The 225,356-nt window shown below is 67.4% G+C and carries 219 protein-coding genes, 4 tRNA genes and 9 pseudogenes (2 of these 232 only partly in view); 152 read left to right on the forward strand and 80 right to left on the reverse strand.

Annotation, left to right across the window (positions count from 1 at the left end):
• On the reverse strand, positions 1 to 475 hold the 5' portion of the coding sequence (locus tag G6N46_RS23485) for an SDR family oxidoreductase (protein WP_138250549.1). The gene continues 350 nt to the left of window position 1, outside the view; only the first 475 of its 825 coding nucleotides appear in the window; it begins with the start codon at positions 473 to 475; its stop codon lies beyond the left edge, outside the window.
• Between the two features lie 84 nt (positions 476 to 559).
• Between G6N46_RS23485 and G6N46_RS23490 the strand changes: the two genes are divergently transcribed.
• From G6N46_RS23490 to G6N46_RS23505, 4 genes and pseudogenes are all read left to right on the forward strand, one after another.
• The gene (locus G6N46_RS23490; protein WP_133425386.1) at positions 560 to 1,270 is read left to right on the forward strand and encodes a demethylmenaquinone methyltransferase; all 711 of its coding nucleotides are present in this window, start codon (positions 560 to 562) and stop codon (positions 1,268 to 1,270) included.
• The gene (locus tag G6N46_RS23495; RefSeq protein ID WP_138250609.1) at positions 1,270 to 2,199 is read left to right on the forward strand and encodes a CobW family GTP-binding protein; all 930 of its coding nucleotides are present in this window, start codon (positions 1,270 to 1,272) and stop codon (positions 2,197 to 2,199) included. The genes G6N46_RS23490 and G6N46_RS23495 overlap by 1 nt, the downstream gene beginning before the upstream one ends.
• 130 nt (positions 2,200 to 2,329) lie before the next feature.
• Entirely contained in the window at positions 2,330 to 2,614 is a 285-nt protein-coding gene (gene ppnP / locus G6N46_RS23500; protein ID WP_020101275.1) for a pyrimidine/purine nucleoside phosphorylase, read from the forward strand.
• Between the two features lie 78 nt (positions 2,615 to 2,692).
• A pseudogene (locus G6N46_RS23505) lies at positions 2,693 to 3,762 on the forward strand (alpha/beta hydrolase).
• Here G6N46_RS23505 and menJ read toward each other — a convergent pair.
• A complete protein-coding gene (gene menJ, locus G6N46_RS23510) occupies positions 3,755 to 4,975 on the reverse strand; it encodes a menaquinone reductase MenJ (RefSeq protein ID WP_138250547.1) in 1,221 nt (406 codons plus the stop codon). The pseudogene G6N46_RS23505 and the gene menJ overlap by 8 nt on opposite strands.
• Before the next feature lie 21 nt (positions 4,976 to 4,996).
• Between menJ and grcC1 the strand changes: the two genes are divergently transcribed.
• The 3 genes from grcC1 to G6N46_RS23525 all read left to right on the forward strand — a co-directional run bounded on the left by grcC1 (position 4,997) and on the right by G6N46_RS23525 (position 7,874).
• Positions 4,997 to 6,004, forward strand: coding sequence for a nonaprenyl/(2E,6E)-farnesyl/geranylgeranyl diphosphat synthase (gene grcC1 / locus G6N46_RS23515; protein ID WP_163692979.1), 1,008 nt, complete (start codon positions 4,997 to 4,999; stop codon positions 6,002 to 6,004).
• Positions 6,005 to 6,088: 84 nt separating this feature from the next.
• Positions 6,089 to 6,952 (forward strand): zinc metalloprotease HtpX, encoded by an 864-nt coding sequence (gene htpX, locus G6N46_RS23520; protein ID WP_138250546.1) that lies wholly within the window; start codon positions 6,089 to 6,091, stop codon positions 6,950 to 6,952.
• Between the two features lie 217 nt (positions 6,953 to 7,169).
• Entirely contained in the window at positions 7,170 to 7,874 is a 705-nt protein-coding gene (locus tag G6N46_RS23525; protein WP_167526430.1) for a DUF1326 domain-containing protein, read from the forward strand.
• A gap of 84 nt (positions 7,875 to 7,958) precedes the next feature.
• Here G6N46_RS23525 and G6N46_RS23530 read toward each other — a convergent pair whose 3' ends face one another.
• Complete coding sequence (locus tag G6N46_RS23530; protein WP_138250545.1) at positions 7,959 to 10,136, reverse strand: SulP family inorganic anion transporter; 2,178 nt, start codon at positions 10,134 to 10,136, stop codon at positions 7,959 to 7,961.
• 465 nt (positions 10,137 to 10,601) lie between these two features.
• On the opposite strand from G6N46_RS23530, the gene G6N46_RS23535 reads away from it, so the two are divergent.
• The 4 genes from G6N46_RS23535 (at position 10,602) to G6N46_RS23550 (ending at position 14,017) form a co-directional block, all read left to right on the forward strand.
• Positions 10,602 to 11,384 carry a response regulator transcription factor gene (locus G6N46_RS23535; protein ID WP_133425381.1) on the forward strand — a complete coding sequence of 261 codons (783 nt, stop codon included), beginning with the start codon at positions 10,602 to 10,604 and terminating at the stop codon, positions 11,382 to 11,384.
• A gap of 19 nt (positions 11,385 to 11,403) precedes the next feature.
• Positions 11,404 to 12,975: a sensor histidine kinase gene (locus G6N46_RS23540; RefSeq protein ID WP_234880776.1), complete on the forward strand. Its 1,572-nt coding sequence runs from the start codon at positions 11,404 to 11,406 to the stop codon at positions 12,973 to 12,975.
• 138 nt (positions 12,976 to 13,113) lie between these two features.
• A complete protein-coding gene (locus G6N46_RS23545) occupies positions 13,114 to 13,410 on the forward strand; it encodes a hypothetical protein (RefSeq protein ID WP_138250544.1) in 297 nt (98 codons plus the stop codon).
• A 49-nt stretch (positions 13,411 to 13,459) separates the two neighbouring features.
• Positions 13,460 to 14,017, forward strand: coding sequence for a hypothetical protein (locus tag G6N46_RS23550; RefSeq protein WP_234880767.1), 558 nt, complete (start codon positions 13,460 to 13,462; stop codon positions 14,015 to 14,017).
• Between the two features lie 10 nt (positions 14,018 to 14,027).
• Here the strand turns inward: G6N46_RS23550 and G6N46_RS23555 are convergent, their stop codons facing one another.
• A complete protein-coding gene (locus tag G6N46_RS23555; protein ID WP_138250542.1) occupies positions 14,028 to 15,053 on the reverse strand; it encodes an NAD(P)H-dependent glycerol-3-phosphate dehydrogenase in 1,026 nt (341 codons plus the stop codon).
• A gap of 144 nt (positions 15,054 to 15,197) precedes the next feature.
• Here G6N46_RS23555 and G6N46_RS23560 point away from each other — a divergent pair, with 144 nt between their 5' ends.
• A complete protein-coding gene (locus G6N46_RS23560; RefSeq protein WP_138250541.1) occupies positions 15,198 to 17,051 on the forward strand; it encodes an alpha/beta hydrolase in 1,854 nt (617 codons plus the stop codon).
• Between the two features lie 115 nt (positions 17,052 to 17,166).
• Entirely contained in the window at positions 17,167 to 17,571 is a 405-nt protein-coding gene (locus G6N46_RS23565; protein WP_163692981.1) for a lipoprotein LppJ family protein, read from the forward strand.
• Positions 17,572 to 17,574: 3 nt separating this feature from the next.
• Here G6N46_RS23565 and G6N46_RS23570 read toward each other — a convergent pair whose 3' ends face one another.
• Positions 17,575 to 18,066 carry a YajQ family cyclic di-GMP-binding protein gene (locus G6N46_RS23570; RefSeq protein WP_138250539.1) on the reverse strand — a complete coding sequence of 164 codons (492 nt, stop codon included), beginning with the start codon at positions 18,064 to 18,066 and terminating at the stop codon, positions 17,575 to 17,577.
• A 115-nt stretch (positions 18,067 to 18,181) separates the two neighbouring features.
• Between G6N46_RS23570 and G6N46_RS23575 the strand changes: the two genes are divergently transcribed.
• The 3 genes from G6N46_RS23575 to G6N46_RS23585 all read left to right on the forward strand — a co-directional run bounded on the left by G6N46_RS23575 (position 18,182) and on the right by G6N46_RS23585 (position 20,589).
• A tRNA-Tyr gene (locus tag G6N46_RS23575) sits at positions 18,182 to 18,264 on the forward strand.
• Positions 18,265 to 18,377: 113 nt separating this feature from the next.
• Positions 18,378 to 19,295, forward strand: coding sequence for an alpha/beta fold hydrolase (locus G6N46_RS23580; protein ID WP_138250538.1), 918 nt, complete (start codon positions 18,378 to 18,380; stop codon positions 19,293 to 19,295).
• Positions 19,296 to 19,398: 103 nt separating this feature from the next.
• Positions 19,399 to 20,589, forward strand: a complete 1,191-nt coding sequence (locus tag G6N46_RS23585) for a permease (protein WP_138250537.1) — start codon at positions 19,399 to 19,401, stop codon at positions 20,587 to 20,589.
• Here G6N46_RS23585 and G6N46_RS23590 read toward each other — a convergent pair.
• From G6N46_RS23590 to cynR, 6 genes are all read right to left on the reverse strand, one after another.
• Positions 20,586 to 23,957 carry a YncE family protein gene (locus G6N46_RS23590; protein WP_138250536.1) on the reverse strand — a complete coding sequence of 1,124 codons (3,372 nt, stop codon included), beginning with the start codon at positions 23,955 to 23,957 and terminating at the stop codon, positions 20,586 to 20,588. The two genes, G6N46_RS23585 and G6N46_RS23590, sit on opposite strands and share 4 nt — an antisense overlap.
• 112 nt (positions 23,958 to 24,069) lie before the next feature.
• Positions 24,070 to 24,696 (reverse strand): maleylpyruvate isomerase family mycothiol-dependent enzyme, encoded by a 627-nt coding sequence (locus tag G6N46_RS23595; protein WP_138250535.1) that lies wholly within the window; start codon positions 24,694 to 24,696, stop codon positions 24,070 to 24,072.
• 2 nt (positions 24,697 to 24,698) lie between these two features.
• Positions 24,699 to 25,178 (reverse strand): SRPBCC family protein, encoded by a 480-nt coding sequence (locus G6N46_RS23600; RefSeq protein WP_138250534.1) that lies wholly within the window; start codon positions 25,176 to 25,178, stop codon positions 24,699 to 24,701.
• The gene (locus G6N46_RS23605) at positions 25,175 to 25,495 is read right to left on the reverse strand and encodes an ArsR/SmtB family transcription factor (protein ID WP_138250533.1); all 321 of its coding nucleotides are present in this window, start codon (positions 25,493 to 25,495) and stop codon (positions 25,175 to 25,177) included. The genes G6N46_RS23600 and G6N46_RS23605 overlap by 4 nt, the downstream gene beginning before the upstream one ends.
• 66 nt (positions 25,496 to 25,561) lie before the next feature.
• On the reverse strand, positions 25,562 to 25,990 hold the full coding sequence (gene arr / locus G6N46_RS23610) for an NAD(+)--rifampin ADP-ribosyltransferase (protein WP_138250532.1): 429 nt from the start codon (positions 25,988 to 25,990) through the stop codon (positions 25,562 to 25,564).
• A gap of 174 nt (positions 25,991 to 26,164) precedes the next feature.
• Positions 26,165 to 27,073, reverse strand: a complete 909-nt coding sequence (gene cynR / locus G6N46_RS23615; RefSeq protein ID WP_138250531.1) for a transcriptional regulator CynR — start codon at positions 27,071 to 27,073, stop codon at positions 26,165 to 26,167.
• A 104-nt stretch (positions 27,074 to 27,177) separates the two neighbouring features.
• Here cynR and G6N46_RS23620 point away from each other — a divergent pair, with 104 nt between their 5' ends.
• The gene (locus G6N46_RS23620; protein WP_138250530.1) at positions 27,178 to 27,405 is read left to right on the forward strand and encodes a hypothetical protein; all 228 of its coding nucleotides are present in this window, start codon (positions 27,178 to 27,180) and stop codon (positions 27,403 to 27,405) included.
• A gap of 48 nt (positions 27,406 to 27,453) precedes the next feature.
• Here the strand turns inward: G6N46_RS23620 and G6N46_RS23625 are convergent, their stop codons facing one another.
• Entirely contained in the window at positions 27,454 to 28,662 is a 1,209-nt protein-coding gene (locus tag G6N46_RS23625) for an IS110 family RNA-guided transposase (protein WP_133425495.1), read from the reverse strand.
• 261 nt (positions 28,663 to 28,923) lie between these two features.
• Between G6N46_RS23625 and cynS the strand changes: the two genes are divergently transcribed.
• The 5 genes from cynS to usfY all read left to right on the forward strand — a co-directional run bounded on the left by cynS (position 28,924) and on the right by usfY (position 32,793).
• Entirely contained in the window at positions 28,924 to 29,394 is a 471-nt protein-coding gene (gene cynS, locus G6N46_RS23630; RefSeq protein ID WP_138250529.1) for a cyanase, read from the forward strand.
• Between the two features lie 120 nt (positions 29,395 to 29,514).
• Positions 29,515 to 30,567 (forward strand): hypothetical protein, encoded by a 1,053-nt coding sequence (locus G6N46_RS23635; protein WP_138250528.1) that lies wholly within the window; start codon positions 29,515 to 29,517, stop codon positions 30,565 to 30,567.
• 82 nt (positions 30,568 to 30,649) lie between these two features.
• Positions 30,650 to 30,862, forward strand: a complete 213-nt coding sequence (locus G6N46_RS23640) for a hypothetical protein (protein ID WP_138250527.1) — start codon at positions 30,650 to 30,652, stop codon at positions 30,860 to 30,862.
• A gap of 58 nt (positions 30,863 to 30,920) precedes the next feature.
• Complete coding sequence (locus G6N46_RS23645; protein WP_138250526.1) at positions 30,921 to 32,237, forward strand: L,D-transpeptidase; 1,317 nt, start codon at positions 30,921 to 30,923, stop codon at positions 32,235 to 32,237.
• Between the two features lie 274 nt (positions 32,238 to 32,511).
• Complete coding sequence (gene usfY / locus G6N46_RS23650; RefSeq protein ID WP_306308001.1) at positions 32,512 to 32,793, forward strand: protein UsfY; 282 nt, start codon at positions 32,512 to 32,514, stop codon at positions 32,791 to 32,793.
• Positions 32,794 to 32,805: 12 nt separating this feature from the next.
• Here the strand turns inward: usfY and G6N46_RS28825 are convergent, their stop codons facing one another.
• Together G6N46_RS28825 and G6N46_RS23655 are read right to left on the reverse strand one after the other, a co-directional pair.
• On the reverse strand, positions 32,806 to 33,135 hold the full coding sequence (locus tag G6N46_RS28825) for a GNAT family N-acetyltransferase (protein WP_225433725.1): 330 nt from the start codon (positions 33,133 to 33,135) through the stop codon (positions 32,806 to 32,808).
• Between the two features lie 18 nt (positions 33,136 to 33,153).
• Positions 33,154 to 34,119, reverse strand: a pseudogene (locus tag G6N46_RS23655) (pirin family protein); the annotation flags it as partial.
• Between the two features lie 83 nt (positions 34,120 to 34,202).
• On the opposite strand from G6N46_RS23655, the gene G6N46_RS23660 reads away from it, so the two are divergent.
• Positions 34,203 to 34,673, forward strand: a complete 471-nt coding sequence (locus G6N46_RS23660; protein WP_133425366.1) for a carboxymuconolactone decarboxylase family protein — start codon at positions 34,203 to 34,205, stop codon at positions 34,671 to 34,673.
• Between the two features lie 12 nt (positions 34,674 to 34,685).
• Here the strand turns inward: G6N46_RS23660 and recD are convergent, their stop codons facing one another.
• The 6 genes from recD to G6N46_RS23690 form a co-directional block, all read right to left on the reverse strand.
• A complete protein-coding gene (gene recD / locus G6N46_RS23665) occupies positions 34,686 to 36,392 on the reverse strand; it encodes an exodeoxyribonuclease V subunit alpha (protein ID WP_174814146.1) in 1,707 nt (568 codons plus the stop codon).
• Between the two features lie 41 nt (positions 36,393 to 36,433).
• On the reverse strand, positions 36,434 to 39,739 hold the full coding sequence (locus G6N46_RS23670) for a UvrD-helicase domain-containing protein (protein WP_138250523.1): 3,306 nt from the start codon (positions 39,737 to 39,739) through the stop codon (positions 36,434 to 36,436).
• Complete coding sequence (recC, locus tag G6N46_RS23675) at positions 39,739 to 43,029, reverse strand: exodeoxyribonuclease V subunit gamma (RefSeq protein ID WP_138250522.1); 3,291 nt, start codon at positions 43,027 to 43,029, stop codon at positions 39,739 to 39,741. The genes G6N46_RS23670 and recC overlap by 1 nt, the downstream gene beginning before the upstream one ends.
• Positions 43,030 to 43,076: 47 nt before the next feature.
• Positions 43,077 to 43,775, reverse strand: a complete 699-nt coding sequence (locus G6N46_RS23680; protein ID WP_138250521.1) for a crotonase/enoyl-CoA hydratase family protein — start codon at positions 43,773 to 43,775, stop codon at positions 43,077 to 43,079.
• Positions 43,776 to 43,845: 70 nt separating this feature from the next.
• Complete coding sequence (locus G6N46_RS23685) at positions 43,846 to 44,682, reverse strand: DUF8453 domain-containing protein (RefSeq protein ID WP_138250520.1); 837 nt, start codon at positions 44,680 to 44,682, stop codon at positions 43,846 to 43,848.
• Positions 44,683 to 44,783: 101 nt separating this feature from the next.
• Positions 44,784 to 45,497, reverse strand: a complete 714-nt coding sequence (locus G6N46_RS23690; RefSeq protein WP_138250519.1) for an MBL fold metallo-hydrolase — start codon at positions 45,495 to 45,497, stop codon at positions 44,784 to 44,786.
• Between the two features lie 266 nt (positions 45,498 to 45,763).
• Between G6N46_RS23690 and G6N46_RS23695 the strand changes: the two genes are divergently transcribed.
• From G6N46_RS23695 to rplA, 12 genes are all read left to right on the forward strand, one after another.
• The gene (locus tag G6N46_RS23695; RefSeq protein ID WP_138250518.1) at positions 45,764 to 46,603 is read left to right on the forward strand and encodes a type IV toxin-antitoxin system AbiEi family antitoxin; all 840 of its coding nucleotides are present in this window, start codon (positions 45,764 to 45,766) and stop codon (positions 46,601 to 46,603) included.
• Positions 46,604 to 46,969: 366 nt separating this feature from the next.
• Positions 46,970 to 47,042: transfer RNA gene (locus G6N46_RS23700), tRNA-Thr, on the forward strand.
• Positions 47,043 to 47,109: 67 nt separating this feature from the next.
• A tRNA-Met gene (locus G6N46_RS23705) sits at positions 47,110 to 47,186 on the forward strand.
• A gap of 35 nt (positions 47,187 to 47,221) precedes the next feature.
• Entirely contained in the window at positions 47,222 to 47,389 is a 168-nt protein-coding gene (gene rpmG, locus G6N46_RS23710; protein ID WP_003881823.1) for a 50S ribosomal protein L33, read from the forward strand.
• A gap of 9 nt (positions 47,390 to 47,398) precedes the next feature.
• Positions 47,399 to 47,878, forward strand: coding sequence for a (3R)-hydroxyacyl-ACP dehydratase subunit HadA (gene hadA / locus G6N46_RS23715; protein ID WP_138250517.1), 480 nt, complete (start codon positions 47,399 to 47,401; stop codon positions 47,876 to 47,878).
• The gene (gene hadB / locus G6N46_RS23720) at positions 47,865 to 48,293 is read left to right on the forward strand and encodes a (3R)-hydroxyacyl-ACP dehydratase subunit HadB (protein WP_138250516.1); all 429 of its coding nucleotides are present in this window, start codon (positions 47,865 to 47,867) and stop codon (positions 48,291 to 48,293) included. Before hadA ends, hadB begins: the two co-directional genes overlap by 14 nt.
• Before the next feature lies 1 nt (position 48,294).
• The gene (gene hadC, locus G6N46_RS23725; protein WP_138250515.1) at positions 48,295 to 48,807 is read left to right on the forward strand and encodes a (3R)-hydroxyacyl-ACP dehydratase subunit HadC; all 513 of its coding nucleotides are present in this window, start codon (positions 48,295 to 48,297) and stop codon (positions 48,805 to 48,807) included.
• Positions 48,808 to 48,951: 144 nt separating this feature from the next.
• Positions 48,952 to 49,024: transfer RNA gene (locus G6N46_RS23730), tRNA-Trp, on the forward strand.
• A gap of 63 nt (positions 49,025 to 49,087) precedes the next feature.
• Positions 49,088 to 49,552: a preprotein translocase subunit SecE gene (secE, locus tag G6N46_RS23735; RefSeq protein WP_138250514.1), complete on the forward strand. Its 465-nt coding sequence runs from the start codon at positions 49,088 to 49,090 to the stop codon at positions 49,550 to 49,552.
• Between the two features lie 52 nt (positions 49,553 to 49,604).
• Entirely contained in the window at positions 49,605 to 50,435 is an 831-nt protein-coding gene (gene nusG, locus G6N46_RS23740) for a transcription termination/antitermination protein NusG (protein ID WP_174814086.1), read from the forward strand.
• A 71-nt stretch (positions 50,436 to 50,506) separates the two neighbouring features.
• Positions 50,507 to 50,938, forward strand: a complete 432-nt coding sequence (gene rplK / locus G6N46_RS23745; protein ID WP_138250513.1) for a 50S ribosomal protein L11 — start codon at positions 50,507 to 50,509, stop codon at positions 50,936 to 50,938.
• 75 nt (positions 50,939 to 51,013) lie between these two features.
• Positions 51,014 to 51,724 (forward strand): 50S ribosomal protein L1, encoded by a 711-nt coding sequence (gene rplA / locus G6N46_RS23750; RefSeq protein WP_061001845.1) that lies wholly within the window; start codon positions 51,014 to 51,016, stop codon positions 51,722 to 51,724.
• 76 nt (positions 51,725 to 51,800) lie between these two features.
• Here the strand turns inward: rplA and G6N46_RS23755 are convergent, their stop codons facing one another.
• The 6 genes and pseudogenes from G6N46_RS23755 to G6N46_RS23780 all read right to left on the reverse strand — a co-directional run bounded on the left by G6N46_RS23755 (position 51,801) and on the right by G6N46_RS23780 (position 59,410).
• Complete coding sequence (locus tag G6N46_RS23755) at positions 51,801 to 52,829, reverse strand: alpha/beta hydrolase (RefSeq protein WP_138250512.1); 1,029 nt, start codon at positions 52,827 to 52,829, stop codon at positions 51,801 to 51,803.
• The gene (locus G6N46_RS23760) at positions 52,826 to 54,355 is read right to left on the reverse strand and encodes a flavin-containing monooxygenase (protein ID WP_138250511.1); all 1,530 of its coding nucleotides are present in this window, start codon (positions 54,353 to 54,355) and stop codon (positions 52,826 to 52,828) included. The genes G6N46_RS23755 and G6N46_RS23760 overlap by 4 nt, the downstream gene beginning before the upstream one ends.
• Positions 54,352 to 55,871, reverse strand: a pseudogene (locus G6N46_RS23765) (flavin-containing monooxygenase). The gene G6N46_RS23760 and the pseudogene G6N46_RS23765 overlap by 4 nt, the downstream one beginning before the upstream one ends.
• Entirely contained in the window at positions 55,868 to 56,746 is an 879-nt protein-coding gene (locus tag G6N46_RS23770; protein WP_133425354.1) for an SDR family NAD(P)-dependent oxidoreductase, read from the reverse strand. The pseudogene G6N46_RS23765 and the gene G6N46_RS23770 overlap by 4 nt, the downstream one beginning before the upstream one ends.
• A complete protein-coding gene (locus G6N46_RS23775; protein WP_138250510.1) occupies positions 56,746 to 57,600 on the reverse strand; it encodes an SDR family NAD(P)-dependent oxidoreductase in 855 nt (284 codons plus the stop codon). The genes G6N46_RS23770 and G6N46_RS23775 overlap by 1 nt, the downstream gene beginning before the upstream one ends.
• 250 nt (positions 57,601 to 57,850) lie before the next feature.
• Positions 57,851 to 59,410 (reverse strand): flavin-containing monooxygenase, encoded by a 1,560-nt coding sequence (locus G6N46_RS23780; protein WP_133425352.1) that lies wholly within the window; start codon positions 59,408 to 59,410, stop codon positions 57,851 to 57,853.
• Positions 59,411 to 59,629: 219 nt separating this feature from the next.
• On the opposite strand from G6N46_RS23780, the gene G6N46_RS23785 reads away from it, so the two are divergent.
• Together G6N46_RS23785 and G6N46_RS23790 are read left to right on the forward strand one after the other, a co-directional pair.
• A complete protein-coding gene (locus G6N46_RS23785) occupies positions 59,630 to 60,304 on the forward strand; it encodes a TetR/AcrR family transcriptional regulator (RefSeq protein WP_138250509.1) in 675 nt (224 codons plus the stop codon).
• Positions 60,305 to 60,383: 79 nt separating this feature from the next.
• Entirely contained in the window at positions 60,384 to 61,034 is a 651-nt protein-coding gene (locus G6N46_RS23790) for a M15 family metallopeptidase (RefSeq protein WP_138250508.1), read from the forward strand.
• A 1-nt stretch (position 61,035) separates the two neighbouring features.
• On the opposite strand, the gene G6N46_RS23795 is transcribed toward G6N46_RS23790, so the two are convergent.
• On the reverse strand, positions 61,036 to 61,980 hold the full coding sequence (locus G6N46_RS23795; RefSeq protein WP_138250507.1) for an endonuclease/exonuclease/phosphatase family protein: 945 nt from the start codon (positions 61,978 to 61,980) through the stop codon (positions 61,036 to 61,038).
• 367 nt (positions 61,981 to 62,347) lie between these two features.
• Between G6N46_RS23795 and G6N46_RS23800 the strand changes: the two genes are divergently transcribed.
• Entirely contained in the window at positions 62,348 to 64,120 is a 1,773-nt protein-coding gene (locus tag G6N46_RS23800) for a cellulase family glycosylhydrolase (RefSeq protein ID WP_163692982.1), read from the forward strand.
• Between the two features lie 57 nt (positions 64,121 to 64,177).
• Here the strand turns inward: G6N46_RS23800 and G6N46_RS23805 are convergent, their stop codons facing one another.
• The 4 genes from G6N46_RS23805 to G6N46_RS23820 all read right to left on the reverse strand — a co-directional run bounded on the left by G6N46_RS23805 (position 64,178) and on the right by G6N46_RS23820 (position 68,683).
• Positions 64,178 to 65,074 (reverse strand): cyclopropane mycolic acid synthase family methyltransferase, encoded by an 897-nt coding sequence (locus G6N46_RS23805; protein ID WP_138250505.1) that lies wholly within the window; start codon positions 65,072 to 65,074, stop codon positions 64,178 to 64,180.
• A 211-nt stretch (positions 65,075 to 65,285) separates the two neighbouring features.
• Positions 65,286 to 66,212: an alpha/beta fold hydrolase gene (locus G6N46_RS23810; protein WP_138250504.1), complete on the reverse strand. Its 927-nt coding sequence runs from the start codon at positions 66,210 to 66,212 to the stop codon at positions 65,286 to 65,288.
• A 51-nt stretch (positions 66,213 to 66,263) separates the two neighbouring features.
• A complete protein-coding gene (locus G6N46_RS23815) occupies positions 66,264 to 67,610 on the reverse strand; it encodes an ABC1 kinase family protein (RefSeq protein WP_138250503.1) in 1,347 nt (448 codons plus the stop codon).
• Positions 67,611 to 67,684: 74 nt separating this feature from the next.
• Positions 67,685 to 68,683 carry an oxygenase MpaB family protein gene (locus G6N46_RS23820; RefSeq protein WP_138250502.1) on the reverse strand — a complete coding sequence of 333 codons (999 nt, stop codon included), beginning with the start codon at positions 68,681 to 68,683 and terminating at the stop codon, positions 67,685 to 67,687.
• A 74-nt stretch (positions 68,684 to 68,757) separates the two neighbouring features.
• Between G6N46_RS23820 and G6N46_RS23825 the strand changes: the two genes are divergently transcribed.
• Positions 68,758 to 69,360, forward strand: coding sequence for a TetR/AcrR family transcriptional regulator (locus G6N46_RS23825; protein ID WP_138250501.1), 603 nt, complete (start codon positions 68,758 to 68,760; stop codon positions 69,358 to 69,360).
• 51 nt (positions 69,361 to 69,411) lie between these two features.
• Here G6N46_RS23825 and G6N46_RS23830 read toward each other — a convergent pair whose 3' ends face one another.
• Positions 69,412 to 70,011 (reverse strand): DinB family protein, encoded by a 600-nt coding sequence (locus tag G6N46_RS23830; RefSeq protein ID WP_138250500.1) that lies wholly within the window; start codon positions 70,009 to 70,011, stop codon positions 69,412 to 69,414.
• Positions 70,012 to 70,013: 2 nt separating this feature from the next.
• Entirely contained in the window at positions 70,014 to 70,541 is a 528-nt protein-coding gene (locus G6N46_RS23835; protein WP_138250499.1) for a DinB family protein, read from the reverse strand.
• 61 nt (positions 70,542 to 70,602) lie between these two features.
• On the opposite strand from G6N46_RS23835, the gene G6N46_RS23840 reads away from it, so the two are divergent.
• The 4 genes from G6N46_RS23840 to G6N46_RS23855 are packed head-to-tail and all read left to right on the forward strand — an operon-like array spanning position 70,603 to position 77,322.
• Positions 70,603 to 71,565, forward strand: a complete 963-nt coding sequence (locus G6N46_RS23840) for a helix-turn-helix transcriptional regulator (RefSeq protein WP_138250498.1) — start codon at positions 70,603 to 70,605, stop codon at positions 71,563 to 71,565.
• A 40-nt stretch (positions 71,566 to 71,605) separates the two neighbouring features.
• On the forward strand, positions 71,606 to 75,796 hold the full coding sequence (locus G6N46_RS23845) for a glycoside hydrolase family 38 N-terminal domain-containing protein (protein WP_138250604.1): 4,191 nt from the start codon (positions 71,606 to 71,608) through the stop codon (positions 75,794 to 75,796).
• Positions 75,793 to 76,404 (forward strand): DUF7158 domain-containing protein, encoded by a 612-nt coding sequence (locus G6N46_RS23850; protein WP_138250497.1) that lies wholly within the window; start codon positions 75,793 to 75,795, stop codon positions 76,402 to 76,404. The genes G6N46_RS23845 and G6N46_RS23850 overlap by 4 nt, the downstream gene beginning before the upstream one ends.
• Before the next feature lie 9 nt (positions 76,405 to 76,413).
• Entirely contained in the window at positions 76,414 to 77,322 is a 909-nt protein-coding gene (locus G6N46_RS23855; protein ID WP_138250496.1) for an ROK family protein, read from the forward strand.
• Here G6N46_RS23855 and G6N46_RS23860 read toward each other — a convergent pair.
• On the reverse strand, positions 77,223 to 77,651 hold the full coding sequence (locus tag G6N46_RS23860; RefSeq protein ID WP_138250495.1) for a winged helix-turn-helix transcriptional regulator: 429 nt from the start codon (positions 77,649 to 77,651) through the stop codon (positions 77,223 to 77,225). The two genes, G6N46_RS23855 and G6N46_RS23860, sit on opposite strands and share 100 nt — an antisense overlap.
• An 80-nt stretch (positions 77,652 to 77,731) precedes the next feature.
• Here G6N46_RS23860 and G6N46_RS23865 point away from each other — a divergent pair, with 80 nt between their 5' ends.
• The 16 genes from G6N46_RS23865 (at position 77,732) to G6N46_RS23940 (ending at position 98,776) form a co-directional block, all read left to right on the forward strand.
• Positions 77,732 to 78,181, forward strand: a complete 450-nt coding sequence (locus G6N46_RS23865; protein ID WP_138250494.1) for an anthrone oxygenase family protein — start codon at positions 77,732 to 77,734, stop codon at positions 78,179 to 78,181.
• 116 nt (positions 78,182 to 78,297) lie between these two features.
• Positions 78,298 to 79,236: a methionyl-tRNA formyltransferase gene (locus G6N46_RS23870; RefSeq protein ID WP_138250493.1), complete on the forward strand. Its 939-nt coding sequence runs from the start codon at positions 78,298 to 78,300 to the stop codon at positions 79,234 to 79,236.
• Between the two features lie 4 nt (positions 79,237 to 79,240).
• Positions 79,241 to 80,152 (forward strand): ATP-grasp fold amidoligase family protein, encoded by a 912-nt coding sequence (locus G6N46_RS23875; protein ID WP_138250492.1) that lies wholly within the window; start codon positions 79,241 to 79,243, stop codon positions 80,150 to 80,152.
• 249 nt (positions 80,153 to 80,401) lie between these two features.
• Positions 80,402 to 80,929 carry a 50S ribosomal protein L10 gene (gene rplJ / locus G6N46_RS23880; RefSeq protein ID WP_138250491.1) on the forward strand — a complete coding sequence of 176 codons (528 nt, stop codon included), beginning with the start codon at positions 80,402 to 80,404 and terminating at the stop codon, positions 80,927 to 80,929.
• Positions 80,930 to 80,974: 45 nt separating this feature from the next.
• The gene (rplL, locus tag G6N46_RS23885) at positions 80,975 to 81,361 is read left to right on the forward strand and encodes a 50S ribosomal protein L7/L12 (RefSeq protein WP_138250490.1); all 387 of its coding nucleotides are present in this window, start codon (positions 80,975 to 80,977) and stop codon (positions 81,359 to 81,361) included.
• 259 nt (positions 81,362 to 81,620) lie between these two features.
• Complete coding sequence (locus tag G6N46_RS23890) at positions 81,621 to 82,643, forward strand: ABC transporter ATP-binding protein (protein WP_061003231.1); 1,023 nt, start codon at positions 81,621 to 81,623, stop codon at positions 82,641 to 82,643.
• Between the two features lie 610 nt (positions 82,644 to 83,253).
• Positions 83,254 to 86,757, forward strand: coding sequence for a DNA-directed RNA polymerase subunit beta (rpoB, locus tag G6N46_RS23895; RefSeq protein ID WP_138250489.1), 3,504 nt, complete (start codon positions 83,254 to 83,256; stop codon positions 86,755 to 86,757).
• Positions 86,758 to 86,817: 60 nt separating this feature from the next.
• Positions 86,818 to 90,774, forward strand: a complete 3,957-nt coding sequence (locus tag G6N46_RS23900) for a DNA-directed RNA polymerase subunit beta' (protein WP_135356864.1) — start codon at positions 86,818 to 86,820, stop codon at positions 90,772 to 90,774.
• Positions 90,775 to 90,902: 128 nt separating this feature from the next.
• Positions 90,903 to 91,643 carry a sensor domain-containing protein gene (locus tag G6N46_RS23905; protein ID WP_163692984.1) on the forward strand — a complete coding sequence of 247 codons (741 nt, stop codon included), beginning with the start codon at positions 90,903 to 90,905 and terminating at the stop codon, positions 91,641 to 91,643.
• A 50-nt stretch (positions 91,644 to 91,693) separates the two neighbouring features.
• On the forward strand, positions 91,694 to 92,362 hold the full coding sequence (locus tag G6N46_RS23910; protein ID WP_163692987.1) for a sensor domain-containing protein: 669 nt from the start codon (positions 91,694 to 91,696) through the stop codon (positions 92,360 to 92,362).
• A 54-nt stretch (positions 92,363 to 92,416) separates the two neighbouring features.
• Positions 92,417 to 93,166 (forward strand): deoxyribonuclease IV, encoded by a 750-nt coding sequence (locus G6N46_RS23915; protein ID WP_135356865.1) that lies wholly within the window; start codon positions 92,417 to 92,419, stop codon positions 93,164 to 93,166.
• 30 nt (positions 93,167 to 93,196) lie between these two features.
• A complete protein-coding gene (locus G6N46_RS23920; protein WP_138250485.1) occupies positions 93,197 to 94,609 on the forward strand; it encodes an amino acid permease in 1,413 nt (470 codons plus the stop codon).
• A 51-nt stretch (positions 94,610 to 94,660) separates the two neighbouring features.
• Positions 94,661 to 96,289 carry an acyl-CoA dehydrogenase family protein gene (locus tag G6N46_RS23925; RefSeq protein WP_138250484.1) on the forward strand — a complete coding sequence of 543 codons (1,629 nt, stop codon included), beginning with the start codon at positions 94,661 to 94,663 and terminating at the stop codon, positions 96,287 to 96,289.
• A 35-nt stretch (positions 96,290 to 96,324) separates the two neighbouring features.
• Positions 96,325 to 97,287 (forward strand): crotonase/enoyl-CoA hydratase family protein, encoded by a 963-nt coding sequence (locus G6N46_RS23930; RefSeq protein WP_138250483.1) that lies wholly within the window; start codon positions 96,325 to 96,327, stop codon positions 97,285 to 97,287.
• Between the two features lie 5 nt (positions 97,288 to 97,292).
• On the forward strand, positions 97,293 to 98,015 hold the full coding sequence (locus G6N46_RS23935; protein WP_138250482.1) for a PaaX family transcriptional regulator C-terminal domain-containing protein: 723 nt from the start codon (positions 97,293 to 97,295) through the stop codon (positions 98,013 to 98,015).
• The gene (locus G6N46_RS23940; protein ID WP_138250481.1) at positions 98,012 to 98,776 is read left to right on the forward strand and encodes a crotonase/enoyl-CoA hydratase family protein; all 765 of its coding nucleotides are present in this window, start codon (positions 98,012 to 98,014) and stop codon (positions 98,774 to 98,776) included. The genes G6N46_RS23935 and G6N46_RS23940 overlap by 4 nt, the downstream gene beginning before the upstream one ends.
• Before the next feature lie 3 nt (positions 98,777 to 98,779).
• Here the strand turns inward: G6N46_RS23940 and G6N46_RS23945 are convergent, their stop codons facing one another.
• Both G6N46_RS23945 and G6N46_RS23950 read right to left on the reverse strand, forming a co-directional pair.
• Positions 98,780 to 99,208 carry a DUF3060 domain-containing protein gene (locus G6N46_RS23945; RefSeq protein ID WP_138250480.1) on the reverse strand — a complete coding sequence of 143 codons (429 nt, stop codon included), beginning with the start codon at positions 99,206 to 99,208 and terminating at the stop codon, positions 98,780 to 98,782.
• A 48-nt stretch (positions 99,209 to 99,256) separates the two neighbouring features.
• A complete protein-coding gene (locus G6N46_RS23950; RefSeq protein ID WP_407665148.1) occupies positions 99,257 to 99,625 on the reverse strand; it encodes a DUF3060 domain-containing protein in 369 nt (122 codons plus the stop codon).
• Between the two features lie 242 nt (positions 99,626 to 99,867).
• On the opposite strand from G6N46_RS23950, the gene G6N46_RS23955 reads away from it, so the two are divergent.
• The 6 genes from G6N46_RS23955 (at position 99,868) to tuf (ending at position 106,331) form a co-directional block, all read left to right on the forward strand.
• Positions 99,868 to 100,509 (forward strand): TetR/AcrR family transcriptional regulator, encoded by a 642-nt coding sequence (locus G6N46_RS23955; RefSeq protein ID WP_163692989.1) that lies wholly within the window; start codon positions 99,868 to 99,870, stop codon positions 100,507 to 100,509.
• Between the two features lie 13 nt (positions 100,510 to 100,522).
• Positions 100,523 to 101,680: a SecDF P1 head subdomain-containing protein gene (locus tag G6N46_RS23960; protein WP_138250479.1), complete on the forward strand. Its 1,158-nt coding sequence runs from the start codon at positions 100,523 to 100,525 to the stop codon at positions 101,678 to 101,680.
• A 300-nt stretch (positions 101,681 to 101,980) separates the two neighbouring features.
• Entirely contained in the window at positions 101,981 to 102,355 is a 375-nt protein-coding gene (rpsL, locus tag G6N46_RS23965; protein WP_020101371.1) for a 30S ribosomal protein S12, read from the forward strand.
• A complete protein-coding gene (rpsG, locus tag G6N46_RS23970; RefSeq protein WP_020101372.1) occupies positions 102,355 to 102,825 on the forward strand; it encodes a 30S ribosomal protein S7 in 471 nt (156 codons plus the stop codon). Before rpsL ends, rpsG begins: the two co-directional genes overlap by 1 nt.
• A 110-nt stretch (positions 102,826 to 102,935) precedes the next feature.
• A complete protein-coding gene (fusA, locus tag G6N46_RS23975) occupies positions 102,936 to 105,038 on the forward strand; it encodes an elongation factor G (RefSeq protein WP_133425325.1) in 2,103 nt (700 codons plus the stop codon).
• A gap of 102 nt (positions 105,039 to 105,140) precedes the next feature.
• Positions 105,141 to 106,331 carry an elongation factor Tu gene (tuf, locus tag G6N46_RS23980; protein WP_020101374.1) on the forward strand — a complete coding sequence of 397 codons (1,191 nt, stop codon included), beginning with the start codon at positions 105,141 to 105,143 and terminating at the stop codon, positions 106,329 to 106,331.
• A 102-nt stretch (positions 106,332 to 106,433) separates the two neighbouring features.
• Here tuf and G6N46_RS23985 read toward each other — a convergent pair whose 3' ends face one another.
• The gene (locus G6N46_RS23985; RefSeq protein WP_138250478.1) at positions 106,434 to 107,732 is read right to left on the reverse strand and encodes a hypothetical protein; all 1,299 of its coding nucleotides are present in this window, start codon (positions 107,730 to 107,732) and stop codon (positions 106,434 to 106,436) included.
• Positions 107,733 to 108,115: 383 nt separating this feature from the next.
• Between G6N46_RS23985 and G6N46_RS23990 the strand changes: the two genes are divergently transcribed.
• From G6N46_RS23990 to G6N46_RS24000, 3 genes are all read left to right on the forward strand, one after another.
• Positions 108,116 to 108,835 (forward strand): PP2C family protein-serine/threonine phosphatase, encoded by a 720-nt coding sequence (locus tag G6N46_RS23990; RefSeq protein WP_138250477.1) that lies wholly within the window; start codon positions 108,116 to 108,118, stop codon positions 108,833 to 108,835.
• 52 nt (positions 108,836 to 108,887) lie between these two features.
• Positions 108,888 to 109,715, forward strand: coding sequence for an SHOCT domain-containing protein (locus G6N46_RS23995; protein WP_138250476.1), 828 nt, complete (start codon positions 108,888 to 108,890; stop codon positions 109,713 to 109,715).
• 92 nt (positions 109,716 to 109,807) lie between these two features.
• The gene (locus G6N46_RS24000) at positions 109,808 to 110,659 is read left to right on the forward strand and encodes a mycofactocin-coupled SDR family oxidoreductase (RefSeq protein ID WP_110783770.1); all 852 of its coding nucleotides are present in this window, start codon (positions 109,808 to 109,810) and stop codon (positions 110,657 to 110,659) included.
• A gap of 1 nt (position 110,660) precedes the next feature.
• Here G6N46_RS24000 and G6N46_RS24005 read toward each other — a convergent pair whose 3' ends face one another.
• The 3 genes from G6N46_RS24005 to ddaH are packed head-to-tail and all read right to left on the reverse strand — an operon-like array spanning position 110,661 to position 113,548.
• Entirely contained in the window at positions 110,661 to 111,428 is a 768-nt protein-coding gene (locus tag G6N46_RS24005) for a hypothetical protein (protein WP_138250475.1), read from the reverse strand.
• Positions 111,429 to 111,437: 9 nt separating this feature from the next.
• A complete protein-coding gene (gene rocD / locus G6N46_RS24010) occupies positions 111,438 to 112,676 on the reverse strand; it encodes an ornithine--oxo-acid transaminase (RefSeq protein WP_138250474.1) in 1,239 nt (412 codons plus the stop codon).
• Positions 112,670 to 113,548 carry a dimethylargininase gene (gene ddaH, locus G6N46_RS24015; protein WP_179967698.1) on the reverse strand — a complete coding sequence of 293 codons (879 nt, stop codon included), beginning with the start codon at positions 113,546 to 113,548 and terminating at the stop codon, positions 112,670 to 112,672. Before ddaH ends, rocD begins: the two co-directional genes overlap by 7 nt.
• 121 nt (positions 113,549 to 113,669) lie before the next feature.
• On the opposite strand from ddaH, the gene G6N46_RS24020 reads away from it, so the two are divergent.
• From G6N46_RS24020 to G6N46_RS24030, 3 genes are all read left to right on the forward strand, one after another.
• Positions 113,670 to 114,131, forward strand: coding sequence for an Rv2324 family transcriptional regulator (locus G6N46_RS24020; RefSeq protein ID WP_138250473.1), 462 nt, complete (start codon positions 113,670 to 113,672; stop codon positions 114,129 to 114,131).
• A 76-nt stretch (positions 114,132 to 114,207) separates the two neighbouring features.
• Entirely contained in the window at positions 114,208 to 115,383 is a 1,176-nt protein-coding gene (locus tag G6N46_RS24025; protein ID WP_138250472.1) for an NAD(P)/FAD-dependent oxidoreductase, read from the forward strand.
• Between the two features lie 85 nt (positions 115,384 to 115,468).
• Positions 115,469 to 116,548, forward strand: coding sequence for a tellurite resistance/C4-dicarboxylate transporter family protein (locus G6N46_RS24030; RefSeq protein ID WP_138250471.1), 1,080 nt, complete (start codon positions 115,469 to 115,471; stop codon positions 116,546 to 116,548).
• Here G6N46_RS24030 and G6N46_RS24035 read toward each other — a convergent pair.
• From G6N46_RS24035 to mftR, 3 genes are all read right to left on the reverse strand, one after another.
• Complete coding sequence (locus G6N46_RS24035; RefSeq protein ID WP_138250600.1) at positions 116,530 to 117,804, reverse strand: VOC family protein; 1,275 nt, start codon at positions 117,802 to 117,804, stop codon at positions 116,530 to 116,532. The genes G6N46_RS24030 and G6N46_RS24035 overlap by 19 nt on opposite strands.
• Positions 117,805 to 117,806: 2 nt before the next feature.
• Positions 117,807 to 118,364 carry an RNA polymerase sigma factor gene (locus tag G6N46_RS24040; protein ID WP_138250599.1) on the reverse strand — a complete coding sequence of 186 codons (558 nt, stop codon included), beginning with the start codon at positions 118,362 to 118,364 and terminating at the stop codon, positions 117,807 to 117,809.
• A 76-nt stretch (positions 118,365 to 118,440) separates the two neighbouring features.
• A complete protein-coding gene (gene mftR, locus G6N46_RS24045) occupies positions 118,441 to 119,070 on the reverse strand; it encodes a mycofactocin system transcriptional regulator MftR (RefSeq protein WP_138250470.1) in 630 nt (209 codons plus the stop codon).
• Between the two features lie 101 nt (positions 119,071 to 119,171).
• Here mftR and mftA point away from each other — a divergent pair, with 101 nt between their 5' ends.
• From mftA to mftG, 7 genes are all read left to right on the forward strand, one after another.
• Positions 119,172 to 119,267, forward strand: coding sequence for a mycofactocin precursor MftA (mftA, locus tag G6N46_RS24050; RefSeq protein ID WP_020101386.1), 96 nt, complete (start codon positions 119,172 to 119,174; stop codon positions 119,265 to 119,267).
• A 2-nt stretch (positions 119,268 to 119,269) separates the two neighbouring features.
• Positions 119,270 to 119,605 (forward strand): mycofactocin biosynthesis chaperone MftB, encoded by a 336-nt coding sequence (gene mftB, locus G6N46_RS24055; protein WP_138250469.1) that lies wholly within the window; start codon positions 119,270 to 119,272, stop codon positions 119,603 to 119,605.
• The gene (mftC, locus tag G6N46_RS24060) at positions 119,602 to 120,822 is read left to right on the forward strand and encodes a mycofactocin radical SAM maturase (RefSeq protein ID WP_138250468.1); all 1,221 of its coding nucleotides are present in this window, start codon (positions 119,602 to 119,604) and stop codon (positions 120,820 to 120,822) included. The genes mftB and mftC overlap by 4 nt, the downstream gene beginning before the upstream one ends.
• Before the next feature lie 3 nt (positions 120,823 to 120,825).
• Positions 120,826 to 122,001 carry a pre-mycofactocin synthase MftD gene (gene mftD / locus G6N46_RS24065; RefSeq protein WP_138250467.1) on the forward strand — a complete coding sequence of 392 codons (1,176 nt, stop codon included), beginning with the start codon at positions 120,826 to 120,828 and terminating at the stop codon, positions 121,999 to 122,001.
• 136 nt (positions 122,002 to 122,137) lie between these two features.
• A complete protein-coding gene (mftE, locus tag G6N46_RS24070; protein ID WP_234880772.1) occupies positions 122,138 to 122,911 on the forward strand; it encodes a mycofactocin biosynthesis peptidyl-dipeptidase MftE in 774 nt (257 codons plus the stop codon).
• Positions 122,912 to 122,924: 13 nt separating this feature from the next.
• Complete coding sequence (gene mftF / locus G6N46_RS24075) at positions 122,925 to 124,343, forward strand: mycofactocin biosynthesis glycosyltransferase MftF (protein WP_138250465.1); 1,419 nt, start codon at positions 122,925 to 122,927, stop codon at positions 124,341 to 124,343.
• A complete protein-coding gene (gene mftG, locus G6N46_RS24080) occupies positions 124,340 to 125,746 on the forward strand; it encodes a mycofactocin dehydrogenase MftG (RefSeq protein WP_138250464.1) in 1,407 nt (468 codons plus the stop codon). The genes mftF and mftG overlap by 4 nt, the downstream gene beginning before the upstream one ends.
• Positions 125,747 to 125,786: 40 nt before the next feature.
• Here the strand turns inward: mftG and G6N46_RS24085 are convergent, their stop codons facing one another.
• Complete coding sequence (locus G6N46_RS24085; protein WP_138250463.1) at positions 125,787 to 127,349, reverse strand: MFS transporter; 1,563 nt, start codon at positions 127,347 to 127,349, stop codon at positions 125,787 to 125,789.
• An 82-nt stretch (positions 127,350 to 127,431) separates the two neighbouring features.
• Here G6N46_RS24085 and G6N46_RS24090 point away from each other — a divergent pair, with 82 nt between their 5' ends.
• Entirely contained in the window at positions 127,432 to 128,073 is a 642-nt protein-coding gene (locus G6N46_RS24090) for a TetR/AcrR family transcriptional regulator (RefSeq protein WP_138250462.1), read from the forward strand.
• Here G6N46_RS24090 and G6N46_RS24095 read toward each other — a convergent pair.
• Entirely contained in the window at positions 128,039 to 129,289 is a 1,251-nt protein-coding gene (locus tag G6N46_RS24095; RefSeq protein WP_138250461.1) for a cytochrome P450, read from the reverse strand. The genes G6N46_RS24090 and G6N46_RS24095 overlap by 35 nt on opposite strands.
• Positions 129,290 to 129,414: 125 nt before the next feature.
• On the opposite strand from G6N46_RS24095, the gene G6N46_RS24100 reads away from it, so the two are divergent.
• Positions 129,415 to 131,052, forward strand: a complete 1,638-nt coding sequence (locus tag G6N46_RS24100; RefSeq protein WP_138250460.1) for a carboxylesterase/lipase family protein — start codon at positions 129,415 to 129,417, stop codon at positions 131,050 to 131,052.
• A 130-nt stretch (positions 131,053 to 131,182) separates the two neighbouring features.
• Positions 131,183 to 131,536, forward strand: coding sequence for a nuclear transport factor 2 family protein (locus tag G6N46_RS24105; RefSeq protein WP_138250459.1), 354 nt, complete (start codon positions 131,183 to 131,185; stop codon positions 131,534 to 131,536).
• Here the strand turns inward: G6N46_RS24105 and G6N46_RS24110 are convergent.
• On the reverse strand, positions 131,533 to 132,006 hold the full coding sequence (locus G6N46_RS24110; protein WP_138250458.1) for a hotdog fold domain-containing protein: 474 nt from the start codon (positions 132,004 to 132,006) through the stop codon (positions 131,533 to 131,535). The genes G6N46_RS24105 and G6N46_RS24110 overlap by 4 nt on opposite strands.
• A 695-nt stretch (positions 132,007 to 132,701) precedes the next feature.
• On the opposite strand from G6N46_RS24110, the gene rpsJ reads away from it, so the two are divergent.
• The 16 genes and pseudogenes from rpsJ to G6N46_RS28830 all read left to right on the forward strand — a co-directional run bounded on the left by rpsJ (position 132,702) and on the right by G6N46_RS28830 (position 143,810).
• On the forward strand, positions 132,702 to 133,007 hold the full coding sequence (gene rpsJ, locus G6N46_RS24115) for a 30S ribosomal protein S10 (RefSeq protein WP_003883485.1): 306 nt from the start codon (positions 132,702 to 132,704) through the stop codon (positions 133,005 to 133,007).
• Between the two features lie 13 nt (positions 133,008 to 133,020).
• Entirely contained in the window at positions 133,021 to 133,674 is a 654-nt protein-coding gene (gene rplC / locus G6N46_RS24120) for a 50S ribosomal protein L3 (RefSeq protein ID WP_138250456.1), read from the forward strand.
• Entirely contained in the window at positions 133,674 to 134,321 is a 648-nt protein-coding gene (gene rplD / locus G6N46_RS24125) for a 50S ribosomal protein L4 (protein ID WP_061002787.1), read from the forward strand. The genes rplC and rplD overlap by 1 nt, the downstream gene beginning before the upstream one ends.
• Positions 134,321 to 134,623 (forward strand): 50S ribosomal protein L23, encoded by a 303-nt coding sequence (gene rplW, locus G6N46_RS24130; protein ID WP_029119743.1) that lies wholly within the window; start codon positions 134,321 to 134,323, stop codon positions 134,621 to 134,623. The genes rplD and rplW overlap by 1 nt, the downstream gene beginning before the upstream one ends.
• A gap of 29 nt (positions 134,624 to 134,652) precedes the next feature.
• Positions 134,653 to 135,489 (forward strand): 50S ribosomal protein L2, encoded by an 837-nt coding sequence (gene rplB / locus G6N46_RS24135; protein ID WP_061002785.1) that lies wholly within the window; start codon positions 134,653 to 134,655, stop codon positions 135,487 to 135,489.
• 18 nt (positions 135,490 to 135,507) lie between these two features.
• Positions 135,508 to 135,789, forward strand: a complete 282-nt coding sequence (gene rpsS, locus G6N46_RS24140; RefSeq protein ID WP_020101403.1) for a 30S ribosomal protein S19 — start codon at positions 135,508 to 135,510, stop codon at positions 135,787 to 135,789.
• Positions 135,789 to 136,253: a 50S ribosomal protein L22 gene (rplV, locus tag G6N46_RS24145; RefSeq protein WP_138250455.1), complete on the forward strand. Its 465-nt coding sequence runs from the start codon at positions 135,789 to 135,791 to the stop codon at positions 136,251 to 136,253. The genes rpsS and rplV overlap by 1 nt, the downstream gene beginning before the upstream one ends.
• On the forward strand, positions 136,253 to 137,068 hold the full coding sequence (gene rpsC / locus G6N46_RS24150) for a 30S ribosomal protein S3 (protein WP_061002779.1): 816 nt from the start codon (positions 136,253 to 136,255) through the stop codon (positions 137,066 to 137,068). The genes rplV and rpsC overlap by 1 nt, the downstream gene beginning before the upstream one ends.
• Positions 137,069 to 137,070: 2 nt before the next feature.
• Positions 137,071 to 137,487, forward strand: a complete 417-nt coding sequence (rplP, locus tag G6N46_RS24155; RefSeq protein ID WP_020101406.1) for a 50S ribosomal protein L16 — start codon at positions 137,071 to 137,073, stop codon at positions 137,485 to 137,487.
• Positions 137,487 to 137,717, forward strand: coding sequence for a 50S ribosomal protein L29 (rpmC, locus tag G6N46_RS24160; protein ID WP_020101407.1), 231 nt, complete (start codon positions 137,487 to 137,489; stop codon positions 137,715 to 137,717). Before rplP ends, rpmC begins: the two co-directional genes overlap by 1 nt.
• A gap of 2 nt (positions 137,718 to 137,719) precedes the next feature.
• Positions 137,720 to 138,016 carry a 30S ribosomal protein S17 gene (rpsQ, locus tag G6N46_RS24165; protein WP_020101408.1) on the forward strand — a complete coding sequence of 99 codons (297 nt, stop codon included), beginning with the start codon at positions 137,720 to 137,722 and terminating at the stop codon, positions 138,014 to 138,016.
• Positions 138,017 to 138,145: 129 nt separating this feature from the next.
• Positions 138,146 to 139,318 (forward strand): annotated as a pseudogene (locus G6N46_RS24170) (cytochrome c biogenesis protein/redoxin); the annotation flags it as partial.
• A gap of 30 nt (positions 139,319 to 139,348) precedes the next feature.
• Positions 139,349 to 139,928 (forward strand): annotated as a pseudogene (gene sigK, locus G6N46_RS24175) (ECF RNA polymerase sigma factor SigK).
• Positions 139,925 to 140,611: an anti-sigma factor gene (locus G6N46_RS24180; RefSeq protein ID WP_138250452.1), complete on the forward strand. Its 687-nt coding sequence runs from the start codon at positions 139,925 to 139,927 to the stop codon at positions 140,609 to 140,611. Before sigK ends, G6N46_RS24180 begins: the two are co-directional and overlap by 4 nt.
• A gap of 112 nt (positions 140,612 to 140,723) precedes the next feature.
• Complete coding sequence (locus G6N46_RS24185; RefSeq protein WP_138250451.1) at positions 140,724 to 143,075, forward strand: arylsulfatase; 2,352 nt, start codon at positions 140,724 to 140,726, stop codon at positions 143,073 to 143,075.
• Positions 143,076 to 143,084: 9 nt separating this feature from the next.
• Positions 143,085 to 143,810: a hypothetical protein gene (locus G6N46_RS28830; RefSeq protein ID WP_234880766.1), complete on the forward strand. Its 726-nt coding sequence runs from the start codon at positions 143,085 to 143,087 to the stop codon at positions 143,808 to 143,810.
• Positions 143,811 to 143,826: 16 nt separating this feature from the next.
• Here G6N46_RS28830 and G6N46_RS24195 read toward each other — a convergent pair whose 3' ends face one another.
• The gene (locus tag G6N46_RS24195; RefSeq protein WP_138250450.1) at positions 143,827 to 144,147 is read right to left on the reverse strand and encodes a DMT family transporter; all 321 of its coding nucleotides are present in this window, start codon (positions 144,145 to 144,147) and stop codon (positions 143,827 to 143,829) included.
• Positions 144,144 to 144,797 (reverse strand): FMN-dependent NADH-azoreductase, encoded by a 654-nt coding sequence (locus G6N46_RS24200; RefSeq protein WP_138250449.1) that lies wholly within the window; start codon positions 144,795 to 144,797, stop codon positions 144,144 to 144,146. The genes G6N46_RS24195 and G6N46_RS24200 overlap by 4 nt, the downstream gene beginning before the upstream one ends.
• A gap of 94 nt (positions 144,798 to 144,891) precedes the next feature.
• On the opposite strand from G6N46_RS24200, the gene G6N46_RS24205 reads away from it, so the two are divergent.
• The 13 genes from G6N46_RS24205 (at position 144,892) to rplO (ending at position 151,709) form a co-directional block, all read left to right on the forward strand.
• The gene (locus G6N46_RS24205; RefSeq protein WP_234880765.1) at positions 144,892 to 145,482 is read left to right on the forward strand and encodes a TetR/AcrR family transcriptional regulator; all 591 of its coding nucleotides are present in this window, start codon (positions 144,892 to 144,894) and stop codon (positions 145,480 to 145,482) included.
• Positions 145,483 to 145,578: 96 nt separating this feature from the next.
• Positions 145,579 to 145,704, forward strand: coding sequence for a hypothetical protein (locus G6N46_RS28970; RefSeq protein ID WP_256370143.1), 126 nt, complete (start codon positions 145,579 to 145,581; stop codon positions 145,702 to 145,704).
• A gap of 4 nt (positions 145,705 to 145,708) precedes the next feature.
• Positions 145,709 to 146,839: a YeiH family protein gene (locus tag G6N46_RS24210; protein WP_138250447.1), complete on the forward strand. Its 1,131-nt coding sequence runs from the start codon at positions 145,709 to 145,711 to the stop codon at positions 146,837 to 146,839.
• Positions 146,840 to 147,075: 236 nt separating this feature from the next.
• On the forward strand, positions 147,076 to 147,444 hold the full coding sequence (gene rplN, locus G6N46_RS24215) for a 50S ribosomal protein L14 (RefSeq protein WP_020101420.1): 369 nt from the start codon (positions 147,076 to 147,078) through the stop codon (positions 147,442 to 147,444).
• Complete coding sequence (rplX, locus tag G6N46_RS24220) at positions 147,444 to 147,761, forward strand: 50S ribosomal protein L24 (protein WP_020101421.1); 318 nt, start codon at positions 147,444 to 147,446, stop codon at positions 147,759 to 147,761. The genes rplN and rplX overlap by 1 nt, the downstream gene beginning before the upstream one ends.
• A gap of 1 nt (position 147,762) precedes the next feature.
• Positions 147,763 to 148,326 (forward strand): 50S ribosomal protein L5, encoded by a 564-nt coding sequence (gene rplE / locus G6N46_RS24225; RefSeq protein WP_020101422.1) that lies wholly within the window; start codon positions 147,763 to 147,765, stop codon positions 148,324 to 148,326.
• Between the two features lie 2 nt (positions 148,327 to 148,328).
• Positions 148,329 to 148,514, forward strand: coding sequence for a type Z 30S ribosomal protein S14 (locus tag G6N46_RS24230; protein ID WP_005197641.1), 186 nt, complete (start codon positions 148,329 to 148,331; stop codon positions 148,512 to 148,514).
• Between the two features lie 511 nt (positions 148,515 to 149,025).
• Positions 149,026 to 149,424, forward strand: a complete 399-nt coding sequence (rpsH, locus tag G6N46_RS24235) for a 30S ribosomal protein S8 (protein WP_020101424.1) — start codon at positions 149,026 to 149,028, stop codon at positions 149,422 to 149,424.
• 12 nt (positions 149,425 to 149,436) lie between these two features.
• On the forward strand, positions 149,437 to 149,976 hold the full coding sequence (gene rplF, locus G6N46_RS24240) for a 50S ribosomal protein L6 (RefSeq protein ID WP_138250446.1): 540 nt from the start codon (positions 149,437 to 149,439) through the stop codon (positions 149,974 to 149,976).
• 2 nt (positions 149,977 to 149,978) lie between these two features.
• On the forward strand, positions 149,979 to 150,380 hold the full coding sequence (rplR, locus tag G6N46_RS24245) for a 50S ribosomal protein L18 (RefSeq protein WP_061001795.1): 402 nt from the start codon (positions 149,979 to 149,981) through the stop codon (positions 150,378 to 150,380).
• Positions 150,381 to 150,414: 34 nt separating this feature from the next.
• Entirely contained in the window at positions 150,415 to 151,083 is a 669-nt protein-coding gene (gene rpsE / locus G6N46_RS24250; RefSeq protein WP_064858380.1) for a 30S ribosomal protein S5, read from the forward strand.
• A gap of 2 nt (positions 151,084 to 151,085) precedes the next feature.
• Entirely contained in the window at positions 151,086 to 151,265 is a 180-nt protein-coding gene (gene rpmD, locus G6N46_RS24255; protein WP_020101428.1) for a 50S ribosomal protein L30, read from the forward strand.
• A complete protein-coding gene (gene rplO / locus G6N46_RS24260; protein ID WP_020101429.1) occupies positions 151,266 to 151,709 on the forward strand; it encodes a 50S ribosomal protein L15 in 444 nt (147 codons plus the stop codon). It begins immediately after the preceding gene.
• Positions 151,710 to 151,840: 131 nt separating this feature from the next.
• Here the strand turns inward: rplO and G6N46_RS24265 are convergent, their stop codons facing one another.
• A complete protein-coding gene (locus G6N46_RS24265; RefSeq protein ID WP_138250445.1) occupies positions 151,841 to 153,067 on the reverse strand; it encodes a serine hydrolase domain-containing protein in 1,227 nt (408 codons plus the stop codon).
• Between the two features lie 107 nt (positions 153,068 to 153,174).
• Between G6N46_RS24265 and sppA the strand changes: the two genes are divergently transcribed.
• The gene (gene sppA / locus G6N46_RS24270) at positions 153,175 to 154,962 is read left to right on the forward strand and encodes a signal peptide peptidase SppA (RefSeq protein ID WP_138250444.1); all 1,788 of its coding nucleotides are present in this window, start codon (positions 153,175 to 153,177) and stop codon (positions 154,960 to 154,962) included.
• Between the two features lie 7 nt (positions 154,963 to 154,969).
• Here the strand turns inward: sppA and G6N46_RS24275 are convergent, their stop codons facing one another.
• From G6N46_RS24275 to G6N46_RS24290, 4 genes are read right to left on the reverse strand one after another with little or no spacing between them, the layout of a single operon-like run.
• Complete coding sequence (locus tag G6N46_RS24275) at positions 154,970 to 155,890, reverse strand: class I SAM-dependent methyltransferase (RefSeq protein ID WP_138250443.1); 921 nt, start codon at positions 155,888 to 155,890, stop codon at positions 154,970 to 154,972.
• Positions 155,891 to 155,895: 5 nt separating this feature from the next.
• Positions 155,896 to 156,807, reverse strand: coding sequence for a class I SAM-dependent methyltransferase (locus G6N46_RS24280; protein WP_138250442.1), 912 nt, complete (start codon positions 156,805 to 156,807; stop codon positions 155,896 to 155,898).
• Between the two features lie 13 nt (positions 156,808 to 156,820).
• Complete coding sequence (locus tag G6N46_RS24285; RefSeq protein ID WP_064858376.1) at positions 156,821 to 157,723, reverse strand: class I SAM-dependent methyltransferase; 903 nt, start codon at positions 157,721 to 157,723, stop codon at positions 156,821 to 156,823.
• Positions 157,724 to 157,744: 21 nt separating this feature from the next.
• Positions 157,745 to 158,671: a class I SAM-dependent methyltransferase gene (locus G6N46_RS24290; protein ID WP_138250441.1), complete on the reverse strand. Its 927-nt coding sequence runs from the start codon at positions 158,669 to 158,671 to the stop codon at positions 157,745 to 157,747.
• A gap of 327 nt (positions 158,672 to 158,998) precedes the next feature.
• On the opposite strand from G6N46_RS24290, the gene secY reads away from it, so the two are divergent.
• From secY to G6N46_RS24340, 10 genes are all read left to right on the forward strand, one after another.
• Positions 158,999 to 160,321 (forward strand): preprotein translocase subunit SecY, encoded by a 1,323-nt coding sequence (gene secY, locus G6N46_RS24295; RefSeq protein WP_138250440.1) that lies wholly within the window; start codon positions 158,999 to 159,001, stop codon positions 160,319 to 160,321.
• Complete coding sequence (locus G6N46_RS24300) at positions 160,318 to 160,863, forward strand: adenylate kinase (protein ID WP_138250439.1); 546 nt, start codon at positions 160,318 to 160,320, stop codon at positions 160,861 to 160,863. The genes secY and G6N46_RS24300 overlap by 4 nt, the downstream gene beginning before the upstream one ends.
• Before the next feature lie 27 nt (positions 160,864 to 160,890).
• Entirely contained in the window at positions 160,891 to 161,694 is an 804-nt protein-coding gene (gene map, locus G6N46_RS24305) for a type I methionyl aminopeptidase (protein WP_138250438.1), read from the forward strand.
• A 51-nt stretch (positions 161,695 to 161,745) separates the two neighbouring features.
• Complete coding sequence (locus G6N46_RS24310) at positions 161,746 to 162,270, forward strand: sigma-70 family RNA polymerase sigma factor (RefSeq protein ID WP_138250437.1); 525 nt, start codon at positions 161,746 to 161,748, stop codon at positions 162,268 to 162,270.
• 8 nt (positions 162,271 to 162,278) lie between these two features.
• Positions 162,279 to 162,995 carry an anti-sigma factor family protein gene (locus tag G6N46_RS24315; RefSeq protein WP_138250597.1) on the forward strand — a complete coding sequence of 239 codons (717 nt, stop codon included), beginning with the start codon at positions 162,279 to 162,281 and terminating at the stop codon, positions 162,993 to 162,995.
• Between the two features lie 72 nt (positions 162,996 to 163,067).
• A complete protein-coding gene (locus tag G6N46_RS24320; protein WP_138250436.1) occupies positions 163,068 to 164,783 on the forward strand; it encodes a thiamine pyrophosphate-binding protein in 1,716 nt (571 codons plus the stop codon).
• A complete protein-coding gene (locus G6N46_RS24325; protein ID WP_138250435.1) occupies positions 164,764 to 165,411 on the forward strand; it encodes a DUF8713 domain-containing protein in 648 nt (215 codons plus the stop codon). Before G6N46_RS24320 ends, G6N46_RS24325 begins: the two co-directional genes overlap by 20 nt.
• A 7-nt stretch (positions 165,412 to 165,418) precedes the next feature.
• Positions 165,419 to 166,438 carry a 3-oxoacyl-ACP synthase III family protein gene (locus G6N46_RS24330; RefSeq protein WP_138250434.1) on the forward strand — a complete coding sequence of 340 codons (1,020 nt, stop codon included), beginning with the start codon at positions 165,419 to 165,421 and terminating at the stop codon, positions 166,436 to 166,438.
• Positions 166,435 to 167,478, forward strand: a complete 1,044-nt coding sequence (locus G6N46_RS24335) for a pyridoxal phosphate-dependent aminotransferase (protein WP_138250433.1) — start codon at positions 166,435 to 166,437, stop codon at positions 167,476 to 167,478. Before G6N46_RS24330 ends, G6N46_RS24335 begins: the two co-directional genes overlap by 4 nt.
• A gap of 70 nt (positions 167,479 to 167,548) precedes the next feature.
• On the forward strand, positions 167,549 to 168,037 hold the full coding sequence (locus G6N46_RS24340; RefSeq protein WP_138250432.1) for a MarR family winged helix-turn-helix transcriptional regulator: 489 nt from the start codon (positions 167,549 to 167,551) through the stop codon (positions 168,035 to 168,037).
• Positions 168,038 to 168,042: 5 nt separating this feature from the next.
• Here G6N46_RS24340 and G6N46_RS24345 read toward each other — a convergent pair whose 3' ends face one another.
• From G6N46_RS24345 to G6N46_RS24355, 3 genes are all read right to left on the reverse strand, one after another.
• Positions 168,043 to 170,367, reverse strand: a complete 2,325-nt coding sequence (locus G6N46_RS24345; RefSeq protein ID WP_138250431.1) for a GGDEF domain-containing phosphodiesterase — start codon at positions 170,365 to 170,367, stop codon at positions 168,043 to 168,045.
• A gap of 124 nt (positions 170,368 to 170,491) precedes the next feature.
• Entirely contained in the window at positions 170,492 to 171,688 is a 1,197-nt protein-coding gene (locus G6N46_RS24350; protein WP_138250430.1) for a GAF domain-containing sensor histidine kinase, read from the reverse strand.
• Complete coding sequence (locus tag G6N46_RS24355; protein ID WP_138250429.1) at positions 171,685 to 172,365, reverse strand: response regulator; 681 nt, start codon at positions 172,363 to 172,365, stop codon at positions 171,685 to 171,687. Before G6N46_RS24355 ends, G6N46_RS24350 begins: the two co-directional genes overlap by 4 nt.
• A 175-nt stretch (positions 172,366 to 172,540) precedes the next feature.
• Here G6N46_RS24355 and G6N46_RS24360 point away from each other — a divergent pair, with 175 nt between their 5' ends.
• Positions 172,541 to 173,311 carry an HAD family hydrolase gene (locus G6N46_RS24360; RefSeq protein ID WP_234880764.1) on the forward strand — a complete coding sequence of 257 codons (771 nt, stop codon included), beginning with the start codon at positions 172,541 to 172,543 and terminating at the stop codon, positions 173,309 to 173,311.
• A gap of 65 nt (positions 173,312 to 173,376) precedes the next feature.
• On the opposite strand, the gene G6N46_RS24365 is transcribed toward G6N46_RS24360, so the two are convergent.
• The 4 genes from G6N46_RS24365 to G6N46_RS24380 all read right to left on the reverse strand — a co-directional run bounded on the left by G6N46_RS24365 (position 173,377) and on the right by G6N46_RS24380 (position 178,128).
• Positions 173,377 to 174,372 carry a hypothetical protein gene (locus tag G6N46_RS24365; protein ID WP_138250428.1) on the reverse strand — a complete coding sequence of 332 codons (996 nt, stop codon included), beginning with the start codon at positions 174,370 to 174,372 and terminating at the stop codon, positions 173,377 to 173,379.
• 108 nt (positions 174,373 to 174,480) lie between these two features.
• Positions 174,481 to 175,353 (reverse strand): 3-hydroxyisobutyrate dehydrogenase, encoded by an 873-nt coding sequence (mmsB, locus tag G6N46_RS24370; protein ID WP_138250427.1) that lies wholly within the window; start codon positions 175,351 to 175,353, stop codon positions 174,481 to 174,483.
• A gap of 78 nt (positions 175,354 to 175,431) precedes the next feature.
• Positions 175,432 to 176,592, reverse strand: a complete 1,161-nt coding sequence (locus G6N46_RS24375) for an acyl-CoA dehydrogenase family protein (RefSeq protein ID WP_138250596.1) — start codon at positions 176,590 to 176,592, stop codon at positions 175,432 to 175,434.
• Positions 176,593 to 176,607: 15 nt separating this feature from the next.
• Positions 176,608 to 178,128 carry a CoA-acylating methylmalonate-semialdehyde dehydrogenase gene (locus G6N46_RS24380; RefSeq protein ID WP_138250426.1) on the reverse strand — a complete coding sequence of 507 codons (1,521 nt, stop codon included), beginning with the start codon at positions 178,126 to 178,128 and terminating at the stop codon, positions 176,608 to 176,610.
• Positions 178,129 to 178,403: 275 nt separating this feature from the next.
• Between G6N46_RS24380 and G6N46_RS24385 the strand changes: the two genes are divergently transcribed.
• From G6N46_RS24385 to G6N46_RS28845, 4 genes and pseudogenes are all read left to right on the forward strand, one after another.
• Positions 178,404 to 178,730: a hypothetical protein gene (locus G6N46_RS24385; RefSeq protein WP_064981178.1), complete on the forward strand. Its 327-nt coding sequence runs from the start codon at positions 178,404 to 178,406 to the stop codon at positions 178,728 to 178,730.
• Positions 178,731 to 178,752: 22 nt separating this feature from the next.
• A complete protein-coding gene (locus G6N46_RS28835; protein WP_234880763.1) occupies positions 178,753 to 179,049 on the forward strand; it encodes an RNA polymerase sigma factor in 297 nt (98 codons plus the stop codon).
• A gap of 84 nt (positions 179,050 to 179,133) precedes the next feature.
• Positions 179,134 to 179,268, forward strand: a pseudogene (locus G6N46_RS28975) (sigma factor-like helix-turn-helix DNA-binding protein); the annotation flags it as partial.
• A 42-nt stretch (positions 179,269 to 179,310) separates the two neighbouring features.
• Positions 179,311 to 180,087, forward strand: a complete 777-nt coding sequence (locus tag G6N46_RS28845; protein WP_234880762.1) for a hypothetical protein — start codon at positions 179,311 to 179,313, stop codon at positions 180,085 to 180,087.
• A gap of 188 nt (positions 180,088 to 180,275) precedes the next feature.
• Here G6N46_RS28845 and G6N46_RS24395 read toward each other — a convergent pair.
• The 4 genes and pseudogenes from G6N46_RS24395 to G6N46_RS24410 form a co-directional block, all read right to left on the reverse strand.
• Positions 180,276 to 181,412 (reverse strand): annotated as a pseudogene (locus G6N46_RS24395) (IS3 family transposase); the annotation flags it as partial.
• Positions 181,379 to 182,842, reverse strand: coding sequence for a group II intron reverse transcriptase/maturase (ltrA, locus tag G6N46_RS24400; protein WP_456093946.1), 1,464 nt, complete (start codon positions 182,840 to 182,842; stop codon positions 181,379 to 181,381). The gene ltrA and the pseudogene G6N46_RS24395, both read right to left, overlap by 34 nt.
• A gap of 652 nt (positions 182,843 to 183,494) precedes the next feature.
• A pseudogene (locus tag G6N46_RS24405) lies at positions 183,495 to 183,782 on the reverse strand (transposase); the annotation flags it as partial.
• Between the two features lie 51 nt (positions 183,783 to 183,833).
• Complete coding sequence (locus tag G6N46_RS24410; protein ID WP_163692991.1) at positions 183,834 to 184,001, reverse strand: hypothetical protein; 168 nt, start codon at positions 183,999 to 184,001, stop codon at positions 183,834 to 183,836.
• A 154-nt stretch (positions 184,002 to 184,155) separates the two neighbouring features.
• Between G6N46_RS24410 and G6N46_RS24415 the strand changes: the two genes are divergently transcribed.
• The 3 genes from G6N46_RS24415 (at position 184,156) to G6N46_RS24425 (ending at position 186,758) form a co-directional block, all read left to right on the forward strand.
• Complete coding sequence (locus G6N46_RS24415) at positions 184,156 to 184,410, forward strand: hypothetical protein (RefSeq protein ID WP_138250424.1); 255 nt, start codon at positions 184,156 to 184,158, stop codon at positions 184,408 to 184,410.
• Positions 184,411 to 184,600: 190 nt separating this feature from the next.
• The gene (locus G6N46_RS28850) at positions 184,601 to 186,058 is read left to right on the forward strand and encodes an RNA polymerase sigma factor (RefSeq protein WP_235688657.1); all 1,458 of its coding nucleotides are present in this window, start codon (positions 184,601 to 184,603) and stop codon (positions 186,056 to 186,058) included.
• Positions 186,059 to 186,179: 121 nt separating this feature from the next.
• Entirely contained in the window at positions 186,180 to 186,758 is a 579-nt protein-coding gene (locus tag G6N46_RS24425; protein WP_138250422.1) for a hypothetical protein, read from the forward strand.
• 8 nt (positions 186,759 to 186,766) lie between these two features.
• Here G6N46_RS24425 and G6N46_RS24430 read toward each other — a convergent pair whose 3' ends face one another.
• From G6N46_RS24430 to G6N46_RS24445, 4 genes are read right to left on the reverse strand one after another with little or no spacing between them, the layout of a single operon-like run.
• The gene (locus G6N46_RS24430) at positions 186,767 to 187,615 is read right to left on the reverse strand and encodes an LLM class F420-dependent oxidoreductase (RefSeq protein ID WP_138250421.1); all 849 of its coding nucleotides are present in this window, start codon (positions 187,613 to 187,615) and stop codon (positions 186,767 to 186,769) included.
• Between the two features lie 15 nt (positions 187,616 to 187,630).
• Positions 187,631 to 188,461 carry an LLM class F420-dependent oxidoreductase gene (locus G6N46_RS24435; protein WP_138250420.1) on the reverse strand — a complete coding sequence of 277 codons (831 nt, stop codon included), beginning with the start codon at positions 188,459 to 188,461 and terminating at the stop codon, positions 187,631 to 187,633.
• A 57-nt stretch (positions 188,462 to 188,518) separates the two neighbouring features.
• Entirely contained in the window at positions 188,519 to 189,994 is a 1,476-nt protein-coding gene (locus G6N46_RS24440) for an ATP-binding protein (protein WP_138250419.1), read from the reverse strand.
• A gap of 12 nt (positions 189,995 to 190,006) precedes the next feature.
• Complete coding sequence (locus G6N46_RS24445) at positions 190,007 to 191,719, reverse strand: NAD(P)/FAD-dependent oxidoreductase (protein WP_163692993.1); 1,713 nt, start codon at positions 191,717 to 191,719, stop codon at positions 190,007 to 190,009.
• A gap of 265 nt (positions 191,720 to 191,984) precedes the next feature.
• Between G6N46_RS24445 and infA the strand changes: the two genes are divergently transcribed.
• The 8 genes from infA (at position 191,985) to truA (ending at position 196,572) form a co-directional block, all read left to right on the forward strand.
• Positions 191,985 to 192,206 carry a translation initiation factor IF-1 gene (gene infA, locus G6N46_RS24450; protein WP_003886926.1) on the forward strand — a complete coding sequence of 74 codons (222 nt, stop codon included), beginning with the start codon at positions 191,985 to 191,987 and terminating at the stop codon, positions 192,204 to 192,206.
• Positions 192,207 to 192,252: 46 nt separating this feature from the next.
• A complete protein-coding gene (gene rpmJ, locus G6N46_RS24455; RefSeq protein ID WP_003879483.1) occupies positions 192,253 to 192,366 on the forward strand; it encodes a 50S ribosomal protein L36 in 114 nt (37 codons plus the stop codon).
• A 155-nt stretch (positions 192,367 to 192,521) separates the two neighbouring features.
• Positions 192,522 to 192,896, forward strand: a complete 375-nt coding sequence (rpsM, locus tag G6N46_RS24460) for a 30S ribosomal protein S13 (protein ID WP_020101460.1) — start codon at positions 192,522 to 192,524, stop codon at positions 192,894 to 192,896.
• A gap of 5 nt (positions 192,897 to 192,901) precedes the next feature.
• Positions 192,902 to 193,321 (forward strand): 30S ribosomal protein S11, encoded by a 420-nt coding sequence (gene rpsK / locus G6N46_RS24465; protein WP_138250418.1) that lies wholly within the window; start codon positions 192,902 to 192,904, stop codon positions 193,319 to 193,321.
• 14 nt (positions 193,322 to 193,335) lie between these two features.
• Complete coding sequence (gene rpsD, locus G6N46_RS24470) at positions 193,336 to 193,941, forward strand: 30S ribosomal protein S4 (RefSeq protein ID WP_020101462.1); 606 nt, start codon at positions 193,336 to 193,338, stop codon at positions 193,939 to 193,941.
• An 84-nt stretch (positions 193,942 to 194,025) separates the two neighbouring features.
• Positions 194,026 to 195,078: a DNA-directed RNA polymerase subunit alpha gene (locus G6N46_RS24475; protein WP_020101463.1), complete on the forward strand. Its 1,053-nt coding sequence runs from the start codon at positions 194,026 to 194,028 to the stop codon at positions 195,076 to 195,078.
• Between the two features lie 62 nt (positions 195,079 to 195,140).
• A complete protein-coding gene (rplQ, locus tag G6N46_RS24480) occupies positions 195,141 to 195,692 on the forward strand; it encodes a 50S ribosomal protein L17 (protein WP_060998913.1) in 552 nt (183 codons plus the stop codon).
• The gene (truA, locus tag G6N46_RS24485) at positions 195,676 to 196,572 is read left to right on the forward strand and encodes a tRNA pseudouridine(38-40) synthase TruA (protein WP_167526431.1); all 897 of its coding nucleotides are present in this window, start codon (positions 195,676 to 195,678) and stop codon (positions 196,570 to 196,572) included. The genes rplQ and truA overlap by 17 nt, the downstream gene beginning before the upstream one ends.
• Position 196,573: 1 nt before the next feature.
• On the opposite strand, the gene G6N46_RS24490 is transcribed toward truA, so the two are convergent.
• The 5 genes from G6N46_RS24490 to G6N46_RS24510 form a co-directional block, all read right to left on the reverse strand.
• Positions 196,574 to 197,299, reverse strand: a complete 726-nt coding sequence (locus G6N46_RS24490; RefSeq protein WP_234880759.1) for a cutinase family protein — start codon at positions 197,297 to 197,299, stop codon at positions 196,574 to 196,576.
• A gap of 20 nt (positions 197,300 to 197,319) precedes the next feature.
• The gene (locus G6N46_RS24495; RefSeq protein ID WP_167526480.1) at positions 197,320 to 197,925 is read right to left on the reverse strand and encodes a cutinase family protein; all 606 of its coding nucleotides are present in this window, start codon (positions 197,923 to 197,925) and stop codon (positions 197,320 to 197,322) included.
• A gap of 114 nt (positions 197,926 to 198,039) precedes the next feature.
• The gene (locus G6N46_RS24500) at positions 198,040 to 198,651 is read right to left on the reverse strand and encodes a cutinase family protein (RefSeq protein ID WP_064858394.1); all 612 of its coding nucleotides are present in this window, start codon (positions 198,649 to 198,651) and stop codon (positions 198,040 to 198,042) included.
• A 110-nt stretch (positions 198,652 to 198,761) separates the two neighbouring features.
• A complete protein-coding gene (locus tag G6N46_RS24505) occupies positions 198,762 to 199,430 on the reverse strand; it encodes a cutinase family protein (protein WP_061007232.1) in 669 nt (222 codons plus the stop codon).
• A gap of 15 nt (positions 199,431 to 199,445) precedes the next feature.
• Positions 199,446 to 200,423 carry an EamA family transporter gene (locus G6N46_RS24510; protein ID WP_234880771.1) on the reverse strand — a complete coding sequence of 326 codons (978 nt, stop codon included), beginning with the start codon at positions 200,421 to 200,423 and terminating at the stop codon, positions 199,446 to 199,448.
• Between the two features lie 120 nt (positions 200,424 to 200,543).
• On the opposite strand from G6N46_RS24510, the gene G6N46_RS24515 reads away from it, so the two are divergent.
• From G6N46_RS24515 to G6N46_RS24530, 4 genes are all read left to right on the forward strand, one after another.
• A complete protein-coding gene (locus G6N46_RS24515) occupies positions 200,544 to 201,098 on the forward strand; it encodes a CGNR zinc finger domain-containing protein (protein ID WP_020101471.1) in 555 nt (184 codons plus the stop codon).
• A 114-nt stretch (positions 201,099 to 201,212) separates the two neighbouring features.
• Positions 201,213 to 202,730 carry a glycerol kinase GlpK gene (glpK, locus tag G6N46_RS24520; protein ID WP_138250416.1) on the forward strand — a complete coding sequence of 506 codons (1,518 nt, stop codon included), beginning with the start codon at positions 201,213 to 201,215 and terminating at the stop codon, positions 202,728 to 202,730.
• Between the two features lie 115 nt (positions 202,731 to 202,845).
• Entirely contained in the window at positions 202,846 to 204,195 is a 1,350-nt protein-coding gene (gene eccB, locus G6N46_RS24525; protein ID WP_138250415.1) for a type VII secretion protein EccB, read from the forward strand.
• Positions 204,196 to 204,242: 47 nt separating this feature from the next.
• Positions 204,243 to 205,346: a glutamate--cysteine ligase 2 gene (locus tag G6N46_RS24530; protein WP_138250414.1), complete on the forward strand. Its 1,104-nt coding sequence runs from the start codon at positions 204,243 to 204,245 to the stop codon at positions 205,344 to 205,346.
• Positions 205,347 to 205,365: 19 nt separating this feature from the next.
• Here the strand turns inward: G6N46_RS24530 and G6N46_RS24535 are convergent, their stop codons facing one another.
• The 4 genes from G6N46_RS24535 to eccD form a co-directional block, all read right to left on the reverse strand.
• Positions 205,366 to 206,052, reverse strand: a complete 687-nt coding sequence (locus G6N46_RS24535) for a DUF308 domain-containing protein (protein WP_234880758.1) — start codon at positions 206,050 to 206,052, stop codon at positions 205,366 to 205,368.
• 47 nt (positions 206,053 to 206,099) lie between these two features.
• Positions 206,100 to 206,705, reverse strand: a complete 606-nt coding sequence (locus G6N46_RS24540) for a TetR/AcrR family transcriptional regulator (protein WP_138250413.1) — start codon at positions 206,703 to 206,705, stop codon at positions 206,100 to 206,102.
• Between the two features lie 87 nt (positions 206,706 to 206,792).
• Positions 206,793 to 208,142 (reverse strand): type VII secretion-associated serine protease mycosin, encoded by a 1,350-nt coding sequence (mycP, locus tag G6N46_RS24545; protein WP_138250412.1) that lies wholly within the window; start codon positions 208,140 to 208,142, stop codon positions 206,793 to 206,795.
• A complete protein-coding gene (eccD, locus tag G6N46_RS24550; protein ID WP_082934786.1) occupies positions 208,094 to 209,362 on the reverse strand; it encodes a type VII secretion integral membrane protein EccD in 1,269 nt (422 codons plus the stop codon). The genes mycP and eccD overlap by 49 nt, the downstream gene beginning before the upstream one ends.
• Positions 209,363 to 209,470: 108 nt before the next feature.
• Here eccD and eccCb point away from each other — a divergent pair, with 108 nt between their 5' ends.
• The 5 genes from eccCb (at position 209,471) to G6N46_RS24575 (ending at position 215,388) form a co-directional block, all read left to right on the forward strand.
• Complete coding sequence (gene eccCb / locus G6N46_RS24555; RefSeq protein WP_174814089.1) at positions 209,471 to 213,043, forward strand: type VII secretion protein EccCb; 3,573 nt, start codon at positions 209,471 to 209,473, stop codon at positions 213,041 to 213,043.
• Positions 213,040 to 214,182, forward strand: a complete 1,143-nt coding sequence (locus tag G6N46_RS24560; RefSeq protein WP_138250411.1) for a type VII secretion-associated protein — start codon at positions 213,040 to 213,042, stop codon at positions 214,180 to 214,182. Before eccCb ends, G6N46_RS24560 begins: the two co-directional genes overlap by 4 nt.
• A gap of 74 nt (positions 214,183 to 214,256) precedes the next feature.
• Positions 214,257 to 214,580: a WXG100 family type VII secretion target gene (locus tag G6N46_RS24565; RefSeq protein WP_138250410.1), complete on the forward strand. Its 324-nt coding sequence runs from the start codon at positions 214,257 to 214,259 to the stop codon at positions 214,578 to 214,580.
• A gap of 13 nt (positions 214,581 to 214,593) precedes the next feature.
• Positions 214,594 to 214,890 carry a WXG100 family type VII secretion target gene (locus G6N46_RS24570; RefSeq protein WP_138250409.1) on the forward strand — a complete coding sequence of 99 codons (297 nt, stop codon included), beginning with the start codon at positions 214,594 to 214,596 and terminating at the stop codon, positions 214,888 to 214,890.
• A 162-nt stretch (positions 214,891 to 215,052) separates the two neighbouring features.
• On the forward strand, positions 215,053 to 215,388 hold the full coding sequence (locus tag G6N46_RS24575; protein ID WP_138250408.1) for a hypothetical protein: 336 nt from the start codon (positions 215,053 to 215,055) through the stop codon (positions 215,386 to 215,388).
• Here G6N46_RS24575 and G6N46_RS24580 read toward each other — a convergent pair.
• Genes G6N46_RS24580 through G6N46_RS24590 form a run of 3 tightly spaced genes read right to left on the reverse strand, consistent with a single transcriptional unit; the run spans position 215,360 to position 217,960 of the window.
• Positions 215,360 to 215,686, reverse strand: coding sequence for a hypothetical protein (locus G6N46_RS24580; protein WP_138250407.1), 327 nt, complete (start codon positions 215,684 to 215,686; stop codon positions 215,360 to 215,362). The genes G6N46_RS24575 and G6N46_RS24580 overlap by 29 nt on opposite strands.
• 5 nt (positions 215,687 to 215,691) lie before the next feature.
• Positions 215,692 to 217,245 carry a VG15 protein gene (locus G6N46_RS24585; protein WP_138250406.1) on the reverse strand — a complete coding sequence of 518 codons (1,554 nt, stop codon included), beginning with the start codon at positions 217,243 to 217,245 and terminating at the stop codon, positions 215,692 to 215,694.
• Positions 217,229 to 217,960 (reverse strand): phage portal protein, encoded by a 732-nt coding sequence (locus tag G6N46_RS24590; protein ID WP_138250405.1) that lies wholly within the window; start codon positions 217,958 to 217,960, stop codon positions 217,229 to 217,231. Before G6N46_RS24590 ends, G6N46_RS24585 begins: the two co-directional genes overlap by 17 nt.
• Positions 217,961 to 217,980: 20 nt before the next feature.
• Between G6N46_RS24590 and G6N46_RS24595 the strand changes: the two are divergent.
• From G6N46_RS24595 to G6N46_RS24620, 6 genes and pseudogenes are all read left to right on the forward strand, one after another.
• A pseudogene (locus G6N46_RS24595) lies at positions 217,981 to 218,919 on the forward strand (GAF domain-containing protein); the annotation flags it as partial.
• 110 nt (positions 218,920 to 219,029) lie between these two features.
• A complete protein-coding gene (adh, locus tag G6N46_RS24600) occupies positions 219,030 to 220,553 on the forward strand; it encodes an aldehyde dehydrogenase (RefSeq protein WP_138250404.1) in 1,524 nt (507 codons plus the stop codon).
• A gap of 205 nt (positions 220,554 to 220,758) precedes the next feature.
• Positions 220,759 to 222,204, forward strand: coding sequence for an ethanolamine permease (gene eat / locus G6N46_RS24605; RefSeq protein WP_163692995.1), 1,446 nt, complete (start codon positions 220,759 to 220,761; stop codon positions 222,202 to 222,204).
• The gene (locus tag G6N46_RS24610; RefSeq protein WP_138250403.1) at positions 222,201 to 223,610 is read left to right on the forward strand and encodes an ethanolamine ammonia-lyase subunit EutB; all 1,410 of its coding nucleotides are present in this window, start codon (positions 222,201 to 222,203) and stop codon (positions 223,608 to 223,610) included. The genes eat and G6N46_RS24610 overlap by 4 nt, the downstream gene beginning before the upstream one ends.
• A complete protein-coding gene (gene eutC, locus G6N46_RS24615) occupies positions 223,607 to 224,383 on the forward strand; it encodes an ethanolamine ammonia-lyase subunit EutC (protein ID WP_061007207.1) in 777 nt (258 codons plus the stop codon). The genes G6N46_RS24610 and eutC overlap by 4 nt, the downstream gene beginning before the upstream one ends.
• Before the next feature lie 15 nt (positions 224,384 to 224,398).
• Positions 224,399 to 225,356, forward strand: partial view of an HAD family hydrolase gene (locus G6N46_RS24620; RefSeq protein WP_234880757.1) — the 5' portion only. The gene runs 317 nt beyond the window's last position; the window shows 958 of its 1,275 coding nt (coding positions 1-958); its start codon is at positions 224,399 to 224,401; its stop codon lies off the right edge, out of view.

Below are 225,356 nucleotides of genomic sequence, written 5' to 3' on the forward strand. Positions count from 1 at the left end.
AACCCTCCAGCGCCCACTTGGATGCGTGGTACGCGCCGAGGCCCGCGAACGCGCTGATACCGCCGATCGAGGACACCTGGATGATGTGCCCGCTGCCCTGCGCCCGCAGGTACGGCAGCGCCGCCTGCGTGATCCACAGCGCACCGAAGACGTTGGTTTCGATCTGGTCCCGCGCCTCGGCCTCCGACAGCTCCTCGATGAAGCCGAACTGGCCGTAGCCCGCGTTGTTGACGACGACGTCCAGCCGGCCGAAGTGCTCGTGCGCCGTCTTCACGGCGGCGAAGTCGGCGTCGCGGTCGGTGACGTCGAGCGCGATGGGCAGCAGCGCGTCGCCGTACTTGGCGACGAGGTCGTCGAGCGTCGACACGTCCCGCGCCGTCGCAGCCACCTTGTCGCCGCGCTCCAGCGCCGCCGCCGTCCACTTGCGTCCGAACCCGCGCGATGTCCCCGTGATGAACCAGACTTTTGCACCCATGCGGCTTACAGCTCCCGCGGTGGCAGTTCCATTCCCGGGCCGCCGCAGACGCGGGGCGCAAGACCAGCCGGTAGCGTCATATCCGTGAGTCGCGCGTCATTGGAGAAGGATCCGCACGAGGTTGCGTCGATGTTCGACGGCGTGGCCCGCCGCTATGACATCACCAACACCGTGCTGTCCCTGGGACAGGACCGGTTCTGGCGGCGGCAGACGCGCGCCGCGCTGGGCATCGGACCAGGTGACAAGGTTTTGGACCTCGCTGCCGGGACGGCGGTGTCGACCGTCGAGCTCGCGACGTCGGGCGCCTGGTGTGTGGCCTGCGACTTCTCGGTCGGCATGCTCGCCGCCGGTGCGGCCCGGAACGTCCCGAAGGTGGCCGGTGACGCCACCAGGCTGCCGTTCGACGACGGCGTCTTCGACGCGGTGACCATCAGCTTCGGGCTGCGCAACGTCGTCGACTTCAGCGCCGGCCTGCGCGAGATGGCCCGGGTGACCCGGCCCGGCGGTCGTCTGGTGGTGTGTGAGTTCTCCACGCCCACCAACCGCCTGTTCGCGACGGCCTACAAGGAGTACCTGATGAAGGCGCTCCCGACGATGGCCACCGCGGTGTCGTCCAACCCCGAGGCGTACGTCTATCTCGCCGAGTCCATCCGGGCCTGGCCTGATCAGGACGACCTGGCCCGCAAGATCGAGGCGGCCGGCTGGTCGCAGGTGCGCTGGCGCAACCTGACCGGAGGGATCGTCGCGCTGCACGCGGCGGTGAAACCGCCAATGGGCTCAGTCGTCAATCCGTGATTCCCGTCCTCGCCGTAGCCGGCTTCCTCGGCGCGGGCAAGACCACGCTGCTCAACCACCTGCTGCGTAACGGCCGCGGCGCGCGAATCGGCGTGCTGGTCAACGACTTCGGGTCCGTCAACATCGACGCGATGCTGGTCGCCGGTCAGGTCGACGCCATGGCGTCACTGTCCAACGGGTGCATCTGCTGCGTCGCGGAGGACGGTGAGGTGGCCGAGATGCTCGGCAAGCTGGCCGCCGTCCGCCCGGCCCTGGATCTGATCGTGGTGGAGGCCAGCGGCGTCGCCGAGCCGCCCGCGGTGGCGCGCACCATCATGACGGCCGATTCGGATGACTTCCACTACGCCGGCCTGATCCTGGTGGTCAACGGATGCGAGCCGGAGTTCGGGCACGGGCTGCCGGTCGCCGACCTGGTGGTGCTGAACCGGGCCTCCGAGGCCACCGACATCGATGACGTGGTGGCTCGCATTCGCGCGCAGAATCCGCGAGTTCCGGTGCAGCCCACCGATTTCGCGCGGATCGACCCGACGCTGCTCATCGACATCCCGGAACGCGCCCCGCAGGCTCAGCTGTCGTTCGACGAGCTGCTGCACGATGATCACGACCACGACCATCCCGTCTACCAGTCCGTCGAATACACCACCGGTGACGTGCTGAACCCGCGCCGCTTGCTGGCGCTGCTGCGGGATCGTCCCGAAGGGCTTTACCGGGCAAAGGGTTTCGTCGACTTCGGCGCCGGACACCGCTATCTGCTGCAGCTGGTGGGCGGCTCGCTGCGGCTGCAGAAGCGCCGCGGCACCGGCACCCAACTGGTGTGCATCGGCACCGGTATGGACACCGAGAAGGTGCGGGCGGCGCTGCACGAGTGCACGACCGAACCGGCCGACGAGAACGCGATCCTCGGGGTCCACAAGTACGTGGTGCAGTAGCCGCAAGCGCGAGATCGACGTCGACTGCGAACTGACGTCGTAAGAGATCGAGTGCGAGTGTGCGTGGGTTCGCAGTCAACGCCCGCGGTCGCGCCAGATATCCTGACCCCTCACCTGAGTTCGAGGAGATGTGTTGTTCAAGGTCAATGAGTACTTCGATGGCAAGGTCGCATCGATCGCGTTCGCGCCCGCCGAGGGCCCCGCGACCGTCGGCGTCATGGCTGTCGGCGAATACGAATTCGGCACCTCGAGCCTTGAGATCATGCATGTGGTGTCCGGCGCCCTGACCGTCAAGCTGCCCGGCAGCGACGAGTGGGAAACCTTCGCCGCGGGAACGCAATTCACGGTGCCGGCCGACAGCAAGTTCGGTGTCCGCGTCGAGGTCGAGACCGCGTACCTCTGCGAATACCGGTAACTTTCCGCCCACGGTGAACTTGGTCGCGACTTTTCGCAAAGTCGCGACCAAGTTCATTTTCGGCACCATGATGGGGCCATGCCCTACGGACGCCTGGCTGACCCTGACTGCACCATCGGCACCGACCCGCGCGCCGACCCGCGCATGGTCAAGGCGCTCGCCGCGTTCGGCATCGACGGCCGACTGCCGGAGGCGCCCCTGACCGTCGACGCGCCGCTCGCGCAGCGCGTGGAGTTCTCGAACTTCGCCGAGCAGGGGACCGGCGCCGTGCTCAAGATGTTCGGCGAGCAGGCCCCGGCCGCAGCGGGCGTCACCACCTCGACCACCACCATCACCGGCACCGACGGCAACGAGATCACGCTGTTCATCAGCCGGCCGACCGACGCCGACGGCCCGCTGCCCGGCCTCGTGCACCTGCACGGCGGCGGCATGGCGATCTGCAGTGCCGCAGACATCCAGTACGTCCGGCTGCGCGAAAACCTCGCGGCCGCAGGCCTTGTCGTCGTCGGCGTCGAGTTCCGTAACTCCGGCGGTGCCCTCGGCCCGCCCTCGGCCCGCACCCGTTCCCGGCCGGTCTGGGCGACTGCGCCGCGGCCGTGCGGTGGACCGCGGCGCACCAGGACGAGCTCGGGATCAGCCACCTCATCGTGTCGGGGGAGTCCGGCGGCGGGAACCTGACGCTGACGGTCGCGCTGAAGGCCAAGCGAGAAGGCTGGATCGGCGAGATCGCCGGCGTCTACGCGCAGTGTCCGTACATCTCCAACCGGTGGCTCGAGGACTGCGACGAGCTGCCGTCGCTACGGGAGAACGACCAGTACTTCATCAGCCGCCTGCAACTGGCCCTGTTGGGTTCCATCTATGACCCCGACCAGCAGCACGCGCAGGACGGCACCTGCTGGGCCGCGGAGGCCACCGATCTGGAGCTGGAAGGCCTTCCGCCACACGTCATTTCGGTCAACGAACTCGACCCGCTGCGCGACGAGGGGCTGATCTACTACCGCAGGCTCGCCGCCGCGGGCGTCAGCGTCGTCGGCCGGATCGTCGCCGGCACCTGCCACGCGGGCGACATCCTGCTTGCCGGTGCCATGCCCGACGTCTTCGCTGCCACCGTGCGCGACATCGTCGGGTTCGCGCGGTCGCTCAGCTGAACGGCTTGCGCTGATCCAGCCGGCGTGAGCCGCGTCCGGCGCGGCGCCAGAGGCGGGCGATCATGTCGGTGTCCTCCTCCGTCACCAGATTGCCCATGGCCCGCACCGCGACCGTCATCAGGTACTGCGACCGCATCGCGACAGGCCCCGTCAGCGGCAGGAACCTCGGCAGCGTCAGCAGGATCGCCAGTCGGCGGGCCACGGAGAACCCGGCGGCATAGTGCTGTTGCAGCAGTGCGGGCCAGGCCGCGCTCAGGTCGCCCGAGCCGAGCAGGTCAGCAGCCAGCCGGCCGGTTTCCAGGCCGTAGTCGATGCCCTCGCCGTTGAGCGGGTTGACACACGCGGCGGCGTCGCCGACGAGCATCCAGTTCGGTCCCGCGACGCCGGACACCGCGCCGCCCATCGGCAGCAGCGCCGACTTGGCCAGCCGCGGCTGACCCTCGAAGCCCCATTCGTCGCGGCGCAGGTCGGTGTAGTGGGCGAGCAGCGGGCGCAGCGCGGCGTCGGCCGGACGTTTCTCGGTGGCCAGCGCACCCACGCCGATGTTCACGTCGCCGTTGCCCAGCGGGAAGATCCAGCCGTAGCCCGGCAGCACTTCGCCCTCGGGGGAGCGCAGCTCCAGGTGCGACGTGATCCACGGCTCGGCGTGCCGCGGCGTCTCGATGTAGGCGCGGATCGCGACGCCGTACACCGTCTCCTGGTGCCACTGCCGGCCCAGCACACGGCCCAGCGTCGAGCGGGCACCGTCGGCCACGATGAGTTCGGTGCAGCTCACCTCTTGTCCGTCGTCGAGCTGCAACGTGGTGACCCGGCCGGCGGCGTCGTGGGAGACCCCTACGGCCTTGACGCCCAGCAGCATCTTCGCCCCGGAGTCGGCGGCGACCTGACGAATCCGGTCATCGAGTTCGGTGCGGGGCACAGCGCTGCTGGTGGCCGGGAACGACGGCCCGGGCCAGCGCACCTCGCGCTGGGCGCCGAAGCCGGCCAGCCGCAGCCCGTGGTGGCTGACGTGGCCGTCGAGCCACTCGCCGAGTCCCAGCTCACGCAGCTCGGCGATGGCCCGCGGCGTCAGCCCGTCGCCGCAGGCCTTGTCCCGGGGAAACTGCGCGGAGTCGATCACCAGGACGTCGCGGCCCCGACGCGCTGCCCAGGCGGCAGCGGCGGAACCTGCCGGCCCGGCTCCGACCACGACCACATCTGCGTGCACGACCATGCCGCCCAGTATGTTGGACCCATGAAGACACCAGCGACAGTGGTCGCGGGCGTGGACTTTGGTGACGCCGCCTTCGCCGCGCAGGTTCGTGACGCGGTCGCGCGCATCGAAGACCTGATGTCGACCGAGCTGGGCAAAGCCGACGAGCTGATGGCCGAGGCGGTCCAGCACCTGTTCCAGGCCGGTGGCAAGCGGTTCCGTCCGCTGTTCACCGTGCTGTCGGCGTCGCTGGGGCCCGACCCCGACAACAACGACGTCGCGATCGCCGGCGCCGTGATCGAGCTGGTGCACCTGGCGACGCTGTACCACGACGACGTCATGGACGAGGCGCAGGTGCGACGCGGCGCGGACAGCGCCAATGCCCGCTGGGGCAACAACATCGCGATCCTGGCCGGTGACTACCTGTTCGCCACCGCCTCGCGGCTGGTGTCCCGGCTGGGGCCCGACGCGGTGCGCGTCATCGCCGACACCTTCGCCCAGCTGGTGACGGGCCAGATGCGCGAGACCCGCGGCGCCCTCGAAGGCGCCGACCCTGTCGAGCACTACCTGAAGGTCGTGTACGAGAAGACTTCGTGCCTGATCGAGGCGTCCGGACGGTTCGGCGCGACGTTCTCCGGCTCCGATGAGGAGCAGATCGAGCGGCTGAGCCGGCTCGGCGGCATCGTCGGCACCATCTTCCAGATCTCCGACGACATCATCGACATCGACAGTGATCCCGACGAGTCGGGCAAGGTGCCGGGTACCGATCTGCGTGAAGGCGTGCACACCCTGCCGGTGCTGTACGCGCTGAAGGAAACCGGACCCGACGCCGACCGGCTGCGGGTGCTGCTGGCCAAGCCCATCGACAACGACGCCGACCTCGCCGAGGCGCTGGCGTTGTTGCGCGCGTCGCACGGCATGGTGGAGGCCAAGCGCACCGTGCAGCGCTTCGCCGCGGACGCTCGCGCCGAGCTGAACAACCTCCCGGACCTGCCCGGCCGGTTGGCGCTGCTCAACCTGGTCGAGTACACCGCTGACCGCCACGGCTGACCTCCCGACGGGACACCCTGGAACCAGGCACCAGTTGCCGAGCGTTCAATTCAGTGAGTTTGACTGCGCTGGAGGAGGTAGCCGATGACGTGGAATCCGCACGCGAACACCGCGAAGACGTTCGCGCTGCTGGCGGGCTTCTCGACGCTCATCGTGCTGATCGGGTCGCTGTTCGGCAAGAACATCATGTACCTGGCGGTGCTGTTCGCCATCGGCATGAACGCCTACGTCTACTTCAACAGCGCCAAGATGGCGCTGCGGGCCATGCATGCGCAGCCGGTCAGCGAGATGCAGGCGCCCGCCATGTACCGCATCGTCCGCGAGCTGGCCACCACCGCGCGGCAGCCGATGCCGCAGCTCTACATCAGCGACACCGACGCCCCCAACGCCTTCGCCACCGGGCGCAATCCCCGCAATGCCGCGGTGTGCTGCACGACGGGCATCCTGAACCTCCTCACCGAGCGCGAGCTGCGCGCCGTGCTGGGGCATGAGCTGTCGCACGTCTACAACCGCGACATCCTGATCTCCTGCGTCGCGGGCGCCATGGCGTCGGTGGTGACGGCACTGGTCAACGTCGCGTACTTCATCGGCATGTTCGGTGGCGACCGCGACGACCGGCCCAATCCTTTTGTCCTGCTGGTACTTTCGATCGTCGGCCCGCTGGCCGCGACCATCATCCGGCTGGCCGTGTCGCGCTCGCGCGAGTACCAGGCCGACCAGTCGGGCGCCGAGCTGACAGGCGACCCGCTGGCGCTGGCGAGCGCGCTGCGCAAGATCAGCGCCGGCGTCCAGCAGGCCCCGCTGCCCCCGGAGCCGCAGCTGGCCGACCAGGCCCACCTGATGATCGCCAACCCGTTCCGGGCCGGCGAGAAGATCGGCAAGCTGTTCTCGACCCATCCGCCCATCGAGGACCGGATCGCGCGCCTGGAGCGTATGGCCGGGCGGTAGTGCCCGGTTTCTCTCGTTGATCCTGCGTCGAGGGTCTTGGCTTCTCGCACACTTGCGCCCTGGTTTCAGGGTCAACGCACGCCGCGGGCCGGGCGGGCACGTGAAACTCATAGAAAGATACCCCCTGGGGGTACTTGACCACCCCTGGCGTCGCTGCGTAACGTCGCCCTTGTCAGGTACCCCCAGGGGGTATGTAAACGAGAAGGGATTCAGAGCGATGACGGTGGCGGCAACTCCCAAGGCCGATTGGCATCTGCGCGGCGAGTGGTTCGATGTGTGCAGCTGCAAGCTGCCCTGCCCGTGCAGCTTCGCGCAGGAGCCCACGCACGGCGACTGCCTGTTCACACTCGTCTGGCAGGTGCACGAAGGGCATTACGGTACAACCGATTTGAGTGGTCTCGGGGTGGTGGCCCTGGGCGAGTTCGCCGGCAACATGTGGATCGGCGACCCGGACGCCACCATGAAGCTGATGTTCTATATCGACGAGAAGGCCGACGCCGATCAGCGTGCCGCCCTGGAGCGGATTTTCCGCGGCGACGAGGGCGGCTGGCCGGGGGAGTTCGGCAGCCTGATCAGCGAGCTGCGGGGCATCGAGTACGCGCCGATCAACTTCGCCGCGGCCGACGACCTGGCTTACTGGCGGGCGGAGATTCCGGGCAAGGTCGACGTCAGGGTGGATGCGCTGACCGGCCCGACGGCCGACCCGAATCGTCGCGTCACCACGGTCAACGCTCCTGGTGCGGAAGTCGGGCCGGGACAGGTGGCGACGTGGGGCGTGGTCAAGAAGGCCGACGCCGTCGGCTTCGACTTCTCCCACGAGTACCTCGGCGCCTCCAGCAAGCACTTCCCGTTCGACTGGCGGCCCGACGGCACCATGCCCGTCGTCGAGGTCACCGCCGGTGGCACCTGCTGCTGCAACTGAGCTGAAGAAGACCCGGAAATGACACTGCGCCCAGGGCCTGCCGCTCTCGCGGGGTACGGCCCTGGGCGCAGGATCAATCAGGTACTACTCGGCAACCTCGACCAGACGGTCCACGCTGACCGGCGTCACCCGGAGGGCGGCCGCGGTGCCGATGTCATAGAACAACCCGATCACCTCGAGGTCACCGGCGCGGTGCCGGGCCCGGACCAGCGGGTGGGCGGCGAGGGTCTGCGCCTGAAGTGCGACGTTGACCATCGACAGCTGGTCGACGACGCCGAAACCTTCCTCGGCCGCCGCGACGGCCACGGGGTGGCGGCCTTCGTCGAAGGCGCGCAACGTCGCATCGCCGTGCTCCAGCCAGGTGTGCAGGTGCTCGTCGTGACCCTGATCGCCGCCCAGCAGCGCGGTCATGGCGCCGCAGCTGGAGTGGCCGCACACCACGATCGACGAGACCTCGAGGACCTCGACCGCGAAGGCGATGGCCGCCTCGACCGAGGCGTCGGCGCGTCCCTCCGGGATCAGGTTGCCGACGTTGCGGACCGTCAGCAGATCACCGGGGCCACTGCTGGTGATGACGTTGGGCACGACCCGCGAGTCGACGCAGGTGATGAACAGCGTCTCCGGCTTCTGGGTGTGGGCCAGATCCTCCATGTGCGGGCGCAGCACGGGTGCGGTGCGGCGATGGTAGGTCTCCAGGCCCTCCATCACAGAGGAGGTCTGCGGCTGCGACTTCCACGGGACGACACCCGAGCGCTTGTCGAACGGCGTGAAGGTGCGGGTCGGCGGGCCGGCGGCCGCACTGTGCAGCTCGGCGGTGCCGTGCTCGTGAATCTCGACGGAGCCGCCGCCGGCGACGTGCTGGCGCTTCCACTCGTCGATGGTCTCGTGGGCGGCGTGGTCGATGAAGTCCACCGACAGCTCGACGGTGACGTCGGAACCGGTCGGCACCGAAGCCAGAGCCGAGGTCAGGCGCGGCAGCGACAGGAAGCTGACCGAGCCCTCGATCACGATGCGCCAGTCGTTGCCGGCGATGTGCTCGGTGACGATCTTGGCCCGGATGACGCGCCACACCGTCAGAGCCACCGCCAGGGCGAGGCCGATCAACACACCCTCGAGCAGGTTGAGGAAGACGACGCCGAGCACCGTGATGACGTAGACCGCGATATCGCCTGTGCGCCGGGCGGTTTCGATGTGCACCTTCTTGACCAGCTGGCAGCCGATGACGATCAGCAGACCGGCGAGCGCCGACGTCGGGATCAGCTGTGCCAGGCCGGCGAACGGCACCGCGAACAGCAGAATCCAGACACCGTGCAGGATCGCCGAGGCCCGGGTCTTGGCGCCGGCGGCGACGTTGGTCGAGCTGCGCACGATGACGCCGGTGACGGGCAGGCCGCCGATGGCGCCGGAGATGGCGTTGGCCGTGCCCTGACCGATCAGCTCACGGTCGAAGTTGGTGCGCGGACCGTTGTGCATGCGGTCGACCGAGACCGCCGACAGCAGGCTCTCGACGCTGGCGATCAGCGCGACGGTCAGCACGCCGGCGATGACGCCGTCCCAGTCGCCCGTGGGCAGGGTCGGCAACGACAGCGAGTCCAGCAGCGAGCCGTTGATCTGAATGCGCTTGACGTCGAACGGCAACAGGACGGAGAGCGCCGTCACGCCGACGATGGCGACCAGCGGACCCGGGACGCGGTTGATCGGGGCCGGCACCCAGCGCCACGCGACGAGCGTGACGATGACCAGCATGCCGAGCAGGAATCCGGGACCGTGGAGGTTCATCAGCCCGGCCGGCAGCTGCTCGATGTTCTCCCACGCGCTGCTGTTGGACTTGCCGCCCAGCAGCACGTGCAGCTGCTGCAGCGCAATGGTGATGCCGATGCCCGCGAGCATGGCGTGCACGACGACGGGCGAGATGGCCAGTGCGGCGCGGGCCACCCGGCTCAGGCCGAACAGGATCTGCAGAATGCCGGCGCCGACGGTGATGGCGCAGGTGACCGCCCAGCCGAATTCGGCGATCAGTCCGGCGACGATGACGGTCAGGCCGGCGGCCGGTCCGCTCACCTGCAGCGGCGAGCCGCCGAGCGCGCCGGCGACGATGCCGCCGACGATGGCGGCGATGATGCCGGCCAGGATGGGCGCGTTGGATGCGACGGCGATGCCGAGCGACAGTGGCAGTGCCACGAGGAATACGACAAGTGACGCGGGCAGGTCGTAGCGCAGTATGGCGCGTAGACCCTTTGCCGGCGGGGCGGTTTCCAGCATGACGAGGTTTCCGTTCTCCGATTGTTGTCCGATGGACACATGTGCAGATGCGCTGCGCGAGTTTCGGTCCTCGCACCCGCCGACACCATTGTCGATTAAACATGTTGCGAGACAACATGTTTCAGAACTGTTCGACGGTCGCCGAAGATAAGCGACGTCACTTGCTAAGTGCGAGAGTATTTATCGCCAGACAGGGTCGCAAGGCGAGGAAGAGTTCCCATAGAGAACGCAAATCTTCTCCGTGGGCCAGAGGGTTGATCGATTGGGCGACCTGGGATACCGGCTTGAATCGATCCGGTCGGTATGCTCGTGATTGGGGGTCCGACCAGTCAAAATCACTGTATTGCAACGATTCTCGCGCATCACATCGGCTCAGGTAGGTGACGTGAGTCATATCCAGGGACTAATATTTGAACTCGGTATGAACGCAGTGACAATTTTCTGTGTTCTCAACACAATGGAAGAATGACAACGATGTCGGTACCACCACGAGAGCGTCACCCCCGGGCCGCCGTGCTCGGCCAGCTGCCGCGCATGGAACGTGCCGACGGATCTCCCATCCGGGTGTTGCTGGTCGACGATGAGCCGGCGCTGACCAACCTGGTCAAGATGGCGCTGCACTACGAGGGCTGGGTCGTCGAGGTCGCGCACAACGGCCGCGATGCGGTGACCAAGTTCGGCGAGATGGAACCGGACCTCGTCGTGCTGGACATCATGCTGCCCGACACCGACGGCCTGCAGTTGCTGCAGCGCGTGCGCGCGGCCGAGGGCTACACCCCGACGCTGTTCCTCACGGCGCGGGACTCGGTGATGGACCGCGTCACGGGATTGACCGCCGGCGCCGACGACTACATGACCAAGCCGTTCAGCCTCGAAGAGCTGGTGGCTCGGCTGCGCGGACTGCTGCGCCGGTCCAGCCAGCTCGCGCCCGAGTCCGACGAGGTGCTCAAGGTCGGCGACATGGTCCTCAACGGCGCGAGCCGTGAGGTGACCCGCGCCGGTGAGCCGATCTCGTTGACCGTCACCGAGTTCGAACTGCTCCGGTACCTGATGCGTAACCCGCGCCGGGCCATTGCCCGCGCGGAGATTCTCGACCGGGTGTGGAACTACGGATTCGGTGGCAAGTCGAGCATCGTCGACCTGTACATCTCGTATCTGCGCAAGAAGATCGACACCGATCGCGAACCGATGATCCACACAGTGCGCGGCGTGGGCTACATGCTGCGCCCTGCCGACACGGAGGACTAACCTGCCCGAGGTGACGCATGTGACCCGGGTGCCGACTCGAGTGCCGGCCCGTACCCCGGTTCGGGCGCCGTGGTGGCGTCCGCGCACCCTGCGCCGACGCCTCGTGTTCGGCGTCACGTCGCTGGTCACCGTGGTGCTTCTGGCCGTCGGGGTGCTGTCGGTGTACAGCCTGCACAGCTACGTGTCCGCGATGAGCGACGCGGAACTCGACCGTTCACTCGATGCCCTCGGGCACTCCTATGACCGGCTGGAGATCAAGCGCGGTGATCCGGCGCATCCGATCGACGCCGGCGAAGACGGCCTGACCGCGTTCGGTGGCCAGGCCCCGGGAAATCTCATCGCGGTGCTGCACAAGGGTCTCGTCGTGCAGTCGGCGGTGTTCCCCGACGGCGAACCCAAACCGGTCCAGCCCGACGTCGTCAAGGCCGTCAGCGGCCAGCAGTGGACCAACCTCGGGCCACGGACGGTGAAGCTGCCGCGACTCGGTTGGTACCGGATGGCGGGGCAGGACGCCGGCGGCGGCGACGTGCTGGTCTCGGGCGTGTCCATGGAAGACGCCAACAGCGTGGTGGCGCGCAAGACGGTCGCGGTCGCGGTCATGACGCTGCTGGCCATCGCGCTGACGGCCGTCGGCACCATCGCGGTGGTGAACTACGCGCTGCGGCCGCTGAGTCGCGTGGCCTCGACCGCGGCGAAGGTGGCGACGCGTCAGTTCGGCAGCGAGGACCACCGGATCACCGAACGGGTGCGGCCGGAGGACACCGACCCGCGCACCGAGGTCGGCATCGTGGGGGACACGCTCAACAAACTGCTCGACAACGTCGACAGCGCGCTGGCCGAGCTCGCCGCGTCGCACCGCCGGACACGACAGTTCCTCACCGACGCCAGCCACGAGTTGCGGACCCCGCTGGCCGCCATCCGCGGGTACGCCGAACTGACCCGCCAGGACAGCGCCGCACTGCCCGAGACCACCGAGTACGCGCTCGCCCGCATCGAGTCCGAGGCGCAGCGGATGTCCGGTCTGGTCGAGGACCTGCTGCTCATCTCGCGTCTCGAGGAGCACCAGGACCTCGAGACCGACGATGTCGAACTGTGCGACCTGGTGATCAACGCCGTCAACGACGCCGCGGTGTCGTCGCCCGCGCACCGCTGGCGCTCGCGGCTGCCCGACGTCCCGATCTGGGTACGCGGCGACCCGGCCCGGCTGCATCAGGTGATCGGCAACCTGCTGGCCAACGCACGCGTCCATACGCCGGCCGGAGTATCGGTCACGACAAGCCTGACGCCGGGTCCCGGATGTGTGGAATTGACCGTCGCCGACGACGGGCCGGGAATTCCGGAAGAATTGTTGCCGAATTTGTTCGACAGATTTGTGGTCGCCGACAAATCGCGTTCTCGCGTGCTCGGCAGCACGGGGCTGGGCCTGGCGATCGTGTCGACGATCGTCAAAGCGCACGGCGGTCGGGTGAAGGTCGAATCGAACACTGCGGGAACGGTTTTCCGGGTGCGGCTGCCGATGGAACGGGAAGTCGGGGAGTACGTGACGGTGAGTGAGTCGCACAACCCGCACGTATCCGAGTCGACTGTTTGAATTTCGCCTGAATTCGATGTGATTCATGCGGATATCCGTATGTGTTCAGCCTGAGAATTCCTTTCTCGACCATTTCCGCGACTACCGTCGGAGTTATTGATCCAGCGCCGTCGGCGCTGGATGCGGAAAGGGAAAACCATGAAGAGTCCCACCAGAATCACAGCGGCCACAGGAATCGTGCTGGCGCTGACGGTCGCGCTGGCCGCGCCGGCCGCGGCTCGGCCGGTGGTGCCGCCGGCGCCCGGCGAGTCCGCGACGCAGACGATCCACCGGTTGCAGACCGAGGGCTTCCGGGTGATCGAGTCGCGGGTCGGCAGCGGATCCATCGACAAGTGCACGGTCACCGCCGTCCGGCACGGCCGTGAGCTTTCGAGTCAGGGTGGCAGGCTGAACGGACAGACCACCACGGTGTACGTCGACCTCGGCTGCAAGTGATTTGCCGCTGACACTGCGAGGTGCGGCCACCGGGTTCTACGCTGAGCGGATGTTGAGCAGATTCCTGATCGGTGGGGTCGCGGCCGTTTGGGCGATCTCGTTGGTGCCGGGCGTTGCCGCGGCAGCGCCGCCGCCGGAGCCCGTGCCCCCGCCACCGGGGCCCGCCGCGCCGAATCTGAACGGATTCAAGCCCGTCACCCCGTCGACCTACGCCAGTAAAGACGGGACGTTCTACATGTTCCAGGCGCCCGGCGGCCTGACGTGCATCATGCGCCGCAACGAAGGCGAGTACGGCTGTAGCGGCCCGATGCCGGGCGCCCCGGAGGGCTCCAACGTGGTCGTCGGCCAGCAGGTCGGCGCGCCGGCGTTCAACACCTTGAACGGTCCGAAGTACGTCGGCGAGATGCCCGGTGCGGTGCAGACCCTGCCGGCCGGTTCGCGCATCACCTACCGCAACATCACGTGCGGCACCGACGGCACCATGACGGCGTGCGTCAACAGCTTCGACCAGTCCGGTTTCGTGGTCAGCCCGGCCGGCAGCTTCATCGTCAACGAGTCGAATCCGTTGCTGGACAGGCCCAAAGACCGCAACCCCTACTTCAACTGAGTCGCGGGCGTCAGAACCCGGCGCCGTGCACCTCGTGCCCGGGCTTCTCGAGCATGAGGCCGGCGTAGGCGTCCGCCACCGTGCAGCCGTGGTTGATCACCCGGTCCACCTCGCGGGCGATCGGCATGCTCAGCCCGTGCGTCTCGGCGAACTCCATGATCACGCTGGCGGCCTTGACGCCCTCGGCCACCTGGTTCATCGACGCGATGATCTCGTCGATGGGCTTGCCCTGACCCAGCTGCTCGCCGACGTGCCGGTTGCGGCTGCGCTGGCTGGTGCAGGTGACGATCAGGTCGCCCATGCCGGCCAGGCCGGCGAACGTGTCACGGTTGCCGCCCATCGCCACGCCGAGCTTGGACATCTCGGCCACCGCACGCGCCATCACCATCGCGCGGGTGTTCTCGCCGATGCCCAGTGAATAGCCCATGCCGACCGAGATGGCGTACACGTTCTTGAGAGCCCCGGCCATCTCGACGCCGATCACGTCGTCGGTGGTGTAGGTGCGAAAACGCCTGGTGCGGAACAGGCCTGCGAGATTCGCGGCGAGGTGCTGGTCGGGCATCGCGAGCACCGCGGCGGCGGCGTAGCCCTCGGCGACCTCGCGGGCGATGTTGGGGCCGGCCAGGATTCCGGCCGGGTGCCCGGGCAGCACCTCGTCGACGATCTGGCTCATGCGCATGTTGGTGCCCTGCTCCAGGCCTTTCACCAGTGACACCACCGGAACCCACGGCCGCAGTTCCTTGGCCAGCTCGCCCAGTACATTGCGGAAGCCGTGCGACGGGACGCCCATCACGATGACGTCTGCGCAATTGGCTGCCTCGGAAAAGTCGGTGGTCGCCCGCAATGATTCGGGAAGGGCCACCCCGTCGCCCAGATAGCGGCTGTTGCAATGCTTTTCGTTGATATCGGCGGCGGTTTCAGCCGACCGCACCCACTGCAGCGTCGGGCCGCGCCGCGCGCAGATCGAGGCCACCGTGGTGCCCCACGACCCGCCACCGAGGACGACGACGGTCGGTACGCGCTGCGCTGATGCCATGGCCACAGGTTATGTCGCCTGGGCGAGCGGAGCGACGGGATTGGCGGAGTGTCCGGTCGATCGTGCGAATTGCATGTTGTGTCGGTTGGTACCCCCGCACTGTGCGACGATCGGAGGAGCGATCGCCGAGGGGGTGCGGCAGTAGTGACGGTGACGGTGTCGCGCGTGCGCGCGGCCAAGCCCGGGGCGATGCTCGACGCCGCCGATGACGTGCGGACCACGTCGGCCGCGCTGGAGATCGTCATCGGCGTCGAGCGCGGCCAGCTGGCCAACTTGAAAGCGAATTGGCAGGGGCAGGCGAGCGACGCCGCCATCGCCAAGGCGCAGCAGCTGATCGACGAGCAGGAGGCCTACCGCGGCCGGCTGGACAAGCTGGCCAAGGCGCTCACCGATGGCGGCAATCAGCTGACTTCGTTGCGCAGCACTCTGCTGGAATTCGTCGACACCGCGCTCCAACTCGGGTTCTCGGTCAGCGACGACGGCGTGGTCACACCGCAGCAGTGGTTGATCGGCGACCTGGGGCCCGTCAAGAAGACGGCCGAGTTCTTCACCAACTCGATTCAGGAGCAGCTGAAGGCCTTCGAGACCACCGACACGCTCACCGCCACGGCGATCGACCAGGCAGTACAAGGCCAGAAGCCCTCGGCGCCGGTGAATATCGACGGGCAGGAGATCCAGATTCCGCCGCCGGGGACGAACCCCGAGGACGTCGACAAATGGTGGACCGGCCTGACACCGGAGCAGCGACAGCAGCTGATCGCCCGGCATCCACCCGAATTGGGCAACCTCAACGGTGTCCCGGCGAGTGCTCGGGACGCGGTCAACCAGCAGGTGATGAACGACGACCTGAACCGGGTCCGCGACGTCGCCAGCCGCAACCACGTCTCTGAAGACGACGTCCTCAAGGACCCCGGCCGGTTCGGACTGACACAGACCGACGCCACGCGGTTCTACAACGCGCGGCGGACCAGCGAGGGGTTGGCGCACCAGCGCGGTTCCACCTTGGACCCGACCAAGGAACGCCCGGTCATGCTCTGGGCTTATCAACCAGAGGCCGACGGCGGGCAGGGCCGGGCCGCCATCTGCCTCGGAAACCCCGACACGGCCAACAACACGACGGTGATCGTGCCCGGCACCGGCAGCAGCGTCCACGACGGCTGGCTGGCCGACGGCCACGACGATGCGATCCACGTGTGCGACCAGGCGGCGCTGGCGGACCCGAGTCGATCGACCGCGGTGATGATGTGGATGGGCTACGACGCACCCGACAGCTTCACCGATCCACGGATCGCGAACCCGACCCTGGCCCGGCAGGGCGGCGACCTGCTGGCCGCCGACGTCAACGGGCTGGCTGCGACGCATCTCGGCACGTCCCACGTCACGGTGATGGGCCACTCCTACGGGTCCACCACGGTGGCCGATGCGTGTGCGGGCAGCGGCATGAAAGTCAATGATGTGGTGTTGATCGGTTGTCCGGGAACAGATTTGGCGCACAGCGCCGCGGATTTCCACGTCAACGGTGGCCAGGTGTACGTCGGGGCGGCATCGACCGACCCTGTCGCCCGACTGGGTATGGGCGGTCCGGGTGCGGCGCAATGGCTGAACACCGAGCTCGGCAACCCGCTGGGGCCGGTCGCCGGGCTGGGGACCGATCCATCGGCAGAGGGATTCGGCGCCACCCGGTTCCGGGCCGAGGTGGCCGGCGAGACCGGCTGGAGTTTCCACGACCACTCGAAGTACTACGACATGGGCAGTGAGTCGTTGCGGGCGATGACCGACATCGCCAGCGGGCACAGCGAACGCCTCGCGTCCGACGGACTACTGGCCGCCGAGCGGCATCAGCCGACCTTCTCGACGCCCGACCACGTCGATCTGCCGTTCGGCATCGAGGTCCCCGTGCCGCACGTGGACATCCCCATTCCCGGGACCCCGGCATATTCGGATCCCGAGTCCAATCGCCCAGGTGAGACGGTGAAGAACGACCATGATTACAAGTAGTCGACAGCGCGTCGGTACAGCGGCGGCGGCTGCCGTGATTGCCCTGATGTTAGGAGGATGTGGATTGCTTCCCCACGACGATCGTCCAGCGCACCCCATGACCGATGAAGAGTCCATGGCGCAGGTCATCAACGCCGGCAGGCAACTACGGAAAGCGGCTGGGCTGCAAGACGTTCAAGGCGGCGGCTATCTGGAGTTCTGCAACGACATGGGATCGCCGCTCAACAAGGGCTACATCGAGATGAGTGCGGCGCTGCCGTCGGGCGTCAGCGGCCATGACTATGCCGAGCGGGTCAAGGCGGCCATGCTGGCGTCGGGATGGTCAGACAAGCTGCCTTCCCAACACATGTACGGCGGCACCATCAACCGCGACGGCGTCGCGGTCAACATCGAGTACTACCAGGGCGAAAATCGGCTCCGGTTCAAGATTTACGGCGAATGCCGCAATGTGACCAACCATTACGGGGACAGCAAGAACAACGGCACCAACTTGACCAAAGAGCTGAACAGCGACAGCTGAGCGTCAGCGGTAGTTGACGAACTGCAGCGCCACGTCCAGATCGGCGCCCCGCAGCAGCGCCTGCACGGCCTGCAGGTCGTCGCGCTTCTTGCTCGACACCCGGATCTCGTCGCCCTGAATCTGCGCCTTGACGCCCTTGGGGCCCTCGTCCCGGATGATCTTGGTGATCTTCTTGGCCTGCTCGCTGCTGATGCCCTGCTGCAGCGTGCCCGAGACGCGGTAGGTCTTGCCGCTGGGCTGCGGGTCACCGGCGTCGAACGCCTTCATCGAGATGTCGCGGCGCACCAGCTTCTCCTTGAACACGTCGACCGCGGCCTTGACGCGCTCCTCGGTCGAGGAGACCAGCTCGATGACCTCATCGCCCTTCCAGGCGATGGTGGTGTCGGTGCCGCGGAAGTCGAAGCGGGTGGACAGCTCCTTGGCGGCTTGATTCAGCGCGTTGTCGACTTCCTGCCGATCGACCTTGCTGACGATGTCGAACGATGAATCCGCCATTGGATTGCCCTCCGTATCTGCGCCCCTGGTGGGGGTCCCGTTTTCGTGTTCGGTACATCTTCGTTGTACTCTGCTACTCGCGCCAAACCCGGGGTCACCGGGAGGCGACGAACCCGGCAGGTTGCCCGAGCGGCCAATGGGAGCGGACTGTAAATCCGTCGGCGGAAGCCTACACAGGTTCGAATCCTGTACCTGCCACACTGATCAGGCCCCCTTTCGAGGGGGCCTGACGTGTTTTTCGGGCCGGCCGGTCGGGGCCTCGTCCCAGCTCGTCGGCAGCCGGAGTCGGGGCGGTCGTTAGGATTTGACGCATGGTCGAGTCGTCTTCTGAGCGTGATGTCGTGCTCGACGTCGAGGGTTCCGGTGTGCAGCCGCCCGTCGACCCGAAGATTCGCAAGCAGTTCGCCCTGCTCGAACGATTCGCACCGCCCATCGGCTCCCGGTGGGCCACCGAGCTGTGGTGCACCCCGCCGATCATCGAGCAGAGCCTGCGCATGCCGCCTGGCGTCAGCCCCGGTGAGCCGCTGGAAGCGCACTGGGACGGCCACCGCATCGCGGGCGAATCCTGGGGTGACGGGCCGCCGGTGTACCTCGTACACGGTTGGGGCGGGCGCCGTCCGCACCTGGGCATGTTCGTCAAACCGCTGGTTGCCGCCGGCTACCGGGTCATCGCCTTCGACCTGCCCAGCCACAACGAGTCCGACCCGGGCGCGCTCGCGCCGGGCCGCACCACGGCCATCGAATGCGCCGACGCCGTCGCGGCCGTCATCCGCGAGCACGGACCGGCCCACGCCGTCGTCGCCCATTCGCTCGGGGCCAACGCGACCACCATGGCCGCCGCGGTGAACGGCGCCAAGGTCGGTCGGCTGGTGCTGCTCGCCCCGATGGGCGACTACCCGATGTACCTGGACCTGTTCGCCGCGCGCCACAACTTCGGCCCGCGGATCCGCGCGGGCCTGCAACGGCGGCTGGTCCGCCGAATCGGGATGTCGCTGGAAGACACCAACATGGTCAACCTCGCCGCCCGGGCGGGCCACCCGCCGCTGCTGCTCATCCACGACCCCGACGACCCCGACAGCCCGTACTCGTCGAGCGAGAAGCTCGCCGCCTCGTGGCCCGGGTCCGAGCTGCTCACCACCAAGGGACTCGGGAAGCTGGCGCACTACCGCATGCTGCGGCACCGCCCGGCCATCAACGCCGGCCTCGAGTTCATCGGCAGCCCGGCGTAGTTCGCCGTCGAGAGTGGGGCCTGACGAGGAGATCTGGCGCGAATTCCGCGTAAACCCCCACGCTCGACGATTCGGAACGCCGCTGACGGGTTAACGTCACCTGATGGACGCCGCGATCGCCGGGATCGGTCACGCACTGGCCCTGGCCGGTTCGATGACATGGGAGATTCTCTGGGCGCTGATTCTCGGCTTCGCGCTATCGGCGGTGGTGCAGGCCGTCGTCCGGAAGTCGACGATCGTGCGCCTGCTCGGTGACGACAAGCCCAAAACCCTTGCCGTGGCCGCCGGACTCGGCGCGGCATCGTCGTCGTGCTCGTATGCCGCAGTGGCGTTGGCGCGCTCGCTGTTTCGCAAAGGCGCCAACTTCACCGCGGCGATGGCATTCGAGATCGGCTCCACCAACCTCGTCGTCGAACTCGGCATCATCCTGGCCCTGCTGATGGGCTGGCAGTTCACCGCGGCGGAATTCGTCGGCGGCCCCATCATGATCCTCGTCCTCGCGGTGCTGTTCCGGTTGTTCGTCCGCAGCCGCCTCATCGACGCGGCCCGGGTGCAGGCGGAGCAGGGCATCGCCGGGTCGATGGAAGGGCATGCCGCCATGGACATGTCGGTGCAGGGCGACGGCTCGTTCGCCAAGCGCCTGTTCTCGGGACCCGGCCTCACGTCCGTCTCGCACGTGTTCGTCATGGAGTGGGCGGCGATCCTGCGTGACCTGATCATCGGTCTGCTCATTGCCGGTGCCATCGGCGCGTGGGTGCCAAATGCGTTCTGGGAGAACTTCTTCCTCGCCGACGACCCGACGTGGTCCGCGATCTGGGGGCCGATCGTCGGGCCGATCGTGGCCATCGTGTCGTTCGTCTGCTCCATCGGCAACGTGCCCCTGGCGGCGGTGCTGTGGAACGGCGGCATCAGCTTCGGCGGCGTGGTCGCGTTCATCTTCGCCGACCTGCTGATCCTGCCGATCCTCAACATCTACCGGAAGTACTACGGCACCCGGATGATGCTGACGCTGCTGGTCACCTTCTACGTCTCGATGGTCGCGGCGGGTTATCTCGTCGAATTACTTTTCGGCGCAACGGGTCTCGTCCCCACTCAGCGCAACGCCATGGTGATGGAGAGCGGCATCTCGTGGAACTACACCACGTGGCTCAACATCGTCTTCCTGCTGCTGGCCGCGGTGCTGGTGATCCGCTTCGTCCGTACCGGCGGCATCCCGATGCTGCGGATGATGGGCGGCTCACCCGATGCTGGACATCCGGACACCCACGCCGGCCACGATCACCACCCGCACTAGACGATCTTCAGCACCCGCGACGTCGTGGTGTACGTGCGGGTCCAGAAGTTGTAGGACACCGCGGTGGTCAGAGCCCGGCTACCGTCGCCGGTCAGCAGCGGACTGCTGCCGATCCCGGTGAGGGCGCCACCGACCTGCGTGCCGTTCGCGGTGTTGATGACCACCAGTTGGCTGCCCGCGCTGACGACCGCCCGGTTGCCGCCACCGCTGAGCACCGCGTAGCCGTTCTCGAGCTTGAGGTTGATGGTGCTGCCGGCCTGGAAGCCGGTGGTCGTATCGATCACTGCCACCTGCGTGGTGGGCACGCCAGTGGTATTGAAATTGCTGCTGGTCGTGACGGCCACGGCACGCCCGGTGTCGGCGCTGTACTGCACCCCGCCGTTGAGGAAACCGGTGAGCGCCACGGTGCTGCCGACCTGGGCGCCGGTTGTGGTGTCGAGCACCGTCAACCGCTCGGTGTTGACGCTCGTCGCCCCGTTGTAGACCGCTGTGACGATGAGTGCCCGGCTGCCGTCGAGACTGATCAGCCGGGAGCCGAATTCGCTGCCGACGAGGTTCAGCGTCGTGCCGGTCTGGGCGCCGGTGAGGGTGTCGATCACGGCCGCGTGCGTCGCGGTGTTGTCGCCGCTTATGGTCACGGCGCGGCCGCCGTCGGGCGTCATCAGCAGCGCGTGCCAGGTGCCGGGCAGGGTGACGTCGCCGACCTGGTTGCCGGTGGCGAGGTCGACGGTCGCGAGCCTGGTGGTCGTCACCTGGGTGCCGGGGTCGGTAGACGTCGCGGTGACCACGATGCGCGTCCGGTCGGCACTGAGGTCACGAGCGCCGTCGCCGTCGACGACGAGACCGGTGCCGACCGGGTTGCCGGTGACGGCGTCGAGAACCGCGAGCCGGGTGGTGAACGTGTTGGTCGGGTCCTCGGTGCGGGCCAGGAAGGCGACGCGATTGCCGGCGGCGTTGAACACCGGTGCGCCGTAGACGGCCTGGCCTTCAAGGCCTTGCGTGGTGCCGATCTGCGAGCCGGTCGCGACGTTCAGGATCGTCGCCTGCGTGGTGTAGCCCGACGCGAAATCGCCGATCTGGGTGGAGATCGCCGCGCGGCTGCCGTCGGCGTTCAGCGCCGGCGGGGCCACCTCGTTGCCCGCGATCTCGACGGTGGTGCCGAGTTGTGTGCCGGTCGTCGTGTCGAGCACGGCGATCCGCGTGGTGTCCGGGGCTTCCCAGATCGGGCGGCTGGTGGTGATCAGCGCGCGGGTGCGGTCGGCGTTGAGGACGGGCGCCTCCAACTGGTTACCGGTGACGGAGACGGTGGCGCCGGTCTGAGCGCCGGTGAGCGTGTTGAGCACCGCTACCTGGGTGATGCCCGTGCCGTACGTGGTGGTCAGGGCGCGACTGCCGTCGGCAGACAGCAGCTGCACGCCGACCGCGCCCGGCAGGGTGAGAGTGGTGCCGGTCTGCTTGCCGGTCGCGAGGTCGATCACTGCCAGCTGCGTTGCCGTGGTGCCGGCCGCGGTGATGACGGCCCGCGTACCGTCGGCGCTGAACGCCGGTACGACGGGCTTGCCGGCGATCGACACCGTGCTGCCGACCTGCTTGCCGGTCGCGGTGTCGATCACCGCGACGCGGGTGGTGCTGGTGGTCGAGGTCGGGGCGGGCCCGGTGATGACCAGTGCGCGGGTGCCGTCATTGCTCAACACGGTCGAGCCGACACCGGTGACGCCGACGCTCCCGATCTTCGTCACCGACGTCGCGATGAGCGACGGCTGCACGAGCACCCGCACTGTGCGGTCGGCGGCGTCACTGACGTAGACCGCTCCATTGGGCGCGACGGCGACGGCATGACCGCCGGTGGCGTCGGTGTCGAACCGGACCGTGCTGACGACGGCCGAGGTGCCCGTGTTGATCACCGAGACGGTGTCATTGCCGTTGGCGACATAGGCGACGCTGCCGTCGGCGCTGACGGCCACCGAGCTGGGGGCAGGTCCGACCCCAATTATGTTGGGCGACAAGGTGTTCGTGGCGGTGTCGATCGTGGACAGGGTGCCGTTCTGGGCCGCGACATACAGCTTGCCGCCGGTGCCGAGGGCCAGGGCACTGGGCGGCGTGCCGACCGCGATGCTGGTGACGCCGAGCGTGCTGGTGTCGAGCACCGAGACGGTGTTGCTGCCCTGGTTGGCGACGTACACCTTGCCGGTGCCGAGCGCGAGGGCGGTGGGCTGGGTGCCGACTCCGATGGTGCCGGTGACGCTGTAGGTGGTGGGGTCGATGACCGACACCGAGTCGCTGCCCTTGTTGGCCACATAGATTCGGCCGTCCGCGCCGACCGTCAACGCGCTGGGCGCGGTGCCCACGGTGATGTCCTTGGACGTCGTGCTCGGATTGGCGTCGATCCGTTTGTAGCCGACGGTGTTGATGACCGACACCGTCCCGCTGCCGCTGTTGGCGACGTACAACCGGGTGCCGTCGGGACTCAGCGCCAGCGCGCTGGGCGCGGTGCCCACCGCGATGTCCTGCGAGAACCAGCTCGGATTGGCGTCGATCCGTTTCCCCGTGGCGGTGTTGATCACCGACACCGTGTTGCTGCCGGTGTTGGCGACGTAGAGCCGTCCGTCGGCGCCCATCACCTCGGCGGTGGGATTGGTGCCCACCGAGATCGACTTGGAGTAGTTCAGCCACGGTGACGGGACGGTCGTCGTCGCGGCGGTGGGGACCGGCTGCGCGGCCGTGGGGACGGGCTGCGCGGCGGTGGCGACGACGGGCTGACTCGTCGACGTGACGGCCGCGGGTTTCGTCTGAGTCTCCACGCGGGTGCGGGTGCCCCAGGCTGCCAGCACGGCGGCCACCGGCGAGAAGTCCGGCGCGGCGGGACCACCGGTTGCCGACGAGTCGAGCGTCGACGCCGACATCAGACTGACTGCGCCGTTGTTGGCGGCCGGCGTGGACGTGGCCGCGGGGGTGGACGTGACTGCCGAGGTCGCGACGGCCGTGGCGGCCACTGTCCGCGGTGACGGGGCCGGCGTGGTTTCCACGTCGGCCTGGATGGCCCGCGGTGTGGGTTTCTTCGTGGACCCCGTGACGGTCTTCGCCGTCGTCTGCGACGTCACGGGACCGTCCGCCGCCGTCGGTTCGGGTTTCGCGGTGCGCTGCTTCTCGCTGCTCGCCTTGCCCAGGCGTTTCGTCTTGCCTGTCTTGACGCCGGGCTTCTTGGTGCCGGCCGCGTCCGTCGCGGCGTGCGGTGCCGGCGCCGACGTGGCTCCTGGATTCGCGGCGTCGTCAGCCCACGCCGTGCCCGGTGTACTCGCGATCGCGACACCGACCCCGAGTGCCACCGCCAACCCCCCGACCCGGCCTACGTACTTGGCGTTGCTCATGGTCGGTCCTCTCACGCGGCCCGATAGAGGGACATCTGTCCCTCATATGGGAATACCGCATGCGATGCCGTCTGTCTGCAGTCCAAACGGCTGATTTCTCGCGGTGGTGCGGTTACCGCAATCTCGCCGCGAGAACGGGCTGACCCGCGCCGTCCAGTTCATCGACAGCCGCCGGGCGTCCGGTCATCGCCATCAGCAATGCCTCGCCCGTGCCCAGGACCTCGGGTCCGCTGCCGTGCTCCCACGTCACGTCGGTGGCCCGCAGACGCAACCCCCGGACCCGCCTGCCCGCACCGAGCCGCGGATTGCCCGGGATCGTCGGCAGGATGCGTTCGAGGCGTTCGGCGGGGATGGTGCGCGGGTCTCCCAGCGCCCGGCGGATGTCCTGGTGGTGGACCGTCGCGTCCACCAGTCCGATCATGCCGCCGAAGCCGGATGTGAGCCCTTGCGGACGCAGGTGGGCCTCGAGGAAGTCCATCAACTGCGCGGGGGTGTAGCTCGCGAAATCGCGCACGCCGACCTCATTGGCGCGCACGATCCGGCCCCGGGCGAAGCGCTGCAACAGGCCGACGATGCTGAGCTCCTCGTAACTCACGACATGGGAGACAACGTCTTTCACCGACCACTCGGTGCACAGTGTGGGCGCCTGCCACTGCGCGTCGGACAGGGTCCGCAGATAGGCGGCGAGGTCGCGACGCTCGTCGTATGCCAGGTCCATCATGGAACGCTGCGCGGGCATCGTCACGCCTCTTCGGCGACGATGTCGTGGTACCGGTTCAGGTACAACGGCCAGCCGGCCTCGCCGTCGACACCGTCGGCCACCGACCGCCAGCCGGCGCCGTGGCGTTCCAGGTGCCGGTGCTCCAGGTCGACGCGCGTGCGGCCGTCGGACTCGGCGGTGAACCGCACCTCGACCTCGCTGGTCTTGCCGGGATCCGATTCGACCTGCCACGTCGGCCCGATGTCCCACGAGAACAGCACTCGGCCCGGTGGTTCGTAGGCCAGCACGCGCGCCCACCGGCACGTGCTGCCGTCGGTGCCCACGTCGTAGATGTGGCCGCCCACATGGGTTTCGAACACCGTCTCCGCGATGGGTACCGCCAGCAGGTTGTGGTCGCGGGGCTTGATGGCGTCGAAGCGGCCGACGAACAACGCGAACGCCTTGTCGATCGGTGCGTCGACGACGACGCTCTTGCGAATCGGTGCCACCTCGGTCGTCATGGCTGCTTTCCTTCCTCGTCGGCGATCTGCTTGAACGCCGCCAATGCCTTGTCCCAGAACACGTCCAACTCGGCCCGCAGGGCCTCGACGCCGCGGGGATCAACTTGGTACAGGCGTCGCGTGCCCACTTGGCGGTCCGTCACCAGCCCGGCGCAGCGCAGCACCTTGAGGTGCTGGGACACCGCCGGTCGGCTCACCGGCAGTCCTTCGGCCAGTTCGCCGACCGCGAGAGGCCCGTCGGCCAATCGCTTGAAGATCGTCCGTCGCGTGCGGTCGGCGAGAGCGGCCCACGGGTCGGCTGTTTGGTAAGTGGTCACTAACGGTAAGTTTAAACTTACGAAGTCCGATTGAAAAGGGTCACCACAGCCCCGGCGCCATGCGACTCAGTCGTAGATGACGGCGAGGCCGCGTCGTTGGAGGTCGGCCAGCCCGTCGCGCATCACCTGAATCTGCTCGGGGGAGTGCCCGACCCAGTCGGTCAGTTCCCCGACGACGCGTACCGGTTCCCGGGTGCGGTAGGAGTGCGTCGGGTTGCCGGGCAGCTTCTTGTCCGTCACGTTGGGGTCGTCCTCCAACTCGCCGACCGGCTCGACGAGGTAGATGCGCCCCCGGCCGTCACCGGCCGCGAGTTCGGCACCCCATGCCGCGGCGTCCAGCGTCCGCGTGACGTAGACGTGGTTCGAGACCCGGCCCTCTTCGTAGTTCGATGCGCGACCCGGCACCAGCAGATCCCCGATCGCGAGATCGGCTTTGGTGCCGTGCAGCAGCGCGCCCGACTCATGCAGTTCGAAAGGTTTCGGTGTGTTCGTCATGACATCCCCCATTCGTCTCAACCACCAGGTCGGACGATTGTGCGGCACCACCGGGGCCTTGCGGCAAGCCCCGGTATCTGCCATAAATTGAGAGTGGGAGGAACGGTCACGGCAGCGTTCCCCGGTTCCGCCGGCGCATGAATTGCATTGCCCGGCACCACATTCTTCTGACGATCACCCGGGCGGCGCGTAGCCGCGATCCGCGACGAGTTCGTGCGTGAGCTGGACGAACGCCGACGCGGCCGCGCTGTGATAGCCGCCGGCGCGGCGCAGGATGGCGACGGTCCGGGTCGGTATCGGCGGGTCCAGCGGCACCGGCGTCAGGTGCGGATGGTCGTGGGTGACGGCATCCGGCAGGACGGTCGCCAGCGGCGTGCGCTGCACGATCTCGGTGAGGGCCTGGACGGAGTTGGCTTCGACGATGATCCGCGGGTCGACATGGTGCGCCGCGAAATAGGTGTCGATGTGGGTCCGGGTGAGGAAGTCACTGCTGAGCAGCGCCAGCTCGACGTCGTCCATAGCGTGGACCGGCAATGGGGACGGCAGGTTCCCGGCCCGCGGCCCGCTGGTCACGAGGCCGAGGTGCTCGGTGAACAGCGCCGCGAAGTCGATGCCGGGCACGGGAGCCCCGACGAACGCGATGCCCACGTCGAGCTCGTCGGCGAGGAGGCCGGCTTCGATGCTGTCCTGGGACGTCTCGACGACGGTCAGGCTGATCCCGGGATGGCGCGCGTACAGCTCGGCGGTCAGCGGGCCGATGAGATAGGTGATGAACGTCGGGGTGATGCCCAGGCGCAGATGCCCGCGCGAGAGGTCTTGGACGTCCTCGATGGCACGTTCGGCGGCGGCCAGTTCGCGCAGGGCGCTTCGGGCGCGCTCGGCGAACGCGGCGCCGGCATCCGTCAGTCGGACGGTGCGGCCCCCGCGATCGAGCAGCTGGACGCCGACCATGGCTTCCAGCTGTTTGATCTGCTGGGAGAGCGTGGGTTGCGACACATATAGCTCCTCGGCGGCGTGGGAAAAGTTGCCGTGCTCGGCGACGGCGAGGAGATACCGCAGGTGACGGAGCTCGAGTCCGGCCATGTCACTAACTATAGACGGTGCCTATGGTTCGTGTGAAAAATGGCTATTGGACGTTATAGGTGCTGTTCGTCCATGGTGAATGCAGCAAGAAAGGAAGCATCACCATGAAGAAGAACAGCCTCGTCGCCGTGACAACCGGATTGGCCGCCGGCGCGCTCGCCGCGCTCGGGATCGGACTGGCCGCGCCGGCAGCGGCCGACAACAGCGGCACCGTGGCGCTGCCCGGGCCGGCTCCCGTCTACGCGCAGGACTCGTTCCTCGGTGGCGCCAACCCGTACGTGCCGTTCGGGACCAACCCGATGGTGCCGTACGGCACCTGGGCGCAGCACTGACCCGTCCGAAGCAGTAACCGCCCTCTGAAAGGACTCTCAATGAGCCTGTCAAGCCGCCGCAGTGGTGATCTGAGGCGTGTTGGGCTGCCAGGTTCTGTTGTCGCGGATGAGCGCGTAGAGGACATTGACCCGTCGGCGGGCCAGGCAAATGGTGGCCGGGATCGGCCGCTTGCCTTGGTCCCGTTTGCGCTGGTAATACGCCTTGGATGCGGGGTCGCAGCGGATCGCGGTCAGCGCGGACATGTACATGACGCGGCGCAGTCGACGACTGTAGCGCTTGGGGGTGTGCAGCCGGCCGGTGCGTTTACCGGAGTCTTTGGCTACCGGAGCCAGCCCGGCCCAGGCGGCGAGCTGGTCGGGCGATTCGAGCAGAGCGGGGTCGCCGACCACCGCGAGGAATTCGGCGCCGAGCCGGAAGCCGATACCAGGCAGGCTGGTGATCACCTCGGCGAGCGGATGGCGGCGAAATCGTTCCTCGATGTCCGCGTCGGTGTGTTTGATGCGCTCATCGAGGTTCATCACCCCCTGGGCCAGTTCGGCGACCAATCCTGCACCGACGTCCTCACCGGCCAGGCGGACGGTCTGGGCCTTAGAGGCCGTCACCGCCGCTGCCGCGATCGTGGCAGCGTTGCGTACTCCCGCTGCCGCCAATACTTTGGTCAGCCGCGAAACACCGGTTCGGCGAATCGCTTTCGGTCGTTGGTAATGCGCCAGCAGCACTGCCCAACCACGGTCCTGGGTCAGCTCAGCGACGCGTTCGAGGGCCGGGCACACGGCCAGCAGTTGTTGGCGCAGCCGGTTGATGGTCCGGGTTCGGTCGGCGACCAGATCAGCGCGATGGGCGGTGAGCATCCGCAGTTCGGTGATCAGATCGTCGCCGGGACGCAGGACCGGAAGGTCCTCGCCGCGCATCCGGGATTGATCGGCGATGACCCGGGCATCTTTGGCATCGGTCTTGGACTCACCACCGCGGTAGGTGACCGAGGCCTGCCACACTTGCCGGCCCGCAAGGTACCGCACCGTCTTGCCGGCATCGGCCAGCACCGTCAACAGCAGGGCGGCAAACACGTTGCTCAAGTCCACTGTCCAGGACACCTCACCGGCGAGCTTGTCGATCTCGGCGACCAGGTCACGCATCGTGTGTTCATCGTTGACGACCTTGCGCGACAACACCACGTTGCCGTTGCCGTCCACGACGCACACCCAGTGGTGTTCTTTGCCGACGTCGACCCCAGCCCACACCTGGTCTTCGGCCATGGAACCTCTTTTCGCTTGTCTGCCAACAGGATCCCCACGGACAACCTCGCCGGCATTTCCTTAAACAAGCGATCACATCGCAGATCTCAATCAGCGGCCCGAGGAAGTCCAGGTGGGCCGGGCGGCCAGTCCTTTCAAGCCGCACCACCAGGCCGGCAAAGACCCCATGTCGACCTCACCCGACCCACCCGGGTCGCAGTTCAACGTAACCGTCACAACATCACGAAATAACTGCAACTACGAACTTAAGGAACCCCCGTCATGATCCACGCACAGTTCGACCCGACCGCCCGTCAGCTCCTGGCCGCCACGGCCGTTGAAGCCAAGACCCGTAAGGACCTGTCCTGGCAGCAGATCGCCGACGCCGCCGGCCTGTCGGTCGCCTTCACGACGGCCGCAGTCCTCGGTCAGCACGCGCTCCCCGAGGAGTCGGCCAAGGCCGTCGGTGGCCTGCTGGGGCTGGACGATGCCGCGGTGCGGTTGCTGCAGACCATCCCGACCCGCGGCTCGATCCCCGGCGGCGTGCCCACCGACCCGACCATCTACCGCTTCTACGAGATGCTGCAGGTCTACGGCACGACGCTCAAGGCCCTGGTCCACGAGCAGTTCGGCGACGGCATCATCTCCGCCATCAACTTCCGGCTCGATGTGAAGAAGGTTGCTGATCCCGATGGTGGCGAACGCGCCGTCATCACCCTGGACGGCAAGTACCTGCCAACTGTGCCGTTCTGATTTCTGGCGCCGACTGCCCTAATATGGTGTCGGATGCCCCCGAAATTTTCGCAACAGCAAATTCTCGTGGCAAACTAGACGAAGGCCGCAGACGGCCGGCTTCGAGAGGATGGATGCAGCGTGGCGACGCACCTGCGCATGGCGGCGGTGACCTGGCTGGTCGCCGCACCGGTTATCGGCGCCGGCGTGGCGCACGCCGCACCATTCGACATGCCGCTTTCTCCCACTGTTTCTGGTGATGCAGGTGGGGACAGCTCGGGTACGTCGCGCCCGGGCCTGTCCGCCATCGGCGATCTGCGCAAGGCGTTCGGTGGGCTGACCACCACCGCGACCACCGTCGGAACCGGTGCGCTCACCGGCTTCGGTGTCACCCCGTCGCCCGGCCAGCAACTGACGCCCAAGTTCGGCGACGGCCGCAACGGCTCGAACATCTCGTCGGCGACCTCGTCCTCGAGTACGTCGGCCGCCCTGCCTTCGGGTGTCGTCAACACCACGCAGAGTGCACCTGTCAGCGAACCCGTGAGCATTGCCGAAACTCCCGCCACTGTGCCGTCGGTCCAGTCGGTCTCGGTCCCGTTGGTCGACGCGACTGCGGCGGCGGGTCAGACCGCCCTCCTCGTGGCGGATGCACCGACGGCGCCGCTGACGGCGCTGACGGGGTCGTTGCCCGCGGCCGTGGGTGAACCGATCCGAACCGTGGCGGCGTTGCCGGGATTTGCTGTCGCGCAAGCGCTACCGGTGGTGGACGGATGGGCCTCCGCGGTGGCCGAGCTGTCGTCGGCGGTCGTCACTCCGACGACCGGTGTGCCGCGGGTCGTGTCCGTCGGCCGCGACTTCGCGGGCCGGGTCCAGCCCGCGGCATCCGGTGGGGCCCAGACGGATTCACGTTTCGCCGGCCAGACCGGCGGCACGGGTGAGCAACCGGCCCGCGGACCTGAGCCGGTCGACCGGGTCTTCGCGGCCGACAACGCCATCGTCGCGGCGGCGCCGTACCGGGCCGGATACTCCGACGACCTCCGCGCGGCCGGCCTGAGTGAGGTCGCCGCTGTCGCGGTTCCGGGTTTCGCCGGCCTGTTGGTGCTGACCGGCGCCGGTGGGCTGATCGGCTTCCGTCAGGCTCGCGCCGGTCGTGCGATGCACGGGGGCACCCTCAATCGATTCGCGGCCCAGTAGTCCGCAGTCCGGCAGCAGTCACGACGCAGAGCTCTCTCTGCGTCGTGAATTGTTTTGCGCGGGACTGTGATCCACTGCGGGCGTGGCGGTGTTGCCCAAACTTGTTGACGGGCAGTATGTTTGGCTGAATTCCCTGGTCAGCGCCTCGCCTGTCGATGGTGGTGAAATCACCGGAAATCGGCATCTAGCACACATCGACAGGCGTTTGCCAGCCGACACGCTGAAGTGGCGCCGTGGTGAAATCGAGACGAGCTTCATCCGACGTGCAAAGAGCCCGGCCGACCGCTTACCCTGATGCAGTACCTCGGGTACATCGATCCGACAATCCCTGGCCGACGCCGAACTTTGGAGCTGTGTTGACCTCATCCCGCCGTGTCCGTGGCGCCTGGCTGGCCGCTGCGCTGGCCGTCCTTGCCGTGCTCGGTGGGACCGTGGTGTCGTCGACGTCGCGCTGCCAGGAAGGTTGCAAGGTCGTCGCCGCGTCGCGCGACCTGTCCGTCTCGCAGCCGGCTGCGCCGGAGCCCGCCGTCGTGCGCGTCACGCCGGCCGGCGGGGCCAAGGACGTCAGCCCTGCGGCGCCCGTGAACGTCACCGCGGCGAGCGGCACCATCACCGCGGTGTCGATGGTCAACAGCGCCGGAAAAGAGATTCCCGGGACGCTCGCCCCCGACGCCAAGACCTGGACGCCCGCCGAGCAGCTGGGCTACGGCCGCAAGTACACGATGACCATCGAGGCGCGCGGCCCGTCGGGCATGCCGTCGCGGCAGACGTCGAGCTTCACCACGCTCAGCCCCTCATACCAGACCGCGGTGTACCTCAACACCGTGTCCGGCGCTCAGCTGCAGGAGGGCGGGACCTACGGCATCGGCGTCGTCGTCACCGCGCACTTCGACGAGAAGATCGAGGACAAGGCCGCCGCCGAGCGCAACCTCGTCGTCACCACCAACCCGCCGGTTCCCGGCTCGTGGCACTGGGTCGACGACGCAAACGCGCACTGGCGCCCGGAGAAGTACTACGCGCCGAACACGACGGTCACCGTCGCGGCCAAGATCTACGGCGTCCGGCTCGGCGAGGACACCTACGGCCAGCAGGACGAGCGCGTCTCGTTCCGGATCGGCAATGCCCACGTCTCCGTCGCCGACGACCACACCCACCAGGTCAGCGTCTTCGACAACGGCCAGCTGGTGCGCACCATGCCGACCTCGATGGGCATGGGCGGCACCGAGACGATCGGCAACACCGTCATCTCGTTCTGGACGCCGCCCGGTATCTACACCGTGATGGACAAGGCCAACCCGGTGATCATGGACTCGTCGACGTTCGGATTGCCGACCAGTAGCCGCCTCGGCTACAAGGAGACCATCCCGTGGGCGACGCGGATCAGCCATGACGGCATCTACCTGCATCAGCTGAACTCCACCATCTGGGCGCAGGGCAAACAGAACACCTCGCACGGCTGCCTGAACCTCAACAGCGAGAACGCCAAGTGGTTCTACGACTTCTCCGTGCCCGGCGACGTCGTCGAGATCAAATACACCGGCGGTGAGCCCCAGAAGCTGAGCCAGAACGGCGACTGGAGCATGCCGTGGGACCAATGGGTCCGCGGCTCCGCGCTGCCGCAGCCGGCCCTGCCCGTCGCACCCGTCGCCGCGCCGCTGCCGCCGCGCTAGTCGCTCCGCGCACTGGGGGTAGCTCCCACTCGCGAGCTAGGGGTACCTCCTACTCGCGAGCTGGGGGTGCCTCCCGCTTGCGGGGGAACGTGAAACTGTCCGTTTTCCGTGAAAAACGACAGTTTTGCGTCTTTTCGTGAGAGCTCCCGGATGTGTTCGCACCAACGGCCGCCCGCAAGTGTGAACTATCTCACAATAGCCCGGATTCGGGCGTAGCCTTAGGGCATCTTCGGCAAGGAGGGAGATGCGAATGAAGGGCGCACACCATGATCCGGTGGATCATTCCCGAACCACCCAGCCGCATGCCGGTGAATCCTTCATCGACACGTTGTGGCTGCCTGGCCTGGGCCTGATCGCACTCGGCATCGTCACCATCGCCGGCTTCGTCTTCGCAACCGCGTATCACCGCGCGGACCTTCAGCTACCGCTCGGCCTGATCGCCGGAGCGCTGGTCACCGCGGGAGCTCTCGTCATCACGTTCGAGCATCTGCGGGTGAAGCGAGTCGAACAGCGTTGGCTGGCCGACCATCCCGAACGGAGCCTGCACGCAGGCTGACCGTCCGGCGGCCTAGCGCGGCAGCAGCCGCAGAATCTCCGGCGTCCGCGGATCGAGGATGTCGTCGAAGTCGTGATGCTTCTCGACGTATGCCTTGACCATCGGGCAGATCGCCACGATGCGCTTGCCCTGCTGCCGCGTCGTCGCCAGGGCCTGAGCGATCAGGACACTGGCCAGTCCGCGCCCGCCGAACGCCGGATCGATCTCGGTGTGGTAGAAAACCCGCTGCTCACCGTGTTCGATGAAAGCGGTGAGCCCCACGGGCTTTCCGTCGACCGCGATGCTGAATCGGTCGGCTTCCTGGGTCACCTCGACAGGTTCGCCGTTCTTGTCGGTGAGCATCACTCGGGCCTTTCCTCCGGTGGGTGGTTTCCGCGGGACCAGGCGGGTGGTCGGTAGCGGGGGAGCGGGCAACCGAGCCGGCTCGCCCTCGTAGCCGATGACTTCGCCGAACTGTGCGGACTCGGCCTGCCACTGATTGCGGTATTCGACGATCTCGTCGTGGGTGCGCCCCACGAAGTTCCACCACATCAGCAGTTCTTCGGTGAAGGGCGTGCCGCCGAGAATGATGGCGCGCGCCGGTTCGGTACCGGTGCTGGAGAGCATCAGGCGAGTGGATCCCACGCCCTGATAAGCCATTTCGTACGGCTGCACCGGCGTATCGGCGACGGTCAGCGCGCCCTGGTCGAGCAGCACGGCGTGCTCGAAGGTGGGGTCGACCTCGAATTCGACGGTCGCACCGGCGGGCAGATCGACCTGCGCACCGAGCAGCGGCGTGTGCGTACGCACGGGTGACCGCTGCCCGGCCAGCGCGCCCAGGAACACCGACACCGTGGCGTCGCCGAATGAAACCGGCTGCGGCGCATAGTGGTCGAAGTTGCGGGGACCGTGGCGGGCGGCGTCGGGCAGCGCGACCCACAACTGGACACCGTGCAGGATCGTCGTCGCCGGCGTGGAGACCTCGGAGTGGCAGATGCCGGCGCCGGCCGTCATCAGATTCAGCTCTCCGGGCCGCACCATCTCGTGGATGCCGTGCGAATCGCGGTGTTCGATCTCGCCGCTGAACAACCAGCTGACCGTCTGCAGACCGGTGTGCGGGTGCGGCGGGACGTCCATTCCGGCCTTGGTGCGCACGTCTTCCGGGCCGTAATGGTCGGCGAAACACCACGCGCCGACCAGCGAGCGGTCACGCTGCGGCAACGTGCGACGGACCATCATGGCGCGCGGCCCACCCAGCGGCACCTCACGCGGCTCCAGAATCTCGATTCGGTTGGGAGGCCCGGCGGCACAGTCGTATTCGACGGGGTCTGCCTCAAGATTGCTCACGATTCGCCTTCCCGGCTGCGTACCATCGTCGCGTTCGCTCAGACCATACCCGCGCCGTCCTGGCCACAACCTGAAAGTAGGCAATGGACACCACCGAACCGGGCCCCGCGCACGTGCACATCGACAAGCAGTCGCCCCATGCCTACCGGACGCTGGTGGCGGTCGCGACCGCGGTCAGCAAGACCGCCGCCGAGGCCGGGTTGTCGCCGGCGCTGGTCGAGCTGATCAACACGCGTGTCTCACTGATCAACGGCTGCCCGTCGTGCCTGGAGATCCATCACCGTCGCGCGGTGAAGGCCGGCGTGACCGACAAGCAGCTGGCGACGTTGCGCGCCTGGCGGGACACCGAGCTGTTCTCCGAGCCGGAACGGGCCGCGCTGCGGCTCGCCGAGATCACCACGACGCTGCCCGACCACGACACCGCCGAACGCGAATATGCAAGGGCGCGAGCGGTACTGAACGACGACGAGATTTCCGCCGTGATCTGGGTGGCCACCGCGATCAACGCCTTCAACCGGGTGTCGATCCTGAGCCGGCACCCGGTGCGCCCCTAGGCACGGGCTGCCCTAGGTGCCCGCCCGCAGCCGGTCCCGCAGCCCCGACGCGCGCAGCGCCTGCCGCTGCACCGCGGCCCGAACCTCGTCGGCCGACCCGACGATGCGCACCTTCTGCTTCGCGCGTGTGACCGCGGTGTAGAAGAGCTCGCGGGTCAGGAGCCGGGAGTCGGCGGGCGGCAGGATCACCGTCACCTCGTCGGCCTGCGAGCCCTGACTCTTGTGGATGGTCAGCGCGTACATGGTCTCGACGTCGGCGATCCGGCTCGGCGAGAAACGTTGCGTCCCAGTCGCACCCGCGATGTACACCTGCACGCCGTCGGGCCCGGCGGCGACCAGGCCGGTGTCGCCGTTGTAGATACCCAGCGCGTAGTCGTTGGCGGTGACCAACAGCGGGCGGCCCGGGTACCACGGCGACCACGTGGCCTGCCCGGTCTCGTCGGTGGTCCAGCGCTCCACCTGACGATTCCAGTGCCGCACCCCGTACGGCCCGTCGCGGTGCGCGCACAGCAGGCGGTGTTCGTCCATGGCCGCGAGACCGTCGGGCCCGGCGCCCAGCAGTGCGCAGGCCCGCACCTTCAGGGCATGGCCCACCAGTGCCGGGCGGAGCGCCGCGGCCGGCTCGGAATCCTCGATGAACTCGATGGCCGCATCGCCGGCCCGCAGGAGGGCGAGCACCTGATCGGCGTCACCGGACCGGATCGCTTCGGCCAGCCCGCCGATCGCCGCCCCGAAGCGGTGCGTGGTGTACAGCGCGGCGATCTTGATGGACGGGTGGTCGGTGAGGCCGTCGACCAGATCGGCCAGTACGGCACCCGCCTGCACCGACGTCAACTGGTCCGGGTCGCCGACCAGCAGCAGCCGGGTGTCGGGCCGAACGGCTTCGAGCAGCCGGGCCATGAGTGTCAGCGACACCATCGAGGTCTCGTCGACGACGACGACGTCGTGCGGCAACCGGTTGCCGCGGTGGTGCTTGAACCGCGAGGCGCTGTCGGGACGCCCGCCGAGCAACCGGTGCAGCGTGACGGCCCGCAGCCCGCTGAGCCGCTCCCGGTCCGCGCTGTCGAGTCTGGCCACCTCGGCCGAGACGGCCTCCTGCAGTCGGGCGGCAGCTTTTCCGGTTGGCGCCGCGAGCGCAATCCGCAGCCGGCCCGGGTGCGCGGCCTGCGCCAGAAGCGCGAGCAACCGGGCCACGGTCGTCGTCTTGCCCGTGCCGGGACCACCGGTCAGCACCGTCACCGGCTGCGTCAGCGCGAGTTGTGCGGCGGCCCGCTGCTCGGCGAAACCCGGTGGCGGGAAAAGTCGTTCCAGTTCGTCGTCGGCGACCGGATGCGATGCCTGCGCCGACAGCGCCAGCAGGTCGGTGCACACCTGCTGTTCCTCGCGCCAGTAGCGGTCCAGGTACAGCAACCGCTCGTGATCCAGCCGGATGGCCTTGCCCGCCAACGGACTGGCCGCGACCGCGGCGATCAGCGTGGCGGGTGCCGGCCAGGGCAGGTCACCGCCGATGTCGTCGGCGGCGGTGGTGAGGTCGACGCACACCGAGCCTTCCCGCAGTGCCCGAACGGCCAACGCGACCGCGAGAGCGACGAGCTCGTCGGACTCGTTCTCCAGCGCGCAACACCGCTGCGCCACATGGACATCCGCGGCGTTCAGCACGCCGGCGGCGTTGAACGTCGCCAGCAGCCCGGTCGCCGCGGGCACCTGCCGCCAGTCCATGGGGTCGGGCAGCCGGTCCGGTGCTACCTCCAGCGGTGTCGTCATGATGTCGCCCCATCCAGGAGATTCGACAGCCGGCTCACCAGCTCGACCGGGGGCTGCCAGCTGAACACGCCGCACGGGTTCCCCTCGACCAGGGGAGTCGCCGCGCCGCACATGCCCCGCACGAACAGGTAGGCCACACCGCCCAGATGCCGGGCGGGCGCGTAGCCGGGTAGCCGCCACCGCAGGAATCGGTGCAGCACAACCGAATACAGCAACGCCTGCAGCGGGTAGTCGGAATGCATCATGGCTTCGGCGAGCCGGGGCGCCGTATAGTCCGCCGCGGTGTTCTCGGCGCCGAAGTCGCCCAGTCGGTTCGTTTTGTAGTCGACCACCAGATACTTGTGGCCGCCCTCGCCCGGCACCCGCAGCACCGCGTCGATGGAACCCGACAGATAGCCGTGCAACCGCTGGTGTCCGAGCGGTTCGGCCTGCAACCGCGCGCCGTAGGCCGACAACGGATCGGAAGCCGGCAGCAGTTCGCTCACCAGCGCGCCGACGTCGCCGAGGCGGATGTCCCGCGCCGCGTCCGGCCGGTCCTGGCCACCGCCCAGCGGCATCTCGAAATCCAGTTCCCGCAACCGATCCCGCAAGCCGATCTGTCGCAGCGTCAGGCCCGGCGCCAACGGGCCGAGTGGGGTGTCGTGCATCGGCACCAGGGCCGGCGCCAGCTCATCGGTCGGCACCTCGACGTTCCACAACCCCGCCTGCTCGTCGATCCGGGCTGCCAGTTCGGCCGTCAGATCCGGGGACAGCGGGTCGGCGCGTTCGAGCACGGCGTGCACCAGCGAGCCGAACGCGGCGCCGGCGGGCAGCTGCGCCATCGGCGACGGCAGGTCGCCGGGCAGCGGAGGCGGTGCCTCGGGAACGACGTCGGCGGATTCGTCATCCCGCAGCGCGGTGTCCGGTTCGCTGCTCACCGCCTGCCCGTCGTCGTGCACGACGCGCACCAGCGCCGAGTACGACGTCCGTCGCCAATGCGTGTCGATGCTGCGATGGAAATGCCGCACGTCCAGGTCCGCGGGGGCCTCCGGCGCCGGCGGCGACATCGGCGCGACGGGCTCGGCCGCCTCGACCACCGGACCGCCCGCGTGCTCCCACGCGGTGAAGCACGCCAGCGCGTCGTCGTCGGAAAGCGTCTGCGGCGTGGCGCAGTCGGGTACCGCGGTGGCGCCGGGCCGGCGGCCCCGCAGCAGTCGCGACAGGCCCCCGTTCTGCTCGTCGCGCGACGGCGCCCACCACGCCACCACCTGCGACTGCGCCCGGGTGAGCGCGACATAGGTGAGCCGGACGTTGTCGCCGGCGGTCTCGGCCTCGCCGGCCTGCTCCGCCGCGGCCCGGTCGGTGGCCCCGGCGCCACCGACATGCAGGCACCGCGTGCCGTCGGTGTCGTGGAACCGCAGCACGGTGTCGGTCTTGGTGAACCGGTTGAACCCGAACGGCAGATACACGACAGGGAACTGCAGCCCCTTGCTGCGCCACACCGTCATGATCTGAACCGCCGCGGCATCGCTGTCCAGCCGGCGGTTGCGTTCAGCCGGGCCGGCGCGGTCCTTCATCTGGCGGCGCAGCCAATCACGCAGGGCGGGTAGGTGGTAACGCTCACGGTGGGCGGTCTCGTGCAGGAGCTGGCTGACATGCGCGAGGTCGGTCATGTGCCGTTCACCGCCCCGATGCCCGAGTACCCGCTCGGGCAGGCCCGACGACACCACCGCCTCGAACACCGCCGCGATGCCGCGGTCCCTGGCCAGGCCGGCCCACTGCCGGACGGTGGTGGTGATCTGGTCGGTCAGCTCGTCGCCGCCGGCGGCCAGATCGGCCGCGCGGTGGCCGAAGAACATGGTGGTCGCGGCGGCCCGCACGACGCCACTGCGGTTCGGGGTGTCGAAGGCATCGAGCAGCCGCAGCCACTCCGCCGCCGCGGTCGACGCGAACACATCGGTATCGCCCGAGTACACCACCGGAATGCCCAAGTCCAGCAACGCATCCCGGCACGGGATGGCATCGAGGCCACTGTCGACGATCACCGCGATATCGCCGGCGGTCAGCGGCCGGCCATCGAACTGCGCGCCGCTGGCCAGCAGCACCGAGATGTCGGCGGCGAGATCCCTGGCGATGTACGGCCGCAACTGGCCGATCGGAACCATCCGGCGCTGCGGCGTCCCGAACTCCGTGCGCGCGACCACCCGGAGCCGGAACGGATCGTTGCGCGGGGCCCCGGTGAGCCGGTGGCGGTCGGTGCGGGCCTCGACGGGGTGCACCACGATGTCGTCGTCGCCGAGAGCCGCACCTTTGAGCACCGTCTGCAGCCGGTCCACCAGAACCTTGTCGCTGCGCCAGTTCTCGGCCAGGGTCAGCCGCTGGTCGGCACTGCGCGCGGCATCGAGGTAGGTGACGATGTCGCCACCGCGGAACGCGTAGATGGCCTGCTTCGGGTCGCCGATCAGGACGACGGCGCTGTGGCCGACGAACGCCCGCGAGATCACCTGCCACTGCACCGGGTCCGTGTCCTGGAACTCGTCGACCATGACGATCGGCCAGCGCCGGCGCATCCGGTCGCGGGCCGGCGCATCGGGCTCCTCGAGCGCGGTGGCCAGCCGGCTCAACAGATCGTCGAAGCTCAGCACCCCCAGCCGGCGCTTGCGGCGTTCGAGTTCCTCGAGCACCGCCCGGGCGAACGACAGGCGCTGCGCCGCAACGCTGTCCGGGTCGGCGGTGACGGGCCGCAGCTGCGCGCCAGGATCGCCGACGACCCTCTTGGCCAGATCCAGCGCTTCGGCGAAGCTCAGCGCGGGCTCGTCGCGCTGGTCCCCATAGGTCGTCAGGTAGAGGTCGGAGACGATCTCGCCCACCAGATCGTCGAGGCTCTCGACCAGTTGCGCGCCGGAGTCGGTGTCGCCGGCGATGCCGAGGGAACGCAGCACCAGACCGCAGAACTCGTGCGTGGTGGCGATGGTCGCGGCGTCGAAATCCGACAGCGCATCGCGTAGCCGGGCACGCCGCTGCACCAGTTCGCCGGGCTCCGCGGCCGCCAGGTGACGGATCAGGTCGTCGTCGTCCTCGGACGGATCAGCCAGCGCGGCAACGGTCTTCACGAGCTGCGCCCGCACTCGTTCGCGCAGTTCCCGGGTGGCTGCCCGGCTGAAGGTGATCAGCAGCATCTCGTCCAGCGTGGCCACGCACTCGGCGACGTAGCGCGTCACCAGACCGGCGAGGGCATAGGTCTTGCCGGTGCCGGCGCTGGCCTCCAGCACCGTCGTCGTCGCGCGGTCGGGCAGCGGGCCGAGCAGATCGAACGCGTCCATCAGATCCGCCGCTCCGCGTCGAGCAGCGGCTGCCACAGCCGGGACGCGTACGCCCCCAGGCGCGTGGTCTCGCCCCGGATGGCGACCTCGTCGGGCCGCGGCGGGTCGAGCAGCACCTGCAACGGCGCGGCCGCACCCCAGACCTCCACGTGCTCGGCGCCGTCCTTCTCGAACCGCCACTCCGACTCGGCGCCCCGCTCCGGCACCGGATCGTCGAATTGGCGTGCCCGCGCCCATTCCAGCGACGTCTTCAACGGCAGGGGCAGCGGTTCGCGGCGGCCCGCGTCGTAGATCGCAACCAGGTCGCGCAACACCGAGAGCGGTTGCTCCGGCGGCTGATAACCCATGGCCTGCACGCCGCCGCGCGGACCGCGGCCGATACAGTACGCCTCCCACTCGCGCTCCGGGGCACCCGCCGCCAGCGCCACCAGGGTGACCCAGGCCTGCAGCCGGTGCTTGGCGCCCAGCTTCGAATAGGTGACCGTCACGGTGCGGTCCTGCCACAGCGGAGCGACGGTGCCGGTGAGCCGGCGACCCTGACCCAGGTCGACACCGACGTCCAGCGCGCTCGCCTCGCCTCGCTGCAACGACCGCGCGGCCGTCGCCAGTTCGAGTGCCTCGCCGCGGATTTCGTTCGCCTGACGCCAGCCGAGCCGGCCCGGCGGCAGCGTGCCGCGCCGCCACTCCGCGCCGATCACGAAGTCCGGATCCCGGCCGATCTTCAGGTCGTCCAGCATGCGTTCCCCGACCGCCCACTTACCGAGTCCGTCGATGGCGACCGGGATGGCATCGGACAATTCGTCGGCATCCCACGGCAGCGTGTAGTCCAGCGCCTGGAAGAACCCCTTCACCGGGTTGGCGAAGAACCTCAGCAGTTCGGCGAGTTCGACGTCACCGCACGGTGATTCGTCCAGCGGCCCGTCGATCAGCCGTGGCTTCGGCCGGCGCTCGCCGAGGACGGCCCTGGCGCCGCGGAGCGCTGCCGGGTCGTAGGTGAACGGCCGGTCGGGGACCAGCCGGTCGCGCGCGACGGTGCGAACATCGAAGGGCTGCAACGGGTGATCGGCCACGATACGGTCCCGGACCGGTTCGGTCGTGGTCCGATCCAGCGCGTCGAGCAACTCCTGCACCGGGACCGCGGGCGGCCGGTGCTCACCGGAGTGCTCGTCGGTGCCGGTGTAGGTGATGACCAGGGTGTCGGTGGCCGAGCAGATCGCATCGAGCAGCAACTGCCGGTCCTCCGAACGGATGTCGCGTTCCCCCGTGAGCGGACGACGGGCCAGGACGTCGTCGCCGTCGGCGATGTTGGTGCGCGGAAACACGCCGTCGTCGAGGCCGACCAGGCACACCACGCGGTGCGGCACCGAGCGCATCGGGACCATGGTGCACACCGTCAGCGTGCCGGTGCGGAAGTTGGCGCGGGTGGGACGGCCGGCCAGTTGCCGCTGCAGCAGGGACCGCACGTCGGGTAGCCGCAGCGTCGTGCCGGACCGAGAGCCCGCGTGCGCCAACACTTTCGCGAGTTCACGGTCGAGTTGCGCCTGCTGCCACTGCTCGTCGGGACCGACCCGCGTGAGCTGCGCGATGCCCTCGCGCAGCACCTCGACCCAGCTCTCCAGCGGTTGCGCGCCGGCGAGCCGGTCGACGACGCCGCGCAACCGCTGCACGTATTCGGCCAGCCGGCCGGCCAGTTCCACGCGGTTCGAGTCGACGTCGTCGAGCGGCAGCGCGGTGCCCAGCCAATTTTGTGAATCGTCGGACATCGCGGCGCCGACCAGCAGCCGGTCGACCCCGAACTGCCAGGTGTTCTGCGGGTAGCGCTGTAGCGCGTACGGAGTGCGGTGCGCCGCGTCGAAACCCCACCGAATGCCTGCTGCACCAACCCATTCGGTGAGGTCCACCAGATCGTCGTCGGCCCAGGCGAAGCGCCGGCGCACCGGCTCGCTGTGCGCCAGGCTCAGCACCGCACTGGCGGTGGCCCGGCCGTCGGCGATGTCGAGCAGTTCGGCCAGCACGCCGAGCAGGGGATTGGTCTGGGTCAGCGCGCGGTCTGCCAACCGGACCCGCAGGCTCTGGGCCGGATGGCCGAGATCGGCATGCTCACCCGCACCGAACGCGGCGGTGATCAGTGGCGCGTAGGTTTCGATGTCGGGGCACATCACCAGGATGTCGCGCGGCTGCAGCGTTTCGTCGTCATCGAGCAGGCCCAGCAGCACGTCGCGCAGGACATCGATCTGCCGGGCCGCGCCGTGACAGCGATGGATCTGCACGGACCGGTCGGCCTTCGCGAGCCGCCGCTGACCGGGCCGGACCTCGTCGGCCGAGATGTCGGACTGCAGCCGGCCCAGCAGCGTGTCCGGGAATCCGGTGCGGGGATGGAACTGATCGGTCTGGGCGGCGGGCAGGCCGCGTTGCAGCTCCCGCAGATCACGGCCGAGGGTCTGCAGCAGCGGGTGCCCCACCCGCGACCGGCTGATGTCGACGCGCCGCGGCTCCTGACCGCGCAGCTCGGCCAACGCCTGCCACAGCGGGTCGCTGGGATGCGGCAGCCACAGGTGCAGATCGTGGTGGGTGGCCAGGGCGCCGAGCAGTTCGAGGTCGGCCGCCAGCAACCGGGTGTGCCCGAACAGGGACAGTCGCGGCGGTAGTTCCGACGGCGAATTGGCCAGCCGGGCAAGGGTTTTCGATTGTCGAATCGGGGGTGGATCGGCGTCGATACGTTCGGCCGTCGCGCGCCACAGGTGCGGTTGCCAGCACAGGTCGTCGTCCAGCCGGCCGCCCGCGCCGTCGGAGTCGCCGCCCGCCAGCCAGTCGGCGAGCATCGCCGGCCGGGCTTTGGCGTAGGTGTCGAACAGGCCCGCCAGCCGCCGGGCCACCGCGTATCGACGGCCCTGCCGCAGCTGGGTTTCCTCCGGGTTGCCCAGCGCGGTGTAGCCGAGGTGCGCGGCGAGGGTGTCCGCCCATGGGGTGTCTGCGCCCAGTTCGTCGAGCACTTCCAGCAGCGGCCACACCAGGGCGTCGGGCTCCCACGGATTGTCGTCCACAGTGCCCGTGATCTCGGCGAGAAGCGATGTGGGGGAGCGGAATTCGATGCCCGCGCACACGCCGTCGCGCGCCGTGCCGGTGCCGAGCACATGGGACAGCTGCTGGCTGAGCCAGCGTTCCATACCGCGTGCGGACACCAGCACCAGCTCGGCGGCGAACGGGTCGGTCAGCGGTTCGGCGAGCAGCGCACCCAGCCCGGCGGCCAGCGCGCCGGTGTCTTCGGCTCGGTGCAGGTGTAGCGCCATCGGACCACCCTAGGTCGGGGCACCGACAGCGTCGTCGAGGTGTGGCGTTACCCGCCGAACTCGGCGGCCAGGCCGTCGATGCCGGCCTGGATCGCGGCGAGCCCAGCGGCGCGCGCCTTGAGCTTGCTGGCCAGGTGGTGCTGGGTGTGCAGCGTCGCGGCGAATCCGGCGGCCACCTCCTGGGCACGGCTCAGCACGTCCTCCGGCGCCACGACCTCGTCCAGCCAGCCGCCGGCGCGCGCCTCGTCACCGGTGAACGTCGCGGCCAGGCCGACCGCCCGCTGGAAGGCCGAATTGGTCAGCCGCATCCGCAGGATTTCGATACAGGACTGCGGCACCGTCATGCCGATGGCCACCTCGTTGGCCTGGCAGCGGGTCTTCTCGGAACCGATGCGGTGGTCCCCGGAGCACAGCAGGAACGATCCGCCGGCGACGGCCGGTCCGGTGGCAGCGACCACCACGGGGACGGGGAAGCGCAGGATCCGGTCCATCAGCTCGATGCCGCCGCGCAGCATGGCGAACCCGGCCGCCGCGTCTCCGGAGCCGAAGATGGCGAGGTCGAAACCGGCACTGAGCACCCGGTTGTTGCCGGCCAAAACGATCGCCTTGACGTCGTCGGCCTGCTCGGCCTGGTCCAGCGCGGCGTGGATGTTCTGCTGCATCGTCGGGCTCAGGACATTGACCTTGCCGTCGTCCAGCGTGATCGTGGCGACCGCGTCGGTCACCGAGTAGCTGACGGTGCTCATGGGCTCTCCCTGCGTTGGGAACAGATTCGCGCTGATGTTACTCGGCGGTAGCCCAGCTGGATTTGCCCAGTCAGTGGACGGCGTTGCGGTGCCGGCCCTTCGGGCCGTCGTCGAACCACTGGATTTCCAGTTCGGTGGTCTCGTCGGCTGCGCGGCTGCGCCACCGGTCCTGCGTCTCCCGGACCGCCCGGTTCATCCGGTCGATCTCGGCGCGGAAGACGTCGGGCTGCGTCTCCTTGGAGGCGTAGTGGAAGTACGTCAGCACGCTGCGCAGCAGCTCGAGCTTCTGCTTCTCGCGCTTGGCGAGGTCGTGCGTCGTCATGAGCTCCAACCGCTGCACCGGCTGCAGCGCGGCCCAGTCGAGCACCGCCTTCGACTCGAACTCTCGGGGCTTGCGCCCGAACCGCGACTTCTTGCCCTGCGCCGGCGCCGGCATGTCGTAGTAGGTGAGCGTCCCCTCGAACCGGGAGCGGATGGACCCGCCCAGCTCCTCGCGGCTGATCGCCGAGTCCCAGATGGTTCGCCACTCCTGCCCCGGAGCCAGGATCGAGAGTTCGCTGGGCAGTCGCAGCTCGGTGACGTCGAGTTCGCCGTCGTGGTCGGAATCCTCATAGATGGCGACCGTCGGATGATTGGTGAAATCGAACGAGATGTTGTGCGCCGCCGTCTGCCCGAAGTTGCGGACGACCAGCTCGATCAGATGCCAGTCCGACGCGTGCGGCTCCATGAACATGGTCACCTGCGGGCGAACCTGATCCTGTTTGAGCTGGCGATTCTTGGAGAGCTGGCGGTTCACCGCGATCAGTACGACGATGCCGAACGCCAGGGCGGCCCACGCCGCGATGGCCAGCCAGCTGCCTGATCCCAGACCTGTCAGGTCGTCCCAGCGTCGAGATATCCAGTCCACCGCGCCATCCAGTCGTCAAGTCACCGATCGGTTTAATCCGACACTGAGACTAATATTCGCTGGTTGACTTGTACAACGGAGAGCGAAAGGTAGCTGCGCCGCTACCCGCCCATCAGCATGCGCCACTGATCCAGGTCGCGTGCCCGGTAGACGTAGTTGGTGCGACGGACGTCGTCGAGCGGCGCGCTGGGTTCGGCCGAATACCAGTGTCCGGGGAAGACCGTCGGGTCACCGGGCAACGCGGCCAGCGCCTGCAGGCTGCGGAACATGTCGTCGACGTTCCCGCCCGGGAAATCGGTGCGGCCACAGCCCTCCAGGAACAGCGTGTCGCCGGCCACCAATCGGCCGTCGAGCAGGAAGCACTGGCTGCCGGGAGTGTGTCCGGGGGTGTGCAGCAGCTCGATCGGCACGGACCCGACCTGCACGACGTCGCCGTGCTGGTGGGACGTCAACTCCGATGGCGCGATGCCGGTGACCCGCGATACCCAGTCCGCCTCATGGGCGTTGACGTGCACCGGCACGCTGACCCGCTCCAGCAGCTCGGCCAGCCCCTTGAGCTCGAAGCCCATCATCGAGCCGCCGACATGGTCGGGGTGGTGGTGGGTGACGAGCACGCCCGACAGGTGCATGCCGTCGCCCTCGAGGACGTCGACCAGATCCCCCGCGGCGTAGGCCGGGTCGACCACCACGCAGTCGCCGGTCTCCCGGTCGCCGATGAGGTAGGCGAAGTTGCGCATCTGCGCCGCGATCGGATCGGTCGCCGCGAAGTCGCGGCCGGCGAGCAACTGGCGGAAATACAGGCGGTCGTCAGGCATGCCGACAGCCTAGGAGGGTGGTCCGCCCGCGTTGAAGTGCGTGGCTTCAATCTCGTGGTGCCCCATCGCGCGCCGATTGAAGCCACGTACCGATTTCGGGTGCGCGGCGTCCCTGACATCAGTCGGGAGCCGTCGGTCGGCTTGCTGATTGAAGTGACGGATTTCGCGCCCGCCGGGCAATCCACAGTGCGGATTTCATCCACAGAGCGAACTCGGCGGCGCGGTTCGGGCACGGCGGTGTCGGCCATTGTCGACAACATCGCGCCATGGGGGTTTTCATCGGCAGCGAGGCACTGGCCGCGGGGAAGGTCACCCGCAACGACCTGCGGCGGCACTACCGGCGCATGTTCCCGGACATATACGGACCCGCCGAGCCCACCGTCCGAGACCGTGCGCGCGGTGCGTGGTTGTGGTCCGGCCGGCGCGGCGTCGTCGCCGGCGTGGCGGCGTCGGCGCTGCACTGGGCGAAATACGTCGACGACGACGTCCCGATCGAGATGCTGTGGACGAATGGTCACCCGCCGAAGGGCTTGATCGCCCGGAACGAGTCGTACAAGGCGGACGAGGTCACCACCTATGACGGCATTCCGGTCACCACGCCGGCGCGGACGATCTTCGACCTGGGTCGCCACCTCGACCGCGACGAGGCGGTCGCGCGGATCGACGCATTGCTGTGGGTGGGCAGGGTCGGCTTGCGTGATGTTCAACCGATCGCTGCGCGGTATCCGTGGGCGCGCGGTCTCGAACAGCTCCGGATTGCTCTGGAGCTGGCAGACTGCGGCGCCGAGTCGCCGCCAGAGACGCGCGTGCGGTTGCTCCTCACCGACGCGGGTATGCGCCCGGCCGACACCCAGATCCCGGTTCATGACGGCAATCGCTTGATCACCAAGTTCGACATGGGCTGGAAGCACCTTCTGGTCGGGGTGCAATACGACGGAGGTCACCACCAGACCGATCGCGAGCAGTACGTCCGCGACCTGAAGGCGTTGCGCAAGCTGGAAGCGCTGAACTGGATCGTCATCAGGGTCATCAACGAGGACACCGACGATGACGTCCTGGCCCGGGTGGCGGCAGCCTTGTACCGCCGTGGGTGGCGGGCGGCGTAGAAGTACCTGAGCTCAATCAGCACGTCTGGGTCGGGCGGGCGGTTGAGCCCAGGGACCGTTTCAACGCTGCAGAAGTACGTGGCTTCAATCGCGCGTGACGAAGTACGGCGTGATTGAAGCCACGGATTTTCGTCACCTGATTTCCGTGCTGACCGGGACGCCGGCTGGGCGGGGTTGTCGGCAGCGTCGCGTCGTGGCGTGGCAGAAGCCGAGCAGAATCCGGGAGCAGACCCGTGGCAACGCGCCTGAATGAGTCAAAATAGTGGGATTGAGCTGCCGTTTTGGCAGGTGAAACAGCGAGACGGTAACCTCTTTAAGGCCCACGGGGTAGACGGTCGTAACCGGCAGTTCGAAACCGAGGGTCAGGCCCCCTTAGCTCAGTCGGCAGAGCGTTTCCATGGTAAGGAAAAGGTCAACGGTTCGATTCCGTTAGGGGGCTCGGTGGACATATGGCGAGCGGAGCGACGGAAGTAAAAATCCGCCGCTGCGCCGCCTGTGTCTGTCGGGGCGGTGTAGCTCAGCTGGTTAGAGCGCACGACTCATAATCGTGAGGTCGGGAGATCGAGCCTCCCCACCGCTACCAGCACAACAGAGATTCGAAGCGAAAGAGGCGAAGACGTGGCGTCGAGTACCGACGTACGGCCGAAGATCACCTTGGCCTGCGAGGTGTGCAAGCACCGTAACTACATCACCAAGAAGAACCGTCGCAACGACCCGGATCGTCTTGAGATCAAGAAGTTCTGCCCTAACTGCGGTACGCACCAGCCGCACAAAGAGTCGCGTTAGCCACTCGCCGTGGGTCTGGCGGACATTGTCGGTTTCCACTACCGGCATCCCGAGTGCTATGAGGTCGGGCGCGAGAAGATCCGTGAGCACGCGATCGCCGTTCAGAACGACGACGCGTCCTTCTACACGGAGTCTGCCGCGGCCGAGCTCGGCTACGACGTGCTGCTGGCGCCGCTGACTTTCATCAGCATCTTCGGCTACCAAGCGCAGCTCGCGATGTTCGGCGCGGCCGGTATCGCCATCTCGGACGCCCAGATCGTCCATGTGGATCAATCGCTGAAGTTTATGCAGCCCATCAAAGCGGGCGACAAGCTTTACTGCGACGTGTACGTCGACTCGTTCCGGCGGGCACACGGCACCGACATCGTCGTGAACAAGAACATCATCACGAACGATCGCGGTGAGGTTGTGCAGGAGGCCTACACGACCCTGGCGGGTCGGTCGGCTGATGAGGACGGACAGGGAGGATTCTCAGATGGCGCTTCGTGAGTTCAGTTCGGTCAAGGTCGGCGACGAGCTGCCCGAGAAGATCATCAAGCTGACCCGGCAGGACCTGGTCAACTACGCCGGCGTTTCCGGCGACCTGAACCCGATCCACTGGGACGACGAGATCGCCAAGCAGGTCGGTCTGGACACCGCCATCGCGCACGGCATGCTGACCATGGGCCTCGGCGGCGGCTTCATCACCAACTGGGTCGGTGACCCGGCTGCCGTGACCGAATACAACGTCCGCTTCACTGCGGTGGTCCCGGTGCCCAACGACGGCGTCGGCGCCGAGCTGGTCTTCAGCGGCCGCGTGAAGTCGGTCGACGAGGAAGCCAAGTCGGTGACGATCGCCCTTTCTGCTACTACCGGCGGAAAGAAGATCTTCGGCCGCGCCGTCGCGACCGCGAAGTTGGCCTGACATGGCTTTGAAGGCAAACATCCTCGGGATGGTCTACAAGTACCCCGAGGTATTCGTGGTGGGCCGCGAACAGGTCAAGCAGTTCGCCAAGTCGGTGAAGTCCGAGGATCCGGCATCCATCGACGAGGCCGCCGCGGCGGAACTGGGCCATGACAGCCTGGTCGCCGGTCCGACGTTCGTGTCGATCGTGGCGAACCTGGTGCAACAGGACTTCTTCCGCAATGTCGACGTCGGCATCGAGACGATGCAGATCATCCAGGTGGACCAGAAGTTCGTCTACCGCCGCCCGATCAAGGTGGGCGACCGGCTGCATGCCGAACTGGAAGTCATGTCGGTGGACAACCGTTTCAACGCCGACATCGTCGTCACCCGCAACACCCTCGCCGACGATGATGGCGACATCATCATGGAGGCCTACACCACGTTGATGGGCCACGAGGGCGACAATTCGGTGTCGGTGCGCTACGACCGCGAGAGCGGACAGGTGCTGCGCTCGGCCGTCGGAGCGGATTAGTAACTCAGACACGGGCCGATGTACACTCGGTCCTCGGGGATCCACCCTTTTCAGCGCGCTGTCCGTCGGTTACACATCGACCGATCGGGGAGCGCGCGAATTGTGTGAGGACCCAACTGGAAGCGCCGACCTGGTCGGTGCTGAAGGGGCGTAGCTCAATTGGCAGAGCAGCGGTCTCCAAAACCGCAGGTTGCAGGTTCAAGTCCTGTCGCCCCTGCTCAACTGAATACCGATGTGGACACTGGAATAGTGACCACCTGGAACAGACGAAAGGCATGCGGTGAGCGACGAGCGCGATAGTGCCGGCTCCGCAGGCGCCGGTACTGATGCGGGCACCGACGCGGGCGAAAGCGAGTCGCAGGGCCAGACCGCAGTTGTGACGCGCCCCGCGCGTCCGACCGGAAAGCGGGCCCGGCGGGCCGTCGAGGTCGACGAGTCCGAATCGGACGTCGAGACCGGCGACACGGACTCCGACGCCGACGACAGCGCGGCCGACGCCGGCAAGAAGTCCAAGCCGAAGAAGGCTGAAAAGTCCAAGAAGACGGGCCCCACCCGGAACCCGTTCGTGTTCGTCTGGAACTACCTCAAGCAGGTCGTCGCCGAGCTGCGCAAGGTCATCTGGCCGAACCGCAAGCAGATGATCGGCTACACGACCGTCGTGCTCGTGTTCCTGGTCTTCATGGTGGCGCTGATCGGTGGGGTCGACCTCGGTCTCGCCAAGCTCGTCATGTGGGTGTTCGGCTGACGCCGAGCGCCCGCCGGGACGAGCCCAAGAACGTAAGAGAGGACTGACTACCGTGACTTTCGATGGCGAGACACCTTCGGACGAGTCCGACGTGACCGCCGAGGCAGTCGAGTCGGTGGAGACCTCGGAAGAGACCGTGGACGCTGACGAGACCGTGGACACCGCCGACTCGGACGACGCCGCAGACGCGCCCGAGGCGGGCGACGTGGTCGTCGACGAGACGGTGGAACCCGCCGCCGAGGAGCCCGAGGACGAGGATCCCGCGGTCGCGCTGAAGAAGCAGCTGCGTCGTCAGGCAGGCGAGTGGTACGTCATCCACTCGTACGCCGGTTACGAGAACAAGGTGAAGGCCAACCTCGAGACCCGCGTGCAGAACCTGGACGTCGGCGACTACATCTTCCAGGTCGAGGTGCCGACCGAAGAGGTCACCGAGATCAAGAACGGCCAGCGCAAGCAGGTCAACCGCAAGGTGCTGCCGGGCTACATCCTGGTGCGCATGGACCTGAACGACGAGTCGTGGGGCGCCGTGCGCAACACCCCGGGGGTTACCGGGTTTGTCGGCGCGACCTCGAAGCCGTCGGCGCTGTCGCTCGACGATGTCGTGAAGTTCCTGCTGCCGCAGGGTGCCGCGAAGAAGCCTGCCAAGGCGACCGCGGCTGCCGCGGCATCGGGTGCCGACAGCGAAGCCACCCTGGCGCGTCCGGAAATCCTGGTCGACTTCGAGGTCGGCGAGTCCGTCACCGTCATGGACGGTCCGTTCGCCACCCTGCCCGCGTCGATCAGCGAGGTCAACGCCGAGCAGCAGAAGCTCAAGGTGCTGGTGTCCATCTTCGGACGCGAGACGCCGGTCGAATTGACCTTCACGCAGGTCAGCAAGATTTAATCGCGAGCCTCGGCTCCCGGTTAGCAGGAACGTAGTCGCGCCGCGACTACCTAGAAAGGAACACCACACCAATGGCCCCGAAGAAGAAGAAGGTCGTCGGGCTGATCAAGCTTCAGATCCAGGCCGGCGCGGCCAACCCCGCCCCGCCCGTGGGTCCGGCGCTCGGCCAGCACGGCGTCAACATCATGGAGTTCTGCAAGGCGTACAACGCCGCGACAGAAAGCCAGCGCGGAAACGTCATCCCCGTCGAGATCAGCGTCTACGAGGACCGCACGTTCACGTTCGTCCTGAAGACCCCGCCGGCCGCCCGGCTGCTGCTCAAGGCTGCGGGTATCCAGAAGGGTTCGTCCGAGCCGCACAAGACCAAGGTCGCCAAGATCAGCTGGGACCAGGTCCGCGAAATCGCCGAGACCAAGAAGGACGATCTCAACGCGAACGACATCGACGCCGCCGCCAAGATCATCGCCGGCACTGCCCGGTCGATGGGCATCACCGTCGAATAAGTAGTTCGACCCAAGCAATACCGCGGGAGGGCCCGCTTCGGCCCGCTAACCGCGACCTCTGAACTGGAGATTCAAATGAGCAAGAACAGCAAGGCATACCGCGAAGCTGCCGAGAAGGTGGACCGCGACAACCTGTACACCCCGCTCCAGGCCGTCAAACTGGCCAAGGAGACGTCGTCGAAGAAGCAGGATGCGACCGTCGAGGTTGCGATCCGGCTGGGTGTCGATCCTCGTAAGGCAGACCAGATGGTGCGTGGCACCGTCAACCTGCCGCACGGCACCGGTAAGACCGCCCGCGTAGTGGTGTTCGCGGTTGGTGAGAAGGCCGAGGCCGCTGTGGCCGCCGGCGCCGATGCCGTCGGTAGCGATGACCTGATCGAGCGTATCCAGGGTGGGTGGACCGACTTCGACGCCGCGATCGCGACGCCGGACCAGATGGCCAAGGTCGGTAAGATCGCCCGCGTCCTCGGCCCGCGTGGTCTGATGCCGAACCCGAAGACCGGCACGGTCACCCCGGACGTGGCCAAGGCCGTGTCCGACATCAAGGGCGGCAAGATCAACTTCCGTGTCGACAAGCAGGCCAACCTGCACCTGATCATCGGCAAGGCGTCGTTCGACGAGGTCAAGCTGGCCGAGAACTACGGTGCCGCGCTGGACGAGGTGCTGCGTGCCAAGCCGTCGTCGTCGAAGGGCCGTTACCTGAAGAAGGTCACTGTCTCGACGACCACCGGCCCGGGCATCCCGGTCGACCCGGCCGTCACCCGGAACTTCACCGAAGAGGCCTAGGCCGAATCCGCTTTCACAACGGACCCCCGTACGACTTCGGTCGTGCGGGGGTCCGTTGTTGTCAGACGTAGAAGGATCAGGCCGCCGTGCTGTGGTCGGTCGGTATGGGCGCAGCCCCGGCGTCGACGAACGAGCGGACAGTGCGGCCGATGTCGGCGATGGCTGTCCGAGCCTCGGGGAGGATGTCGGCCAGGGCCTGGAAGACGTGTGGCGCGCGTTCCCAGATCTGCACAGTGCAGGGCACGGCGGCCTCGCGGCAGCGCTGAGCCAGTTGCTCGACGTCGGCGAGGAGCACTTCGGTTGAGCCGACCTGGATGAAAACCGGTGGGAGACCGGTGAAGTCGTGGTTGGCCGGCGACCACAGCGGATCCAGTTCACCGCCCACCGCGAAGCCGACTCGGGCGAGAACTGACAGCGAGAACGCCGACAGCACCGCATCCTTCGGATCGTTGCGATGAGCTTGTCGCTGTGCGGGCTCGAGATCGGCCCATGGCGCGATGGCGACGATGCCGCCGGGCATCGGCATTCCGCGTTCGCGTGCCGCCAAGGCCGTCGCAAAGGTGATTCCGCCGCCGGCGGAATCACCGGCAAACACGATCTTTTCGGGAGCGAAGCCCAGCCCGAGCAGGTGCTCATACGAATGGAGGGCGTCGGCGACGGTTCCCGTGAGATGTGCGGCCGGGAGTTGCCGGTAGTCCACGTTGAGCAGTGGGACGCCCGCGGCGTGGGTGATACGTCCAGCCAGCCGGCGATGGCTGTGCAGACCGCCCGCGACGAAGGCGCCGCCGTGGAAATAGAGGATCGCACCGCCGTTGGGATCATCGGGACCGGCTATTGACTTGTGCCACAGCCATTCTGCCCGGAATCCCGGCAATTGGACGGCTCGGCGACGGGTGCCGCGTCGGGCTCGCAGTGGGAGTGTGACGAGTTCGGCGAAATTGGCGATGCGGAAGGCGGGTGAGCCGCGCAGCGGACCGCGGTCGGCCAGCACCACAATCCTGTCCAGCGCCGGCCGAATCGTTCGGCGGCCCAGAGTGTCTGCGACTCGCAGCGAGAGGCTCACCCGATTGGGCAGCTCGATGGTCACGCAATCGGTGGCGCTCATGCGCGAACACTCTCGGTCGTGGAAGGCATTTCATAGCGGTAGTCGTCGAGCGGGAACTTGCGGTTGCCACGGCTCGCTTCGAAGAAACCCGAAGGGCGGATGTAGGTGGTGTCGCCCTGCGAATTGCGGTAGTAGGTCGGCACATGCCCGTTGAGGTCAGCCAGGTAATAGCGCAACAGTTCGGCACGTTGGTAGGTCGTGCGGTGGTAGGCGTCTGCGGCTTCCTGTCGGATTTCGCAGGTGTGCGCTCCGCGGCGATGGGTCTCCGTGATCGCGCGGACCGCGTGGTCCGCCGTCATCTCGACGAAGGCATGCCAGCCCGACCCGGTCCACGAGTACGGGCCGCACAGCGTCCACCGGTTGGGCAACCCGGGCACCGAGACGCTCTCGTACGCCTGCAACCCTTTCTCGTTGTAGAACTTGGCGAGGTCGAAACCATTGCGGCCCAAGATAGTTCCCGGACGGTATGTCTCCGGGTCGGAGAACACCTCGTAGCCGGTGGCCAGGATCAGCACGTCCAGCTTGTGGAGAATTCCGTCACGGGTCCGAACCCCGGTCGTCGTGATCTTCTCGATGGGATCGGTCACCAGCGACACGTTGGCTCGGTTGTAGGCCTGCAGGTATCCGTTGGACATCGTCGGCCGTTTGGCGAGCAGACCGAAGTCCGGTGTCAGCTTCGCGCTGGTTTCCGGGTCGTGCACCGTCCTGGCCACAAATCTGCCGTAGCCGCGGATGCACCACGCGTCGACGCGGTCCAGCGTCGCGTGCGAGGTCCGCAGCGCCCCGCGAAGAATCAGGTCGACCACGACGAGGACGCCGCCGTGAATCGTGGCCTGCACACCGGGAACAGCCAAGAGTTTCTTCATCGCCAGGGGAACCTGGAAGTCGGGCTTGGGAATCGACCACACCGGGGTGCGCTGAAACACCGTGAGGTGACCGACCTCCGGAGCGATCGCCGGAATGATCTGCACCGCACTGGCTCCGGTACCGATGATGCCGACGGCCTTGCCGGTCATGTCGTAGTCGTGATCCCAATCGGTCGGCCGTTGCACCTTGCCTTTGAACGATTTGGCGCCGGCGATCCCGACGTCCTCTCTGGGCCGGACGAACGCACCGACCGCGCTGATCACGAACCGCGCGGTGATGACGGAGCCGTCGGCGGCGTGCAGCTTCCAGAAGCTGCCGGTGTCGTCCCACTCCTCCCGCTCGATGTTGGTGTTGAATCGGATTCGCGAGTACAGCCCGTATTTCCGGGCGACGTCGACGTGGTACTGCTTGACCTCCGCGCCTTTGGCGAAGAATCGATCCCAGTTCGCGTTGCGGGCGAACGAGTACTGGTACGCGATGGTCGGGATGTCCACGCCCAGACCTGGGTAGTGGTTCTCATGCCAGCTGCCGCCGACATCGTCGGCGCGCTCGAGGATGACGAAGTCGTCGATACCGGCCTTACGGAGCTTCACCCCTGCGGCGATCCCGCCGGGCCCTGCTCCGATGACGGCGACCGCGAATTGCGGTGTCGTACTCATACGCTCACACCTTCGGGTGACTGCACGGTATTGCGGGTGAAGCGGTAGTCCGACAGTGGGAAATGCTTGTTGGCCCAGCGCATTTCCAGCACCGTGGTCGGACGGAATGCCGCGGCGTCGCCGTGATGATTGAGGTAGTAGGTGTTGGAGCCGCCGCACGCAGAGGTCATCAGTGGCGTGCCGGCGACGCGCTTCTGCATGTCGGCGAAGAAGCGGTCGTGCGGTTCCTGCTTGACTTCTACACGTGTGGCTCCGCGTTGCCGCGCCTCGGTGATGACGCGCACGGCGTGGTCCCCGGTCGACTCGATCAACACCAGATACGAGCCCGGCGCATAGGCGTACGGCCCGATGACGAGGAAGGCGTTGGGGAACTTCGGCGCCGAGACGCCCTGGTACGCCTGGTAGCGGTTGGCTTCCCAGAACTCGTTGAGGTCCACGCCGCCACGGCCCAGGGTCGGGAACGGCGGGGTGCTGCCCTTGGCCATGACCTTGAATCGGTGGCGCACACCAGCACATCGATGTCGTGCGCCGCGCCGTCTTCGGTGAGCACCGCATCGGGGGTCACCTTATCGATCGGCTCGGTCACGAGATCGACATGCGGCAGGTTGTACGTCTTGAAGTACTCGTTGTGCATCGACGGCCGCTTGCAGCCCAGCAGGTATTTCGGGGTGAGCTTTTCCCGCGTCACCGGATCCTTGACCTGGGTGCGCATCCAGAGCTTCAGCGCGGCTTCGACGCCGCGGATGACCGGTTGCATCCGCCGCCCGTGCAGCATGCCCGCACCGATGCCGATCTCGACACCCGCCAGTCCGACCGCGCGCAACGGCGCGCGCAGTACCGGGGTGCCCAGCACCGCCTTGGTGACCCGGCCAGTATTCCAATCCAGCTTGGGGGCGACCCAGATCGGGGTGCGCTGGAACACCGTGAGGTGGGAAGCGACTTTCGCGACCTCCGGAATCAGCTGCAGCGCACTGGCGCCCGTGCCGATCACGCCTATCCGCCTGCCCCGCAGATCGACACTGTGATCCCAGGCGGCGGTGTGCAACACCGTCCCGCCGAAGCTGTCGATGCCCGCGATATCCGGCAGGTTCGGCACCTCCAGTCCGCCGATGCCCGCGATGATGAACCGGGAAGTCAGCTCACCGGAACCGGTACCGACGTGCCAGATGTCGTTCGCCTCGTCGAACCGGCACCCGGTGACCGTGGTGTTCAGGCGCAGCTTGGGCCGCAGCCCGTGGGTGTCCACGACGTCCTCGGCATAAGCCTGTATTTCGTGGCCGGGTGCGAACAACCGTGACCAGTCGCCTTTTTGGTGATAGCTGAACTGATAGATGAACGACGGGATGTCGACCGCGACGCCGGGGTAGCGGTTGGCGTTCCACGTCCCGCCGACCTTGTCCCATTTGTCGACGATGACGAAGTTCTCGATTCCGGCCTGCCGGAGCCGGACTCCGGCATTGATACCGCCGAAGCCCGCACCGATGACGACGACCTCGAATTCGGGGCTGGATGTCATTGCCGTACCTCCTGTTTCCCGGTCAGTCGGGTGAGGGCTTTATTGGCGAGCGGGAGCACGGACTCGAGGCGATCGAACGAGGCCCGCGCGAGCAGCTCTCGAGTCAGACTGGGTGAGAACCGGAACAGCCCGTACAGCAGCCAAGACTCCGGTGCCACAGGCACAATGGCCGAATTCCAGCGAACCGCCCGCTCGATGACCCGGGCGACCTTTTGTGGCGAGGTGTACGCGTACCGCTGGATGCCGCCCGCGCTCTCGCGCCAGGCTGCCTGTTCGTCCGCGGTGAGCCCGGCTCGCTCGCCATTGGCGAGCAGGTTGGTACGGATGGCGCCAGGGCAGATGGCGGTGACACCGATCCCTTTGCCGCGCAATTCGACTCGCAGCGCCTGCGAGGCCATCAGGACCGCCGACTTCGCGACGCCGTAGGCGGGCTCGAGCCCGGACGGGAAGTATGCGGCCGCCGACGACAGATTCACGATCTGGCCGCGAATTCCGTCATCGATCATCTGTTGCGCGAACACCCGCGATCCGTAGATGACGCTCATCAAGTTGATGTCGATCTCACGCTGCCACTGGGCGGCGCTCATCTCGACGAACCCGCCGAGGTCCATGACGCCCGCATTGTTGATCAGCACGTGGGGCGCGCCGAAGTGGGCAAACATCCACTCGCCGAAGGCCTCCCACTCGTCTTCGATGGCCACGTCCAGCCGGTAGGCGACGGCTTGGCCGCCCGCGCCGACGATTTGCTCGACCGTTTCCTTCGCGGCCGGCATGTCGATATCGGCGACGACCACCCGACCGCCCTTGGCGGCGAACAGCTTTGCCGTCTCGCGCCCGATGCCGGCCCCCGCGCCGGTGATGATGACGTTCTTCACTATTTGCCTCCGAAGAGCTTGCCGGACAACGCAACGGCTTTGTCGGCGATCGACATGGTGAACAGGCCGTACAACCCGCGGGCGGTGCTCGGCGACAGGCGGTACAGGTACCAGCCGGCCCAGGCCTCGATGCCGACCGGCACCGTGGATAGGTTCCAGCGCACCGCGCGTTCGATCGCAGTTGCCACGCGATCCGGGGAACGGCCGAAGTGACGATGACCGGCGGCGAGCTTGGACGTCCATGCCGAACTGTCCGGATCACTGACCCCACCGCGAGTTCCGTTGGCGGCCAGGCTGGTTCGGATCAACCCAGGACAGATCGCGCTGACGCCGATGCCCTTGTCCCCGAACTCGGCACGTAGCGCCTGCGTGCCGAACCACGCTCCGGCCTTGGCGACCACGTACGAGGGGGCGATGGGCGTGGGCATGAATGCCCCGACCGAGCACACATTGACGATGTGACCGCGCGTGCCGGAGCCGACCATGCGCTGCACGAACAATCGAGACCCGACCAGCGGGCTCATCATGTTGATCTGGATCATCCGCCGCCAGTCCGCGTTGGTCTGTTCCAGGAATCCGCCGCCGATCAGGATGCCCGCGTTGTTGACCACGACATCGGGCACTCCGTGCTCGGCGCAGACCCAAGCGGTGAATTCCTCCCAGTCGTCGAGGTCGGCGACGTCGAGTCGCCGGAACGCGGCGCTGCCACCGGCGTTCTCGATCAGCTCGACCGTCTCCCGGCCGGTCTGTTCGTTGATGTCGGCCACGACGACCGCGGAGCCGCTGCGCGCGAACCGCAGCGCTGTCGCGCGGCCGATGCCGCTGCCGGCGCCCGTCACCACTGTCACCGCCACGGTCGACACCTTTCGGCCGTGCTGGTCGGGGTGTGCGCATCAGTCATGATCGACTCCTTGCTGCTTGCATTTCGGATAGTAGACATATTCAAAGAATGAAACAATCTCTAATTTCGGACGAGTGGGAGTGGGCGGTGATCACCCCGCCGGGCACGGCGCCTCCGCGGCCGGACGGTGGTCCGAGTCGAATCGGCCGCCTGTCGGCACGGGGAACGCGCGAAGGTATTGGTTTGTAGTGCGTATTCGCTGCCTACGTCGACAAGGCGGCGCGGCTGCCCTCGGTGTTTCGCGGCTGGTCTACGTGAGACGAGTAGTCGTAACTGTCGAGGTCGAACGTCTTGCTGGCCAACCACAGGGAGACTCCGGACACCGGCCGGACGAACGGTGCGTCCCCGTGGCGGTCGAAGTAGTAGCTGTTCGCTTGAGTGCAGCTGGGCTGCACGAAGACGGTGTGGGCTGCCTTTTTCCGCATGCTGCGCATGTACTTGTCGTGGTGGTCCTGCTTGACCACCATGCGGGTCGCTCCCCGGCGCCGCGTCTCTTCGAGGCAACGCATGATGTGACGGCAGTTGGCTTCGATGATCGAGAACCATGATGCGCCGGCCACCGACCACGGTCCGTTCATCAGCCAGAAGTTCGGGGCAATGGGTGTCGAGATGCCCTCGAAGTTCTGGTATCGATGCTCGTCCCAGAAGGCGCCGAGCTCTACGCCGTCGATCCCCACGACCGGGAAGGCCGGCACCGCGCCGAGTTGGAGGATGTTGAAACCCGTTGCCAGCACGAGCGTATCGACAGCGTGCTCAGTCTCGCGGGGCTCGCCCGACTGCGGGTCGCGGGTTTGGGTGACGATGCCGTGTGCGGTGATCCGGGCGATCGGGTCGGTGACGAGCGCAACGTCGTCACGGTTGAAGGAGGTCAGGTAGCTGTTGGAGAACGACGGCCGTTTACATCCGAATGCGTATGCCGGAGTGAGCTTTTCGCGCACTTCCGGATCTGTCACCTGATTCTGCAGGTGCCGGCGGCAGATGCGCTCCAGGGAGCGAACCAGGAACGGCAGCCGCGTGTGGTAAACGATGCCCGTGGTGAAGATGAAGTCGGAGATCGCGGTGGTGATGGCGCGGACCGTGTCCTGAGTGAGCGGGGCGGCGGCGAACGTTGTGCGGATCCACGGCGGGATGGCGGTGTCGAACTTCGGCATCACCCAGATGGGTGTGCGTTGGTACACCTCCAGATGTGCGGCCCTCTCGGCAAGAATCGGCACCAACTGGAGCGCGGTGGCACCGGTTCCGATCACTGCCACCCGCTTGCCGTCGATGGCAACGGAGTCGTCCCACCGGGCAGTGTGCACCAGTTCGCCGCGAAAATCGTTGATGCCCTTGATGTCCGGATTCTTCGGCTGATCGAGTGGGCCTACCGCGCCGATCAGGAACCGCGCGGTGATCACGTCGCTGCCGGTGTGTAGGCGCCAGACATTCTCGTGTTCGTCGAACACCGCCCGATCGACCTTGGTGCGCAACTGAATGTGCGGTTCGAGGCCGTACTTGCGCACGCAGTGCTCCGCGTACTGCTTGAGCTCGGCACCGGGTGCGAACAGCCGCGACCATGATGGGTTGCGCTCGAAAGAATAGGAGTATGTGGTTGACGGGATGTCAACGGCGATACCGGGATACCGGTTGTGGTGCCACACTCCACCGACCCCGTCGGCGGCATCCAGAATGCGGAAGTCCCGGAACCCGGCCCGCCTGAGCTGAATGCCCAAACCGATTCCCGAGAATCCGGCGCCGACTACGGCGATCTCGTGATCGACCATCAGATTGCTTCTCCCTTGAAGTTCACATTTCGGATAGTACCCATATACATATTGTGGCACAATATGAAATTTCGGTGCGGGGCGCGACGTCGAATCCCCGGCACGCCGAAGCGGTAGTCTTGCCACTCGGCGGTGAATGGTCGGCGTAGGGCGGAGGGCGCAGTGGCGGCTCGGAAGGTGTTGACTCGCGCGGAGAGTCAGGCTCGGACGCGCCAGGACGTGCTCGACGCGGCGGCGCGGCTGTTTCACGCGAACGGCTATCACGGCACATCCATCGCGGCGATCGCAGCCGAGGCCGGCCGCACCATCGGCGCCGTCTACGGCAACTTCGCAGGCAAAGAGGAGCTCTGCCTCGAAGTCCTCCGCGCGCGGTACCTCGCGGAGGTCGGCAAACTACTGGAAACGCTTGTCGGGGAACCGGATTCGATGGAGGGCCGATTCGATCTGCTGACGCTCTGGTGGACCCGGTTGTCCTCGGACATCCCGCTCACTGTGCTCACCTCGGAGTACGTGTTGAGCACGTTGGCCGACCCCGACCAGACCGCGGGTACGCGGGAAACCATCAATCGGTTCCGGGATTCGCTCCGGGTAATGGTCGAGGACCTGATCGCAGAAGGCGTTGATCCAGCGGACCCGCGCGTGGGCGAAGCAATCGATGCCATCATCGCCACCGGCACGGGGCTGGCGCTCTGGCAGGCGATAGGCATGATCGACGCCGATCAGAGCGCGGCGCTGCTGGTCAGCACGTTGCGAATGTGGATGGATACGTTGACCACTCCGCACGCGGTGGATGACAAGCCTGCGCCGACAAAGTCCAAGCCCAAGCCGGCCGGCACCAAGAAGGTGCCCGCGAAGGCCACGCGGGCCAAGAAGGCGACCTCGCCCAAGCGCTGAGTTGTGCTCCAGCGGTATCGTGCCCCGACATCCGGCGATCCCGTGGTTGCCCGGTGCCGGGATCTGGCAACCTCGACACATGTTCGTGCGAACCCTCGCGGTGATGTTGGGAGCCGCGCTCGCAGTGAGTGATGTCGGCACGGCCTCGGCGACACCACAGCCTGCCCCGCCCCCGGTGTCACCGCAGGCCGCCGCGGCCGGACTCATCGACGTCCGGACCGTCGTCCCCGACGCGGTGATCGACCTGCGCTACGCCACCCCCAACAACTTCGTCGGCGTCGCGCTGTACCCAGCCGATGCCCGCTGCCTGATCCACGAGTCCATGGCGCCGGGGCTGGCCACCGCCGCCCGGATACTGCGCGCGCACGGCGAGGTGCTGACGTTCTGGGACTGCTACCGCCCGCATGACGTGCAGGTGCGGATGTTCCAGGCGGTGCCCGACCCCAACTGGGTCGCCAAACCCAGCCAGTTCGCGCGCAGCCACGAGTCCGGCCTGTCGGTGGACGTGACCATCACCGGCGTCGACATGGGTACCGATTTCGACGACTTCACGCCGCGCGCCACGGCCTACGCGACCGTGGGAGTCACCCCCGCGCAGCAGGCGAACCGCGCGCGGCTGCGCGACGCCATGGTCGCCGGCGGGCTGACCGTCTACCCGGGGGAGTGGTGGCACTTCAACGGGCCGGGCGCATCGGAGCCGCGCCCGATCCTCGACGTGCCGGTGAACTGAGTCAGCCGGCGACCAACTGCGCCAGCAGCGCCCGGTGGTCGGAACCGGGCACCTGCAGCGTCCGCAGCGACGTGGCCACGTACCCGCGCGTCAAGATGTGGTCGACGGCGAAAACCGGCGGCGCGACGATGTCGGACGGATGAGTGCGCACCACACCGGCACCGGCCTGCGCGCCGGCATCCTGATAGCCCTGCCGCAGCAGCCGGCGGAACTCGCGCATGTCCGGCGTCGCGTTCAGGTCACCGGCCAGCAGCACCGGGCCGGTGCTTGCCCGGGCCGCCGTCAGCAACGTGCCGGCCAGTCGCGCCAGGTCGTCGCGCCAGCCTTGGAGCGGATCGGGCCACGGCGCGGACAGGTGGACGGTCAGCACCCGGGTGGGGGCGGGCGCCCCGGGCACGTGGACGTCGGCGGCCAGCATTCCCAGCCAGAAGCCGTCATCGATGCGGACGTCACTGATCGGGTGGCGGCTCCACAGTCCGACGCCACCGGGCTCGTCCATCTCGCGCAGCGCCCGGTGCGGGAACAGCCGGTCCAGCCCGGCGGCCTCCAGCCGCGCCAACGCGGCGGGTGTAAGTTCCTGCAGCGCAACGATATCCGCGCTCGCCTCGGCGTACCGGACGACGGCTTCGGCATCGGCCCGGCCGTAGCGCAGATTCGCCGACAGGAACCGCAGCGCCGTCCCCGACGGTGCCTTCGCGCGCCGGAACAGGGGCAGTTGCACGACGGCGGCGGCGACGGTGATCGCGACGGCGATCGCGGTCAGCGGCCAGTTTCTCGCGACACCCGACAGGGCGGCCCCTATCGGGGCGCCGATGAACAGGTAAGGCGCACTGGCGGCCAGCGCCAACAGCGACCTGTTGACGACCGGAATCCACCGCATCGCGAGTGCGGCCGCGGCCGTGCAGAGCGAAAAGGCTCCTGCGTACGTCAGAACCGACTGCCACATCGCGATGATTCGCCTCCGTCGTTCTCTGGTTCGGGCCGCCGCCATACGTCAAGCCATTGTGGAAAATGTACCGGACGTATGTTCTGCCCATGTTGGCGACTTTGGCAACCGTAATTCGTATTTGCTGAATTCGGTAATTACGTGTGCTATACAACGCACGTGCGGAGATTTATTGGAAAATTCTGTCAAAAGTCTATCAGGCGACTGTGAACGAATATAGGCGTTCAACCAGGTTGTTGACCATAGGTATGTTTATTTCTCTAACGGTTCCGCAGATTTTTTGCCGGTAATGGAGGTAATGTCTCCGCCATTCATCGACGGCCTTGTAACAATTCGCTGGCCAGTCGTTCGGGGTGAGGAGGCTGGCATGTATTGGTCGCTGCGCGGATTGGTTCGCGCCTGTGCGTTCCGCGGCATTACCGCGATGCTCCCGATCGCGCTGATGTGTGCATATGCGCCGCCGAGTGTGCCGTCGAATCTGACTGCTCAGATCGAGCCCACGGCGGAGATCGTGTCCGCGCCGTCGACCATCGGGATCGCCGACTCGGGGCTGTACGGACAGACCCAGGCGCAGATCGACCAGACGCTCGACACGCTGCAGTCCATCGGGGTTCAGGACATCCGCGTCTTCGTGCCATGGATCTTCGTCGAGCCCGCGCAGGGCACCTACAACTGGTCCTACATGGACATGGTCATGCAGGCCGCGGCCGACCGGAACATGGGCGTCATGGTGGAGATCGCCAGCACGCCGACATGGGCGGGCTCTTCGACGTCCATCACGGGTGCCGGCACACCGGACCCCGCCACGTACGCGTCATTCGCGGCCGAGGTGGCCAAGCGCTACGGCTCGACCATCTCGGCATACGAGATCTGGAACGAGCCGAACTACGTGCTGTCCTCGGATCCCATCGACGCGACCGCCTACGCGGCGCTGCTCAAGGCGGCCTATCCGGCGATCAAGGCAGTCGACCCGACCGCCACCGTGGTCGCCGGTGCGCTCGGCAGTGTCATCAGCTTCGGCAGCATCACGCTGGACCCGGTGACCTTCGTCAAGGAGATGCTGGCCGCCGGCGCCTCCGGCTACTTCGACGCGTTGTCGTTCCACCCGTATCAGGAATCGCTGCTCTTCTCGTCGGGCGCCGGCGTCGCGAATTCCCCGCTGACGCAACTGAATACCATCTATCAGCTCCTGCAGCAGTACGGCGACGGCAACCTCAAAATCTGGATCAGCGAGTTCGGCGCGTCGACCAACGACGTCAGCGAGCAGACCCAGGCCGACCTGATCAAGAACCTGATCGACACCTGGCAGACCCTCGCGTATGCCGGGCCGGTGTTCATCTACACGGCGCAGGACGGCGTCGCCGGTGCGGACGGCTTCGGCATCTACAACGCCGACTGGACACCGAAGCTGGCAGTCGCCGTCATCGAGGCCGCGATCAAGGAGTACGCCAGCAGTGCGGCCGGCGGTGTCGGCTCGACAGTCGGCGGCATCGTTTCCGGGGTGACGGCGATCGCCCAGTCCCTGGCGAGTCTGCTGAATTCGATCAGCCTGGCGATCCAGGGTGAGTTCCAGCAGCTCGGCAAGGCCATCAACGCCTGGGTGACGGCCGTCAGCTCCCACCTCAGCGGAGTCCTGCCGTCCGCCACGCCACTGGCCGCGAAGGCGTTGGCTGCAAAGACCGCCACCACCACTGATACATCCGCCGCGACGACGGCCGCGGCCGAGTCCGACGGAACCACGTCGACGGCAACCACGTCGACGGCGACCAAGGTGAAGAAGCGTGCCAAGGCCGCCGAGTCGACCACGTCGACCACATCGACGACCGCCGACGGCACCGTGGCATCGGACACCGCTGCCGACGGCAAGACGTCGGATACCGCTGCGGCGGGCAAGGCATCGGATACCGCAGCGGCAGGCACGGCGTCGGATACCGCCGCGTCGACTGATCCGTCCGGCAAGACATCGGTCACCGCCAAGCCGCGCAAGGCCGCCGGATCGAGCGCGCACGCCAAGGGTGCGCGTGACAAAGCCGCCAAGTCGGACACATCAGGCGATGAGGCGTCGACCCCGCCCGTCGTCGAGAAGCGCTCGCACCGTCACGGTGACGCAAGCGCGAAGTCCTCGGCATCCGCCAACTGATCCCGAAACGAGTAGCGCCCCCGACCTCGGGTCGGGGGCGCTACTCGTCGAAAATGCTTACGCGGCTTCCTTTTCCTTGGTGTAGGTCACCAGGCTGACGTCGAGGCACTCGTCGAGGAAGTAGTACTGGCAACCGGTCAGATACTTCATGTAGCGGTCGTAGTTCACCTGGCCGGAGATCGCGATCGCCTCGTCCTTGTGGTGCTCGAGGTTGGCCGCCCAGACGCCGAGCGTCTTGATGTAGTGGTTACGCAGCGACAGCGGCTCGGGGACGTTGAAGCCGGCTTTTTCGCCGTGATCGATCATCATCTGGGTGGTGGGCAGGCGACCGCCCGGGAAAATGTCGGTGGCCATGAACTTGATGAACCGCGCCATCTCGAACGACACCTTCTTGCCGCGGGCCGACATGTCGAACGGGTGGTAGCTCACACTGCTCTGGATGGTCATGCGTCCATCGGCGGGCATGATCTCGTAGCAGTTCTTGAAGAAGTCGTCATAGCGCTCGAAGCCGAAGTGTTCGAAGGCCTCGATCGACACGATGCGGTCCACCGGCTCGTGGAACTCTTCCCAGCCCTGCAGCAGCACCCGGTGCGAACGGTCCGACTCGGTGTTCCTCAGCAGTTCCGTGCAGAACGCCTGCTGGTTCTTGCTCAGCGTCAGACCGATGACGTTGACGTCGTACTTCTCCATGGCGCGCTGCATCGTCAGGCCCCAGCCGCAGCCGATCTCCAGCAGCGTCATGCCGGGCTTGAGGTCCAGCTGTTCGAGGTGCTGGTCCACGTTGGCAAGCTGCGCCTGTTCCATCGTGACGGTAGGTCCGGTGAAGTAGGCGCAGCTGTACTTGCGGGAGTTGTCCTGGAAAAGTCCGAAGAAATCGTCAGACAGGTCGTAGTGGGCTTGGATGTCCTCGAAATGCGGCCGCATGTCCTTGGCCCCAGTCGAATCCTGAATCATCTGTAACACCTTACTTGACCTTCCTCACTCAGTGGTGATGCCGGTCACTAAATCACAATCGTGACCGCACAATACCTGGCCACCGAACGATTCCTTGACGTTGGTGTAACGCGCCGTCACGGTCAGTCCGGGCAGCAAACGTAACCGCTTCCGCGCGGGAAGCCGCGTTCATCACTCCAGCGTGGCGGCAGCTGTGACCGGACTGATACGTCTATGGAATTTCGGCAAATGTGGTTGCCAGTTCGCCGGCGATGTCGTCCCAGAGGGGCTCGGGCAGGTCGTGACCCATGCCGTCGAACAACACCAACCGAGCGCGCCGGATCGCTTTGGCCACTGCTCGACCACCGCTCGGTCTCATCAGTTTATCGGCCCGACCATGGATGACGACCGTGGGGACGGTGATCATCTCGTCGTACCGCCGCAGGCTGCCGCTGCCCAGGATGGCCCCGAAGTGCCGGGCGACGCCGACGGGGTAGTACGAACGGTCGTAGCTCTCGGCGGCGTCGGCCCTGGCTTGCTCGAGCGGTGTCGGGTAGCCGGGGCTGCCGATGATGCGGCCGACGTTGACGGCGTTCGCGATGACACCGTCACGTGACGTGTCCTGCGGGCGGGTCGTGATGGCCTTGAGTTGCTTCGGGCCGGGCGGCGGCAACAGCGGCTGGTTGTTGCTGGAGAAGATGATGCCGAGTGTCTTGGTCCGGTGCTGGTAGCGAGCGGCGAAGACCTGCGCGATCATGCCGCCCATCGACCCGCCGACGATGTGTGCCTGCTCGATCTCCAGGTGATCCAGCAGCGCGGCGGCGTCGTCGGCCATGTCCTCCAGCGTGTAGACCGCTTCACTGCGCAGGCCCGCGTACGACCGCAGCATCCGCGGCAGCAGTCCGGCGCCGGAGTGCCTGCCCTCGATCTTGGTGGACAGGCCCACGTCGCGGTTGTCGAACCGGATGACCCGGTAGCCCTTTTCGACGAGCTTGTCGCAGAAGCCTTTTCGCCACAGCAGCAGCTGCGCACCCAGGCCCATGATGAGCAGGACCGCCGGATGCTCCGGATTTCCCATGTCCTCGTAGGCGATGTCCAGGTCGCCAGAGCGGGCGAAGCCGGTCCGGACCTCGGGGGTGGTGTCTCGTTCGGGCTGCATGGGCCTAGTCCTCGGATTCTTCGTGATTCATGGTCGGATGCGGCCGGCGGCCTACTCCTCGGCGTTCTTGTGGTCGCGGCTGATATCCACCATGAAATTGGCGAAGTAGCCCTTCAGCTGCGGGTCGCTCATCATCTGCCACCGCGGCGCCAGCAGCTTCATGTACCGCTCGACGTAGAGGAACTGCTTGCCGATCAGGACCAGCTCGCGCGGCAGCTTGACGTCGTACGCGTCGGCGAGGGTGGACAATTGCTTGCCGATCTCGGCGTAGGACAGGTCGCCCAGCGACTTCATGGTGAGCGGCGTGGTGAAGGCCTCCAGGTCCTTGGCCGCCTGGCCTTCCGGCTTGACCGTGCCGACTGCGCCCATCATGACGACGATCCGGCCGGCCGCGGCGTGATCCTTCGAGACCAGCAGCGCGTAGACGAGTTCGCGCAGCAGCCACCGCGTCCGCGGGTCGATGCGGCCCATGATCCCGAAGTCGAAGAAGACGATCTTGCCGTCCTTGTCGACGTGGAGGTTGCCGGCGTGCAGGTCGCCGTGGAACAGGCCGTGCTTGAGGCCGCCCTCGAAAACGCTGAACAGCAGGGCCTTGACCAGTTCCTCACCGTCGAACCCGGCCTTGCGGATGGCGGCGGCGTCGTCGATGCGGATGCCCTCGACGCGTTCCATGGTCAGCACACGCTCGCTGGTCAGGTCCCAGTAGACCTGGGCCACCCGGATGTTCCGGCCCAGCGGCGAGGCGTGCATGTGCGCCACCCAGGCGTCCATGGACTGCGCCTCGAGCCGGAAGTCGAGTTCCTCGGCGAGGTTGTCGGCGAAGTCGGCGACCACGTCCTGCGCGGAGAGCCGCTGGCCCAGCTTGGCCAGCTCGGCGATCTGCGCGCCGCGCTTGAGAATCTGCAGATCGGCGGCCACGCGGCGGCGGATGCCCGGGCGCTGGATTTTGACGACGACCTCTTCGCCGGAGTGCAGCGTCGCGTAGTGCACCTGGGCGATGGACGCGGAGGCGAAGGGCTCGTCGTCGAAGGTGGCGAAGAGGTCGGCCGGGTCGCCGCCGAGTTCTTCGCGCAGCAGCTTGTGCACCTCGTCCTTGTTGGCGGGCGGAACCCGGTCGAGCAGGCTGCGGAACTCGCGGCTCAGCGGCTCGCCGAAGGCCCCGGGGCTGGACGCGATGATCTGGCCGAGCTTGACGTACGTCGGCCCCAGATCGGAGAAGGCCTTCGGGACCTGCTTGATCACCTTCTGCTGCAGGCTGCCCTTGGTGAAGGCACTGCCGACGACGCGGACGCCGGTCCGGGCGATTTGCCAGCCGGTGGCCCCGATGCGGGCGGCTTCGACGGGCAGCGGCACCCGGTCCAGCCGGGCGCCCTCACGGTGCGGTGTCTTCGAACCCATTGATGAAGTGTCTCAAAACCGCGGGTACTGCCAAAAAGGTGTGCCCTGCGTCACTCCTTTTTCGGCGGCGCGGGTCAGACGAAGACGCTCTCGATGTCGGCGCGGCTGCGGACCGGGTCGCTGCCCGGCACGTACGCCGGGACGGTGTGCGGTGCCAGCTCCGGGTCGACCCCGCCTTTGACGCGGGCCTTGGCCTGACGGAATTCCGGGAACGGTCCGGCGGCGGTGTGCAGGCCATTGATGATCGACCACACGATGGCGCGGCGGGCCGTGCGCTCGATCGGGTTGGGGTCGGTGTGGCCCAGCAGCTGCTTGGCCCACGTCGGCATGGTGTCCCGCACCGCCCAGTCGACGGCGCTCTGCGGTATCGGCAGGTTCGGGCCGGTGGCCATGGCGGCACCGTGCGTCAGCGCCAGCTTCGGGAGATAGGACTTCAGGCAATCGAGGGTCTCGGCCTTGGTGGTGGGCAGGTCGGTGCCGCCGAGGGCGTGGCCGACGCGGATGAACTCGCCGTAGTAGCGGTCGAGTTTCTTGCCGCGCAACGGGTTCGGGTGGTAGAGCTCGTGCGCGGTGGCCAGGCCCCACACAACGGTCGCGTAGTTCCAGCGCAGCCAGTCCGGGTCGTCGGCGTCGTAGGCGGCGCCGTCCGGGCGGACCCCCTTGATGGTGTGATGCATGGCGCGCACGGTCCGGGCCAGGTTTTCGGCGGTCTCGGTGCTGCCGTACCCGGTGCCGATGAAGAACGCGATGGAGTGGCCGAGCCGGACGGCCGCGCCCTTGGGGTCGATCACCGGGACGGCCTCGCCGTTGTCGTCGCGTTGGACCAGTCGCGAGTGGTGCATGCCCATCCAGTAGATGGACGGGTCGAGGCGCTCGATGAACGCGGCGCACTGCAGGCCGAAGACCAGGGCCTCGGTGTGGGAGTGCACATGCCAGACGGCGCTGCCGGGACCGAACCAGCCCGGGTCTCCGGCGGGGCCGGCGAACTCCATGCCCCGGAAATAGTTCCGCCGGATGGTCTGGTCGAACCGGTGCTGAAGCTGGTGCTCGATGAACTGGTGTGGCAGGTACACGTCAACCCCTTCTGGTCACGGTCGTAACCAGAATAGTATTTGGTGACGGGTGTGACCAGACCTAGGCTGTAGGGATGTCGACACCGACCAGGTGGGCGGGGGTCCCGCTCGACGACCGCCGCGCCGAGCGGCGCGGGCTACTGGTCCACGCGGCGTTCGAATTGTTCGGCTCCGGTGGTGAGACGGCGCTGTCGGTTCGCTCGGTGTGCCGCGAGTGCGGGCTCAACACCCGCTACTTCTACGAAAGCTTCGACGGCATCGACGACCTGCTGGGCGCCGTCTACGACAAGGTCAGCATCGAACTGGCCGCCATGGTCGACGCCGCGATCACCGTCGCGGGCGACTCGGTGCGGGACCGGACCCGCGCCGGCATCGCCGCGGTGCTGGGCTTCGGTTCCGCCGATCCGCGGCGCGGGCGGGTGCTGTTCACCGAAGCCCGCGCCAACCCCGTGCTGACCGCGCGCCGCGCCGTCACGCAGGACCTGTTGCTCGACGCGGTCCTCGCCGAGGGTGGCCGGCTCCACCCCGGTTCGGATCCCGTCGCCGCGCGCGTCGGTGCGGCCATGTACACCGGCGCCATGGCCGAGCTGGCCCAGCAGTGGCTGTCCGGTGCGTTGGGCACCGATCTGGATGTGGTGGTCGACGCGGCGCTGGCGCTGGTGCTGCGCCGAGAGTGACGAAATGGCTGCCGCGGGGCGTCCGCGGGCAGCCATTTCGTGGATCTCGAGTTACTGAGCGGCCGGCCGCCAGCGCTTGATGAAGTCCGTCTCGGGCCATTCCTCCTCGGCGGCGAGCAGTTCGTACATGGTCGCCCGGTCGATGGATTCCCGGATGATGTCGGCGTGCCCGGCATGGCGGGACAGCTCCTCGATGATGTGCATGCCGACCCAGCGCACGGACCAGTGGTCGATATCCGAGGGGAACCACGGCACCTCGTGCGGCACCGGCACCAGCGCGTCCAGGTCGAGTTCGGCGAAGGCCTGCAGCGTCTTGGCGTTCTGTTCGCGCAGTGCGGCCAGCAGGTCGCCGAGCTTCTCGTCGTCGCGCATGACGTGTTGGTCGGCGTACTCGGCCATGATCTCGGCCATCGGCCGGGTGTCCGGTGGCGGGAAGTCGGGGGCGGCCACCGCGCGCTCGACCCAGCCCGCTTGAACGGCGGTGACGTGCTTGATGAGGCCGCCGACCGACTGGGCGCTCACCGATGGGGTGGAGCGGGCCTGCTCATCGGTGAGGCCGTGGGCGACGGCCGCGAAGGCGTCCTGCTGGAACGCCAGGAAGTTGACGAGGGTCTGACGCTCGTCGCCTGCGGGTGCGGGCTGTCCGGCCATGTTCAGTTCTCCTTCGGGGTGTGGGTGTAAAGGTCACGGATGCAGGCGATTTCCGCTCCGTGGTGAATGACTTCGCGATTGATGTGCAGCACGAGGGTCGCCATTGAGAAGTCAGCGTAGGGACCTTCGGCGGGGCCGCACGGCCGGGCCAGGGCGGCGGCGTCGAGCCCGCGGACTCCGGTGATCCAGTTCGCGTAGGCGCTGTCGAGCTGCTCCAGGGCGGTGCGGGCGTCGCGGGCGTACGGCCACGACTGATAGTCGGCCGGCGGTCCGCCGAAATGCGAGTGGTTCCGCATCGCCAGGACGCCGACGATGACGTGCGCCAGCCGCCAGGCGATGGTCGTGAACGGCTCGGGTTGCGGTGGCGGATAACTGAAGTCGATGGATCCGTCGGGGTGCAGGGTCCAGCAGCCGGGCACCGGCTCCCAGAAGTATTCGTCGTCGGTCAGTCCCTCGAGCCGGGGGCGCAGCTGATGTTGCCAGTGCCAGTCGAGTTGGTCGGCCAGTTCTTCGGTCCGTTCTTCGGTCACATGAAGAGCCTGACATCTAATTAGGACTGTTTCTGTCCTATGAGTACGGCAGAGTGTTGTCATGTCTGAAACGACGAGCCGCGTGCTGCAACTGCTGGGCCTGCTGCAGGCGCGCCGGGTGTGGACGGGGCAGGAGCTGGCCGACCGGCTCGGCGTCACCGGCCGCAGCGTGCGCCGCGACATCGAGCGGCTGCGCGACCTCGGCTATCCGGTGCACGCCAGCAAGGGCCGCGACGGCGGCTATCAATTGGGTGCCGGTGCCGCGTTACCGCCGCTGCTGCTCGATCCCGAGGAGGCCGTCGCGATGGCGGTGTGTCTGCGGCTGGCGGCCGGCGGCAGCGTCGCGGGCGTCGGGGAGTCGGCGCTGCGGGCCCTGTCCAAGCTGGACCAGGTGATGCCCGCGCGGCTGCGGTCGCAGGTGTCTGCCGTGCACGACGCGACGGTGACGCTGACCGGCGGCGGCTCGGTCGAAACGGTATCGCCCGACGACCTGATGACGCTGGCCCGCGCCTGCCGCGACCACGAACACGTCCGGCTCGGCTACACCGACATCCGCGGCAACAGCACCGAGCGCCGGCTCGAGCCCTACCAACTCGTCACCACCGGGCGCCGCTGGTACCTGCTGGCGTACGACCGCGACAAGCAGGACTGGCGGACGCTGCGGCTGGACCGGATGGTCGACGTCAAAGCTGCGGGGACGACGTTCGCGCCGCGCCCGGCGCCCGATCCGGCGGAGTTCGTGCGCCAGGCCATCACGGCGTCGCCGTACCGCTACGTCGCGCGGGTCCGGTATGAGGCAGCCGAAAGTCAACTGGAGCAGATGTTTTCCGCGTCGTCGGCGCAGATCGAGGCGGACGGTCCGGACCGCTGCATCGTGACCGCCGGGGGCGACGACCCCGAGCGCATCGTGCTGTACCTGGCGATGCCGGGGTATCGGTTCGAGGTCCTCGAACCGCCCGAGGTGATCGCCGCGGCCGCGGTGGTCGCCGACCGGTTGCGTGCCGCAATGCCTCCCGATCGGTGACGGCGCGCCGTATGGTGCAGGGGTGTCGACGGGACGACTCCTGCAGGTGACGGCCGTGGTTTCCACCGAGTTGTTCGTCGGTCCGGCCGACGAACCGCTGCAGCTGGTCCGAGTGGACTACACCGGGTGCACCGACGTCGCCGAGTTGCGGGTCGTCGGAGAGGGGCTGAGCGGCCGGGCCCTGGCTCAGCCCGGTGCCGGCTTCGTCGAGATTCCGGTGGTTGTGCAGGGCGGACAACCGGGCCAGGTACGGGCCGCGCATCTCGAGGCCGGCGGCGAGCAGACCCCGTTCGAGTTCGTCGTCGCCGAGCCCGGCTGGACCATGCACATGATCAGCCACTTCCACTACGACCCGGTGTGGTGGAACACCCAGGCCGCCTACACCAGCGTCTGGACCGAGGATCCGCCCGGCCGGTGCCGGCAGACCAACGGTTTCGAGCTGGTCACCGCGCATCTCGAAATGGCAAGGCGCGAGCCGGAATACAAGTTCGTGCTTGCCGAGGTCGACTACCTCAAACCCTACTGGGACACCCACCCCGAGCAGCGCGCCCAGTTGCGCGCGCTGCTCGCCGAGGGCCGCGTCGAGATCATGGGCGGCACTTACAACGAGCCGAACACCAACCTGACCAGTCCGGAGACGGCGATCCGGAACTTCGTGCACGGCATCGGGTTCCAGCGCGACGTCATGGGCGCCGACCCGGCGACGGCCTGGCAGCTCGACGTGTTCGGCCACGACCCGCAGTTTCCGGGCATGGCCGCCGACACCGGCCTGACCTCCAGCTCATGGGCCCGCGGCCCGCATCACCAGTGGGGCCCGATGCACCGCGACGGCGACCCCGAACGCATGCAGTTCGCCAGTGAATTCGACTGGATCGCACCGTCGGGCCGCGGGCTGCTGACCCACTACATGCCCGCGCACTACGCCGCCGGCTGGTGGATGGATTCGTCGGCATCGCTGCAGGAAGCCGAGGACGCCACATATGAGACGTTCGCCAAGCTGAAAAAGGTTGCGCTGACCCGCAATGTGCTGCTGCCGGTCGGCACCGACTACACCCCGCCGAACAAGTGGGTCACCGAGATTCACCGCGACTGGGCGGCGCGCTATACCTGGCCCCGCTTCGTGTGTGCGCTGCCGCGGGAGTTCTTCGCCGCCGTGCGTGCGGAACTCGCGGCCGTCGGTACGCAGCCGTCGCCGCAGACCCGCGACATGAACCCGATCTACACGGGCAAGGACGTGTCGTACATCGACACCAAGCAGGCCAACCGGGCCGCCGAGCACGTCGTGCTGGAAGCCGAACGGTTCGCGGTGTTCGCCGGATTGCTCACCGGCGCCACCTATCCGCAAGCTGCCCTGGCCAAGGCCTGGGTGCAACTGGCCTACGGTGCACACCACGACGCCATCACCGGATCGGAATCCGACCAGGTGTACCTCGACCTGCTCACCGGCTGGCGCGATGCGTGGGAACTCGGACGGACCGCCCGCGACAACGCGGTGGCATTGCTGTCGCGAGCCGTCGACGGCGACATCGTGGTGTGGAACCCGTTGGCGCACAGCCGAACCGACATCGTCACCATCCACCTCGACGAACCGCCGGCAGGGCCGGTCCTCGATGCCGACGGCGCGCCCGTCCCGGTCCTGATCGAAGACGACGGCCACACCGTCACCTGGGCGGCCCGCGACGTGCCGTCTCTCGGGTGGCGGGCATACACGATCGGCCCGGCGCAGTCCGGGTCCGTGCCGGCCTCGTGGGAACCCGTGTCCGGCACCACCATCGGAAACGATCGGTACGCCTGCACCGTCGATCCGGACCGCGGCGGCGCGGTGTCGTCGCTGGTGCGCGACGGTGTCGAGCTCATGGGTGCCGGCCGCGTCGGCAACGAGATCGCCGTCTACGACGAGCATTCCGCGCACCCGACCGAACACGAAGGGCCCTGGCACCTGCTGCCCAAGGGCCCGGTGGTGGGCTCTGCCGAACACCCGGCTGAGTCGGTGCAGGCCTACCGCAGCGCGCTGGGAGAACGGCTGGTGGTCGCCGGGCGCATCGGCGACGTGCTGCGGTACACCCAGACCATCACGCTGTGGCACGAAGTCGACCGCGTGGACTGCCGCACCGTGATCGACGAGTTCACCGGCGCCGACAAGCTGCTGCGACTGCGCTGGCCCTGCCCGGTGCCGGGCGCGATGCCCGTCAGCGAGGTCGGCGACGCGGTGATCGGCCGCGGCTTCGGGCTGCTGCACCAACGGGATTCGCCCGACGCCGTCGACACCGCCGATCACCCCTACACCCTGGACAACCCCGCCTACGGCTGGTTCGGGCTGTCTTCGGCCGTGCGGGTCCGGGTACGCGACGCGCAGGGCGAGTGCACGCGCGCGGTGGCGGTGGCCGAGGTCGTTGCACCGGACGCCGCCGATCCCGAGACACCCATCCGCGACCTGATGGTCGCGCTGGTGCGGTCGGGCGTGACGGCCACCTGCAGTAGCGCCGACAAACCGCGCTACGGCGACCTCGCCGTCGACTCCAACCTGCCCGACGCTCGTATCGCGCTCGGCGGTCCCGACGAGAATGCCTTCACCGCAGCGGTATTGGCGGCAGCGGACCCGGGCTACGGCGCCGAACTACGGCGCCGCCTGGCGACGGGAAGCGCCCGGCTCTGGGTGCCCGCCGACGCCGATCTGGTGCAGCGGTGGATTCCCGGTGCCGATCTCAAGGATGCCCGTACGCTGCCGGTGCTGATCGTCGCCGGGCCCGGTGGGCTCGAGGAGCTCATCGACGACCTCGCCGACGCCGAGATCGCCGTCGAGCAGGACGCCGCAGCCGGCATCGGGCCCTTCGCGGCCCGCAGCGTGGCCGTATTGAACCGCGGCGTACCGGGTTTCGCCGTCGAGCCGGACGGCGTCCTGCACACGTCGTTGCTGCGGTCGTGCACCGGCTGGCCGTCGGGCACCTGGATCGACCCACCGCGCCGCACCGCACCCGACGGCTCGAACTTCCAGTTGCAGCACTGGACCCACACCTTCGATTACGCCATCGCGGCCGGCGACGGTGACTGGCGCACCGCGGGCATTCCGGGCTGCAGCGCCGAGTTCTCACAGCCACTGCTGGCGGTGTACACCGACCAGCCCGCGGTGGCCGGCGGATTGCCGGGCACCGGTTCACTGCTGAGCGTCGAACCCACGTCCGACGTGTCGCTGGCCGCGCTGAAGGCCACCGGCAACCCGATCGCCACGGGCCACAGCGCGCCCGTCGACCCCAGGACCGGGATCACCCTGCGTCTGGTCCAGACCTCGGGGCGGCCGACGGAGGTCAATGTCACCTCGGGGCTCCGGCACCTCGAGGACGTCGAACGACTGGACCTGCTCGAACAACCGGTCACCGCCGGCGGAAAAGCCTTGCGGCTGCACGGTTTCGAGATCGCCACGGTACGGGCGCGGCTCGACCTGCCGCACGTGCTCAACGGCGACCACGCCACCCTGGCGCCGGATGCCGAAGTCGCCCAACCGGTTTACGCCCGCTACTGGCTGCACAATCGCGGTCCCGCGCCGCTGGGCGGACTGCCCGCGGTGGCGCATGTGCACCCCACCGAGATATCGGGCGCGCCGGGTGCGCCCGTGCGACTGCGCGTCACCGCCGCCAGCGACTGCACCGACGCCGCGCTGCACGGCCGGGTTCGGGTGCTGTGCCCCGACGGCTGGTCGGCCGCCCCGGAGGAACTGCCCTTCGTACTGCCGCCGGGCGGCTACCTGGAAACCGAAGTGCAGCTGCAACTTCCCGCCGATGTGCCCGCCGGGCGGTATCCGGTGCGGGTCGAGCTGGCGGTCACCGGCGGCGACAAACAGCACCAGATTCCCGCGGCGTGGCGGCAGACGGTCGAAGACGTCTGCGTCGTCACCGTCGGCGAACCCGGCGACGCCCCGCTGCTGAGGGTGGTCGAGGAGCCTCAGGCCGTCGACATCGTCGCCGGGGAACACGCCGACCTGAGTGTCGTCGTCGGCTCTGCGGCCGGTGCGCCGCTGAGCTTGGAGGCGCACCTGATCAGTCCGTGGGGGACGTGGGAATGGTTGGGGCCGGCCGTGCTCGGGGCCGACGTCCCGGCGGGTGGCACCGCCGCATTCGACTTCGACGTGGCGCCGCCGTCGTGGGTCGGGCCGGGGCAGTGGTGGGCGCTGGTCAGGATCGCCGGGGCCGGCCGGGTGCTCTACACGCCGGCGGTATCGGTGCGGGTCCGATGAACCGCGTCGCCACCGTCGCCGGGCGGGAGATTCCGGTCAGCGCGCTCGATGAGCGCGAATCACGTTTGCGGGCAAGCGTATTGGCGCCTTCGCTACCGGCGCCCGGAAGTAGTGAGGGTCGCCAGCTGCGGCGCTGGCTGACCCAGCTGCTCGTCGCCGACGAGTTGGTGCGGGTGGCGGCCGGCGAACTCGGGGTCACCGACAGGGACGCGCCCACCGAAACCGACCTGCTGCCCGGCGCCGCCGCCCGCATGGAGCTCGGCAGTATCGCCGCGGCCGCGCTCGAACAGCCGTTGGCGCGGGCGCTGTTCGTTCGGGTGACCGCCGAGGTGCGGATCCCCGACGCGGAGATCGAGCGCTACCACGCCCGAAACCCGTTGCGGTTCGCGCCGCCCGTACCCGGCCCTGACGGCTGGTCCACCGCGCCGACCGTCGTCCCGGAGCTGGATCAGGTGCGGCCGCAAGTCGCCGCACACCTGCTGGGTTCGGCGCGCCGGCGGGCCTTCCGGCACTGGCTCGACGCCCGCCGCGCCGAGTCGGTGCACCTGGCGCCCGGCTACGAACATCCCGGCGACCCGCGTCAGCCCGACCACGTCCACCGGCACTGAAAGCGCACGATGCCCGACCTGACCCTCGCCCTCGACATCGGTGGCACGAAGATCGCCGCGGCCCTCGTCGACCCCGATGGCGCACTCGTGCACCGCGAGCAGCTCCCGACACCGCACGCGGACAGTGAGAGCGTATGGGCGACCGTCGATACGTTGATTGGGAACGCCCTCACTGCCGCGGCCGGACGGCCGGTTCGCGGCGTGGGCGTCGGCTGCGCCGGTCCGATCGATGTGGTCGCGGGTACGGTCAGTCCGCTCAATGTCGTTGTCTGGCGCGAGTTTCCATTGGTCCGACAGCTCACCGAGCGCACCGGACTGCCGGTTCGGCTGGCCGGCGACGTCGTCTGCCTGGCCCTGGGGGAGCACTGGCGCGGGGCCGGCAAGGAGGCGCAATTCTTGCTCGGCATGGTGGTGTCGACCGGTATCGGCGGCGGACTGGTGCAGGGCGGTGCGCCTTACCTCGGCCGCACCGGCAATGCCGGACACATCGGCCACGTCGTCGTCGAACCCGACGGCCCGCGCTGTGCCTGCGGCGGGCAGGGCTGCGTGGAGGCGGTGGCCTCGGGTCCGCACCTCGCGCGGTGGGCACACGAGCACGACTGGGACGCCCCGCCGGACGCCGACGCGAAGGCGCTGGCGGAGGCCGCCCGCCACGGGGATCCGATTGCGGTGCAGGCGTTCTCGCGTGGCGCCGAGGCGATCGCCGTCGCCATCGCGTCGGCAGCGGCCGTCTGTGACCTGGACCTGGTGGTGGTCGGCGGCGGCGTGGCGAATGCGGGGGAGGTGTTGTTCGGCCCGCTGCGGGCGGCGTTGCCCCGCTACGCCGGGTTGAGCTTCCTGCGCGGCCTGCGGGTGGTGCCCGCCGAGCTCGGGGGCGATGCCGGGCTCGTCGGCGCCGCCGCGTTGTGGCGGAGCTGAGCGGCGCGCCGCGCCATGTCCTTTCGGCCCCAGTCGCACAGCGCACCGAGCACCGGTTCCAGCGTCTTGCCGTATTCGGAGATCGAATAGTGCACGCACGGCGGCACCGTGCCCGCGTCGTGGCGTTCGATGATGCCGTCGGCCACCAGTTCGTGCAGGTGCCGGATGAGCATGCGCTCCGTCATGTCGGGAATGCTGCGCCGGAGCTCGGCGGTGCGCATCGGCCCGTCGGCGAGCCGCCACAGGATGGTGCCCTTCCACCGGCCGTCGATCACCGACAGCGCGGCATCGATCGGGCACTCGCCGATCTCCTTCTTCGACACCGCCATGATGCGCTCCCGATCGTCTTTATGCTGACTAATTTGTCAGTACCTTGTTATTTGTCAGTGTAGTGACCAGGCTCGATGGCATGGAGCACATTGCGCAGATTCTCACCGTGATCGTCGTTGGCACGCTCGTCGGCGTGGAATTCGGGGTCGCCGCGTTCAACAATCCGATCCTGGAACGGCTGCCCGATGACGCCTACCGGCAGGCGCGGGCGACGGGCAGCCGGATTCTCGGCACGGTGATGCCCTTCTGGTATGCCGCCGCGGCCGCACTGCTGATCGCAGGTGCGGTACTCGCCCCGGCGCCCGGCGCCATCGCCGCGGTGGTGTTGATGGCGGTGGTGATGGTGCTGACGCTGACCACGTTGGTCCCGATCAACAACCGCGTCGCCGCGTGGGCGGGTGCCGGCCCCGACGAGGCGCCGACGAGTCGGGAGCTCGCCCACCGCTGGGACCGGTTGCACTGGGTGCGCGTGGTGGTGCTGTTGGTGGTGTTTGTGCTGGTAGCGCTTGCCTCGACGACGACGCTGTGAGCTGCCTGGGAGGGTAGCTCCCAAAGTTAGGCAAGACTTAGCTAAATTGATCTTGTTTAACGGTGGGTGAACAAGTCGTCACACGCCGGCGGAATCAGACTTAGTGAGGTAATTGCATGCGCGTCGTCTTCTTCGGTTTCCAGACGTGGGGGGTCAAGACGCTGCAAGCGCTGATCGATCTGGGGCACGACGTGCCGATGGTTGTCACGCACCCGACCAGCACAGAGTCGTACAAGGCGATCTTCTCGGACTCCGTCGAGGAGCTCGCCCGCGCGCACGACATCCCGGTCCACCTGACCATGCGGGCCGACCACGAGACCATCGACCTGGTCAAGCGCTCCGAACCCGACGTCATCGTCGTCAACAGCTGGTACACGCGGATGACTGACGAGCTCTACGACCTGCCGCCCTACGGCACCCTGAACCTGCACGACTCCCTGCTGCCGAAGGGCACCGGCTTCTCACCGGTCATCTGGTCGCTGATCAGCGGGGAATCGCACATCGGCCTGACCATCCACCGCATGAACGCCGAGCTCGACGCCGGCGACATCCTGGTCCAGCGCTCGCTCTCGATCGGTCCCGGCGACACCGGCACCGAACTGGTGATGCGCGGCATCGACCTCATTCCGGGCGCTCTGGACGAAGCGCTGACCGCGCTGCAAGCGGGCACCGCACAGTGGCGGCCGCAGGACAAGGCCGAGCGGACCTACTTCCACAAGCGCGCCGAACGCGACAGCCTCATCGACTGGAGCTGGCCGGCCGACGATCTGGAGCGCCTCGTCCGCGCGCTGTCGGACCCCTACCCGCGCGCGTTCACCTTCTACCGCGGTGAGCGCATCGAAGTGCTCGAGGTCAAGGTCTCCCAAATCCGCTACGGCGGCACCCCCGGCCGCGTGATCGTGCAGGAGGGTGGCGGCGCGGTGGTGTGCGGCTCGAATGCCCACCGCGGCGGGAACCTCGGCCTGGTCATCACCCGGCTCCGCGCGGCCGACGGGGTGGAGCACGACGGAACGGAGTTCTTCCGCCGCGGCGGCTACCTCACCAGCGAGGCCTGAACCCGTGCCGCTGCTGACATACATCGCGACGCCGTCGTGGCTCATGTCCATCCGTCGCCGGCTGCTCGCGCTGATTCCGGTCCGGTTCCTGCGACACGTCCTCTATCTCTTGATGATCCGCAAGCCCGGCAACTTCCGCGAGCCCGAGACCTTCAACGAGAAGGTGAACTGGCGCATCTTCCACGATCGTCGGGACCGGATCGTGCGGGCCTGCGACAAGATGTGGATGAAGGAGATGGCCCGCGCGGCGTACCCCGGCGCCGATCTCCGGATTCCTGCCACGTACTGGTGCGGCACCGACCTGCGGGACGCACCGGACCTGGCGGCCCTGCCGCCCTGGGTGCTCAAGCCCAACGCCAGCAGCGGCCAGGCGCTGTTCGGCCCCGATCCGCAAACGGATCTGGCCGCCCTGCGGGACCAGACCAGAAGCTGGTTCCAGGAGACGCCGCTGGAGCTCGGCGAGTGGGGCTACAGCCAGGCCCGCCCGGTGTTGTTGATAGAGAAACGCATCCCGACCCCGGACGGCGAAGCGCCCGTCGACTACAAGTTCTTCGTCTTCGACGGCCGCGTCGAGCTGATCCAGGTGAATCGCGGCCGCTTCGGGAAGCGGCAGACCACCACATTCCTGGACGCCGACTGGCGTCAACTGCCGGTGCGGTGGCGCATCCACCCCGTCGCCGTCGAAGAACGCCCGCTCGAACTGGACAAGATGCTGGAGATCGCGAGCGTGCTGGGCACCGGCTGGGATTTCATCCGCGTCGACCTCTATGCCGTCGACGGCGACGTATGGTTCGGCGAGTACACCCCGTACCCGGGGACGGGCATGCTGCGGTACGAGCCCATGAGCTTCGACCTCGAGCAGGGCCGGCACTGGCGGTTGCCGACACCGGACCAGGTCCGCCTGGGTCAGCCGTAGTCTCACAGTCGCCGTTTTGGCTGATCGGCGGGCCATCGGCTACTCTTGTCCAGTTCCACCGAAGACCGTCGGTCACCAAGTAATTGGTTGAAGGTCCAGGCAACGCCTGGCGGCCCACGCAGGAGGACGAGGTTTTCAGAGTTTTGATTCTGCGCGCCCCGACCTTTCTGTGTCGGGGCGCTTTGCATTTCCGGACCGAATCCCCGGCAGTCTCCAGTGGGCCGATGAATACACCACAAGGAGGCATGTATGGCCACGGCTGATAAAGCCACTGCGGTCGCTGACATCGCCGAACAGTTCAAGGCCTCGACGGCCACTGTCGTGACCGAGTACCGCGGTCTGACGGTTGCCAATCTCGCCGAGCTGCGTCGTTCCCTCGGTGCTTCGACGACCTACACGGTCGCCAAGAACACCCTGGTCAAGCGCGCCGCCTCGGAGGCCGGGATCGAAGGCCTCGACGACCTGTTCGCAGGTCCGACCGCCATCGCGTTCATCACCGGCGAGCCGGTCGATGCCGCGAAGGCACTCAAGAAGTTCGCGAAGGATCACAAGCAGCTCGTCATCAAGGGCGGCTACATGGACGGCGCTGCGCTGTCCGTGGCCCAGGTCGAGAAGATCGCCGACCTCGAGTCGCGCGAAGTGCTGCTGTCCAAGCTGGCCGGCGCCCTCAAGGCGAAGCAGTCCCAGGCCGCGGCGCTGTTCGTTGCGCCCGCGTCCCAGGTTGCGCGCCTGGCGGCCGCGCTGCAGGACAAGAAGGCCGCCGAACCGGCTGCCTGACCCACCCCACATCCACAAAAGAAGTAATAAGGAAGGACCATTCACATGGCCAAGCTGTCCACCGAAGAACTGCTCGACGCGTTCAAGGAAATGACCCTGCTGGAGCTCTCGGAGTTCGTGAAGCAGTTCGAGGAGACCTTCGACGTCACCGCCGCCGCTCCGGTCGCCGTTGCCGCCGCCGGTGCCGCTCCCGCCGCCGCTGAGGCCGCCGAAGAGCAGTCCGAGTTCGACGTCATCCTCGAGGGTGCCGGCGACAAGAAGATCGGCGTCATCAAGGTCGTCCGCGAGATCGTTTCCGGCCTGGGCCTGAAGGAAGCCAAGGACCTGGTCGACGGCGCCCCCAAGCCGCTGCTGGAGAAGGTCTCGAAGGAGGCCGCCGAGGACGCCAAGGCCAAGCTCGAGGCCGCCGGCGCATCGGTGTCCGTCAAGTAAGTTCGCCAGAACTGACGTTTTCCCCCGGAGTCCAGCACGGACTCCGGGGGATTTCGCTTTTCAGGGGATATAAATCGGGGCATTTCGAGCCGTTCGGGGGACGATGGGGTAGTTGGCTCCGCGTCCATCAGGGTGACTTTTCGGCGGGCCGTCCGATAGTTGGAACAAGGTGCAACAGCTCGCGATCGATGCGCTACAGTGACTCAAGCCACAGGCAGGGCAGCAAATGGCGCGCGAGCGCTGGCGGAAGGGATCTCACATGGGCGTCCAAATCGACGTGACGGGACTGAGTAAGTCCTTTGGGTCGTCGAAGATCTGGGAAGACGTCACTTTGACCATCCCCGCCGGCGAGGTCAGCGTCATGCTGGGCCCGTCCGGTACCGGTAAGTCTGTGTTCCTGAAGTCGCTCATCGGCCTGCTGCGTCCCGAGCGCGGTTCGATCGTCATCGACGGCACCAACATCATCGAGTGCTCGGCCAAGGAGCTCTACGAGATCCGCACCCTGTTCGGTGTGCTGTTCCAGGACGGCGCGCTGTTCGGTTCGATGAACATCTACGACAACACGGCCTTCCCGCTGCGCGAGCACACCAAGAAGTCCGAGTCCGAGATCCGCAAGATCGTCATGGAGAAGCTGGACGTCGTGGGTATGCCCAACGACGGTCACAAGTTCCCGGGCGAAATCTCCGGTGGTATGCGCAAGCGTGCCGGCCTGGCCCGCGCCCTCGTGCTCGACCCCAAGATCATCCTGGTCGACGAGCCGGACTCCGGTCTGGACCCGGTCCGTACCGCTTACCTGTCGCAGCTGCTGATCGACATCAACGCCCAGATCGACGCCACGGTCCTGATCGTGACGCACAACATCAACATCGTGCGTACGGTGCCGGACAACATCGGCATGCTCTACCGCAAGCACCTGGTCATGTTCGGCCCCCGCGAGGTGCTGCTGACCAGTGAGGAGCCCGCGGTCAAGCAGTTCCTCAACGGTCGTCGTATCGGCCCCATCGGTATGTCCGAGGAGAAGGACGCCGCGACCGCGGCCGCCGAGCAGGCCGCGATCGATGCCGGTCACTCCGATGGTGGTGTCGAGGAGATCGAGGGCGTGCCGCCGCAGATCGAGGTGACCCCGGGTATGCCGGTCCGCCAGGCCGTCGCTCGTCGTCAGGCTCGCGTGCGGTCGATCCTGCACACCCTGCCGCCCGCCGCGCAGGCCGCCATTCTCGAGGACCTCAACAAGAACGGCCACGCCGACGACCCGGTGACAGCTCAGATTCCGCGGGCCTGATCCGCAGAACAGCGAAAATCGCGCCCGGGCTGAAACCAGCCCGGGCGCGATTTGTTTTCGGCGAACGTGCGAACAGGCCGCGAAATCCGCGCTCCGCAGGCGCGGTGTGCACGCTCGGAGGCGGTGTGCGGGGACGCGCGGCCGGTGATCTTGGTCACGGCGCGTCCGCCGGCGGCGGCGTGCGGGTGGCGCCGCGCGGCCTGCTGCGTCACGATGAGAGCGCCCCGGTTCGCCATTTGCCGGCAAAACTCCACACCAAACACCGTGGCAAGTCTTGACTGGCGCCCGCAAACGGGCCAATCTGTTGGGCAGCATGTATTCGAGGGTTTTGTTAATGGGTTCAGACGCCAGCCAGCGTTATCCGTTAAAACTCTCTTCAAGCATGCCGTGGTTGAGGAATGCGCCGTCCTACGCTAATGTTGGACGTTGCGCTGGCTGCATCCTGCCCACCTCACCCGCACCTGACACCTTCTAGCCTGAGTCTTGCTCAGTGATCTAGACGCGTGCCCTGTGTCTTGTAAGGCCCGGACTGTGAGAACGCCAGCCGGACCGACGCAGATAGAGCGGCAATTCGGACCGGTTTCGACCGGCACCGGAATGGTCGCATCAGGTGCTGGAAGGACGCATCTTGGCAGTCTCTCGCGAGAGCAAGTCAGTAGATTCCAACAACTCCGTCCCAGGAGCGCCGAACCGAGTCTCGTTCGCCAAGCTGCGCGAACCGCTTGAGGTTCCGGGCCTGCTCGACGTGCAGACGGATTCCTTCGAGTGGCTGATCGGCTCGGACCGCTGGCGCTCGAAGGCAGTCGACCGCGGCGACATCAACCCGGTCGGTGGCCTCGAAGAGGTCCTCGCCGAGCTGTCGCCGATCGAGGACTTCGCCGGCACCCTGTCGCTGAGCTTCTCCGACCCGCGCTTCGACGAGGTCAAGGCTCCGGTCGACGAGTGCAAGGAGAAGGACCAGACGTACGCGGCCCCGCTGTTCGTCACGGCTGAGTTCATCAACAACACCACCGGCGAGATCAAGAGCCAGACGGTCTTCATGGGTGACTTCCCGATGATGACCGAAAAGGGCACCTTCATCATCAACGGCACCGAGCGCGTCGTCGTGTCGCAGCTCGTCCGTTCGCCCGGTGTGTACTTCGACGAGTCCATCGACAAGGCCACCGAGAAGACCCTGCACAGCGTCAAGGTCATCCCGGGCCGTGGCGCCTGGCTGGAGTTCGACGTCGACAAGCGCGACACCGTCGGTGTCCGCATCGACCGCAAGCGCCGTCAGCCGGTCACCGTGCTGCTGAAGGCGCTCGGCTGGACCAACGAGCAGATCCGCGAGCGCTTCGGCTTCTCCGAGATCATGATGGGCACCCTCGAGAAGGACCCGACCGCCGGTCCCGACGAGGCCCTGCTGGACATCTACCGGAAGCTGCGCCCGGGCGAGCCGCCGACCAAGGAGTCGGCGCAGACCCTGCTGGAGAACCTGTTCTTCAAGGAGAAGCGTTACGACCTGGCCCGCGTGGGCCGGTACAAGGTCAACAAGAAGCTGGGCCTGCACGACGGCAACCCGGCCCAGGTGACCGCGACGACGCTGACCGAAGAGGACATCGTCGCGACCATCGAGTACCTGGTGCGCCTGCACGACGGTGACAAGACCATGACCGCCCCCGGTGGCGTCGAGGTCCCCGTCGAGGTCGACGACATCGACCACTTCGGCAACCGTCGTCTGCGCACCGTGGGCGAGCTGATCCAGAACCAGATCCGGGTCGGCCTGTCGCGTATGGAGCGCGTCGTCCGCGAGCGCATGACCACGCAGGACGTCGAGGCGATCACCCCGCAGACCCTGATCAACATCCGTCCCGTCGTGGCGGCGATCAAGGAGTTCTTCGGCACGTCGCAGCTGTCGCAGTTCATGGACCAGAACAACCCGCTGTCGGGTCTGACCCACAAGCGCCGTCTGTCGGCGCTGGGCCCCGGTGGTCTGTCCCGTGAGCGCGCCGGCCTCGAGGTCCGCGACGTCCACTCGTCGCACTACGGCCGCATGTGCCCGATCGAGACCCCTGAAGGCCCGAACATCGGTCTGATCGGCTCGCTGTCGGTGTACGCACGGGTCAACCCGTTCGGCTTCATCGAGACCCCGTACCGCAAGGTCGTCGACGGCATCGTCACCGATCAGATCGACTACCTGACCGCCGACGAGGAGGACCGCCACGTCGTGGCGCAGGCCAACTCGCCGCTGGACGCGAACGGTCACTTCACCGAGGAGAAGATCCTCGTCCGTCGTAAGGGCGGCGAGGTCGAGTTCGTCTCGGCGAACGACGTCGACTACATGGACGTCTCGCCGCGCCAGATGGTGTCGGTCGCGACCGCGATGATCCCGTTCCTCGAGCACGACGACGCCAACCGCGCCCTCATGGGTGCGAACATGCAGCGTCAGGCGGTTCCGCTGGTGCGCAGCGAGGCCCCGCTGGTCGGTACCGGCATGGAGCTGCGTGCCGCCATCGACGCCGGCGACGTCGTCGTGGCGGACAAGTCCGGTGTGATCGAAGAGGTCTCCGCCGACTACGTCACCGTCATGGCTGACGACGGCTCGCGGCACACCTACCGGATGCGCAAGTTCAACCGCTCGAACCACGGCACGTGCGCCAACCAGCGCCCGATCGTGGACTCGGGGCAGCGCGTCGAGGCCGGCCAGGTCATCGCCGACGGTCCCTGCACCGAGAACGGTGAAATGGCCCTCGGTAAGAACCTGCTCGTGGCAGTCATGCCATGGGAAGGCCACAACTACGAGGACGCCATCATCCTGAGCCAGCGGCTCGTGGAGCAGGACGTGCTCACCTCGATCCACATCGAGGAGCACGAGATCGATGCCCGCGACACCAAGCTGGGCGCCGAGGAGATCACCCGGGACATCCCGAACGTCTCCGACGAGGTGCTCGCTGACCTCGACGAGCGCGGCATCGTCCGCATCGGCGCCGAGGTCCGCGACGGCGACATCCTGGTCGGCAAGGTCACCCCGAAGGGTGAGACCGAGCTGACCCCGGAAGAGCGCTTGCTGCGTGCCATCTTCGGTGAGAAGGCCCGTGAGGTCCGCGACACCTCGCTGAAGGTGCCGCACGGTGAGTCCGGCAAGGTCATCGGCGTCCGCGTGTTCTCGCGCGAGGACGACGACGATCTGCCCGCCGGCGTCAACGAGCTGGTCCGCGTCTACGTGGCCCAGAAGCGCAAGATCTCCGACGGTGACAAGCTCGCCGGCCGCCACGGCAACAAGGGCGTCATCGGCAAGATCCTGCCGATCGAGGACATGCCGTTCATGCCTGATGGCACCCCGGTGGACATCATCCTGAACACGCACGGTGTGCCGCGTCGTATGAACATCGGCCAGATCCTGGAAACCCACCTCGGGTGGGTCGCCAAGGCCGGCTGGAACATCGAGGGCGAGCCCGAGTGGGCGGCGAACCTGCCCGAGGGCATGCACAGCGCGCCGCGCGACAGCATCGTCGCCACCCCGGTGTTCGACGGTGCCCGCGAGAACGAGCTGCAGGGCCTGCTGGGCGCGACGCTGCCCAACCGCGACGGCGACGTCATGGTCGACGCCGACGGCAAGGCCACGCTGTTCGACGGCCGCTCGGGCGAACCGTTCCCGTACCCGGTCACGGTCGGCTACATGTACATCCTGAAGCTGCACCACCTGGTGGACGACAAGATTCACGCGCGTTCGACTGGTCCGTACTCGATGATCACCCAGCAGCCGCTCGGTGGTAAGGCGCAGTTCGGTGGCCAGCGGTTCGGTGAGATGGAGTGCTGGGCCATGCAGGCCTACGGTGCGGCGTACACGCTGCAGGAGCTGCTGACCATCAAGTCCGACGACACCGTCGGTCGGGTGAAGGTCTACGAGGCGATCGTCAAGGGCGAGAACATCCCCGAGCCGGGTATCCCGGAGTCGTTCAAGGTTCTGCTCAAGGAACTCCAGTCGCTGTGCCTCAACGTCGAGGTGCTGTCTTCGGACGGCGCCGCGATCGAGATGCGCGACAGCGACGACGAGGACCTGGAGCGCACCGCCGCGAACCTGGGTATCAACCTGTCGCGCAACGAGTCCGCGTCCGTCGAGGACCTCGCCTAAACCGTCCGCCCGTAGTCAGCTTTTTCTGATTCATACACCCGCAAGGGGAAAGGGAGTTACGTGCTAGACGTCAACTTCTTCGATGAACTCCGCATCGGCCTGGCCACCGCGGAAGACATCCGTAATTGGTCGTACGGCGAGGTCAAGAAGCCCGAGACCATCAACTACCGCACGCTCAAGCCGGAAAAGGACGGCCTGTTCTGCGAGAAGATCTTCGGACCGACTCGCGACTGGGAGTGCTACTGCGGTAAGTACAAGCGCGTCCGCTTCAAGGGCATCGTCTGCGAGCGCTGTGGCGTCGAGGTGACTCGCGCCAAGGTGCGTCGTGAGCGTATGGGCCACATCGAGCTGGCCGCGCCGGTCACCCACATCTGGTACTTCAAGGGCGTTCCGTCGCGCTTGGGCTACCTGCTGGACCTGGCCCCGAAGGATCTGGAAAAGATCATCTACTTCGCGGCCTACGTCATCACCTCGGTCGACACCGAGATGCGGCACAACGAGCTGTCCACGCTCGAGGCCGAGATGGTCGTCGAGAAGAAGGCCGTCGAGGATCAGCGCGATCTGGACCTGGCCGAGCGCGCGCAGAAGCTCGAGCAGGACCTGGCCGAGCTGGAGAAGGAAGGCGCCAAGTCCGACGTCCGCCGCAAGGTGCGCGACGGTGGCGAGCGCGAGATGCGTCAGCTCCGCGACCGGGCCCAGCGTGAGCTGGACCGGCTCGACGAGATCTGGACCACCTTCACCAAGCTGGCTCCGAAGCAGCTCATCGTCGACGAGGTGCTGTACCGCGAGCTGCAGGACCGCTACGGCGAGTACTTCACCGGCGCCATGGGTGCCGAGTCGATCAAGAAGCTCATCGAGACCTTCGACATCGACGCCGAGGCCGAGTCGCTGCGCGACACCATCAAGAACGGCAAGGGCCAGAAGAAGCTGCGCGCCCTCAAGCGTCTGAAGGTCGTCGCCGCGTTCCAGCAGTCCGGCAACTCGCCCATGGGCATGGTGCTCGACGCCGTTCCGGTGATCCCGCCGGAGCTGCGCCCGATGGTCCAGCTGGACGGTGGCCGCTTCGCGACCTCCGACCTGAACGACCTGTACCGCCGCGTCATCAACCGCAACAACCGGTTGAAGCGACTGATCGACCTCGGTGCGCCCGAGATCATCGTCAACAACGAGAAGCGCATGCTGCAGGAGTCTGTGGACGCGCTGTTCGACAACGGCCGTCGTGGCCGGCCCGTCACGGGTCCGGGCAACCGTCCGCTCAAGTCGCTGTCCGATCTGCTCAAGGGCAAGCAGGGCCGCTTCCGTCAGAACCTGCTGGGTAAGCGCGTCGACTACTCGGGCCGTTCGGTCATCGTCGTCGGCCCGCAGCTCAAGCTGCACCAGTGTGGTCTGCCGAAGCTGATGGCTCTCGAGCTGTTCAAGCCGTTCGTGATGAAGCGTCTGGTCGACCTGAACCACGCGCAGAACATCAAGAGCGCCAAGCGCATGGTCGAGCGTCAGCGTCCCCAGGTGTGGGATGTCCTCGAAGAGGTCATCGCCGAGCACCCGGTGCTGCTGAACCGTGCACCTACGCTGCACCGCCTGGGTATCCAGGCCTTCGAGCCGCAGCTGGTGGAAGGCAAGGCCATCCAGCTGCACCCGCTGGTGTGTGAGGCGTTCAACGCTGACTTCGACGGTGACCAGATGGCCGTGCACCTCCCGCTGTCGGCGGAGGCGCAGGCCGAGGCACGCATCCTGATGCTGTCGTCGAACAACATCCTGTCGCCGGCGTCGGGCCGCCCGCTCGCCATGCCGCGTCTGGACATGGTGACCGGTCTGTTCTTCCTGACCACGCAGATCGACGGTGACCTCGGCGAGTTCGTCGCGGCCACCAAGGACAGCGCGGAGCAGGGCGTCTACAGCAGCCCGGCCGAGGCCATCATGGCCATGGACCGTGGTGCGCTGTCGGTGCGCGCGAAGATCAAGGTCCGTCTGACGCACCTGCGTCCGCCGGCCGAGATCGAGGCGCAGCTGTTCGAGAACGGCTGGAAGCCGGGCGACGCGTGGACCGCGGAGACCACCCTGGGCCGCGTGCTGTTCAACGAGCTGCTGCCCAAGGGCTACCCGTTCGTCGACAAGCAGATGCACAAGAAGGTCCAGGCGGCGATCATCAACGATCTCGCCGAGCGCTACCCGATGATCGTCGTGGCGCAGACCGTCGACAAGCTGAAGGATGCCGGTTTCCACTGGGCGACCCGCTCGGGCGTGACGGTCTCGATGGCCGACGTTCTGGTGCCGCCGCAGAAGCAGGAGATCCTGGAGCGCTACGAGGGCCAGGCCGACGCGATCGAGAAGAAGTACCAGCGCGGTGGTCTGAACCACGACGAGCGCAACGAGTCGCTGGTCAAGATCTGGCAGCAGGCCACGGAAGAGGTCGGTAAGGCGCTGGAGGACTACTACCCGGCGGACAACCCGATCATCACGATCGTGAAGTCGGGCGCCACGGGTAACCTCACGCAGACCCGCACCCTGGCCGGCATGAAGGGTCTGGTGACGAACCCGAAGGGTGAGTTCATCCCGCGGCCCATCAAGTCGTCCTTCCGCGAGGGCCTGACGGTGTTGGAGTACTTCATCAACACCCACGGTGCTCGTAAGGGTCTGGCCGATACCGCGCTGCGTACCGCCGACTCGGGTTACCTGACCCGTCGTCTGGTCGACGTGTCGCAGGACGTCATCGTCCGCGAGACCGACTGCGAGACCGAGCGCGGCGTCATCGTCACGCTGGCCGAGGTTCAGGCCGACGGTTCGCTGGTGCGCGACGCCCACGTCGAGACGTCCGCCTACGCGCGGACCCTGGCCACCGATGCGGTCGACGCGAACGGCAACGTCGTCGTCGAGCGCGGCCACGATCTCGGTGACCCGGCGATCGAGGCCCTGCTGGCCGCGGGTATCTCGACGGTCAAGGTGCGTTCGGTGCTGACCTGTGCCACCGGCACCGGCGTCTGCGCCAAGTGCTACGGCCGCTCGATGGCCACCGGCAAGCTGGTCGACATCGGCGAGGCCGTCGGTATCGTCGCCGCCCAGTCGATCGGTGAGCCCGGTACCCAGCTGACGATGCGTACCTTCCACCAGGGTGGTGTTACCGGTGGCGCCGACATCGTCGGTGGTCTGCCGCGCGTGCAGGAGCTGTTCGAGGCCCGCGTGCCCCGCAACGTCGCTCCGATCGCCGACGTGGCCGGCCGGGTGCAGCTGGAAGAGGACGACAAGTTCTACAAGATCACCATCGTCCCCGACGATGGTGGCGAGGAAGTCGTCTACGACAAGCTGCCGCGTCGTAACCGTCGCCTGCGCGTCTTCAAGCACGACGACGGCACCGAGCGCCTGTTGGCCGATGGTGACCACGTCGAGGTCGGCCAGCAGCTCATGGAGGGTTCGGCGAACCCCCACGAGGTGCTCCGCGTCCAGGGCCCCCGCGAGGTGCAGATTCACCTCGTCAAGGAGGTCCAGGAGGTCTACCGCGCACAGGGTGTGTCGATCCACGACAAGCACATCGAGGTCATCGTTCGCCAGATGCTGCGTCGTGTGACGATCATCGACTCGGGCTCGACGGAGTTCCTGCCCGGTTCGCTGACCGAGCGCAGCGAGTTCGAGACCGAGAACCGTCGCGTCGTGGCCGAGGGTGGCGAGCCCGCGGCCGGACGTCCGGTGCTGATGGGTATCACGAAGGCATCGCTGGCCACGGACTCGTGGCTGTCGGCGGCGTCGTTCCAGGAGACCACTCGCGTGCTGACCGATGCGGCGATCAACTGCCGTAGCGACAAGCTGCAGGGTCTGAAGGAGAACGTGATCATCGGTAAGTTGATCCCGGCTGGTACGGGCATCAACCGGTACCGCAACATCCAGGTGCAGCCGACGGAAGAGGCTCGGGCCGCTGCGTACACGATCCCGTCCTACGAGGATCAGTACTACAGCCCGGACTTCGGTCAGGCCACGGGTGCTGCCGTGCCGCTGGATGACTACGGCTACAGCGACTACCGCTAGCTGGTCACGCGGGGAGGCTTCCCCGCGAGCACGTGAACGTCCCCGACACTGCAAAGTGTCGGGGACGTTCGCGTATCCGTGCGAGACTGTCCCCGGGGGAGGGGACTATCTTGCGACTGCAATTGTTCATGGCTGCTGTCCTTCTGGTGGCGCCGACCGCGGGGTGCGGCTCGGACGGCAACAGCAGCACACAGACGACGACATCGACGTCGGCATCGAGCGCGCCGGCGACCACGAGCGCGCCGCCACCGCCATCACCGCCGCCACCGCCACCCGGACCGTTGGTGCAGATGGACCAACTCAAAAGCGTGATGGCCGAACCGAATCAGGTCAGTGCGGCGGTCAATGTGCCGAATCTCGGGGTCAGCGAAAGCCACGACTCGCTGTCGCTGCTGCCTGACGATTACGTCTCCGACATGACGTGTGTGGGGGCGGTCGCTGATGCGGCCATCCAGCCGTACGCGGAGAGCCCCGTCGTACTGGTGCGCACGCAGGACTATGCGCCGCCCGACGGTTCGGCCGGCTTCTCGGCCATCGCCTCGGCGATCCTCTACGAAAACGCCCAGGACGCCCAGGACCAGGTCGCGGCGACCGTCAAGGGCTGGCAGGGGTGCGCGGGCAAGTCGGTTCAGGTCAAGACGGTGCCGCCGGCCACGTATGCGATCGGCACCCCGGCTGTGACGGGTGGTGTGCAGACTCTGGTCAACAACCGCACAGCGCCGCCCGAGCCCGGCGGGGCCTGTGGTCGCGGCATCACCTTCCGCAGCAACGTCGTCGTCGACGTGACGGTGTGTGGCGGTGACCCCGCGTCGGTCGGCCCCAACGCCGCGGCGGTGGCCAATCTCATTGCCGGAAGGGTGCCGGCATGACGAATCTTTCGGTAAAGCATTGCGCACCAATGGTTTTAGTGGCAAGCGTCATGGTCACGCTGTTGACGTCGTGCAGTACGTCGGTCGGTGGTAACCCCACCGCGGCACCCCAGGCTGTTCCGTCGGCGACGACCAGCGCGGTCGCGGCGCCGCCACCCGGCGCGGACCTGCAGCCCGTCGTCCTGCCTGTCGACGATCTCCGGCGCATGATGAACGACCCTTCCCTGGTCAAGACCGCGACGTGGCGGCACCCGGGCGTCGGTTTGAGCATCACGTTCACCCCGCCGCAGTGCAGTGTCGTCACCTCCAACGGCCTCCATGCGGCACTCGACGGCAGCGGGCAGACCGGCGTCTACTACGTCAACTACCTCAGCACCGCATCGCCGATGGTGCAGGTGAGTGAGGGCGTTGTCGGGTTCCCCGATCCCGCTGCGGCGCATGCCTGGATCGCCGCGCAGCAGGCCGTCTGGCAGCAGTGCGCCGACATCGACGTCGGGCTGACGGTCGCCGGTCAGTCCGGTACCCAACACACGCGTGCGCTGCAGGCCACCGGAGACACGTTGTCGATGCAGTCCGCGGTGGTGGGGGCCAACACCCAATGCACGCGGACCATGGCGGCCAGGAACCGTGTCGTCGTCGACAACCTGGTGTGTTCGCCCGATCCGGCGGGCGCGGCGACTGCCATCGTGAACGGCATGCTCGACAGGGTCCCGCGGTAGACGGGTCTCGGTAGGCGAGCTGATTCACCGCCGTGGCCAACTAGGCTGGGCGCCATGCTGATTGGTTCGCACGTCGACAACACCGACCCTCTGGCCGCGGCGGCCGCCGACGGCGCCGATGTGGTGCAGTTCTTCCTCGGCAATCCGCAGAGCTGGAAGAAGCCCGCGCCCCGCGAGGACGCCGAGATCCTGCGGGCGTCGTCCGTGCCGTTGTACGTCCACGCGCCGTACCTGATCAACGTCGCCTCGGCCAACAACAAGGTGCGCATCCCGTCACGCAAGATCCTCCAGGACACGTGCGATGCCGCGTCCGAGATCGGCGCGACGGCCGTGATCGTGCATGGCGGGCATGCCGATGACAACGACATGGACGCCGGCTTCGAGCGGTGGGTGAAGGCACTCGACGCCCTCAAGACCGACATGCCGGTGTACCTGGAGAACACCGCCGGCGGCGATCACGCCATGGCCCGGCACTTCGACACCATCGCCCGGCTGTGGGACCGCATCGGCGACAAGGGCATCGGCTTCTGTCTGGACACCTGCCATGCCTGGGCCGCGGGGGAGGCGCTGGTCGACGCCGTCGAGCGCATCAAGTCCATCACCGGCCGCATCGATCTGGTGCACTGCAACGATTCCCGCGACGCCGCCGGCTCGGGGGCCGACCGGCACGCCAACTTCGGTTCGGGTCAGATCGACCCGCAGTTGCTGGCAGCGGTGGTGCGCGCCGCGGACGCTCCCGTCATCTGCGAGACGTCCGAGGACGGCCGCAAGGACGACATCGCGTTCCTCCGCGAGAACGTTTAGTCGGCACCGCAATTGTGATAGACACCTCGGGTGCGAGACGCCAACACTGAGGTAGCAGAGACACCCGACGCCGGTTACGAGCGTGGTCTGTCGGCCAGAACCGTGCAGATGATCGCGATCGGCGGGGCCATCGGTACCGGCCTGTTCTACGGGGCGGGCGGCGCCATCGAGAAGGCGGGTCCGGCGCTGATCCTGGCCTACCTGTTGGCCGGCCTCGCGGTGTTCGTCATCATGCGGGCGCTCGGTGAGCTGCTGGTGTACCGCCCGGTCTCGGGCAGCATCTCGGAGTACGCCGAGGAGTTCATGGGCCGGTTCGCCGGGTTCGCGAACGGCTGGACGTACTGGGCGGTGTGGGCCACGACGTGCATGGCCGAGATCACCGTGGCCGGCAAGTACGTGCAGTACTGGCCGTGGGGGCATGACATCCCGCAGTGGGTGACGGCGCTCGTCGTCCTGCTGGTGTTGTTCGTGGCGAACCTGATCTCGGTGAAGATCTTCGGCGAGGCCGAGTTCTGGTTCTCGATGATCAAGGTGACCGCGATCATTGGCATGATCATCATCGGCATCGGGGTGCTGCTGCCGATCGCCGGTTTCGGCCCGGCTACCGGCCCCAGCGTGAGCAACCTGTGGAACGACGGCGGCTTCTTCCCGACGGGCTTCAGCTCGGCGTTGCTGAGCCTGCAGATCGTGGTGTTCGCCTACGTCGGTGTCGAGCTCGTTGGTGTCACCGCGGGCGAGGCCGAGAACCCGAAGGTGACGCTGCGCAAGGCCATCAACACGCTGCCCTTCCGCATCGGCCTGTTCTACGTCGGCGCGCTGCTCGTGATCCTGTCGGTGCAGGGCTGGCGGAACTACCACGCCGGCCACAGCCCATTCGTCGCGGTGTTCCAGTACCTGAATATCCCCGCCGCCGCGGGCATCGTGAATTTCATCCTGCTGACGGCGGCGCTGTCGTCATGCAACTCGGGTATCTATTCGACGGGCCGCATGGTGCGCAGCCTCGCCCAGCGCGGTGACGCGCCCGCCGGTCTGCAGGCGCTGAGCAGCCGGCACGTGCCGATGCTCGCCATCTGCTTCTCGGCCCTCACCATGGGTGTCGGCGTCCTGGTGAACTACCTGTCACCGGACAAGGCGTTCGCCTACATCACGTCGGTGTCGACCATCGGCATCATCTTCGTGTGGGGCTCGATCCTGGTGTCGCACTTCATCTATCGCCGTCGGGTGGCCGCCGGTGTGTTGCCGGCGTCGGACTACCGGCTGCCGGGGGCGCCGTACACGACGTTCCTCGCGCTCGGGTTCCTGGCGCTCGTCGTCGTGCTGCTGTTCTTCACCGACGACGGCCGGACCGCGATCCTGGTGGGTGCCATCTGGTTCGTCATCGTGACGCTGGGGTACTTCGTGCACCGCGGCGATCGCGCCACCGAGGTCGTGGTGCGCCACTAGGAGATATATACAGTTCTTGTGCGACTGTCGGGAAAATGTAATAGTGGGGACATGGCTGATACGCATGTCGTCACCAATCAGGTTCCGCCGCTCGAGAACTACAACCCCGCCACCTTCCCGGCACTCGCCGAGGCCCTCATCCGCGAAGGCGGCGAGTGGGGCGTCGACGAGGTCCACGAGGTCGGTGCGCTCGGCGGCAGCCGGGTCGCGCAGCGCTGGGGTGAGCTGGCGGACCGCAACGTCCCGATCCTGCACACGCACGATCGCTACGGGCACCGCGTCGACGAGGTCGAGTACGACCCGGCCTACCACCAGCTGATGAACGCCGCCGTGACGCACGGCCTGCACGGCGCACCCTGGGCCGACGACCGTCCCGGCGCCCACGTCGTCCGCGCCGCGAAGATGTCGGCCTGGACGCCCGAGCCCGGTCACGTCTGCCCGATCTCGATGACCTACGCCGTCGTCCCGGCGCTGCGGTTCAATCCCGAACTCTCCAAGATCTATGAACCGCTGCTGACCAGCCGGGTGTACGACCCCGAGCTGAAAGTGCCTGCCACCAAGGCGGGTATCACCGCGGGCATGTCGATGACCGAGAAACAGGGCGGCTCCGACGTGCGCGCCGGCACCACGCAGGCCACCCCCAACGGCGACGGCACCTACTCGCTGCGCGGTCACAAGTGGTTCACCTCCGCACCGATGGGCGACATGTTCCTGGTGCTGGCGCAGGCGCCCGGCGGCCTGTCCTGCTTCTTCCTGCCCCGCGTCCTGCCCGACGGCACCCGCAACCGGATGTTCATCCAGCGGCTCAAGGACAAGCTCGGCAACCACGCCAACGCCTCGAGTGAGATCGAGTACGACGGTGCGACGGTGTGGCTCGTGGGCGAGGAGGGCCGCGGCGTGCCGACCATCATCGAGATGGTCAACCTCACCCGCCTCGACTGCACGCTCGGCAGCGCCACCAGCATGCGCACCGGCCTGACGCAGGCCGTGCACCACGCGCAGCACCGCAAGGCGTTCGGTGCCTACCTGATCGACCAGCCGCTGATGCGCAACGTGCTCGCCGACATGGCCGTCGAGGCCGAGGCCGCCACGATCCTGGCGATGCGCATGGCCGGTGCCACCGACCGCGCGGTGCGGGGTGACGAACGCGAAAGCCTGTTCCGCCGAATCGGTCTGGCCGCGGCCAAGTACTGGGTGTGCAAGCGCGCGACGCCGCACGCCGCGGAGGCCATGGAGTGCTTCGGCGGCAACGGCTATGCCGAGGAATCCGGCATGCCGCGCCTCTACCGCGAGGCGCCGCTGATGGGCATCTGGGAAGGCTCGGGCAACGTCAGCGCCCTGGACACCCTGCGCGCCATGGCCACCAAGCCCGAGTGCATCGAGGTGCTGTTCGACGAGTTGGCGCAGCCGCAGGCACAGGACGCCCGCCTGGACGCCCACGTCAACGCGCTCAAGGCGCAGCTCACCGATCCGCAGACCCTCGAATACCGCGGACGCAAAGTGGCCGAGGACATTTCGCTGGCGCTGCAGGGCGCGCTGCTGGTGCGCCACGGGCACCCCGCGGTGGCCGAGGCGTTCCTCGTCAGCCGCCTCGACCGCCAGTGGGGCGGCGCGTTCGGCACCCTGCCGACCGGCCTCGACCTCGCACCCATCATCGAACGCGCCCTGGTCAAGGGCTGATTTCAACTGCCGAGAAGACATAAAACTGTCGCGGAATGCCTGTTTTCGACAGTTTTACGTCTTGTCGCGGGAAGGCTGAGCTGGTGGATTTCGACAATCTGAAGACCATGACCTACGAGGTCGCCGACCGGGTCGCCCGGATCACGTTCAACCGTCCGGAGAAGGGCAACTCGATCGTCGCGGACACACCGCTGGAACTCGCCGCGTGCGTCGAACGCGCTGATCTCGACCCGAACGTGCACGTGATCCTGGTGTCCGGCCGCGGCGAAGGCTTCTGTGCGGGTTTCGATCTGAGCGCCTACGCCGACGGCACCGGGGCCGCCGGCGGCTCCGAGCACCAGGGCACCGTGCTCGACGGCCACACGCAGGCCGTCAACCATCTGCCGAACCAGCCCTGGGATCCGATGATCGACTACCAGATGATGAGCCGGTTCGTCCGTGGCTTCTCCAGCCTGATGCACTGCGACAAACCGACCGTCGTGAAAATCCACGGTTACTGCGTGGCCGGCGGTACCGACATCGCGCTGCACGCCGACCAGGTGATCGCGGCCTCCGACGCCAAGATCGGCTACCCCCCGATGCGGGTGTGGGGCGTGCCGGCGGGCGGGTTGTGGGCGCATCGCCTGGGTGACCAGCGCGCGAAACGTCTGCTGTTCACGGGGGATTGCATCACCGGGGCGCAGGCCGCCGAATGGGGTCTGGCGGTCGAGGCCCCGGAGCCCGAGGACCTCGACGAGCGCACCGAGCGGCTCGTCGCGCGCATTGCGGCGATGCCGGTGAACCAGCTGATCATGGCGAAGCTGGCGTGCAATACCTCGCTGCTGCAGCAGGGCGTCGCGACCAGCCGGATGGTCAGCACGGTGTTCGACGGCATCGCCCGGCACACGCCCGAGGGACATGCCTTCGTCGCCGACGCCGTCGAGCACGGGTTCCGGCAGGCGGTGCGGCACCGCGACGAGCCCTTCGGTGATGCGGGCCGGGTGGCCTCCGGGGTCTGACGGCCATGCCTGAGCTGAAGCGGATGACCGCCCGGTCGGTGGTGCTCAGCGTGCTGCTGGGTGCCCACCCGGCGTGGGCGTCCGCGGCCGAGTTGGTCCGGCTCACGTCGGATTTCGACATCAAGGAGCAGACGCTGCGGGTGGCGCTGACGCGCATGGTCAGCGCCGGCGACTTGGTGCGATCGGCCGACGGCTATCGGCTCGCCGACCGGCTGCTGGCGCGGCAACGACGGCAGGACGCCGCCATCGACCCGAAGACCCGGCCCTGGCACGGCGAGTGGACGACGGTTGTCATCACCACCGTCGGCGCCGATGCCCGCACCCGGGCGGACCTGCGAAACGACCTGCTGCAGAACAGGTTCGGTGAGCTCCGTGAGGGCCTGTGGCTGCGGCCGGCCAATCTGGCCGGCGAGCTCCCGGCGGAGGTCACGGCCAACGCCCGGATACTGACCAGCCGGGACGACGATCCGGCGGGCCTGGCCGGCGTGCTGTGGGACCTGCCTGACTGGAGCGGTACCGCGCGGCAACTGCTCGATGAGATCGCCTCGGCCGGTGACGTGCCCGGCCGGTTCGTGGCGGCGGCCGCCATCGTCCGGCACCTGTTGTCCGACCCCGTACTCCCTGCCGAACTGCTCCCCGGTGACTGGCCCGGCGAGCAGCTCCGGCAGGCCTACGCAGACTTCGCCGCCGAATTGATCGGCCGGCGCGACGAGATGGAGGCACCATGACCGAACCTGTGCGCGTCGAGAAGAACGGGCCGGTGACGACGGTCATCATCGACCGGCCCGGTGCCCGCAACGCCGTCAACGGGCCGACGGCAGCCGCGCTCCACCAGGCGTTCGACGAGTTCGACCGCGACGACTCCGCCGCCGTGGCGGTGTTGTGGGGCGACCACGGAACGTTCTGTGCCGGAGCGGATCTCAAGGCGTTCGGCACCCCGGAGATGAACCAGACGCACCGGACGGGACCGGGGCCGATGGGCCCGAGCCGGATGATGCTCTCCAAGCCGGTGATCGCCGCGGTCAGCGGCTACGCCGTCGCGGGCGGACTGGAGCTGGCGGTGTGGTGCGACCTGCGTGTCGTCGAGGAGGACGCGACGCTCGGCGTGTTCTGCCGGCGCTGGGGCGTCCCCCTCATCGACGGTGGCACGGTCCGGTTGCCGCGGCTGATCGGACACAGCCGGGCCATGGACCTGATCCTGACGGGCCGCGCCGTCGACGCCGCGGAGGCGCTGCAGATCGGTCTGGCCAACCGGGTCGTCCCGCACGGGCAGGCCCGTGAGAAGGCCGAAGAGCTGGCCCACGAACTCGCGGCGTTGCCGCAGTTGTGTCTGCGCGCCGACCGGATGTCGGCGCTGCGGCAGTGGGGCGAATCGGAGGAATCCGCAATGGAATTCGAGTTCGCCAGCCTGGCGCAGGTGGCCGAGGAGTCGCTCGCGGGGGCGCAGCGGTTCGCCGGGGGAGCGGGCCGGCACGGCGCGAAGGCGTGAGGGCTAACCCTTGGTGACGGTATTGCCGGTGCCGGTGTTGTTGACCTTCGGCGACCCGTCCTTGTAGGTGACGGTGGCGTGCATGCCGACGACGTCGAGCTCCTGGTCGACCTTGTCGAATGTCACCTTGTTGTCGGTGCCGCCGATGTTCGCCTTGGAGCAGGTGCCCTTGACGGTCAGCGTGTTGTTGGCACCGCCGACGGTCAGCGATTTGCCGGTGCCGCAATCGATTTCCCGGGTGGTGCCGACGGCGCTGTAGTTGATGGTGTTGCCCACCTCGACCTGCGCGGTCGTCGGCACCGCGGAAGTCCCGGTGGTGCCTGACGCAGTCGAACTGCCGCCCGAACTGCTGTCCTGCGATCCGCAGCCGGTCAGCACCACAGCGGCAGCGGCGACGACGCCCGCCGCCATCGCGATTCGGTTGGGGTTCATGCGGTGTCCCTCCCTGTCGGCGTTAGCGGCACCCGATACGGAACCCGGTCAGGGGATCTTGTTCAGCCGGTTGCCCAACCCGAGTTGGTGACCGACGTCGATGAGTGCCGGATCCCCATTGTGGAATATGACGGTCTGATTGAAGCCGTAGGCGGTGACGTCATTGATGATCGTGTCGGCGATGACGGTGTTGGACGAGCCCTGGACGGTGACGGCCCAGCAGGTGCCGAACGCAGTGATGTTGTTGCCGCTGCCGTTGACGAACAGGGTGCCGCCGTGGCAGTCGAGGGTCTGGGTGACGCCGGTGCCGACGATGTGGGTGTCGTCGTTGACCGCGGCGGCATGGGGCGCGCCGACAGCGAGCGGGACCGTCAGCAGGCCGGCAACCAATGCGGTTCCCCATGCTTTGCGAATCACGATGGTCCCCTTCGTTCTGGGTCTGGCATGACGTGCACCGTGGTGCGGTATCTGGGAGCCTACGTTGCGAGGTAGGTGCTGCGGAGTGGGTTCGTCCGTTCTGTGGGACTTGTCATGAGACGCGGTTACAAGATTCGCCCAAATGGCGACGTATCCGCAGCGTCTAGAGGTTAGAGTCATTAGTTAACTGGCTGCGCCGCGGCCGGTGTAAACCAAAGATAGAACACCGGAGGATCGGGCAGATGGCACCTCGGCCAGAGTCGCAAGCCGTTGGGGATGCCCGACCGGCTGTGCCGGTGCGGTCGCGGGCGACGGCACGCGCCACCAAGCTCAGCCGGGACTCTATCGTCAGCGCCGCGCTGACCTTCCTCGATCGCGAGGGCTGGGACGCGCTGACCATCAACGCACTGGCCAACCAGCTCGGTACCAAGGGCCCTTCGCTGTACAACCACGTGCAGAGCCTCGATGACCTGCGGCGCACCGTCCGGATGCGCGTCATCGACGACATCATCGGCATGCTCAACACCGTCGGCGAGGGCCGCAGCCGCGATGACGCGGTGATGGCCATGGCCAGTGCCTATCGCAGCTACGCCCATCACCATCCGGGCCGGTACTCGGCATTCACCCGGATGCCGTTGGGCGGCGACGACCCCGAGTACACCGCGGCGACGCACGCGGCGGCCGGGCCGGTGATCGCGGTCCTGGCGTCGTATGGCCTCGACGGTGAGAACGCCTTCTACGCGGCACTGGAGTTCTGGTCGGCGCTGCACGGTTTCGTGTTGCTCGAGATGACGGGCGTGATGGACGGCGTCGACACCGACGCGGTGTTCACCGACATGGTGGTACGGCTGGCGCGAGGGATGAACGAGCGCGACTCGGCGTGAGCGGGGGAGTGTGATGTCTGACGACCACAGCGGCTGGCAGCCGCCCCAGTCCCCGCAGCTGCCCCAGTCACCGCCGGGTTTCCTTCCGCCGGGAATGCCACCGGGTACGCCACCCGTGTGGCTGCCGCCGCCCGTGACCGCGCCGTCCGGCGTGCCCCGGTGGCTGGTCGCGCTGGTGCTGGCGGTGCTGATCCTGAGCTACGGCGCGATCGTCCTGGCCACCACAGACATCTGGCAGAAAGGTAAGCCGGGCCACGCCGTCCAGGCCTCGCTGTCGGTCGAGCAGCCGCCGGGCACGACGGCGACCCCCGACGCCCTTGACCGGACACGCAAGGCCCTGGCGGAGCGGCTCCGCCACATCGGCGGCCACAAGGTCACCGTCGGGCTCGACGGGAACGTGCTGAAGGTCAGCGCCACCAACGTGACCGAGGCTCAGCTGCGCAGCGTCACCGTCATCGGTCAACTCCAGATCCGGCCGGTCATCCACGCGATTGCGTCGCAGTTCAAAGGCACGCCCAGCACTCAGGCCCCCACGCGCGCGCCCGACGCCCAGCGCATCGCCGACGAAAAAGCACTGCGACAGAGCGCGCGGCCCCAGATCCAGCTGCTGGCTCTGCAATTCCAGGCCACCCGCTGCGGCCAGGGGGACGTGCTCGCCGACAACGACGACCCGAACCTGCCGTTGGTGACCTGCTCGGCAGACGGCAAGTCGGTGTACCTACTGGACAAGTCGATCATCGGCGGCGACGAGGTCAAGGCCGCGTCTGCCCGCTGGTCCGACAAGGCGGGCGGCTTCGTCGTCTTAATCACCTTCGATGACAAGGCCGCCGGTACCTGGTCGACCTTCACCGCGGCCAACATCGGCGCACGAACCGCTTTCACCATCGACACCCAGGTGGTCAGCGCACCCGAGCTGCGGGAAGCGATGACGACGGGCCGCACCCAGATACACGCCGATTTCACCGGTGATACGGCGCGGGCGTTCGCCGCGGTCGCGGCCGGCGGGCCGCTTCCGCTGCCGGTATCTGTGGGTTCGGTACAGATCAGTGAGATTCCCGCGCCGTTGTGGACCGTCCCTCGCATCGCGGTTCTCGGGGGCGGTGTCGTGGTGATCATCGCGATCGTGCTCGGAGTGGTTCTGATGACCCGATGGGGACCGCGCCACCGATAAGGTGTTGATCACGCTCCTGGCCGCACCGCCCTGACCTGCGGTTTGAGTCCTCTGTGCGGGTTTGGATCGTGGCGGTCCGTACTGGTATCGTGGTGGTTCGTGCCTGGCCGACTGGGCGCTTGCATTCATTGTGTTTGTAGGCAAGCCTGCACGCCGGGCCAATTCGCATGTCCGTGGTGCACTGGAAGGTTCTGTGCCCGGCCTCGTGCGACACGCCCGGACGCGGGGTATGCGATCGGACGAAAACCGCAGTACAGAGACTTAAAACCGCAGTACGAACGCAACAGAGAAAGCCGATAGATGCCAACCATCAACCAGCTGGTCCGCAAGGGTCGCCACGACAAGACCGCCAAGGTCAAGACCGCGGCGCTCAAGGGCAGCCCGCAGCGTCGTGGTGTGTGCACCCGCGTGTACACCACCACCCCCAAGAAGCCGAACTCGGCGCTGCGCAAGGTCGCCCGTGTGAAGCTGACGAGCCAGGTTGAGGTCACGGCCTACATCCCGGGTGAAGGCCACAACCTGCAGGAGCACTCGATGGTGCTCGTGCGCGGCGGTCGTGTGAAGGACCTCCCCGGTGTGCGTTACAAGATCATCCGCGGCTCGCTGGACACCCAGGGTGTCAAGAACCGCAAGCAGGCACGCAGCCGTTACGGCGCCAAGAAGGAGAAGAGCTAATGCCACGCAAGGGCCCCGCGCCGAAGCGGCCGCTGGTCAACGACCCGGTCTACGGTTCGCAGCTGGTCACCCAGCTCGTCAACAAGGTGCTGCTGGACGGCAAGAAGTCGCTGGCCGAGCGCATCGTCTACGGCGCCCTTGAGCAGGCTCGTGAGAAGACCGGCACCGACCCCGTCGTGACGCTGAAGCGCGCCATGGACAACGTGAAGCCGTCCCTCGAGGTCCGCAGCCGCCGTGTCGGTGGCGCGACCTACCAGGTGCCGGTCGAGGTTCGTCCGGACCGCTCGACCACGCTGGCGCTGCGCTGGCTGGTCAGCTTCTCGAAGGCTCGCCGCGAGAAGACCATGGTCGAGCGCCTGGCCAACGAAATCCTGGATGCCAGCAACGGCCTGGGTGCCGCCGTCAAGCGACGCGAGGACACCCACAAGATGGCCGAGGCGAACCGGGCCTTCGCGCACTACCGCTGGTGACTCAATCGCCGGCCGCCAATGTCGGCGGCCGGCGCATCTGATTCACAACTGACCGCCCTCCCGGGCGATGCGGATTTACTTAAAGCAACTGAAAGAGTGGGAATCTAGCCGTGGCACAGGACGTGCTGACCGACCTGAACAAGGTCCGCAACATCGGCATCATGGCGCACATCGACGCCGGCAAGACGACGACGACCGAGCGCATCCTCTTCTACACCGGTATCTCGTACAAGATCGGTGAGGTCCATGACGGCGCGGCCACCATGGACTGGATGGAGCAGGAGCAGGAGCGTGGTATCACCATCACCTCCGCTGCCACCACCTGCTTCTGGAACGACAACCAGATCAACATCATCGACACCCCGGGCCACGTCGACTTCACCGTCGAGGTGGAGCGTTCGCTGCGCGTGCTCGACGGTGCCGTTGCCGTCTTCGACGGCAAGGAAGGCGTGGAGCCGCAGTCCGAGCAGGTGTGGCGCCAGGCCGACAAGTACGACGTGCCGCGCATCTGTTTCGTCAACAAGATGGACAAGCTGGGCGCCGACTTCTACTTCTCGGTCCAGACCATGAAGGACCGCCTGGGCGCGAACGTCATCCCGATCCAGCTGCCGATCGGCTCCGAAGGTGACTTCGAGGGCGTCGTCGACCTGGTCGAGATGAAGGCCAAGGTGTGGCGCGGCGAGACCAAGCTCGGCGAGAAGTACGACGTCGTCGACATCCCGGCCGACCTGCAGGAGAAGGCCGAGGAGTACCGCCTCGCGATGATCGAGGCCGTCGCCGAGACCGACGAGGCGCTGCTGGAGAAGTACCTGGGCGGCGAAGAGCTGACGATCGACGAGATCAAGGGCGGCCTGCGCAAGCTGACCGTCACCAGCCAGGCCTACCCGGTCCTGTGCGGTTCCGCGTTCAAGAACAAGGGTGTGCAGCCCATGCTCGACGCGGTCATCGACTACCTCCCGACCCCGCTGGACGTCGCGGCCGCCGAAGGCCACGTCCCGGGCAAGGAAGACGAGATCATCTCGCGCAAGCCGTCGGCCGACGAGCCGTTCTCGGGCCTGGCGTTCAAGGTCGCCACGCACCCGTTCTTCGGCAAGCTGACCTACGTCCGCGTCTACTCGGGCAAGGTCGACTCCGGTGCCCAGGTCATCAACTCGACCAAGGGCAAGAAGGAGCGTCTGGGCAAGCTGTTCCAGATGCACTCCAACAAGGAGAACCCGGTCGAGTCGGCCGCTGCCGGCCACATCTACGCGGTCATCGGCCTCAAGGACACCACCACCGGTGACACCCTGTGCGACCCGAGCAACCAGATCGTCCTGGAGTCCATGACCTTCCCGGACCCGGTTATCGAGGTGGCCATCGAGCCCAAGACCAAGAGCGACCAGGAGAAGCTGGGTACGGCGATCCAGAAGCTCGCCGAAGAGGACCCGACCTTCAAGGTGCACCTGGACCAGGAGACCGGCCAGACCGTCATCGGCGGTATGGGCGAGCTCCACCTGGACATCCTGGTCGACCGCATGCGTCGCGAGTTCAAGGTCGAGGCCAACGTCGGTAAGCCGCAGGTCGCGTACCGCGAGACCATCCGCAAGGCCGTGCAGAACGTGGAGTTCACCCACAAGAAGCAGACCGGTGGTTCGGGTCAGTTCGCGAAGGTCATCATCAACGTCGAGCCCTTCATCGGCGAAGACGGTGCGACCTACGAATTCGAGAACAAGGTCACCGGTGGCCGCATCCCGCGTGAGTACATCCCGTCGGTGGACGCCGGTGCGCAGGACGCCATGCAGTACGGCATCCTGGCCGGCTACCCGCTGGTCAACCTCAAGGTGACGCTGCTCGACGGCGCCTACCACGACGTCGACTCGTCGGAAATGGCCTTCAAGGTCGCCGGTTCGCAGGCACTGAAGAAGGCTGCGTCTGCGGCGCAGCCGGTCATCCTGGAACCGATCATGGCCGTCGAGGTCACCACGCCCGAGGACTACATGGGCGACGTGATCGGCGACCTGAACTCCCGCCGTGGCCAGATCCAGGCCATGGAGGAGCGCAGTGGTGCTCGTGTCGTCAAGGCACAGGTTCCGCTGTCCGAAATGTTCGGCTACGTCGGCGACCTCCGGTCGAAGACCCAGGGCCGGGCGAACTACTCCATGGTGTTCGACTCGTACGCCGAAGTTCCGGCGAACGTGTCGAAGGAGATCATCGCCAAGGCGACGGGCCAGTAGTCTCTGACCCGTTGTCCCTGGCGGACCACATAACTGAACACTGTTTTACTGCTTTACACACCTGCTTAACCAAAGCACCAACAAGTCCAGGAGGACACAGAAGTGGCGAAGGCGAAGTTCGAGCGGACGAAGCCGCACGTCAACATCGGGACCATCGGTCACGTTGACCACGGCAAGACCACGCTGACTGCAGCAATCACCAAGGTTCTGCACGACAAGTACCCCGATTTGAACGAATCGCGCGCATTCGACCAGATCGACAACGCGCCCGAGGAGCGTCAGCGCGGTATCACCATCAACATCTCGCATGTTGAGTACCAGACCGACAAGCGCCACTACGCCCACGTGGACGCCCCCGGTCACGCTGACTACATCAAGAACATGATCACCGGTGCCGCCCAGATGGACGGCGCAATCCTCGTGGTCGCCGCCACCGACGGCCCGATGCCGCAGACCCGCGAGCACGTGCTGCTCGCCCGCCAGGTCGGCGTGCCCTACATCCTCGTCGCGCTGAACAAGTCCGACATGGTTGAGGACGAGGAGCTCCTGGAGCTCGTCGAGATGGAGGTCCGCGAACTGCTGGCCGCTCAGGACTTCGACGAGGACGCCCCCGTGGTCCGCGTCTCGGCGCTGAAGGCGCTCGAGGGCGACGCCACCTGGGTGAAGTCGGTCGAGGAGCTCATGGAGGCCGTCGACGAGTCCATCCCGGACCCGGTTCGCGAGACCGACAAGCCGTTCCTGATGCCCGTTGAGGACGTCTTCACCATCACCGGTCGTGGCACCGTGGTGACCGGTCGTGTCGAGCGTGGCGTGATCAACGTCAACGAAGAGGTCGAGATCGTCGGCATCCGCCCGACCACGACCAAGACCACCGTCACCGGTGTCGAGATGTTCCGCAAGCTGCTCGACCAGGGCCAGGCCGGCGACAACGTCGGTCTGCTGGTTCGTGGTATCAAGCGCGAAGAGGTCGAGCGTGGCCAGGTCGTCGTGAAGCCCGGCACCACCACCCCGCACACCGAGTTCGAGGGCAGCGTCTACATCCTGTCCAAGGACGAGGGCGGCCGCCACACGCCGTTCTTCAACAACTACCGCCCGCAGTTCTACTTCCGTACCACGGACGTGACCGGCGTGGTCACCCTGCCCGAGGGCACCGAGATGGTCATGCCCGGTGACAACACCGACATCTCCGTCGTGCTGATCCAGCCGGTCGCCATGGACGAGGGTCTGCGTTTCGCCATCCGTGAGGGCGGTCGTACCGTCGGCGCGGGTCGCGTTACCAAGATCATCAAGTGATCTAGCTTTTCCAAGCAAACCCCCCAATTCCCAAAGGAATTGGGGGGTTTTGCTATTCGCGTGTGGATCGTTGCCGGCCGTTTGGCCGACTTAGGGGCGGCGTCAGTACCACGGTCCCGAATACTGTCCGTTCGGAGCACGGACAAGCGACAGCGATGCTTCATCGTCGTCACGGCAAATGAACTTCCGCTCTCGGAAGCATTCGACGACGTCGGAACTGGCGTCGCCGCTGGCGACGAGCACCCAGTCGCGGTCGATCTGCTCGGTCGGTCGAACCTTCCAGCCTGACGAGACTTTCTGGCCCGTCGTCAGATCAATGACCGGGCTGTCGGATTCATTCTTGATGTAGAGGTAGCGTCCGGCCAGATACACATTTTCGGGCTTCAGTCCCGCGACATCGTTGTCGTAGCGTTTGAAGATCAGCTCACCCTGGTCTTTGTCCCAGACTTCGATGAAGGGCTGACCAAGGCCGTTGTTCCAGGCGAGCCGCAGGTTCTGCCAGATGGTCGTATTTCCGGTAGCGACAGGACCTTTCAGTTGCCGCGTCTGGGTGTCGAAGAACTGGGCTACCCGCGGATACCGTTGATTGTCATCGACGACGTAGCCGTGGTTGGTGATCTCGTCGTGGTCGATGTCGCCGATGTAGTCCCACATCTGGCTACCGTCCTTGGTGCTGTAAACGACGTAGCGGTTCGTGCCGTTTGCGAGGCCCGCCGCTTTGAACGTGTGGTCGATGGCGGCGACGCTGTCGAAGTTCGAGTAGAGGTCGCAGCAGTTCGGCGGACCGCTGACCGACCATGTCGGTTGCAAGGTCACTGGATCGAATCCGTGCAGTGTCTTGGTGTTTCCGGCGATGAAGCCGTACGGAGTCGGCAGGATGTCCTTGATGGCGTCATTGAACTCCGGCGGCAGAGTCACCGTGGCGGTTGGAGTTGCAGATCCAAATGGATCGAACGACGAGATGAGGGTGTCGGTGTGTTCGGGAGTCAACCCCGATGAAGGGGTGGAAACGCTGTAAACGTAGAACACCTTGATGTTGTTCTCGTCACCGCCCACAGTGCATCCGCCGGAGACCAGTTCGGTCCCGGGGGGTGGCACGGGCTTCGGCAGCGGCACGTTCATGCCGGTCTTCGGATTGAAAACCTCACCGTCGCGGAACGCATCGAGGCGTCTTCCGCTGTTCTGATAGCTCGGCCCGTAGACGTTGTCTTCGCAGCCGCTGTACACAGTCCCCGGGCCAAGTCGCTTGTCGCCCTTCGGTAATGACGCTTTCGTCACCGCCGGAGGCGGGGCGGAACTGGCTGTTGTGGACGCTGTCGAGCCGGTGGCGCTCGCTGTCGGCGCGGTCGTGCTCCCGGTCCGATTCAACGAATTGCAACTCGACAACAGCAGCGCGGTCATGAATACGAGCGCAGCGGTACGGGGTGTCCGGGTTGAACGGGACGACATTCGTTTTCGCCTCTCCATCAGCGTGGGAACGTCGGGAATTGGAACATATCTCCTACGATCTGCGATGTCCTTCGTTCGGCCGACATATGGGTGGCGCGCTGTCTGAGAACCGTCGAACGAAGCCGTCAGTGGCCTGTGGACAAGGCAGGATTGACGGCGAGATGGCGTCGGATGAGCGCCGCACGCCGCTGCCGACGACCGTGGAAGGAAGAGCCCGCCGCGAGGATGGCCGTGCATGATGTGCGACCGTCAAACGGCAGGCGGAGCCTCGGTATCCCCGGCAAGATGGCAGGATCGTTCGCGATGGAGGGGAACGCGATGAGGGGTGGCCTGTCGTGCGGGTGAACGTGCGGGCATTCACCGACACCGGATTACGGCGCAAGCGCAACGAAGATGCCGTGATGGTCGGCGGCTGGGTCAGCCAGACGCACAACGGTGTCCTGGTGGAGATGCGGATGCAGCCGGGGTCCCCGTTCGTCTGTGCGGTGTGCGACGGCATGGGCGGGCACGTCGGCGGCGACGTCGCGAGCCGGACGGCGCTGAGCATGATCGCGACGATGTCGCCGGGCTGGACCGGTGGCGACGACATCGCGTCGTCGCTGTCGTATGTCAGCGACTGGCTGTACGACATGGGCCGCGACACCGAGCTGGCCGGGATGGGTACCACCATCGCCGGGGTCTGCCTGACGGCCGACGAGGTGATCGTCTTCAATGTCGGGGACAGCCGGGTGTATTCGGTGGCGGGCGAGACGCTGACCCAGGTTTCGGTCGACGACGCCGTCCTCGACGCCTCGGGCCGGCCCACCAACATCATCACGCAGTCGTTGGGACAGGGTGTGCCCATCGCGGCCCACCTGACCGCGACGCCGCTGCAGCCCGGTAGCTACCTGATGTGTTCTGACGGTGTGCACGGTCAGATGGAGCATCACGATCTGCAGGCGGCCACCGCGTGCAATGACCGCGGCGACGGTTCGGCCATCATCATCGGCACGGCCCGGGCCAACGGCGCCGCCGACAATTTCTCGTTCGTCCTGTTGGACGTCCTCGGCGACTGAGCCGCACTAGAGTCCCTCGCAGCGGTTCAGCTGATCAAGGAGTGTGGCTGACATGTTGGTGCGTTATCTCAAGGCTCAGGCCATGGTGCTGTTGTGTGGCGGGTTGGTGGGTCCGATCTTCCTGGCGGTGTACTTCTTCTCCGGCCAGGACGAATTGCTGAAGTGGATGTTCTGGGCGGGCCTGCTGGTCACGGCCGTCGATGTGCTGGTCGCGTTGGGCCTGGCGGGCTTCGGTCAGATGCGATCGGCGGAGCTCGAGCAACTCGAGGCCGGCGGCGTGCTGGCGCTGGCGGAGGTGACCGGCATCGGCGAGACCGGCACCCGCGTCAACGACCAGCCCCTGGTGAAACTGAATCTGCAGATCTCGGGGCCGGGTCTGGCGCCGTTCCAGGCACAGGACAAGGTGCTGGCCTCGGTGAGCCGGCTGCCGATGATCACGGCCCGCAAGCTCGTCGCACTGGTCGATCCGGCGACCAACAAGTTCCACATCGACTGGCAGCGAAGCGCTTTGGTGTCGGGCATGATGCCGGTCCGGCTCACGTCGGAGCAGGACGGCCGGACGTATGACCTGACGGGCCGCTCGGGTCCGATCATGGCGATCCTGCAGATCCTCAAGGCCAACGGGGTGTCGCTCGAGGGCATGGCGGACCTGCGGTCGAATCCGGCTGTGCGGCAACAGGTCATGGACGTGGTCCGGCGGGCGACGGCCGCCGAGCGGGAGCCGGCCGCAGCGCCCGCCGCAGCGGCGCCCGTCGTGCCGCCGGCACCGGCGCCGTCGACCGCACAGCGGCTGCAGGAGATCGAGACACTGCGCGCCATGGGCACCATCAGCGAGGCCGAGTACACCGCGAAGCGCGCTCAGATCATCGCCGAGCTGTAGCCATCCCGGTCTCCGGACATTGTTAGAACACGTTTCAGTTTTGCTGCTAGCCTGGCTAAGAACTAGCGCGAACTGTGATGGAAGGACTGGCAATGGCGGCAGGCGGAGCACTCGAAGGCAAAGTGGCGTTTGTTACCGGGGCTGCCCGGGGCCAGGGTCGCGCGCACGCGATCCGGTTCGCGCGCGAAGGCGCCGACGTCGTGGCCATCGACATCTGTGGTCCCGTCTCGGACACCATCACCTACCCCATGCCGACATCGGAGGATCTCGCCGAGACCGCACGCCTGGTCGAGGCCGAGGGCCGCAAGGTGCTCGCCCGCGAGGTCGACATCCGTGATCTCGCCGCCCAGAAGCAGGTCGTCGCCGACGCTGTCGAGCAGTTCGGCCGTCTGGACATCCTGGTGGCCAACGCGGGCGTGCTGAGCTGGGGACGGCTTTTCGAGATCGACGAAGACCAGTGGGACAGCGTCGTCAACGTCAACCTGTCCGGCACCTGGCGCACCATCCGGGCCGTCGTCCCGGCGATGATCGAGGCCGGTAACGGGGGATCGATCATCATCGTCAGCTCGTCGGCCGGGCTGAAGGCGACGCCGGGCAATGGCCACTACGCGGCTTCCAAGTTCGGCCTCGTCGGTCTGACCAATGCGCTGGCACTCGAGGTGGGCGAGTTCGGGATCCGGGTCAACTCGATCCACCCCTACTCGATCATGACGCCGATGATCGAACCCGAGGCCATGGGTGCGATCTTCTCCAAGTACCCGACCTACCTGCACAGCTTCGCGCCGATGCCGTACAAGCCCGTCGCGCATGACGGCAAGGCCGGTCTGCAGGAATTCATGACGCCCGAAGAGGTGACCGACGTGGTGACCTGGCTGGCCGGGCCGGGCTCGGGGACCATCTCCGGTTCGCAGATCGCCGTCGACCGCGGCGTCATGAAGTACTGACCTACGCGGACACCTGCCCGACCAGCACGTCGGCGAATTCTGTTGCGCCCGTTAAGATTTTGATTGCGGGGCGACCGCAGCCGGGTTTGGTCGCGCTTCGCGGTGCGGATTTGCCGTCGAGGTCGACCGAGACGTCGCCGGCCTTGGTGATCGTCACATCGATTGCGTGCCAGTCGTTGTCGGGCGCTGCCGGGATCGGGACCGCATCCGCGTCGGCCGGGCTGTTGATGGCGGTGAGTCCGATGGCGTAGCCGCCGGTCGTGCCGCGGACCCGGCCGGTGAATCGCAGCGAGCACGCCGGGTCGCCGGGCTGGATCAGTCCCGTCCATGCGGTCGGCGGGGTGCCGTGCGGGTCGAGGCGTACCGTCCGGCCGTTGTCGGTGAACGTGGCGTCGATACCCCCGACGCGGTTCCAGGTGTTGAAGTCCGTCGGCTCCGGCGGGTGCGTGGGCACGATGGTCAGGCCGTTGAACGTCGTCGGCGTCACGGTCGACGGCGCCGCGGTGTCGCGTAGGGACTTCGTGGCGACCACCGTGCCGCCTGCCACCAGCGTGACCACGGCGAGCACCGCACCGCCGATGATCCACCATTTCCGGGCGCCGGACCGGCGCGGCGGTCCCGGATCTGTTGGCGCGTAACCGTATTGGTCGTCCACCCACAACGCCCATCCCGGCGGTGGCGGTGGCCAGGACGGATCCGGGTGCCAGTCGGGCCCGGGCCGCCAGCCGGGCGGGAACGGCGGCCAGTTGGGTGGCGGATTGAAGCGCATCCTATGGGTCTACCACCGCGCGCCTGGCGGCCCGGCCAGCACCTCGGCGAATCGGTCCATCGCCCAATCGATTTCGGTCGGGGTGATGACCAGCGGCGGGGCGAACCGCAGGGTCGGGCCGTGGGTGTCCTTGGTCAGGACACCGCGTTCGGCCAGTCGCAGGCTGGCCTCGCGGCCGGTGCCGACGGCCGGATCGAGGTCGACGCCCGCCCACAGGCCCAGCCCGCGCACGGCCGTCACGCCGTGTGCGATCATCGCGGTCAGGCGGGTGTGCAGGTGCCGGCCGAGTTCGGTTGACCTGGACTGGAATTCGCCACGCTGCAGCATGCCGACCACCGTGGTGCCGATGGCCGCGGCCAGTGGATTGCCGCCGAACGTCGATCCGTGCTCGCCGGGGTGCAGCACGCCGAGCACATCGGCGTCGGCCACGACCGCGGACAGCGGCACGATGCCGCCACCCAGCGCCTTGCCCAGCACGTAGATGTCCGGCACCACGCCCCAGTGGTCGCAGGCGAACGTGCGCCCGGTACGGGCCAGGCCGGACTGGATTTCGTCGGCGATGAACAGCACCTGGCGCTCGGTGCACAGCGCGCGTACCCGGGGCAGATAGTCGTCGGGTGGCACGATGATTCCGGCCTCGCCCTGGATCGGCTCGATCAGCACCGCGGCGGTGTCGTCGTCGACGGCGGCCGCGAGTGCGTCGGCGTCCCCGAACGGCACCGACCGGAAACCCGGGGTGTACGGGCCGAAACCGTGCCGCGCCGTGTCGTCGTCGGAGAAGCTGATGATCGTCGTCGTGCGGCCGTGGAAGTTGCCCTGCGCCACGACGATGTTGGGTGCCGTCACCCCTTTGACGTCCCGGCTCCATTTGCGCGCGACCTTGATGGCGCTCTCGACGGCCTCGGCGCCGCTGTTCATGGGCAGCACCAGATCCTTGCCGCACAACTGCGCGAGCGCGGCGCAGAACGGGCCCAGCCGGTCGGAGTGGAAGGCGCGGCTGACCAGCGTCACGGCGTCCAGTTGGGCGTGCGCGGTCGCCAGGATTTCGGGGTTGCGGTGGCCGAAGTTGACCGCCGAATACGCGGCCAGGCAATCCAGGTAGCTGCGCCCCTCCGGATCGGTGATCCAGACGCCGTCGGCGGATGCCGCGACGACCGGCAGCGGGGCGTAGTTGTGCGCGGCATAGCGGTCGTCGAGGGCGATCAGCTGAGCCGTGCTCTGCGGTGTTCCCGCAACGGCTTTCAGCATGACGTCGAGTGCACCTCCAGGGTGCAGCACTTCACCGACCCGCCGCCCTTGAGCAACTCGGACAGATCGACACCGACGGGACGGAAACCGGCATCGGCGAGCTGCGCGGCGAAGCCGGTGGCCGCGGCCGGATGTACGACGTTCAATCCGTCGGACACCGCGTTGAGGCCGAGTACGTGGGCATCGGCATCGGAAACCTCGATGGCGCCCGGAAACATCTTGCGCAGCAACGCCACCGACGTGGCGCCGAAGGCCGGGGGATAGAACGCGATGGTTTCGTCATCGAGGACAGCCAGCGCGGTGTCGAGGTGGTAGAAGCGGGGGTTGACCAGCTGCAGGCTCACCAACGGCAGCCCGGACAGCTTGGCGACCTCGTCGTGCGACTGGCGGTCGGTGCGGAATCCGTAGCCGGCCAGGATTTGTGAACCGATGATCAGCAGGTCGCCCTGGCCCTCATTGGTGTGCTCGGTGTACAGCGGGCAGTAGCCGTGGTCCATCATCCAGCCGGCGTAGGCCACCGACTCTCCGGTCCGCTGCGGGTAGGTGAAGCGGGCGATGATGGCCACCTTCTCGAACCCGTCGTCGAGCACCAGCCCGCCGTTGGCGGCGTACACCATGTCGGGCAGCCCAGGAACCGGTTCGACCAGTTCGACGGTGTGCCCGAGGCTCCGGTACGTGCGGACCAGTTGCTCCCACTGCCGCACCGCCAGCGCCGTGTCCACGGGGGTCGAGGTGTCCATCCATGGGTTGATCGCATATTCGACGGCGAAATGCGTCGGCCGGGTCATCACATAGTGCCGGGGGCGGGCCACCCGGTCTGGTCGCCAACCTGGATTCGGTGTCGCCATCTTGACGACATCAGTAATCGTCATAATTCGATGGTAGAAGCACTCTTGCGTGCAAGCAATCGATGCTTGTTGCGCGTATGTAACAGATCTATTGTTTGATAACCCGCGATTCGACAATCTATTGCGTGAGGGAGGTGTGCGGCCGGTGGAAAGCGTCGACGAGACCGACGAGCGCATCCTCGCCGAATTGGCGGACAACGCGCGCGCCACGTTCGCCGAGATCGGTGAGCGGGTCGGCCTGTCGGCGCCCGCGGTCAAGCGGCGGGTCGACCGGCTTCTCGCCACCGGCGTCATCCGCGGTTTCACCACCGTCGTCGACCGGAACGTGATCGGTTGGGGGACAGAGGCATACGTTCAGGTGTACTGCCACGGCACCATCACGCCGGCGCAGCTGCGCGAGGCCTGGGAGGGCATCCCCGAGGTCGTCTCGGCCGCCACCGTCACCGGGACGTCCGACGCGATCCTGCATCTGATGACGCGCGACATGCGGCATCTGGAGGCGGTACTGGAGCGCATCCGGGGCAGCGCGGCGATCGAACGCAGCGAGAGCATCGTGGTGCTGTCGAACATCGTCGAGCGCAGGGTCGGGGGCCGGGGCCAGGCCTGAATCCCGGCCGGCATGCTGAGCAGGCAAGCACAGGGTGGCCTACCTCGCACCGGCCGCATCGTGTAAGAAAGCCGACGTGACTACAAACGGAGGCATCGTCATTGTCGGTGGCGGTCTGGCCGCTGCACGTACGGCTGAGCAGCTGCGCAAAGCCGAGTACGCCGGGCCGATCACGCTGATCAGCGACGAGGTCCATCTGCCGTACGACCGGCCGCCACTGTCCAAGGACGTGCTGCGCGCCGAGGTCGACGACACGACGCTCAAGCCCGCCGAGTTCTACGCCGAGAACAACATCACGCTGCTGCTGGGTTCGGGTGCGGTCAAATTGGACACCGAGGCGCAGACGGTGACGTTGGCCAACGGCGAGGTCGTCGCGTACGAGGAACTGGTCATCGCCACCGGCCTGGTGCCCCGCACCATCCCGTCGCTGCCGGACCTCGAGGGCATCCGGGTGCTGCGCACCTACGACGAGTCGCTGGCGCTACGTGAACACGCCGGGTCGGCCAAGCGCGCCGTGGTGATCGGCGCCGGGTTCATCGGCTGCGAGGTGGCCGCCAGCCTGCGCAAGATGGGTGTCGACGTGACGATCGTCGAGCCGCAGCCCACGCCGCTGGCGTCGGTGCTCGGCACCGAGATCGGTGAGTTGGTCGCACGGCTGCACCGCGCCGAGGGCGTCGACGTGCGCTGCGGCGTCGGGGTCACCGGCGTGAGCGGTACCGGCCACGTCGAGAAGGTCCAACTGGCCGACGGCTCTGAGCTGGACGCCGACGTCGTCGTCGTCGGCATCGGTTCGCGCCCCTCCACCGACTGGCTCGACGGCAGCGGCATCGCCGTCGACAACGGCGTCGTGTGCGACGCCGCCGGCCGCACCAGCGCGCCGAACGTGTGGGCCATCGGTGACGTCGCCTCCTGGCGTGACGTGGCGGGACATCAAGTGCGGGTGGAACATTGGAGCAACGTGGCCGAGCAGGCGCGGGTCATCGTGCCGGCGATGCTGGGCCAGGATGCCACCGCCGCGGTTGTCGTGCCCTACTTCTGGAGCGACCAGTACGACGTCAAGATCCAGTGCCTGGGTGAGCCCAAGGCCGGCGACACCGTGCACATCATCGAGGACGACGGCCGCAAGTTCCTGGCGTTCTACGAGCGCGACGGCGCCGTCAGCGGCGTGGTCGGCGGCGGCATGCCGGGAAAGGTGATGAAGAACCGGGCCAAGGTCGCCGCCGCAGTGCCGATCGCCGACGTCCTGGGCTAGCTCCCTTGCGATTTGTGCACGAAAATCCGCGCCCCACGCGGAAAATCGTGCACAAATCCCTGAGTCGGCGTGCTTGGCTGTCGAGATGACTTCTGAGGTCCGGGCCGCGGGCCTGCGCGCGGCGGTGCGCACGCTCGAACCGGGCTACTTCGCGGTGGTCATGGCGACGGGCATCGTGTCGACGGCGGCGTGCCTGCTGAAGTTGCACACGGTGTCGGCGGTGCTGCTGTGGATCGCCGGAATCGTCTACGCCGTGTTGGTGGTCGGCAATGTCGCACGAATCATCTTGTTCGGTAGAGATTTTCGGGATGGCCTGGCCGATCCCGAACGCAGCTTCACGCTGTTCACGTTCGTCGCAGGCACCGATGTCCTGGCGGCCCGGTTGTTGCTCGATGGTCATGTCGCACCGGCGGTTTGGCTGTCGGTCGTCGGGGGTCTGTCCTGGCTGGTACTGGGCTACCTGATTCCGTGGACGGCGGTGCTCGGGCAGCCGGGGCAGCCGGCCCTGTCCCGTGTGAACGGTACGTGGTTTCTCGCGGTGGTCGCGGCCCAGTCGGTGGCGGTCATGGCGGCTGGACTGCAGCCGTTGCTCGGCGAGACCAACCGGCCACTGGCGCTGCTCGCGGTGCTCTGCTGGTCGGTCGGTGTTTTTCTGTACGCGGCCGCGGGCATCCTGGTCGCGCTCCGCATGCTCATGTATCCGGTGACCGCGCAAGAACTCACCCCGCCGTACTGGATTGCCATGGGTGCCACCGCGATCACGGTGTTCGCCGCCGCCCGCATAGTGCAGGTGGCCGACACTCCGGTGGTCGTGTCCACGCGGGGTCTGATCGCCGGGGTGGCCGTGCTGTTCTTCGCGTTCGGTACGTGGCTGATCCCGGTGCTGATCGCGGCCGGCTTCTGGCGGCACGTCATCCGCCGGGTGCCGCTGCGGTACAGCACGGCGCTCTGGAGCATGGTGTTCCCGCTGGGGATGTATGCGGTGGCCGGGCACTACCTCGGTTTGGCTGACGGATTGCCCGCCCTGACCGACATCGGCGACCTCGCGGGCTGGGCGGCGCTGGCTGCGTGGACGCTGACGTTCCTCGCGATGTGCGGCTCGGTGGGCGCGAAAGCCCGCGTCGCGCGCGGGCTTTCGCGCACCGGTCAGAACGCGCCGAGGTAGAACCGGGCGCCCTGGTCGTCGGCGCAGTGCGCCATCATCCCGTACGGCTGTCGGGACGGCGCTTCGATCACCGAACCGCCGGCTTCGAGAACTCGCGCGACGGCAGCGTCGATGTCCGTCACCGTCCACATCGGGACGGCGACGGAGTGTTCCGCGCCGCCGGCGGCGCCGGCCATCGGGTGGCAGTTCTGCACGCCCCATCCGTCGTCGATGCGGCCTGGTTCGAACGTCCAGCCCAGTACTGCACCGTAGAAGTTCCGGAACGCGGCCGACTCGGTCACGTAGTACGTCATGTACGAAAGTTCGCCCGGCCCAGCCCCGTTCAGCTCGGGGCGGGGAATGTCCGGTGTCGGCTGGAACACCGCGAAATCGGTACCCAGGGCATCGGTGGCGTCCAGGGTCGGCCCCCATTCGTGGTCCTCCGGCGTGCCCACCTGACCGCCCGCGGCCAGGATCGCCTGCCGCGCGGCGTCGAGGTCGCGCACCGCGTAGCAGCAGAACACCGTCTGCGGGCCGGCGGTCTCGAAGATGCCGGTGTGCAGCCGGTTGCCTGTCACCTTGTGCGTGCCCGGATCGTATGTCCAGCCGAGCACGTGGCCATAGAAGGCGGCCGCCCGTTCGGCGTCCGGCGTCTGCACCGAGATGTAACCGATGTCGCCGTGCTGGATGGGCGTCAGGGCGCCGGGGACCGGGCCGGTGAGCATCCAGCGGTGGCCGAACGGGTCGATCACCACCGCGGTCCGCGAACCGTGGGCGTCGTACGGTTCCCGCTGCACCTGCGCGCCATGTTGCCGGGCTTGCGCGAGTGCGGCGTCGGTGTCCGGCACACTCAGCATCAGGCTCACTGAAACCGACTGGGGTGCCGGTGCTTTCAGACCGATTTCGGGGAACTCGTCGGCCAGGTACAGCACGCCACCGGCCAGCGTCAGCTCGGCGTGCCCGATGCGCCCGTCGTCCATGACGATCGGTTCCCCGACGACGACCGCGCCCAGCGCGTCGACGTACCAGTCGATGGCGGTCCGCGCGTCGGCCACGGCGAGATAGGGCAGGGCCGCGGGCCGGGGCACCTCGACCGCGGGGGTGGCGGGGGTGTTCAGTTCGGCGATGGCAGTGTCGGTGCCACTCATGACAACTCCTTTCGGCAGGGTGACGGCGGCTTCCAGGCGCGCGCGCAGTCGGGCCGCGAAGGCCGGGTCCGGCTGCACGGGGTGTTCACCGCCGGCCAGGACCGTCAGCGGGTCGTGACTGTTGTGCATGGTCATGACGCACCTCCGTCCCGGTATTCGGTGTCCTGGTATTCGCTCCTGAATGCCCGCTTGGCCCGCACCAGCAGGGCCTCGGTGGCGTGCACGGTGCGTCCGATCAACTCGGCGCATTCGGGCACGGGGCGGTCATCCAGATATCGCAACGTCAGCACCATGCGGTGCTGTTCGGGTAACCGGGCCAGCGCGGCCTCGGCGACGATGCGGTCCAGCTCGGTGTCCCAGTCGTCGAAAGGCTCTGCCGGCTCGGGTGTTTCGGGTACGGGGACGGTGAAGCGGTCGTGCCTGCGGCGGTAGTGGTCGGCCAGTTTGTGCCGGGCCACGCCGATCAACCAGGGCACCGAGATCGCCGGTGGCGAATCCCGGCGGGCAGCGTCCATCGCCGCCAGAAACGTCTCCGACGTCAGGTCTTCCGCGGTGCCCCGATCACCGCAGCGCCGCACGAAGTAGCCGTAGACGACGGGCAGTGCCGAGTCGTACAGCGCCAGCAGCGTCTGCGGAGCATCACCGTCTGATTCGCCCCTCACACCCTTATCGTCGCGCCGGCCGCGCATTTTCCGACGCCCCAACCGCAACTTCTTGGGATTTGTGCACGGTTTTCCGCGCTGACCGCGGAAAACCGTGCACAAATCACACGGCGCCGATGCCCTCGCGGACGATGTCGAAGGCTTCGCCCAGGGCGTCGGGCAGCGAGACGGTCTCGTCGGCGAGCCACTGTTCGTAGGCCGTCAGCGCCACCCCGAGAACCGTCCACGCCACTGTCTGCGGCACCAGAGCCGTCGGCTTGGTGTCCAGCCGGCGCGCGACGAACGCCGCTATCACGCCGCGCCAGCCTGCGTACATCGTCATCGAGTAGGCCTGCAGCGCGTCGGTCTGCAGGATGACCTGCATGCGGCGCCGGTGCCGGGGTGTCTCGGATTCGTCAAAGCTGTTGAATTCCAACAATGCCGAGCGCAGGGCGGCGTCCAGCGGCACGTCGTGGGGGACGGCGTTCAACAGGTCCCGCAGATCGGTCAGACTCGCGTCGAAGTCGGCCCAGGGGATGGCATTCTTCGACGAGAAGTAGCGGAACAGGGTGCGCCGGGAGATTCCGGCGGCATGGGCGACGTCGTCGACGCTGACGTCGTCGAAGCCGCGGGTCGCGAACAGCTCGAGGGCCACGTGGGTGATGTGGTCGCGCGTGGTGGAGCGGCGACGGCCCACCCGGCCGTGCTGGGCGGTCCCGGCATCGCGCGCGGGACGCTCCGTCTCGGTCTTCATCAGACCCGCCCTTCCTTTTCGGCACTCGATGCCATATTCTTGCGACTTGGATCACAGTTGTCGAGTCCCGACAACTGCCACGGTAGCGAAAGGGGCGATCCATGGACTCGAATCAGCAGGCGAATTCCGATACCGAACTGGTCACCGAGACTCTGGTCGAAGAGGTCTCGATCGACGGTATGTGCGGGGTCTACTGACCGTGTCTGCACCAGCCGCGGCCCGGACCGGGCCCGAGGCGGCCTTCGATCCGGACCGTGGCTGGCGGCTGCACCACCAGGTCGCCGTCCGCCCGGAACCGTTCGGCGCCCTCTTGTATCACTTTGGTACGCGCAAACTTTCGTTCCTGAAGAATCGCATCATCGTCGAGATCGTCAACTCGCTCGCCGACCATCCGGACGTCCGCAGCGCCTGCCGCGCCGCCGGTATCGACGATGACCAGCAGGGGCCGTATCTGCACGCGTTCGGCGTGCTGGTCCAGTCCAAGATGCTGATCCCGGCCGACCAGAACAGCCCCGAAGGATCTACCGTTTCATGACCGCAACGGCACCCGTGCCCCGGCTGATCGAGCAGTTCGAGCACGGCCTCGACGCGCCCATCTGCCTCACCTGGGAACTGACCTACGCCTGCAACCTGTCCTGCGTGCACTGCCTGTCGTCGTCGGGCAAGCGCGACCCGCGCGAGCTGAGCACCCAGCAGTGCAAGGACATCATCGACGAGCTCGAGCGCATGCAGGTGTTCTACGTGAACATCGGCGGCGGCGAGCCGACCGTGCGATCCGATTTCTGGGAACTCGTCGACTACGCCACCGAGCACCACGTCGGTGTCAAGTTCTCCACCAACGGCGTGCGCATCGACGAAGCGGTCGCGGCCAAGCTGGCCGCGAGTGACTATGTGGACGTTCAGATTTCGCTCGACGGCGCCACCGCCGAGATCAACGACGCGGTGCGCGGCCCGGGCTCCTTCGCGATGGCGATCCGGGCGCTCGAGAACTTGAAGAACGCCGGTTTTAGAGACGCCAAGATCTCGGTCGTCGTCACGCGCCACAACGTCGACCAGCTCGACGACTTCAAGGCCCTGGCCGACAACTACGGCGCCACCCTGCGTATCACCCGGCTGCGTCCGTCCGGCCGCGGCGCCGACGTGTGGGACGACCTGCACCCCACCGCCGAGCAGCAGGTGCAGCTGTACAACTGGCTGGTCGCCAAGGGCGAGCGGGTGCTCACCGGTGACTCGTTCTTCCACCTGTCGGGCCTCGGCGAGCCCGGAGCGCTCGCGGGGCTGAACCTGTGCGGCGCGGGGCGCGTCGTGTGCCTGATCGACCCCGTGGGCGATGTGTACGCCTGCCCGTTCGCCATCCACGAGCGCTTCCTGGCCGGAAACATCCTGAGCGACAACGGTTTCCAGGACGTCTGGCAGAACGCCCCGCTGTTCCGCGAGCTCCGGGAACCGCAGTCCGCCGGTGCCTGCAGCAGCTGCGGGCACTACGACAGCTGCCGCGGCGGCTGCATGGCGGCCAAGTTCTTCACCGGTCTGCCCATGGACGGGCCGGATCCCGAGTGCGTGCAGGGCTACGGCGAGCCCGCCCTGGCGCTCGATCGCGACAAGCCCAAGTCGCATATCGACCACTCCCGGGGCGGCAGCGGTGATTCTTCCCGTCGCTCCGCTCGCCCTGCCAAGGGGCCGATCCCGCTCAAGCTGTTGGCCATGCCGGCCAAGGCGCCCCAGAAATTCTGTAACGAAAGTCCTGTCTAAATCATGGCCCGTGATACCTGGTTCGAAACCGTCGCCATCGCGCAGGAGCGTGCGAAGAAGCGGCTCCCCAAGTCCGCCTACTCCTCGCTGATCTCGGCGAGCGAGAAGGGCCTGACGGTCGCCGACAACGTCGCGGCGTTCGGCGAGCTCGGCTTCGCCCCGCACGTCATCGGCGCGCTGGACAAGCGTGAGATGGCCACAACGGTTATGGGTCAAGAGATTTCGCTGCCGGTGATTATTTCTCCCACCGGTGTGCAGGCGATCCACCCCGACGGCGAGGTCGCTGTCGCGCGCGCGGCCGCGGCCCGCGGCACCGCGATGGGGCTGTCGTCGTTCGCCAGCAAGCCGATGGAAGAGGTCATCGCGGCAAACGACAAGACGTTCTTCCAGATCTACTGGCTCGGCAGCCGCGACGACATCGCGGCCCGGGCCGAGCGCGCCCGCGCGGCCGGCGCCAAGGGCCTCATCGTCACCACCGACTGGAGCTTCAGCCACGGCCGGGACTGGGGCAGCCCCAAGATCCCGGAGAAGATGGATCTCAAGACCATCCTCAGGATGAGCCCCGAGGTCATCACCAAGCCCCGCTACATGTGGACCTGGGGCAAGACCCTGCGTCCGCCGGAGTTGTCGGTGCCGAACCAGGCCATCAACGGTCAGGCCCCGCCACCGTTCTTCCACGCCTACGGCGAGTGGATGGGCACCCCGGCGCCGACCTGGGAGGACATCGCCTGGCTGCGCGAGCTGTGGGGCGGACCGTTCATGCTCAAGGGCGTCATGCGCATCGACGACGCCAAACGTGCTGTGGACGCCGGTGTTTCAGCAATCTCGGTGTCCAACCACGGCGGTAACAACCTGGACAGCACGCCGGCGTCGATCCGGGCGCTGCCCGCGATCGCCGAGGCCGTCGGCGACCAGGTCGAGGTTTTGCTGGACGGCGGTATCCGCCGCGGCAGCGACGTGGTCAAGGCGCTGGCCTTGGGGGCCCGGGCGGTCATGCTCGGCCGGGCCTACCTGTGGGGGCTCGCGGCCGAGGGACAGGCCGGTGTCGAGAACGTCCTCGACATCATGCACGGGGGTATCGACTCCGCGCTGCGTGGCCTGGGCAAGGCCTCGATCCACGACCTCGGACCCGACGACATCCTGGTGCCGGAAGGCTTCACCCGGCGGCTGGGCGGCTGAGCCGCGGGGCGGACCGGGTGATTCGACGGGTCCGCTGATACGCGCGGTGCTGACGGGACTGACGTGATGGTCGCCGGGGTCTTGACAACCGCGGCGATTTGACCATTCGCTACGAATTGTTGCGTATACGGCAACAATTGGCGCACAGCAGGCAAATTCGGCTTACCATCGGCGGGTGCCTTTTCCCAGCGAGCTCGGGAACTCGACGTCGAGGCAGTTGCAAGCCATGCGGCCTTCGTTGATCGTCCCGATTGGTTCCACCGAGCAGCATGGGCCGCACCTGCCGCTGGATACCGATACCCGGATCGCCGAGGCAGTGTCGCGGTCCGTCGCGGAGGAACTGCGCGCGCAGACGATCCCCGGCGTCGATCAGCCCACGTGGTTGGTCGCGTCTGCCATCAGTTACGGCGCGAGCGGTGAGCACGAGGGCTTTCCCGGCACCATCTCGATCGGCCTGGCCGCACTGGAACATTTGCTGGTCGAGTTCGGGCGCTCGGCCTGTAACTGGGCCGGCCGGATCGTGTTCGTCAACGGTCACGGCGGCAACGTGGCGGCGCTGACGGCGGCGACCACGCTGCTGCGGGCCGAGGGGCGCGACGTGGCCTGGTGCCCGTGCGTCGCCGCCGGTGCGGACGCCCACGCGGGCCATACCGAAACGTCTGTACTGCTGCACCTTTCACCCGCCGATGTCTGGGTCGACGAAAGCGTCGTCGGCAATACCGCGCCGCTGCCCGAGCTGCTGCCGGCCTTGCGTCGCGGCGGTATGGCGGCGGTCAGCCCGGTCGGGGTGCTGGGGGACGCCACCACGGCATCCGCCCTCGAAGGGTCCCGTATCTTTGCAGAAATGGTCGAAAGCTCCGTGCGCCGGATCAGCGCATGGCAGCCGAGCTCTGGGGGGATGCTCGCGTGACGGGGGTGGGACAGTGACTGGGCCGCGGCTGCCTGACGGCTTTGCCGTCCAAGTAGACCGCCGGGTCAAGGTGCTGGGCGAGGGCGCCGCGCTGCTCGGTGGCTCGCCGACGCGACTGCTGCGGCTGGCTCCGGCGGCGCAGACCATGCTCGACCGCGGCCGGCTGGAGGTCCACGACGCGCAGAGCGCGCAGCTGGCCCGCACGCTGCTCGACGCCACGGTGGCCCACCCGCGGCCGGCGACCGGGCCGTCGCACCTCGACGTGACCGTCGTTGTTCCGGTACGCGACAACGCCGTTGGCGTCGCCCGACTGGTGCGGTCCCTGCGCGGCATGCGCGTGGTGGTGGTCGACGACGGCTCCGTGGTGCCGCTGCAGGCCGCGGACTTCTGCGACCTGGCCGGCCACTGCGACGTGCGCGTGCTCCGGCACGACGTCAGCCGGGGACCGGCCGCCGCGCGCAACACCGGGCTGGCCGCCTGCGAGACCGACTTCGTGGCCTTCCTGGACTCGGACGTGGTGCCACGCCGCGGGTGGCTGGAAGCGCTGCTGGGGCACTTTTGCGACCCGGCCGTCGCATTGGTCGCGCCGCGCATCGTCGGCCTGCACGAGCCCGACAATCTGATCGCGCGCTACGAGGCCGTGCGCTCGTCGCTCGACCTCGGCATGCGGGAAGCCCCCGTGGTGCCGTACGGCATGGTGGCCTATGTGCCGAGCGCGGCGATCATCTGCCGGCGCGCGGCGCTGGACCAGGTGGGCGGTTTCGACGAGTCGCTGCAGTCCGGCGAGGACGTGGACCTGTGCTGGCGGTTCATCGAGGCCGGGGCCCGGCTGCGGTACGAGCCGATCGCGCTGGTCGGCCACGATCACCGCACCGCCTTGGGAGAATGGTTCGCCCGCAAGGCCTTTTACGGTTCCTCTGCCGCGCCGCTGTCGGTACGGCACCCGGGTAAGACGGCACCGCTGGTCATCTCCGGCTGGACGCTGGTGGTGTGGGTGCTGCTGGCCATGGGGTCCGGGGTGGGTTACCTGGCCTCGACCATCGCCGCGGCGATCACCGGCCGGCGCATCGCCAACTCGTTGCGATCGATCGACACCGAGCCGCGCGAGGTCGCTGCGGTGGCCGCGCAGGGACTGTGGGCCGCGGCCCTGCAACTCGCGGCGGCGCTGTGCCGGCACTACTGGCCGGTGGCGCTGGTACTGGCGGTGTGTTTCCGGCGCTGGCGGCAGGTCGTGCTGATCGCCGCGATCGTGGACGGCGTCGTCGACTGGGCCCGCCGCCACCACACCGTCGACGACAACACCCAGCGCGTGGGCCTGCTGGCCTACCTGCTGCTCAAGCGTCTCGATGACATCGCCTACGGTCTCGGGCTGTGGGGTGGCGTGGTGCGCGAGCGGCATCTGGGTGCGCTCAAGCCGCAGATCCGGACTTGAGCCCACGCCGCGATGACGTCCTGATCGTCGGGGCCGGCAGTGCCGGCTGCGTTCTGGCCGAGCGTCTTTCGGCCGATCCCGCCTGCTCGGTGACGCTGCTGGAGACCGGCGGCACGATCCGCCCGGAGCCGGGCTGGGTGCTGCCCATCGGAGTCGACAGCACCGTGGCCCGACAGCACCGCACGACGCTGACGCAGAACCCGGCGCGGTCCGTGGACATCGTGCGAGGACGGGTGTTGGGCGGCTCCGGGGCGATCAACGGCGGCTATTTCTGCCGGGCGTGGCCGGCCGATTTCGCGGCGTGGGCGGTGCCGGGCTGGTCCTGGTCTGATGTCCTGCCGCACTACTGCGCCATCGAGACGGACCATGACTTCAGTGGTGCCGAACATGGATCGGCCGGCCCGGTGCCGGTACGCCGTATCAGCGAATTCGCAGCATCCTCACAGGCTTTCCGGGACGCCGCAGGCGCCCGGTTCCCCTGGGTCGACGATCTCAATGCCGCGGCCGGGGCCGGGCCGGGCCTCGGTGCGGTGCCGCTCAACATCGATGACACCGGGCACCGGCACGGTCCCGGCGAGGTCTATCTGACGGCCGCGCGCGGCCGGGACAACCTGACGGTGCGCGCCGGCACCCGTGCGCTGCGGGTGTTGTTCGACGGTGATCGTGCGGTGGGGGTCCGGTGCCTCGGTCCCGAGGGGGTGTCGGACCGGTACGCCGACCGGATCGTGTTGTGCGCCGGGGCAATTGAATCCGCGCATCTGTTGCTGCTGTCCGGGATCGGCCCGGCTGCGCAGTTGCGCAGGGTCGGCGTACCGGTGGTGGCGGACCTGCCGGTGGGGGCCGGATGCGCGGATCATCCGGAATGGGTGGTGCCGACCACCTGGCCCGCGGCGCCCGGGCGGCCGCCGCTCGAATTGCTGCTCACCACCGGCGAATTGGAAATCCGGCCGTACACCTGGGGTTTCGCGGCCATGACCGGCGGGGTCACCGGCGGCGCGGACCCGGTGCACCTCGGCATCTCCCTCATGCGGCCGCGCGCGCAGGGCAGGGTCCTGCTGGTGTCCGACGATCCCGAGGTTCGTCCCGTCATCGAGCACCGCTACGACGCCGATCCGGCCGACGCCGCGGCACTACACGCCGGGTACGAACTCTGTCGCGACCTGTTCGGTGCTGCCGTCACCGGCGCGGAACCGGCCTGGTCCACCGCGCAGCATCTGTCGGCCACGGCCCCGATGGGCGCCGACGGCGACGAACGCGCCGTCCTCGATCCCCAGTGCCGGGTGCGCGGCGTCGACGGGTTGTGGGTCGCCGACGGCGCTGCGCTGCCGGGCATCACCGGCCGGGGCCCACACGCGACCATCGTCATGCTGGCGCACCGGGCCGCGGGGTTCATCGCGTCGTGACCGCCGCCGGGTCCGTCGCCGCCCGAAAGGCTTGTGCTGACTAGTCGTTGGGTGGTGTGCGTTCGCGGCCGGGCGCCCAGAACGCGATGAGTACGCCCGCGACCGCGGTGATCGACGCCAGCACCACGAGCGATGTCTGCATGGCGTGGAGGAACGCCACCCGCGCCACCGTCACGAGCTGACCGCCGACCGGGCCGAGGTGGGGCGCGGCGGCCACCGCGCCGGCCAACGAGCCGCGCGCGGCGTCCTGCACCGGAACCGGGAATCCGGCCACGGCAGCCCCGATGTGCTTGGTGTATCCGGCCGCCAGGAGGGAGCCCGTCAGCGCGATACCGATGGCTGCGCCCACCTCCCGTGTGGTGTCGTTGACCGCTGACGCGACGCCCTGCTTGTCATCGGAGACGGACGTCATGATCGTCGAAGTCGTTGGCGCGGTGAATAATCCAACTCCGGTGCTGATCACGAGCATGGGCCACGCCAAGGTGCAGTATGACGAATCGACATGCACCTGACACATGAGTAACAAACCGGCCGCCAGCAGCCACATACCGGTGAACACCACCAACCGCAGCCCCACCTTGGGTAGGTACCAGGACGATAGCGGAGACAGGATCAGCAACGGGACGGCGAGTGGGGTCAGGGCGAATGCGATGCCGATGGGGCTGTATCCCAGGACCAGTTGCATGACTTGCATCGACAGGTAGAAGAAGCCGAACATCACCATGAACAGCACCGTGATGGCTGCGGCCCCGGTGCCGAACTGACGATCGCGAAACAGTCGGACGTCCAGCAGCGGGTATCGGGTCCGCAGTTCGATGATGGCGAACGCCACCCCGAGGACCACTCCGCCGGCGATACCGCCCAGCACGAGCGGATGTGTCCACCCTCGGTCGGGCGCGGCCAGGATGCCGTAGACCAGTGCGGCGACCGCTGTGGCGATGACCACCGCGCCTGCGACATCCAATGGCCGGGCCTCCGCGTCGCGTGAACTGGTGATGGTCGCGGTCATGGCGATGAGGACGAGCCCGGCACCGCCGAAGGCCCAGAAGATCGACTGCCAGGGCCAGAAGTGCAGCAGCACACCAGAACCCAGCATGCCGACCACACCACCGCAGCCGCAGATTCCGGCCCAGATGCCCACCGCCTTGGTGCGCTGGTCCGCCGGGTACGACGCGGTGATCAGCGACAGCGTCGCGGGCATGATGAACGCGGCGCCCACTCCGGCCGCACCTCGGGCCGCGATGATGTGCATGGGATGGGTGTTCAGCGCCGGAACGATCGAGGCGACCGCGAAGATGGCGAGGCCGAACAGCAGCGCACCGCGCCGGCCGTAGCGGTCGCCCAGGGCACCGGCGGGCAGTAGTAGACACGCCAGGATCAAGGTGTAACTGTCGATGATCCAGGTCAGCTGCGTCTGGTTCGCCGAGGTCGCCATGGCGATGTCGCCGAGCGCGGTGTTGAGTGCCACCATCGACGAAATCACCAGCAGCACACCGCAACACGCCACGAACAGCGTCCAGCCGCGGCGACGCGAGGTGGATGGTGCGGCCGTAGGCAGGGTGGTTTGGGTCCGGGGGCTCACCGCGCTCGCCTTGTCGGCCATGCAGCCGCCTTCCGGTAGTTTCAAGACTGATGATCTTCAAACGAGACTAACAGTCTCGTTTGTCGTCCGGAGGTGATTGACGTTGTCCAGCGAACATGGTGACCCGCGGCCGGCTCGTTCCCGGGCGCGGCTTCTCGAGGCGGCGACCGATCTGCTGCGTTCCGGCGGCCCCAGTGCCGTTACCGTCGATGCCGTGATCCGGGCGTCCAATGTGGCCAGAGCCACCCTCTACCGGCACTATGCCAGCGGAAATGACTTGCTGGCAGCGGCATTTCACGCACTCATTCCGCCGGCTCCGGTGCCGCTAGCCGAGGGGGACCTGCGCGAGCGGTTGATCGCGCTCGTGCGCGCGCAGGCGGAGCTGATCGCCGAGGCGCCGGTAAGCCTGGCGGCCATGTCCTGGCTGGCGCTCGGCAGCAACCTCGAACACCTGCCGTGGGGTACGGCAGGTGCCGAGAGTGTCGAGGTCCGCAACCTGCGGGAACGGGTCGCCGAGCAGTACGCCGTCCCGTTCGAGGCCGTGCTGTCCAGCCCCGAGGCCGTCGCCGAGCTGGGCGACGTGGACCGGCTCCACGCGGCGGCGTTGCTATTCGGCCCGATCGTGCTCGGCAAGCTCAGCACGTTGCCCGACTTCGATTACCACGAGATCGCCGTCGTCGCCGTCGACGGATTCCTCGCGACTCATCGCATCAGCGCAGCGAATACCGGATCGGCAGGTGCTTGAAGCCGCCGACGAACGTCGTCGCGGAAAGTTCCGGGGCACCGGCCAATTCAATCGAGTCCAGCCGCGACAGCAGCTCGGTGAACAGGCTGTTCATCTCCATGCGGGCCAGGGCCGCACCCAGACAGAAGTGCACGCCGTAACCGAACGCCAGGTGCTTGTTGGGCTCGCGTCCGACGTCGAACCGGAACGGGTCGGTGAACACCTCCTCGTCACGGTTGCCGGAAACGTAAGCGAGATAGACGGATTCGCCTGCCGCGATCGGCACGCCGCGCACGACGGTGTCGGCGGTGGCGGTGCGCATGAACTCCTTCACCGGCGTGCTCCACCGGATCATCTCCTCGACAGCGGTGGGCATCAGGTCGGGATTCGCCTTGAGGCGGGCCAGCTCGCCGGGATTCTGGATCAGCGCGTGCAGCCCACCCGAGATGGCGTCCTTGGTGGTGTCGTGGCCGGCGCTGGCCACGATCACGTAGTAGGACGCGGTGTCCATGTCGCTGAGCGGTTCGCCGTCGATGCGGCCGTTCGCGATCGCCGATGCCAGGTCGTCGGTAGGGTTGGCCCGCCGCGATGCCGTCAGTTTGGCGAAGTATCCGAAGAAGTCGAGCAGCACGCTGAACAGTTCCTCGGGGGACTGGCCACGGCTGTACTCGTCGTCGTCGCCGCCGAACAGCTCCTGGGTGAGGGTGTGCATGCGGTCGTAGTCCTCTTCGGGCAGACCGAGCAGCGACATGATCACGTAGAGCGGGAATTGGATCGCGATCTCCTCGACGAAGTCGCATTCCGGGCCGGCGTCGCGCATCCGGTCGACATACCGCTTCGCCAGCTCGTCGACGCGGACCTTGAGGTCGCGCATGGCCTTGGGGCGGAACCAGTCGGCGCCGATGGCGCGAATCTTGCGGTGGTGCGGGTCGTCCATGTGGATCAAGGTCCGCAGCCCCATGCCCGCGTCGGCCTGTGCCTTCAGTAGATCTTCGGCGTCGGCCTGCATCAGCAGCGGGCGGGGCTCACTGATGAAGAGGTTGTTGTCGCGCTCGATGGCCATGATGTCGGCGTGTTTGGTGATCGCCCAGAACGGCCGGTACGGCGGATTGTCCACCCAGGCAACGGGATTGGTGGCGCGGAGGTGCGTCAGTGCGGTGTGCAGCCGATCATCGTCGGCGTAGGCGGAAGGATCGGCGAGGACCTTGGCGGCCTCGTCGGTGGTGGGTGCAGTCATTGAACTCCTCACGCAGACGCAAACTTGACAGCTGTCAAGTGGAGTGTAGGTCGTTCGATCCCCGATGGGGAGGGGGTCGCCGAAAATATTTCTGAGCTGCATTCGGCAGCCTTTCAGTAGGCTGGGTGCTCGTGTCGTCCGCCCATCCGCGCAGACTGCTGCAGCGCGCTGCCGCAGTGGCGGCCGCGGCGCTGCTGGTGGCCGGCTGTGGTCTGGACCCGCACAGTGAAGGTGCCACGGCCGGCGCGCCCGACGCGGTGACAGCTGATCCGGCGCTGGTGCACACCGCTTCGGGCACCGTCCGCGGGACCGTCAATCCGGATCTCCGCTTCTTCGGTGGAATCCCTTATGCCGCACCACCGTTGGGTGTGCTGCGCTTCCGTCCGCCGGCTCCCGCGCCGCCGTGGGACGGCGCGCGCGACGGTGCCAAACCAGGCGCACGCTGCATCCAGGACCCCAAGGGCGACCTCGAGATGGGCCGCAACACCAGCGAGGATTGCCTGACGCTCAACGTCTGGACGCCGCCGGTGCAGGCCTCCGGCGAACGTCGGCCGGTGCTGGTGTGGCTCCACGGCGGCGGGTTCATCAACGGCTCCAGCAGCATCTACAACTCGACGCGGCTGACGACGCGCGGCGACGTGGTGGTGGTGACCGTCAACTACCGGCTCGGCGCACTGGGTTTCCTGGCCCATCCCGCGCTGGGTGCCGGCCCCGACGTCGGCAACTACGGCCTGGCCGATCAGCAGGCGGCGCTGCGCTGGGTGCGCGACAACATCGCCGCGTTCGGCGGCGACCCCGACAAGGTCACCATCGCCGGCGAATCCGCCGGCGGGATGTCGGTGTGCGACCACCTCGTCGCGCCCGACTCGGCCGGCCTCTTCCGTGGCGCCATCATCGCCAGCGGGCCGTGCCAGGCCCAGGGCGCACTGCCCGAGGCCACCCGCGCCAGCCTGGCCTACGCGGCGGCCGCGGGCTGCGGCGATCCGGCGGTCGCAGCGGACTGCCTGCGCAGCCTGCCGGTCGACAAACTGCGAAAACCGGTGTGGTACTACGGAATCGGCGAGAACATGCTCAGTGGACCCGTCGCCGGGACGACACTGCTACCGGTCGACCCGATGCGGGCCATCAGCGATGGCGGCGCTGCCCGGGTGCCGGTGATGATCGGCACCACCCGCGACGAGTTCACGCTCTTCGTTGCGCTGCAATATCTGCGCGCGGGCAAGCGGTTCCACGCCGACGCCTACCCGCGGCTGCTGGAGTCGACATTCGGCGCCGATGCCGGCGCGGTGGCGGAGCACTACCCGCTGGGCGGCTACGGCGGCAGCGCCGCAGTCGCCTATTCGACGGCAGTCACCGACGCGGCGTTCGCGTGTGTGGCGGACCGCATCGGCGACGCGCTGGTTGCCGATGCACCCGTGTACGGGTACGAGTTCGCCGATCCGGCGCCACCGACACCAGACCCGCTGCGCAAGTTGCCCTTCCCGGTAGGGGCAAGTCATTCGCTCGATCTGCGGTACATCTTCAACATGGGTGGGGCGCCGCCGCCCGCGCCCGCGCAGATCGCCTTGTCGGATCAGATGATCGACTACTGGAGTTCATTCGTCCGCGACGGCAGGCCGAGCGCCGACGGTGCGCCGGAATGGCCGGCGCTGACCGGTGGCGAGCATGACCCCCGAATGTCGTTGCGCCCCGACGGAAGTCGATTGGTCACGGACTACGACCAGGTGCACCAGTGCGCGTTCTGGGCGACTCTGCAGCGTTGAGTGCTACGTCGAACGTGGCGCATCCTGGTGACGCCGGCAGCGCGTCGTCGCTATAGGTGCCACGCTCGGCGCGCACACCGCCCGAAAATGGCTTGCCCGCCCGGGCGGGTGTGCACTTCGATAGGGCGGCATGACGCTTCCCGATGCCGACCGGTTCGCTCGCGAATGGTGCGCGGCCTGGAACGCACACGACGTCGAGGCGGTCCTGGCGCATTTCCACGACGACGTCGTCTTCACCTCACCGGTCGCGGCGCGCGTCGTGCCCGAGTCCGGGGGAGTGGTGCGGGGTAAAGACGCCCTCCGGCAGTACTGGAGCACCGCGCTGGCAGCAGTGCCCGAGCTGCACTTCGAGGTCGTGGCTACCTATATAGGGACGCAGGCTGTCGTCATCAACTACCGCAACCACCGCGGGCAGCTGGTCAACGAGGTGCTGATCTTCGACGGCGACCTGGTGCGCGAAGGCCACGGCACCTATCTCGATTAGGCCGGCGTCACCCACGTCGTGATGTCGGCGTGCACGACCTCTTCGCCGCTGGTGTCGACCACCGAGACCGAGACGACCACGTCGGTGCCTTTCGTCAGGGTCTCGAAATCGGGGACGTCGACCCGGGCGTGCGCCCGCAGCGACGTGGTGGCCTTCGCCAGGTACTGCACGTTCATGGCTTTGGGAATCCGGCGGTGGCTCGTCGGAACCGTCGCTTCCATCGCCATCCCCATGGCGGCCTCGGCGGCGTTGCACGATGCGATCGCGTGCACGGTGTGCAGATGGTTGTAGACGAAGAACCACTTCGGCACCGCCACCTCGGCGTAGCCCGGCTCCATCGTCACCACGCGGGGCAGGACCGAAGCGAAGTACGGCACGCGCACCATCGCGGCCGCGGAGAACATGAGGCTGCCGCCGGGTCGTCCGGAGAGCTGCTTCCAGGCGCGGTAGGTGGGGCTCAGTGTCGACATGCCTCGATCTTACTTGAAAGTAAGTTAGGCGCCGTCGCCAATTCTGGGTCAGCGGCCCGGTCCGCCCACCCTTTTGCAGCGCCAGTTCAGGTCAACGGGAGGGCCGGCCGGGCGTGCGTTGAGGCTGTGCCCAGGGCGCTCCTCACTCGCACTTTTGTGCCACCAGTACAGGGTCGACCACTGACGTGGCTGCATACGCGTTGACTCTGTACCTGGGGCGCCGGCCACTCGCATTTCTGCGCCGCTGCGGCGGGATCAACGGCTCTTCCGTTGACTCTGTAACCAGGGCGCGATCCGCTCGAACTTCCGCGCCGGCACGGCAGGATCAAGGCAAGATCGCCGCGGAATCACCGCAGGACCGGCGGCAGAACCCGGGCGCGCCGGACGGCTCCGCAGCGGATTTGGAGCGAGCCCGGATCTGGGGCATACTGTTCGGGTTGCCTTGCGCCGGGTTCGCCCGCTGCGGGCATACGACCGGCGCCCATCTCGGGCGCATCCGGTCCCAGCATCGCCCACGATGGAATTTCCAACGCGGACGACTGTGCGCAAAGGCGACACGCCCGAGCGCGGGGGTCGGTGAACCACAGAAACGTAAAGAGCGGCGGCATAGCCAGCGCGCGCGATCGGGTGTCCCGATGCGTGCGTATTGAAGACCAGGCCCGAGCACGGGCCCGTGAAAGTTAGGTAGGAGAAGCGTGGCGGGACAGAAGATCCGCATCAGGCTCAAGGCCTACGACCACGAGGCGATTGACGCCTCGGCGCGCAAGATCGTTGAGACGGTCACCCGTACGGGGGCAAGCGTGGTCGGCCCGGTGCCGCTGCCGACCGAGAAGAACGTGTACTGCGTCATCCGGTCTCCCCATAAGTACAAGGACTCGCGGGAGCATTTCGAAATGCGTACCCACAAGCGCCTTATCGACATCCTCGACCCCACGCCGAAGACCGTTGACGCCTTGATGCGCATCGATCTGCCGGCGAGCGTCGACGTCAACATCCAGTAGGAGACCCAGAAAAATGGCACGCAAAGGCATTTTGGGCACCAAGCTGGGCATGACGCAGGTGTTCGACGAGAACAACAAAGTCGTCCCGGTCACGGTCGTGAAGGCCGGCCCCAACGTGGTGACCCGTATCCGCACCACCGAGCGCGACGGCTACAGCGCCGTGCAGCTCGCCTACGGCGAGATCAGCCCTCGCAAGGTGAACAAGCCGGTCACCGGTCAGTTCGCCGCCGCAGGCGTCAACCCGCGCCGGCACCTGGCCGAGCTTCGTCTCGACGACGAGGCCGCCGCTGCTGAGTACGAGGTCGGCCAGGAGCTGACCGCCGAGATCTTCGCCGACGGCGCGTACGTCGACGTGACCGGCACCAGCAAGGGCAAGGGCTTCGCCGGCACCATGAAGCGCCACGGCTTCAAGGGCCAGGGCGCCGCGCACGGTGCCCAGGCTGTGCACCGTCGTCCCGGTTCGATCGGTGGCTGCGCCACCCCGGGCCGTGTCTTCAAGGGCACCCGCATGTCCGGCCGGATGGGTAGCGACCGCGTCACCACCCAGAACCTGAAGGTTCACAAGGTCGACGCCGAGAACGGTGTGCTGCTCATCAAGGGCGCCATCCCGGGCCGCAACGGTGGACTGGTGGTTGTCCGCACCGCAGTTAAGCGAGGCGAGAAGTAATGACTCTCAAGATTGACGTCAAGACCCCGGACGGCAAGAAGGACGGCTCTGTCGAGCTGCCCGCCGCGCTGTTCGACGTCGAGCCCAACATCGCGCTGATGCACCAGGTGGTGACGGCCCAGCTGGCCGCTGCCCGCCAGGGCACGCACGCCACCAAGACCCGGGCCATGGTGTCCGGTGGTGGCAAGAAGCCGTACCGCCAGAAGGGCACCGGCCGCGCCCGCCAGGGTTCGACCCGCGCCCCGCAGTTCACCGGTGGTGGCGTCGTCCACGGCCCGCAGCCGCGTGACTACAGCCAGCGGACCCCGAAGAAGATGATCGCTGCTGCCCTGCGCAGCGCGCTGTCGGACCGGGCTCGCAACGAGCGCATCCACGCGATCACCGAACTGGTGGCCGGTCAGAACCCGTCGACCAAGAGCGCCAAGTCGTTCCTGTCGTCGCTGACCGACAACAAGAAGGTGCTCGTCGTGATCGGCCGCAGCGATGTGGTCGGCGCCAAGAGCGTCCGCAACCTGCCTGGCGTGCACGTGATCTCGCCGGATCAGCTGAACACCTACGACGTGCTCAACGCCGACGACCTGGTGTTCTCGGTGGAGGCGCTCAACGCCTACATCACCGCCAACACGAAAGAGGAGGTGTCGGCCTGATGGCTACCGTGACTGATCCTCGCGACATCATCCTGGCCCCGGTCATCTCGGAGAAGTCCTACGGACTCATCGAGGACAACACGTACACGTTCATCGTGGCGCCGGAGTCCAACAAGACGCAGATCAAGATCGCTATCGAGAAGATCTTCGACGTGAAGGTCGACTCGGTGAACACCGCGAACCGCAAGGGCAAGCGCAAGCGCACCCGCACCGGTTACGGCCAGCGCAAGAGCACCAAGCGCGCGATCGTGACCCTGTCCGCCGGCAGCAAGCCGATCGAACTGTTCGGAGCTCCGGCCTGATCGGCCGGGAGTTAAGGGATTAACTGATAATGGGAATTCGCAAGTACAAGCCGACGACCCCGGGTCGTCGCGGTTCGAGCGTCTCCGACTTCGCCGAGATCACTCGTTCGACTCCGGAGAAGTCGCTGATCCGTCCGCTGCACGGCACTGGTGGTCGTAACGCGCACGGCCGCATCACGACTCGTCACAAGGGTGGCGGTCACAAGCGTGCCTACCGCGTCATCGACTTCCGTCGCCATGACAAGGACGGCGTCAACGCCAAGGTCGCGCACATCGAGTACGACCCGAACCGCACCGCCAACATCGCGCTGCTCCACTTCGTGGACGGCGAGAAGCGCTACATCATCGCCCCCAAGGACCTCAAGCAGGGCGACGTTGTCGAGTCGGGCCCCAACGCCGACATCAAGCCGGGCAACAACCTGCCGATGCGCAACATCCCGGCAGGTACCGTCATCCACGCCGTGGAGCTGCGTCCGGGCGGCGGCGCCAAGCTGGCCCGCTCGGCCGGTGTCAGCATCCAGCTGCTCGGTAAGGAAGGCGCCTACGCCACGCTGCGTATGCCGTCGGGTGAAATCCGTCGCGTCGACGTGCGCTGCCGCGCCACCGTCGGCGAGGTCGGCAACGCCGAGCAGGCGAACATCAACTGGGGTAAGGCCGGCCGTATGCGGTGGAAGGGCAAGCGCCCGACCGTCCGTGGTGTCGTGATGAACCCGGTTGACCACCCGCACGGTGGTGGTGAGGGTAAGACCTCCGGTGGTCGTCACCCGGTGAGCCCGTGGGGCAAGCCCGAGGGCCGCACCCGCAAGCCGAACAAGCCGAGCGACAAGCTCATCGTCCGCCGCCGGCGCACCGGCAAGAAGCGCTAGGCCGGAAAGGAATAGACGATGCCTCGTAGCCTCAAGAAGGGTCCGTTCGTCGACGACCATCTGTTGAAGAAGGTCGACGCGCAGAACGAGAAGAACACCAAGCAGGTCATCAAGACCTGGTCCCGTCGGTCGACCATCATCCCCGACTTCATCGGTCACACCTTCGCCGTCCACGACGGTCGCAAGCACGTGCCGGTGTTCGTCAGCGAGGCGATGGTCGGGCACAAGCTCGGCGAGTTCGCCCCGACGCGGACCTTCAAGGGTCACATCAAGGACGACCGGAAGAGCAAGCGCCGCTAATGACTACCGTTACTGAATACCCGTCCGCGAGCGCCAAGGCGCGCTTCGTGCGTGTGTCGGCGAGCAAGGCCCGCCGGGTCATCGACCTGGTCCGTGGCAAGAGCGTCGAAGAGGCGCTCGACATCCTGCGGTGGGCACCGCAGGCTGCCAGCGAGCCGGTCGCCAAGGTGATCGCCAGCGCTGCCGCCAACGCGCAGAACAACGAGGGCCTGGACCCGACGACCCTCGTGGTCGCCACGGTCTTCGCCGACGAAGGCCCGACCGCCAAGCGCATCCGGCCGCGCGCCCAGGGGCGTGCGTACCGGATCCGCAAGCGCACCAGCCACATCACCGTGGTCGTCGAGAGCCGTCCCGCCAAGAACAAGGGCTCGAAGGGCGCAACGGCCGGTGCCGCCCGCGCTCGTCGTGCGCAGGGCAGCAAGGCCGCGGCTGCCAAGACCGAGACGAAGGGAGGCTCGGAGTAGTGGGCCAGAAAATCAACCCGCACGGCTTCCGCCTCGGTATCACCACCGAATGGAAGTCCCGTTGGTACGCCGACAAGCAGTACGCGGACTACGTCAAGGAAGACGTCGCCATCCGCAAGCTGCTGGCCACCGGCCTGGAGCGCGCCGGCATCGCCGACGTGCAGATCGAGCGCACGCGTGACCGCGTCCGGGTGGACATCCACACCGCACGTCCGGGCATCGTCATCGGTCGCCGTGGCACCGAGGCCGACCGCATCCGCGCCGACCTGGAGAAGCTGACCGGCAAGCAGGTTCAGCTGAACATCCTCGAGGTCAAGAGCCCCGAGGGCGTCGCCCAGCTGGTGGCGCAGGGTGTCGCCGAGCAGCTGAGCAACCGTGTCGCGTTCCGTCGTGCCATGCGCAAGGCCATCCAGTCGGCCATGCGTCAGCCCAACGTCAAGGGCATCCGGGTGCAGTGCTCGGGCCGCCTCGGTGGTGCTGAGATGAGCCGCTCGGAGTTCTACCGCGAAGGTCGCGTGCCGCTTCACACGCTGCGCGCCGACATCGATTACGGCCTGTACGAGGCCAAGACCACATTCGGCCGTATCGGCGTGAAGGTGTGGATCTACAAGGGCGACATCGTCGGTGGCAAGCGTGAGCTCGCCGCCGCCGCTCCCGCCGCCGACCGTCCCCGTCGGGATCGTCCGTCCGGTACCCGTCCGCGTCGCAGCGGTTCGTCGGGCACCACGGCGACCAGCACCGAGGCCGGCCGCGCTGTGGACGTCGCTGTTGAGGCCCCCGCCGGCGATGCGCCGTCGGAAGCAACGGAGAGCTAAGCATGCTGATTCCCCGCAAGGTCAAGCACCGCAAGCAGCACCACCCGGAGCAGCGCGGTATCGCCAGCGGCGGCACCTCGGTCAGCTTCGGTGACTACGGCATCCAGGCCCTGGGCCACGCCTACATCACCAACCGGCAGATCGAGTCCGCTCGTATCGCCATCAACCGGCACATCAAGCGTGGCGGCAAGGTCTGGATCAACATCTTCCCGGACCGCCCGCTGACCAAGAAGCCTGCCGAAACCCGCATGGGTTCCGGTAAGGGTTCGCCGGAGTGGTGGGTCGCCAACGTCAAGCCGGGTCGCGTGCTCTTCGAGCTCAGCTACCCCGACGAGAAGATCGCCCGGGAGGCGCTGACCCGCGCCATCCACAAGCTGCCGATCAAGGCACGCATCGTGACTCGAGAGGAGCAGTTCTGATGGCAGTTGGAGTTACGCCTGGTGAACTGCGTGAGCTCACCGAGGAAGAGCTGACCACGCGTCTGCGCGAGTCGAAGGAAGAGCTGTTCAACCTTCGCTTCCAGATGGCCACCGGTCAGCTGTCGAACAACCGCCGGCTGCGTACCGTGCGGCAGGAGATCGCGCGGGTCTACACCGTTCTGCGCGAACGCGAGTTGGGCCTGGCGTCCGGGCCGGTTGGTAAGGATTAGTCATGGCAGAAACTAAAGGCCCCAAGCACACGCCGGCCACCGAGACCGAGCGTGGCAGCCGCAAGACCGCCATCGGTTACGTGGTGTCCGACAAGATGGAAAAGACCATCGTGGTCGAGCTGGAATCCCGCAAGAGCCACCCGCTCTACGGGAAGATCATCCGGACCACCACCAAGGTCAAGGCGCACGACGAGAACGGCGATGCCGGTATCGGCGACCGCGTCTCGCTGATGGAGACCCGTCCGCTGTCGGCCACCAAGCGCTGGCGTCTGGTCGAGGTGCTCGAGAAGGCCAAGTAAGGCTTTCGACAGACATCGAAACTGCCCCTCTTCTCCGGAAGAGGGGCAGTTTTGTGTTCGGCGCCTGTTCGGTGGGAAATTTGTGCGTCGCAACCCAATCCGGATCGGCGTCGGCTCCGAATACGGGACATGTACACACTCGTCCTCATCGGATTCCTCGGCGGGCTGATCACCGGTATCTCGCCGTGCATCCTGCCGGTCCTGCCCGTGGTCCTGTTTTCCGGTACCAGCCGCGCGCCCTACCGGGTGGTCGCCGGGCTGGTGCTGAGCTTCAGCGTCGTGACCCTGCTCGGCACCGTCGTGCTGCAGCAATTGCACCTGCCGGCCGACATCATCCGCTGGGTCGGTCTGGTGGCGCTCACGGCCATCGGTGTCGGCCTGATCTTCCCGCGCGTCGAACGCCTGCTGGAAGCGCCGTTCGCACGCCTGCCGCAACGTGACATCGCCGGCAACCGCAAGGGTTTCGGGCTCGGCCTGGCGTTGGGTGTGCTCTACGCGCCGTGCGCGGGACCCGTGCTGGCGGCGATCGTGGTGGCCGGTGCGACCGGCCGTATCGGGCTCGATACCGTGGCCCTGACCGCGTCGTTCGCGGTCGGCACCGCACTGCCGTTGCTGCTGTTCGCGGTGGGTGGTCAGCGAGTTGCCGAGCGGGTCAAGGCATTTCAGCAGCGGCAGCGGCAGGTCCGGGTTGGTGCCGGGGTGGTCATGCTGGTCGCCGCGGTGGCGCTGGCGCTGAATGTGCCCGCCACGGTCCAGCGGAAGATTCCCGACTACACCGCGACACTGCAGGCCCGAATCGCGCCGGCCGGCGTCGGCCTGTCGAACTGTGCGGAGGGCGCGACCGTCCTGCAGGACTGCGGTACCGCGCCGGACATCGTCGGCATCGACAGCTGGTTCAACACCCCGGGTGACGCCCCGCTGGACCTGAAAGCCTTGCGCGGCAAGGTGGTTCTCGTCGACTTCTGGACCTACACCTGCATCAACTGCCAGCGTGCCATCGAGCACGTCACCGGTTGGTACGACCGCTACAAGGACCAGGGCTTCACCGTGATCGGCGTGCACACGCCGGAATACCAGTTCGAACACGACCGCGCCGGCGTCATCAAGGGTGCGGCAGATCTGCACATCAAGTATCCGGTCGCCCTGGACAACTCGTACGACACCTGGAACAACTACCAGAACCAGTACTGGCCGGCGAGCTACCTGATCGACGACGCCGGCGTCGTCCGCCACCTCAAGTTCGGCGAGGGTGACTACGACGTCACCGAAGGCATGATCCGTGAGCTGCTGGCGCAGGCGAAGCACTGACGGGTGAGGCTAGGCTGCTCGACGATGGCCGTATCGTCTGAGCACGCCCCCGATCTCGGTGCCTTGCTGGAGCGTGTCGCCGAAGGGGATGCCGACGCGTTCGCGTCGTTCTATGACGCGACGTGTGCCCGGGTGTTCGGCCTGATCCTGCGGGTGCTGCGCGATCCGGGCTACAGCGAGGAGACGACGCAGGAGGTGTACGCACAGGTGTGGCGCGCGGCTGCCGGTTACGACCCCGCCGAGGGTTCGGCGGTGGCCTGGGTGCTGACGCTGGCGCACCGCCGGGCGGTCGATCGGGTACGCGCGGAAGCGGCGAGCCGTCGTCGTGAATGGGACTACGGCACAACGCATCTCGATCGACCGTCCGATGTGGTGGCGGAGGCGGCGGTACGGGGTGACGACAGTCGGCGCGTGGTGGGCTGCCTCGGCGCTCTCACTGATCCGCAGCGTGCGGCGATCGAGTTGGCCTATTACGACGGCCTGACCTACGCGCAGGTCTCCGAGCGACTGGCCACGAGTCTCGGCACCGTGAAATCTCGGCACCGTGAAATCGCGGATGCGCGAAGGGCTACGCAAGCTCCGTGATTGTCTGGGGACACCATGACCGATTCGTCCGAATTCGATCTGCTGGAGTTGGCGGTGCCGTATGCGCTCGATGCCGTCACCGACGCGGAACGTGCCGAGATCGAGCGGCGGCTGGCCACGGCGCCCGACGCCGTGGCGGAGGCGTTCCGCAGTCAGGTGGCCGAGGCCCGCGAGACGCTCGTGACCCTGTCGGACGCCACGGCCGTGCCGCCACCGGCGGCGCTGAGAGCTGCTGTGCTGCACGGCAACCGGAGTCAGGCTCACGAACGTCGTTGGCGTAATGCGGTTCTGGTCGCAGCGGCGGTGCTCGCCGTCGGCGGGAGCGCGTTCGCGGCGGGCTGGATGCTGCGCCCGCCGCCCGCACCGCCGGTCGCCGAACAGGTCATGACGGCGCCCGACGTCCGCAGCGTGTCCACGGCCCTGCGCTCGGGCGGGACCGCGACCGTCGTGTATTCACGGGAGCGTGGCGACGGGATGTTGATGTTCGACGGGGCTGCTGCGCCGCCACCGGGCATGGCCTATCAGGTGTGGCTGATGAAGGACGGGGTTCCGGTGGCCGCCGGGCCGGCCATGCGTGATCTGCGCACCGTGATGGTGCCGGATATCGGGCGGGCGACGGCGCTGGGCGTGACGGTTGAGCCGGTGGGCCGCGCTACGGATGCATTGCCCGGCGACATGGTCGGGCGGGTGGTGCTGCCATAGGCCGCAGTCGGCAGCTCGTCGTGAACGTCAATATCGCGGGCGGGCCTCGGCTCCCGGGTGTAATCTCCGGGCGACCGCCGAGTTCGGCGCGCGCAGACCGGGACGAGGCGTCATGGCAACTGAATTCCAGGGCACGATCAAACTCGACATCCGCGACTCGGAGCCCGACTGGACTCCATACGCCGCGCCGACCGCCCCGGCCGGCGCACCCAATGTGCTGTACCTCGTCTGGGATGACACCGGCATCGCGACCTGGGACTGCTTCGGCGGCCTCGTCGACATGCCGGCCATGCGCCGCATCGCCGACAAGGGGGTGCGGCTGTCGCAGTTCCACACCACCGCCCTGTGTTCGCCGACGCGGGCCTCGCTGCTGACCGGACGCAACGCCACCTCGGTCGGCATGGCCACCATCGAGGAATTCACCGACGGCTTCCCGAACTGCCACGGCCGCATCCCTTTTGAGACCGCACTGCTGTCCGAGGTGTTGGCCGAGCGGGGCTGGAACACCTACTGCGTCGGCAAATGGCACCTGACGCCGCTGGAGGAGTCGAACCTCGCGTCCACCAAACGGCACTGGCCGCTGTCGCGCGGCTTCGAACGCTTCTACGGATTCATGGGCGGCGAGACCGACCAGTGGTACCCCGAACTGGTCTACGACAACCATCCCGTCGCGCCACCGGCCACGCCCGAAGAGGGCTATCACCTGTCAAAAGACCTGGCGGACAAGACCATCGAGTTCATCCGGGACGCCAAGGTCATCGCCCCGGACAAGCCCTGGTTCTCGTACGTCTGTCCGGGCGCGGGTCATGCGCCGCACCATGTCTTCAAGGATTGGGCCGACAAATACGCCGGAAAGTTCGACATGGGCTACGAGGCCTACCGCGACCTGGTGCTCGAGAACCAGAAGCGCCTCGGCATCGTGCCGCCCGACACCGAGCTCTCGCCCATGAATCCCTATCTGGACGTCAAGGGCCCGAACGGTGAGCCGTGGCCGCTGCAGGACACGGTGCGGCCCTGGGACGGACTGAGCGACGACGAGAAGCGGCTGTTCGCCCGCATGGCCGAGGTGTTCGCCGGCTTCCTGTCGTACACCGACGCGCAGATCGGGCGGATTCTCGACTACCTGGAGGAGTCGGGCCAGCTGGACAACACCCTCATCGTCGTCATCTCCGACAACGGGGCCAGCGGAGAAGGTGGCCCCAACGGCTCGGTCAACGAGAACAAATTCTTCAACGGCTACATCGACACCGTCGAAGAGAGCATGCGGTACTTCGACACCCTCGGTTCGCCGGACACCTACAACCACTATCCGATCGGCTGGGCGATGGCCTTCAACACGCCCTACAAGCTTTTCAAGCGCTACGCCTCGCACGAGGGCGGTATTGCCGACACCGCAATCATCAGCTGGCCCAACGGAATCGCCGCACACGGCGAAGTGCGCGACAACTACGTCAACGTCGCCGACATCACCCCGACCGTCTACGACCTGCTGGACATCGAACCACCGACCGAGGTGCGCGGCGTGCCGCAGCGGCCGCTCGAAGGAGTGAGTTTCAAAGCAGCCCTGGAAGATTCGGCGGCCGGCACCGGCAAGGCGACGCAGTTCTACGCGATGCTGGGCACGCGGGGCATCTGGCACGACGGCTGGTTCGCGGGCACGGTGCACGCCGCCACGCCGTCGGGGTGGTCGCACTTCGACAAGGACCGCTGGGAGTTGTTCCACATCGCGTCCGACCGCAGCCAGTGCCACGACCTCGCCGCGGAGAATCCGACGAAACTCGCTGAAATGCAGGAACTCTGGTTCGCCGAGGCGGCCAAGTACAACGGCCTGCCGCTGGCGGACCTCAACGTGTTCGAGACGCTGCTGCGGGACCGCCCCTACCTGATGCGCGACCGCCAGACCTTCACCTACTACCCGGGCACCGCCGAGGTGGGCATCGGCGCCGGCGTCGAACTGCGGGGACAGTCGTTCTCGGTACTGGCCGAGGTCGACGTCGAATCGGCGGCCGCCGAAGGGGTGCTCTTCAAGCAGGGCGCCGGCCACGGCGGACATGTGCTGTTCGTCCAGGACGGCCGGCTGCAGTACGTCTACAACTTCATGGGCGAAGACGAGCAGGTGGTGTCCGCGCTCGATCCGTTGCCCTTGGGGCGGCACGTGTTCGGCGTCCACTACGACCGCACCGGCACCGTGGCGGGGAGTCACACTCCGCTCGGCACCGTCGAGCTGCGCATCGACGACGCGGTGGTGGCAACCCGCCCGGATATCCGCGCCCACCCGGGCACCTTCGGCCTCGCCGGCGGCGGCGTCGCGGTCGGGCGCAACGCGGGCCAGCCGGTGTCGAACCGCTACCGGGCCCCGTTTCCCTTCGTCGGCGGCACCATCGCCAAAGTCGTCGTCGACATCTCCGGTACGCCGTATCTTGACGTCGAACAGGAACTGGCCAAGGCGTTCTGCAAGGACTAGGGGACTGAGATGAGCGGACCGATCATCCGGTGCACCGCCGCGATGTCGGCGGCGGTGCTGTTGGGAGCCTGCGGCGGTAAGACCGACGAGAAGCCCACCACTACAACCAAACCCGACGGCACCACCACCACGACCAGTACGTCTGCTCCGTCGTCGACGTCGACGTCGACGGCGGCATCCGGGTCGAAGATGCCCGACCTGCCGACGTACGGAGTGGTCGAGACCACCAAACGCCCTGTCGCGGCCGGGGAGCAGGTCTGCGACCCGCCGAGCCCGCCCGCGCAGACGATGACCGCGTCCACCGGAGCACCCGGGTCGCCGACCGTCGTCGTCGCGGTGCCCGACGGATTCAGTCCGGGCGCGCCGCCGTCCGGTGATGTCGGGCTGAACCTGACGGGCCCCGACGGCCTGACCGGAACCGTGAAGATCACTCCCACGCCGCAGGATGCCGCCGCGGCGTTCCAGGGATACGCCGACGCGCGCACCGCGGGCCACGAATTCAACAGCGTCAGCATCCTGCCCGACGAATTGTGCGGTTACAGCGGGCAGAAGCTGATGGGTGTGCTTGCCGACAAGCCCGGCTCCGGCAGCGATTACGTCGACCGCATCGTGCATGTGTGGACCAACAACGGGGACTACCTCATCGCGCTGCAGTTGCAGGGACCCGCTGGTTCGAAGGGGCTCGATGCGGCAAAGCCGGTGCTGCTGGGGGATTTCGGTATCCGGATGGGCTGAGCGGGGCCGGCGCTCACTACTCGGGATTGGTCAAGCGCGCCAACATGATTCCGCCGACGATCATCGACAAGGCCACCGCCCGGCCGATGTTCAGCGGATCCTTGTGGACCAGCACTCCGATGGCGATGGCACCCACCGCGCCGATGCCGGTGAACACCGCGTAGGCGGTGCCCACCGGCAGCGTCCGCATCGCCAGCGACAACAGGTACACCGACAACGCGCCGACGACAACGCAGATGACCGTCGGTAGCAGGCGGGTGAATCCGTCGGTCGGTTTGATGCTCTGCGACCAGGCGATCTCCACGCCGCCGGCCAAAGCGAGGATGAGCCAGTTCATTTCGCATACTCCGCAGCCAACGCGCGGGCGGTGCTCAGCGCGGCCGCCAGGGATGCGTCGTGCCCGTTCCGGAACTGGGCGAGCGTCGGATCCACCCGGGAGTTGGCCAGTTCGGCGTTGATGAAAACGGTGTCGGTGACGGCGAAATGCCCGGCGAAGAAGTCGCGCAGGAACCGCTCCTGATAGTCGAAGGCCGCCTTGGGCGAGCCCGGCGAGTAGGCGCCACCCCGTGCGGTGGCGACCACGAACCGCCTGGGTGCCAACGACATTCGCGGAAACGTCACCTGGTCCAGCCAGGCCTTCAGGGCGGCCGGAATCGAATAGTTGTACATCGGCGTGCCGATCAGCACGACGTCGGCCGAGCGCAATTCGGCCAGTAGCGGTTCGACGACGGCCCAGGCCGCGGATTGGGCGGGGGTGCGTGCCAGGTCGGCCAGCTCGTCGAGGTCGGTGACGCCGGCGGCAAGTGCCGCATCGCAGATCTCGGTCCAGCCGGCGTCGATGAACGGCACGGGGTCGGCCGCGACGTCGCGGTAGCGGTAGGTCCCGCCGGGTGCCGCCGCGCGCCAGGCCCGCGCGAACGCGGCGCTGACCTGCCGACTGATCGATGGGTTGCGGGCGCTGGCATCCAGGTGAAGCAGCGTGGTCATGGCGATCCTCTCAAAGTGGACACAGTGTCCGGTTAATGATGCAGACAACCGGACAATGTGTCCACTTATTCCGGACGTGAGTTATCGTGCAGTGGTGGATATCGGCGCGGACCTGCTCGGCGGTGACGACGCCGGCGCCGAGCGCGCCGATGCCGCGCGCAACCGCGCCCGGATCCTGGCCGCGGCCGCGGACGTCTTCGCCGCTCGTGACCCGCGCACCGTCACGATGGAACACATCGCCACCGCGGCCGGCGTCGGGCGCGGCACGCTGTACCGGCGTTACCCCAACACCGCGGCCATCGCCGTCGCGCTGCTCGACGAACATGAACGCGCCCTGCAGCGCCAACTGATCTCCGGAGAACCCCCGCTCGGGCCGGGAGCTGCTCCCGCCGAACGACTTTCGGCCTTCTATGCCGCCATGGTCGACCTGCTCGACCGGCACGCGGATCTCGCGCTCGGCGCCGAGGTCGGCGGCGCCCGCTTCGGCACCGGGGCCTACGGTTTCTGGGCCGCCCACGTGCGCGCCCTGCTGGTGCAGGCCGACGTCGCCGACCCGGATGCGCTCGTCGACATCCTGCTGGCGCCGCTGGCTGCCGAGAACTTCCTGCATCAACGCGACCGTGGCCTGTCCGTCGCGCAGATCAGCGGTGCGCTGACGCGGCTGGCGCACGCGGTCCTCGGCTGACCCGCGGGTCCGTTCAGATTCAGCGCGAGCAGATCCCTGTGCACGCGGCGCGGCACCCGCCACCATGAGCCCAACATCGGTGACGGGAGAGGCGTGATGACAGAGAGTGACGCGACGCAAGGCTGGATAAGCCGCGTCGGGACTGATTGGTGGGCAACGATTTTGGGGCTGGCCGTGACGGCACTGGCCGTGGCCGGCGTCCTGCCGAAGATCGGCTGGTGACGCGATGACCGTCGATGCGGCTGACACCGCCGACCACGTCGAATCGGGCGATCACACCGAATCCACGGGCGCCCGCAGGTTCCTCGACTACGTGCCCGGTCTGCTGCTGCTGATCGCGGTGGGCCTGGCCGGAAAATATGCCCAGATCGGCTGGCTGGCGCTGGCCAAGCAGCAGCACTGGCACGTGCCCGACATCGAATACGTGCTGTGGGCCATCGTTTTCGGGTTGATCATCACCAATACTGTTGGGCTGCACCGGATTTTCCGTCCAGGCGTGGCCACGTACGAATTCTGGCTCAAGGTCGGCATCGTCCTGTTGGGCGCGCGGTTCGTCCTCGGCGACGTCCTCAAGCTCGGCGCCACCAGCCTGGTGCAGATCCTGATCGACATGACCGTCGCGGGCGCGATCATTCTCGCCGCGGCTCGGTGGTTCGGACTGTCCGGCAAGCTCGGCTCACTGCTGGCCATCGGGACATCGATCTGCGGCGTGTCGGCGATCATCGCGGCCAAGGGCGCCATCCGGGCCCGCAACTCCGACGTCAGCTACGCGATCGCGTCGATCCTGGCCCTCGGCGCCGTCGCACTGTTCGTGCTGCCGCCGCTGGGGCACGCCATCGGGCTGACCGACCACGAGTTCGGATTGTGGGCCGGCCTCGCGGTCGACAACACCGCCGAGACCACGGCCACCGGCTACCTGTTCTCCGACGAGGCCGGCAAGACTGCCGTCCTCGTGAAGTCGGTGCGCAACGCGCTGATCGGTTTCGTCGTCCTCGGTTTCGCCATCTACTGGGCCGCCAGGGGAGAGGCCGACGCCGTCGCCTCCGGCGTGCGTGCCAAGGCCGCGTTCGTCTGGCAGAAGTTCCCGAAGTTCGTGCTCGGCTTCCTCGCGGTCTCGGCCGTCGTCACCGCCGGGCTGTTGAGCAAGGGACAGATCGCGAACCTGGCCGCGGTGTCCAAGTGGGCGTTCCTGCTGACCTTCGCGGGCGTCGGGCTGTCCACCGACTTCCGGCAGATCGCGCGGACCGGCTGGCGCCCGCTCGTCGTCGCGGTGATCGGCCTGGTCGTGGTGGCGACGGTGTCACTGGCGCTGGTGCTGCTGACCTCGCGGGTCCTGGGCTGGGGCATCGGGGGCTGACCGCCACCTGTTCGAGACCGACGAATGGTCGCTGCCGACGAACGGCAGCGACCATTTCGTTGTTTTCAAGGCTGGTTGAGCAGCGATTTGGAGCGTTATGGCTGCTCGCCTACTATGTAAGGGTTGCCCAGGGCAGACCCCGGTCATCACGTGACCTCGCGTGCCTTTGGACAACAAGACCGCGCACGTCCAGGTCGGTATCTGGCGTGCATACAAAACCCAGGTCAGGAGATCGAGTGATTCAGCAGGAATCGCGACTCAAGGTCGCCGACAACACGGGCGCAAAGGAAATCCTTTGCATCCGCGTGCTCGGTGGCTCGTCGCGGCGCTACGCCGGCATCGGCGACATCATCGTGGCGACCGTCAAGGACGCCATCCCGGGCGGCAACGTCAAGCGTGGTGACGTGGTCAAGGCCGTCGTCGTGCGCACCGTCAAGGAGCGCCGCCGGCCGGACGGCAGCTACATCAAGTTCGACGAGAACGCCGCCGTCATCATCAAGAACGACAATGACCCCCGCGGTACCCGCATCTTCGGGCCGGTCGGTCGCGAACTGCGCGAGAAGAAGTTCATGAAGATCGTCTCGCTGGCCCCGGAGGTTTTGTGATGAAGGTGCACAAGGGCGACACCGTGCTGGTCATCGCCGGCAAGGACAAGGGTGCCAAGGGCAAGGTCATCGAGGCCTACCCGACCCGCAACAAGGTGCTCGTTGAGGGCGTCAACCGGATCAAGAAGCACACTGCGCAGTCGCAGAACGAGCGCGGTGCATCGTCGGGTGGCATCGTCACCCAGGAGGCGCCGATCCACGTTTCCAACGTGATGGTGGTCGACTCCGACGGCAACGCGACCCGCATCGGCTACCGCGTCGATGAGGAGAGCGGCAAGAAGGTCCGTATCTCTAAGCGCAATGGCAAGGACATCTGAGATGACCACTGTGGAAAACACTCAGCCCCGGCTGAAGACGCGTTACCGCGAAGAGATCCGCGACGCGCTCAACAATGAATTCAACTACGCCAACGTCATGCAGATCCCCGGCGTGGTCAAGGTTGTCGTCAACATGGGTGTCGGTGACGCCGCCCGCGACGCCAAGCTGATCAACGGCGCGGTCAACGACCTGACGCTGATCACCGGCCAGAAGCCGGAAATCCGCAAGGCCCGCAAGTCCATCGCGCAGTTCAAGCTGCGTGAGGGCATGCCGATCGGCTGCCGCGTCACCCTGCGTGGCGACCGCATGTGGGAGTTCCTGGACCGCCTGATCTCCATCGCTCTGCCCCGTATCCGCGACTTCCGCGGTCTGTCGGCCAAGCAGTTCGACGGCAGCGGCAACTACACCTTCGGCCTCAACGAGCAGTCGATGTTCCACGAGATCGACGTCGACTCGATCGACCGCCCCCGCGGCATGGACATCACGGTCGTCACCTCGGCCACCACTGACGACGAAGGCCGTGCGTTGCTGCGGGCCCTGGGCTTCCCGTTCAAGGAGAACTGACAATGGCAAAGAAGGCTCTGGTCAACAAGGCCAACAAGAAGCCGAAGTTCGCGGTGCGTGGCTACACCCGCTGCAACAAGTGCGGTCGCCCGCACTCGGTGTTCCGCAAGTTCGGCCTGTGCCGAATCTGCCTGCGGGAGATGGCCCACGCCGGCGAGCTGCCCGGCGTGCAGAAGTCCAGCTGGTGACTCTGCCCGTCTCATGACGCTGTAGAAAGCCGCCCCGGTCCTGGTGACCGGGGCGGCTTTTGCGTTCTGCGGGGCGCGCGGCTCGTCGAGCGTGCACACAGATCGTCCAGAACAGCGGATCCGCGGTCTCTGTGCACATTCGCCGCGCCACGTGGTGAGGCGACTTCGTGAATGTGCGCAGGGATCGCAAAAAGTGTGGATCCGGTGATCTGGATGCACATTCGTGGCACGAACTGGCTGCGCGAGCTCGCGAAAGCGCGGATTTGGCCCTGAGCTGCGCATTGTCTACACTGGGCAGGTTGCCATGGGCGTTTTCGTCCAATGGCCGATCGGCATGTGCCTTCCGAAGCTGGATTGCACTACTGATGCACGACCCCTGACCGACCCCGGTCAGATAAGGGAAAACACTTCGTAGCAGGCCCACGATGTGACGTGCCGAGCCACCGCAAGGTGGGACCGGCACGGGCGTGATGTATGGGAACCGCAGCGAGAAAGGTTGATCAACGCTGTCATGACAATGACGGATCCGATCGCAGACTTCTTGACACGTCTGCGCAACGCCAACTCGGCGTACCACGACGAGGTGACCCTGCCCCACTCGAAGATCAAGGCGAACATCGCCGAGATCCTCAAGAAGGAGGGTTACATCACTGACTACCGCACCGAGGACGCCCGCGTGGGCAAGAGCCTCGTTGTGTCCCTCAAGTACGGCCCGAGCCGCGAGCGCAGCATCGCCGGCCTCCGCCGGGTGTCCAAGCCCGGTCTGCGGGTGTACGCGAAATCCACCAACCTGCCGCGGGTTCTGGGTGGCCTGGGCGTGGCGATCATCTCCACGTCCTCCGGCCTGCTCACCGACCGCCAGGCAGCTCGACAGGGCGTGGGCGGCGAAGTCCTCGCTTACGTCTGGTAGGGGGCAGAAAACATGTCGCGTATTGGTAAGCAGCCGGTCGTTGTGCCGGCCGGTGTCGATGTGACCATCGACGGCCAGAACGTCGCGGTCAAGGGCCCCAAGGGCACCCTGACGCTGGATGTCGCTGAGCCGCTCGAGGTGTCGCGCAATGACGAAGGTGCCATCGTGGTCACCCGTCCGAACGACGAGCGTCGCAACCGCTCGCTGCACGGACTGTCCCGCACCCTGATCGCCAACCTGGTGACCGGTGTGACGCAGGGCTACACCACCAAGATGGAAATCTTCGGCGTCGGTTACCGCGTGCAGGCCAAGGGCTCGAACCTGGAGTTCGCGCTCGGCTACAGCCACCCGGTGCTGATCGAGGCCCCCGAGGGCATCACGTTCGCAGTCGAGACCCCGACGAAGTTCTCGGTGTCCGGCATCGACAAGCAGAAAGTCGGCCAGATCTCGGCAGTCATCCGCCGCCTGCGTCGCCCCGACCCGTACAAGGGCAAGGGCATTCGCTACGAGGGTGAGCAGATCCGCCGCAAGGTCGGAAAGACAGGTAAGTAGCAATGGCCAACACTGAGACTGACAAGCGTAAGCCGTTGGGCCAGAACATCTCTGAGACCCGTCGGGTGGCGCGTCTGCGTCGTCACGCCCGTCTGCGCAAGAAGGTCGCCGGCACCGCCGAGCGTCCGCGCCTGATGGTCAACCGCTCCTCGCGGCACATCCACGTCCAGGTGATCGACGACCTGACCGGCACCACGCTGGCCGCCGCGTCGTCCATCGAGGCCGACGTGCGTGCCGTCGACGGTGACAAGAAGGCCGTCAGCACCCGCGTGGGTCAGCTGATCGCCGAGCGCGCCAAGGCTGCCGGCATCTCCGAGGTCGTTTTCGACCGCGGTGGCTACAGCTACGGCGGCCGGATCGCCGCTCTCGCGGACGCCGCTCGTGAAGGCGGGTTGACGTTCTAATGACTTACTTGAAGATGACCGGAAGGACTGCATGATGGCCGAGCAGGCTGGCGCCGCTTCGGCGCAGGACAACCGTGGCGGTCGTGGTGACCGCGACGGCCGTGGTCGCCGCGATGACCGCGGTGGCCGTGGTCGCGGCGACGACCGCGGTGAGAAGAGCAACTACATCGAGCGCGTTGTCACCATCAACCGCGTTTCGAAGGTGGTCAAGGGTGGTCGGCGCTTCAGCTTCACCGCGCTGGTGATCGTCGGCGACGGCCACGGCATGGTGGGCGTCGGCTACGGCAAGGCCAAGGAAGTTCCGGCCGCCATCGCCAAGGGTGTCGAGGAGGCTCGCAAGGGCTTCTTCCGCGTCCCGCTGATCGGTGGCACCATCGTGCACCCGGTTCAGGGTGAGGCTGCTGCCGGTGTCGTGATGCTGCGTCCGGCCAGCCCGGGTACCGGTGTCATCGCTGGTGGTGCGGCTCGCGCGGTGCTGGAGTGCGCCGGCGTGCACGACATCCTGGCCAAGTCGCTGGGCAGCGACAACGCGATCAACGTGGTGCACGCCACCGTTGCCGCGCTGAAGCAGCTGCAGCGTCCGGAGGAAGTGGCGGCCCGTCGTGGCCTGCCCATCGAAGATGTTGCGCCGGCCGGCATGCTGCGGGCCCGGCGTGAGGCAGAAGCGCTCGCCGCCTCGGCAGCGCGTGAAGGATCGGCATAATCATGGCTGAACTGAAGATCACCCAGGTGCGTGGCACCGTGGGTGCCCGGTGGAAGCAGCGCGAGAGCCTGCGGACGCTGGGACTGCGCAAGATCCGCCAGTCCGTCGTTCGCGAGGACAACGCGCAGACCCGTGGTCTGCTCGCGGTGGTCAACCACCTCGTCACGGTTGAGGAGGCGTAAATGAGCGTCATCAAGCTGCACGACCTCAAGCCGGCCGCGGGGTCCAAGAAGGCCAAGACCCGCGTCGGTCGTGGTGAGGGCTCCAAGGGTAAGACCGCTGGTCGTGGTACCAAGGGCACCAAGGCCCGCAAGAACGTCCCCGTGACGTTCGAGGGTGGCCAGATGCCGATCCACATGCGTCTGCCGAAGCTCAAGGGCTTCCGCAACCGCTTCCGCACGGAGTACGCGGTGGTGAACGTCGGCGACCTCGCCAAGGCGTTCCCGCAGGGCGGCACCGTCGGTGTGGACGAGCTGGTGGCCGCGGGCCTGGTTCGCAAGAACACCCTGGTCAAGGTGCTCGGCGACGGCAAGCTGGCTGTCAAGGTCGACGTCACCGCCAACAAGTTCAGCGGTAGCGCCCGCGAGGCGATCACCGCTGCTGGTGGTAGCGCGACCGAGCTGTAACTGTTTCGCGAAAAGGGAGTCTCGGCCTTCGGCCGGGGCTCCCTTTTTGTGTCCGCCGAGAATGAGCTTGTGTGCCACTTTCGTCGCGGAATTGGCACACAAGCTCAGTTTCGGCGGCCCTGGTCCGGCAGCTAGTTCTGCAACCGGGCGCCCAGGACGTCGTAGAAGAGTGCCTGGCGGATGGCCAGTTCGCGGGGATCACTGACCAGATGGAAGCCCAGCCGGTTCATCACGTAGCCGAAGCCCACGCCGGTGTCGGGGTCGGCGAAACCGAACGAGCCACCGAAGCCGGGGGTGCCGAACGCCTTGCCCGACGAGCCGAAGGCGAACGTCGGGATCGGCTTGCAGAGGCCCAGTGCGTAGGCGATCTCGGCGCGCATCACCTTGTCCCGGGTGCCGCCTGACGGATCGCGCGGCGGCGCGATCAGCGCATCGAAAATCTCTGGGGTGAAACCTATTTCGCTCCCGCCGGTCGCCGCGGCGCCGTAGAGGCCGGCCAGTGCGCGCGCCGTGCCGGTGCCGTTGGCGGACGGGATCTCGACGCGGCGCACCTTGTCGGTGTTGTAGTCGCCGGCGTAGGGGTCGATGTCGGCGGGGATGGCGGCGGTCCTGGCCAGCAACCCGCGCGGGTTGAGGCTGCCGATCAGGAACCCGGCCGGCATGACATCGAGGTGCCGCAGGGACTCGTAGCGCTGCCAATGGTGCAACGTGGCGAGCCGGTTCCGATCGACCGAGTCCGGCAGGCCGATGTACAGGTCGAGGCCCGACGGCCCGGTGATCTCCTCGGCGAGATAGCGGCCGAGCGTACGGCCGTCGGTGCGGCGGATCAGCTCGGACTCGTACCAGCCGATGGTGATGGCGTGATAGCCGTGCCGGGTGCCGGGCTTCCACGCGGGCTTCTGCGCGGCCAGGATGGCGGAGAGGCGCACCGGATCGGCGATGTCGGACAGCAGTGGGTTGGGCGTCAGGACGCACAGGCCCGCCTGGTGCGCCAGCAGCTGACGCACGGTGCCGTCGCCCTTGTCCTGCGCGGCGAACTCGGGCCAGTACGTGCGGACCCGCTCGTCGTAGTCGAAGAGCCCTTTCGACACCGCGTGCGCAACAGTAAGGGCGGCAACACCTTTCGTCGACGAGAACATGTTGACCATGGTGTCGGCCTGCCACGGCGCCCGGCTGATCCCGTCGCGGTAGCCGCCCCACATGTCGACGACCTTGCGGCCGTCACGGTAGACGCACAGGGCGGCGCCGACCTCGCCGCCGGCCGCGAAGTTGGCCCGGAACGCGTCGGCGACCTTGCCGTAACCGTCGTCAGCATCGCCGTGGACCAAATCGGGGGAGACGGAGACCTTCAGCACCATGTGGTCGATCATCACCCGCGAGCAGGCGCAAAACTGTCGAAATCGGGCACGAAATGGACAGTTTTGCGTCTGCTCGGCATACGACGGCGAGTCGGTAGGCTCGGAACATGTTTGCTTTCCGGCCCAGCCTGCCCGGTCTTCCCGGCCCCGACGAGTTGCGAGCCCTGGTCCGCAAGGTCGACACCGCGCGTCACCACGGCGTGCCGAGCGGCTGCGTACTGGAACTCGACCTGCAGGCCGTGCCGCCCGAGACCGCCGGCTTCGACCCGATCGCCTTCGTCATGGGCAACTCCCGGCCCCTCGTGCTGCGCGACGCCGTCGCCGCCATCCACCGCGCGGCCGACGACAAGCGGGTTGCCGGTCTCATCGCCCGGGTCCAATTGCCCGCTGCCGCAGCGGGTCCGGTGCAGGAACTGCGCGACGCGATCGCCGCGTTCAGCGCCGTCAAGCCGTCCATCGCCTGGGCCGAGACCTACCCGGGCACCATGTCGTACTACCTGGCCTCGGCGTTCCGGGAAGTGTGGATGCAGCCGTCGGGCACCGTCGGGCTGGTCGGTTTCGCCACCAACGCGCTGTTCCTGCGCGACGCATTCGACAAGGCCGGCATCGAGGCACAGTTCGTCGCCCGCGGCGAGTACAAGTCGGCGGCCAACATGTTCACGCAGGACCGCTACACCGAGCCGCACCGCGAGGCCGACGGCCGGCTCATCGAGAGCCTGCACGCCCAGGTGCTGACCGCCATCGCGGAATCCCGCGGCGTCGACGCCGACGAACTCGACACCCTGGTCGACCGGGCGCCGCTGCTGCGCGACGACGCACTCGCCGCCAAACTGGTGGACCGCATCGGGTTCCGTGACGAGGCCTATGCGCGGGTCGGTGAATTGACCGGTGGCGCAGCGGAAGCCGACGGCAAGGATGCGCCACCGCGGCTGTTCCTGTCCCGGTATGCCAAGGCCACCGCCGGCCACACGCTGCCCGAGGTGCCGCCGCTGCCGGGCCGCAAACACAAGCCGACCATCGCCGTCGTCACCCTGGCCGGTCCCATCGTCAGCGGCCGCGGCGGCCCGAGCGCCTTCCCGCCCGGACCGTCGAGCGTCGGCGGCGACACCATCGCCGCGGCCCTACGGGAAGCCGCCGCGGACGACGATGTCACGGCTGTCGTGCTGCGGGTCGACAGCCCCGGCGGTGCGGTCACGGGCTCGGAGACCATCTGGCGCGAGGTGGCGCGACTGCGCGAGGCGGGCAAACCTGTCGTCGCGTCGATGGGCGCGGTCGCCGCGTCCGGCGGCTACTACGTGTCGATGGCGGCCGACCACATCGTCGCCAACGCCGGCACCATCACCGGATCCATCGGCGTGGTGACGGGCAAGCTCGTCACCAAGGGCCTCAAGGAACGGCTCGGGGTCGGCTCGGATGCCGTGCGCACCAACGAGAATGCCGACGCCTGGTCGGCCAACCAGCCCTTCACCGAGGCGCAGCACGCGCACGTGGTGGCCGAGGCCGACCTGTTCTACACCGACTTCGTCGAACGCGTCGCCGACGGGCGCAACCTGCCGGTCGAGGCCGTCGAGCAGGTCGCGCGCGGCCGCATCTGGACCGGCGCCGACGCGCTGGAACACGGCCTGGTCGACGAACTCGGTGGGCTGCGGACCGCCGTGCGCCGGGCCAAGGTGCTGGCCGGTATCGATGTTGAAGCTCCCGTCCGAACCGTCAACTACCCGGGCTCGTCGCTGCTGGATCACGTGCGGCCCAAGGCCTCCTCGCAGCCGGCCGCGGCGTCGTTGCCGGATGCGGTGGCGGCGGTGCTCGGCCGGTCCCTGGTCGGTGCGCTCGGCCAGGCCGAGCGGTCGATGACCGGGGTCAGTGCGCTGTGGCTGGGGGACTACCGCTTCTAGCAGAAGCTCAGCCGAGAGTGCCGCTGATGTAGATGATTTCGCGCATCGGGTCGTCGTCGCCGAGGACCGTCGCCGTCAGCCCGTGCCGGGCATGCAGATCCACCCGGCCGATGCCGGTCATCTGCCAGCCCTTGGCCGCCAGATAGTCTGCGGCGGAGTGCCTTTCGCCGTGGTAGACCAGCGACGGCATGTCCATGTTCAGGCCGAGCTGCTGGAACCCCGCAGCGGCCTCGCGCGCCTTGTCTGCATCGAAATCCTTGAGCCCCGGCACGAATTCAGTGGCCACGGCACTGCCGGGCGCGCTGAGCGCGTGAATGTTGTCGAACAGCTTGTCCTGGGCCTCCGGCGGCAGGTAGATCAACAGGCCTTCGGCCAGCCATGCGGTCGGCCGGCTGGGGTCCAGGCCGGCCGCCCGCAGTGCCGCCGGCCAGTCCTCGCGCAGATCGATCGGCACGGTCCGGCGCTCGGCGGTCGGCTCCGCGCCGAGGCCGGCCAGGGTGCGGGTCTTGAACTCGATGACCTCCGGCTGGTCGATCTCGTAGACGACGGTGCCGTCGGGCCACGGCAGCCGGTACGCGCGCGAGTCCAGACCCGAAGCCAGGATCACCGCCTGGCGGATGCCGCGCTCGGCCGCCGCTGTGAAGTAGTCGTCGAAAAACCGTGTACGCACGGCCATTTCGTCGATGTTGGCACGCGCCCGCGCCGCCGCATCCGGGGCGACGGCGTCGAGAACGGCCAGGTCCAGCTCACCGTCGACCATCTTGGTGAACGCCTCGATCCCGACGGCGCGCACCAGCGGCGCCGCGAACGGATCGTCGATCAGACCGTGTTCGTGGGTGCTGGCGATCGCCCGCCCGGTCGCGACGAGCGTGGCCGTCGCGCCGACGCTCGATGCCAGGTCCCAGCTGTCTCCGTGTGTCCGGGCCATCGCGCTCACGCCTTCCGGTTCAGGACCGCGCGGACGTACTTGAGCTGGGTCCAGGCGCGGGACAACTCGTCGTCCGGGTACTGGAAACCGTTGTCGGCGTGCGCTTGTTCGACCGACCGCGCGGTGACGTCCCAGCCGAGACCGGTCAGGTAGTCCGTGACGTGGTTGCGTTCGCCCTGGTAGATGAGGTCGGCCATTTCGATGTTCGAGCCGAGGGCCTTCATCCGTTCGCGCATCTGTTGCATCCGCTCGTCGTCGAACGCGGAGCTCAGATCGCCGACCTGTTCGGTGGCCACGAAGCTGCCCGGTGCCGACAGGGCGGTGATGTTGTCGAACAACCTGTCCTGGGCCTCCGGCGGCAGGTAGATCAGCAGTCCTTCGGCGATCCACGCGGTGGGCGCCGCGGGATCGAAACCGTTGTCGCGCAGCGCCTGCATCCAGTCGTCGCGCAGGTCGACTGCGACGGTGCGCCGCGTCGCGGTGGGGGCGGCGCCGATATCGGCGAGTGTCGTCGACTTGAACTCGATGACCTCGGGCTGGTCCACCTCGAAGACGACGGTGCCCGCGGGCCAGGGCAGCCGGTAGGCGCGCGCGTCCAGACCGGCGGCCAGGATCACGGCCTGGCGGACGCCGGCCGCGGCCGCGTCGAGGAAGAGCTGGTCGAACCAGCGGGTGCGTACCGTCATGCCCTCCGCCGCGCGTCGCGGGGTGAACGCCGGGTTGACGGCGCTGAGGTCGATGTCGCCGTCCAGCGCCTTGGTGAAGAAGTCCAGCCCGACGGCGCGCACCAGCGGCTCGGCGTACGGGTCGTTGATCAGTTGCTCGCGGTGGGCGAAGGCGCGTTGCCCGGCGACCATGGTCGCGGTGGCCCCCACGCTGGACGCCAGGTCCCAGGAATCTCCGTCGGTTCGTGTCATTGGTTGCCAGCTCCTAGTTCTTGGTGGCCGTCACGGACAGGGAATTACGCAGTGCCGCGGTGTCTTCTGTCTCGGCGAGGGGACGGCCGTACTCGGCGAAAACTTCAAGGCGCGGGCGGGCCGTGGTATTCCAGCCGCTGGCGTCCAGGTGCTCGACCACCGAGGTGCGCTCGCCCTGGTACCAGAGGTCGGTCAGGTTGAGGTCAAGGCCGGCGCCGCGCCACCGCTCGCTCATGGCGGCGCCGCGCTCGCGCATGCCGGCGCCGTGGTCGGTGTGGAACTCCGTGGCCAGGCGGCTACCCGGCGCCGACAGCGCGGTGATGTTGTCGAACAGCTTGTCCTGCGCCTCGGGCGGCAGATAGATCAGCAGCCCCTCGGCGATCCAGGCCGTCGGTGCCGACGGGTCGAATCCGGCGGCGCGCAGTGCGGCCGGCCAGTCCTCGCGCAGGTCGATCGCCACGGTGCGGCGTTCGCACGTCGGGGTGGCCCCGATCTGTGCCATGGTCCCGGTCTTGGCGGCGATCACCTCGGGCTGGTCGATCTCGTAGACGACGGTGCCGGCCGGCCAGTCCAACCGGTAGGCGCGCGAGTCCAGGCCGGCGGCGAGGATGACGGCCTGCCGGATGCCGGCGTCACCCGCGGTGGTGAAGAAGTCGTCGAAGAACTTCGTCCGCACCGCCATCAGGTTGGTCATCATGGCGGCGGCCGTCCCGACCTCGCCGCTGAGATCGACCTGCCCGTCGAGCAGCTTGATGAAGAACTCGACGCCGACGGCCCGCACCAGCGGATCGGCGTACGGATCCCGAATGAGCGGTTCGGCTTCCTTCGTCGCCAGGGCGCGGGCGGTCGCCACCATCGTGGCGGTCGCACCCACGCTCGAGGCCAGGTCCCAGGTGTCGCTGTCGGTCCGGGTCATCGGTTCACTCCTGTCGTGGGCTCAGCGCAGTGCGGTGACGTAGTTGACCTCGCCCATCGAGGGCTGGCCGTTCGGGTCGGCCGCGACGGCCGGCAGGCCGTTGCGGACCAGCAGTTCGTTGGAGGTGACGGCGGTGGTCTGCCAGCCGTGGCCCTGCAGATAGGTGTCCACGTCGGCGCGGTCACCGAGATAGACCAGATCGCTGAAGTCGAGTTCGAAGCCCTGGTCGCGCCAGTGTTCCGACGCGGCCTTCATCCGCTCACGCACGGCGTCCTCGTCGAGGTCCGGGGTGGCCGGCACGCCTTCGGCGCCCATCCGGCTGCCCGGTGCGGACAGTTCGGAGATCTGGTCGAGCAGCCGGTCCTGTGCTTCGGGCGGCAGGTAGCCGAACAGGCCCTCGGCGATCCACGCGGTGGGCTTGGTGGGGTCCAGGCCCGCGGCGCGCAGTGCGGCAGGCCAGTCGTCGCGCAGGTCGATCGCCACCGTGCGCCGTTCGGTGGTCGGCGCCGCGCCGAGATCCGAAAGCGTCTTGGACTTGAACTCGATGACGTCGGGCTGGTCGATCTCGTAGACGACGGTGCCCGCCGGCCAGACCAGGCGGTAGGCCCGCGAGTCGAGGCCCGCGGCCAGGATGACGGCCTGCCGGATACCGGCCTTGCCGGCGTCCCGGAAGAAGTCGTCGAAGAATCTGGTGCGCGCCGCCATCCCGTTGGTCAGCTGCGACATGGTCGGGCCGTAGCCGGCGCCGAACTGGGCGGGATCGGTGGCGCCGTCGACCAGCTTGGTGAAGAACTCGACCCCGACGGCGCGGACCAGGGGAGCGGCGAACGGGTCGTCGATGATCGGGTCTTCGGAATTGGTGGCGAGGGCGCGGGCGGCGGCGACCAGGGTCGCGGTCGCTCCCACGCTCGATGCCAGGTCCCACGTGTCGTTGTCAGTGCGTGCCATCGCGTCGTTCCTGTCGTCGATTACCCGTTGAGCGGGCTGGTAGTTAGCTCATGTAACAACCTGTCGGCGACTGTACGCGCCGTTCCTGAACGCGGCAGAAATGCCGGGTGGCGGCATGTTTCGCCGCGTCCCGGCTGGGTAGGAAGGGTTCGGCGCCGAGCGGATGCAGGTCGCGGGGACGGCAACTGTTATTCTCGGAGACTGATTTGACGGCGCGTCCAGGCAGGTCGGGTACCTGCTGTGTTCGCGCACGGAATTAACCAAACGCTGGACCTGACCAGCCCCATCAGCACGCCGCGGCCCGAGCTCGGCTGCGCAGGAGGAAGAGTGCTTTCGGCTTTTATCTCGTCCCTGCGGACGGCCGATCTGCGACGCAAGATCCTCTTCACGCTGGGTGTAGTCGTCCTGTATCGGGCCGGTGCCGCGTTGCCGTCCCCCGGGGTGAACTACCCGAACGTGCAGAAGTGCATCGAGCAGGTCAGTGGCGGTGACGCCGCACAGGTCTACTCGCTGATCAACCTGTTCTCCGGCGGTGCGCTGCTGCACCTGTCGGTGCTGGCGGTCGGCGTGATGCCCTACATCACCGCCAGCATCATCGTGCAGCTGCTGGTCGTGGTCATCCCGCGCTTCGAACAGCTGCAGAAGGAAGGCCAGTCCGGTCAGGCCAAGATGACGCAGTACACGCGTTATCTCGCGATCGCGCTGGCAGTTCTGCAGGGCACCTCGATCGTCGCGATGGCCGCGAGCGGCAACCTGCTGCAGGGCTGCACCCTGAACATCATCCAGGACCAGAGCATCTTCACCCTGGTCGTGATCGTGCTGGTCATGACCGCGGGCGCCGCCCTGGTCATGTGGATGGGCGAGCTCGTCACCGAGCGTGGCATCGGCAACGGCATGTCGCTGATGATCTTCGCCGGCATCGCTGCCCGCATCCCGTTCGAAGGCCAGTCCATCCTGGAGAGCCGCGGCGGCGTGGTCTTCACCTCGGTCGTGGCCGCAACGCTCATCATCATCGTCGGCGTCGTCTTCGTCGAGCAGGGTCAGCGCCGTATCCCGGTGCAGTACGCCAAGCGCATGGTGGGTCGTCGCATGTACGGCGGCACCTCGACCTACCTGCCGCTGAAGGTCAACCAGGCCGGCGTCATCCCCGTCATCTTCGCCTCGTCGCTGATCTACATCCCGCACCTGATCACCCAGCTGGTCACCGCCGGCGATCCGAACGCGTCCAACGGCTGGTGGTCCAAGGCCGTCGCCAAGTACCTGACCAACCCGGCCGACCCGGTCTACATCGCGATCTACTTCGGGCTGATCATCTTCTTCACGTACTTCTACGTGTCCATCACGTTCAACCCCGACGAGCGGGCGGACGAGATGAAGAAGTTCGGTGGCTTCATCCCCGGCATCCGCCCGGGTAAGCCGACCGCCGACTACCTCCGCTACGTGCTCAGCCGAATCACGCTGCCGGGCTCGATTTACCTCGGATTGATCGCCGTGCTGCCTAATCTGTTCCTGCAGAGCGGCGGCAGCAGTGCACAGAACCTGCCGTTCGGCGGTACCGCCGTGCTGATCATGATCGGCGTGGGTCTGGACACGGTGAAGCAAATCGAGAGCCAGCTCATGCAGCGCAACTACGAAGGGTTCCTCAAATGAGAATGGTTCTGCTGGGACCGCCGGGAGCAGGCAAGGGCACCCAGGCCGAGAAGCTGGCCGAGAAGTTCGGCATCCCGCAGATCTCCACGGGTGATCTGTTCCGTAGCAACATCAGCAAGGGCACCCCGCTGGGTGTCGAGGCCAAGAAGTACCTCGACGCCGGCGACCTGGTGCCGGCCGAGCTGACCAACGCGCTGGTCGACGATCGTCTGGATGCCGACGACACCGCCGCCGGCTTCATCCTCGACGGCTTCCCCCGTTCGGTCGAGCAGGCCGTCGCGCTGCGCGAGATGCTGGCCAAGCGCAACCTGAAGCTGGACGCGGTGCTGGAGTTCCGGGTTTCGGAGTCCGAGCTGCTGACCCGGCTGAAGAGCCGCGGCCGCGCCGACGACACCGAAGAGGTCATCCTCAACCGCATGAAGGTGTACCGGGACGAGACCGCACCGCTGCTCGACTACTACCAGGACGAGCTGGTGTCGGTTGACGCCGTGGGCAGCCTCGACGAGGTTTTCGCGCGCGCCCTGCAGGCGCTCGGTAGCTGAACCACCGTCTCAGGTCAGTAGTTTTCGATGATCGGTCTACCCCGACGCGGCCGGAAGGTCGTCCCGCAGCGGACTCCCGGTGAACTCGACGCGATGGCCGCTGCCGGCTCCCTGGTGGCGGCCGCGCTGAAAGCCGTTCACGAAGCCGCTGCGCCGGGAATGTCCACCCTGGACCTGGACCAGATCGCCGAATCCGTCATCCGTGACGGCGGCGGTATCCCGTCGTTCCTGGGCTATCACGGGTTCCCGGCCACCATCTGCGCGTCGGTCAACGACCGCGTGGTGCACGGGATTCCGACCGCTGACGAGGTGCTCGCCAGCGGTGACCTGGTGTCCATCGACTGCGGCGCCATCCTGAACGACTGGCACGGCGACTCGGCCGTGACGTTCGGCGTCGGTCCGCTGATCGACGCCGACCAGAAACTGTCGGACGCCACCCGCGAATCCATGGAGGCGGGCATCGCCGCCATGGTGCCCGGTAACCGGCTGACCGACGTCTCGCATGCCATCGAGGTCGCCACGCACGCCGCCTCCGCCCGCTATGACCGCAAGTTCGGCATCGTCGCGGGCTACGGCGGCCACGGCATCGGTCAAGAGATGCACATGGACCCGTTCCTGCCCAACGAGGGATCGCCCGGTCGGGGCCCGTTCCTCGAACCGGGTTCGGTGCTGGCAATCGAGCCGATGCTGACGTTGGGTACGTCGAAGACGGTAATTCTCGAAGATGAGTGGACAGTAGTTACCAAAGACGGCTCCCGTGCCGCACACTGGGAACACACCGTTGCTGTCACCGAAGACGGGCCCCGAATCCTGACTCTGCTGCGCGACTGATCCGGTGAACCGGATCGCCCCTGATCTCGTGTCAATGACGGAGGTTGGTGCATGAGCGATCCGGAGGCCGCCATGATGCGGGTGCTTTATGACGAGCACGCTGGCGCCCTTTGGCGCTATGCCCTGCGACTGACTCAGGACTCGGCGCGCGCCGAGGACGTCGTGCAGGAAACGTTGCTGCGGGCGTGGCGGCATCCGGACGTCGTATCCGGTACCGACCAGTCCCCGCGGGCCTGGCTCTACACCGTCGCCCGCAATCTGATCATCGATGAGCAGCGCAGCGCCCGGCGTCGGCACGAAACCACCTCGTCAGAGGTGGTCGAAGCCGAGGACCGGACGGATCCGAAGGCTACCGATGAAGTGGATGTCACCTTGGATCGGATGCTGCTCGGGGGCGCCCTGAGTCAACTCTCCGTCGATCATCGCGCTGTGATCGAGCGCGCGTACTACCGGCAGTTGAGCGTCGCACAGATTGCGGCGGAGCTTCAGATCGCCGAGGGCACTGTGAAATCGAGGCTGCATTACGCGGTCCGGGCGCTGCGCCTGAATCTGCAGGAAATGGGGGTGACTCGGTGAGCATTCACATGGTCGAGTCCGTCGGACCCTTTGACGGCGACCGGTACGCAACCTGGGACGCCGCCTACGTGCTGGGGTCACTGTCCAGCGCGGAACGCCGCGAATACGAGGCGCACCTACAGACCTGCGCCCGGTGCCGCGACGCGGTCGGTGAGATCAGCGGGATGCCGGCGCTGCTGGGGCTGCTGAATTTGGCGGACGTCGAGGAAATCAGCTCCGCGCAGCCCGAACCGCCGCTGCGGCCCGAGGTGCTCGACACGGTTCTGGCCAAGGTGCGGTGGCGCCGACGCCGGACCCGCTGGGTGACGACGGCGGTGGCCGGACTGGCCGCGGCGGTGTTGGCGGTCGGTGCGGTGGCCGTGGTTTCCCCCGGGTTCTTCGGCGGTGGTCAGAGCCAGGAGCAGGTCGCGCAGCTGCCCATGCAGCACGTGGCACCCACTCCGTTCAACGCCACCATCGCACTGAGCAGCTTCGGCTGGGGCACCCGGATCGACATGGCCTGCAGCTACGGCGACTGGTCCAGCGGACCGGCCGCGCCGCCGACCAACCTGGGTATGGTCGTGGTGGGCCGCGACGGCAGTCGCAGCCAGATCGCCACATGGTTCGGCATGTCGGGTGCCACCGCGTTGCCGAGTGGTAACACGCCGAAGCAGGTTTCGGAAATTGCTGCGGTACAACTGGTTTCCGCTGACAACGGCAAGGTGCTGCTGGAGCGCAATCTGTAGATTTCCCGGCGGCGTTGAACCATCCGCCGCTCCGCCTCGTGTCTTGAGTAGACGAGCGGAAGCAGGTGGCAGATGGTCAGCAGGCATCGGGTGGTGGACCACATCATCACGCAACTTGCGGCGTCGGGCATCGAGTACATCTTCGGTGTCGACGGGGCCAACATCGAGGACCTGTACGACGCGGCGTTCCTGCGGGATGACATCACCGCGATTCTGGCCAAGCACGAGTTCTCCGCTGCCACCATGGCCGACGGCTACAGCCGCGCGGTGTCCCGCATCGGCGTGGTGGCCGCGACATCAGGTGGCGGCTCGCTGAATCTGATTGCGGGACTGGGTGAATCACTGACCAGCCGGGTACCGGTACTGGCGCTGGTGGGACAGGCGCCGACCAGCATGGACGGCCGTGGCAGCTTTCAGGACACCAGTGGGCGCTCCGGATCGCTCGACGCGGTGGCGCTGTTCTCGGCGGTGTCGGTGTACTGCCGCCGCGTGACCGACCCGCAGGACATCGTGCCGGCCCTGGCGGAAGCGCTGGTCGCTGCCGACGGTGGTGGCCCGGCGGTGCTGCTGTTGCCGAAGGATGTCCAGCAGGCGATGGTCGACATGGTCAATCCCGTTGCTGTGGAGCAGGATTCGCTGCTGGCTGATCCGGGACCGATTGCCGAGGTGCTGCGCCGGGCACTCGGGCCGGTCACCATCATCGCCGGTGAACAAGTGGCCCGCGACGACGCGCGCCGCGAACTCGAGGAGCTGCGCGCGGTACTGCGGGCCTGGGTCGCCACGGTTCCTGACGCCAAGGATGTCAGCGGCTCACCGGGATTGGGGCAGTCGTCGTGGCTGGGCGTCACCGGGGTGATGGGCCATCCACGCGTGGTCGACGCGATCTCCCGCAGCGCGGTGTGCCTGGTGGTCGGGACGCGACTGTCGGTGACGGCGCGCGCCGGCCTCGATGACGCGCTGGCCGGGGTGCAGACCGTCTCGCTCGGTGCGCAGCGTCCGTATGTGCCGACGACACACGTGAATTCGACGAACTTGCGGGCGTCACTGTCGGCGTTGACCCGGTCGCTGACGGGGTCGGGTCGGCCACACGGGATCCGGGTGCTGGATCCGTTGCCGCACACCGAACTTCAGCCGCCTGCGCACGACGGCCCGGGCATCCGGTACCGCGATGCCGTCGGGCTGCTCGACGACGTGTTGCCCGACGGTGCCGACATCGTCGTCGACGCCGGCAACACCGGTGCCTCGACGGTGCACGGGCTGCCGGTACGCCGGGCCGGCCGCTTCGTGGTGGCCCTCGGGATGGGCGGTATGGGCTACAGCTTCGGCGCTGCGATCGGCATGTGCTTCGCCCGGGCGAAAACCGCTGGGCCGCAATACCGGACCGTCGTGGTGGCCGGCGACGGCTCGTTCTTCATGCACGGCATGGAAGTGCACACCGCGGTGCAGTACCGGCTCCCCATCACTTTCGTGCTGTTCAACAACAATGCGCACGCCATGTGCGTCACCCGCGAGCAGCTGTTCTACGGCGACCGCTACAGCTACAACCGGTTCGCGCCGGCCCGCCTCGGCGCCGGACTGGCCGCAATGTTCCCCGGCCTGCACGCGACAGACGTCACCGAGCTGCCGCAGTTGGCCGGCGCGTTGACCGACGCGCTCGGGCGGCACGGGCCGTCGGTGATCAGTATCGAATGTTCTGCCGACGAAATCCCCACGTTCGCACCATTTCTCGATTCAGCCACCCAACAGACGCAGAAAGAGAGCCCACAGCATGTCGCTGCCCGCGCTTGAAGACATCGACGTACCCATCGACGGGGTAACCCGCATCGAGAACGCGCCCCGGGAGAAGGCCACGCCCATCATCATGGAGATGATGCGGTCGGTCTATCCGCACGACGTGGTCTTCGGTGACTACTGCACCGTCAACGACTACGTGGACTGCCCACCGGACGAACTGTTCGAGTACCTCTCGGACACCCGCAGCCTCGAGGAGTGGACCTACAGCCTGCGCGGCTTCACCGAAACCGAGGAGCCCGGTCTCTGGCTGGCCTATGACCGGCTGGGTTCGGAGACCGAAATCTACACGCGCACAGTGGCGAACCGGGACGCGATGACCGTCGACTACCACTGCGCGTGGGACCAGGGCCAGCACCTGTGGATGATCTACCTGATGCGCGTCGTCGACGCGCAGGTCGTGCTGAACAAGCCGGGCTCGGTGGTGCTGTGGACCAACTGCCACCACCCGTTCTACGACAAGAACCCGTACCCGGAGACCGCGCCCGCGCAGCGCCCGGTGTGGGTCGGGGACTTCTGGGACATGTTCGGGGCGGGCCACCGCCTGGAGCTGGACAACCTCAAGGCGATTGCCGAATACCGGCACCGCAACGGTCTGCCGATCACCCCGGCCTGGATGAAGTGAGCGACGCATGAGCCAACCAGCTGTGAGCCTGCTTGACGTTTCGACCTATCTCCCCGGCGAGCCGATCGGTGCCGACTACTACGCGCAGTTCGCCGGGTCCGACGACCTGCGGGACAACCTGATGTTCCGGGCGCCGAAGTTCCGGCACCACGTGGCGCCCGACGAGACCGCCATCGACATGGTGGAACGCGCCGCCGCGGGCCTCCTTGAGCGGCACGGGCCGGACGTCCTGGCTGACGTCGACGTGCTGATCACCCACACCCAGCTACCCGACATGCCGTTCTACGGCGGCGGTGGTGGCATGGCGAATCGCCTTGGCATGAGACCGAACTGGGTGATCGACCTGCACAACGGCGGGTGCGCGGCCTTCATTCTCGGGCTGAAGATGGCCAAGCAGCTGCTGGCATCCGGTGAGGGCCGCACCGCGCTGGTGGCGGTGGCGCAGAACGCGGCGGGGCAGGTTTTCGACCAGGAGACCATTCGGCCCAAGGCCCAGGCCTCGGTGCCCGGTGACGGGGCCGCCGTCGGACTCGTTGCGGTGTCCGATGTTTCACCGATCCTCGACGTCGAGTGCCGCACCTACGGCGAATACGCAGGTGACATGACCATGTCCGTCGACCCACCGCGCAAGTGGTGGCAGGCCGGACCGGGGGAGGGGTGCATCGGCTTCACCGAAAGCAAGATCACCAAGGTGCTGGCCCGCGGCAATCGCCAGGTGCCTGAGGTGGCCTACGCGGTGTGCGACCGGATCGGGTTGGCGCCCAAGGACATCGGCCTGCTGGTCACCAACCAGCCGAACCGCGTGTTCCTACGGAACTGGCGGGAGGCGCTGGAGTTGCCGGAAGAGAAGCATCGCGACACTTTCGACGAATGCGGCAACCTGTTCGCCGCGGGCGTGCCCGTCAACCTGGACCGGGCCATCAGCGACGGCCAGGTCAAGAAGGGCGACGTGGTGATGATGGCGGCCTTCGCGCATGCCGGTGACTTCGCCGGTGCGGCTGCGATGCGGTGGGGCGGTCAGCGATGACGCCCACGTGCGCACTCGCCGAGGCGGTCGGTTCGCTGCCGGCTGCCGACGACCCATTGGCGTTGGCGCTCAACGAGAATCCGTTTCCGCCGCTGCCGGCGGTGCGGGCCGCACTGACCGCGTCGATCGGCGCGGTGAACCGCTATCCCGAGTTCCTGCCGCAGCGGCTGCGGTCGCTGATCGCGGGGCGGGTCGGCGTCGCCGACGAGCAGGTGCTGGTCGGCGCGGGCGCCACGGGCGTGATCCTGCAGGTGTTGCAGGCCGTCACCCATCCCGGTGACGTGCTGGTGACGGCAACACCGACCTTCGACGGTTACCCGATCTTCGCGCAGATGGCGCGCTTGCGGTCGGTGACCGTGCCGCTGGACCGGCACGGTCACCACGACCTCGACGCCATGGCGGCGGCCGCGGCGCGCGCCCGCGTGGTGGTGATCTGCCGCCCGCACAACCCGACCGGAACGGTCGAGTCGGCCGCCGACCTGTACCGGTTCCTGGACCGGGTGCCGTCGGGCACCGTCGTCCTGCTGGATGAGGCGTACGTCGAGTTCCTGGCCCCAGAGTTGTGCCTGGACATCCCGTCGCTCGTGGTCCGGTACCCCAATCTGGTTGTGGTACGCACGTTTTCGAAGGCCTACGGGCTGGCCGGCCTGCGCATCGGCTACGGCGTGTGTGCGCCGTCGCTGGCGCGGGAGCTGTGGGGGATGCAGCTGCCGTTCGGGATCGGCATCACCGGACTGGTCGCGGTCGCGGCATCGTATGATGCGGAAGATCAACTGCGGCAGCGTATCCGGATGATCTCCTCGGAAGGGGCGTACCTGCGGGCCGGGCTCCGGGCCATGGGGGTGTACTGCACCGACAGTCACGCCAACTTCGTGTATCTGCCGAGCGGAGCCCGGTCGTGGTCGTTCGGCGATGACGGCCCGCGCGTGCGCAGCTACGCCGACGGCGGGGTCCGGATCACTGTCGGGGACCGCAGATCGTCACGCGCGGTGCTGGCCGCCATCCGTAACGCGGTGGACGGGACGGACGTCGGGGCCTGACTGCGTCGGAATCGGCGGCTACCTGGGCGAGCGAAGCGACGGGGAATGTGCCGTGCGGTATGAATGAGCGGTGAGCAGTGACCCCATCGCCCGGGCCCGGGCCAACTGGGAGCGGGCCGGCTGGGGCGACGTTGCCGACGGCATGGTCGCGGTGACGTCGGTGATGCGGGCCCACCAGATTCTGCTGGCCCGCGTGGAGACTGCGCTGCGGCCCTATGACCTGAGCTTTTCCCGCTACGAACTGCTGCGGCTGCTGGCATTCAGCGGCAGTGGCGCGCTGCCGATCACCAAGGCGTCCGACCGGCTGCAGGTGCACGTCACGAGCGTCACGCACGCCATCCGGCGGCTCGAGGCCGACGGTCTCGTCGAGCGTGTCCCGCATCCCACCGACGGGCGGACGACCCTGGTGCGGCTGACCGATGTGGGCCGCTCGACGGTCGAGGACGCCACGGTGACGCTGAACAAGGAAGTGTTCGCCGACGTCGGGATGTCCGATGCGCAGTCCGCGGCCCTGGTCGACGCGATCGAGACCTTGCGCCGCACTGCCGGCGACTTCTGACCGGCTCAGCGCCGTAGCGGGTTCCGCGATTCGATCAGGGGCCGCAGCGATTCGGCGAACATCGGTCTGGCGAAGTAGTAGCCCTGGCCGATGTCGCAGCCATATGCCGAGAGTTGCTCGGCGGTCGCGGCGTCTTCGACGCCTTCGGCCACACTCGTGATGTTCAGGGCGTGGGTCAGGTTGATCACCGATCGCACGATGGCGGCGGCGCGGGGATTGTGCGTCATCGGCAGCACGAATTCGCGGTCCAGTTTGAGCTCATCGACCGGCAGGTCCCGCAGGTAACTCATGGTCGAGTAGCCGGATCCGAAGTCGTCGATCGACACCCGCAGGCCCGACCTTCGCAGCCGGTCGATCACCACCTCCGTCCGGCTCATGTTCGACAGCAGCATCTGCTCGGTGATCTCCACCGTGAGCGCGCTGGCCGGCAGCGAGTGCTGGGCGAGGATGGCACCGATCCGATCGGCCAGGCCGACGTCGGTCAGAGACGGCGCGAAGAGGTTGATGGCGACCGGCACATTGCGATGGCCCGCCCCGAACCATGTCGAGGCGTCCAGGACCGCTTGCTTGAGCACCGTGTCGGTGACCGAGCCGATCAGCCCGTTGCGCCGGATCAACGGCAGAAACTCGGAGGGCGTGAGCAGGCCGAGCTCGGGATGAGGCCAGCGGAGCAACGCTTCCACGCCGACGATCTCGCCTGTCGCCAGCAGCACTTTGGGCTGATACACCAGCTTCAGTTCGGAGTCGCCGATAGCACGGCGCAGTTGCCCGAGCAGCTGCACGCCGGCATGCGACGGCAGCCGTACCCGGCCACTGTCGCTCCATCGTTGCGGCTGGTCCAGCGGCGAAACCTCGCGCATGTCCGCGGAGAAGGTCTGGACGCCGCCGATTCCGGTTCGTTTGGCGGCGTACAGCGCAATATCGGCCTGCTGCATCAGGTCGTCAGCGCTGACGTCGGGCTCGTCGGCCGGGGCGATCGCCAACCCGACACTCGGGTGGATGAAGACCTTCTCGCTGTTGAGGGAGAACGGTGCGTCGAACGCCTCGATGATGCGCTCGGCGATGGCGGTGGCCGCCGTCGGTGCCGATCGGATGAGCACGGCGAATTCGTCGCCGCCGAGCCGGGCGACGGTGTGCTCGGCAGGCACCGTGCTCTTGAGCCGACTCGCGACGTCGATCAACAGTTCGTCGCCGGCCGGGTGCCCGAGGTTGTCGTTGACCATCTTGAAGTCGTCCAGGTCGAGCGCAAGCACGGCGACGGGCAGCCGGTCGCCGGCACGGGACTGGATGGCCGCATCGAGGTGGTCGTTGAACATCAGCCGGTTGCCCAGGCCCGTCAACGGATCGCGCCTGGTCTGGTCGGCCAGGTCGAACAGCAGCCACCGGTTCTGGATCAGCACGATCAGCTGCCGGATCAGCGCCGTCATCACGAGCACGGAGGCGGCGATCAGCACCGGTTTGTCGTTGGTCATCGGCCAGAGGTCGACGAGCCCGACGACCACGGCGGCCACCATCGGCGAATACGGCAGCCAGAGCAGCGGATCGGACAGGGGCTGCCGCTTCCGCGCGGTGGCCGATGGCGGTTGACGGGCATCGATCAGGCCGCCGGCACTGAACAGCACCAAGCCGGCCGCCCAGCAGACGACAGCCACCGGACTGGTCGAATTCGATTGAGCCAGAACGTATATCCAGATGCTGTCGGCCACTGCCACCACGATCAGCCCCGTGCAGACCAGGATGATGGCCTGGCGTTGGCCCGGCACGGTCGAACTCACGGTCAACACCGCCACGGTGATCATGACGACGTCCGAGATCGGGAACGCGACCGACACCGCGGTAGCCATCCAGCCGGCATGCGTGGATGCGAACAGGTCTTCCAGGATCAGCACCCAGCACACGAGGAACAGCGCCGAGGCGATGATGACGCCGTCCAGCACGGGGCGCAGTGCCGACATGCGGTCGGGCTGCACCTTGCCGACGGACGCGACGACCACCGTGCAGGGCAGCAGCAGGAACGCGGCATCGGCGACCGACGGAAACGGCGGCGGTGCTCCGGGCACCGCGTGGTGATAGAGCAGGATCAGGTTGCCGACGACCCAGCCCGCCATCCCGATCGCCAGGACCAGCCAGACGCGCTGCCGCCGGCCACGGTTGGCCCGGTAGGCCGCCACGGCAGCCAGGCAGGCAAGGCTGCTGAAGACCGTCAGTCCGATGTCATTGGTGAGGCGTGCCGCCGTCGTGCCAGGGTCACCCGAGATCACCAGATAGGCGAACACAGCGAAGGTGACCACAGCAGCGCCGATGATCGCCTTTGTGTTGCCTGTGCGCACCTGAACCCCCGTGTCAGCCTAGATGGTTCGGCATTCTTCGGGCATTGTCAAAATTTGCCCAGCTGACTACATGGCGCACGGTGATACAGATCTAGCAACCACAGGTGGTCGGCCGGCACCGTCGTCAGTTCGTCGAAGGCAGGGGGATTGTCGCGGTGACGATGGTCCCCGAACCCGGCCGGGACCGGATGTTCAGCCGGCCGCCGACGATCTCGGCGCGCTCGGCCATCGACAGCAACCCGTAGCCGCCGGTCTCGTCGGCGCCGAGCGGCCGCTCGAAGGTGTCGAAACCGATCCCGTTGTCGATGATCTCGAGCCGGGCGTGCTCCTCGTCGGCCGCGAACTTCAGCAGCGCGTTGCTGGCGTGGGCATGCTTCACGACGTTCTGCAGGCACTCCTGCGCGATGCGGTACAACGCCAGCTCGATGTGGTCGGGCAGGCGCACGTCGGTCAGCTCCACATCGACGTCGAGCTGGCCGATGGAGCGTGCGAGGCTGGCCAGCCCGCCGGCCAGCCCCAGGTCGTCGAGCACGGGCGGGCGCAGGTTCCCGATGGCGGCGCGGGCCTCGCCGAGGGTCAGGTCCACCAGTTCCCGGGCCAGCGTCAGCTGCTCGGCCGCGACGGCGGTGTCCGACCCCACCGCCCGGCTCGCCGCGTCGAGCCGGTACGACAGCGTCACCAACCGCTGCGAGATGCCGTCGTGGATATCGCCGGCCAGCCGGCGGCGTTCGATCTCCTGGGCCTCGATGACCTGCTCGACGAAGTTCTCGTGGGCACGTTCGCGGGCGACGAGCTGGCGGTGCAGCCGGGCCTGGTGCATGGCGCCGGCGATCAGCCGGCCGATGACCAGCAGCAGCTCGACGTCGCGGGCGGTGAACTCCCGGCGCTCGACGGTGTGCACGTTGAGCACGCCGACCAGCCCGCCGGGATCGGTCTCCATCGGCACCGACACCATGGAGGCGAAGTCGCTGCCGCGCAGTGATTCGAACGGCCGGTACCGGGGGTCGGATTCCTTGTCGTGGCGGATCACCACGGGCTCGCGGTTGCTGGCCACCCAACCGGAGACACCCTCGCCCAGCGGAAGCCGGATCTTGCCCACCTCCTGGTCGAACGGTGGGGTGGCGCCCGCCAGCGTCAGCGATCGCTCGGTGTCGTCGAGAACATGGACGAAGCAGACGTCCGTACCGGTGGCCGCCGTGATCATCCGGGCGGCCGCCGCGGCCAGCGGCTCGACGCCCGGCCCACTCGAGGCGGCCTGGATCAGCTCGCGCAGCAGGGCCAGTTCGCGGTCGGCGGTCAGCACCTCATTGCGCGGTGTCATCGGTAGATGCCCTCCCGCAGCGCGGTGGCCACCGCGCCGGCACGGTCGCTGACGTCGAGCTTGCGGTAGATCGACCGAAGGTGGCTCTTGACGGTCTCTTCACCGATGACCAGCCGGGTCGCGATGCCGCGGTTGGACAGGCCGTCGACCACGAACGACAGGATTTCGCTCTCGCGCTGAGTGAGGCCCTGCCGGGCGCCGGGCCAGAATTCGTCGCGCTGCATGCGGGCGGCGGTGTCGGCGGCCCGGGCGGCCATGCTCGGGTCGATCGCGGTGGCCCCGCCGTGCACCAGCTCGAGCTGACGGACCAGGTCGTCGCTGCTGATGCTCTTGAGCAGGTAGCCCGACGCCCCGACCCGCAGTGCCTGGTACAGGTACTGCTCGTCGTCGTACACCGACAGCATGACCACTTTGCGGCCCGGATCGCGTTCCCGCAGCTCGCGGCACAGGTCCAGGCCGCTGGCGCCCTGCATCCGGACGTCGCACAGGACGATGTCGGGCTGCAGCTCGTCGACGACGGCCGCGGCGCGTTCGGCGCCGACGGCCTGGCCCACCACCCGCACCCGGTCGCTGAACGCGGCCAGCATGGCCTTGAGTCCCTCGATGACCATTTCGTGGTCATCGACCAGGATCAGCCGCACCGGCGCAGCCGCGTCGGGCTGGGGCTCTGCGGTCATGCGCGATCCGCCTCTGGCTTCTCGCTGGTGCGCATGGCATCACCTTAGAGCCGCGGTTCCGCGCTGGTCGGGAGGACCGGCTGTGGACCACCGGAGAAATTCCGCCGAATCTCGCCCGTCCAATCCCCCGTTGGGGGGAGGCCCCGGACATGTGACGTGGGACACCCTTGTACCCATGTCGGTGAGTTGTATGGAGCGCACGTTCTGGTGGGATGTGGCGCGCCCGGCCCATGCCGTGATCGACCCGCTGCGCGCGGTGATCTTCGACCTGGACGGTGCGCTGGCCGATGTCGAGCGCGACGCACACCGCGTGGCGTTCAATGCCGCCTTCGCCGAGCACGGGCTGGATATCTCCTGGTCGGTGGCCGAATATGGCCGGCTGGTCCGCATCGCCGACGAGCAGCGCCGCGTCGCCTCGGCACTGCGCCGGCGCGGGTACGGACGGGTCAGTAACGAGATCGCCGCCCACGTGTACCGCACCAAGACCGACCTGTTCGAGACGTCGGTCCTCGACGGTGACGTCAGCCCGCGCGACGGCCTCGCCGACCTGGCGGCCGGCTTGTTCGGGGCCGGGGTGGCGGTGGCTGTCGTCAGCACCGGTAGCCGGTCCTGGGTGGAGCCGCTGGTCCGTCAGCTGCTGGGCGACGGCATCGCCGAGACCATCGTGACGCCCGATGATCTGCCGCGTCCGACCCGGGAACCGGATCTGCACGGCCACGCCCTGTGGGAGTTGGGGCTGGGACCGGAGAGCGCGCTGGCGGTGGCGGGCGGTGCCCGCGGTTTCCGCGCGGCACGGGCCGCCAAGCTGGCGACGCTGGTGGTCACCACCGGCTACTCGGCCGGCCACGAGTTCCCCGGGGCGGTCCAGGTGCGCGCAGAGTACGACGGCCTGCTGGCCGCCGGCTGCGAGCGCCTACACAAGAACTGGTGGTCAGCCCAGGGCTGACCACCAGTTCTTCGCATCTGTTGCGCCGTCGACTCGGGGCTGACGGCCTCGCGTCGGTTGACCGGTCAGAAACCGATCTTGGGCAGACCGATCTGGGGCATGCCGATGGACGGCAGTCCGATCGATGGCAGTCCGATCGATGGCAAACCGATCGATGGCAAACCGATCGGTGGAGGCGGAGGCAGCTGCGGCATACCGATCTGCGGTGACGGCAACTTGGTGAGATCCGGCATCTGCGGAGCCGGCAGCTTGGTGAAGTCCGGCAGCTGCGGCATGCCGATCGGCGGCAGCTGCGGCATGCCGATACCGGGCGGCAACTGCGGCATGCCGATCGGCGGCAGCTGCGGCGCGGCGAGCGCTGTCAGCGAGCCGAGTGCCGGGATTCCGACGGCGGGCAGCGTCGGCGCACCCAGGGCGGGCAGTCCGCCCAGGGTCGGAGCCGCGACAGCCGGAGCCGCGACAGCCGGAGCCGCGACGGCCGGAGCCGCGACAGCCATAGACGAGACCTTCGCGATGTCGCCGAGGGCGCCGAAGGCGGCGGCGGTGGTGACCGGAGCCACAGCGGCAGTGGCGCTGGGCAGCGCGGCCGCGGGGACTGCAGCGTTGACGAGGAGACCGGCGAGTCCGGTGACCAGACCACCGAGGCCAGCATCGAGAACCAGGCTGGGCAGGCTCAGACCGGGCAGGCCCAGCGACAGCGGAATCGCGACGGTGGCCTCCGGCGGCTGCAGGCTGGACAGGTTGATGGGCGGGAAGCCGCCCAGGCTCCAGTCGTCGCCCCATTCCAGGCCGTTGTCGTTGTTACGCGCGGTCTTGCCGGTCTTGCCTGAACTCGAGGTCGAGTTCGAGACGGTCTTGCTGCTGGCCGTGCCGAGGTCACCCGAGTTGGTGTTGGCGGACTCGTTGTTCTTGCTGGCCGACTCGTTCTGCGACGTGTTGTCGCCTGAGTTGTCGGGGTAGACCGGATCAGGCGATGCGAAGGCGACACCGGCTCCGAAGAACGCCACAGCAATCGCGGTAACCGAGGCGGATGCCCCCTTGGCGGAAAGTTTGAAAGTCATGTGGCGCGAATCCTCCCTGTGCGACCCACGCATCCTATGCCCTAATGCGCGCGATGTCACAGTTAACTAACGAATACCACTGTGACATGCGGTGATGATGAGGCGACATCACTGACGCAGCAGGTTGATCACCGCGCTGAAGTCAAGATCGGCATGCTCGGCGGCAAACTTCGCGTAGATGTCGGCGGCATGGCTGCCGAGTGGTGCGGACGACCCCGTCGAGCGCACTGCAGCCATCGCCAGGCCCAGGTCCTTGTTCATCAGGGCCGTGGCGAAACCAGGCTGGAAATCGTTGTTCGCCGGTGACGTGGGCACCGGCCCGGGCACCGGGCAGTTCACCTGTACGGCCCAGCAGTTGCCGGTCGCCCCGGTGATCACGTCGAATAATGACTGCTTGTCCAGGCCGAGGTGCTCGGCGAGGACGAATGCCTCACCGATCGCGATCTGCTGGACGGCGAGCACCATGTTGTTGCACACCTTGGCGGCCTGGCCCGCCCCCGAGTCGCCGCAGTGGATGATCTTGCCGGCCATCGGCTCGAGCACCGTGCGGCCGCGTTCGAAGGCCTCGGCCTCGCCGCCGACCATGAACGCCAGCGTGCCGGCCGTCGCCCCTTTCACGCCGCCCGACACCGGCGCGTCCAGTTGGGCGAAGCCGTGCTCGCCGGCCAGACGGTGCACCTCGCGGGCGTCGTCGACCGAGATGGTGGACGAATCGATGAACAGCGTGCCGGGTGCCGCGGCCGGCAGGACGTCGGCGTAGCAGCGCTTCACCAGATCGCCGTTGGGCAGCATGGTGATGACGACGTCGGCGCCGGCCACCGCCTCGGGGCCGCTGTCGAAGGTCGTCGCGCCGTGCTCTCGTGCGGCCTGCGCGGCGGCCGGGACCGGGTCGAAGCCGTGCACGGTGTGCCCGGCCGCGATGAGGTTGGCCGCCATCGGGCCACCCATGTGGCCCAGCCCGAGGAATGCGATCGTCGCCATCAGTGTGTCCTCCCTAGAGTTCTCGGCGATTTGTGCACGATTTCCCGCGCTCGCCGCGGATTTTCGTGCACAAATCGCTCAGTTGCGTGCGGCGGTCGAGGCCGCCCGACCGATGACCACGCGCATGATCTCGTTCGTCCCCTCCAGGATGCGGTGCACCCGGAGATCGCGGACGAATTTTTCCAGCCCGTACTCGCGCAGGTAGCCATAGCCGCCGTGCAGCTGCAATGCCTGGTCGGCCACCGTGTAGCAGGCCTCGGTCACGTGGAGCTTGGCCATGGCGCACAGTTCGACCTTGCGCGGATTGTTGGTGTCGAGTGCGGTTGCCGCCCGCCACAACATGTTTCGCGAGGTCTCCAAGGCGGTCGCCATGTCCGCGAGGGCGAACCGGATGGTCGGCTCGTCGATCAGGGCCCCGCCGAAGGCCTCACGCGACGCCAGATAGCCGAGCGCCTTGTCGTAGGCGGCCTGCGCGCCGCCCAGGGAGCAGGCGGCGATGTTGATGCGGCCCCCGTTGAGGCCGTTCATCGCGATGGAGAAGCCGGTGCCCTCGCCGTCCGAGCCGCCGAGCATGGCTTCGGCGGGCACCCGCACACCTTCCAGGATCACCTGGGCGGTGGGCTGGGCGTGCCAGCCCATCTTCTCCTCGTTGGCGCCGAAACTCAGTCCCGGCGTGTCCTTTTCGACGATGAAGGCCGAGATGCCACGCGGTCCGTCGGCCCCGGTGCGGGCCATCACGACGTAGACGTCCGAGACGCCCGCGCCCGAGATGAACTGCTTGACCCCGTCGAGCACGTAGTGGTCACCGTCACGAACGGCCTTGGTGCGCAAGGCCGCCGCGTCGCTGCCGGCGCCCGGTTCGGTGAGGCAGTAGCTGGCGATGGCCTCCATCGAGGCCAGCTTGGGCAGCCACGTCTTGCGTTGCTCCGGGGTGCCGAAGCTGTCCACCATCCACGCGCACATGTTGTGGATCGACAGGAACGCCGCGATGGTCGGATCGGCGGTGGCGAGCTGCTCGAAGATGCGCACACCGTCCAGCCGGCGCAGCCCGCTGCCGCCGACGTCGTCGTTGCAGTAGATGGCCGCCATGCCCAGTTCGGCGGCTTCCCGCAGGACGTCGGTGGGGAAGTGCTCGTCGGCATCCCACGCCAAAGCGTTTGGCGCCAGCCGCTTTTCGGCGAACGCGGCCGCTGTTTCGGCGATCACGCGTTCGTCGTCGTCGAGTCCGAAGAGGTCGATGCTCAACGCAGGCCCTTACTTGAAGGTCGGGATCGAGAACTCGGCCCCGTCCTTGATGCCCGACGGCCAGCGCTCGGTGACGGTCTTGACCTTGGTGTAGAACTGGATCGACGCCGTCCCGTACTGGTTGAGGTCGCCGAAGCCGGACCGCTTCCAGCCGCCAAAGCTGTGGTAGGACACCGGAACCGGGATCGGCACGTTGACGCCGACCATGCCGACCTGTACGCGCGAGACGAAGTCACGGGCGGTGTCGCCGTCGCGGGTGAACACCGCGACGCCGTTGCCGTACTCGTGCTCCGACGGCAGGCGCAGCGCCTCCTCGTAGTCGTGGGCGCGGACGATCACCAGGACCGGGCCGAAGATCTCGTCGGTGTAGATCGACATGTCCGGGGTGACGTGGTCGAACAGGGTGGGGCCGAGGAAGAAGCCACCGGACAGGTCGGCATCGTCGAACGTGAGGTCGTCGCTGGCGCGTTCGCGGCCGTCGACCACGAGCTCGGCGCCGGCGTCCACGCCCTGGGCGATGTAGCCCCGCACGCGCTCCAGCGCCGCGCCGGTGACCAGGGGGCCGTAGTCGGCCTTCGGGTCCAGGCTGTGGCCCACCCGCAGCTGGTTGACGCGCTCGACGAGCTTGTTGCGCAAGCGGTTTGCGGTTTCCTCGCCGACGGGGACGGCGACGCTGATGGCCATGCACCGCTCGCCGGCGCTGCCGTAGCCGGCACCGATCAGGGCGTCGACGGCCTGGTCCAGGTCGGCGTCGGGCATCACGATCATGTGGTTCTTGGCGCCGCCGAAGCACTGCGCACGCTTGCCGTTGGCGGCGGCGTTCGAGTAGATGTACTGCGCGATGTCGGTGCTGCCGACGAAGCCGACGGCCTTGATGTCGGGGTGCGCCAGGATGGCGTCGACGGCCTCTTTGTCACCGTTGACCACCTGCAGGACGCCGGCCGGCAGACCGGCCTCGATGAAGAGCTCGGCGAGGCGCAGCGGCACCGAGGGGTCGCGCTCGGACGGCTTGATGATGATGGCGTTGCCGCAAGCCAGGGCAGGTCCGGCCTTCCACAGCGGGATCATCGCGGGGAAGTTGAACGGCGTGATGCCGGCGACGACGCCCAGGGGCTGCCGCATCGAGTACACGTCGATGCCGGCACCGGCGCCCTCGGTGAACTCACCCTTCATCAGGTGCGGGATGCCGACGGCGAACTCGATGACCTCGACGCCGCGCTGGATGTCGCCAAGCGAGTCCTCGAACGTCTTGCCGTGTTCCAGCGAGAGCAGGCGGGCCAACTCGTCCTTGTTCTGGTTCACCAGGTCGATGAACTTCATCAGCACGCGCGACCGGCGCTGCGGGTTCCACGACGCCCATTCCCGTTGTGCGACAACGGCACCCGCCACCGCGGCGTCGACGTCGGTGGCCGACGCCAGGAGCACCTGGGCCTGGGTCTGGCCGGTGCTGGGGTTGAGCACGTCTGCGGTGCGGGTCGATTCGCCGGTGGTGCGCCGGCCGTTGATGAAGTGCGGAATCTGGGTGGTCATGACGTCCGTCCAAAGTTATGGAGAGTTCGGGATTCTCGGCTCACGCGCCGGGATACTTGCATATCCTAGTAATTCCGGCCCGGTGTTGGCAAGGGGTTGCCGGCACGGCACCTGCGGCCCTGACCCGCTGTGGTTGCTCCCGGGTATCTGCGCGGTCTGAGACTTCTTTGCGGATGCCTGACCAAATCCGGAAAAACTTGTCAGGATTGATGCAGCGAGATGCTCCTACATACAAGCGAGGCCAACCGGGCCGAGCGAAGGAGAGGCGGAGCACAATGGCTACCAAGCTGAAAAAGTTCGTTGCTGGAATTGCCGCGGCAGCGGCAGTACCGGTAGCTCTGGCGGGCGCCGGAACCGCGCACGCGAACCCACTGGGAGTGAATCCGGTGCCGCACTACGGCGGCATCTGGATCGGTTGGAGCGGCGGCAGCGGGGGCACCTGGTGCACCTACACCTCCGACTGGTTCACCACGCGGGCCTACCAGAACTCCGCCGGAGAGGCGGGCTTCTTCGTGCCGGGCATTCCGCTCAACCGGTTCTGGGACATCAACGTCAACTGCGACAACGGCGACACCGGCTTCTACCCGGCCTACTACTACTGATGGGGGGAGGAGAACCCCGCCGATGAGCGCGCTTATCGATTGGGACGAAGCACCCGACGAGGAACTCGCCCGCGCGGCCGCCTCGGGCGACCGCGCGGCGTTCGCCGCTATCTATGACCGCTACGCGGACCGGCTCAACGACTTCGTCGTGCGCATGGTCCGTGACAGCGACGCCGCTGCCGACTGCGTCCATGAGGCGTTCTGCACCGCGGCGACCGGGCTGTCGAAGCTCCGCCAGCCCGAGAAGCTGCGGCCGTGGTTGTACGCGGTGTCGCGCTCCCAGGCCTTGCGGCACATTCAGCGCCGCAAGCTCGAATAGCCGGCCGACGACGAATACCTCGACAGCGCGTCGGCCGAGGCCGGTCCGGAGGCCCTGGCCGAGCAGGACGACCTGGCCCAGCTGATCCGCGAGGCCTGCGGTGGCCTCTCGGACCGTGACCGCGAGGTCATCGAACTGAGCTACCGCCACGGGCTCGACGGACCGGAACTCGGCAAGGCACTCGGCGTCAGCCCGGCCACCGCCAACACCCTGACCCATCGCGCCCGGGAGATGGTCGGCCGCTCGCTCGGTGCGCTGCTGGTGGCTCGTCAGACCCAGCAGGACCCGTCACGATGCCCGGATCTTGCCGCGGTGCTCGATGGTTGGGACGGAACGATGACGGTGTTGATGCGCAAACGCATCGCCCGGCACATCGAGTCGTGTCCCGAGTGCGAATCCGAACGAGGCCGCCGGGTGAGTCCGGCGGCGCTACTGGGCGCCATGCCCTTCATCCCGGCCCCGAAGGAGCTCCGGGACACCACGCTTGCGGACATTCAGTTGGTCTGTTGGACAACCGATCTGGTCGATGGCGCCGACCCTGGTGCAGGCGTCGACCCCGGCGTCGGTACCGCGCCCGCGGAGGAACGACGCCGCCGGCTGGCTCTGCCGATCAGCCTGGCCGCCTGCGCGCTGCTGCTGGTTGCGGGTCTGGTCTGGACGCTGACCGGGCCGGCCCGCCACGGCCGGGGACCGGTCGACAGCGGCATCACGGCTCCCTTGGAAACACCCGCGACGACGCCGGTTTCCGCGCCGCCGAGCACGCCGCGGAGCGCGCCGCCGCCGTCCAGTGCGCCAGGGACGCCGGTGCCCGGGGTTTCGACCAAAACTGTTGCGCCGCCGGTGGTACCGAGCCAGCAGCCGCAGCCTCAGCAGGACTCGCCGGCCGCCGAACCGGCACCGACACCGCAACCGGCACCGCCGGATCACCCGGTCAGCAGGCCCGGACCGGTGACGCGTCCGCCGATGTCGGTTGCGCCGCCGTCGTTCGAAGCGCCGCTGCCTCCCACCGGCGACGCGGGTTCCGGCGGCCGGCGTTGAGCCGTTGATCCTGACGTGAGGGCGTGTGCCTCTCGCGCAAGTGCGCCTTGGTTACAGGGTCGACGGGGCGTGGGTGTGTTGGGCCGTTGGTTCTGACGTGGGGGCGTGTGCCTCTCGCGCAAGTGCGCCGTGGTTACAGGGTCGACGGGGTGGGTGTGTTGTGAACCGCCCCAGGTTCTCCGCCGCTGCTATATGGGTTGACGCTCTCGGTTGAGGGCGTCGTAGTGGGCTTGCTCGTATTCGACTGGGGTGACCATGCCCAGAGTTGAGTGCAGCCGTCGGTTGTTGTACCACTCGACCCAGGCCGCTGTCGCGTACTCGACGTCGGCGACGGTGCGGAACGGGCCCGGCTGGAACACCGTGGTGCGGATGCATTCGGTCTTGTACAGGCCGTTGATGGTCTCCATCAACGCATTGTCATAGGCGTCTCCCACGCTGCCGATCGATGGTGAAATCCCTTCCAGTTCAAGGTGTTCGGTGAATCTGATCGACGTGTACTGGCTGCCCGCGTCGCTATGATGGATCAGTGCGCCGGCCGTGGTGGGGTGGCCTTCGTGGTCGCGTTGCCATACCGCCATGCGTAATGGGGTCATGACCAGATCCGTGGCCTTGGACGTCGAGGCGTGCCAGGCCACGATCCGCTGGGCGAACACGTCCACGATGAACGCCACGTAGACAAATCCGGCCCAGCTGCGCACGTAGGTGAAGTCGGTGACCCACACCCGGTTCGGGGCATCGGCACAGAAGTTGCGGTTGAGCAGATCCGGCGCCCGAGAGCCGCCGGCGTCCGGGATCGTGGTGCGCACCTTCTTGGACCGCCGGATGCCCTGTAAACCCAATGTGCGCATAGCTCGGTCCACGGCCCCAGCGGATGCGTCCGGCAGGGCGGTACGGCGGATCAGGGCGGTCATTTTGCGCCGCCCGTAGAGCCCCTCGGGCGCCAGTACCTTCTGCCCGGCAGCGTTAGTCGACCAGGCGACCTCGTGGACGGCGTCGATGACCTGGGCGTCGGTGATGGTGCGGGCCGCTACGGCCCGGCCCGGTTGCTTCCAGGACCGGTAGGTGCGCGCGGCGATCTGGCAGCCCTGCTCGTGCAGGACCCGGCAGATCGACTCGACCGCGTGCCCGGCGGCGCGTTGATCGTCGATGAACGCGGCGATCAACGGTTGCGGGGGTCGGTGAAAGTCGGCCCGGGACGCGGTGACAACCGTTGGGGCTGTTCCGTTTTCCCGGGCCGCTTCCCGAACCCGGCGTGCACCTTTCAATGCACCGGGCTCTCCACAAGACCCGGTCAGGCTGCTGTGGTGTCCTCCTCGGGGGTCGGCCAGGGCGAGGGGATGACCGCGCCGCGGTAGCGGTAGCGGGTGGTGCCGATCTTCTCCAGATCGATCAGCATCCGGTCCTCGGTGGTTGGCCACCAGCCGCCGCCGCAGTAGCGGCGGCGCAACTGTTTCCAGGTCGATTTGCGGTGTTTTCGGCGCAGCCAACGCCACACCGTCTGCCACGTGTAGTGGCTCAGGTAGGAGAAGGTCGCCGAGGACACCCCGGCCCGGAAATATCCCGCCCAGCCCTGCAGCGTCGAGTTGATCCGGCGCAGCAGGTCATCGAGCGGCTGGCTGGGTTCGACTGTTCGGCGCAGCGTCTTGATCTTCCGTTTGACCGCCAACACGGACTTCGTGGACGGATGAACGTAGACGTAGCTGCAGCTGGTGCCCCGCTTGCGGCGACGCTGGATGCGCCACCCGAGAAAGTCCAGCCCCTCGTCGATATGGGTGATCAGGGTCTTATCCGGCGACAGACGCAACCCCATCGTCGCCAACACGGCGGCGATGTCCTCCTGTAGTGCTTCGGCGTGGGCTCTGGTGCCCCGCACCATCAGACACCAGTCGTCGGCATAGCGGACCAGCCGAAAGTTCGGCTGCCCGTGACGAAGTCGTCGAGCGCGCTCAACCGAGCCGGTAGCCGGACCACCCGGCAACCCGGCAATGTGTTCATCGAGCACCGACAACGCCACATTGGCCAACAGCGGCGAAAGAATCCCACCCTGCGGAGTTCCGGCGGTGCTGTCCGCCAGCAGGCCGTCCTCGGTGAGGATGCCCGCCTTGAGGAACGCCTTCACCAACCCCAAGACACGGTTGTCACCGACGCGTCGACGCACCCGCCCCATCAGAGCGGTGTGGTCGATCTCATCGAAACAGGCCTTGATGTCTCCCTCAACAACCCAGTCATAACACCGGGGACGTGTTGCGAGATAACGCACTTCGGCCACCGCATCATGAGCGCGGCGCTTCGGACGGAAACCGTAGGAACACGGCAGGAAATCCGCCTCAAAGATCGGCTCCAACACCAACTTCAACGATGCCTGGACCACCCGATCGGTCACGGTGGGAATCCCCAAGCGGCGCAACGCACCACCGGTTTTGGGGATCATCCGCTCGCGCACCGGCAACGGGCGGAAACTGCGGTCCTTCAACTGCGACCGCAGTTCATCGAGGAACACCTCGATGCCCTGCCCGGCAGTGATGGACGACGCGGTGCGCCGATCCACCCCGGCCGTGGCGGCACCCTTATTCCCGCTGACCCGATCCCACGCCACCAACACGAACGCGGGATCGGCGACGAGGTTGAACAGATCGTCGAACCGGCGATCAAGATCATCGCGTGCCCAACGGTGCAGCTTGGTCTGGATCTTCAGTACCCGTTGCCGCGCCAGCATCAGCGCCAACTCCAGCTCGTCGGTATTCACCGGCGACATAACTTCCTCTCCTGACCTTCCAGTTTCCGCACTGCATGTCTTGCTGGCCCCCTTCGCCCTGTGACCGCCTTTCTCGGTCTCCACGACGGGCACGTCACCGCCCGCGACTACTACGAGGCCTCCGCCCCACCCTGAAATGCGGTTCCTTGACTCCGAACCCGAGTCGTCACACCCGCCCCGACTGGCTGCCGGAAACGAAATGAGCGGTCCCGCAGGGTGGTTCCCACGTTCACCAGGTCATCGATTGGTCAGGGGAGGCGCCCAGCTCTACTCCGGCAGCATCGCCACGGCTACGCCGCAGGCCTTCACCGTGGCCTCCCCACCGCTGGAACTAAACGGCTTCGGGAGTCAAACCCCACCCGCTCGGGTTCGTGCACTGCACACCGGCCCATATCCACCAGATTGGAGCCGGCTTCGCGGTTACGGAGCGTCTGACACTGGTTCGCTTACGCTGCACCTTCTGACCTTGCTCGACAAGCCCGCACCGTCTGGCAGTGCCGGCACGGCTTGCCTTCTCGGGACCGCTTGCCACCGATCACCGTCGTTCCCGGCGATCGGCTGCCCCGATGCTTCCTCAGGCCGCTGCGACGACCCGAAGGAGACGGTCTCTCACCGCCTCTCGATATACCCAGCGCCTCGTGGCGCACAGCTCCCCCGCGAAGAAAGTTGTCGCCGCTTTCAGAATCGCGACATCCTCACGTAGCCTTCGGTTTTCAGCTTTCAGTCGTTTGATTTCGTCGATTTCTTCGCTCGTTACACCCGGGCGTTGTCCGCCATCAATCTGGGCTTGGACCACCCAGCGACGCACCGATTCCTTGCCCACGCCGAGTTGGCGCGCGACCGCCTCGGAGGCCGCGGTCAACGACGAATACTCCTGCTGATGTTCGGTCACCAACCGCACCGCACGGTCACGCAACGCAGGATCGATCTTCTTAGGCATGCTGCTCATCCTTCCGGACTCAAACAGCAGCGGCATCAAACCTGGGGCGGTTCAGCCGACGGCGACGGTGAGTTCGTCCTCCGGCGCATCGGGTATGTCGAGTTGGTCGCTGTACGCGAGCCGGGAGAAGGTCGCCGAACGCGGGCCGGCGTCTATGGCGTCAGCCGCGATGGTGTTGTCGGTGTCGGGGTTCCACGGGGTGGGTGAATGGTTGCTCATGCTGGTATGAGCACTGCCGGCAGCAGAGTCTGACAAGTTTTTTCGTGGCAATTCGGATTCTTCCGAAAAAAGTGTCCCCGGCGTCCGGGGGTCGCGCTCCTACCTATGACAGAGCCCGCACGGGGCGTCTGCAACACCGAACAAGGAGCGCGAAATGACCAACGACACCCCTGCCAAGCGGCAGTCTCTTGCGAAGCGGGCCGCCGCGGCAGCGCTGCTGTCCGGCAGCATGGCGCTGGCCGGCATGGGCCTGACGGCGGGCACCGCACAAGCCCAGCCGTCCATCCCTGCTCCGCAGACCTGGGGCCACGACTACTGCTCGTGGGCCTGGTGGGACTGGGAGCACTGCCACTACTACTGGCACTGGTACGACTGGGACTGGAAGCACTCCGACCACAAGAAGCACTGACTGGCCGTGATGGCACCCCGCCTGCGCGGATTCGAGACGCAGCCGGGTCCGGTGTTGAACCGGGTCCGGGCTGCTCTCGTTCTCCTCAATGAAGCCAACGCCGATGCTCGTTGATTCGGCAAACCATCTCGCCTTCGCCGGATTAGCATCAGTGCATACCGGCGATCGATCCGGTACGGGAGCCCGTCTCATGACCGCAGTGCCAGATTGGGACATTGTCAGCGACGCCGACTTGGTCGGCGCCGCGCTCTCCGGAGACCGCATGGCATTTGCCGGTATTTATGACCGCTATGCCGACCGGCTCCACGACTTCTGCGTCGGCATGGTCCGGGACCGCGATGCTGCCGCGGACTGCGTCCAGGACGTGTTCTGCACTGCCGCAACAGCTTTGGACAAGTTGCGGGAACCCGACAAGCTGCGCCCCTGGCTGTACGCGATCGCCAGGAACGAGGCGCTGCGCCGGATCCGGCAGCGGCGCCGCGAAGAACCGTCAGAAGAACTGCCCGACGAGGCGTCCGGGGACGCCGGACCCGACACCCTGGCGGCCCGCAACGAACTGGCCAAACTGGTCGCCGAAGCGGCCGGCGGATTGTCCGACCGGGACCGCGCGGTGCTGGAGCTGGGCTACCGCCACGGGTTGGAGGGGCCCGAACTTGCCGAGGCGCTCGGCGTCAGTACTGCCAGTGCCAAGAAGATCATGCAGCGGTTGCGCGACACCATGGAGCGCTCGCTGGGCGCGTTGCTCGTCGCCCGCCGGGGACAGAGCGGCAACAGCTGCGCGGAATTGGGCGCGATCCTCGCCGGGTGGGACGGGACTTTCACGATCCTGATGCGCAAGCGGATCGCCCGTCATATCGAGAGCTGCCCGACGTGCGATCAGGACCGTCGCCGGATGGTCAACCCGGTGGCGCTGCTCGGCGGCACGCCGCTGTTCATCCCCGCGCCGGCCTGGCTGCGGGACCGCACGCTGAATCGGATTCAGCTGACCTCGGCATCCGCCGATCTCGGCAGCGCACCCACCGAAGCGCAGAGTGCGCTGCCGGATGCGCCGACCGAGCAGTTCGCCGCGGCCGACGCGCTCGATGCCGAGCCCGCCACCACGTCGCCCAATGGTCGCGTGATGCTGACGATGTCTCTGCTGATCGGCATTCCGCTGATCGTGCTGGCACTGACCATCGCCTGGCGGTACGAAACCAACGCGCCCGTCACCCCGAAAGGGGTCACCACCTCCGTCACCGCGCCGCCGAGCACGAGGCCGGAAAACCCGGTGACCACCACCGCCGCGCCCCCGCCGCCGCCCAGCCCGACCGCCGTCGTCACCGCGCCCGCGGAGCCGACGACGGTCCTGCCGCCACGGGCGGTCCCGCCGCCGCAGCAGTCGCCGGTGCCGCTGCCGCCGGCCGCGCCGGTTGTGACGCCGCCGCCGTCAACTCGGCCGGTGCCACCGCCGCGGCGTCCGCGGCCGCCCGTCGTCAGTGAAGAACCGTCCCCGCCGAGCAAACAGCCGCCCGTGATCACCGAGCCGTCGCCGTCGCCCACCCCGCCGCCGACGACGACGCACAAGCCGCCGCGCCCGCTGCCCCCTGGCCCCGTGGGGCCGATCGAGCCGGCACCGGTGACGACGACGCAGCCGCCGATCATCTACTAGCCCGGCCGATCTCGAGCCGAGAAGCAAAGCCCGCCAAAAGTTGTCCCGTCGTGGGTGCCGCGCGACTCCTACCTGTGAGAGCCGCCCATCCGGGACCGCGAGAACGACACAGGAGCACGCCATGTCCACTGCCATGACCGCCACACTGCCGAACCTGGAGTACTCATCCGACCCGGCCAGTGGAAGCCTCCACGGGCTCCCGACGATGCCGTTCGCGGCGCTGGCCTGGTCGCTGGCCGAGTCGGGAGACGCCGAAGAACCTTTGGCGCCGAACCTGATTCCCGCCGCACCGCTCGCGTCGACGCGGCCACCGAAAAGCACACGGGGCGCGCTCGTCGCGGTGGTGTTCGGCGGGGTCACCGTCGCTGCCGCGCTCGGCGCGATCCTCCTCGGCGGCAGCGATGAGCCGTCGACTCCGCTGGCCGTCGTCGACCACACGCGGTCGACTCCGTACGTCGCGCCGGCCGCGGCCCCGATGGCGACCGCCAATCATGTGGCAGGTCCGGCACCGGCGCCGGTGGCCGGCGTGGTGAGCGCGCCCGTCGTCGTCCCGCCGAAGGCCGTCGTGCCGCCGCAGCCGGTTGCCGCGCCGCCCATCGCCGAGGCCCCGAAGCCGACGCAGCGCCGGCCGCACTGGGACTGGCTGCGCCGCATCTGGCAGCACCACGACCAGCAGGACGGTCAAGGCCAAAAGCGCTGAGCGCCAGGCTATCCGCGTAAGCCGAGCGGACCCGCCAGCGCCGTCAGCGTCGGCACCAGCTTGTCCCAGCCGCCCAGCACCTGGACGGTCACGTGATCGGCGCCGGCGTCGAGATGCTCGGTGAGCCGTGCGGCGATGGCATCGGGTGTGCCGTGCGCGACCACCGCGTCGATCAAGGCGTCACTACCCGGCTTGGCGATGTCGTCTTCGGAGAAGCCGAGCCGGCGCCAATTGTTCAGGTAGTTACTGAGATTCAGATAGAAGTCGACGGTCTGCCGGCCGATGGCCCGTGCCTCCGCGGTGGCCTCCGCCGATCCGTCGGTCAGCACCACCTTGTGCTCGGGTGCCAGGAACGCGTCCGGACCGATGAGCTTGCGCGCCTCGGCGGTGTGCTCGGGGGTGGTGAGGTACGGGTGCGCACCGGCGCTGCGATCGGCCGCCAGCCGCAACACCTTGGGACCGAGGGCCGCGACAACCCGGCGCGCGACCGGAACGCCCGCGGCGTCCAGCTCGTCCAGGTACTCGACGAGGACGTCGTAGGGCTTGCGGTATTCCTTGGTGTGCTCGGGGTGGCCGATGCCGACGCCCAGCACGAACCGTCCCGGGTAGGCCGCCTCGATCCGGTGGTACGACTCGGCGACCTGCCCGGCCGGGGCCGTCCACACGTTGACGATGCCGGTGGCCACCTGCAATTTCTCCGTCGCGGCCAGGATCGGCTCGACGAACGCCAGGTCGCCGGCGGGGGAGCCGCCCGGCCACACCGCGCCGTACCCCAACTTCTCGATCTCGGCGGCCTGCTCGGGCGTAGGGGCGCCGAACGTCCACACCCCGACGCGGCCCAGATCCAGCTTGCTCATGCGCGATCCCTCCAGTTACCGCTGGCCCAGCGGGCCGGCGAGTTCGGTCAGTGCGGGTACCAGTTTCTCGGGCGACGTCAGCACCTGAACCGGTACGTGGTCGGCGCCGGCGTCGAGGTGCTGCTTCAGTCGGGCGGCGATCGCGTCGACGGTGCCGTACGCCACCACGGCGTCGACGAGCTCGTCACTGCCAGGCTTGGCGACGTCAGAGTCAGTGAATCCCAACCGCTTCCAGCTGTTGAGGTAATTGTTCAGATTGAGGTAAATCTCCAGGGCCTGGCGCCCGACCGCGCGCGCCTTGTCCGCGTCGGTCGTCAGGATCGCCTTGTGTTCGGGCGCCAGGAACGCGTCCGGCCCGATCAACTCACGTGCTTGGGCGGTGTGCTCCGGCGTGGTCAGGTAGGGGTGGGCGCCGGCGCTGCGCCGGGCCGAGAGCTTGAGCACCTGCGGGCCGAGCGCGGCCACGACGCGGTGCTCCTTCGGCACGCCGTACTCGTCGAGTTTGTCGAGGTATTCGGTGAGGGCGTCGAGCGGCTTCTTGTATTCGGCGATGGCCTCGCGGTGACCGACGCCGATGCCCAGCAGGAAGCGGCCCGGATAGGCGCTGTCGATGCGGTGGAACGACTCGGCCACCGGTCCGGCGGCCGCCGTCCAGATGTTGACGATGCCGGTCGCGACCTTCAGCCGCTCCGTCGCGCCGAGCAGTGGCTCGACCCAGTCCAGTTCCGCGGTCGGGGATCCCCCGACCCAGATCGCGCCGTAGCCCAGCGCTTCGATTTCTGCTGCCTGTTGCGGCGTTGCGCCGCGCCCGAATACGCCGTACTGCCCAAGGTCTGGTTTGGTCACCTTTGCGGCAACTCTGGGGCGCGGGCGGCTATTCCGTTCGGCGCGCGGTGAGTTGAACTATCCCGCTGCCACGGCCGGGAACTCTTCCGGCGCCGGCGCGTGCACGGGCAACGTGACGATGAACGTGGTGTCGCCCGGTTTGGATTCGACGTAGATGTTGCCGTGGTGCTTCTCGCAGATGATGCGCCACGCCAGGTCGAGCCCCAGTCCGGTGCCCTCGCCGAAGGGCTTGGTCGTGAAGAACGGGGTGAAGATGCGCTCGATGACGTCGGGCGGAATGCCCGGGCCGTTGTCGTTGATCTCGATCCGGACGGTGTCGTCGCTGACGCGCTTGGTGCGGATCGTCAGCACGCCGCAGCCCTTCATGGCCTGCAGTGCGTTGTCGATGATGTTCGTCCATACCTGGTTCAGATCGGCTGGGTAGCACTGCAATTCGGGCAGTGCCGGGTCGTATTCCTTGACCACCTTGACGCACGTGGTGCCGTCCTTGCCGATGCGGTCACCGAACATCATCAGGGTGCTGCGCAACAACTCATGTACGTTGGCGTTCTGGTATGGGGCACGGTCCATCTGGGAGTACTGCTTGGCGCCGGCCAGCAGCGTCGCAATCCGTTTGCTCGCTTCGGAAATCTCACACATCAGCAGCTCGGTGTCGATGGTGTACTTCAGCCAGCCCAGCGCGCCCTGCAGCGTCGCGGACGCATCGGCGCATCCGAGCGACGACGAAATGCCTTCCAGCCAAGCAACATCCAGGCCGGCGTCGACGAACGTGGGGGCGTAGTCCCAGGCGGATGCGATGTCGTGGTCCTCGAGCCATTCGCCGATCGCGTCTTCGCGATCGGAGGCCTCGATGGCCGACAGCTCCTGCGTCCTGGCCTTGGCCACCTGCTCGGCGATGCCTTCCTGAATGCCGACCAGTACTCGCAGCGACTGCGGGCTGACCTGACCGTCGGCCAGCATGGCCAGCTTGTGCCGCATCTTGCCGATGCGGTCGTGCAGGTCGGCGACGGCGCGCGCGGTCGCGGCAGCCGGGTTGTTCAGCTGATGGGTCAGGCCGGCCGACAGCTGGCCCAGGGCGAGGAGCTTCTCGCGCTGGCCGACGATCTGCCGCCCGCGGCGGCCGCCGACCTTGTGGCCCTCCAGCAGGTGCACCGCCATCGGGAATTCCTTGCGCATGAAGTCGGCGTAGGCGTTGGCGTCCAGGACGAAGAACCGCGACGGCTTGGTCACCCGCACCGACGCCTCGTAGACCGGCTGCTCGTCGGGGATGTACGCGGACCAGGCGCCGCAGTACACGCCGCGCATCGAGGTGCGGTTGGTCTCGATGTCGATGCCGCCCGACTTCATCGACATCACCAGCTCGCCGTCGAGCATGACGTAGAAGCAGGTGGCCGGTTCGCCTTCGGTGCAGACCGGGCCGGGCTCGAACGTCGCGATGTGACCGTTGGCGCACAGCGTGTCCAGCTGCTCGTCGGTCAACGCCTCGAAAAGGAACAGCGTTTTCAGTTCACTTCGCGCGCACGTTTCGCCCATACCGGTCTCCTCCTACGTCTCGGCCAGATACCGGTGCACCAGCATTACTGCCATCGAGCCTTCGCCAACCGCGGCTGCGACCCGTTTGGCCGATTCAGCGCGGATATCTCCTGCAACAAACACACCGGGCACACTTGTTTCCAAGTGGCGCGGCGGCCGGTCCAGGTTCCAGCCGCAGACGTCCTTGAGATCCGGGCCGGTGAGGATGAAGCCGTGGTCGTCGCGGGCGATGCCGGCGTTCTCCAGCCACTGGGTGCGCGGGGTGGCACCGATGAAACAGCACAGGCGCGTGGACTCGACGTGCTCGCGCTCGCCGGTGGCGTTGTTGACGAGCCACAGCCCGGTCAGGTGCCCGTCCTCGCCGCAGGTGTCGACCACCTCGGTGCAGGTCCGGACGCTGATGTTCGGGGTGTTCTCGATCTGCTGGATCAGGTAGTAGGACATCGACGCCTCGAGCGACTTGCCGCGTACCAGCAGCGTCACCGACTTGGCCTGCTGCGACATGAACATCGCGGCCTGGCCGGCGGAGTTCGCGCCGCCGACGATGTAGACGTCCTCGCCCGCGCATTCGGAGGCCTGCGACACCGACGCACCGTAGAAGACGCCGTTGCCGATGTAGTTGGGTGCGGAGCTGTTTCCATCGGACTCGGGGTCCTCCCAGCACCCGGCGACCTGCAGATGCCGGTAGTCGACGCCGGTGGCCAGGATGACCGACCGTGCGGTGATGCTCCGGCCGTCGTCGAAGGTCAGCGTCTTACTGACCAGCGACGAGACATCCAGTTCGACGACCTCACGGGTGGTGATGACCTCGGCCGCGAAGCGCTCGGCCTGCCGCCGCGCCGAGGTGGTGAGCTCAGCGCCGGAGATTCCGGTCTCGAAGCCCAGGTAGTTCTCGATCCGCGAGCTGCGGCCCGCCTGTCCGCCGGTGGTGGTGCGCTCGATCAGCACCGTGCGCAGCCCCTCGGACGCGCCGTACACCGCGGCCGCCAGACCGGCCGGTCCGCCGCCGATGACGGCCAGGTCGTACATCTCCAGCGACGGGGTGGTGGCCAGGCCGAGCATCGCAGCCAGCTGGGCATCGGTCGGCTGGACCAGCGTCTCGCCCTGCTCGGAGATCACCACCGGCAGCTCCAGCCCGTCGAGGCCGGCGGCAGTCAGCAGCTGCTTGCCCTTGGGCTCGTCCGACGCGTATGCCCGGTAGTAGTGCTGGTTGCGGGCCAGGAACTGGCGGACCTCCCACGAGCGGGGATTCCACCGGTGGCCGATCACCTTGGTGTGCGGGACGGCGCGGTCGCCGACCTCGTGCCAGGCCTCCAGCAGGCCGTCGATGATCGGGTACAGCTTCTCCTCGGGCGGGTCCCAGGGCTTGAGCAGATAGTGGTCCAGGTCGACCAGGTTGATGGCGTTGATCGCGGCGTGGGTGTCCGCGTACGCGGTCAGCAGCACGCGGCGGGCCAGCGGAAACACGTCCATGGCCAGTTCCAGGAAGTCGATGCCGTTCATCTCCGGCATCTGGTAGTCGGCGATGAACATCGCCACGGTGTCGCCCCGTAGCTGCAGCTCGTTGATCGCTACCAGCGCGTCCTGTCCGGATTCGGCGCGTACGATCCGGTAGCGCTCGCCATAGTGTTTGCGCAGGTCGCGGGCGACGGCCCGGCACACTGCGGGATCGTCGTCCACGGTGAGAATCACCGGATTGCGAGCCGGGGAAGCGGGTCCAGTCATCGTTGTTCATTATGCGCCCTGACTTGCGAAGACGATGCGCCCGCCTAGGGTCTGCCGGGGTGCCTCGCGGATTTTGGTACCTGGGGTCCGAGCGGGTATCGTGGACCAACGGTGCAGCTTCTGCGCCGGCTCTTTGCGTGCTCTGTTTTGAAGTTCCCCGGAATTTCCTGGCATTAAGTCCACGTTCTTGTAGCCGGGGTGGGCTCTGCGCCGAGCACGGGCGTATGAGATACGAAACCGAAGAACCAGAGGATTACCAAAGAGTATGGCCAAGAAAGACGGCGCCATCGAGGTCGAGGGTCGCGTGATCGAGCCCCTGCCCAATGCGATGTTCCGCATTGAGCTGGAGAACGGTCACAAGGTGCTCGCCCACATCAGCGGCAAGATGCGGCAGCACTACATCCGCATCCTGCCGGAGGACCGTGTCGTAGTGGAACTCTCTCCGTACGACCTGTCCCGTGGCCGCATCGTGTACCGCTACAAGTAACGCCCGAGCACCACCAATTCAGAACCGAGAAAAGGATCGCTAAGTCGTGAAGGTGAACCCGAGCGTCAAGCCGATCTGCGACAAGTGCAGGGTGATCCGCCGCCACGGCCGGGTCATGGTGATCTGCTCTGACCCGCGGCACAAGCAGCGGCAGGGCTGAGCACCAGCTCAAGCAGCACCCAAAACTGAATGCAGACCTCCCAGTACCACTGAGGGCAGACGGCCCTCAACCACGTCCGGCACGGAGGCCGGACCCCGAAAAAGACGGGGAACGGACTGGGATCAGACCTCCGCAACGAAAAGGAACACTGCCTGATGGCACGCCTCATGGGCGTTGATCTCCCGCGTGACAAGCGCATGGAGATCGCGCTGACCTACATCTACGGCATCGGCCGTACCCGCAGCCAGGAAATCCTGTCTGCCACCGGCATCGACCGGGACCTGCGCACCAAGGACCTCACCGATGACCAGGTGACCCAGCTGCGCGACTACATCGAAGGCAACCTCAAGGTCGAGGGTGACCTGCGCCGCGAGGTGCAGGCCGACATCCGTCGCAAGATCGAGATCGGTTGCTACCAGGGCCTGCGCCACCGTCGTGGCCTGCCCGTGCGTGGCCAGCGCACCAAGACCAACGCGCGTACCCGCAAGGGCCCGAAGCGCACCATCGCCGGCAAGAAGAAGGCCAGGTAAGTCGAATGGCACCCACTAAAAAGGCAGGGCAAGCCTCCTCTAAGCGCGGCAAGCCCACTCGTCGCCGGGAAAAGAAGAACGTCCCGCACGGCGCCGCTCACATCAAGAGCACGTTCAACAACACCATCGTCTCGATCACCGATCCCCAGGGCAACGTCATCGCCTGGGCCTCGTCGGGTCACGTCGGCTTCAAGGGTTCGCGCAAGAGCACCCCGTTCGCCGCGCAGCTCGCCGCCGAGAACGCTGCCCGCAAGGCGCAGGAGCACGGTGTCAAGAAGGTCGACGTCTTCGTGAAGGGCCCGGGTTCGGGCCGCGAGACCGCGATCCGTTCGCTGCAGGCCGCCGGCCTCGAGGTTGGCGCGATTTCCGACGTCACCCCGCAGCCGCACAACGGCTGCCGTCCGCCCAAGCGGCGCCGGGTCTAGGGAGGATTTGAAAAATGGCTCGTTATACCGGACCCGCCACCCGCAAGTCGCGCCGCCTCGGCGTCGACCTCGTCGGTGACGATCAGTCGTTCGAAAAGCGCCCCTACCCGCCCGGCCAGCACGGCCGCGCGCGGATCAAGGAGAGCGAATACCGCACCCAGCTGCAGGAGAAGCAGAAGGCTCGCTTCACCTACGGCGTCATGGAGAAGCAGTTCCGCAAGTACTACGAGGAAGCCAACCGCAAGGCTGGCAAGACCGGTGAGAACCTGCTGCAGATCCTCGAAAGCCGTCTGGACAACGTCGTGTACCGCGCCGGCCTGGCCCGTACCCGCCGCATGGCCCGTCAGCTGGTCAGCCACGGTCACTTCACCGTCAACGGTGTCAAGGTGAACATCCCGAGCTACCGGGTGTCGCAGTACGACATCATCGACATCAAGCCGAAGTCGCTGAACACCCTGCCGTTCCAGATCGCTCGCGAGGTCGCCGGTGACCGTCCGGTCCCGTCGTGGCTGCAGGTCGTCGGCGAGCGTCAGCGCATCCTCGTGCACCAGCTGCCCGAGCGCGCCCAGATCGTCGTGCCGCTCACCGAGCAGCTGATCGTAGAGTTCTACTCGAAGTAATTCGAGTCCTGGTGGCCCGCCCAATCCCGGGCGGGCACCAACCAACCGGCATCAAATAGCGGGTGCCGAGAAGGAGATAGAAAAATGCTGATCTCTCAGCGACCCACCCTGTCCGAGGACGTGCTGGCCGAGAACCGGTCGCGGTTCACCATCGAGCCGCTGGAGCCGGGCTTCGGTTACACCCTCGGCAACTCGCTGCGGCGCACGCTGCTGTCGTCCATCCCGGGCGCAGCGGTCACCAGCATCCGGATCGACGGTGTCCTGCACGAGTTCACCACCGTCCCCGGGGTCAAGGAAGACGTCACCGACATCATCCTGAACCTCAAGGGCCTGGTCGTCTCCTCGGAAGAGGACGAGCCGGTCACCATGTACCTGCGCAAGCAGGGCCCGGGTGCCGTCACGGCCGGTGACATCGTGCCCCCGGCCGGTGTGACGGTCCACAACCCGGACATGCACATCGCCACCCTGAACGACAAGGGCAAGCTGGAGGTCGAGCTCGTCGTCGAGCGCGGCCGCGGTTACGTCCCGGCCGTGCAGAACAAGGCTTCGGGTGCCGAGATCGGCCGTATCCCGGTCGACTCGATCTACTCGCCGGTGCTGAAGGTCACCTACAAGGTGGAGGCCACCCGCGTCGAGCAGCGCACCGACTTCGACAAGCTGATCCTGGATGTCGAGACCAAGAACTCGATCGCCCCGCGCGACGCCCTGGCTTCGGCCGGCAAGACGCTGGTCGAGCTGTTCGGTCTGGCCCGTGAGCTCAATGTCGAGGCCGAAGGCATCGAGATCGGCCCGTCGCCGGCCGAGGCAGACCACATCGCCTCGTTCGCGCTGCCGATCGACGACCTGGAGCTGACCGTGCGGTCGTACAACTGCCTCAAGCGCGAGGGTGTGCACACCGTCGGCGAGCTGGTCTCGCGTACCGAGTCGGACCTGCTGGACATCCGTAACTTCGGCCAGAAGTCCATCGACGAGGTCAAGATCAAGCTGCACCAGCTGGGTCTGTCGCTCAAGGACAGCCCCGCCACGTTCGACCCGTCGCAGGTCGCCGGCTACGACGTGGCCACCGGCACCTGGAACAGCGATGCCAGCTATGACCTGGACGCCGACCAGGACTACGCCGAAACCGAACAGCTCTAAAGAAGAGATTCCGTCCCGGCCCTACCTGATACGGGGGCCGGCCCCAATTAGGAGAAGTTGCAATGCCCAAACCCACTAAGGGTGCTCGCCTCGGCGGGTCGTCGTCACACCAGGCCGCGATCCTGGCCAACCTGGCCACCTCGCTGTTCGAGCACGGCCGCATCAAGACCACTGATGCCAAGGCCCGGGCGTTGCGTCCGTACGCCGAGAAGCTCATCACCCACGCCAAGAAGGGCGCGCTGCACAACCGGCGCGAGGTGATGAAGAAGATCCGCGACAAGGACGTGGTGCACACCCTGTTCGCCGAGATCGCACCGCATTTCGCGGACCGCGAGGGCGGCTACACCCGCATCATCAAGGTCGAGAACCGCAAGGGCGACAACGCCCCCATGGCCGTGATCGAGCTGGTTCGGGAGAAGACCGTCGTCTCCGAGGCCGACCGCGCCCGTCGTGCGGCCGCCGCTCAGGCGAAGGCTGCCGAGGCCGAGGCTCCCGCTGAGGAAGCCGCCGTCGAGGCTCCGGTTGCCGAGGTCGAAGCTGCCGACGAGGGCATCGCCGAGGCTCAGACCGCTGAGGCCGAGGCTGAGGCGACCGAGGATGAGGCCAAGTCCTGATCACGCTGTGAACGACGTGCCCGCCATCGAATCCGATGGCGGGCACGTCCGTTTACGGCTGGATATCTCTTACGACGGAACAGAATTCGCCGGGTGGGCACCGCAGGCCGGGCAGCGCACCGTCGCGGGTGTCATCGAGGAGACGCTGTCGACGGTGTTCCGGGAGCCGGTGCGCCTGGTCACCGCAGGCCGGACCGACACCGGCGTGCATGCCACCGGGCAGGTTGCGCATGTCGATGTGCCTTCCGCCGCACTGAGATTCGTCTATCCGCGCACGCCCCGCCCCGGCGATCCGGAGTTCCTGCCGCTGGTGCGCCGGCTCGCGCGCTTCCTGCCTGCCGATGTGCGGGTACGCCAGATCATGCGGGCCGCACCGGGATTCGATGCCCGGTTCTCCGCGTTGCGGCGGCATTACGAGTACCGGTTGTCGTTGGCGCCGTACGGTGTCGAGCCGCAACAGGCCCGCTTCATCACGCCGTGGTCGCGGCCTCTGGACCTGGAGGCGATGACGGCCGCATCGCGGGAGTTGTTGGGGCTGCAGGATTTTGCCGCGTTCTGCCGATTCCGGGAGGGTGCGACGACCATCCGGGATCTGCAGCGGCTCGACTGGCAGCGCTCGGGTGATCTGGTCACCGCCCACGTGACGGCCGATGCCTTCTGCTGGAACATGGTGCGGTCGCTGGTCGGCGCGTTGCTCGCCGTGGGGGAGGGCCGTCGCGAACCCGGTTGGATCGCAGGCCTTTTGGCGGCCGACAGCCGGTCCAGCGAGTACGCCGCCGCCCCGGCGCGGGGCCTGACACTCGTCTCGGTCGACTACCCGCCCGACGATCAGCTGGCGTCGCGGATCGCCGTCACCCGGGATTTACGTACGCTCGACTAGCTCACGGGGCCGGCGGTGGCGGCGGGGCCAAGCGGGCGGCGACGAAGTCGGCGGCCTGATCGACCATGCCGGATCCGATGTAGCCGTCCTGCAGGTGGTTCTGCCAGTCGCCCTGCAGCTGGGTGATGGTTTGCGGAAGTCCGGCCATGCACACGGGATCGGCGCCGTTGCACTGGTCGATGGTGCGATCCAGGTATGCCGGGCCGATGTTGGAGCCGCCCATGCGGTGGGTGACGTTGCCGAACAGTGCGACGGCCGCGATGTGGGTGTCCATCCCGGGCGGCAGCGGCCGGTTGAACCCGAATCCCTTGCCGTCCGAGGACAATGCCACGGCCGCCGACGCCGCACCCAGCGAGTAACCGCCGATGATCAACCGGGTGTCGGGGCAACGTCCTGCCATGTCTTGAATGCGCGAGCTGATGTCGTTGGCGCCCTGGGCGATTTCGACGTTGGCGGGGTAGTTCACCGCGTAGACCCCGACGTTCAGCGGTGTCTTGGCGCGCAGCGCATCGACGAATGCGCCTCCCACCCGGCCGACGCCCGGTCGCTCATTGCGGCCGCGGGCGAAGATCACCTCCGCCTGCGGGCACGGGTCCGCCGCTGCGACGCCGATGACAGCTGCAGGGGCCACGGCCGTCGCGGCCACCAGGCCGGTGGCAACCGACGCTGCCGCGCCGGCCAGGGCGACGGCAGCCCGGACGGACGTCATGACGGAGCGGGGGGTCATGGCTGGAGTCTAGCGGCGCGTCACAGACGCGCCGCCACGAACTTCGCGGCCTGGGTCACCATGCCGGACTTGATGTAGCCCGGCGCGAGGTGATCCTGCCATTCGGAACGCCACTTGTAGGGGCTGCTCGGGTTGCAGACCGGGTCGTCGGAATGGCAGAGATCGATGGTCCGATTCTGATACGTCGGGCTCAGCGCGGTGATGGGCAGGGCCCAGTTGGCGCCATTTCCGAAGAGTGCGACGGCCGCGATGTGCTGATCGGCGCCGCGGGGCAGGGGGCTGTTGAAGGTGAAGGCCGAAATCGGTACCGCGATAACCAGATCGGTGGCGGCGGCGCCCAATGAGTAACCGCCGAGCACGATCTTGGTCGCCGGGCAGTTACGGGCGAGCCATTGCACGCGCCGGCTCATGTCGTTGGCGCCCACGTCGACCTGGGTGTCAGCGGGGTAATTCACCGGGTACAGACCGATATTCGGGCCGCGGAGCCGACGCAGCGCGGTGACGAAGGCGGCGCCGACCTGTCCGGGACCGGGCGGCTCCATCCGGCCGCGCGCGAACACGACCTCGGCGGGCGCACATGTGGCAGCGGCGTTGGCCACCCCAATGTCCGTCAGTAGCACGGACATTGGGATGGTGCCGACAGTCAGAATGGTGATCAGCACACACAGCGTCCGGCGGCCAATCACAAATCCGATGGTATCCCGACGAATTGACGGTCTCGTCGAGAAAAGATGCCAGCCTTACAACAATCCGGCGACGAAATTGGCCGCTTCGTTGGTCGGGCCACCCGCATAGCTCTTGTGCGCCGGCACGCTCTGACCGTCGGTCTGGCAGATCGGATCACCCGCGTTGCACAGATCGATGACCTTGCCGCCCCATACCGGGCTCGCCGTCAGAGGCAGGCCCAGCTTGGCGGACGGGTTGCCGAACACCGCGATCGCCGCGACGTGGCCGGCGGCCTCGGGCGGCAGCGGGTTGTTGAAGCCGATGCCCGGAACCGGGATGGCGCCGATGACGTCCATCACCGCGGCGCCCTGCGAGTAGCCGCCGAGCACCTGCCGGGTGCCCGGGCAGTTCTCGGCCATCCACTGGATGTGGGCGCTGGCGTCGTTGGCGCCGTCAGCGGCGGCCAGGAAGTCGTATGACGCCGGGTAGACGACGGCGTAGGCGCCCACCGAGCGGCCGCCGACCTTGTTGCGCAGCTGGTTGACGAACGCGCCGCCGACGCGGCCCAGGCCCGGATCTTCGGACGTGCCGCGGGCGAACGTCACCTCGATGTCGGGGCAGTTGGCCGCGGCGGCGGTGCCGATGGCACCCAGGGACGGTGGCGTCAGCACAGTGATGCCGGCCATGACGACGGTGGTTGCGGTGCCGGCGAAGGCCCGGCGCAGAGCACTGATGATCACACCGAATCCTAACCGCGACTCCCGATGTGCTCCCGCGACAGCCGGTCCGCCGCCGGTCAGACGCGGGATGCGATGAACTGCGCGGCCTGCCCGATGTACTCGGACGACTCATAGCGCGAGTGCGCGAACGGGTTTCGGCCACGCGAGCAGATCGGGTCGCCCCACAGGCACAGGTCCACCGAGCGGTTCGAGAACAGGCCGATGGAGTCCAGCGGATGGCTGAACTTGGCCGACGGGTTACCGAATACGGCGGCAGCCGCGACCCGGTTCGCGAGTTCGGTGGGCAGCGGAGGTGCCGAGCCGACATCGCCGATCCGGTCACCGAGCGGCGGAACGCCGGCCAGCATGTCGACCACCGCGGCGCCCTGCGAGTAGCCACCGAGCACGATCTTGGTGCTGGGGCACTGCTGCGCCATGGTCGCGATGCGGTTCTGCGCGTCCGTCGCGCCGTCCTGCGCGGTGAGGAAGTCATAGGACGCCGGGTACTCGACGGCGTAGCCGGTGACGGTGCGGTTGCCGACCAGAGGCTGCAGCGCGTCGACCAGTACCGAGCCCACGCGGCCCATGCCGGGGTCGTCGTGCGTGCCGCGGGCGAAGATCACCTCGATGTTCGGGCAGGCGTCTGCCTGGGCGGGCGCCGACGGCAGCAGTGCGGTTCCGGAGATGACGGCGGCGGCGATTGCGGCCACTCGGACCGACGTGCTGAGCAAGGTCACGCGGGCCATCTTCACATATGGGGCTCAGCTACGGCCAATTGTTTGCCCTGCTGGCAAACCCTCCGGACTGTCGGGCCAGTCGTCGTGCCAGGTGGCTTCGCCGCGGTCGCCCTGCCGGGCAAGTGCCAGGCCGGCCAGCACCACCGCGCCGCCCAGCAATTGGATTCCGGTGATGGCCTCACCCAGCAGCGCCCAGGCCGACAGCACGGCGAACATCACCTCGGAGAGTCCGACCAGCGAGGCGAACCGGGGCTGCAGCCGGGAGATGCCCATGATGCCGAACGTGTAGGCCATCGCCGTCGGCACGATGGCCAGCGCGATCACGGGTACCAGCCAGGACGTCGTCACGCCTGCCAGCGTGGTGTCGTGGCGGGTGAAGGCGAGGGGCATGACGCCGGAGAGGCCCAGCAGCGCCACCGTCGCGGCGCCGACCAGCAGGCCGCCGGTGGCCAGGGTGATGGAGTGCAGGCCGGTGCCGTCGGCGCTGGCCTTGTCGGACATGACGAAGTAGCAGGCGGCGCAGACGGCCGCGCCCATGCCCCAACCGATCCCGGCGAGGCTGATCTGGGCGCCGGTGTGGCTGCCGGGCCCGACCAGGCCGAGCACCAGCGTGATGCCGGCGATGGCGATCGCGACACCGGCGAGCGTGAGCGTGCTGGGGCGGCGCCGGGTCGTGGCCCACACCCAGCCGACCACCAGCAGGGGCGCGGCGTACTCGAGCAGCAGTGCCACGCCGACCGGCAGATAGGTGACGGCATTGAAGTAGCACAGCTGGGCGCCCGCGATCGGGATGGCGCCGTAGGCGACGACCGTCGCTTTGTGGCTCAGCGCTTCGCGTACCCAGCCGCGGCGCAGGATCGTCGCGACCACGGCCATGACCAGCGCGCCGCCGGTCAGCCGGGCGACCACCGCGGCGGTGGGGCTCCAGCCCGCCTCGATCAGGGACTTGCCCAGGGCACCGGCCATCCCGAAGGTGAAGGCGGATGCGACGGCAAAGATCATGCCGGTCCGGAAGTGGCCGGCCGCGGTGCCGTTCGACGCAGTCACGGGCCACCTCCGATGATGTAATGAGTGAAGTTGGGATTGGTCATGACGCTACGGAGGGCGGGTGTAACGAGTCAAATGAATTTCAGTCATGACACGGAGCTCACGCTGCGCGCGGCGTGCGTGTTGATCAACAGCGACCGGGTCGACGGCGACCAGCTGGCCGACCTGGCGGCCCTCGACGGGTATCTGAACGACTTCGGCTGGACGGGCCGGCGCGACCGGGACACCGCGGAGCTGGCCGCGGTGCAGGCCCTGCGCGAACGGCTCGGGTTGCTGTGGGCCGCGGCGGACGACGAGGAGGCGGTGGTCGGCCAGGTCAACGCCCTGCTCAGTGACACCCGCGCCAACCCCTGGCTGACGCGACACCCCGAGATGCCGGAATGGCACCTGCACCTGGCGGCCGACCAGGACCCGCTCGCCCAGCGCATGGGCGCCGAGATGGCGATGGCCCTGGCCGACCTGATCCGCGCCGGTGAACTGCGCCGGCTCAAGACGTGTGCGGCGTCGGACTGCACCGCGGTGCTGATCGACATGTCGCGCAACCGATCCCGCATCTTCTGCGACACCGGGAACTGCGGGAACCGCCAGCACGTCGCGGCGTACCGCGAACGCCGCGCCCGCGAGAACTGACATTCGGCGTCCGACGCGCCCGCGCCGGTTGCCGCAATGCATCGCGTGACAGGCCCGCGTCTCCTACCGTGATGTCCGACAGCGGATGCAGCGTTTGAGCGGAAGGACGGGCCATTGGCCGAATTCGTGGCGGCCATCGACCAGGGCACCACCAGCACCCGGGCGATGATCTTCGATCACTCAGGTCGCGAGGTCGGACGCCACCAGCTCGAGCACGAGCAGATCCTGCCGCGGGCCGGGTGGGTCGAGCACAATCCCGTCGAGATCTGGGAGCGCACCGGCTCGGTGCTGCAGACCGCGCTGAACAAGACCCGGCTGTCGGCGTCCGATCTGGTCGCGCTCGGTATCACCAACCAGCGTGAGACGACCATGGTGTGGAACAAGCACACCGGGCGCCCGTACTACCACGCGATCGTGTGGCAGGACACCCGCACCGACCGCATCGCCTCGGCCCTGGAACGCGACGGCCACGGCGACGTCATCCGCCGCAAGGCCGGCCTGCCGCCGGCGACCTACTTCTCCGGCGGCAAGATCCAGTGGATCCTCGAGAACGTCGACGGCGTGCGGGAAGCCGCCGAACGCGGTGACGCGATCTTCGGAACGTGCGACACCTGGGTGCTGTGGAACCTGACCGGCGGCACGCGCGGCGGCGTGCACGTCACCGACGTCACCAACGCCAGCCGCACCATGCTGATGAACCTCGAGACCCTCGACTGGGACGACGAACTGTTGTCGTTCTTCGGGATTCCACGCCAGATGCTGCCGACCATCGCGTCGTCGTCGGTGTCGGAGCCCTACGGGCTGACGGCGGCCGACGGCCCGCTCGATGCGCCGGTGCCCGTCACCGGCATCCTCGGCGACCAGCAGGCCGCCATGGTCGGGCAGGTGTGTCTGTCGGCGGGCGAGGCCAAGAACACCTATGGCACAGGCAATTTCTTGCTGCTCAACACCGGTGAGAAGATCGTGCGCTCCGAGCACGGGCTGCTGACGACGGTGTGCTATCGGTTCGGTGACGCGAAACCCGTTTACGCCCTTGAGGGTTCGATCGCCGTCACCGGATCGGCCGTGCAGTGGCTGCGGGACCAGTTGGGCATCATCGCGGGGGCCTCCGACAGTGAGACGCTCGCCCGCCAGGTCGAGGACAACGGCGGCGTCTACTTCGTGCCGGCGTTCTCGGGACTCTTTGCGCCGTACTGGCGTTCGGACGCGCGCGGCGCGATCGTCGGCCTGTCGCGGTTCAACACCAACGCCCACATCGCCCGGGCCACACTCGAAGCCATCTGCTACCAGAGCCGCGACGTCGTCGACGCCATGGCCGCGGACTCCGGCGTCCACCTCGAGGTACTCAAGGTCGACGGCGGCATCACCGCCAACGAACTGTGCATGCAGATCCAGGCCGACGTGCTGGGCGTCGAAGTGGTGAAACCCGTTGTTGCCGAGACCACTGCGCTCGGCGCGGCCTACGCCGCGGGGCTGGGGGTCGGCTTCTGGTCGAACCCCGACGAGCTGCGCGCCAACTGGCAGGAGCACAAGCGCTGGGCGCCGTCGTGGGACGACGGCCAGCGCTCCGCCGGGTACGCCGGCTGGCAGAAGGCCGTCGGCCGCACCCTCGACTGGGTCGACGTCTCCTAGGGATTTGTGCACGATTTTCCGCGGTTGGCGCGGAAAATCGTGCACAAATCCCTGGCGAGAATTGGTGTCGGGGCATGCGTCTGCCCGCGGTTAGGCTGCTAGCCGGGGGATGGACATGGCTCGGGGGCAGGGCGCGCAACTGGAGGCCAGCGGTCGGCGTTTTGAGACGCGGCGGCTGATCCATGCGCTGGTGCGTGGTGACGCCGCGATGGTCGACGAACCGGTTCGTGCGCAATCGATTTCGTACGCGTCAGGATGGCTCGCCGGACTACTGGCGGTGGCGCTCTGCGCGGTGGTCGCGATCGCGTCGCCCACGGGCAGGCTGGGGGACGCGCCCATCGTCATGGTCCGGGACACCGGCGCGCTGTACGTGCGAATCGGTTCGACGTGGCATCCCGCGCTGAATCTCGCATCGGCCCGGCTCGTCGCCAGGTCCGCGGTCAACCCGGTCGCGGTCGACGCGGCGGCCATCGCGGGTGCGCCGCGAGGTCCTCTCGTCGGAATCCCCGGTGCACCAGCCGGATTGGGCCGGCCGCTCTCGGCGGCGTCGTGGCAGGTGTGTGACAGCGGGCGGACCACACTGATCGCCGGCGCGGACGCCGTCGGGCCTGATGGCGGGCGACCGATCCTGGCGACGGCAGCGGGGGAGCACCTGTCCACCACCTATCTGCTGTACGGGGGCAAGCGCGCGGCGGTGGACCTGCGGGACCTCGCGGTCGTCAGGGCACTGCGGCTCGACGGCGTCAGACCCCGGCCGGTGTCGCGGTCCTTTCTCGACCTGCTGCCCGAACTTCCCGCGATCACCGCGCCGCCGATCCCGGCCCTCGGCGGGACAGGGCCGGGCGGTTTCATCGTCGGGCAGGTGCTGCGGGTGAACCGCGCCGACGCCCCGGAACATCACGTGGTCCTCAACGGTGGTCTGCAGCGCGTCGGCGACGTGGCGGCCGACGTCATCCGCTTCACCCACGGCGTGACCGACGGTGACCTCCGCAGCGTGGCGCCCACTGCCATCGCCGCCATTCCGGCTGTCCATGACCTTGCCGTGTCGACGTTTCCGGATCGGGCGAACCCGCCCCTGCCGAGCGAGGCCCCGGTCTGCGCCCGTTGGCGATCGGACGACGGCCACGCCGAAACCGTTGTCGTGCAGGGTAAACCGGCGGCGGGAACGGTGCCGCTGGCGCAAGACGACGGCGACGGTCCGAACATCGACGCCGTGGCGATCCCGCCGGGCCGATACGCCTATGTGCACGCCACCGGGGTCGCCGGTGGCTCGGTGACCGGCCCGCTGTACCTGGTGTCCGACAGCGGCGTCCGGTACGGCATTCACGACGCCGACACGGCGAAATACGTTGGTGTGGAGGGTGCTCCGCTGCCCGCGCCCTGGCCGCTACTGGCCCGGTTGCCCGGTGGGCCTGAATTGAGTGTGGCGGCGGCGGAGGTGCTGCGCGACGGCCTGTCGCCATAGCGACCCAGCGGGTTTGCTCTGGTGGCCTCTGGGGCATTCCAGGTGCCATGACAGACCTGCCGACTTTCGGGGTGGAGGAAGAATTTCTCCTCGTCGATCACCGCGACGGTGCGCCCTCTCCGCGCAATCAGGCGGTCGCGGAGTACGCGGCTGCCCGCGGTGTCGACCTCCAGCTCGAGTTGACCAGGTGCCAGGTCGAGACCACGACCGCCGTAATGAGTAGCAGCGACGATCTGCGTGCGGAACTGACTCGGCTGCGCCGCGTCGCCACCGAGTCGGCCGAGGCACAGCGGGCGCGGCTGTTGGCCGTCGCGCTACCGCCGACCGTGCCGCACGCGTTCCCGGTGACGACTACCGAGCGTTACGGCCGCATCGCCGACCGCTTCGGCATGATCGCTCATGAGCAGGGCATCTCTGGATGTCACGTGCACGTCGCGGTGCCCAGCCGGGCGGCGGCCGTCGACGTCAGCAACCGGCTCCGGCCGTACCTGCACCTGCTCCTTGCGCTGAGCGCGAATTCGGCGATCTACCGCAGCGCCGACAGCGGCTACGCCAGCTTCCGCGGCGTGTTGTGGACTCGCTGGCCGAGCGCGGGGCCCCCGCCGTACTTCGACTCGGTCGAGAGCTATGACGCCGTGACCGATGCCCTGACGCGGGCCGGCGCCGTGCTCGACGACGGCATGCTCTATTGGGATGTGCGGCCGTCGGCCAATTTCCCGACCGTCGAGGTACGGGTGGCCGACGTGCCGGCAACAGTGGCCGAGACGGTGCTCCTGGCCACGCTCATCCGCGCCGCGGTGATGATGGCGCTGGACGGGAAAGAGCGTGGGGAACCCGTTCCACGCCTTGATGATTGGACACTGCGCGCCGCGCACTGGAAGGCGGCGCGTGACGGCCTCGACGGCGAGGCGATCGACCTGGCGGGCGACTGTTCGATGGCGCCGGCCCGGGTCCTGCTGGCCGGATTCATCGAGCACCTCCGTCCGGTGCTCGAAGCGCTGGGCGACTATGAGATGGCGCGCAACGAGTTGGCGCGCATCGCGGAGCAGGGCAACGGGGCCATGCGGCAATGCCGGGCCTGGCGAGGCCGCAAAGAGGTCGCCGATGTGATCGACGAACTGGCCACGGCCACGACGACTTTCGACGGCTAGTGCCCGTGACCGGCGGCGCCTACTGCCCGGAGGCGAGCGTCTCGGTGCGCGCGTCACCATCGTGCGGGACACCTATTGCCTTGGTGCGCTTGGCCTTCACCGTCAGCCAGACCGCTGAGATCAGAAAGTAGATCGCGCCCATCGCGGCATATCCGGCAAGGGTCTTGACCGATCCGGTGGTCGGCGTGTGAGCCTGGGTGATGAACAGACCGCCGACAAGCGCCGACTGGCCGCCGCTGAGGACCATTGCCCACTGCGCGCCGATTTTCCAGCGTCGAATGGCGGTGATGAGTTGCAGCAACCCGGCAAGGGTGGCCCACGCGCCGAAGACTGCGAGTACCCATGTCGTATCCGCGAACAGGGCGTAGGCAGCCACGACGGTGACGATCAGACTGACCGCAACGTTGATCAACTGGCTCCGGTTTTGCGTCAGTCCACCGCTTCGCGTGCCATCCCAGAAATTGGCCGCGGCGTCCCACAGCGGATAGAGGATGAGCCACCCGGCAGCCAGCGGCCGGCTGTGCTGCGCGAGCGTCAGCGCGACAGCTACCCAGGCGAAGGAGACGGCTGCGCGAACGAAGTAGTAGACCTTCAACCACTGCTCACGGTCGGTCTCGGACGGGCTGGCTTGGTGGATTGACATGATGGGTTTCCTCTCAATGATTTCGATCGCCGCGACGAATCGGTTTCGGCGGGTGCGCCGCATTGCTCACTTCGACGACTTGTTCGTCATTGGTGCTGCCGCCGTGGTGTTCACGCAGTTGCCGTCGGAGTGGAGCCCATCGCGTCGAGTCGGTTGACCAGAGGGGTTACGACGGTGGCGAACGTTGCGGCATCGCCGTAGGCGCGGGCGGACAACATCGCCCCGTGCACGGTGGCCATGAACATCTCGGCGTCGACACCGGGACTTGTCTCGATCCGAATCAGTTGCTGCTCGGCGCCCCGTTCCAGAACCGACGTCAGCCACGCCGACAGTGCGCGAAAGTGAGCGGTCACCTCGTCGGCGACTTGCTCTGGGAGCGAAGGTAGTTCGGCGGCCAGGAGAGCGCAGACGCAAAATGGATGACTCGCGTCCGCGATGCAGGCGCGCCAGTAATCGACGTAGCTACGCAGCATGCCGACGGGATCGCCGACGTGGCGTTCTATCTCGGCGATCCCGGCGAGGGCCTCCTGCCGGTAACGGCTCACCAGCGTCCGGACCAGATCGGCTTTGGTGGGGAAGTGGTGGTGAATGCTCGGCTTGCGTATGCCGATTTCGTTTGCGATGTCGGCGTAGCTGAATCCGTTGTAACCGCCGGCGATTATGAGTCTTTCTGCGTGAGTAAGGATTTCGTCTGCTGTCGACGGAGCTTGTGCCACGCGAGTCAGCCTACCTACTAGTAGGTAGGGGAGTCAAGGTGGCGGCGGGCGGATGCCAGCTTGGGCACTCAAACGATTTTCGGTCGCCTATCTCGGTGACCGGCGCCGCCCGGTCGCGGCGACAGCGGCCACCGCGATGCAGATTGCGGTGCCGAGGAAGGCGATGCGCCGCGACGGTCGATGATCGGAACCGGACGCCGGCGCGGTCTGCGCAGTCGACACCCGCGCCGGGGCGGGTGTCGGCACACCGCCGCTGACCGCGGCCAACGGGTCGACCACGCCACGGCCGATCTGGGGGTTCCAGCCGTCGGCCGGATGGCGCGCGGTGTCTTCGATGCGGGCCATCACCTGGCGGGCCGACAATTGTGGCAGTCGCGAACGTACCAGTGCGACAACACCGCTGACGAGGGGTGCGGCGTAGCTGGTTCCGGACAGCGGGCGTCCGTCCGGCCGGCTGTCGACCAGCCCGTCGCCCTGCGCGCTGAGCGAGACGACCGACTCGCCGGGCGCGGCGACGTCGACCCAGGGTCCGGCCAGACTGAATGGTGAAGGCGTACCGTTCGGGCTGACTGACCCGACGGTGAGCACGTAGTCGTCGTACCAGGCCGGGCTGACCACGGTGTGCACGGTGTCCCAGTCCGGTGTGCCCGGGCGCTTGGGATCGGACGACGGATTCTGCCCCGTGCACTCGCCGCTGGCGTTGCCCGCCGCCGCGACCACCACGACATTGCGGACATCGACCGCATAAGCCAGGGCGGCGCCCAACGACCGGTCGTCGAGCGGGTCCGCGGCGGGCATGCAGGCGACCGACGAGATGTTGATGACAGTGGCGCCCGCGTCGGCGGCCGAGCGCACCGCACGGGCGAGCGTCTCGACATCACCCACCCCTGATATCTCATGATCGTCGGTCAGCCGGAACTTGTTGCTGGACTGTCGAATCGCCAGGATCGTGGCGTCGGGTGCCGCACCGCTGAAGGTCCCGTTGTCCGGGGCAACGGCGCCGATCAGTCCGGCGATCGCCGTACCGTGGCCGTCGCAGTCCTGCGTACCGTCCCCGGACGAGACGTAGTCACCGCCGGCGACCAGGCGGGGGAGCAGTCGGTGCCGGGCCACGCCGGTGTCGATCACTGCCACCAGCTGTCCGCTGCCGCGGGAAAGCGGCCACACCGCAGCAAGATTGAGCATGTCGGGTTGGTCTGCGGGACGGGCATCAGCCGGCTTCGCCGTCGCACACCGGTCCGATTGTTCGGTCCTACCGGGCGGCGCCGGGGCCGCGGGTCCGGGAAGTTGGCTGTGATCAACCGGTTTCGGCGCGATGGCATGTGCGCACGGAGCGGCCGACGCGATGGTGATCGTCAAGGCGACAGCGATGACCCGTCGCAGGGCGCTCACAGGCCACGCGCCAGGCGGAAAACATCTGCGGTCCAGAGTGCGCATGCCGGCACGGCGACCAGTGCCACGTATTCGAGATGTACAAAGCCTCGGCCCACCGTGGCACTCACCCGTCCGATCCGCTGAGCGCCCAGCACCACCGCGATGACGCCGCCGCCGAGCCAGGCGGCCCAGCCGGGGAATGCCATCGCGGTGACGACCAAAGCCGCAGTGGTACAGACCATTCCCGCGACCATGACCGCCCACCGCCGTGCCGGATGCCGATAGGACGGTGCCCGCAGCGCAATCGCGGCCGTCGCCACCCAGATGAACACCACCGTCGAGGTCCGGGACTCATGGACGGCGCCCATTGCAACCACGACGGCGCCGGCCGCCGCGGCAGCGGCCGCGCCCACGACCATCGCCGTGAGCACCCGCTGCGCCAGCTCGATCCGTTGCGGATCGCCGTCGGTGACCGTCGCCGAGCGCGGCGTGAGTCCCGCGACGGTGACAGCGCACCGCGGCGCGGCCGACAGCACCACAAATGCCGCCACGGTGGTGGCCACCCCGGTACTGGCCAGCGCCACCGACCACGTGCTCGCCGCAACGGTCGCCACCATTGTCGGCATCGTAAAGGCCACGGCCGCAACGGATACGGGAAGCACACCGATCCGTAGCAGAACGAGGGCCACCGCGAACGCCGTCGCCGATCCGAGCAGGACGTTGGGCGCCGCCGGGCCACCCGGTACGGCCGAGAAACCCGCCGCGAAAGCGAGCACGACGGCGGCGGCCGGCCACGCCGCCCGGCCGGACCGCCATGACATCGCCACTGCAGCCAGCGCACCACCGCAACCGACAGTGGCTGCCGTGAAGTGGTCGCCGCGCGCAGCAGACCAGAGCAGTAGCACGGACGCGGCGGTCACCGCCCACAGACAGAGCACGGGCCCGACCAGATGGCCGGTGGCATCGCGAGGCGCCTGGTCGGCGGCCATGGTCGCCGTGTGCCTCCGGAGCGTGCCGAACTCCGGCACCGTGCTTCGCCGCAGCTCCAGGATGTCACCGTCGTGAACTCCGTTTTGCCGCAACGATAATGACCCGTCGATCGGATCCCCGGCAGCCCGGCTCAGGTGCCAACTCACGCCTTCCGGCGCGCGCGCATGTGCCAGCGCCACGATGTCAGGGAGCAACGCGTCCACCGCGGCGCCCGCAGGCAGCACCAGATCGGTGGTGTCGCTGGTGCGTTCACTGTCGGTCCGTACGGATAGCCGACACACTGCTTCAGACATCGCGCCCCCCGGATCGACATGCCGATCTCACCGTAACCGCGAATCGGGTCCCTACCCGACACGAAAATCGATGGAACCGAACGGTGTCGGGGTACGTCTGATAGTTCGATGGAATTCACCAGAGTCGCACGATCTCCCGTAGTCCCAGTGGATGCGGAAGACATCGAGGTCCGGACACCACCACAGGTGCCGCGATTGTCGTCGGGCAACGTCGTCACCCGAGTCGCACCCGTGCTCATGCTGTTGGCGATGGCCGGCATGATGGTGTTCTACTTCCGTTCGGGTTCGGCCACCGGCCGGAATCCGATGTTCCTACTGTTTCCGGCGATGATGGTGCTGTCGCTGGTCGGCAGCACTGTCCTCGGGTCGCGCGGTGCGCGCCGGGCAGGTGAGATCGACGCAGATCGGCGTGAGTACCTGGTGTATCTCGACGCGATCGGTGAGTGCGCGGAGCGAACCGCAGCCGAGCAGCATCGGGTACTACATCAGAACCACCCGCCGCCTGACACGCTGTGGACGCTCGCCGGCTCCGAACGGATGTGGCAACGCCGTTGGAACGACGACGATTTCACCGAAATCCGCGTCGGGATCGGGGAACGCCCACTCAACACCAGACTCGTTCCGGTACCCGCCACCGGCGACGGGACGACGGATCCGCTGACCGCCTCGGCACTCGATCGGCTGCTACGAACCGCCGCGACCGTGCCCGATGTCCCGGTGACGGTCGTCGTCAATCGGCTGCGGCGGATCGACGTCGGCGGCGATGATCCACGGGGACAGGCGCGCGCCATGGCGTGCCAGCTGGCTATGTGGCATGGACCCGACCAGCTGAAGATCGCCGCGGTCGCCGGATCGGCCGAGTGGGACTGGCTGAAATGGCTACCGCACCACTATCGCTCGGGCGTGCTCAGCGGGCAGCCGCTGCGGTTTACGGACCTCGGTGCCGTCACTGCCATCGCCGGGTGTCATCTGGTGGTGCTGGTCGACAGTCCGGCGGCCGCCGTCTTCGTGGACACCGACGCGGTGACACTGCTGGTGCTCGGCGCGCCGGGTACGGCGTCGACGCTTCCGCCCTGCTCGACCGCCGACGTGCTCACGGCCGCACAAGCAGAGACCTGCGGACGACGTGTGGCGCGCTACCGCCTGGCCGTCGGTGCGGACAACGCACGCCGACACCATGATCGGACGACGTTCGTCGGCGTGGACGTGGCGGGGGACGGGTGGCCGATTCGTCCGGCCCGGCATCGGCTGCGGGTGCCGATCGGTACCGACGACACCGGTGCGACGGTCGAGCTCGACCTCAAGGAACCGGCCGAGCACGGCATGGGTCCGCACGGCTTGTGCATCGGCGCAACAGGTTCCGGCAAATCCGAGTTCCTGCGCACCCTGACCCTGGGTCTGATCAGCACCCACTCGCCGGACGAGCTCAATCTGATCCTCGTCGACTTCAAAGGCGGTGCAACGTTTCTCGGCTTCGAACAGGCCAACCACGTCGCGGCCGTCATCACCAACTTGGCGCAGGAAGCACATCTGGTCGCCCGGATGCACGACGCCCTCGCCGGCGAGCTGACACGGCGCCAAGGACTGTTGCGGGCGGCCGGGAACCTGTCCGGAATCGGCGACCACCGGCGGGCACGCGCGGCGGGCGCCGACCTGCCACCGCTGCCTGCCCTGTTCATCGTGGTCGATGAGTTCTCCGAATTGCTCAGCCAGCATCCGGATTTCGCGGAGCTGTTCGTCGCCATCGGCCGCCTCGGTCGATCACTGGGCGTTCATCTCCTGCTGGCCAGCCAGCGTCTCGACGAGGGTCGCCTGCGCGGACTGGACACCCACCTCTCGTACCGGGTCTGCCTCAAGACGTTCTCGGCGGCGGAGTCGCGGGCCGTCATCGGGGTCACCGACGCACACGAGCTGCCCGGAACGCCGGGTGCGGGGTTGCTGCGCACCGCAGACGGAAAGCTGGTGCGATTTCACACTGCATTCGTCTCGGGGCCGGTCCCACAGAGCCACGACGAACGCCCGGTTCCGCGCCTGTTCACCGTCGAGGCCCCGGTGGTCACGCCTGACCCGCCGGCCGGGCCGACGCTGATGGACACGACCTTGCGCCGGCTGACCGGTCGCGGTGCGCGCGCTCATCCGGTCTGGCTGCCGCCCCTCACGAATTCGCCCGCGTTGTCCGAGCTGCTGGCGGCCGGCAGCGAAGGCGGTCCGCTGCGGGTCCCGATCGGATTAGTGGACAACCCGTTTCAGCAGCGCCGCGAGCCGCTCGTTGCCGACCTCAGTGGGTCCGGCGGGCACGTGGCCATCGTGGGCGGCCCGCGCTCGGGGAAATCCGTTGCGCTGCAGACGTTGCTACTGGGCCTCGCTGTGACCGCGCCTGCCGACGGCCTCAGCGTCTACGGCCTCGATCTGGGCGACGGTGCGCTGACGGCGTTGCGACAGCACCCGCACGTCGGCACCGTCGCCGGTCGGAACGAGCCGGAGTTATTGCGGCGCATCGTTTCCCAGCTGGCCTCGCTGTGCCGCCGGCGCCAGGACTTCCGGCAGCAGTACGGCCCCGAAGCGCCCTTTCCGGACAGTTACGGTGAGGTCGTCCTGGCCGTCGACGGTTGGGCCACGCTGCGTCGTGAATTCGATGCGCTGGAGGAGCCCATCACCGCCATGGCCGCGCAGGGCCTGTCGGTCGGGATCCACGTGGTGCTGACCGCGAATCGGTGGGCAGAACTGCGGCCGATGCTGAAAGACCACATCGGCACCCGGGTCGAATTGCGGCTCGGTGACCCGAGCGAGTCCGAAATGGACCGCCGCCGTGCCCATCTGCTCACCACCTGCCCGCCCGGCCGGGGCCTCACCAGAGACGGCAAGGAGTTCGTGGTCGCGCGGCCCGAGCTCGACCGGATCGCCACCCATCAGTCCCCGGCGCCCCGGATCGAATTGCTTCCGCAACGCGTGGAATACGCCGCGCTCGCGGCCACCGCCGAACGCCCGCCGCGGTACGTCATCGGCGTATCCGAAGAGGACCTGCAACCGTTCGCCCTGGACATGAGCGTCGATCCATATCTGATCCTGTTGGGCGACACGGCGTGCGGCAAGACCTCGGCGTTGCGGACGCTGTGCCGCGCGATCGTCGACCAGACCGATCCCGCGCAAACCCAGCTGCTGATCGTCGATTTCCGGCGATCGTTATTGGGGGTGGTGGAATCGCCGCACCTGTGCGGCTATGCGATGTCGGCCGTGACGACCGCCGCCGAGCTCGACGCGGCGCTGTCCCTGCTCACCGCCCGGCTGCCGGGCCCTGGCATCACTCAGCGGCAGTTGCGGGACCGGTCCTGGTGGTCCGGTCCCGAAATCCACGTCGTGGTCGACGATTACGACCTGGTCGTGGGCGCCGCGGGAAATCCGTTGGGCCCCTTGCTCGACCTGTTGCCGCACGCCGCGGACATCGGGCTCCACGTCGTGGTCGCCCGCCGCTCCGGTGGTGCCGCACGCGCGATGTTCGACCCGCTGCTGTCGCGCATGCGGGACCTGGGCGCAACGGACATCGTCATGAGCACCAGCCCGGAAGAAGGGCCGCTGCTGGGCGCGGCACGGCCGATGACGCTGCCGCCCGGCCGGGCCGTCGTGGTGCGGCGCGGTCAACCTGACCAGCTGATCCAGATCGGCTGGACCGAGCCGCCATGACGGTTGTGGTGGTCGGACCGAACACGATCCGCGGGCCGGGAGACATCGACGCCGACCTGGTCTCGTCCGCTTTGGAGTGCGTCGACGAACCGCTGGGCCTGCTGCGTGCGGCGGTCCTTCCCGCCCAACGCATCTGGCGCGACGTCATGGCCGCGGCGGCAGGCACCGCGTCGGCCATCACGGTGGTTTGCCCGACATGGTGGTCGCCGGCGAGGATCGAGCGAGTTCGGACGGCGGTCCCCACCAGCGTTTCTCACGTCGTCATAGAGCGCAGAACCGATGCCCTCCGAGCGGCCGGCGGCGAACCCGATTGCGCGGTCGTCGAACTGGGGGAGGACATCGTGACGATCTCCCGTCCCGGGGCGGCCGCGTCCGTCGTGCGACGCACCGACAGCGCCACCGCCGAGGCCGTCATCGCGCGAACCACGTGGCACGGCCACGTGGTGATCGACGCGCCCATCGGCGTTCCCGGCGCTGCGCCCCTGGCCGCCGAAATGCAAGCACTGCTGCAGGATCAGGGCGTCCCGGCACAGATTCTGAGTTGCGACGATCTGCTCGACCAGGCCGACGAGGACAGCACCCGCAGCGCCGCAGCGACCCGTTCCCCGCGGGCGCGCATCGCGACTGCCTTCGCCGCGGCCGTCGCGGTCATCGGCGCTGGGGCACTGGGCCTGTCCAACAGAGACGCCCCAGCGCCGCCCGTCGCCGCGGTCACAGACCCGGAGTTCACGTGGCTCGTGGAAGGCCGGGTGGCGGTGCAGATCCCGGTGCGCTGGACGGTCGACCGGGCGCTTGCGGGCGCGGGATCGGCTCGGCTGCAGATCATTTCGCCCAATGACCACGGGCAGGTCATCCACCTCACGCAATCGGTCGTGCCGCGGGAGCAGACGCTCGACGTGGCGGCAAGGTCGCTGCGGGAGGCTTCGACGAAGCTGCCCGACGGCGTCATCGTGGATTTCGAGGAGGCCGGCGTCAGTGCCGGACGCGCGGCCGTGCGGTACCGCGAGGTGCGCGGCGGGCGGACGGTCGAGTGGTCGGTGCTGCTCGACGGACCGGTCCGGATCGCCGTGGGGTGCCAGGGCGCCGCCGTTCAAGCGGCCTGTGACACCGCGATCCGCTCCGCGCGGCGCACCGATTGAAAAAACCTGGGCGGCAATGGAACCGAATGCCGTCGGCAAACGTCTGAACAATCAAACCCAATGGAGAGGAAATCATGACAGCTCCGGAAAGTGGCGCTCTGACTACAGATTTCGATCTGATGACGGGCATCGCCGGCAAGGTCGATGTCCGCAACGAGGAGATTCGGGCCATGCTCGGCAATTTCATCGGTCAGATGACCGCCATCCCGCCGACGGTGTGGGGCGGCGCCGCGGCGACCAGATTCCAGGACGTGGTGAACCGGTGGAACGGCGAATCGATGAAACTGCATGCGTCACTGCAACGTATCGCCGAGACCATCCGGGCCAACGCGGCGGTGCTGAGCCAGGCCGCTGACGACCATGCCCAGCGCATCGGCGCCGCCGGCCACGCGATCTGACGGGACAACGCACATGCAACCGGCACTGTCGTACCACTTCGGCGAGATCGAGTTCGCCGTCCGCCAACAAATCCATGCCACCTCGGCACGGATGAACACGTCGCTGGAAGAGCTCCGGCACCTGGTGGCGCCACTGCAGCAGACCTGGACCCGGGATGCGGCCGAGGCGTTCCAGGCCGAACAGGCCCGCTGGAATCAGTCGGCGGCCGCGCTCAACGACATCCTGCACAGCCTCGGCAACGCCGTCCGCGACGGCGCCGATGACATCGCGGCGACCGACCGGCGCGCGGCGGGCGACTGGGTCTTCTAGCCTCACCACAAGCCCTGTGTGGTCCCGCCCCCGGAGGAGAGCCGGGGGCGGGACCACACAGTCATACCGCGCGCAGGGCCCAACTTGTGTCTTAGAACACCCAGGTCGACTACCCTGGCGGCCACGCAGGTGTGTATCCGACCTGCGAGGAGTGTGAGTGTCGTGGGAACCAGCCGCACCGAGGGGTCGCCGGCCGGCTCGACGCTGCGCGCGGTACACCAGCGGTTCGTCACCGGCGAGATCGACGCCCAGCACCTGGACCCCGCCGCCGTCCGTCCCGTCATCGCCGACAGCTGGCGCCGCAGCCTGGCCACGGGCGTGGACCCGGACCTGGGCGGCGCGCAGTTCACGCCCGTGGTACCCAAGACCCTGGACCAGCTCCGCGCCGAACAACCCATCGCCGCCGCGTTGCCGGTGATCCGGAAACTCCTGGTCGAGGACGGGGCTTCAAATGATGGGACGAAAAGAACTACGCGGCGTTGCGGTGGCGCGACTTGACGACGCTATCCGCTTCATCGAACAGGTCGACGTCGGCGTCAGTTGCGGCGCAGGTGGTGTTGAAGACCTTCACCGCCCACGCGTTGTGCTCAGCGTTGTCGAAATCCGAGTGCAACGATACGGTTGATTTCGACCCGTCGGTGAACGACGCGCTGACCCGAATTCGGCCTCCGTCCGGCGTCTTCAGGTGCGACTTCGAGCCGAACTTGTTCGGCTCGTCCGTAGCGCCCAGTGCAGCCTTCAGTAGGTGTTCGACGCGGTGCGCCGGAGCGCTGACATTCAAGATGTCGTATCGCATTGGGCTCACCACCTTCCAAATTCGCTGTCGTAGTCGCTGCCGATGATCCGAATATACAACGAATCCCCACGTGAAACGATGTCCTGCATTACCTGCTCCATATCCGACCGTGCGATCCCAGAACGTGTCGCGTTGACGAACACAGCAGGTGCACCCTGGTCGGCGTAGGCGTCAGCGACACGTTTGCCGAAGTTATCGATGTTGGCGCTGATCGATGCCTTGATTTCGGCCACGCGGCCGTCGACCGCCATGTCCGGTGTCGTATCGCCCGTCCGCAGCACCGCGATGGAGGTGACGTTGTGGCCTTCGGCGAGCAGTTTGTCGACGACGACGCGTTCGTGAGCGTCGAACGGTTTACCGAACCGCTCATCGAGCCGTCCGGTAATGCGATTGGCTGCACGATACTGCTGCAGAGCGTTGATACGAGCCAGTACCTCGTCGAGTGAGCCGTCTGCGCTCTTCATCCGCCGACGCATGGCGTCGTCGAGTTCCCACTCCAAGCGACGCTCGTGGTCGTCGTCGGAGTATCCCTTGCCACCCTTTGGTGGCACTGTTGGCGGCGGCGATCCGCCGGGCCCGCCTGGATGCCCTTGTCTTCGCTCCGTGTCGCGCTTCTGGAAGCGCTTCGCGGTGGGCTCTTCGCCAGGCTGTGCTCCGCTGCCGCCGTTCTGGTCCTTGGCGATCGCGTCCATCTTGCGGCCGATGGCGCCGATCCCCTTGGTGCCGCGGCTGGCCTCGGCGTAGTCCTTTTCCCACTGCTGGACGTAATCCGGCGGGTCGTAGACCTGGCCGGGCCGGACCGCGACAGCGATGCACCTGCAGTTGTCGTGATACCGGTCCCCGCGGTCCTGATTACCGCGCAGCGTTCCAACGCTCTTGCGGGTATCCCCCACCTTGGCGCCTTGCCGTGCAGCCTGCTTTTCGTTGCGGTACACCGACCTGCGGTTGCGCGCTTCGGGCCGCGTCAGCTGGCCGGCGGCGATCATCCGTCGGTCGGCCACCGTGAGATCGACACCGCGACCCACTACCTGCTCGGCAGCCTCCTTCGAGGTGTACACGGCCCCGCGGGTGGCCAGCACCTTACAGAATCCGCACGCTGTCGCCGAGGCGTACCGCGCCCACAGCGTGCCCAGCTCTTCAGTGCCGCCGTCGCTGAACTCGAACCCGTACTCGGCTTCCAGATTGCGCAGCGCCGTCTGCCGGGACGCATCGAACACCATCCGCTTGACCGCTCCCGCGATCCGGTCCAGCGGTGGTGCGCTGCCAGGCGCGTTGAGCGCCCACGCGATCGTGCCCATGATCCGCTCGACCGGAATGTCGCCGTAAGGCTTCGCCTGAAACGGCGACTCCGGGAGCTGCTCGGTGTACTGCTGGGCCGTCACCATCGCCGCGCCCTGCAGGTACGGCGCCAGAATCTGCGGAAGCGCCGCCTCCAGGATGGCGCGAAACTCCGCCTGATCACCGTACTGTCGCCACAACTGCACCAGATCGCGGATCGGCAGGGCCACCAGGTCGACCAGGACCCCCTGTAGCGCCTGGGCGTCAGCCAGTAGCGGCAACGGTGCGCCCAGCCAATCCCGCTACCTGCGAATCCGATTGCGCCGCATCGGAAGCGGGTCGTAGACCAGAAATCAGATCGGTCACCGACGAACGCTGCCGCTCCCGCTCCAACTGGTCCTGTTCCTGCTGCGACAGGCCGATCCGGTCGTAGGTCACCGACGAATCCGGCGGCAACACCTGCGCCGCGATCAGCTTGGTGGCCTCATCCGCCGCTGCGGCGCGGGTTGGGGTCGACGCGTCGCGCCACTTCACACCCACCTGGCGGAACGCCTCGGGGTCGACGGACCCGTCACGCAGCAGTAGCGCCAGATACGCCACCTCGCGCCACGCCAGCCCGAACGACGTCTGCCGCCGCTCGGCGCGCTTCACCAGGCGGTACTCCTGCTGACGAATACTGTCCGCAGACGCCGGATTATCGGTAACGAATCCCAGATACGGTGCAGGCATTCCAGATTCGGCCGCCAACAGCTGCGAATACAGTTTCACCTGGTCGATATATGGCGTCGGCGGTGCCGGCCGGAACTCGTGCAGCTTCACCTCGACCGGTTCGCCGTTCTCGTCTACTTGCGGCGGAATGACATTCAGGCGGCCCTGCGTCGCAGAGAAACCCGCCTTGCGGTTCTCGGCGGCCGACTTGCCCTCCGACATGCCGAACACTTCGGGATCAGCATTGAGCGCCGACCACTTCGGCGACGTGTAGAACTCGCGGTTCACCTCGAGCCCGGTCAGGGCGCGCAGCGCCGCGGGGCGAGGCCATGAACTTCGTGCCCGGCGCCAACTGGAGCGAGCGCAGCGCCGGCACCAACGCCCCGGGTACCGCACTGGCCCTGGACCGCGAACTGCAGATCCACGGCTCCGAGCACTTCGCCCGACTGGTGCAGCCCTGGACCTGCACCGCGGTGCCGGTGCACGACCCGACGACGGGCGAGCTCATCGGCTGCGTCGACCTCACCGGTGACAGCCAGATCGCCTCGGCCCAGACCCTCGGGCTGGTGCGCGCCACGGTGATGGCCATCGAGAACCACCTGGCGCTGCAGCGGCTGCTGCAGCCGGCGCCCACCCCGGTGACCATGGCCCGCCTGACGGTGCTGGGTGGTGACCGGCCGCGCTGGGTGGCCACCGGCGACGACGGACAACCGCGCCAGCACACCCTCAGCGGCCGGCACGCCGACATCCTGGTCCTGCTGAGCCGTCATCCCGAGGGATTGAGCGCCGACCACCTCGCAATGTTGTTGGACGACAACGATCTTGACTCGGTCACCATCCGCGTCGAGATGTCCCGCCTGCGCCGGGTCATCGGCGCGCAGTACGTGGCGTCGCGGCCCTACCGGCTGCTCACCCCGATCGACAGCGACGTCGCCGACGTCTTCGCCGCGCTGCACCGCGGCGATGTCGATGCCGCACTGTCTCATTACACCGGTGCGCTGCTGCCGCAGTCGGTGTCACCCGCGATCGCCCGGCTGCGCACCGAGCTAGGGGAGAGCCTGCGCACCGCAGTGCTGTCGGCGTCGGCGGCCGGACACGTCGGGTTGTTGCGCCGGTGGCTCGCGCTGCCCGACGGCCGCGACGACCGGCACGGCTGGCAGTTACTCCGCAACCACCCGTCGGCGGACGCGGTGGTGCGGGCGCAGGCGGTCGGGCACCTGGCGGGGCTCGACGCCGACCTCGGCTGACCCCGGTTCCAGCACGTTCAAACGATGCAACTGTGTTGCAACCCACTTCTGCGTACCGTTAGTGACCAGCAGCACACCTGTGTTAGTCACCCATTGCGAGGAGTGAACCCATGACTGTTTACGCGCGTCCCGGTGCCGAGGGTTCGGTGATGACCTACCCGGCCCGCTATGACAACTTCATCGGCGGCGAGTGGGTGGCACCCGCTGCCGGACGCTACTTCGAAAACCGTACCCCGGTGACGGGTGAGGTGTTCATCGAGATTGCCCGCTCGGACGAATCCGACATCGAGAAGGCGCTGGACGCCGCGCACGCCGCCGCGCCCGCCTGGGGCAAGACGTCGCCGGCTGCCCGCGCCCGCGTCCTCAATCTCATCGCCGACCGCATGGAGCAGAACCTCGAGGCCATCGCCGTCGCCGAGTCGTGGGACAACGGCAAGCCGGTCCGCGAGACCCTGAACGCCGACATCCCGCTGGCCGTCGACCACTTCCGCTACTTCGCGGGCGTGCTGCGGGCCCAGGAAGGTTCGATCTCCGAGATCGACGACGACACCGTCGCCTACCACTTCCACGAGCCGCTCGGCGTCGTCGGCCAGATCATCCCGTGGAACTTCCCGATCCTGATGGCCGTCTGGAAGCTGGCCCCCGCGCTGGCCGCCGGCAACGCCATCGTGCTCAAGCCCGCCGAGCAGACCCCGGCGTCGATCATGTACCTGTTCTCGCTCATCGGCGACCTGCTGCCGCCGGGTGTTGTCAACGTGGTCAACGGCTTTGGCGTCGAGGCCGGCAAGCCACTCGCCTCGAGCAACCGCATCGCCAAGATCGCCTTCACCGGTGAGACCACCACCGGCCGGCTGATCATGCAGTACGCCAGCCAGAACCTGATCCCGGTCACCCTGGAGCTGGGCGGCAAGAGCCCCAACATCTTCTTCAGCGACATCATGGCCGCCGAGGACGACTTCCAGGACAAGGCGCTCGAAGGCTTCACGATGTTCGCGCTGAACCAGGGCGAGGTCTGCACCTGCCCGTCGCGCAGCCTCATCCAGGCCGACATCTTCGACGAGTTCCTGGCGCTGGCCGCCATCCGTACCAAGGCCGTCCGCCAGGGTGACCCGCTGGACACCGAGACGATGATCGGCGCGCAGGCCTCCAACGACCAGCTCGAGAAGATCCTGTCCTACATCGAGATCGGCAAATCCGAAGGGGCGCAGCTGATCACCGGTGGTGAGCGGGCCGAGCTCGGCGGCGACCTCAACGGCGGCTACTACGTGACGCCGACAGTGTTCTCCGGCCACAACGGCATGCGGATCTTCCAGGAGGAGATCTTCGGGCCGGTGCTGTCGGTGACGTCGTTCAAGGACTACGACGATGCCATCTCGATCGCCAACAACACCCTGTACGGCCTGGGCGCCGGCGTGTGGTCGCGCAACGGCAACGTCGCCTACCGGGCGGGCCGGGACATCAAGGCCGGTCGCGTGTGGACCAACTGCTATCACATGTACCCCGCGCACGCCGCGTTCGGCGGCTACAAGCAGTCCGGCATCGGCCGGGAGAACCACAAGATGATGCTGGACCACTACCAGCAGACGAAGAACCTGCTCGTCTCGTACTCGACGAAGGCTCAGGGCTTCTTCTGATGAGCGCGCGCGTGAGGAAACCACGCGCGTAGCTCCCACGAACCGCGAGCGCCCGCGTACCCCCCGAATGCGCGGGCGCTCGCTTCCGTTTCTCGGTCGACGCATCTCGAATGCGTACGGCGACAAATCAATTCAGGCCGGCACCAGATGACTCCTGGGGGCAGGCCAGTTCGGCATTCCGCCATCCCATTTTCAGGAGTTCCCAGTGTCCATCACCAACCCACCCAGTGAGCACTCCGCTCGCGGTGTCGAAGAGCACGTCGAGAGCAACGAATACCTCGCGAAACGTCAGCTGAAGAAGGGCACGGCCGGCTGGCTGCTGCTCGCCGGTCTCGGCGTCAGCTACGTGGTCTCCGGCGACTACTCCGGCTGGAATTTCGGTCTGGCCCACGGCGGTTTCGGCGGCCTCGCCATCGCTGCCGTGATCATCGCCGGCATGTACCTCGCCCTGGTGCTGGGCATGGCCGAGCTGTCCTCGGCGCTGCCGGCCGCCGGCGGTGGGTACACCTTCGCCCGTCGCGCGCTCGGCCCGTGGGGCGGCTTCGCCACTGGCACCGCGATCCTCATCGAGTACTCGATCGCCCCCGCCGCCATCGCGACGTTCATTGGCGCCTACGTGGAATCGTTGGGGCTCTTCGGGATTCACAACGGCTGGTGGGTATATTTGGCGGCCTACGCCTTCTTCATCGGCATCCACCTGTCCGGTGTCGGTGAGGCCCTCAAGGTGATGTTCGTGATCACCGCCATCGCGCTGCTGGGTCTGCTGATCTTCGCGGTCTGTGCCATCGGCCAGTTCGACGTCTCCAACCTGACCACCATCGCGGTCGACGTCAACGCCGCCGGGGCTTCGGCGATCCTGCCGCACGGCTACCTCGGCATCTGGGCCGCCATCCCGTTCGCCATCTGGTTCTTCCTGGCGATCGAAGGCGTGCCGCTGGCAGCCGAGGAAACCGCCAACCCGGAGAAGAACGTGCCGCGCGGCATCATCGCGGCGATGACGGTCCTGCTGGTCACCTGCGCCGTCGTGCTGGTGCTCACCACGGGTGTCGGTGGCGCGCAACAGATGTCGGCCTCGGGCAACCCGCTCGTCGAGGCGCTCGGTAGCGGCGTCGGCGCCAAGCTGGTCAACTACATCGGCCTGGCCGGTCTGATCGCGAGCTTCTTCTCGATCATCTACGCCTACTCCCGCCAGCTTTTCGCCCTGTCCCGGGCGGGTTACCTGCCGACCCAGCTGTCGGTGACCAACTCCCGCAAGGCGCCGACGCTGGCGCTCATCGTCCCCGGCGTCATCGGCTTCCTGTTGTCGCTGACCGGCAAGGGTGACCTGCTGCTGAACATGGCGGTCTTCGGTGCCGCCGTGAGCTACGTCCTGATGATGGTCAGCCACATCGTGCTGCGCCGCCGCGAGCCGAACATGCCGCGGCCGTACCGCACCCCGGGCGGCATCGTGACCACCGGCTTCGCGCTCGTCATCGCCGTCATCGCGGTCATCGCCACCTTCCTGGTCGACCCGTTCGCCGTGGGCCTGTGTCTGGCGGTGTTCGCAGCCTTCATGCTCTACTTCGCGGTCTACAGCCGGCACCGTTTGGTGGCAAACTCTCCTGATGAAGAGTTCGCGATGCTCGCAGAAGCCGAGGACGAGCTGAAATGAAGTACCACCAGCGGATTTCGGGGGTGAACCACACCTTCGACGGGCTTGTGGATTTGATGGCCAAGGCCACGCCGCTGCGTTCCGGTGATGAACTCGCCGGGTGCGCGGCCCACAACGACGCCGAGCGGGCTGCCGCGGCGTGGGCACTGGCCGAGCTTCCGCTGGACACCTTCCTCAATGACGCGGTGGTGCCGTACGAGACCGACGAGGTCACCCGCCTGATCATCGATTCGCATGACCAGCAAGCGTTTTCGGAAATCTCTCACCTGACGGTGGGAGGTTTCCGGGACTGGCTGCTGGACGCGGTGGCCGGCGACGACGCCGCCGCCAAGATCGCGGCCGTCGCGCCCGGCATCACGCCGGAGATGGCGGCAGCGGTCTCCAAGATCATGCGGAACCAGGACCTGATCGCCGTCACCGCGGCCACCCAGGTGCACGCGGCCTTCCGCAGCACCATTGGGTTGCCGGGCACCCTGGCCACCCGGCTGCAGCCCAACCACCCGACCGACGATCCGCGCGGCATCGCCGCCGCCGTGCTCGACGGACTCCTGATGGGGTGCGGTGACGCCGTCATCGGCATCAACCCGGCCACCGACTCGCCGCAGGCCACCGCCGACCTGTTGCACCTGCTCGACAACATCCGCAGCCGCTACGACATCCCGGCGCAGTCGTGCGTGCTGTCGCACATCACCACCACGATCGGCCTCATCGAGGCCGGCGCCCCGGTGGACCTGGTGTTCCAGTCGGTGGCGGGCACCGAAGGCGCCAACAAGGCCTTCGGTGTCGACATGGCGCTGCTGCGCGAAGGCAACGAGGCCGGCCAGTCCCTGAACCGCGGGACCGTCGGCAACAACGTCATGTACCTGGAGACGGGGCAGGGCTCGGCGCTCAGCTCGGGTGCGCACCTCGGTACCGGCGGCCGGCCCGTCGATCAGCAGACGCTGGAAACCCGCGCCTACGGTGTCGCCCGGGCGCTGGACCCGCTGCTGGTCAACACCGTCGTCGGCTTCATCGGTCCGGAGTACCTGTACGACGGCCGGCAGATCATCCGGGCCGGGCTCGAGGACCACTTCTGTGGCAAGCTGCTCGGTCTGCCGATGGGCGTCGACGTCTGCTACACCAACCACGCCGAAGCCGATCAGAACGACATGGACACGCTGCTCACGCTGCTGGCCGCGGCGGGTTGCGCCTTCGTCATCACGGTGCCCGGCGCCGACGACGTCATGCTCGGCTACCAGAGTCTGTCGTTCCACGATGTCGTGGCGGTCCGGCGCACCCTCGGGCTGAAGCCGGCGCCGGAGTTCGACGCCTGGCTCAAGAAGGTCGGCATGACCGACGACGCCGGCAAGCTGACCAAGTTCGATCTGCAGCGCTCGGCGCTGCGGGCGCTCACCGCGGCGGGATGACGATGACCGAAGATCTTGCCATTCAAGAGTTCTGGGACGAGCTCCGCAAGACCACGCAGGCCCGCATCGGGCTGGGCCGCGCCGGTAACGCGTTGCCCACCCGCGAGGTCCTCGAACTGTCCGCGGCCCACGCCGCCGCCCGCGACGCCGTGCACGAGCCGCTCGACGTCGAGGCCCTCGCGGCCCGTGTCCGGGAGATCGGGATCGGCGAACCGGCGGTGGTGCGCAGCCAGGCCGAGTCCCGTAGCGAGTACCTGCGCCGTCCCGATCTGGGCCGGCTGCCGGCGACGCCCATGGACGTCCCGGAAACCCCGGCCGATATCGGCTTCGTCCTGGCCGACGGGCTCTCGCCCTATGCCCTGGCCAAGCACGGTCCGGCGCTGCTCGCCGAGCTCGTGGCGCGGCTGGGCGACCAGTACACGCTGGCGCCGCCGGTGATCGCCACGCAGGCCCGCGTGGCGCTCGGCGACCACGTCGGCGCGGCGGCGAAAGTGCGCACGCTGCTGGTGATCATCGGGGAGCGGCCGGGCCTGTCGGTGGCCGACAGCCTGGGCATCTACCTGACGCACCTGCCGATGCCGGGGCGCACCGACGCCGACCGCAACTGCATCTCGAACATCCACCCGCCCGAGGGGCTCGGCTACGCCGAGGCCGCGACGGTCGCGGCGGGGTTGGTGTCGGGTGCCCGCGCGCTGGGCCGGTCCGGCGTCGACCTCAAGGACACCTCCCGCGACACCTCCCTGGAAGCGCCCAGCGCCGCCGAACTCACCTGACCACACAGGAGAAATGTGCCCCGCATCACCCGACTGGCCTCCGCCGCTGCGCTGGCCGGCCTCCTCGTCATGTCAGGCTGCAGCAGCCACGACAGCACCTCGGTCGCGCAATCGTCGGCCGCCGACAAGCCGTCGTGCCGGACGCTCGCCCAGAACTCTGGCTGGTACGGCGACAACCGTGATCGGATCGACGCCATGCTCACCAAGCTGGGCACCTGCGGCGCGGCCGGTTCGGTGAGTGCGGGCGCGCCTCTGGCGTTGTTCGACTGGGACAACACCATCGTCAAGAACGACATCGGCGACGCCACGTTCTTCTGGATGGTGCGCAACGGCAAGCTGCGGGCGCCTGCCGATGGCAACTGGGCGTCCACCAGCCCGTTCCTGACGCCGCAGGCTGCCGCGGCCCTGACCCGCGCCTGTGCCGCGGCCAGGCCGGGTCAACCGATGCCGACCGACACCGACGCCGCGTGCGCCGACGAACTCGTGTCGGTCTACACCGACGCCAAGACGAAGGCGGGGGAGCCCGCGTTCGCCGGCTTCAACGCGCGCCGCATGGAACCGGCGTACGCGTGGGCCGCGCAGATGCAGGCCGGGTGGCGCGAAGCCGACGTGGTCGAGTTCGCGAAGACGGCCCGCAAGGAGAACCTCGAGGCCCCGGCCGGGACCGAGCAGAAGATCGGCAGCGGCACCGAGACCGGCTGGGTCCGCTACTACCCGCAGATGCGCGACCTTGTGGAGACCTTGCACGCCAACGGATTCGATGTCCGGGTCATCTCGGCGTCGCCGGAACTGATCGCCCGGGTGTGGGCCGAAGAGCTGAACATCCCGGCCGATCACGTGATGGGCGTGAGGACCGAACGCGACGGTGATGTGTTCACCTCACGACTGGCGTCGTGCGGCGGCGAAACTGCCATCACCTACATCGAGGGCAAGCGCTGCCGGGTCAACGAAGAGGTGTTCGGCGTCAAGGGCG

Origin of the sequence: Mycolicibacterium phocaicum, from assembly GCF_010731115.1 — a bacterium.
In the GTDB taxonomy this organism is placed as follows: domain Bacteria; phylum Actinomycetota; class Actinomycetes; order Mycobacteriales; family Mycobacteriaceae; genus Mycobacterium; species Mycobacterium phocaicum.

Excerpts from the sequence above, each read along its gene's own strand:
- menJ (WP_138250547.1), bottom strand. The coding sequence starts at position 4,975 with ATGGTCGTGCACGCAGATGTGGTCGTGGTCGGAGCCGGGCCGGCAGGT.
- grcC1 (WP_163692979.1), top strand. The coding sequence starts at position 4,997 with ATGAAGACACCAGCGACAGTGGTCGCGGGCGTGGACTTTGGTGACGCC.
- htpX (WP_138250546.1), top strand. The coding sequence starts at position 6,089 with ATGACGTGGAATCCGCACGCGAACACCGCGAAGACGTTCGCGCTGCTG.
- G6N46_RS23525 (WP_167526430.1), top strand. The coding sequence starts at position 7,170 with ATGACGGTGGCGGCAACTCCCAAGGCCGATTGGCATCTGCGCGGCGAG.
- G6N46_RS23530 (WP_138250545.1), bottom strand. The coding sequence starts at position 10,136 with ATGCTGGAAACCGCCCCGCCGGCAAAGGGTCTACGCGCCATACTGCGC.
- G6N46_RS23535 (WP_133425381.1), top strand. The coding sequence starts at position 10,602 with ATGACAACGATGTCGGTACCACCACGAGAGCGTCACCCCCGGGCCGCC.
- G6N46_RS23545 (WP_138250544.1), top strand. The coding sequence starts at position 13,114 with ATGAAGAGTCCCACCAGAATCACAGCGGCCACAGGAATCGTGCTGGCG.
- G6N46_RS23550 (WP_234880767.1), top strand. The coding sequence starts at position 13,460 with ATGTTGAGCAGATTCCTGATCGGTGGGGTCGCGGCCGTTTGGGCGATC.
- G6N46_RS23555 (WP_138250542.1), bottom strand. The coding sequence starts at position 15,053 with ATGGCATCAGCGCAGCGCGTACCGACCGTCGTCGTCCTCGGTGGCGGG.
- G6N46_RS23565 (WP_163692981.1), top strand. The coding sequence starts at position 17,167 with ATGGCGCAGGTCATCAACGCCGGCAGGCAACTACGGAAAGCGGCTGGG.
- G6N46_RS23570 (WP_138250539.1), bottom strand. The coding sequence starts at position 18,066 with ATGGCGGATTCATCGTTCGACATCGTCAGCAAGGTCGATCGGCAGGAA.
- G6N46_RS23580 (WP_138250538.1), top strand. The coding sequence starts at position 18,378 with ATGGTCGAGTCGTCTTCTGAGCGTGATGTCGTGCTCGACGTCGAGGGT.
- G6N46_RS23585 (WP_138250537.1), top strand. The coding sequence starts at position 19,399 with ATGGACGCCGCGATCGCCGGGATCGGTCACGCACTGGCCCTGGCCGGT.
- G6N46_RS23590 (WP_138250536.1), bottom strand. The coding sequence starts at position 23,957 with ATGAGCAACGCCAAGTACGTAGGCCGGGTCGGGGGGTTGGCGGTGGCA.
- G6N46_RS23595 (WP_138250535.1), bottom strand. The coding sequence starts at position 24,696 with ATGCCCGCGCAGCGTTCCATGATGGACCTGGCATACGACGAGCGTCGC.
- G6N46_RS23600 (WP_138250534.1), bottom strand. The coding sequence starts at position 25,178 with ATGACGACCGAGGTGGCACCGATTCGCAAGAGCGTCGTCGTCGACGCA.
- arr (WP_138250532.1), bottom strand. The coding sequence starts at position 25,990 with ATGACGAACACACCGAAACCTTTCGAACTGCATGAGTCGGGCGCGCTG.
- cynR (WP_138250531.1), bottom strand. The coding sequence starts at position 27,073 with ATGGCCGGACTCGAGCTCCGTCACCTGCGGTATCTCCTCGCCGTCGCC.
- G6N46_RS23620 (WP_138250530.1), top strand. The coding sequence starts at position 27,178 with ATGAAGAAGAACAGCCTCGTCGCCGTGACAACCGGATTGGCCGCCGGC.
- G6N46_RS23625 (WP_133425495.1), bottom strand. The coding sequence starts at position 28,662 with ATGGCCGAAGACCAGGTGTGGGCTGGGGTCGACGTCGGCAAAGAACAC.
- cynS (WP_138250529.1), top strand. The coding sequence starts at position 28,924 with ATGATCCACGCACAGTTCGACCCGACCGCCCGTCAGCTCCTGGCCGCC.
- G6N46_RS28825 (WP_225433725.1), bottom strand. The coding sequence starts at position 33,135 with ATGCTCACCGACAAGAACGGCGAACCTGTCGAGGTGACCCAGGAAGCC.
- G6N46_RS23660 (WP_133425366.1), top strand. The coding sequence starts at position 34,203 with ATGGACACCACCGAACCGGGCCCCGCGCACGTGCACATCGACAAGCAG.
- recD (WP_174814146.1), bottom strand. The coding sequence starts at position 36,392 with ATGGACTGGCGGCAGGTGCCCGCGGCGACCGGGCTGCTGGCGACGTTC.
- G6N46_RS23670 (WP_138250523.1), bottom strand. The coding sequence starts at position 39,739 with ATGGACGCGTTCGATCTGCTCGGCCCGCTGCCCGACCGCGCGACGACG.
- recC (WP_138250522.1), bottom strand. The coding sequence starts at position 43,029 with ATGGCGCTACACCTGCACCGAGCCGAAGACACCGGCGCGCTGGCCGCC.
- G6N46_RS23680 (WP_138250521.1), bottom strand. The coding sequence starts at position 43,775 with ATGAGCACCGTCAGCTACTCGGTGACCGACGCGGTCGCCACGATCACG.
- G6N46_RS23690 (WP_138250519.1), bottom strand. The coding sequence starts at position 45,497 with ATGCCTGACGACCGCCTGTATTTCCGCCAGTTGCTCGCCGGCCGCGAC.
- G6N46_RS23695 (WP_138250518.1), top strand. The coding sequence starts at position 45,764 with ATGGGGGTTTTCATCGGCAGCGAGGCACTGGCCGCGGGGAAGGTCACC.
- hadB (WP_138250516.1), top strand. The coding sequence starts at position 47,865 with ATGGCGCTTCGTGAGTTCAGTTCGGTCAAGGTCGGCGACGAGCTGCCC.
- hadC (WP_138250515.1), top strand. The coding sequence starts at position 48,295 with ATGGCTTTGAAGGCAAACATCCTCGGGATGGTCTACAAGTACCCCGAG.
- rplK (WP_138250513.1), top strand. The coding sequence starts at position 50,507 with ATGGCCCCGAAGAAGAAGAAGGTCGTCGGGCTGATCAAGCTTCAGATC.
- rplA (WP_061001845.1), top strand. The coding sequence starts at position 51,014 with ATGAGCAAGAACAGCAAGGCATACCGCGAAGCTGCCGAGAAGGTGGAC.
- G6N46_RS23755 (WP_138250512.1), bottom strand. The coding sequence starts at position 52,829 with ATGAGCGCCACCGATTGCGTGACCATCGAGCTGCCCAATCGGGTGAGC.
- G6N46_RS23760 (WP_138250511.1), bottom strand. The coding sequence starts at position 54,355 with ATGAGTACGACACCGCAATTCGCGGTCGCCGTCATCGGAGCAGGGCCC.
- G6N46_RS23780 (WP_133425352.1), bottom strand. The coding sequence starts at position 59,410 with ATGGTCGATCACGAGATCGCCGTAGTCGGCGCCGGATTCTCGGGAATC.
- G6N46_RS23790 (WP_138250508.1), top strand. The coding sequence starts at position 60,384 with ATGTTCGTGCGAACCCTCGCGGTGATGTTGGGAGCCGCGCTCGCAGTG.
- G6N46_RS23795 (WP_138250507.1), bottom strand. The coding sequence starts at position 61,980 with ATGTGGCAGTCGGTTCTGACGTACGCAGGAGCCTTTTCGCTCTGCACG.
- G6N46_RS23800 (WP_163692982.1), top strand. The coding sequence starts at position 62,348 with ATGTATTGGTCGCTGCGCGGATTGGTTCGCGCCTGTGCGTTCCGCGGC.
- G6N46_RS23805 (WP_138250505.1), bottom strand. The coding sequence starts at position 65,074 with ATGATTCAGGATTCGACTGGGGCCAAGGACATGCGGCCGCATTTCGAG.
- G6N46_RS23810 (WP_138250504.1), bottom strand. The coding sequence starts at position 66,212 with ATGCAGCCCGAACGAGACACCACCCCCGAGGTCCGGACCGGCTTCGCC.
- G6N46_RS23815 (WP_138250503.1), bottom strand. The coding sequence starts at position 67,610 with ATGGGTTCGAAGACACCGCACCGTGAGGGCGCCCGGCTGGACCGGGTG.
- G6N46_RS23825 (WP_138250501.1), top strand. The coding sequence starts at position 68,758 with ATGTCGACACCGACCAGGTGGGCGGGGGTCCCGCTCGACGACCGCCGC.
- G6N46_RS23830 (WP_138250500.1), bottom strand. The coding sequence starts at position 70,011 with ATGGCCGGACAGCCCGCACCCGCAGGCGACGAGCGTCAGACCCTCGTC.
- G6N46_RS23840 (WP_138250498.1), top strand. The coding sequence starts at position 70,603 with ATGTCTGAAACGACGAGCCGCGTGCTGCAACTGCTGGGCCTGCTGCAG.
- G6N46_RS23850 (WP_138250497.1), top strand. The coding sequence starts at position 75,793 with ATGAACCGCGTCGCCACCGTCGCCGGGCGGGAGATTCCGGTCAGCGCG.
- G6N46_RS23855 (WP_138250496.1), top strand. The coding sequence starts at position 76,414 with ATGCCCGACCTGACCCTCGCCCTCGACATCGGTGGCACGAAGATCGCC.
- G6N46_RS23860 (WP_138250495.1), bottom strand. The coding sequence starts at position 77,651 with ATGGCGGTGTCGAAGAAGGAGATCGGCGAGTGCCCGATCGATGCCGCG.
- G6N46_RS23865 (WP_138250494.1), top strand. The coding sequence starts at position 77,732 with ATGGAGCACATTGCGCAGATTCTCACCGTGATCGTCGTTGGCACGCTC.
- G6N46_RS23870 (WP_138250493.1), top strand. The coding sequence starts at position 78,298 with ATGCGCGTCGTCTTCTTCGGTTTCCAGACGTGGGGGGTCAAGACGCTG.
- rplJ (WP_138250491.1), top strand. The coding sequence starts at position 80,402 with ATGGCCACGGCTGATAAAGCCACTGCGGTCGCTGACATCGCCGAACAG.
- rplL (WP_138250490.1), top strand. The coding sequence starts at position 80,975 with ATGGCCAAGCTGTCCACCGAAGAACTGCTCGACGCGTTCAAGGAAATG.
- G6N46_RS23890 (WP_061003231.1), top strand. The coding sequence starts at position 81,621 with ATGGGCGTCCAAATCGACGTGACGGGACTGAGTAAGTCCTTTGGGTCG.
- G6N46_RS23905 (WP_163692984.1), top strand. The coding sequence starts at position 90,903 with ATGGCTGCTGTCCTTCTGGTGGCGCCGACCGCGGGGTGCGGCTCGGAC.
- G6N46_RS23910 (WP_163692987.1), top strand. The coding sequence starts at position 91,694 with ATGGTCACGCTGTTGACGTCGTGCAGTACGTCGGTCGGTGGTAACCCC.
- G6N46_RS23915 (WP_135356865.1), top strand. The coding sequence starts at position 92,417 with ATGCTGATTGGTTCGCACGTCGACAACACCGACCCTCTGGCCGCGGCG.
- G6N46_RS23925 (WP_138250484.1), top strand. The coding sequence starts at position 94,661 with ATGGCTGATACGCATGTCGTCACCAATCAGGTTCCGCCGCTCGAGAAC.
- G6N46_RS23930 (WP_138250483.1), top strand. The coding sequence starts at position 96,325 with ATGCCTGTTTTCGACAGTTTTACGTCTTGTCGCGGGAAGGCTGAGCTG.
- G6N46_RS23935 (WP_138250482.1), top strand. The coding sequence starts at position 97,293 with ATGCCTGAGCTGAAGCGGATGACCGCCCGGTCGGTGGTGCTCAGCGTG.
- G6N46_RS23940 (WP_138250481.1), top strand. The coding sequence starts at position 98,012 with ATGACCGAACCTGTGCGCGTCGAGAAGAACGGGCCGGTGACGACGGTC.
- G6N46_RS23945 (WP_138250480.1), bottom strand. The coding sequence starts at position 99,208 with ATGAACCCCAACCGAATCGCGATGGCGGCGGGCGTCGTCGCCGCTGCC.
- G6N46_RS23955 (WP_163692989.1), top strand. The coding sequence starts at position 99,868 with ATGGCACCTCGGCCAGAGTCGCAAGCCGTTGGGGATGCCCGACCGGCT.
- G6N46_RS23960 (WP_138250479.1), top strand. The coding sequence starts at position 100,523 with ATGTCTGACGACCACAGCGGCTGGCAGCCGCCCCAGTCCCCGCAGCTG.
- rpsL (WP_020101371.1), top strand. The coding sequence starts at position 101,981 with ATGCCAACCATCAACCAGCTGGTCCGCAAGGGTCGCCACGACAAGACC.
- rpsG (WP_020101372.1), top strand. The coding sequence starts at position 102,355 with ATGCCACGCAAGGGCCCCGCGCCGAAGCGGCCGCTGGTCAACGACCCG.
- G6N46_RS23985 (WP_138250478.1), bottom strand. The coding sequence starts at position 107,732 with ATGACCGCGCTGCTGTTGTCGAGTTGCAATTCGTTGAATCGGACCGGG.
- G6N46_RS23995 (WP_138250476.1), top strand. The coding sequence starts at position 108,888 with ATGTTGGTGCGTTATCTCAAGGCTCAGGCCATGGTGCTGTTGTGTGGC.
- G6N46_RS24000 (WP_110783770.1), top strand. The coding sequence starts at position 109,808 with ATGGCGGCAGGCGGAGCACTCGAAGGCAAAGTGGCGTTTGTTACCGGG.
- G6N46_RS24005 (WP_138250475.1), bottom strand. The coding sequence starts at position 111,428 with ATGCGCTTCAATCCGCCACCCAACTGGCCGCCGTTCCCGCCCGGCTGG.
- rocD (WP_138250474.1), bottom strand. The coding sequence starts at position 112,676 with ATGCTGAAAGCCGTTGCGGGAACACCGCAGAGCACGGCTCAGCTGATC.
- ddaH (WP_179967698.1), bottom strand. The coding sequence starts at position 113,548 with ATGACGATTACTGATGTCGTCAAGATGGCGACACCGAATCCAGGTTGG.
- G6N46_RS24030 (WP_138250471.1), top strand. The coding sequence starts at position 115,469 with ATGACTTCTGAGGTCCGGGCCGCGGGCCTGCGCGCGGCGGTGCGCACG.
- G6N46_RS24035 (WP_138250600.1), bottom strand. The coding sequence starts at position 117,804 with ATGCACAACAGTCACGACCCGCTGACGGTCCTGGCCGGCGGTGAACAC.
- G6N46_RS24040 (WP_138250599.1), bottom strand. The coding sequence starts at position 118,364 with ATGCGCGGCCGGCGCGACGATAAGGGTGTGAGGGGCGAATCAGACGGT.
- mftR (WP_138250470.1), bottom strand. The coding sequence starts at position 119,070 with ATGAAGACCGAGACGGAGCGTCCCGCGCGCGATGCCGGGACCGCCCAG.
- mftA (WP_020101386.1), top strand. The coding sequence starts at position 119,172 with ATGGACTCGAATCAGCAGGCGAATTCCGATACCGAACTGGTCACCGAG.
- mftC (WP_138250468.1), top strand. The coding sequence starts at position 119,602 with ATGACCGCAACGGCACCCGTGCCCCGGCTGATCGAGCAGTTCGAGCAC.
- mftD (WP_138250467.1), top strand. The coding sequence starts at position 120,826 with ATGGCCCGTGATACCTGGTTCGAAACCGTCGCCATCGCGCAGGAGCGT.
- G6N46_RS24085 (WP_138250463.1), bottom strand. The coding sequence starts at position 127,349 with ATGGCCGACAAGGCGAGCGCGGTGAGCCCCCGGACCCAAACCACCCTG.
- G6N46_RS24095 (WP_138250461.1), bottom strand. The coding sequence starts at position 129,289 with ATGACTGCACCCACCACCGACGAGGCCGCCAAGGTCCTCGCCGATCCT.
- G6N46_RS24105 (WP_138250459.1), top strand. The coding sequence starts at position 131,183 with ATGACGCTTCCCGATGCCGACCGGTTCGCTCGCGAATGGTGCGCGGCC.
- G6N46_RS24110 (WP_138250458.1), bottom strand. The coding sequence starts at position 132,006 with ATGTCGACACTGAGCCCCACCTACCGCGCCTGGAAGCAGCTCTCCGGA.
- rplC (WP_138250456.1), top strand. The coding sequence starts at position 133,021 with ATGGCACGCAAAGGCATTTTGGGCACCAAGCTGGGCATGACGCAGGTG.
- rplD (WP_061002787.1), top strand. The coding sequence starts at position 133,674 with ATGACTCTCAAGATTGACGTCAAGACCCCGGACGGCAAGAAGGACGGC.
- rplW (WP_029119743.1), top strand. The coding sequence starts at position 134,321 with ATGGCTACCGTGACTGATCCTCGCGACATCATCCTGGCCCCGGTCATC.
- rplB (WP_061002785.1), top strand. The coding sequence starts at position 134,653 with ATGGGAATTCGCAAGTACAAGCCGACGACCCCGGGTCGTCGCGGTTCG.
- rpsS (WP_020101403.1), top strand. The coding sequence starts at position 135,508 with ATGCCTCGTAGCCTCAAGAAGGGTCCGTTCGTCGACGACCATCTGTTG.
- rplV (WP_138250455.1), top strand. The coding sequence starts at position 135,789 with ATGACTACCGTTACTGAATACCCGTCCGCGAGCGCCAAGGCGCGCTTC.
- rplP (WP_020101406.1), top strand. The coding sequence starts at position 137,071 with ATGCTGATTCCCCGCAAGGTCAAGCACCGCAAGCAGCACCACCCGGAG.
- rpmC (WP_020101407.1), top strand. The coding sequence starts at position 137,487 with ATGGCAGTTGGAGTTACGCCTGGTGAACTGCGTGAGCTCACCGAGGAA.
- rpsQ (WP_020101408.1), top strand. The coding sequence starts at position 137,720 with ATGGCAGAAACTAAAGGCCCCAAGCACACGCCGGCCACCGAGACCGAG.
- G6N46_RS24180 (WP_138250452.1), top strand. The coding sequence starts at position 139,925 with ATGACCGATTCGTCCGAATTCGATCTGCTGGAGTTGGCGGTGCCGTAT.
- G6N46_RS24185 (WP_138250451.1), top strand. The coding sequence starts at position 140,724 with ATGGCAACTGAATTCCAGGGCACGATCAAACTCGACATCCGCGACTCG.
- G6N46_RS28830 (WP_234880766.1), top strand. The coding sequence starts at position 143,085 with ATGAGCGGACCGATCATCCGGTGCACCGCCGCGATGTCGGCGGCGGTG.
- G6N46_RS24195 (WP_138250450.1), bottom strand. The coding sequence starts at position 144,147 with ATGAACTGGCTCATCCTCGCTTTGGCCGGCGGCGTGGAGATCGCCTGG.
- G6N46_RS24200 (WP_138250449.1), bottom strand. The coding sequence starts at position 144,797 with ATGACCACGCTGCTTCACCTGGATGCCAGCGCCCGCAACCCATCGATC.
- G6N46_RS28970 (WP_256370143.1), top strand. The coding sequence starts at position 145,579 with ATGACAGAGAGTGACGCGACGCAAGGCTGGATAAGCCGCGTCGGGACT.
- G6N46_RS24210 (WP_138250447.1), top strand. The coding sequence starts at position 145,709 with ATGACCGTCGATGCGGCTGACACCGCCGACCACGTCGAATCGGGCGAT.
- rplX (WP_020101421.1), top strand. The coding sequence starts at position 147,444 with ATGAAGGTGCACAAGGGCGACACCGTGCTGGTCATCGCCGGCAAGGAC.
- rplE (WP_020101422.1), top strand. The coding sequence starts at position 147,763 with ATGACCACTGTGGAAAACACTCAGCCCCGGCTGAAGACGCGTTACCGC.
- G6N46_RS24230 (WP_005197641.1), top strand. The coding sequence starts at position 148,329 with ATGGCAAAGAAGGCTCTGGTCAACAAGGCCAACAAGAAGCCGAAGTTC.
- rpsH (WP_020101424.1), top strand. The coding sequence starts at position 149,026 with ATGACAATGACGGATCCGATCGCAGACTTCTTGACACGTCTGCGCAAC.
- rplF (WP_138250446.1), top strand. The coding sequence starts at position 149,437 with ATGTCGCGTATTGGTAAGCAGCCGGTCGTTGTGCCGGCCGGTGTCGAT.
- rplR (WP_061001795.1), top strand. The coding sequence starts at position 149,979 with ATGGCCAACACTGAGACTGACAAGCGTAAGCCGTTGGGCCAGAACATC.
- rpsE (WP_064858380.1), top strand. The coding sequence starts at position 150,415 with ATGGCCGAGCAGGCTGGCGCCGCTTCGGCGCAGGACAACCGTGGCGGT.
- rpmD (WP_020101428.1), top strand. The coding sequence starts at position 151,086 with ATGGCTGAACTGAAGATCACCCAGGTGCGTGGCACCGTGGGTGCCCGG.
- rplO (WP_020101429.1), top strand. The coding sequence starts at position 151,266 with ATGAGCGTCATCAAGCTGCACGACCTCAAGCCGGCCGCGGGGTCCAAG.
- G6N46_RS24265 (WP_138250445.1), bottom strand. The coding sequence starts at position 153,067 with ATGGTGCTGAAGGTCTCCGTCTCCCCCGATTTGGTCCACGGCGATGCT.
- sppA (WP_138250444.1), top strand. The coding sequence starts at position 153,175 with ATGTTTGCTTTCCGGCCCAGCCTGCCCGGTCTTCCCGGCCCCGACGAG.
- G6N46_RS24275 (WP_138250443.1), bottom strand. The coding sequence starts at position 155,890 with ATGGCCCGGACACACGGAGACAGCTGGGACCTGGCATCGAGCGTCGGC.
- G6N46_RS24280 (WP_138250442.1), bottom strand. The coding sequence starts at position 156,807 with ATGACACGAACCGACGGAGATTCCTGGGACCTGGCGTCCAGCGTGGGG.
- G6N46_RS24285 (WP_064858376.1), bottom strand. The coding sequence starts at position 157,723 with ATGACCCGGACCGACAGCGACACCTGGGACCTGGCCTCGAGCGTGGGT.
- G6N46_RS24290 (WP_138250441.1), bottom strand. The coding sequence starts at position 158,671 with ATGGCACGCACTGACAACGACACGTGGGACCTGGCATCGAGCGTGGGA.
- G6N46_RS24300 (WP_138250439.1), top strand. The coding sequence starts at position 160,318 with ATGAGAATGGTTCTGCTGGGACCGCCGGGAGCAGGCAAGGGCACCCAG.
- map (WP_138250438.1), top strand. The coding sequence starts at position 160,891 with ATGATCGGTCTACCCCGACGCGGCCGGAAGGTCGTCCCGCAGCGGACT.
- G6N46_RS24310 (WP_138250437.1), top strand. The coding sequence starts at position 161,746 with ATGAGCGATCCGGAGGCCGCCATGATGCGGGTGCTTTATGACGAGCAC.
- G6N46_RS24315 (WP_138250597.1), top strand. The coding sequence starts at position 162,279 with ATGGTCGAGTCCGTCGGACCCTTTGACGGCGACCGGTACGCAACCTGG.
- G6N46_RS24320 (WP_138250436.1), top strand. The coding sequence starts at position 163,068 with ATGGTCAGCAGGCATCGGGTGGTGGACCACATCATCACGCAACTTGCG.
- G6N46_RS24325 (WP_138250435.1), top strand. The coding sequence starts at position 164,764 with ATGTCGCTGCCCGCGCTTGAAGACATCGACGTACCCATCGACGGGGTA.
- G6N46_RS24330 (WP_138250434.1), top strand. The coding sequence starts at position 165,419 with ATGAGCCAACCAGCTGTGAGCCTGCTTGACGTTTCGACCTATCTCCCC.
- G6N46_RS24335 (WP_138250433.1), top strand. The coding sequence starts at position 166,435 with ATGACGCCCACGTGCGCACTCGCCGAGGCGGTCGGTTCGCTGCCGGCT.
- G6N46_RS24350 (WP_138250430.1), bottom strand. The coding sequence starts at position 171,688 with ATGACACCGCGCAATGAGGTGCTGACCGCCGACCGCGAACTGGCCCTG.
- G6N46_RS24355 (WP_138250429.1), bottom strand. The coding sequence starts at position 172,365 with ATGACCGCAGAGCCCCAGCCCGACGCGGCTGCGCCGGTGCGGCTGATC.
- G6N46_RS24360 (WP_234880764.1), top strand. The coding sequence starts at position 172,541 with ATGTCGGTGAGTTGTATGGAGCGCACGTTCTGGTGGGATGTGGCGCGC.
- G6N46_RS24365 (WP_138250428.1), bottom strand. The coding sequence starts at position 174,372 with ATGACTTTCAAACTTTCCGCCAAGGGGGCATCCGCCTCGGTTACCGCG.
- mmsB (WP_138250427.1), bottom strand. The coding sequence starts at position 175,353 with ATGGCGACGATCGCATTCCTCGGGCTGGGCCACATGGGTGGCCCGATG.
- G6N46_RS24380 (WP_138250426.1), bottom strand. The coding sequence starts at position 178,128 with ATGACCACCCAGATTCCGCACTTCATCAACGGCCGGCGCACCACCGGC.
- G6N46_RS24385 (WP_064981178.1), top strand. The coding sequence starts at position 178,404 with ATGGCTACCAAGCTGAAAAAGTTCGTTGCTGGAATTGCCGCGGCAGCG.
- G6N46_RS28835 (WP_234880763.1), top strand. The coding sequence starts at position 178,753 with ATGAGCGCGCTTATCGATTGGGACGAAGCACCCGACGAGGAACTCGCC.
- ltrA (WP_456093946.1), bottom strand. The coding sequence starts at position 182,842 with ATGTCGCCGGTGAATACCGACGAGCTGGAGTTGGCGCTGATGCTGGCG.
- G6N46_RS24410 (WP_163692991.1), bottom strand. The coding sequence starts at position 184,001 with ATGAGCAACCATTCACCCACCCCGTGGAACCCCGACACCGACAACACC.
- G6N46_RS24415 (WP_138250424.1), top strand. The coding sequence starts at position 184,156 with ATGACCAACGACACCCCTGCCAAGCGGCAGTCTCTTGCGAAGCGGGCC.
- G6N46_RS28850 (WP_235688657.1), top strand. The coding sequence starts at position 184,601 with ATGACCGCAGTGCCAGATTGGGACATTGTCAGCGACGCCGACTTGGTC.
- G6N46_RS24425 (WP_138250422.1), top strand. The coding sequence starts at position 186,180 with ATGTCCACTGCCATGACCGCCACACTGCCGAACCTGGAGTACTCATCC.
- G6N46_RS24430 (WP_138250421.1), bottom strand. The coding sequence starts at position 187,615 with ATGAGCAAGCTGGATCTGGGCCGCGTCGGGGTGTGGACGTTCGGCGCC.
- G6N46_RS24440 (WP_138250419.1), bottom strand. The coding sequence starts at position 189,994 with ATGGGCGAAACGTGCGCGCGAAGTGAACTGAAAACGCTGTTCCTTTTC.
- G6N46_RS24445 (WP_163692993.1), bottom strand. The coding sequence starts at position 191,719 with ATGACTGGACCCGCTTCCCCGGCTCGCAATCCGGTGATTCTCACCGTG.
- infA (WP_003886926.1), top strand. The coding sequence starts at position 191,985 with ATGGCCAAGAAAGACGGCGCCATCGAGGTCGAGGGTCGCGTGATCGAG.
- rpsM (WP_020101460.1), top strand. The coding sequence starts at position 192,522 with ATGGCACGCCTCATGGGCGTTGATCTCCCGCGTGACAAGCGCATGGAG.
- rpsK (WP_138250418.1), top strand. The coding sequence starts at position 192,902 with ATGGCACCCACTAAAAAGGCAGGGCAAGCCTCCTCTAAGCGCGGCAAG.
- rpsD (WP_020101462.1), top strand. The coding sequence starts at position 193,336 with ATGGCTCGTTATACCGGACCCGCCACCCGCAAGTCGCGCCGCCTCGGC.
- G6N46_RS24475 (WP_020101463.1), top strand. The coding sequence starts at position 194,026 with ATGCTGATCTCTCAGCGACCCACCCTGTCCGAGGACGTGCTGGCCGAG.
- rplQ (WP_060998913.1), top strand. The coding sequence starts at position 195,141 with ATGCCCAAACCCACTAAGGGTGCTCGCCTCGGCGGGTCGTCGTCACAC.
- truA (WP_167526431.1), top strand. The coding sequence starts at position 195,676 with ATGAGGCCAAGTCCTGATCACGCTGTGAACGACGTGCCCGCCATCGAA.
- G6N46_RS24490 (WP_234880759.1), bottom strand. The coding sequence starts at position 197,299 with ATGACCCCCCGCTCCGTCATGACGTCCGTCCGGGCTGCCGTCGCCCTG.
- G6N46_RS24495 (WP_167526480.1), bottom strand. The coding sequence starts at position 197,925 with ATGTCCGTGCTACTGACGGACATTGGGGTGGCCAACGCCGCTGCCACA.
- G6N46_RS24500 (WP_064858394.1), bottom strand. The coding sequence starts at position 198,651 with ATGGCCGGCATCACTGTGCTGACGCCACCGTCCCTGGGTGCCATCGGC.
- G6N46_RS24505 (WP_061007232.1), bottom strand. The coding sequence starts at position 199,430 with ATGGCCCGCGTGACCTTGCTCAGCACGTCGGTCCGAGTGGCCGCAATC.
- G6N46_RS24510 (WP_234880771.1), bottom strand. The coding sequence starts at position 200,423 with ATGATCTTTGCCGTCGCATCCGCCTTCACCTTCGGGATGGCCGGTGCC.
- G6N46_RS24515 (WP_020101471.1), top strand. The coding sequence starts at position 200,544 with ATGAATTTCAGTCATGACACGGAGCTCACGCTGCGCGCGGCGTGCGTG.
- eccB (WP_138250415.1), top strand. The coding sequence starts at position 202,846 with ATGGCTCGGGGGCAGGGCGCGCAACTGGAGGCCAGCGGTCGGCGTTTT.
- G6N46_RS24530 (WP_138250414.1), top strand. The coding sequence starts at position 204,243 with ATGACAGACCTGCCGACTTTCGGGGTGGAGGAAGAATTTCTCCTCGTC.
- G6N46_RS24535 (WP_234880758.1), bottom strand. The coding sequence starts at position 206,052 with ATGCGGCGCACCCGCCGAAACCGATTCGTCGCGGCGATCGAAATCATT.
- mycP (WP_138250412.1), bottom strand. The coding sequence starts at position 208,142 with ATGCGCACTCTGGACCGCAGATGTTTTCCGCCTGGCGCGTGGCCTGTG.
- eccD (WP_082934786.1), bottom strand. The coding sequence starts at position 209,362 with ATGTCTGAAGCAGTGTGTCGGCTATCCGTACGGACCGACAGTGAACGC.
- eccCb (WP_174814089.1), top strand. The coding sequence starts at position 209,471 with ATGGAATTCACCAGAGTCGCACGATCTCCCGTAGTCCCAGTGGATGCG.
- G6N46_RS24560 (WP_138250411.1), top strand. The coding sequence starts at position 213,040 with ATGACGGTTGTGGTGGTCGGACCGAACACGATCCGCGGGCCGGGAGAC.
- G6N46_RS24565 (WP_138250410.1), top strand. The coding sequence starts at position 214,257 with ATGACAGCTCCGGAAAGTGGCGCTCTGACTACAGATTTCGATCTGATG.
- G6N46_RS24570 (WP_138250409.1), top strand. The coding sequence starts at position 214,594 with ATGCAACCGGCACTGTCGTACCACTTCGGCGAGATCGAGTTCGCCGTC.
- G6N46_RS24580 (WP_138250407.1), bottom strand. The coding sequence starts at position 215,686 with ATGCGATACGACATCTTGAATGTCAGCGCTCCGGCGCACCGCGTCGAA.
- adh (WP_138250404.1), top strand. The coding sequence starts at position 219,030 with ATGACTGTTTACGCGCGTCCCGGTGCCGAGGGTTCGGTGATGACCTAC.
- G6N46_RS24610 (WP_138250403.1), top strand. The coding sequence starts at position 222,201 with ATGAAGTACCACCAGCGGATTTCGGGGGTGAACCACACCTTCGACGGG.
- eutC (WP_061007207.1), top strand. The coding sequence starts at position 223,607 with ATGACGATGACCGAAGATCTTGCCATTCAAGAGTTCTGGGACGAGCTC.